The sequence below is a fragment of the Chloroflexus sp. MS-CIW-1 genome (genome assembly GCF_030444705.1).
In the GTDB taxonomy this organism is placed as follows: Bacteria; Chloroflexota; Chloroflexia; order Chloroflexales; family Chloroflexaceae; genus Chloroflexus.
Genome location: NZ_JAUBWR010000002.1, coordinates 461372 through 692057 on the forward strand (window position 1 = coordinate 461372; position 230686 = coordinate 692057).

187 protein-coding genes, 6 tRNA genes, 1 other RNA gene, 1 pseudogene and 1 other annotated feature (2 of these 196 cut by a window edge) are annotated in these 230686 nt (G+C 53.8%); of the genes and pseudogenes, 82 read left to right on the forward strand and 113 right to left on the reverse strand.

The features are described from left to right. Positions 1–841 carry the final stretch of a clostripain-related cysteine peptidase gene (locus QTO31_RS14810; protein ID WP_301429855.1) on the forward strand. 2762 nt of this gene lie to the left of the window's left edge, so 841 of the gene's 3603 nt are visible here — the last part of the coding sequence; the start codon falls outside the window, past its left edge; its stop codon occupies positions 839–841. A gap of 130 nt (positions 842–971) precedes the next feature. On the opposite strand, the gene QTO31_RS14815 is transcribed toward QTO31_RS14810, so the two are convergent. Beyond that, entirely contained in the window at positions 972–1295 is a 324-nt protein-coding gene (locus QTO31_RS14815; RefSeq protein WP_031461249.1) for a Rieske (2Fe-2S) protein, read from the reverse strand. A 319-nt stretch (positions 1296–1614) separates the two neighbouring features. On the opposite strand from QTO31_RS14815, the gene QTO31_RS14820 reads away from it, so the two are divergent. Beyond that, positions 1615–3252 (forward strand): GAF domain-containing sensor histidine kinase, encoded by a 1638-nt coding sequence (locus tag QTO31_RS14820; protein ID WP_301429857.1) that lies wholly within the window; start codon positions 1615–1617, stop codon positions 3250–3252. A gap of 357 nt (positions 3253–3609) precedes the next feature. Here QTO31_RS14820 and QTO31_RS14825 read toward each other — a convergent pair whose 3' ends face one another. The 4 genes from QTO31_RS14825 to QTO31_RS14840 are packed head-to-tail and all read right to left on the reverse strand — an operon-like array spanning position 3610 to position 11952. After that, positions 3610–5892: a glycosyltransferase family 39 protein gene (locus QTO31_RS14825; protein WP_301429858.1), complete on the reverse strand. Its 2283-nt coding sequence runs from the start codon at positions 5890–5892 to the stop codon at positions 3610–3612. Further along, a complete protein-coding gene (locus QTO31_RS14830; protein WP_301429860.1) occupies positions 5885–7864 on the reverse strand; it encodes a glycosyltransferase family 39 protein in 1980 nt (659 codons plus the stop codon). The genes QTO31_RS14825 and QTO31_RS14830 overlap by 8 nt, the downstream gene beginning before the upstream one ends. After that, entirely contained in the window at positions 7861–9105 is a 1245-nt protein-coding gene (locus QTO31_RS14835) for a glycosyltransferase (RefSeq protein ID WP_301429861.1), read from the reverse strand. Before QTO31_RS14835 ends, QTO31_RS14830 begins: the two co-directional genes overlap by 4 nt. A gap of 12 nt (positions 9106–9117) precedes the next feature. Beyond that, positions 9118–11952: a glycosyltransferase family 39 protein gene (locus QTO31_RS14840; protein ID WP_301429862.1), complete on the reverse strand. Its 2835-nt coding sequence runs from the start codon at positions 11950–11952 to the stop codon at positions 9118–9120. Positions 11953–12120: 168 nt separating this feature from the next. Here QTO31_RS14840 and QTO31_RS14845 point away from each other — a divergent pair, with 168 nt between their 5' ends. Then, complete coding sequence (locus QTO31_RS14845) at positions 12121–12825, forward strand: metallophosphoesterase (RefSeq protein ID WP_301429863.1); 705 nt, start codon at positions 12121–12123, stop codon at positions 12823–12825. A gap of 459 nt (positions 12826–13284) precedes the next feature. On the opposite strand, the gene QTO31_RS14850 is transcribed toward QTO31_RS14845, so the two are convergent. Together QTO31_RS14850 and QTO31_RS14855 are read right to left on the reverse strand one after the other, a co-directional pair. Next, on the reverse strand, positions 13285–13575 hold the full coding sequence (locus QTO31_RS14850) for a PspC domain-containing protein (RefSeq protein ID WP_301429865.1): 291 nt from the start codon (positions 13573–13575) through the stop codon (positions 13285–13287). 143 nt (positions 13576–13718) lie between these two features. Next, positions 13719–17870 (reverse strand): alpha-amylase family glycosyl hydrolase, encoded by a 4152-nt coding sequence (locus QTO31_RS14855; protein ID WP_301429866.1) that lies wholly within the window; start codon positions 17868–17870, stop codon positions 13719–13721. A gap of 673 nt (positions 17871–18543) precedes the next feature. On the opposite strand from QTO31_RS14855, the gene QTO31_RS14860 reads away from it, so the two are divergent. From QTO31_RS14860 to QTO31_RS14880, 5 genes are all read left to right on the forward strand, one after another. Continuing rightward, a complete protein-coding gene (locus QTO31_RS14860; protein ID WP_301429867.1) occupies positions 18544–19560 on the forward strand; it encodes a thiamine pyrophosphate-dependent dehydrogenase E1 component subunit alpha in 1017 nt (338 codons plus the stop codon). An 89-nt stretch (positions 19561–19649) separates the two neighbouring features. Next, positions 19650–20684, forward strand: a complete 1035-nt coding sequence (locus QTO31_RS14865; protein ID WP_301429868.1) for an alpha-ketoacid dehydrogenase subunit beta — start codon at positions 19650–19652, stop codon at positions 20682–20684. Between the two features lie 30 nt (positions 20685–20714). After that, complete coding sequence (locus QTO31_RS14870; RefSeq protein ID WP_301429870.1) at positions 20715–22112, forward strand: alpha/beta fold hydrolase; 1398 nt, start codon at positions 20715–20717, stop codon at positions 22110–22112. A 361-nt stretch (positions 22113–22473) separates the two neighbouring features. Next, positions 22474–23487: an ATP-NAD kinase family protein gene (locus tag QTO31_RS14875; RefSeq protein WP_301429871.1), complete on the forward strand. Its 1014-nt coding sequence runs from the start codon at positions 22474–22476 to the stop codon at positions 23485–23487. Between the two features lie 436 nt (positions 23488–23923). Next, positions 23924–25060, forward strand: coding sequence for a M20 family metallopeptidase (locus QTO31_RS14880; RefSeq protein WP_031459048.1), 1137 nt, complete (start codon positions 23924–23926; stop codon positions 25058–25060). Between the two features lie 212 nt (positions 25061–25272). On the opposite strand, the gene fahA is transcribed toward QTO31_RS14880, so the two are convergent. The 3 genes from fahA to QTO31_RS14895 form a co-directional block, all read right to left on the reverse strand. After that, positions 25273–26532: a fumarylacetoacetase gene (gene fahA, locus QTO31_RS14885; protein WP_367620651.1), complete on the reverse strand. Its 1260-nt coding sequence runs from the start codon at positions 26530–26532 to the stop codon at positions 25273–25275. 203 nt (positions 26533–26735) lie between these two features. Continuing rightward, the gene (locus QTO31_RS14890; RefSeq protein ID WP_301429874.1) at positions 26736–27902 is read right to left on the reverse strand and encodes a homogentisate 1,2-dioxygenase; all 1167 of its coding nucleotides are present in this window, start codon (positions 27900–27902) and stop codon (positions 26736–26738) included. A gap of 72 nt (positions 27903–27974) precedes the next feature. Then, positions 27975–28050: transfer RNA gene (locus QTO31_RS14895), tRNA-Arg, on the reverse strand. Between the two features lie 396 nt (positions 28051–28446). Here QTO31_RS14895 and rpmG point away from each other — a divergent pair. Together rpmG and QTO31_RS14905 are read left to right on the forward strand one after the other, a co-directional pair. Further along, positions 28447–28611 (forward strand): 50S ribosomal protein L33, encoded by a 165-nt coding sequence (gene rpmG, locus QTO31_RS14900; protein WP_015941946.1) that lies wholly within the window; start codon positions 28447–28449, stop codon positions 28609–28611. Between the two features lie 128 nt (positions 28612–28739). Then, a complete protein-coding gene (locus QTO31_RS14905) occupies positions 28740–30128 on the forward strand; it encodes a DUF4129 domain-containing protein (protein WP_051871086.1) in 1389 nt (462 codons plus the stop codon). Between the two features lie 542 nt (positions 30129–30670). Here QTO31_RS14905 and glmS read toward each other — a convergent pair. Then, positions 30671–32533, reverse strand: coding sequence for a glutamine--fructose-6-phosphate transaminase (isomerizing) (glmS, locus tag QTO31_RS14910; RefSeq protein ID WP_301429876.1), 1863 nt, complete (start codon positions 32531–32533; stop codon positions 30671–30673). Between the two features lie 474 nt (positions 32534–33007). Further along, complete coding sequence (locus QTO31_RS14915) at positions 33008–33568, reverse strand: disulfide bond formation protein B (protein ID WP_301429877.1); 561 nt, start codon at positions 33566–33568, stop codon at positions 33008–33010. 415 nt (positions 33569–33983) lie between these two features. Here QTO31_RS14915 and QTO31_RS14920 point away from each other — a divergent pair, with 415 nt between their 5' ends. The 3 genes from QTO31_RS14920 to QTO31_RS14930 all read left to right on the forward strand — a co-directional run bounded on the left by QTO31_RS14920 (position 33984) and on the right by QTO31_RS14930 (position 38767). After that, positions 33984–34526 (forward strand): GAF domain-containing protein, encoded by a 543-nt coding sequence (locus QTO31_RS14920; protein ID WP_301429879.1) that lies wholly within the window; start codon positions 33984–33986, stop codon positions 34524–34526. A gap of 51 nt (positions 34527–34577) precedes the next feature. Further along, positions 34578–36527, forward strand: a complete 1950-nt coding sequence (locus tag QTO31_RS14925; protein ID WP_301429881.1) for an ATP-binding protein — start codon at positions 34578–34580, stop codon at positions 36525–36527. A 221-nt stretch (positions 36528–36748) separates the two neighbouring features. Beyond that, entirely contained in the window at positions 36749–38767 is a 2019-nt protein-coding gene (locus tag QTO31_RS14930) for a VanW family protein (protein ID WP_301429883.1), read from the forward strand. Between the two features lie 240 nt (positions 38768–39007). On the opposite strand, the gene murI is transcribed toward QTO31_RS14930, so the two are convergent. The 9 genes from murI to radA all read right to left on the reverse strand — a co-directional run bounded on the left by murI (position 39008) and on the right by radA (position 48304). Beyond that, positions 39008–39796: a glutamate racemase gene (gene murI / locus QTO31_RS14935; protein WP_301429884.1), complete on the reverse strand. Its 789-nt coding sequence runs from the start codon at positions 39794–39796 to the stop codon at positions 39008–39010. 41 nt (positions 39797–39837) lie between these two features. After that, positions 39838–40596: a gamma-glutamyl-gamma-aminobutyrate hydrolase family protein gene (locus QTO31_RS14940; RefSeq protein ID WP_301429885.1), complete on the reverse strand. Its 759-nt coding sequence runs from the start codon at positions 40594–40596 to the stop codon at positions 39838–39840. A gap of 15 nt (positions 40597–40611) precedes the next feature. Beyond that, complete coding sequence (locus tag QTO31_RS14945; RefSeq protein ID WP_301429886.1) at positions 40612–41364, reverse strand: gamma-glutamyl-gamma-aminobutyrate hydrolase family protein; 753 nt, start codon at positions 41362–41364, stop codon at positions 40612–40614. A gap of 191 nt (positions 41365–41555) precedes the next feature. Continuing rightward, the gene (locus tag QTO31_RS14950) at positions 41556–44207 is read right to left on the reverse strand and encodes a GAF domain-containing protein (protein WP_301429888.1); all 2652 of its coding nucleotides are present in this window, start codon (positions 44205–44207) and stop codon (positions 41556–41558) included. A gap of 16 nt (positions 44208–44223) precedes the next feature. Continuing rightward, positions 44224–44802 (reverse strand): SpoIIE family protein phosphatase, encoded by a 579-nt coding sequence (locus tag QTO31_RS14955; protein ID WP_031459036.1) that lies wholly within the window; start codon positions 44800–44802, stop codon positions 44224–44226. Between the two features lie 9 nt (positions 44803–44811). Then, positions 44812–45222 carry an anti-sigma regulatory factor gene (locus QTO31_RS14960; protein WP_031459035.1) on the reverse strand — a complete coding sequence of 137 codons (411 nt, stop codon included), beginning with the start codon at positions 45220–45222 and terminating at the stop codon, positions 44812–44814. Between the two features lie 110 nt (positions 45223–45332). Continuing rightward, positions 45333–45809 (reverse strand): D-aminoacyl-tRNA deacylase, encoded by a 477-nt coding sequence (gene dtd / locus QTO31_RS14965; RefSeq protein WP_031459034.1) that lies wholly within the window; start codon positions 45807–45809, stop codon positions 45333–45335. Beyond that, positions 45809–46900 carry a PIN/TRAM domain-containing protein gene (locus QTO31_RS14970; protein WP_031459033.1) on the reverse strand — a complete coding sequence of 364 codons (1092 nt, stop codon included), beginning with the start codon at positions 46898–46900 and terminating at the stop codon, positions 45809–45811. The genes dtd and QTO31_RS14970 overlap by 1 nt, the downstream gene beginning before the upstream one ends. 3 nt (positions 46901–46903) lie before the next feature. After that, on the reverse strand, positions 46904–48304 hold the full coding sequence (gene radA, locus QTO31_RS14975; protein WP_031459032.1) for a DNA repair protein RadA: 1401 nt from the start codon (positions 48302–48304) through the stop codon (positions 46904–46906). Positions 48305–48594: 290 nt separating this feature from the next. On the opposite strand from radA, the gene QTO31_RS14980 reads away from it, so the two are divergent. Next, a complete protein-coding gene (locus QTO31_RS14980) occupies positions 48595–49332 on the forward strand; it encodes a winged helix-turn-helix domain-containing protein (protein WP_031459031.1) in 738 nt (245 codons plus the stop codon). 387 nt (positions 49333–49719) lie between these two features. On the opposite strand, the gene QTO31_RS14985 is transcribed toward QTO31_RS14980, so the two are convergent. Both QTO31_RS14985 and QTO31_RS14990 read right to left on the reverse strand, forming a co-directional pair. Beyond that, positions 49720–50055 (reverse strand): DUF4491 family protein, encoded by a 336-nt coding sequence (locus QTO31_RS14985; protein WP_031459030.1) that lies wholly within the window; start codon positions 50053–50055, stop codon positions 49720–49722. Positions 50056–50103: 48 nt separating this feature from the next. Then, positions 50104–50517, reverse strand: coding sequence for a DUF4491 family protein (locus QTO31_RS14990; RefSeq protein WP_301429892.1), 414 nt, complete (start codon positions 50515–50517; stop codon positions 50104–50106). 255 nt (positions 50518–50772) lie between these two features. Here QTO31_RS14990 and rdgB point away from each other — a divergent pair, with 255 nt between their 5' ends. The 4 genes from rdgB to QTO31_RS15010 all read left to right on the forward strand — a co-directional run bounded on the left by rdgB (position 50773) and on the right by QTO31_RS15010 (position 53945). After that, positions 50773–51375, forward strand: coding sequence for an RdgB/HAM1 family non-canonical purine NTP pyrophosphatase (rdgB, locus tag QTO31_RS14995; RefSeq protein ID WP_031459028.1), 603 nt, complete (start codon positions 50773–50775; stop codon positions 51373–51375). A 183-nt stretch (positions 51376–51558) separates the two neighbouring features. Continuing rightward, positions 51559–52479 (forward strand): branched-chain amino acid transaminase, encoded by a 921-nt coding sequence (locus QTO31_RS15000; protein ID WP_301429893.1) that lies wholly within the window; start codon positions 51559–51561, stop codon positions 52477–52479. Positions 52480–52913: 434 nt separating this feature from the next. Beyond that, positions 52914–53621: an ABC transporter ATP-binding protein gene (locus QTO31_RS15005; RefSeq protein ID WP_031459026.1), complete on the forward strand. Its 708-nt coding sequence runs from the start codon at positions 52914–52916 to the stop codon at positions 53619–53621. A gap of 126 nt (positions 53622–53747) precedes the next feature. After that, positions 53748–53945, forward strand: a complete 198-nt coding sequence (locus QTO31_RS15010) for a hypothetical protein (protein ID WP_031459025.1) — start codon at positions 53748–53750, stop codon at positions 53943–53945. Between the two features lie 73 nt (positions 53946–54018). Here the strand turns inward: QTO31_RS15010 and pknB are convergent, their stop codons facing one another. Continuing rightward, on the reverse strand, positions 54019–55818 hold the full coding sequence (gene pknB / locus QTO31_RS15015) for a Stk1 family PASTA domain-containing Ser/Thr kinase (protein WP_301429894.1): 1800 nt from the start codon (positions 55816–55818) through the stop codon (positions 54019–54021). A 42-nt stretch (positions 55819–55860) separates the two neighbouring features. Continuing rightward, positions 55861–56367, reverse strand: a complete 507-nt coding sequence (locus QTO31_RS15020; protein ID WP_301429895.1) for a ribonuclease H-like domain-containing protein — start codon at positions 56365–56367, stop codon at positions 55861–55863. A 469-nt stretch (positions 56368–56836) separates the two neighbouring features. Here QTO31_RS15020 and QTO31_RS15025 point away from each other — a divergent pair, with 469 nt between their 5' ends. Further along, complete coding sequence (locus tag QTO31_RS15025; RefSeq protein WP_301429897.1) at positions 56837–57793, forward strand: nucleoside hydrolase; 957 nt, start codon at positions 56837–56839, stop codon at positions 57791–57793. 59 nt (positions 57794–57852) lie between these two features. Here the strand turns inward: QTO31_RS15025 and murJ are convergent, their stop codons facing one another. The 3 genes from murJ to QTO31_RS15040 all read right to left on the reverse strand — a co-directional run bounded on the left by murJ (position 57853) and on the right by QTO31_RS15040 (position 61583). Next, a complete protein-coding gene (murJ, locus tag QTO31_RS15030; protein WP_031459021.1) occupies positions 57853–59418 on the reverse strand; it encodes a murein biosynthesis integral membrane protein MurJ in 1566 nt (521 codons plus the stop codon). 9 nt (positions 59419–59427) lie between these two features. Beyond that, positions 59428–60540, reverse strand: coding sequence for an LCP family protein (locus QTO31_RS15035; RefSeq protein WP_301429899.1), 1113 nt, complete (start codon positions 60538–60540; stop codon positions 59428–59430). A 221-nt stretch (positions 60541–60761) separates the two neighbouring features. Next, positions 60762–61583 carry a biotin--[acetyl-CoA-carboxylase] ligase gene (locus QTO31_RS15040; RefSeq protein WP_301429900.1) on the reverse strand — a complete coding sequence of 274 codons (822 nt, stop codon included), beginning with the start codon at positions 61581–61583 and terminating at the stop codon, positions 60762–60764. Between the two features lie 170 nt (positions 61584–61753). Here QTO31_RS15040 and QTO31_RS15045 point away from each other — a divergent pair, with 170 nt between their 5' ends. The 4 genes from QTO31_RS15045 (at position 61754) to QTO31_RS15060 (ending at position 66649) form a co-directional block, all read left to right on the forward strand. Continuing rightward, complete coding sequence (locus QTO31_RS15045; protein WP_269077988.1) at positions 61754–61888, forward strand: hypothetical protein; 135 nt, start codon at positions 61754–61756, stop codon at positions 61886–61888. 352 nt (positions 61889–62240) lie between these two features. Further along, complete coding sequence (locus QTO31_RS15050) at positions 62241–64595, forward strand: hypothetical protein (RefSeq protein WP_301429902.1); 2355 nt, start codon at positions 62241–62243, stop codon at positions 64593–64595. Then, positions 64592–65542, forward strand: a complete 951-nt coding sequence (locus QTO31_RS15055) for an ABC transporter ATP-binding protein (protein ID WP_301429904.1) — start codon at positions 64592–64594, stop codon at positions 65540–65542. The genes QTO31_RS15050 and QTO31_RS15055 overlap by 4 nt, the downstream gene beginning before the upstream one ends. A gap of 30 nt (positions 65543–65572) precedes the next feature. Next, positions 65573–66649, forward strand: coding sequence for an ABC transporter permease (locus QTO31_RS15060; RefSeq protein WP_301429906.1), 1077 nt, complete (start codon positions 65573–65575; stop codon positions 66647–66649). Between the two features lie 472 nt (positions 66650–67121). On the opposite strand, the gene lexA is transcribed toward QTO31_RS15060, so the two are convergent. After that, entirely contained in the window at positions 67122–67772 is a 651-nt protein-coding gene (gene lexA, locus QTO31_RS15065; protein WP_031459015.1) for a transcriptional repressor LexA, read from the reverse strand. Positions 67773–68426: 654 nt separating this feature from the next. On the opposite strand from lexA, the gene QTO31_RS15070 reads away from it, so the two are divergent. Beyond that, positions 68427–68642: a hypothetical protein gene (locus tag QTO31_RS15070; protein ID WP_031461431.1), complete on the forward strand. Its 216-nt coding sequence runs from the start codon at positions 68427–68429 to the stop codon at positions 68640–68642. On the opposite strand, the gene QTO31_RS15075 is transcribed toward QTO31_RS15070, so the two are convergent. The 9 genes from QTO31_RS15075 to QTO31_RS15115 form a co-directional block, all read right to left on the reverse strand. Further along, positions 68627–69721 carry a hypothetical protein gene (locus tag QTO31_RS15075; protein WP_301429908.1) on the reverse strand — a complete coding sequence of 365 codons (1095 nt, stop codon included), beginning with the start codon at positions 69719–69721 and terminating at the stop codon, positions 68627–68629. The two genes, QTO31_RS15070 and QTO31_RS15075, sit on opposite strands and share 16 nt — an antisense overlap. Before the next feature lie 109 nt (positions 69722–69830). Then, positions 69831–70925: an STAS domain-containing protein gene (locus QTO31_RS15080; RefSeq protein WP_301429909.1), complete on the reverse strand. Its 1095-nt coding sequence runs from the start codon at positions 70923–70925 to the stop codon at positions 69831–69833. Between the two features lie 173 nt (positions 70926–71098). Further along, positions 71099–72067, reverse strand: a complete 969-nt coding sequence (locus QTO31_RS15085; RefSeq protein WP_301429910.1) for a prephenate dehydrogenase — start codon at positions 72065–72067, stop codon at positions 71099–71101. A 21-nt stretch (positions 72068–72088) separates the two neighbouring features. Next, a complete protein-coding gene (locus QTO31_RS15090; RefSeq protein WP_031461169.1) occupies positions 72089–72682 on the reverse strand; it encodes a hypothetical protein in 594 nt (197 codons plus the stop codon). Next, positions 72669–73766, reverse strand: a complete 1098-nt coding sequence (aroC, locus tag QTO31_RS15095) for a chorismate synthase (RefSeq protein WP_031461170.1) — start codon at positions 73764–73766, stop codon at positions 72669–72671. The genes QTO31_RS15090 and aroC overlap by 14 nt, the downstream gene beginning before the upstream one ends. 24 nt (positions 73767–73790) lie before the next feature. Continuing rightward, positions 73791–74999 (reverse strand): glycosyltransferase family 4 protein, encoded by a 1209-nt coding sequence (locus QTO31_RS15100; RefSeq protein ID WP_301429912.1) that lies wholly within the window; start codon positions 74997–74999, stop codon positions 73791–73793. A gap of 111 nt (positions 75000–75110) precedes the next feature. Then, entirely contained in the window at positions 75111–76295 is a 1185-nt protein-coding gene (locus QTO31_RS15105) for a class I SAM-dependent rRNA methyltransferase (protein WP_031461172.1), read from the reverse strand. Positions 76296–76304: 9 nt separating this feature from the next. After that, positions 76305–77546, reverse strand: coding sequence for a glucose-1-phosphate adenylyltransferase family protein (locus QTO31_RS15110; protein WP_301429914.1), 1242 nt, complete (start codon positions 77544–77546; stop codon positions 76305–76307). 68 nt (positions 77547–77614) lie between these two features. Then, entirely contained in the window at positions 77615–78868 is a 1254-nt protein-coding gene (locus QTO31_RS15115; protein WP_031461174.1) for a glucose-1-phosphate adenylyltransferase, read from the reverse strand. Positions 78869–80861: 1993 nt separating this feature from the next. Between QTO31_RS15115 and QTO31_RS15120 the strand changes: the two genes are divergently transcribed. Further along, positions 80862–81284, forward strand: coding sequence for a hypothetical protein (locus QTO31_RS15120; protein WP_301429920.1), 423 nt, complete (start codon positions 80862–80864; stop codon positions 81282–81284). Positions 81285–81577: 293 nt separating this feature from the next. After that, a complete protein-coding gene (locus QTO31_RS15125) occupies positions 81578–82450 on the forward strand; it encodes a universal stress protein (protein ID WP_301429921.1) in 873 nt (290 codons plus the stop codon). Between the two features lie 3 nt (positions 82451–82453). Here the strand turns inward: QTO31_RS15125 and QTO31_RS15130 are convergent, their stop codons facing one another. Continuing rightward, positions 82454–82945, reverse strand: a complete 492-nt coding sequence (locus tag QTO31_RS15130) for an MOSC domain-containing protein (protein WP_031460313.1) — start codon at positions 82943–82945, stop codon at positions 82454–82456. Between the two features lie 79 nt (positions 82946–83024). On the opposite strand from QTO31_RS15130, the gene QTO31_RS15135 reads away from it, so the two are divergent. Together QTO31_RS15135 and QTO31_RS15140 are read left to right on the forward strand one after the other, a co-directional pair. Next, a complete protein-coding gene (locus tag QTO31_RS15135) occupies positions 83025–84200 on the forward strand; it encodes a hypothetical protein (protein ID WP_035419492.1) in 1176 nt (391 codons plus the stop codon). 5 nt (positions 84201–84205) lie between these two features. Continuing rightward, positions 84206–85027: a universal stress protein gene (locus QTO31_RS15140; protein WP_301429923.1), complete on the forward strand. Its 822-nt coding sequence runs from the start codon at positions 84206–84208 to the stop codon at positions 85025–85027. A gap of 23 nt (positions 85028–85050) precedes the next feature. Here the strand turns inward: QTO31_RS15140 and QTO31_RS15145 are convergent, their stop codons facing one another. Beyond that, the gene (locus QTO31_RS15145; RefSeq protein ID WP_301429924.1) at positions 85051–86604 is read right to left on the reverse strand and encodes a S41 family peptidase; all 1554 of its coding nucleotides are present in this window, start codon (positions 86602–86604) and stop codon (positions 85051–85053) included. Between the two features lie 296 nt (positions 86605–86900). On the opposite strand from QTO31_RS15145, the gene QTO31_RS15150 reads away from it, so the two are divergent. Both QTO31_RS15150 and QTO31_RS15155 read left to right on the forward strand, forming a co-directional pair. Further along, entirely contained in the window at positions 86901–88034 is a 1134-nt protein-coding gene (locus QTO31_RS15150; RefSeq protein WP_031460309.1) for a PLP-dependent aminotransferase family protein, read from the forward strand. After that, positions 88031–88954, forward strand: coding sequence for an RluA family pseudouridine synthase (locus QTO31_RS15155; protein WP_301429925.1), 924 nt, complete (start codon positions 88031–88033; stop codon positions 88952–88954). The genes QTO31_RS15150 and QTO31_RS15155 overlap by 4 nt, the downstream gene beginning before the upstream one ends. Before the next feature lie 199 nt (positions 88955–89153). On the opposite strand, the gene QTO31_RS15160 is transcribed toward QTO31_RS15155, so the two are convergent. The 4 genes from QTO31_RS15160 to QTO31_RS15175 form a co-directional block, all read right to left on the reverse strand. Beyond that, on the reverse strand, positions 89154–89537 hold the full coding sequence (locus tag QTO31_RS15160) for a TIGR04086 family membrane protein (RefSeq protein WP_301429927.1): 384 nt from the start codon (positions 89535–89537) through the stop codon (positions 89154–89156). Positions 89538–89798: 261 nt separating this feature from the next. Further along, entirely contained in the window at positions 89799–90056 is a 258-nt protein-coding gene (locus tag QTO31_RS15165) for a hypothetical protein (protein WP_031460306.1), read from the reverse strand. A 301-nt stretch (positions 90057–90357) separates the two neighbouring features. Beyond that, positions 90358–91389 (reverse strand): ABC transporter substrate-binding protein, encoded by a 1032-nt coding sequence (locus QTO31_RS15170; protein ID WP_301429928.1) that lies wholly within the window; start codon positions 91387–91389, stop codon positions 90358–90360. A gap of 36 nt (positions 91390–91425) precedes the next feature. Beyond that, entirely contained in the window at positions 91426–92196 is a 771-nt protein-coding gene (locus QTO31_RS15175) for an ABC transporter permease (protein ID WP_301429929.1), read from the reverse strand. Between the two features lie 438 nt (positions 92197–92634). On the opposite strand from QTO31_RS15175, the gene QTO31_RS15180 reads away from it, so the two are divergent. After that, positions 92635–94608, forward strand: a complete 1974-nt coding sequence (locus tag QTO31_RS15180; RefSeq protein WP_031460303.1) for an alpha-amylase family glycosyl hydrolase — start codon at positions 92635–92637, stop codon at positions 94606–94608. 203 nt (positions 94609–94811) lie between these two features. Here QTO31_RS15180 and QTO31_RS15185 read toward each other — a convergent pair whose 3' ends face one another. Both QTO31_RS15185 and trxA read right to left on the reverse strand, forming a co-directional pair. Next, positions 94812–95090: a metal-sensitive transcriptional regulator gene (locus QTO31_RS15185; RefSeq protein ID WP_028458624.1), complete on the reverse strand. Its 279-nt coding sequence runs from the start codon at positions 95088–95090 to the stop codon at positions 94812–94814. Positions 95091–95131: 41 nt separating this feature from the next. Then, a complete protein-coding gene (gene trxA, locus QTO31_RS15190; RefSeq protein ID WP_031460302.1) occupies positions 95132–95464 on the reverse strand; it encodes a thioredoxin in 333 nt (110 codons plus the stop codon). A gap of 530 nt (positions 95465–95994) precedes the next feature. Between trxA and QTO31_RS15195 the strand changes: the two genes are divergently transcribed. Together QTO31_RS15195 and glyA are read left to right on the forward strand one after the other, a co-directional pair. After that, the gene (locus tag QTO31_RS15195; protein WP_031460301.1) at positions 95995–96729 is read left to right on the forward strand and encodes a metal-dependent hydrolase; all 735 of its coding nucleotides are present in this window, start codon (positions 95995–95997) and stop codon (positions 96727–96729) included. A 233-nt stretch (positions 96730–96962) separates the two neighbouring features. Further along, entirely contained in the window at positions 96963–98219 is a 1257-nt protein-coding gene (glyA, locus tag QTO31_RS15200) for a serine hydroxymethyltransferase (RefSeq protein WP_301429932.1), read from the forward strand. Between the two features lie 50 nt (positions 98220–98269). Here glyA and QTO31_RS15205 read toward each other — a convergent pair whose 3' ends face one another. Continuing rightward, positions 98270–99652 (reverse strand): peptidase MA family metallohydrolase, encoded by a 1383-nt coding sequence (locus QTO31_RS15205; RefSeq protein WP_301429934.1) that lies wholly within the window; start codon positions 99650–99652, stop codon positions 98270–98272. A 74-nt stretch (positions 99653–99726) separates the two neighbouring features. Between QTO31_RS15205 and QTO31_RS15210 the strand changes: the two genes are divergently transcribed. Further along, positions 99727–100920, forward strand: a complete 1194-nt coding sequence (locus QTO31_RS15210; protein WP_301429936.1) for a DUF3095 domain-containing protein — start codon at positions 99727–99729, stop codon at positions 100918–100920. On the opposite strand, the gene ppk1 is transcribed toward QTO31_RS15210, so the two are convergent. Next, complete coding sequence (ppk1, locus tag QTO31_RS15215) at positions 100904–102991, reverse strand: polyphosphate kinase 1 (protein ID WP_301429938.1); 2088 nt, start codon at positions 102989–102991, stop codon at positions 100904–100906. The genes QTO31_RS15210 and ppk1 overlap by 17 nt on opposite strands. A gap of 147 nt (positions 102992–103138) precedes the next feature. Between ppk1 and QTO31_RS15220 the strand changes: the two genes are divergently transcribed. From QTO31_RS15220 to QTO31_RS15245, 6 genes are all read left to right on the forward strand, one after another. Then, a tRNA-Val gene (locus tag QTO31_RS15220) sits at positions 103139–103215 on the forward strand. Between the two features lie 90 nt (positions 103216–103305). Further along, on the forward strand, positions 103306–104541 hold the full coding sequence (locus tag QTO31_RS15225; RefSeq protein WP_301429939.1) for an MFS transporter: 1236 nt from the start codon (positions 103306–103308) through the stop codon (positions 104539–104541). A gap of 36 nt (positions 104542–104577) precedes the next feature. Then, positions 104578–104865: a hypothetical protein gene (locus tag QTO31_RS15230; protein ID WP_301429940.1), complete on the forward strand. Its 288-nt coding sequence runs from the start codon at positions 104578–104580 to the stop codon at positions 104863–104865. Positions 104866–104940: 75 nt separating this feature from the next. Further along, entirely contained in the window at positions 104941–107406 is a 2466-nt protein-coding gene (locus QTO31_RS15235) for a flippase activity-associated protein Agl23 (RefSeq protein WP_301429941.1), read from the forward strand. A gap of 19 nt (positions 107407–107425) precedes the next feature. Further along, complete coding sequence (locus QTO31_RS15240) at positions 107426–110800, forward strand: flippase activity-associated protein Agl23 (RefSeq protein ID WP_301429942.1); 3375 nt, start codon at positions 107426–107428, stop codon at positions 110798–110800. Then, positions 110797–111780 carry a phosphotransferase gene (locus QTO31_RS15245; protein WP_301429943.1) on the forward strand — a complete coding sequence of 328 codons (984 nt, stop codon included), beginning with the start codon at positions 110797–110799 and terminating at the stop codon, positions 111778–111780. Before QTO31_RS15240 ends, QTO31_RS15245 begins: the two co-directional genes overlap by 4 nt. 233 nt (positions 111781–112013) lie before the next feature. Here the strand turns inward: QTO31_RS15245 and QTO31_RS15250 are convergent, their stop codons facing one another. Next, the gene (locus QTO31_RS15250; RefSeq protein ID WP_301429944.1) at positions 112014–112562 is read right to left on the reverse strand and encodes a c-type cytochrome; all 549 of its coding nucleotides are present in this window, start codon (positions 112560–112562) and stop codon (positions 112014–112016) included. A 751-nt stretch (positions 112563–113313) separates the two neighbouring features. Between QTO31_RS15250 and QTO31_RS15255 the strand changes: the two genes are divergently transcribed. Next, a complete protein-coding gene (locus QTO31_RS15255; protein ID WP_301429945.1) occupies positions 113314–113472 on the forward strand; it encodes a hypothetical protein in 159 nt (52 codons plus the stop codon). A gap of 126 nt (positions 113473–113598) precedes the next feature. On the opposite strand, the gene QTO31_RS15260 is transcribed toward QTO31_RS15255, so the two are convergent. The 4 genes from QTO31_RS15260 to QTO31_RS15275 form a co-directional block, all read right to left on the reverse strand. Next, positions 113599–113979 carry a 2Fe-2S iron-sulfur cluster-binding protein gene (locus QTO31_RS15260; RefSeq protein ID WP_301429946.1) on the reverse strand — a complete coding sequence of 127 codons (381 nt, stop codon included), beginning with the start codon at positions 113977–113979 and terminating at the stop codon, positions 113599–113601. Between the two features lie 490 nt (positions 113980–114469). Next, entirely contained in the window at positions 114470–115507 is a 1038-nt protein-coding gene (gene selD / locus QTO31_RS15265) for a selenide, water dikinase SelD (protein ID WP_301429948.1), read from the reverse strand. Between the two features lie 261 nt (positions 115508–115768). Beyond that, positions 115769–117742 (reverse strand): PAS domain S-box protein, encoded by a 1974-nt coding sequence (locus QTO31_RS15270; protein ID WP_301429950.1) that lies wholly within the window; start codon positions 117740–117742, stop codon positions 115769–115771. A gap of 767 nt (positions 117743–118509) precedes the next feature. Further along, positions 118510–118974, reverse strand: coding sequence for a CBS domain-containing protein (locus QTO31_RS15275; RefSeq protein ID WP_031460459.1), 465 nt, complete (start codon positions 118972–118974; stop codon positions 118510–118512). Between the two features lie 492 nt (positions 118975–119466). Here QTO31_RS15275 and QTO31_RS15280 point away from each other — a divergent pair, with 492 nt between their 5' ends. From QTO31_RS15280 to QTO31_RS15300, 5 genes are all read left to right on the forward strand, one after another. Next, positions 119467–120429 (forward strand): glutaminyl-peptide cyclotransferase, encoded by a 963-nt coding sequence (locus tag QTO31_RS15280; RefSeq protein WP_301429951.1) that lies wholly within the window; start codon positions 119467–119469, stop codon positions 120427–120429. Between the two features lie 42 nt (positions 120430–120471). After that, the gene (locus QTO31_RS15285) at positions 120472–121185 is read left to right on the forward strand and encodes an FKBP-type peptidyl-prolyl cis-trans isomerase (RefSeq protein ID WP_301429952.1); all 714 of its coding nucleotides are present in this window, start codon (positions 120472–120474) and stop codon (positions 121183–121185) included. Further along, positions 121185–122294 (forward strand): o-succinylbenzoate synthase, encoded by a 1110-nt coding sequence (gene menC, locus QTO31_RS15290; protein WP_301429953.1) that lies wholly within the window; start codon positions 121185–121187, stop codon positions 122292–122294. Before QTO31_RS15285 ends, menC begins: the two co-directional genes overlap by 1 nt. A 132-nt stretch (positions 122295–122426) precedes the next feature. Next, positions 122427–123092 carry a DUF4230 domain-containing protein gene (locus QTO31_RS15295; RefSeq protein WP_301429954.1) on the forward strand — a complete coding sequence of 222 codons (666 nt, stop codon included), beginning with the start codon at positions 122427–122429 and terminating at the stop codon, positions 123090–123092. A 138-nt stretch (positions 123093–123230) separates the two neighbouring features. Further along, complete coding sequence (locus QTO31_RS15300; protein ID WP_301429955.1) at positions 123231–123884, forward strand: DUF4230 domain-containing protein; 654 nt, start codon at positions 123231–123233, stop codon at positions 123882–123884. Between the two features lie 79 nt (positions 123885–123963). On the opposite strand, the gene QTO31_RS15305 is transcribed toward QTO31_RS15300, so the two are convergent. The 8 genes from QTO31_RS15305 to carA form a co-directional block, all read right to left on the reverse strand. Beyond that, positions 123964–125787 carry an ATP-binding protein gene (locus QTO31_RS15305; RefSeq protein WP_301429957.1) on the reverse strand — a complete coding sequence of 608 codons (1824 nt, stop codon included), beginning with the start codon at positions 125785–125787 and terminating at the stop codon, positions 123964–123966. A gap of 2 nt (positions 125788–125789) precedes the next feature. Then, complete coding sequence (locus QTO31_RS15310; protein ID WP_031460912.1) at positions 125790–126941, reverse strand: DNA double-strand break repair nuclease NurA; 1152 nt, start codon at positions 126939–126941, stop codon at positions 125790–125792. Continuing rightward, positions 126938–128083 carry a Druantia anti-phage system protein DruA gene (locus QTO31_RS15315; RefSeq protein ID WP_301429960.1) on the reverse strand — a complete coding sequence of 382 codons (1146 nt, stop codon included), beginning with the start codon at positions 128081–128083 and terminating at the stop codon, positions 126938–126940. Before QTO31_RS15315 ends, QTO31_RS15310 begins: the two co-directional genes overlap by 4 nt. A 408-nt stretch (positions 128084–128491) precedes the next feature. Continuing rightward, complete coding sequence (locus QTO31_RS19345; protein ID WP_081910063.1) at positions 128492–128725, reverse strand: PIN domain-containing protein; 234 nt, start codon at positions 128723–128725, stop codon at positions 128492–128494. A gap of 80 nt (positions 128726–128805) precedes the next feature. Continuing rightward, positions 128806–129018, reverse strand: a complete 213-nt coding sequence (locus QTO31_RS15320) for a type II toxin-antitoxin system VapC family toxin (RefSeq protein ID WP_031460910.1) — start codon at positions 129016–129018, stop codon at positions 128806–128808. Next, the gene (locus tag QTO31_RS15325) at positions 129006–129245 is read right to left on the reverse strand and encodes a hypothetical protein (RefSeq protein ID WP_301429962.1); all 240 of its coding nucleotides are present in this window, start codon (positions 129243–129245) and stop codon (positions 129006–129008) included. Before QTO31_RS15325 ends, QTO31_RS15320 begins: the two co-directional genes overlap by 13 nt. 602 nt (positions 129246–129847) lie before the next feature. After that, on the reverse strand, positions 129848–130681 hold the full coding sequence (locus QTO31_RS15330) for a TRM11 family SAM-dependent methyltransferase (RefSeq protein WP_301429963.1): 834 nt from the start codon (positions 130679–130681) through the stop codon (positions 129848–129850). Positions 130682–130781: 100 nt separating this feature from the next. Beyond that, complete coding sequence (gene carA / locus QTO31_RS15335) at positions 130782–131906, reverse strand: glutamine-hydrolyzing carbamoyl-phosphate synthase small subunit (protein ID WP_031460908.1); 1125 nt, start codon at positions 131904–131906, stop codon at positions 130782–130784. A 201-nt stretch (positions 131907–132107) separates the two neighbouring features. Here carA and QTO31_RS15340 point away from each other — a divergent pair, with 201 nt between their 5' ends. Further along, a complete protein-coding gene (locus QTO31_RS15340) occupies positions 132108–133223 on the forward strand; it encodes a glycosyltransferase (RefSeq protein WP_031460907.1) in 1116 nt (371 codons plus the stop codon). Between the two features lie 41 nt (positions 133224–133264). After that, complete coding sequence (locus QTO31_RS15345; protein WP_031460906.1) at positions 133265–134614, forward strand: M20 family metallopeptidase; 1350 nt, start codon at positions 133265–133267, stop codon at positions 134612–134614. Positions 134615–134733: 119 nt separating this feature from the next. Here the strand turns inward: QTO31_RS15345 and QTO31_RS15350 are convergent, their stop codons facing one another. The 3 genes from QTO31_RS15350 to QTO31_RS15360 all read right to left on the reverse strand — a co-directional run bounded on the left by QTO31_RS15350 (position 134734) and on the right by QTO31_RS15360 (position 136597). Next, the gene (locus QTO31_RS15350; protein WP_031460905.1) at positions 134734–135507 is read right to left on the reverse strand and encodes a hypothetical protein; all 774 of its coding nucleotides are present in this window, start codon (positions 135505–135507) and stop codon (positions 134734–134736) included. 18 nt (positions 135508–135525) lie between these two features. Further along, positions 135526–136221 (reverse strand): Rcas_1661 family thioredoxin-like (seleno)lipoprotein, encoded by a 696-nt coding sequence (locus QTO31_RS15355; RefSeq protein ID WP_301429964.1) that lies wholly within the window; start codon positions 136219–136221, stop codon positions 135526–135528. 121 nt (positions 136222–136342) lie between these two features. Further along, entirely contained in the window at positions 136343–136597 is a 255-nt protein-coding gene (locus QTO31_RS15360; protein WP_031461456.1) for a mycoredoxin, read from the reverse strand. A gap of 639 nt (positions 136598–137236) precedes the next feature. On the opposite strand from QTO31_RS15360, the gene QTO31_RS15365 reads away from it, so the two are divergent. The 3 genes from QTO31_RS15365 (at position 137237) to QTO31_RS15375 (ending at position 141105) form a co-directional block, all read left to right on the forward strand. After that, positions 137237–138751 (forward strand): DUF512 domain-containing protein, encoded by a 1515-nt coding sequence (locus QTO31_RS15365; protein ID WP_301429966.1) that lies wholly within the window; start codon positions 137237–137239, stop codon positions 138749–138751. A 65-nt stretch (positions 138752–138816) separates the two neighbouring features. After that, on the forward strand, positions 138817–140505 hold the full coding sequence (locus QTO31_RS15370; protein ID WP_301429967.1) for an HD domain-containing phosphohydrolase: 1689 nt from the start codon (positions 138817–138819) through the stop codon (positions 140503–140505). 15 nt (positions 140506–140520) lie between these two features. Continuing rightward, a complete protein-coding gene (locus QTO31_RS15375) occupies positions 140521–141105 on the forward strand; it encodes an anthranilate synthase component II (protein WP_031460650.1) in 585 nt (194 codons plus the stop codon). 151 nt (positions 141106–141256) lie between these two features. Here the strand turns inward: QTO31_RS15375 and QTO31_RS15380 are convergent, their stop codons facing one another. Further along, positions 141257–141910 (reverse strand): DUF6483 family protein, encoded by a 654-nt coding sequence (locus tag QTO31_RS15380; RefSeq protein WP_031460649.1) that lies wholly within the window; start codon positions 141908–141910, stop codon positions 141257–141259. Between the two features lie 152 nt (positions 141911–142062). Here QTO31_RS15380 and QTO31_RS15385 point away from each other — a divergent pair, with 152 nt between their 5' ends. Further along, positions 142063–142821 (forward strand): SDR family oxidoreductase, encoded by a 759-nt coding sequence (locus tag QTO31_RS15385; protein ID WP_031460648.1) that lies wholly within the window; start codon positions 142063–142065, stop codon positions 142819–142821. 278 nt (positions 142822–143099) lie between these two features. Beyond that, entirely contained in the window at positions 143100–143414 is a 315-nt protein-coding gene (locus QTO31_RS15390; protein WP_301429970.1) for an MGMT family protein, read from the forward strand. 251 nt (positions 143415–143665) lie between these two features. On the opposite strand, the gene QTO31_RS15395 is transcribed toward QTO31_RS15390, so the two are convergent. After that, entirely contained in the window at positions 143666–144514 is an 849-nt protein-coding gene (locus QTO31_RS15395; protein ID WP_301429972.1) for an alpha/beta fold hydrolase, read from the reverse strand. A 190-nt stretch (positions 144515–144704) separates the two neighbouring features. Here QTO31_RS15395 and QTO31_RS15400 point away from each other — a divergent pair, with 190 nt between their 5' ends. From QTO31_RS15400 to QTO31_RS15455, 12 genes are all read left to right on the forward strand, one after another. Continuing rightward, the gene (locus QTO31_RS15400; protein ID WP_301429973.1) at positions 144705–146588 is read left to right on the forward strand and encodes a polysaccharide deacetylase family protein; all 1884 of its coding nucleotides are present in this window, start codon (positions 144705–144707) and stop codon (positions 146586–146588) included. Next, positions 146561–148462, forward strand: coding sequence for an ABC transporter permease (locus tag QTO31_RS15405; RefSeq protein WP_301429974.1), 1902 nt, complete (start codon positions 146561–146563; stop codon positions 148460–148462). The genes QTO31_RS15400 and QTO31_RS15405 overlap by 28 nt, the downstream gene beginning before the upstream one ends. Beyond that, a complete protein-coding gene (locus QTO31_RS15410; RefSeq protein ID WP_301429975.1) occupies positions 148459–149685 on the forward strand; it encodes an ABC transporter ATP-binding protein in 1227 nt (408 codons plus the stop codon). Before QTO31_RS15405 ends, QTO31_RS15410 begins: the two co-directional genes overlap by 4 nt. Continuing rightward, on the forward strand, positions 149682–151481 hold the full coding sequence (locus QTO31_RS15415) for a glycosyltransferase (protein ID WP_301429976.1): 1800 nt from the start codon (positions 149682–149684) through the stop codon (positions 151479–151481). The genes QTO31_RS15410 and QTO31_RS15415 overlap by 4 nt, the downstream gene beginning before the upstream one ends. Then, the gene (locus tag QTO31_RS15420) at positions 151478–154552 is read left to right on the forward strand and encodes a glycosyltransferase (RefSeq protein ID WP_301429978.1); all 3075 of its coding nucleotides are present in this window, start codon (positions 151478–151480) and stop codon (positions 154550–154552) included. The genes QTO31_RS15415 and QTO31_RS15420 overlap by 4 nt, the downstream gene beginning before the upstream one ends. 63 nt (positions 154553–154615) lie before the next feature. Beyond that, positions 154616–155134, forward strand: a complete 519-nt coding sequence (locus tag QTO31_RS15425; RefSeq protein WP_301429980.1) for a hypothetical protein — start codon at positions 154616–154618, stop codon at positions 155132–155134. A gap of 4 nt (positions 155135–155138) precedes the next feature. Next, a complete protein-coding gene (locus tag QTO31_RS15430) occupies positions 155139–156224 on the forward strand; it encodes a glycosyltransferase (RefSeq protein WP_301429982.1) in 1086 nt (361 codons plus the stop codon). Positions 156225–157173: 949 nt separating this feature from the next. Beyond that, positions 157174–159195, forward strand: a complete 2022-nt coding sequence (locus QTO31_RS15435) for an FG-GAP-like repeat-containing protein (protein ID WP_301429984.1) — start codon at positions 157174–157176, stop codon at positions 159193–159195. A 445-nt stretch (positions 159196–159640) separates the two neighbouring features. Then, entirely contained in the window at positions 159641–161731 is a 2091-nt protein-coding gene (locus QTO31_RS15440) for an FG-GAP-like repeat-containing protein (protein ID WP_301429986.1), read from the forward strand. A 118-nt stretch (positions 161732–161849) separates the two neighbouring features. Then, positions 161850–162878, forward strand: coding sequence for a GDP-mannose 4,6-dehydratase (locus tag QTO31_RS15445; protein ID WP_301429988.1), 1029 nt, complete (start codon positions 161850–161852; stop codon positions 162876–162878). A gap of 414 nt (positions 162879–163292) precedes the next feature. Then, positions 163293–163676 carry a hypothetical protein gene (locus QTO31_RS15450; protein WP_301429990.1) on the forward strand — a complete coding sequence of 128 codons (384 nt, stop codon included), beginning with the start codon at positions 163293–163295 and terminating at the stop codon, positions 163674–163676. Continuing rightward, positions 163673–164758, forward strand: a complete 1086-nt coding sequence (locus QTO31_RS15455) for a glycosyltransferase (protein ID WP_301429992.1) — start codon at positions 163673–163675, stop codon at positions 164756–164758. The genes QTO31_RS15450 and QTO31_RS15455 overlap by 4 nt, the downstream gene beginning before the upstream one ends. Before the next feature lie 182 nt (positions 164759–164940). On the opposite strand, the gene QTO31_RS15460 is transcribed toward QTO31_RS15455, so the two are convergent. Next, on the reverse strand, positions 164941–165771 hold the full coding sequence (locus tag QTO31_RS15460; protein ID WP_031458426.1) for an alpha/beta fold hydrolase: 831 nt from the start codon (positions 165769–165771) through the stop codon (positions 164941–164943). Between the two features lie 817 nt (positions 165772–166588). Here QTO31_RS15460 and QTO31_RS15465 point away from each other — a divergent pair. From QTO31_RS15465 to QTO31_RS15470, 3 genes and pseudogenes are all read left to right on the forward strand, one after another. Beyond that, positions 166589–167410 carry an HAD-IIA family hydrolase gene (locus QTO31_RS15465; protein WP_301429994.1) on the forward strand — a complete coding sequence of 274 codons (822 nt, stop codon included), beginning with the start codon at positions 166589–166591 and terminating at the stop codon, positions 167408–167410. A 27-nt stretch (positions 167411–167437) separates the two neighbouring features. Beyond that, a pseudogene (locus QTO31_RS19350) lies at positions 167438–167950 on the forward strand (IS607 family transposase); the annotation flags it as partial. A 110-nt stretch (positions 167951–168060) separates the two neighbouring features. Beyond that, the gene (locus QTO31_RS15470) at positions 168061–169401 is read left to right on the forward strand and encodes an RNA-guided endonuclease InsQ/TnpB family protein (RefSeq protein ID WP_301429996.1); all 1341 of its coding nucleotides are present in this window, start codon (positions 168061–168063) and stop codon (positions 169399–169401) included. 172 nt (positions 169402–169573) lie between these two features. Here QTO31_RS15470 and QTO31_RS15475 read toward each other — a convergent pair whose 3' ends face one another. Next, the gene (locus tag QTO31_RS15475) at positions 169574–171538 is read right to left on the reverse strand and encodes a hypothetical protein (protein WP_301429997.1); all 1965 of its coding nucleotides are present in this window, start codon (positions 171536–171538) and stop codon (positions 169574–169576) included. 431 nt (positions 171539–171969) lie between these two features. After that, the gene (gene ettA / locus QTO31_RS15480; protein WP_031458423.1) at positions 171970–173646 is read right to left on the reverse strand and encodes an energy-dependent translational throttle protein EttA; all 1677 of its coding nucleotides are present in this window, start codon (positions 173644–173646) and stop codon (positions 171970–171972) included. A gap of 109 nt (positions 173647–173755) precedes the next feature. Here ettA and QTO31_RS15485 point away from each other — a divergent pair. The 4 genes from QTO31_RS15485 to cdd all read left to right on the forward strand — a co-directional run bounded on the left by QTO31_RS15485 (position 173756) and on the right by cdd (position 176751). After that, positions 173756–173829: transfer RNA gene (locus QTO31_RS15485), tRNA-Gln, on the forward strand. A gap of 152 nt (positions 173830–173981) precedes the next feature. Then, entirely contained in the window at positions 173982–174920 is a 939-nt protein-coding gene (locus QTO31_RS15490) for a ribose-phosphate diphosphokinase (protein ID WP_031458422.1), read from the forward strand. A gap of 87 nt (positions 174921–175007) precedes the next feature. Further along, positions 175008–176360, forward strand: coding sequence for a hemolysin family protein (locus tag QTO31_RS15495; protein ID WP_301429999.1), 1353 nt, complete (start codon positions 175008–175010; stop codon positions 176358–176360). Beyond that, complete coding sequence (gene cdd, locus QTO31_RS15500; RefSeq protein WP_031458420.1) at positions 176341–176751, forward strand: cytidine deaminase; 411 nt, start codon at positions 176341–176343, stop codon at positions 176749–176751. Before QTO31_RS15495 ends, cdd begins: the two co-directional genes overlap by 20 nt. A gap of 14 nt (positions 176752–176765) precedes the next feature. On the opposite strand, the gene QTO31_RS15505 is transcribed toward cdd, so the two are convergent. Further along, positions 176766–177419: a hypothetical protein gene (locus QTO31_RS15505; RefSeq protein WP_031458419.1), complete on the reverse strand. Its 654-nt coding sequence runs from the start codon at positions 177417–177419 to the stop codon at positions 176766–176768. Between the two features lie 90 nt (positions 177420–177509). Here QTO31_RS15505 and ffs point away from each other — a divergent pair. Further along, positions 177510–177608: signal recognition particle sRNA small type (ffs, locus tag QTO31_RS15510), an RNA gene on the forward strand. Here ffs and QTO31_RS15515 read toward each other — a convergent pair. From QTO31_RS15515 to QTO31_RS15570, 13 genes are all read right to left on the reverse strand, one after another. Beyond that, entirely contained in the window at positions 177606–180563 is a 2958-nt protein-coding gene (locus tag QTO31_RS15515; RefSeq protein ID WP_301430000.1) for a hypothetical protein, read from the reverse strand. The two genes, ffs and QTO31_RS15515, sit on opposite strands and share 3 nt — an antisense overlap. Positions 180564–180638: 75 nt before the next feature. Then, entirely contained in the window at positions 180639–180935 is a 297-nt protein-coding gene (locus QTO31_RS19355) for a PIN domain-containing protein (RefSeq protein ID WP_411278405.1), read from the reverse strand. A 124-nt stretch (positions 180936–181059) separates the two neighbouring features. Continuing rightward, complete coding sequence (locus QTO31_RS15520) at positions 181060–181536, reverse strand: hypothetical protein (RefSeq protein ID WP_301430001.1); 477 nt, start codon at positions 181534–181536, stop codon at positions 181060–181062. 677 nt (positions 181537–182213) lie between these two features. Further along, complete coding sequence (gene rplL, locus QTO31_RS15525; protein WP_028458694.1) at positions 182214–182612, reverse strand: 50S ribosomal protein L7/L12; 399 nt, start codon at positions 182610–182612, stop codon at positions 182214–182216. Positions 182613–182665: 53 nt separating this feature from the next. Then, positions 182666–183214, reverse strand: coding sequence for a 50S ribosomal protein L10 (rplJ, locus tag QTO31_RS15530; protein WP_031458415.1), 549 nt, complete (start codon positions 183212–183214; stop codon positions 182666–182668). A gap of 17 nt (positions 183215–183231) precedes the next feature. Then, positions 183232–183422 (reverse strand) — a sequence feature (ribosomal protein L10 leader region). Further along, complete coding sequence (rplA, locus tag QTO31_RS15535; protein ID WP_301430003.1) at positions 183421–184134, reverse strand: 50S ribosomal protein L1; 714 nt, start codon at positions 184132–184134, stop codon at positions 183421–183423. (Overlaps the previous feature by 2 nt.) Before the next feature lie 52 nt (positions 184135–184186). Beyond that, positions 184187–184612: a 50S ribosomal protein L11 gene (rplK, locus tag QTO31_RS15540; protein ID WP_031458414.1), complete on the reverse strand. Its 426-nt coding sequence runs from the start codon at positions 184610–184612 to the stop codon at positions 184187–184189. A gap of 85 nt (positions 184613–184697) precedes the next feature. Continuing rightward, positions 184698–185267, reverse strand: a complete 570-nt coding sequence (nusG, locus tag QTO31_RS15545) for a transcription termination/antitermination protein NusG (RefSeq protein ID WP_028458698.1) — start codon at positions 185265–185267, stop codon at positions 184698–184700. A 22-nt stretch (positions 185268–185289) separates the two neighbouring features. Further along, entirely contained in the window at positions 185290–185517 is a 228-nt protein-coding gene (gene secE, locus QTO31_RS15550) for a preprotein translocase subunit SecE (RefSeq protein ID WP_301430006.1), read from the reverse strand. A gap of 72 nt (positions 185518–185589) precedes the next feature. Then, entirely contained in the window at positions 185590–186795 is a 1206-nt protein-coding gene (gene tuf / locus QTO31_RS15555; protein WP_301430008.1) for an elongation factor Tu, read from the reverse strand. Between the two features lie 107 nt (positions 186796–186902). Then, a tRNA-Thr gene (locus tag QTO31_RS15560) sits at positions 186903–186978 on the reverse strand. Positions 186979–187020: 42 nt separating this feature from the next. After that, positions 187021–187106, reverse strand: a tRNA-Tyr gene (locus QTO31_RS15565). 11 nt (positions 187107–187117) lie between these two features. Next, a tRNA-Thr gene (locus tag QTO31_RS15570) sits at positions 187118–187193 on the reverse strand. A 505-nt stretch (positions 187194–187698) separates the two neighbouring features. Here QTO31_RS15570 and QTO31_RS15575 point away from each other — a divergent pair. Then, positions 187699–188031, forward strand: coding sequence for a hypothetical protein (locus tag QTO31_RS15575; protein WP_031458412.1), 333 nt, complete (start codon positions 187699–187701; stop codon positions 188029–188031). 8 nt (positions 188032–188039) lie between these two features. On the opposite strand, the gene QTO31_RS15580 is transcribed toward QTO31_RS15575, so the two are convergent. Further along, on the reverse strand, positions 188040–188384 hold the full coding sequence (locus QTO31_RS15580) for a cupin domain-containing protein (protein WP_031458411.1): 345 nt from the start codon (positions 188382–188384) through the stop codon (positions 188040–188042). Between the two features lie 420 nt (positions 188385–188804). Here QTO31_RS15580 and QTO31_RS15585 point away from each other — a divergent pair, with 420 nt between their 5' ends. The 3 genes from QTO31_RS15585 (at position 188805) to QTO31_RS15595 (ending at position 191370) form a co-directional block, all read left to right on the forward strand. Beyond that, a complete protein-coding gene (locus QTO31_RS15585; RefSeq protein ID WP_367620653.1) occupies positions 188805–190211 on the forward strand; it encodes a glucose-6-phosphate isomerase in 1407 nt (468 codons plus the stop codon). A 281-nt stretch (positions 190212–190492) separates the two neighbouring features. Beyond that, a complete protein-coding gene (locus QTO31_RS15590; RefSeq protein ID WP_301430012.1) occupies positions 190493–190879 on the forward strand; it encodes a hypothetical protein in 387 nt (128 codons plus the stop codon). Next, complete coding sequence (locus QTO31_RS15595; protein WP_301430013.1) at positions 190876–191370, forward strand: adenylyltransferase/cytidyltransferase family protein; 495 nt, start codon at positions 190876–190878, stop codon at positions 191368–191370. Before QTO31_RS15590 ends, QTO31_RS15595 begins: the two co-directional genes overlap by 4 nt. 472 nt (positions 191371–191842) lie before the next feature. On the opposite strand, the gene QTO31_RS15600 is transcribed toward QTO31_RS15595, so the two are convergent. From QTO31_RS15600 to QTO31_RS15695, 20 genes are all read right to left on the reverse strand, one after another. Beyond that, positions 191843–194965 carry a DUF6519 domain-containing protein gene (locus QTO31_RS15600; RefSeq protein WP_301430014.1) on the reverse strand — a complete coding sequence of 1041 codons (3123 nt, stop codon included), beginning with the start codon at positions 194963–194965 and terminating at the stop codon, positions 191843–191845. Positions 194966–195057: 92 nt separating this feature from the next. After that, positions 195058–197217, reverse strand: a complete 2160-nt coding sequence (locus QTO31_RS15605) for a phage tail protein (RefSeq protein WP_301430015.1) — start codon at positions 197215–197217, stop codon at positions 195058–195060. A gap of 48 nt (positions 197218–197265) precedes the next feature. Next, the gene (locus QTO31_RS15610) at positions 197266–199782 is read right to left on the reverse strand and encodes a putative baseplate assembly protein (RefSeq protein ID WP_301430017.1); all 2517 of its coding nucleotides are present in this window, start codon (positions 199780–199782) and stop codon (positions 197266–197268) included. Continuing rightward, on the reverse strand, positions 199779–202289 hold the full coding sequence (locus QTO31_RS15615; RefSeq protein ID WP_367620642.1) for a putative baseplate assembly protein: 2511 nt from the start codon (positions 202287–202289) through the stop codon (positions 199779–199781). Before QTO31_RS15615 ends, QTO31_RS15610 begins: the two co-directional genes overlap by 4 nt. Positions 202290–202292: 3 nt before the next feature. Then, positions 202293–202643: a GPW/gp25 family protein gene (locus QTO31_RS15620; RefSeq protein ID WP_031458403.1), complete on the reverse strand. Its 351-nt coding sequence runs from the start codon at positions 202641–202643 to the stop codon at positions 202293–202295. Next, positions 202643–202963, reverse strand: coding sequence for a hypothetical protein (locus tag QTO31_RS15625; RefSeq protein WP_301430021.1), 321 nt, complete (start codon positions 202961–202963; stop codon positions 202643–202645). The genes QTO31_RS15620 and QTO31_RS15625 overlap by 1 nt, the downstream gene beginning before the upstream one ends. Next, a complete protein-coding gene (locus QTO31_RS15630; protein WP_031458401.1) occupies positions 202963–203448 on the reverse strand; it encodes a phage baseplate assembly protein V in 486 nt (161 codons plus the stop codon). The genes QTO31_RS15625 and QTO31_RS15630 overlap by 1 nt, the downstream gene beginning before the upstream one ends. After that, the gene (locus tag QTO31_RS15635) at positions 203445–204572 is read right to left on the reverse strand and encodes a hypothetical protein (RefSeq protein ID WP_301430023.1); all 1128 of its coding nucleotides are present in this window, start codon (positions 204570–204572) and stop codon (positions 203445–203447) included. Before QTO31_RS15635 ends, QTO31_RS15630 begins: the two co-directional genes overlap by 4 nt. Positions 204573–204578: 6 nt before the next feature. Further along, positions 204579–204875, reverse strand: a complete 297-nt coding sequence (locus QTO31_RS15640) for a hypothetical protein (protein ID WP_031458399.1) — start codon at positions 204873–204875, stop codon at positions 204579–204581. A 9-nt stretch (positions 204876–204884) separates the two neighbouring features. Beyond that, on the reverse strand, positions 204885–205520 hold the full coding sequence (locus QTO31_RS15645) for a hypothetical protein (protein ID WP_031458398.1): 636 nt from the start codon (positions 205518–205520) through the stop codon (positions 204885–204887). A gap of 18 nt (positions 205521–205538) precedes the next feature. Then, positions 205539–206486, reverse strand: a complete 948-nt coding sequence (locus QTO31_RS15650) for a DUF4157 domain-containing protein (protein WP_301430025.1) — start codon at positions 206484–206486, stop codon at positions 205539–205541. 17 nt (positions 206487–206503) lie between these two features. Continuing rightward, positions 206504–210832: a DNA/RNA non-specific endonuclease gene (locus QTO31_RS15655; RefSeq protein WP_301430026.1), complete on the reverse strand. Its 4329-nt coding sequence runs from the start codon at positions 210830–210832 to the stop codon at positions 206504–206506. Then, the gene (locus tag QTO31_RS15660; protein ID WP_031458395.1) at positions 210829–211083 is read right to left on the reverse strand and encodes a hypothetical protein; all 255 of its coding nucleotides are present in this window, start codon (positions 211081–211083) and stop codon (positions 210829–210831) included. The genes QTO31_RS15655 and QTO31_RS15660 overlap by 4 nt, the downstream gene beginning before the upstream one ends. 27 nt (positions 211084–211110) lie before the next feature. Further along, positions 211111–213075: an ATP-binding protein gene (locus QTO31_RS15665; protein ID WP_301430027.1), complete on the reverse strand. Its 1965-nt coding sequence runs from the start codon at positions 213073–213075 to the stop codon at positions 211111–211113. Continuing rightward, the gene (locus QTO31_RS15670; protein ID WP_301430028.1) at positions 213072–214379 is read right to left on the reverse strand and encodes a DUF4255 domain-containing protein; all 1308 of its coding nucleotides are present in this window, start codon (positions 214377–214379) and stop codon (positions 213072–213074) included. The genes QTO31_RS15665 and QTO31_RS15670 overlap by 4 nt, the downstream gene beginning before the upstream one ends. Beyond that, complete coding sequence (locus QTO31_RS15675) at positions 214376–215191, reverse strand: hypothetical protein (protein ID WP_301430029.1); 816 nt, start codon at positions 215189–215191, stop codon at positions 214376–214378. Before QTO31_RS15675 ends, QTO31_RS15670 begins: the two co-directional genes overlap by 4 nt. After that, positions 215172–215873, reverse strand: a complete 702-nt coding sequence (locus QTO31_RS15680) for a hypothetical protein (protein WP_031458391.1) — start codon at positions 215871–215873, stop codon at positions 215172–215174. Before QTO31_RS15680 ends, QTO31_RS15675 begins: the two co-directional genes overlap by 20 nt. 2 nt (positions 215874–215875) lie before the next feature. Continuing rightward, a complete protein-coding gene (locus QTO31_RS15685) occupies positions 215876–216400 on the reverse strand; it encodes a phage tail protein (protein ID WP_031458390.1) in 525 nt (174 codons plus the stop codon). A gap of 115 nt (positions 216401–216515) precedes the next feature. Then, positions 216516–218096 carry a phage tail sheath family protein gene (locus QTO31_RS15690; protein WP_301430031.1) on the reverse strand — a complete coding sequence of 527 codons (1581 nt, stop codon included), beginning with the start codon at positions 218094–218096 and terminating at the stop codon, positions 216516–216518. Positions 218097–218495: 399 nt separating this feature from the next. Beyond that, on the reverse strand, positions 218496–219293 hold the full coding sequence (locus QTO31_RS15695; protein ID WP_301430033.1) for an alpha/beta hydrolase: 798 nt from the start codon (positions 219291–219293) through the stop codon (positions 218496–218498). A gap of 620 nt (positions 219294–219913) precedes the next feature. Between QTO31_RS15695 and QTO31_RS15700 the strand changes: the two genes are divergently transcribed. The 3 genes from QTO31_RS15700 to QTO31_RS15710 all read left to right on the forward strand — a co-directional run bounded on the left by QTO31_RS15700 (position 219914) and on the right by QTO31_RS15710 (position 221827). Further along, positions 219914–220561 (forward strand): AP2/ERF family transcription factor, encoded by a 648-nt coding sequence (locus tag QTO31_RS15700; protein ID WP_031458387.1) that lies wholly within the window; start codon positions 219914–219916, stop codon positions 220559–220561. A gap of 224 nt (positions 220562–220785) precedes the next feature. After that, a complete protein-coding gene (locus tag QTO31_RS15705) occupies positions 220786–221418 on the forward strand; it encodes a helix-turn-helix domain-containing protein (RefSeq protein ID WP_301430035.1) in 633 nt (210 codons plus the stop codon). 16 nt (positions 221419–221434) lie between these two features. After that, on the forward strand, positions 221435–221827 hold the full coding sequence (locus tag QTO31_RS15710) for a hypothetical protein (protein WP_035418926.1): 393 nt from the start codon (positions 221435–221437) through the stop codon (positions 221825–221827). Between the two features lie 373 nt (positions 221828–222200). On the opposite strand, the gene QTO31_RS15715 is transcribed toward QTO31_RS15710, so the two are convergent. From QTO31_RS15715 to QTO31_RS15740, 6 genes are read right to left on the reverse strand one after another with little or no spacing between them, the layout of a single operon-like run. After that, positions 222201–223013 carry a DUF2085 domain-containing protein gene (locus QTO31_RS15715; protein ID WP_301430036.1) on the reverse strand — a complete coding sequence of 271 codons (813 nt, stop codon included), beginning with the start codon at positions 223011–223013 and terminating at the stop codon, positions 222201–222203. Between the two features lie 31 nt (positions 223014–223044). Then, a complete protein-coding gene (locus QTO31_RS15720) occupies positions 223045–223530 on the reverse strand; it encodes a metallophosphoesterase family protein (protein ID WP_301430037.1) in 486 nt (161 codons plus the stop codon). Between the two features lie 3 nt (positions 223531–223533). Then, complete coding sequence (locus QTO31_RS15725) at positions 223534–223959, reverse strand: low molecular weight phosphatase family protein (protein WP_301430038.1); 426 nt, start codon at positions 223957–223959, stop codon at positions 223534–223536. Continuing rightward, positions 223956–225056, reverse strand: coding sequence for a C45 family autoproteolytic acyltransferase/hydolase (locus QTO31_RS15730; RefSeq protein ID WP_301430039.1), 1101 nt, complete (start codon positions 225054–225056; stop codon positions 223956–223958). The genes QTO31_RS15725 and QTO31_RS15730 overlap by 4 nt, the downstream gene beginning before the upstream one ends. Beyond that, a complete protein-coding gene (locus QTO31_RS15735; protein WP_301430040.1) occupies positions 225053–226024 on the reverse strand; it encodes a GNAT family N-acetyltransferase in 972 nt (323 codons plus the stop codon). Before QTO31_RS15735 ends, QTO31_RS15730 begins: the two co-directional genes overlap by 4 nt. Continuing rightward, a complete protein-coding gene (locus QTO31_RS15740; protein ID WP_301430041.1) occupies positions 226021–227007 on the reverse strand; it encodes a GNAT family N-acetyltransferase in 987 nt (328 codons plus the stop codon). The genes QTO31_RS15735 and QTO31_RS15740 overlap by 4 nt, the downstream gene beginning before the upstream one ends. A gap of 652 nt (positions 227008–227659) precedes the next feature. On the opposite strand from QTO31_RS15740, the gene QTO31_RS15745 reads away from it, so the two are divergent. Together QTO31_RS15745 and QTO31_RS15750 are read left to right on the forward strand one after the other, a co-directional pair. Next, positions 227660–228343 (forward strand): HAD family hydrolase, encoded by a 684-nt coding sequence (locus QTO31_RS15745; protein WP_031458377.1) that lies wholly within the window; start codon positions 227660–227662, stop codon positions 228341–228343. A 117-nt stretch (positions 228344–228460) separates the two neighbouring features. Next, on the forward strand, positions 228461–228853 hold the full coding sequence (locus QTO31_RS15750; protein WP_301430043.1) for a hypothetical protein: 393 nt from the start codon (positions 228461–228463) through the stop codon (positions 228851–228853). A gap of 60 nt (positions 228854–228913) precedes the next feature. Here the strand turns inward: QTO31_RS15750 and QTO31_RS15755 are convergent, their stop codons facing one another. The 3 genes from QTO31_RS15755 to ctaD all read right to left on the reverse strand — a co-directional run. After that, the gene (locus QTO31_RS15755) at positions 228914–229279 is read right to left on the reverse strand and encodes a cytochrome C oxidase subunit IV family protein (RefSeq protein ID WP_301430044.1); all 366 of its coding nucleotides are present in this window, start codon (positions 229277–229279) and stop codon (positions 228914–228916) included. Between the two features lie 9 nt (positions 229280–229288). After that, positions 229289–230068: a cytochrome c oxidase subunit 3 family protein gene (locus tag QTO31_RS15760; protein WP_028458717.1), complete on the reverse strand. Its 780-nt coding sequence runs from the start codon at positions 230066–230068 to the stop codon at positions 229289–229291. A 94-nt stretch (positions 230069–230162) separates the two neighbouring features. Further along, positions 230163–230686: the 3' portion of a cytochrome c oxidase subunit I gene (gene ctaD, locus QTO31_RS15765; RefSeq protein WP_301430046.1), read on the reverse strand. 1135 nt of this gene lie beyond the right edge of the window; only the last 524 of its 1659 coding nucleotides appear in the window; its start codon lies beyond the right edge, outside the window — the gene reads right to left on this strand; the stop codon is at positions 230163–230165.

Genomic DNA, 230686 nt, shown 5'->3' on the forward strand with positions numbered 1-230686 from the left:
GCCCATTGACGTCATTCACCTCGATGCCTGTTCGATGGGTCTCCTGGAGGTTGCCTACGAGCTTCGCCCCCGCAGTGAGGTTCCGCCCCGTTCCCGGTTCTTGATCAGCTCGCAATACCTGGGATGGTCATTCTTTGCCTATGAAGATTACTTTGCCAACATCAGTGCCAACACTACACCTGAAATGGTAGCACGAACGGTAGTCGAGAAGTACGCCGATCGTGCAAGTTCTTTCGGATACCCATTTACCATTACCGCTCTTGATCTAGGGCGCGTTCCTACCGTTGCGCAAGCAGTGAGCAGGTTGGCGCGCGAGCTGGCAGCATACGCGAACAATAGTGTTGCACAACAAAATCACCTCAATGATATTCGCAACCGTAGTGCTCATATCGAGAGTAATGGCGATCGTATCAACGATCCTGAAGATGCATACCTTGATTTGCTAAGCTGGGTACGAATCATCCGCAATGAAATCCAGGATCAGGCGATCCGGCAACGAGCGACTGAACTGATCGATGAATTGACCGGTACCCAGTCGTTTATCCTTCCCAATGGTCACCGTGCTAGAAGTGGTTTTCTCCCTAGCGAGTCTGGTGCTCCCTACGTAGATATGACGGACGTTAACGGGATTTCGATTTTCTATCCGTATCAAAAAGGTGATGTATTCAACAGGTACACTCAACATCGTCTCTTTCAGTTTACGAGAAATACCGCCTGGAATGAATTCTTGACCGCCGGTATCGTCCCTCTCAATCCAGGATCGGAACCGGATGAGAGGTTGGGACCGCTATCAATGCTGCCTGTTTTCTATAACGTCTATGTGCCGGCAGTTATCCGATAGCAGATTCTGGACACTGTTTCTCGTCATTTCCATCACGTCCGAACATGATCTGTCCGGCAGTGGTCATGGGGTATGAAAGGGCCGGGGCGGGTGCCAAACCCGCCCGCCGACTGTGTTCGGTAGCGCTGTATCACTTCTCGGAAGACCAATCAATAACCACGTACACATCGTCGTCGATGATTTCAACCGGGTACGTTGCGATGCGCAAACCAACCGGCGGCACAATACTCTTCCCACTACGTACATCGTAAGTCCACCCGTGCCACGGGCAGGTCACGGTGTATTCGATGAGTACGCCTGCTGAAAGAGGACCGCCTTCGTGGCGACAACTGTCGCTGAAGGCGTAAATGGTTCCCTGCACGTTAGCCAAACCGATCGGGAGTCCGTCGATATCAACGTAGCGCATAGAACCAGGCGGCAATTCACTGCGATGACAGACTTTGAAGCGTTCCATCTTCTCAACTCATCTTGTTTCGATCACCACCAATGATCATCTGATCGGGTGAGGAGGAAGTTCCTATCCCTAACGGTGTGAGTGATGTATAGTTTATCGCAAGTGGGTATGTCTTGGATGGGTTGGTTCTTGCGTTATCAGACGTGATAAAACCGTTCATCGCCCGCGACTGAGCGGATTTGCTAGGGGTGAATTGGGAACTTGACCTTCCCCATTTTTCTATTTCTTTTTTCACTTCTCATTGCAGGGGCGGTATAATACGCTATAATATTCATTATCAGTCTAAATCTTTACGTATTGCCACAACTCGAGGTGTCCTATGCCGCCGCTTGCGATTAATCAGCGCCAGCTTGAAACGCTCAGTCAATTGCTTATTGCCGGCGGTCACCACGAAGTGGCTGATCTGCTTCAAGCATCACTTGATCGACTGATTTCCTTCTGGCCGGCGCAAGCTGGCGCACTGCTGTACGTCTCACCGTATGGTGAAACAACGAAGGTGAGTCGTGGCAAACTTGATGCCGATACATTGCTGTTGATTGAACAGGCGCGTGACGGGTTTACCCGCCGTGAAGATAGTGGTGAACCGATTGTCGGTTCTTATTCGATTGACGAGAGTCGCGATCTGATAGAGTTGCCCCTCCAGAGTGGTGGACAGGGGGTTGGCCTGCTCCACCTGGTGGTCAGTCGAAACGACCAGCAAGCTGGCGGTCAGCCACCACTCGATGAAGAGCTACTAGTATTGCTGGTACGCGCAATTGGCGGTGAAGCCGATAAGCTGGCAATGCTGCGCCGTGCCGAGCGTGATTTACGTGAACTTCACCTGCTGTACGAGATCGGTCAATCGCTGGCGAGCAATCTTGATTTGACCAGCCTGCTCAACGACATCAAACTGCGGGTGCCTAAAGTAGTTGGCGCGGAACGTTGTTCGATTTTTATCCTCGATGAAGAGAAGAACGAGTTAGTGCTCGAAATCCCCGGCGAACAGCGCCAGTTCCGCATGCCAGCAGATCGTGGCATTGCCGGTTGGGTGGTGACGCATGGTATTGGGCAGATTGTGAATGATGTCGAACACGATCCTCGTTGGTACGATGCGATCAGCCGTGAAGCCGATTTTGTGACCCGCTCGATCGTCTGTGTGCCAATGCGGGTGAAGGATCGGGTTATCGGCGCGATGCAGTTGCTGAACAAAGTAGATGGACAACCGTTTACCGAGCAAGATATGCAACTGCTCACCACGTTGGCTGTGCAAGCTGCGATTGCGATTGAGAATGCTCGTCTCTATCAGCGTTTGAAGGAAGAGCGCGATAAACTGTTGCAAAAAGAGGCTGAAGTTCGGCACGCAATTGCCCGTGATTTGCACGATGGCCCAACCCAGAGCATTGCCGCAATTGCGATGAATATCGAGTTTATTAAGCGTCTCTTCAAGGCAATGCCTGAACGAGTACCTGCTGAGCTGGATACATTGGCGGAGCTGGTTCAGAAGACGACCCACGATATTCGCAACTTACTCTTCGAGTTGCGTCCGCTTGGTCTCGAAACACAGGGGTTATTGGTGACCCTCCAGCAGTATGTTGAGCGCTGGCGCGATCCTTCAGGGAACGATATTAAGCTGCGTCTCGAAGCACCGGCGCAGGTGCCACGTTTACCATCTGAGATTGAAGCGGCGATCTTCATCATCTTACAAGAGGCCATCAATAATGCCCGTAAACACGCGAAAACCGATAGCATCACGATCTATCTGTACGTTGAAGAAGATCACTTTGTCGCCAGTGTGCGTGATCGTGGGCAAGGCTTTAACGTCGCTGCGGTCGAGAGTAGCTATACGAACCGAGGTTCTCTTGGCTTACTGAATATGAAAGAGCGGGCCCGCCTGATCGGCGCCGATCTCCGTATTCGCAGCGAGATAGGTCAGGGAACAACGGTTGAATTGCGCATTCCCCTGTCTCAATCTCGTTGAGAGCTGATGAAAGAGCGGGCCCGCCTGATCGGCGCCGATCTTCGTATTCGTAGTGAGATAGGTCAGGGGACGACGGTTGAATTGCGCATTCCTCCGTCTCAATCTCGTTGAGCGCTGATGTGGGCCAGTGGATGCATTTGCCGTTCTGTATCTGAAAAAGTATCTGCTCCTGTCTGAAACCTCTTTTTTCCCGGTCGTTTTTGGTTGTTTTTCCTTTCCTCGCACATCGGAAGAGCAGGGGGTTGTCCACTCGGTGATCCGAATCCCTACCGTACCCTCTGACATACCTTCCCACATTGCAAGGAGGTGATGACGATACACCATCAAGTCTCACCCTTTGCCTAACAACGGTACGTCCTACCTTACCTCAGCCCAGTCTAGTTGAAATGACAGAATCCGTAGCTGACCGACCTGTGGCCCTTGCCGACGTACCAGATCGAGGGCGTCGGGAATAAATCCGGGGCCGGTGATGGTAATAACGTAATCGGTGCCAGCCGGTTGGGCTGGTAACGGCAGGCAGAACTCTTGCAGTTGCGGTTGAGGGCGGAATCTTCCCAGCATCGTATCGTAGAGCCAGACGTTGAGCGTCGGCGGCGACAGATCAACCGGCCAGTTGGCGGCTGCACGCAGGCAAAGCTGGCGTTCCCGTCCTGAAGCGGCTGCCGGGAAACGAAGGTGTGCGGTTTCACCTGCCCACCGTACTGTTGCCCCTAGTATGGGATCGAATTCACCCAGATAAAAACCGTCGATATAACCGAGATCGTTGTCATCGGCTAGATCAATCCGATGGTTGGGCAACGGTGGTGGGTGGAGCCAGCGCCACGCCCAGCCGGTCGGATTCCAGTCGTCAACCAGAGTTTGCCCCAATATCTGACGGGCAGCAGTGAGATCACCCATGTGACGGAGTAGTTCACCACGAATAACCGCGGCTTGCCACAGGTAGAGTGGTTGCTGTTGGGCTAAGAGTTCCAAGCCGATAGTTGGCTGGCCGTTTCGAGCTGCTAACAATGGCTCGCCAATCGCACGGGCATATGGTGGTAAATCGGGATCGGCAAGTGCTTGCGACCACGCTGCCAGATCGTCGTTGGCAACGGCCTCGGCGAGACGCTCAAAAGCGTGATACTGTGGGCGGCGCTGCCAGGCAATCTGTGTGGCTGCCAGTGCCGATGGATAAGGGCCGAAGTACGATGCCCATTGTGATGGCGCGCCGTCGGCACGTGGTTCGAGGTAGGCGTAGGGCGTGGCAGCGATGAGCCATGTAAGCACTGCGAACGTGGCGTAGAGCAGGCCACGTCGATCAACTAACCACATTCGCCAGCGCGGAGCGGCTGCCAGCGTCGTTGTTGCCATAATAAACAAAAAGGGCAACAGCGGAGTTCGGAAGCGATTAATTGCAAACAACAACGGTGCTGCGGCCAGGTTGTAGAGCAACCACAGCCCAATCAGCCAAGCGAGTTCAGAGCGCCCTCGTTTCAGGGTAGCCCAGCCCAACACGGCGAGCGGTAACGCGACGATGTACAATGTATCATCAAGCACAAACAGCGCGAGTGTGTACCACTCGGGTAAACGGCCCAAAGCAAACCCCTCGACCAACCGTTCATCGCCACTATAATTGATTTGGAGCAGATCGATCAGCTCCATCAGCGTTTTTGCGACAAACGCCCACGGCTTTGCCCGAATCAGACACCAGCCTTCAGCAGTCAGCAGTTGCTGTCGTTCGGCCTGGGTGATGCTCGTCACCGGTCTGGTCAATACCGTCTGCAAACGCGGATCTCCATTCTGCGCCAGACACGAATTGGCAGTGAGTGCAACACGGGTGGCATCATCAAGCGTTGGATCGAGGAGGGCCAACACGAAATTGCGGGTTGGGGCATCGCTGCGACCATCATCGTAGGCGGTACGGGCGCCTAAAGCCAGGTTGTAGGCGCCAGTCGTGTCGATGATGATCAGGCCACCGTATGTTCGTGAGGCGTAGACCGCCCATGGCCCAATCAGACATCCTGCACTCAACAGGGGGAGCAGCGCCGTGATGGCGCGCTGGCGCAAGTTGCCGGTGGTGTGCCAGAACAGCCAGAGCGTGACCAGCGGCAAAAAACCAAGTAACAACCCGCGTGTAAGTGTCGCCAGACCGAGGAAGAAACCGCCGATGAAAAGTCGGTATCGGTGATGCAGACGAGCCAACAACCAAAAAGCTGCCAGGAGCAGGCAGATAAATAAGGTCTCGCTTAACAGCAGTTGCGGATACATTGCGAGTGGTAACGAAAGCGCACTCAAAAGCGCTGCACCACCAGCAGTACGCGAGGACGCACCCAGTTGACGACTTATCGCATACACCAGCCCAACGTTCACCAGACTCAGCAGGCTCTGGCTGGCAAAAATAATGGCTTCGTTGCGACCAAACAAGACGATATGCGCCGCCAGGAACAGCGGGTAAAGTGGTGCGCGTGTCCAGAGATAGCCGGTATGCCAGGCAAACCCACGCCCGTTGGCCAGCCAGTCGGCAGCGGCCAGATACTCGGCTTCATCGGAAATGAGACCGAGACGCGGCAAGTTGCCCCAAAGCGCCACTCGTAAGCCAAGACCACAACACAAAGCCAGTATGAGAGGCCAGTGTTGTTTGAACCAGAGACGGCTATTCATCACCAGCAATAACCTCAATCGTCGCTAACCAGAGCCGTCCGTCGCCAAGTGATCGCTCACTGTATACCGGTAAACGGCCGGCTGGAGTGGGATCGGTTGGTCGATACCAGCCTATCAGGAGACGGTACTGACCGGGTGCGAGATCGGGTGGAAGGTAGACAGCCCGATCATCGCGCGCCGGTTTGCCCGGCAGCCATGTGCTGGTAGGGAGATAGCCGGTTAACGGTTGACCATCATCACCGGCAACCGGCGGCTGTTCACAATCGCGGCAAAGATGAATAAAGAGGCTGTAATCCTCGCTCAGCGGCTGCTGTACATCCCAGAAGAGACTCAGTGGAATATTGCCACCGGCCCGATATACTCCTGGCCCGGCCGGAGTGGTTGCTTTCAAGGTATAACCCAGCAATTGCAGGTGACCACCAAACAGAGCCGTGAGCGGTGTCGCTGGGTGTACAATCTCACCGGTGATGTAGGCTTCTGGTGCTTCTTGACAGAAGAGATGAACACCATGGAAACGCCAGATACCGCACGGCCAGGTCCGCTGCTCACGGCTAAAGGCCCAGAAGTTACCGACCAGCCCATATTCATCGCCAGGGAGCGGTGGATCAATCGTTCGCGCATGATCTGGTGCGATGATCAGCCAGCTCCGAGTATAACCGGTTAATGCCTCGCGCCGCTCAACATCCCACTCGCGCTGACTGTAATCGGTTTCGCCGGTCCAGAAATTGGCGAACGTGATCGGTTGTGGCATCGGATCAACACTGAAGCGGGCTGTGTAGTAGTCGTACAATGGACGCAGATAACCTGGGTGAATCACCACAGCATCGTCGGGATGAACCCGTCGTGCCAGTTCCGCGATGGCGTCGCGGTATTGTTCTTTGACCGGATCACCCGAAAAGAGGCCGAAACGAGGTTGCGTCATGGCAAGACCGGCAGTAGTTATCATTCCGATGAGCATTAACCATCCCACCGAGCGTAGCCAGCCAGTGTGACCTATCCCTAAAGCCAGAATAATGATCCATACCGGAAAGATAATCATCAGGTAGCGGGTTTCATAGAGACGGGTAACGAACAGTTGTAACGAGAAGAGGATAAGCGGTAGACTACCCGTCACCCCCAGCACGAGTCTGACATTTGGTGAGACGTGACGTAGACTAAGCAATCCTAGGCCGAACATCAGCAACCATGGCAGCAACCAGAACCATTCGAGATCACCCGGCCAGCGGTCAAGACTGAAACGAGTTATCGTCAACCAGAGGGCCATAAGCGGATCGGCGGCAATTGAAGCGCCGCGCGCTGCCCGATCACTCCCCACACCAGCAGCCATAGCCGCAATCATCCCGATGCCGGTGGCGAGCAATCCTGCGGCGAGTGCAAAGCGGTACCGCCGCGGTCGGCTGAATAACCAAATCAGCGCAATACTCAGGCTCAGTAGCGCCGTGAGGCGATGAATAAAGAGTGCAATCAGTGCCAGCCCAATCAACCAGAACCATGCCTGTGAGTGGTCAGCTTGCACAGCCCAGAGCGTCAGCCAGATCATCGCCGCGCTGACTGCCAGCACGAGTGCGTACACTTTTGCTTCCTGAGCATACCAGATCGCGAAGGGTGAGAGTGTACTGATCACCAAGGCCGCGATTGTGATACCCTCCCGTCGGGGAGATGTACCGGCTGCCGTGCGTGCCGCCAGCGCCACGAATGCAACGCTCAGGGTGCCGGCCAAGGCCGATGGTAAGCGCAGCGCCCACTCACTCATCCCGGCTACGCACATCCATCCCTTCAAAAGAATATGGTAGAGTGGGTAGGCCGCGCTCGGTTGCAGCAGATCACGAAACAGGATACCCCAGGGTTGCATCGCCATCGCCCAGCTATTCCCTTCATCGAGCCAGAGACTCTGGGCATCGAGGCGATAAAGACGGATCGTCAGAGCGGTAACGCCGATTATGAGCCAGATCACCAACGGTCGCCACTTCATAGGCTGACATTTCCTCGCAATGCCGTGGCAAACGCCGCCTCATAACGTGCCGCCGTATTTTCCCAGGTCAGTTCATTCACAATCCGTTTGCGTGCTGCTGCCCCCAGCCGTTCTGCAAGTGCCCGGTCAGCGATCAAACGCCCAATAGCTGCTGCCAGTGCTCCTGCATCGCGCTCAGGCACGATTAACCCATGCACTCCATCTTCGATTACATCAGGCACCCCTGCTACCCGCGCTGCAACAATCGGGCGGGCTGCGCCCATCGCTTCAAGCAAGACATTTGGTAAGCCATCAACTCCTTCACGCACAATTGGAAGTGCAAAGACATCGGCTGCGGCCATCGCCATTGCCGTGCGTGCCCGATCGAGTTGGCCGGTAAACAGCACATTCGTTGCGATGCCCAGTCGAGCCGCCTGCGCTTCCAGCGCTGGTCGCAGATCTCCGTAACCGACAATTACTAGCCGGGCTGTCGGATGCATCCGCAGCACTGCCGGCCAGGCATCGAGAAGCACACTGAAGCCTTTTTTGCTCACCAGGCGTCCTACGCCCAACACGAGCGGGGCATTTTCGGGAATACCCCATTCGGCACGGAAGTGCTGTGCAGCCGTCAGATCGGGGCGAAATTGATCTGGATTGACGCCGTAGGGGATCACAAAGGTGCGCGTCGGATTTGCACCTAGTCGTACTCCCCGCATACTCAAATCTGCACTACAGGCAGTTACTACTGTTGCCTGGCGAAACACGAGTCCGGCTATCTTCCCCATAATGGGTTGTGTTTCCGCCAGGTAGATGTCACTCCCATGCAAACTAACCACTAATGGGAGACGGGCACCGAGTGCTGCCAGTGCTGCCGGTGGGCCGTTTGGCAATACCCAATGGGCTTGCACCAGATCGAACGGCGTTCCGCGGGCCTGGGCCTGTCGTAATTCGCGTTGTAATGCTAGCATCGAGGCTGTGAGCGCAAAGGGGGCCGCAATCCATGCCCGATCACGCACCTGAGTGTCACTATGGAGTGACTGGGCATAGCCCCAGATATTCAGGGTGGGGTGGGGTGCATAGCGAAAAAAGCGCAGTTCAATGCCACGTTCACGGGTCTGGCGGCGCAATTCGGGATGCCATGGTGCGACTAACGTCACCTGATGACCACGGGCCGCGATCCCGGCGGCAATCTCTTCGATAAACGGTGCGGTTGTTTCTCGTGGGTATTTTGGCAGTGAGGATGCCAACATTAAGATACGCATACGACGAAAGTTCTATTTTGAAGTAGGAATCCGATAGATAAACGCACGAAAATCAGGTGTCGGACTAGCATAGAGTAATTCAAAGCCGTCAATGATCATCCCCGGCTGATTAGCGTGATCCATCAGCGGTGCTAATAGCCGACCGACATCACCTTTCACCCGCATCTGATTTTCCAAGACTAGATACTTTGCCCCATAGTGGTGGGCAATATGCAACAGCAGTTCACGGTCATCGGTGTTGGGAATCATCACCGCCGGTCGTTCGGTATGCCAGTTAACCTGCCAGGGCAGACGGGTCATAATCACTGCATCGGGTGGCGTATTGGCGCGTAACCATTCATAAGCGGCCAGGTCTTGCTGCCAGATACGAGGCTCGTTGCGTACCTTGTCGGCAATGTCGGCTTGTGAACCGGCGACAATTGTTACGATGGCAGTCAGTGCCAGAATCAGCCCCAACGGCGCCCAACGTCGATCACCGATGGTTGCCAATCGATCATAGCCGGCCCAGATCATCCAGGATGCTAGAAGCGCCAGCCACGGAATAAGTGCCACCCAATAGCGCTCTTCATTGGTACGCCAATAGGTGAGCATAAAGAGGATGTACGGCGTATACGTAAACCCTATTAGGCTCATCCAGTTTCGGCGATACGCAATTGCCGCCAGGAAACCGGTCAGCGCAAGCCAGGCACCAAGGGAGGTCAGAATGTTCTTCTGCGCATCGTGACTGAATAGGGCAGCGATTGGGTCTGGTGCTCCTGGCCACGCCGGCATCAGATACGCTCGCAATTCACGCACCTGGGTCTCGAATTTGGTTATGGTTGCATCAAATCCCCAGCGCAAGATCCAACTGCGGTTGGGAAGGCCGGGTCCACCCCATTCTGGTGCGAACACGCGGTAGATCTCGGCCCAGGCATCACCACTTACACCACGATAGTCGAGCACCCAGGCATCGTAACTTTCAGTACTGTAGACCGGTTTTCCAAACAGTATCATATTACGTACCAGGTATGGCGAAAGGATGAAGAGCGCGATGAGTGACCAGACGACAATCGGTGTCAGTTCAGTACGTAGCCGTTGCCAACGTTGTTGCCAGGTTGGGATAGGACGGAGATGGTTTAACAGTATTGTCAATTGCCAAAGCCCCATCCCCAGCGCAAACATCGCCCCACTGGGTTTCTGCAACATCATCAGACCGGTACAGATTGCCGAAATCAGGAGCCATCGCCAGCGCTTTCTCCCGTCGGTATGGCTGCGCAGCAACGCAGCAGTTGCGGCCAGACTAAATACCACAAATGCCAGATCGTTTGTGACATAAATTGACAGCCGGAAGAAGAGGTAATTGGTCAACACGATGATGGCCGCCGTCACTCCGACTCGCCGATCCCATAGCCAGCTTCCAATGTTGTACAGGAGAACAAGTAGGATAACATCAAAAATGAAATTGGGAATCTTTGCTGCCCAGGCGGTTGGCCCGAACAATGCAAAAAAAGGCGCAATCCAGACTGGTTGTAACAGCGGCCAGGTTTCTTGTGGCCGGGTTACGCTATCGTATAGATAATAAAATTGACTGATATAATCAACAACCCATCCGCGCCCACGAACCAGATTACGCGCTACAATCGCATTATCGCTGTAATCGGCATGCCCGACATACGGCAGGGCAGCGATCACGGTAGCTTCAAAACCCAACCAGATGACGGCGAACAGTCCCAGTACGAGCCTGGCCCCATACCGTGTTGCCAGCCAATCAACCAGTGCGTCGCTCAGCCGTGGCAAACCGGTGCGGCCATTGTTCAAGATCAACGCCAGCAGAGCGGTGCCTAAGAGGGCCAGTAACAGTGAATCGGGAAAAATCTGCCAGAAAAGCCGAACCCCAACCGCTGTCGTCCAATGAAACACGTGCAACAAGACGTAACCGAAACAGACTAGTGCTACAGTGACCAGGCCATACCCCAGGATACGTCCATGGGCATAGTGCTGTACCAGTCGTCGGATAAAGGTCAAGAGTGGTTGTCGATACACAAGCACATTGAGCGCCAGTAAGCCGATCATCGCCACGTTGAGAATTGCCGCCATCCAGATGCGGGCGCCTGCCAGACCGATCGCTGCTATACTGATGCCGAGGGTAGTCAGAATATACACCTGAGCCTGGCTCAGCCGTAAACGGGCTAGCAATACGGCCAATAGCACTGCATTCCAACCCAACAATGCCACTGCCGGCCAGGCTGGCGGCAAAAACAATGCCGATTCCTGATTTGACGCAATCCGAATTTCAGCCAGTCGCACCCCTTTCGGTCGTGGATCGCGTTCATCGGTTAGAGTTGCTGATGATTGGAGCGTAATCGTCAGGTTATCGTGTTGATGAACGATCCCCGGTACAGAGAAAGAATATGCTTCCCAGTGTGGCGTAGGAACGAAATTACCAACCAACACCTCATCAATGAATACGCTCACCGTCGGTTGCACACCGACAGACGCCGGCCAACCCTGGGCAACAATGGTCAACTGCAACGCTGAACCGGCACCAACGTTTGGCAAGACCAATACCGCTCGTTCGCGTGTCCATCGCGAACGCCCGGTTGGTGAATCAGGCGTTAATTCGTCGGCAAACAGATCACCGCGCTCAACCGGCGCCTGTCCCAGACCGGGACTAACCCCAACGAAGAGACGATCTCCCGGCCAACCGATGGCGACCCGGCCTTGTGGTGGCGCCTGATAGGCCATTACTCCCGCCAACAAAGCCAGCAGTAACATCAACAGCGTTGCGCGAACTGTTGTACGGATAGAAGATGTAGATTCTGCCGCGAGTAGCTCTCCGGCAATCGTTGCACGATTACGAACAGCCATTCTGTCCCTTCACCGATGGGCCTGTTGCCGACGGCCATTATACCGCTATTTGTTGTCAGCCGTAGCCTGTGATACCACATAGGGTATGTGATAAAGTGCTGAAGATTCCATCACACACTCCTAAAACAGAGTTGCATTGCAGCGCCAGGCCTGTTATCATCAAGCGCTATGATCTGGACAATTTCTGATCTCCATCTTTCTTTTGCTCGTCCCAAGCCGATGGATATCTTCGGTCCCGGCTGGAAAGATCATCCCGAACGCATTGCACAGGCGTGGCGTGAACGGGTAGCAGCAACCGATTGGGTACTGATTGCCGGAGACATCTCGTGGGCAATGAAATTATCCGATGCCTTGCTCGATTTGCAATGGATAGATGCGTTACCCGGCACGAAGGTGCTCATTCGCGGGAACCATGATTACTGGTGTCCGCGCCGTGTCAATTCGATCCGTCGTCATCTCCCGCAGAGCCTACGTCTGATCGGAGCTGACGCAATCGATATTGGCGAAGCTGTCGTTTGTGGTACCAGAGGCTGGATCACGCCTGAAACACCTGGTTTTGGCGAAACCGATCTCCCAATTTACCAGCGCGAACTCGGTTTACTCGAACGAGCATTAACGGCGGGAAAGACACTAGCCGTCGATAAGCCGCTCATCGTGATGATTCACTTTCCGCCGTTCGTTAATCGTCAGCCCACGGAATTCGCTCGTTTGATCACTGCTGCCGGAGCTACAACGTGTATCTACGGTCACCTGCATCGCCGTTACGATTGGGATAACGCGGTGCAAGGTCGTGTCGAAGGCGTGTACTATCAGCTTACTGCCTGTGATTACCTTGGTTTTGGGCCGGTGGCCGTGCGCGGTTTGAACGGGTAGGAACGATGAGGTACAGAACGGCAGTGGAATATCTGGTAGTGGCAGAGATGTAAGAGAGGGGAAACAGCAGCGCCAGTGTGTCTGAATATTCCTTTGCCGACAGTTGCTTGCTGCTCTCATTCATCCCTAGTGGTTCCCGCCGCCAGGGAATGAATGGCACTGCTCGCCGATGATGCGGGTCATTGCATCGCCAGGGGGATCATAAGTGCGGGACGGAGTCATCCATCGAGGTACGGCGCCGCCCTGTGACATGGATGAATAGTCAACAAGCTGCATTTCCCATCAGGCGCATCCTGTGCCCATTGTATCATCGCGGAAGGGCGGTGCGCGAACCGCCCCTCTGTCGAAGGGTGAAAGCGGTAGGGATTTCCTGTGCCTCACCCAGATGGAAGCTGAGAGAGTGATCACCAACTCAGGTTTTTGATCACCCTCTACGAGAGCACCAATCCAGCAACATTATTACCGGAACAGATCGCGGATTCGAGCGACTAGTTGTTCAATCATTGCCCGCATCTCGTCGATAGCGACATCGAGATTGTTGGTCGTTGACTCAGCATCTTCATTCGGCATCAAGAGCCATAGGACAAGGTAGATGACGACCCCGATGCCATTCATCAGCCCAACGATGACAAATGCAATCCGCATGATAACCGGATCGATACCCAGATATTTTGCCAGGCCGCCGGCAACCCCGGCGATCATACGATCACTGCGTGTTCGTTGTAGGCGTCGAGTTTGTGGTGTGTTCATAACTTTCTCCTTTCTATCATGCTATCTATTCGACGTTGCTCCTTTACTGTCAGTTGCAGTCAAAGCATGAATCTGCGGCAACCAGCCTGGTTGCCGCAGAGCCAATAGGGGGGGTGAGCAGAGATGTCTGCTCGCTTATCGTCTTAGTTTCCGCATGGATCAACGTTACGCCAGTTGAGCACGGTATCGTTCACCGTTTGTAGGCCACTTGCACCGTAGGTGAGCGTTAATTGGCGATTGGCTAGCTCTTCACAAGCGGCACCCTTCTCAACGTAATCCCACGAGCCAAGGGTATACTTGTACTCAAGCTGCGTGCCCTCGCGTCCGGTAAAGGTGATCGTCCATTGTGTTGGAGAGATTTGGGTCATAACGACCCCACCCGGATTCCACTGCGGTAATCCACCATCGAGTCGGTCAAGGAAGCCAGCAATATAAACGCTCCGCCCAATCGCATCTTCGACCGGGATTGGTACGGTGACGTTCACGACCAGCGTGACCGTGCGTGGTTCAGCAGTAGCAGTTACCGGTGTGCTGAAGCCCGAACGGTTGAACGATGTGTCAAGTGCACGCACCGCGTACGTGTAAGTTGTGCCTGCCATCACTGTCGTGTCGGTAAAGGTAGTGGTCGTCGTGCGAGCAAAGATGATTTCGTTACCGTTACCGTCGATGCGGCGTACTTCGTAGGCGTAGGCGTCGCCAACCGCATTCCAGCTCAAGGTGATTCCTGCCGGTGAGGCGCTCAGCACCTGCAGGCCGGTTGGTATCGCTGGTGGTGTCGTATCACCACTAGAGAGTACAGTAAGTATGCCTGGCTGGGTTGGCAATCCGTTGATTGGTCCACTGCGATCAGCGTAGAGCCAGTCGCGTCCATTCGTTGTGCTGTAGCGGAAGACGTAGTCGAAGACCCCGACGGTTTCAGGCTGGAGCCGGGCCTTGAATTCGTCGTTGTTACCGACATCGACGTTGAAGGTTGCTTCAACCCATATCCAGCTACTTCCACGTGGATCACTACCTTGTGGACCGTATCCAACCTGAGCACGTAGACCAGGTGTTGCGCCAGGCAGGTTGGTAACGCCGTTAATCCACACCTGCCCATAAATCTCTGGTGTCAAATCGATAGCCGAGACGGTATGGTTGATGCTCGGCGGCCATTGCAGATTAGCCCACCCGATCGGGTAATGTGGAAGCGCACTGACTTCTACCGAGGCCGGGCTTTCGTTACCGGCTGCATCTAGTGCTCGGACTGTGTAGTAATACGTGCGACCATTAATGACTGTGGTATCGGCAAAGGTGAGGCTGGTTACTGGCGTGGCATTGATCTTTACCCAACCACCACCACTGACCGGACTGCGGTAAATGTTGTACGCCTTTGCTCCACCACTTGGGCGTTGCCAGCTTAAGCGAACCAAACCGTCACCTTCTTCGGTTACCCGGAGGTTTTGTGGTGCAGCAGGTGGAGTCAGGTCGGCACCTGGCTCGCTGAGAAGAACCGTACCGCTCAGCGGAGCCAGCGTTATCTGCACACCCCCTTGTACGACTCGAACCTTCTCGTCAAGCTGGTTACCAACCGTGAAGAGTGCACAGAGTTCTACCCCATTGGGAAGGAAGCCACTAACCGGAACTGTTACCGTCTGCGTGGCCGCACTGCGATTGATCAGAACAATCGCTGCTTCATTGCGATATTTGCGGCCATACGCTGCTACACCTGCCACATCGTCAGCCAGTAGTGGGGTGAAATTGCCCCGTACCAAAGCTGGATAGCGATTGCGCAGTTCGGTCAGGCTGCGGTAGTATGCAAAGAGATTAGTGTCAGGAGACCCTCCCAAGTCAGGCCACGGATAGGTACGCCGATCGTCGGGATCATCATCACCGGTTACACCCACTTCGTCACCGTAATAGATAGTTGGTGCGCCAGGCATAGTGAATTGGATCAGAGAAGCAAGCTGCAAACGCCGCTTCCCTTCGGCTAGATTGGCTGAGTTGAACTCCTTGTCGGCTCGAGTTTCCTGGCCGGGGGTGAGAGTCCACAGGATACGCTCAGTATCATGACTATCAAGCAGATTCATGAGCGTGTAGTACGCAGCATCGGGATAATCCTCACGAATTGAGGCCAGGCGACTCAAGAACTCTGAGGGGCTAATGACCCGTCCACTATCTCCAAAACCTTTGCTATCAAACGTTCCGCCCGGTAAAAGCAACCCGATTACCGCGTCGCGCAGGCGGTAATTCATCGTTGTATCAGCGGTTTGGCCGCGCAGATGGCGGAGCAATGTTGAGTCTTTCTGCCACAACTCGCCGACGATCAGCCCATCACGCCTGGTCTGACGCACTACTGTACGAAATGTCTCCCAAAAACCACTGGGGAAGCTGGCATCGCCCATCACATCAAGACGCCAGCCCGCTGCGCCTCGCCGTAACCAAAAGCGTGTGACGCTGTTAGCACCGGTCAAGAAATAGTTTTGCACGTCAGGGTTTGACTTGTTTATTTCGGGGATCGAGTCAAACCCAAACCATCCAACGTAATCATCGCTCGTACAGGGTACATTCGTGGTACGGAAGTTGAACCAGTTGCGATAGGGTGAAGCCAGTGACTCACAGGCACCCAGGGTATCGTAATGCCCATACCGATCAAAGAATGGGCTGTCTGATGACATGTGGTTGAAGACGCCATCGAGAATGATCCGTATCCCACGCCGTCGTGCCTCTTGTACGAGGTGGACGAACGTACTATTATTGCCGAGATAAGGATCGATCCGATAGTAGTCGCGGGTATCGTAGCGATGATTCGAGCCAGCGGCAAAAATAGGGTTGAAGTAAATGGTGGTAATACCGAGTTGTTGCAGATAATCGAGCTTCTCGATCACACCCTCTAAATCACCACCGTAATAATCACGACCACGTGGCCCCTCAATGGTTGGGCTCCAGGCAGGTGGTGTACTGTCATAGCGCCATGGGCAGTTGGAAGCTGCATCAGCGTAATGACGGCAGAACCCTTCAGGAAGATCACCCCAACCCAATGTAATAACTGGATCGTCGTACCGAATATCGCCCGTACGGGGATCGTTGTGCGGATTGCCGTTGCGGAAACGATCAGGAAAAATCTGGTAGATAACAGCCGATCTTGCCCAATTGGGCGAGGTAAAAGCCGGATCGTAGAACATCAACGCATAACTGAAGTCAACCACATCATCAGTCATGCGTCCAGGACCGCCATCGAGTGCTGCTGTATTGTCAGCGTAATAATCAGTATCATTCCCATCAGTCACTATGAAGCGATACCAGAGATTGTTGGGTTGCGTCTCGTGCAACGTAGCGGCCCAGAAATCGCAGGTTCGCGGCCCATAGTCGCCATAACAATCGGTATCGGCTGCGACAATACTCATCGGAATAAAGCGTTGGACACCAGCATTGACATCGTAGACCCGCAGCGTTACTGCAGTCACGTCATTGTGGAAGGTACGTAACCGAATAGTTACTGGTGTGCCGGCAGGGACTGCGCCACCTGGGGTGCGGTATAGGGGATCACGGGAATTGTGATACACTCCATCCCATTCAACATTGTTGTCGGGTTGAGGCAACGCGCTGCGCACTTCAACCCCAACGAACGTTGTGGCTGTATTAAAGCTAAAGATGACAGTTGCCGGGCCGGTAATGGTGAAAGGTACATTGTTCCCAAATGCGCCATAGTTTGGGTTCGCCCAGCTCTCATTGGTGGCAATCTTAAATTCATAACTGCCGGGTGGAATTGCATCCGTGATAAACGTAAAGATGCCATCGCCATCAACATCACTCATAAAGGTACGTAGACATTCCGGCTGCCAGTCGCCATCGCAACCGATTTCGCTGTTGAAATTTCCCGGAACGGTATAGATAGTATTTCGCACGCTATCAGCAATGTAATGGGTCTTGTGATCGTAGTAGAAACGTACAGATTGCGTGCTATTCAGAGTAATTGGAATATTTGGGCCATCTTGCTGAAAATTGGCCCCGTAATTTTCGGCCCAACTTCCCATAGCAATTTTGTACTCATAGTTTCCGGCTGGAATAGGCGCTGAAACGAAGAGGTAGACTCCGTTTCCCTGTGGAGTAAAGGCCGAACCGATACATCCTGGATCCCAGTTGCTACACGCACCGGCAGTTGCGGCTGATTGCAGGTTACCAGCGAGATTGACTGACGTCGGCTGTGAGGTGTGAGCGGCGAGGCTTACCGATGGTTGTGGTGCAATCGTTGCACCAAAGAGCACCCCAAACGCGAGAATGAGGTGCAAGATGCGGAAAAACAAGCGCGGTCTCACTTTAGAGCTCCTTTGCACTTCCTGTACGTTCCCAACACGGCGGCATCCGTCAGGGACGCCGTGGAGTAGCACCATTGCATTGACCGCACTTGGGTGCTATGGAGCTAGATTGAGCGCGGTGATATTGTTTTCAATAGAAAAGTTGCTATTAAAACAGATGCTTGCGCAACATATCATAAATCATGAAACCCCTATTTGTCAAGAGGTATTGCTCGCTATCAGAGCTGTTCAGAGTTTTATCCTACCCGGAAGTTGATGCGCTAACCGATGCCTTCGTCACTCACCACTCGACGCGGGCCAGAGGCCCGCGCACCCAGGATGGTAGGGACAGGTGCCGAAGCCGCCTTCGATGGTGTACTGATGCGCTAACCGATGCCTTCATCACTCACTACTCGACGCGGGCCAGAGGTCCGTGCATCCAGAGCTGAAAACGTCGCAAACTCCTATCGCTGATGCTGTGACTCTTGACAAACCTGCTATAAAATCATACAATCTAGTTATCAATGTCATTCTCAAAACGAATTGGTAGTGAACCCCCGTACTGCATTCTCGCTCACTTCCTTCCTTCATACTGTCCACATTACTCACAATACGTTTCTCTCAGTGGGGAGATCACTACTCTAGTCCGATCCAGTTCACTACCAGGTATCAGGTATCGAAAACGGAGAGTTGTATGAACATTAGTCGGGAAAAGCTCCTCTGGGCGTATGAGCGCATGCGTCTCATTCGTGAGTTTGAAGACCGGCTTCATGCCGATTTTACCGCCGGGAAAATACCCGGTTTCGTTCACTTGTACGCCGGTGAAGAGGCGGTAGCGGTTGGTTTGTGTGCTCATTTGCGCGATGATGATTTTATTACCAGCACTCATCGCGGGCACGGTCACTGTATTGCTAAAGGGGTTGACCTCCGGGCAATGATGGCAGAGATCTACGGTAAAGCAACCGGCGCCTGTAAGGGTAAAGGCGGCTCAATGCACATTGCTGATGTTGACAAGGGTATGCTCGGAGCGAATGGGATCGTCGGTGGGGGGCCACCGCTGGCATGTGGTGCTGGTCTGACTGCGAAGCTCAAAGGCACTGACCAGGTGACCGTCTGTTTCTTCGGTGATGGCGCTTCCAATCAGGGTACAACGTTTGAGGGTCTTAATCTGGCTGGTATCTGGAAGTTGCCGGTTGTGTTTGTTTGCGAGAATAACGGCTACGCCGAAACAACATCACCGCGCTACTCGGTTTCCGGCCAAGACATTGCCGCTCGTGCTCGGGGCTTTGGTATGCCAAGTATTGCTATCGATGGCCTCGATTTCTTTGCCGTATACGAAGCGGCTGGTGAAGCAATAGCTCGTGCCCGACGTGGTGAAGGGCCGACCTTTATTGAGGCGCAGACATACCGCTACTACGGTCACTTCGAGGGTGACTCAATTCGCTATCGTACTCGTGATGAAGAGGCTTACTATCGCTCACTCGATTGTCTGCAGCGGTTTCGCCAGACGGTAACTGCGCAAGGTCTGCTTACTGCCACTGAACTTGATGAGATTGATGCTCGTGCCCATGCTGCGGTCGAAGATGCAGTGCGCTTCGCTGCTGAAAGCCCACTCCCCGATCCGGCAGAGCTTTTGACTGACGTATACGTCGATTACCCCGTGACCGGTTTGTGGCCGTTTCAGGAAGCTGCGGTTGCAGTACGACGCTAACAATCGGTAAGTGTGCTGCACATAGGGCTTTGTTTCTGCTACATAACGATTGTTTTGTTTACCGAATACTCAATGATTGAGGTGTCACCATGACGGTAATGGCTGAGGAAGCAGTTCGTACTCTGAGTTATCGTGAGGCAATCAACGAGGCGCTGCGTTTAGAGATGCGGCGCGATCCGACGGTAATCATCATGGGAGAGGATGTAACCGGTGCACCGCACAGCGAGGATGAATCCCATCTTGATGCCTGGGGTGGCGTTCTGGGTGTAACCAAGGGTCTGGTTCACGAGTTCGGTCGTCAGCGTGTGCGCGATACTCCCATAACCGAATCGGGTTTTGTTGGCGCTGGTGTCGGCGCCGCAGCAACTGGTCTCCGTCCGGTCGTGGAGCTGATGTTTATCGGTTTTATGGGAGTTTGCCTGGATCAGATTGTTAATCAGGCTGCTAAGATACGCTACATGTTCGGTGGTAAGGCCCGTATTCCGCTGGTTATTCGCACAATGATCGGCGCTGGGTTTCGGGCTGCTGCTCAGCACTCAGACTCCATTTACTCAACGTTTGTGCATTTTCCCGGCCTGAAAGTCGTAGCTCCAGCGACACCTGCTGATGCAAAAGGCTTGCTCATTGCGGCCATTCGCGATGACGATCCGGTGATCTTCTGCGAGCATAAGCTGCTCTACGATATGAAGGGGCCGGTTCCCGAAGGTGAATATGTTATTCCTCTTGGTCAGGCTGAAGTCAAGCGAGAAGGTGGCGACGTAACTATTGTCGCAATTTCTCGTATGGTGCTGCACGCCCTCGAAGCCGCTGAACGATTGGCACAGCAAGGTATTAGTGCTGAGGTCATCGACCTTCGTTCTCTGTCCCCACTCGACGAAGCAACAGTATTGCAATCAGTGCGCAAGACGGGCCGTTTGGTCGTTGTTGATGAAGACAATCCGCGTTGTAGTGTTGCCGGAGACATTGCAACCCTGGCAGCAACACAGGCGCTTGAGTTTCTGAATGCGCCGGTAAAGTTAGTCACGCCGCCTCATACACCGGTACCCTTCAGTCCAGCACTCGAAGATATCTATGTGCCCTCGCCGGAGCGAATTGTCGCAGCGGCGCGCGCAACGCTTGGCTAACGTGATAGATATATTGTTGCAGGAGCAATCATGCCGACCGAGGTTGTTATGCCCAAATGGGGCTTGAGTATGCAAGAGGGGAAGATCAACCTCTGGCTCAAGCGCGAGGGTGAAGCGGTGCAGAAAGGCGAGCCAATTGCCGAGGTTGAAACTGAAAAGATCACAAATGTGGTTGAAGCGCCGACCAGTGGCATCCTGGCTCGCCAGTGTTATCCCGAAGGCAGTATCGTAGCTGTAACGAAGGTAATTGCTTATATCACTGCGCCTGGAGAACGTTTAGCTGACATGGTCGACATAACCGGTAATGGAATGGCGGCAACAGCACCAACTGATGAAAGGATTGTTGATAAACCATTACCGCAGCCGCAAATTCGTTCCGGTAATGTGCGGGCAATGCCGGCAGCGCGTAAATTGGCTCAGGAACACGGGATTGATTTGAGTACACTAACCGGTAGTGGGCCAGGCGGCGTCATCGTGAAGGAAGATGTCGAACGTGCGATTACCGCCCGCGCTGCCCCCGTTTCGCCGTTGCAGCGTGTGAATTTCTATAGTGCTGGCTATCGGCTCGACGGTTTGCTCTATACACCGCGTCATTTGCCGGCTGGTGAACGTCGACCGGGCGTGGTATTGCTCGTTGGCTACACCTATCTCAAGACCATGGTTATGCCGGATATAGCTAAAGTGCTCAATGCTGCCGGCTATGTGGCACTGGTCTTTGATTATCGTGGCTTCGGCGAGAGTGAAGGGCCGCGTGGCCGATTAATACCACTCGAGCAGGTTGCCGATGCCCGAGCGGCGCTGACGTTTCTGGCTGAGCAGTCGATGGTCGATCCGGATCGACTGGCTGTGATCGGGATCAGTCTCGGCGGTGCTCATGCGATTACAACCGCCGCACTCGATCAACGAGTACGGGCAGTAGTGGCCCTTGAGCCGCCCGGTCATGGGGCACGTTGGTTACGTAGTTTGCGGCGTCATTGGGAATGGAGTCAATTTTTGTCCCGTTTGACTGAAGATCGCCGACAAAGAGTATTGTCAGGTGTATCATCAATGGTCGATCCGTGGGAAATCGTACTACCTGATCCTGAATCAAAAGCGTTTCTCGATCAGGTTGCTGCCGAATTTCCGCAAATGAAGGTGACGCTGCCCTTGGAAAGTGCTGAGGCATTGATCGAATACGTCCCTGAAGACCTGGCCGGTCGTATTGCACCTCGTCCACTGCTCATCATTCACGGTGATGCCGACCAGCTTGTACCAGTCGCAGAAGCGCAGGCTATCGCTGAGCGAGCTGGTTCCTCGGCACAGCTTGAGATTATTCCCGGTATGAGCCATTTCAATTGGGTAATGCCGGGAAGCCCCGGTTTTATACGGGTAACCGACAGTATTGTGAAGTTTCTGAGGAATACTTTACCGGTGTCAGCAGACAACTAAGGGTGGTGGCCGTTCGTTGACTGGCAAGTCGGCAGGGTATCATTACAAGAAGAGCCGGTTGACGACGCCACCGCAGATGACTTAGCTTGTACCTGAATATTCCCTTCTCGAAGGGCATTTTGCTTCATCTCCTTCCACCAGGGAAGAGGAAGGAGACATGGGCAAGATCGGGTCTACCCGCCACGATCTGCGAAGCCATGCCCTGATGAGTGTAGTCAGACAATAGCTCATCAGGGAGTTATCTGCTCGCGTGTATGCGTGGGTTGGGGGACGATGCTGCCAGGTAATAGGGGTACCTTTCAGACACGCTCTTAATAATTGTGTAATGGAGCGCGGGGCGCCTAGCCCCGCGATGTATTCTATGGTTACTGTTGGTATCATCGCGAATCCGGCCTCTGGTAAAGACATTCGTCGGTTGGTGGCGCATGGTTCTGTGTTTGATAATGAAGAAAAGGTAAGTATTGTCAGGCGGGTGCTCTTAGGTCTCGAAGCTGTAGGAGTGCAGCGGGTTTGGATAATGCCTGATCGTTTTGGGATTGGTCTGAAAGCGCTTGATAATCTGCCGTTGACAATTGAAGCGACGTTACTTGATATGCCGGCCTGGTTTACCCCTGACGATACGCTACGCGCTGCGCGCTATATGGCTGAACATCGTGTAGGGTGCATTGTCACACTTGGCGGGGATGGGACCAATCGCTTGGTGGCTAAGGCTTGTGGTGATGTACCATTGATGCCTATTTCAACCGGAACAAATAATGTGTTTCCGTTGATGATTGAAGCGACTACTGCCGGTCTTGCCGCCGGCATCGTAGCGTGTGGACGCGCTAATGATGCAATCATTCGAGCGCCACGCATCGATGTCTACCGCTTGTCTGAACAACGGACAGGTGAGCAAATTGACGGAACTCCACCCGATGATATAGCCCTGGTTGATGCTGCTGTCTATGATGAACGGTTCGTTGCAGCGCGAGCTATTTGGGACAGTTCGCGGATCACTGATCTGGTTCTGACTCGCGCTGAGCCGGGTAATATTGGTTTGTCATCAATCGGTGCGCATTTTCTGGCCGGTGACTATCCGCCGGGTCATGGTCTTTACCTGCGCCTTGCTGCCGACGGTACACCGGTACGGGCGCCAGTTGCGCCGGGTTTAATGCAGACAGTTTATGTCTCTGCATATCAGATATTACCTCCTGATGCAGGAGTGACAGTATGTCGTGAGCGGCCCACAGTATTGGCTTTTGATGGTGAACGTGAATTGGAGCTACATGCCGGAGAATCGGTATTGTTACGCTTTAATCCCCATGGTCCTCGCATCGTTGATCCACGGCGAGCCATTGCGCTTGCGGCCAGTGCTGGATTCTTTAAGCACGTTTAACTTGCTTTACTGTATTTCAACTCGGCTTTATCTACTGAGAAAACAAAACCGAAAAGACAGACCGTACTTGTTTCACTTCGTCCGTCTCTACAACACCGTTCGCTGCGACTACGATCATGGGGCCTGACCCACGCCACGCACACAATTACCTAGGTGCGCGCTGTAAACCCATCGGATGGCGCATCAGTGCACCATCCGAGCGATTGCCTGAGAATGCTGGCCTCTGGCCCGAGTTGCGCAGTGCGCTCCGGAAACCCATCGATTGGTGCATCAGCACACCATCACCCTCCAGCAGCTCCCACTTGCGGGTGTGAACTCGTCCCTTCTCCTCTTCCCTCTTACCTCCATCCCGCTGGCGGGAATGGTGGAAACGTTGAAAATCCTACTTATTACGCTATACTACCTACACAACCATTGCTTAGCTAACGAGGCTGTTATGCTTGATTGTGCAACGATTGCTATTCACGAAGCTCATCTGCTCGACCTGATTGCCCGTCTCGTTCACGCTGAATCACCAAGTACCGACAAACCGCTTCTCGATGCACTGGCCGATGATTTGGTAACGCTGTTTGCCCGTGTCGGTACTGTGGAACGGATTGCCAATCCAAGCGGTGGTGATCATGTACGAGTGATGGTAACGAATGCCGTTGAACCAACGCTGCCCCCAACGCTCGTCTTGTGTCATTACGATACAGTCTGGCCAGCGGGAACTGTTGCCCAACGTCCGTTTACGATCACGGCTGATCGGGCATTTGGGCCGGGTGCTTACGATATGAAGGCCAGCATTGCGATGATCTACGCCGCGCTCGGTGGGTTTGGGCCACCTGCGCCGGTGTTGCGTCGGCCACTAGTGTTACTCCTTACCTCCGATGAGGAGATCGGTAGTCCAACCTCGCGCACGCTGATCGAAACAACCGCAAAGCAAGCAGCTCATGTCCTGGTGCTCGAACCACCAACCGAGCCAGACGGCGCTCTGAAGACGGCACGGAAAGGCGGCGGAGCATTTCGCGTGACAATCACCGGTCGGGCAGCCCATGCCGGGGTTGAACCAGAGAAAGGGATCAGTGCATTGACCGAACTGGCACATCAGATATTGGCCGTAAATGCCCTGGCTCATCCTGCTGTTGGTACAACTGTGAATGTTGGTGTTGCCGAGGGTGGTACGCGACCGAATGTGGTACCGGCTGAAGCGTGGATGGATGTTGATGTACGAGTTTGGACCCAGGCCGAAGCTGAACGGATCGAGACCGGTATGTTAGCGCTCAAACCGGTTACGCCGGGCGTGCAAATCGCAGTCACCGGCAATGTTCGTCGTCCACCTATGGAGCGGACGGCGGCTAGTATGGCACTTTTTACGCAGGCGCAAAAACTTGGTACTGCACTCGGTTTAACCATCCGCGAGGGAAGTACCGGCGGTGGCAGTGATGGCAATTTTACCGCTGCACTCGGCATTCCAACCCTCGACGGATTGGGGTGTCCAGGAGCCGGTGCCCATGCCGAACACGAGCAGATCAGTCGCCAGGGCCTGATTGAACGTACCGCTTTGCTGTGTGCGCTGCTCGAGACTTTGTAACTGCGGTAGGCGAGAGTTCCCGACCGGGACGGTTGTAGGGCAATTCCCTGCGCGGAGGGCGGGTTCCTGACCCCCCTCCTGTTTTGATAGAGGCAATCATCTACAGGTATATGCGCCCAACACTATTGCCGGGAGGTGGATTGATACTACCGTGTCCGACAATCGCTCAAGATCGTGGCAGGAAGGCATTCGGCGCATGCTTCTCTCTCAACCTAATGCACCACCGGATATTCAGCAGGCACAATTGTGCCCGTAACTGCACCAAACCCAATCCGGTACCCTTCACCCTGTGCCCAACCGCGCATCGTCACCGTATCACCATCTTCCAACCAGCGGCGCAAAGAACCATCGGCCAGCCTGATCGGCTCACTTCCCCGCCAGGTCAGTTCCAGTAAACAACCACGTGACTCCCTGGTCGGCCCGCTAATAGTCCCAGAGGCAAGCAAGTCTCCGGGCCGTAGGCTACAACCATTAACGGTGTGGTGAGCAATTTGTTGCGCAAAGCTCCAGTAGAGATAACGACTATCGGTCTGGCAAATCCGAGTGCCATTGAGCCAGACTTCAAGGGTAATTGCAAAATGACCGGGTTGCACCGATTGCAAATATGGCAATGGTGGCGGTTCTTGTGGCTCGCCAGCACAGCGAAATGGGTTCAAGGCGGCCAGCGGCACAATCCAGGGGCTTATCGAAGTGGCAAAGTTTTTTGCCAGGAATGGGCCAAGCGGCTGGTATTCCCAACCCTGAATATCTCGTGCGCTCCAATCATTCACCAATACAAATCCGAAAATATGTTCTTCAGCTTGAGTGATCGGAATTGGTTGGCCTAACGCATTCCCTGGCCCGATAAACATCCCCAGTTCCAGCTCGAAATCGAGCGCACGGGTCGGGCTGAAGATTGGCGCCGGACTGTCAGACGGTTTGATCTGGCCATAGGGACGACGAATGGCCGTACCGCTCACCACTACTGTACTCGCTCGTCCATGATAGGCAACCGGGAGATGTCGCCAATTTGGGAAGAGTGGCGGACTATCGGGGCGCAGCATTTTGCCGACGTTGCTGGCGTGATGCAGAGACGAATAAAAATCGGTGTAATCGCCAATCCGAGCTGGCAGCAACAGCTCGATGTCCGATTGCGGGATAAGTGCGGCATCGCGCAAAGCTGGCGCATCGCGTAGGATCGGTTCATCAGCAGCGAGCAACCGTTGCAATACCGTCCGCACTGCCTGCCATGCCGTTGGACCAGCAGCCATAAAAGCGTTAAGTGAGTCCTGGTTGAAGAGACCACGCTTGCTGACCGGTGTCGCTGCCAGCAAGCCAGCCTCGTCGATCACTGCCAGATCGAGAACATAATCACCAATTGCGACTCCTACTCGTGGCGAGCCACCACTACGGGGGCGAAACACACCGTAGGGCAGATTTTCAAGCGGAAAATCGCTGTCAGGTGCAACGGGTACAAAGCTGGTGAGTGGCATCATACTGATGTAAGTGGGTACCTAAGTTATACACGATTGGCAATCATTTCTTCCCAATCCCGTTCGCTCCTATCGCGGAAGCAACGGTACATGTGCCAGCACGAACATGTGCAATTCGCGCTCCTGTCTGCTGCTTGGTCTCACGCTGGAAGACGGGTTCAAAACCCGCCTCCCAGGCGCGCTTATGCTGTGGCTATATTTGACTACCCCTCTGGTCCGCCAACACTCCACGAATCCATATACCCGGCTTTTTCCAATTCCAGCGCGGCTGTAGTGACGTGCAATGGGTGGAACGTATCAATCATCACTGCTAGCTCACGAGTCTCTTTAGCCCCGATACTAGCTTCAGTACTGCCAGGCTGAGGACCGTGCGGCAAACCGGCCGGATGTAACGTTATATCGCAACGTTCAATCCCTCGTCGTGACATAAAGTTGCCGTCACAATAGTAGATCACTTCATCAGAGTTCACGTTGGAGTGATTGTACGGTGCTGGGATAGCCTCAGGGTGATAATCGAACAGCCGTGGCACGAACGAGCACACCACGAAATTGTGTCCTTCAAAGGTCTGATGAACCGGCGGCGGTTGATGAATCCGACCGGTAATTGGCTCGAAATCATGGATCGAGAAGGCCCAAGGATAGAGATAGCCATCCCAGCCAACCACATCGAAGGGGTGATGGTCAAGAATATGACGGGTAAGCTGATTACGTACCTTCACCCGCACCTCGAATTCACCGGTGTCGGTAAAGGTCAGCAACTCTGTCGGACCGCGAATATCACGTTCGCAATACGGTGCATGCTCAAGCAACTGACCAAACTGATTACGGTAGCGCTTTGGTGGAGCAACTTGACTGGCCGACTCGATCACAAGGAAACGGGCCGGACTGTTAAGCTGCATCTGCCAGGTAGTACCGAAAGGGATCACCAGATAATCACCCTCGCGAAACGGAAGGCGTCCGAATTGCGAGCGTAATTCCCCACTACCTTCGTGGGTAAACCAGACCTCATACGCCTGGGCATTGCGGTAGAAGTAGGTCATACTCTCGGTAGGGCGACTAATCCCGATCGTCACATCATTGTTACCAAGGAGCGTGATCCGGGCGTTCACCGGGTCACCGCCAGCCGGGACATTCGCGGTTGCAAATGCACGGTGGCGGATCGGACCAAACTCAGCGTATGCTGGCTGCATCGAGCCTATCAATTCGGCACGGATGACTCTGGGTGGTAAAAAGTGATGATAGAGGATTGACTGAATACCGTGGAAACCTTCCAACCCCATCACTTCTTCGCGATAGAGTTTACCATCGGGCTTACGGAACTGCGTATGACGTTTGTGAGGAATCTGCCCCAGGCGCTGATAAAACGGCATCGCACACCTCCTTGTGCTGCGAGTGTCGTCCTGACAATAAACGTTCGCCCGACGGCAGATCGTCGGGCGAGGTGGCGACCCGGGAGGGACTCGAACCCCCAACCAACGGTTCCGAAGACCGTTGCTCTATCCATTGAGCTACCGGGCCATCGGCTTCAATAGTTTAGCATAGCTGGCGCAGTTATGCAACATCAGTGCGGAAAGCGAAAAGAGGAATGAGGAAGCAGAAATGCGGAACAAGCCAGGATGATGGATAACGAAGACCATCGTTCAGACGCCGATACGGCCTTCCCGCACTGTAGGCGTATACCTCTCTTCCAGCCACAACGCAGCGTTCAGACATCGATCACGCCCTTCACCACACTGTAGGGATAGGTTCACGACCGTCGGTGCGAGTCCTCCCCTTTCTCGCCTTTGGTGGGAAAGGAAGGAGCCAAGGGGAAGATGAGGGCTACAGTTGCCCATCGCTCAGCGATATGGTATACTTGCGAGTAGTGCGCCGTGAGGCGCAATTTCGTGTGTAGCTCTAGGAAGAGGAAGTGCCATGGCCAGCAAGAAGGGAAACCGCATCGTCATTAAGCTGAAGAGCACCGAGAGCGGTCATACTTATACAACTGAGAAGAACCGGCGTAACGACCCGAACCGTCTTGAGTTGCGCAAGTACGACCCGATCGTTCGCCGTCACGTGCTCTATCGTGAGACGAAGTAAATCCGTTTCGTTTACCGGGGGCGTCGTCGGCGCTCCCGGTATTTTCTTTTCGGACACGATGTCCGCTGCATCACTGCTTGCCCTCTGCTACTTGTCATGTCTTGGCCTACCGCTGAACAGTTGCGCCTATGACACGCCTGTTACGACTCGGTTTTTTAACCGCTTTTGAAGCGACCCTTGTTGGACTACCATTACTGGCTCTGACCACGATTGTGTTGTCATGGCCGGGTTTGTGGAGCGCGGTTATCTTGGGGCGACTTGCCGATGAAATTGGTCATCGTCTACCTCGGTCCCTTCATCGCCTGTTGCTCGTTGCCGCACCTTTCGTTGCTGCCTGCTGGCTGAGTTGGTTGACGTTCGGACTTGATCCGCACCATACGTTAGCTGCGTTGCCACCAGGCCAGCCCCAGAGTGGACTGATTTATCTGACGGTACTAGTCGCCTTTTTTCTTGTCTGGCGTGGTGTGAGGATGGCCGAACACGAGCATGCCACAATCTTAACGCTCGCCGGACGTGGGCTGGTAGCGACGATTGCCGCACTCGTGCTTGGGCCGCTGTTACGGGCAGGCGCGCCGGTTGCGAACGATCTGTTGCTGCTTTACATTGTCGTGTTTGTCGGCAGTGGCCTCAGTTCCCTGGCGCTCAGTTATATGCTTGAAGCTACCCCTGACCAGACCCACACCTTGAATGTCCGTTGGAGTCTGCTCCTGCTGTTGGTCATTGGTGGGGTGCTGATGCTTGGCATAGCACTAGCTGCCTTACTCAGCGGTGAGTTGGCATTCATCGGGATCGTTACACTCTTGCAATGGCTCCTCTTACCGTTCGCGTTGATTGGCGCACTGTTCGTCTATCTGTTTACGGTCATCTTCGACGATATGATCCGAGCGCTCTTTGCGGCATTTGGTCAGGTCTTGGCCCGTATGAATTTACGGCCTGAACCCCCGCCAACTCCAGATACGACAATCATCGATACTAACCCAGTAGAGACAGTGGTCATTATTGCGCAACAGGCCACCTTCGTTCTGGCGTTGATTCCGTTGGTACTGTTGGTGATATTCTTACTCCTCTGGCGACGACGTACCCGACGCGCTGATTCCGATGAAGAGCACCAATCGCTCGATGTCGGGCAGAGTTTGTTAAGCGACCTCCATGATTTGCTTGGTATGCTGCGCCGTCCTTTTCAGCGTCGTTTAAGTGGTCTACATGCGGCATTGGTTGCTCTGCGCAACGCTGATGCGGTAACACGGGTGCGTCGGGCATACGTGCAAGCGCTTATCATGCTCGAAGCACGTGGTTGGCGGCGATCACCAGATCAAACACCGTCTGAGTGGTGTGCAAGTATGGCAGCGGTGTTGCCTGAACCGAAGCCTTTTACCGACCTCACTGTCAGTTATGAACGAGCGCGCTACCGACCAGATGGTGTCGATGAGACCGAGGCCGAGGCTGCTGAGGATGCTTTGCAAGTGTTGCGAGCAGTTTTACCACCCCCAGAATCACGACGTGATGTTAAAGCGTGATCGTGCAAATGTTCGTTATTGAGTGCCTAATTCGGAATACCCTGTCGCAGAAGAAGATTCGGTTGAGGTGCAGCGGCACTGAGCCCGTACATCTATCAGGTTTCATCCGCCATGCCGTGAGACATTGCCTGTGTATAGAGATGTTACCCTTTTTGCGATCCGTATTTTTCTTTCAGACCTGCACAAACGTGGGTTTGGTCTGGGGTAAACATTGCTGTAGCCCGATATTAGGGGTTTTCAGTATTTTCATCTTTTGTTCTTATGAGAGGCAATGCGTCGCAACTAAATGGAGGGACACAACGATACATCTCATCCAGGTGCCTAAAATGCCCCTAACCTACGCAGTCACCTGAATGCGCGGCAGGAACTATCGTGTGTCGCATCAGCAAGCCATCGCGGACGAAGTTCTAGCCCTGTTTCACGCTCCCCCTTCCGCTCCCTGGATGGGAGCGGAAGGGGCTGGAGGAAAGGCGAGGGGTGCCAAGCTTGCACTGATGTCTACGCAGTTACCTACACTCTTGACGTACCTACCGTTCAGTTTCTTACTCGACAGTGACGCTCTTGGCAAGATTACGCGGTTGATCGACATCGCATCCGCGTAACACAGCTACGTGATAGGCAAACATTTGTAACGGTATCACGTTAAGCACCGGTTGCAACAGGGGATGGGTAGTCGGTACACCGATAACGTGGTGGGCCTTTTCGGCCAGCAATTCATCGCCCTGATGACCGATGGCTATCACCTGACCGTGACGCGCACGTACCTGCTCAATGTTGCTGATCATCTTCTCGTAGATGTGATCGTGCGTCGCGATGCAGATAACCGGCATATTCTCATCGATCAACGCAATGGGACCATGCTTCATTTCACCAGCAGGGTATCCTTCCGCGTGAATGTAACTAATCTCTTTCAACTTGAGAGCGCCTTCGAGGGCGATAGGATAGTTGATCTGGCGACCAAGAAATAGTGCATTACTAACACGATGGTAGCGTTCGGCCAGTTCGATACAGAGTGGCTTTGTCTGCTCGATCACTTGTGCCGCCTGACCAGGTAGTTCGATCAGAGCCTGGATGTGCTCGCGAATCTGCTGTGGCTTGAGCGTTCCGTGAGCCTGGGCCAGCCGGAGAGCAAACAGATAGGCAGCTACCAACATTGATGTGAAGGCCTTGGTCGATGCCACCCCAATCTCTGGCCCAGCATGCAGATAGATTGGACCGCCATCAGCTAGCCGGGCTGCCTGACTACCAATAGCATTGACGATAGCCACACTTGGTACACCCTGTGCGCGGGCTTCTTCCATTGCCGCCAATGTATCAACTGTTTCGCCACTTTGCGTTATTGCCAGTACCAGGGCATCGTGCTCACCATTGCTCTGCAAGACAGGGTTACGATAACGGAACTCGCTCGCGTAATCTACTTCAACTCGCACCCGTGCCAGATGCTCAATCATAAACTTGGCTACTAGTGCCGCATGCCAGGCCGTACCACAAGCGGTAGCGTAGATGCGGCGAATCCGGCGTAAATCGTGGTCGTTGAGACGGAGGTCTTCCAGATAAATGCGCCCATGCTCCTGATCAATCCGGCCACGTAAAACATCCATCAGCGCCCGTGGTTGCTCGTCGATCTCCTTCTGCATAAAATGGCGGTAATCACCCTTGGCTGCTGCGACCGGGTCCCAGGCGATTCTGTGGATTGGTCGTTCCACCGGAGTCCCATCGAGGCGCATAATGGTCACGCTATCGCGGCGAACGACTGCAATATCCCGATCCTCCAGGAAGATCAGATCGCGGGTATAATCGAGAATGGCCGGAATATCTGAAGCGATAAATCGTTCGTCATTCCCGATACCAATGGCGATTCCGCCTGCATTGCCCAGGCGCGCAGCGACGAGTTGGTCTGGTTCGTGGATGCAAAAAGCTACTATCGCGTTCCCACCACGAAGTTCTTGCAGGGTACGGTGCATTGCGCGACCAAGATCGCGCAATTCGTTATAGTAATGACCGAGGAGTTTTGCTATCACCTCAGTATCAGTCTGCGACTCAAACTGATAGCCCAGTTCGAGCAGCCGCCCCTTCAGCGCGAGATAATTCTCCACAATCCCATTTTGAATGACTACAATCGCGCCACTGGCATCGCGATGCGGATGAGCGTTGATTTCGGTCACGCCACCGTGAGTGGCCCAGCGGGTGTGACCGATTCCGATGTGACCATGCGTTGGTTCGTTCAGCAGTCGTTGTTGAAGATTGCTCAATTTGCCGACGCTGCGGCGTAATTGTAAACCGATGACTGGATCGTAAATCGCTACTCCTGCCGAGTCATACCCTCGATATTCCAACCGTTGTAAGCCGTGCAAGACTACCTCAGTCGCTTCTCGTGCTCCGACGTAACCCACAATACCACACATAACGTACTCCTTAGCAATAACTGGCAACACCAACCCATAGCGGCAATCGGCTGAGTTGGAACGCAGCAACACAGATCACCGCTCTGGATGGATTGCGGCAGAGAATATCAGTTGCAAGAGTGGGGGAAATTGTTGGTGGGTCGTTGCCGACAACGTTGCCCTAGTCGTCACCGACAGGTGTTGAGTTGTCTGCTTGACCGGCGACGCCCAGCGCCGGGGAGGCTTCCGCTGATCTCTCGATGTTCCGGGTCATCGATACCCGTTAGCTCCGGCTCGCGCCGGGAACCTCCGTCCTCGTCAACTTCACTCTTCGTGAAGTCCATGCGCTTCAATCTGTTGTCACGTGTCGCTGGTACCGCTCTTTCCTCCTGGTTGCGCCCCCGCACAACCCTGTCCTGATTCTCATTGGTAGCCGGAGTATACCATACTTCAGGCAATCGTCTGATGAAAGTTTGCTTATGTGCCGATTAACAATTAAATCATCAGACCTAAGCCGATAAAGGATAGCGCCGTTGCAACGACGATAACGGTAGCGGTAATACGGGCCAGTCGACCACACGCTGGAGTATTTTCGGCTAGGGCCAGGTTTGCCATCATCACACTGATAATTACGAAGGCGATCAGGGCCAGAAATGGTATTTTGATAAAACTCAAAGCGCCAGGGATGTTGATGTAGTCGAAGGCACATGGAACAGCGCCAGCACAAGGAGCCGGTGGGATGATCAGCATGACCATCAGGTAATGATACAGTGAAACGGCAATGCCCATCAACGATAATGGTAGTACGTACAGATATACTTTGCGATCATCACGCCAGATACCGACAAAAAGCAGCACGGTCAACGGGTACATGAGAATGCGTTGATACCAGCAGAGTTCACAGGGAATCCACCCCAACACTTCACTGAAAAACAGACTACCACCAGTCGCCAGCATCGCTGCCAGCAACGCAACATGACGGCAACTCAGCGTAAGCCAATCTAGTAAGCCGATAGGGGTTGTGGCCGTCAATTCTATCGATTGTGCACGATCCATTACAGTGCTCCATTGGTGTATTGCGATTACTATTCGACAGTATTGTATCACCATAGTGGGTTCTCATACCAATTCCGTCTGTGTAAATGGTGTATGATGCTCCGACCTCGTTCTTACGTCCAGGCACTCGTTGATACGCCGATCATGTCCGTCGCCCCCAAACTGGTGGCTAATACCTTCGCGTCACGCACTTGGTGATAACGAGCATCGAAAGTCACTAGCGCCGGAGGTGTGCGGTTCATCAGTGTCGTGACATTATTCGGTCATCAACGGTGACCCGAATCTGACAACGTTGAAAACTTCCATACCATGAGCCGCGAGCAATTGCTTGAAGTCGCAATTAAAAAGATGTATGCTTAGAAATATCTCTCAGAGTGAAACGGGTACTTTCTACTGAATAAAATTAGAGCCGACGATGACACGACGATGGACGGCTTCTCAAACCCGTTTGCTCGCCGATGTAGGTGATCTTCTCGTCTCTCTGAATCGGATCGAGGCGCTGCAACAGGTTGCCCATCACCTTGTTCCTCTACTTGCTAACTGGTGCGCCATCATTATTCGCGATGAACGTCAACGACCATGTCGAGTAGCAATTGCTGCTGCTAATCCGGCTAACCAGCCCCTAGCCGACTATTTAACCCAACAGGCATTGTTTATTGAGCCGATGTCGGTACCGGCACAGGTTTTGACCAGTAATCGTCCTCTTTTGCTAACTGATCTTAATGAGAAATATATTGAGAATCCACAATTTTCACCTGCATATCGCGAGATTTTGCGCAGAATCCGACCACGCCACATTTTAGGGGTACCTATATCCTTCCAGGAAGTAAATGTTGGTGCTTTAGTGTTAACAATTTCTACACCCTCGCGCCGTTGCTTTTCTACAAACGACATTGAGCTGGCTACTGAGCTGGCTCGTCGGATGGCGATCAGTGTTGAGAATATCCTGCTCTACTGATCCACCCAGCGTCGTCTCGAACAATTGCTGATTGTACAGCGAGTAGCAGCATTGGTAAACTCAACCTTACAAACTGATCGGATTTGTCACCTGGTAGTAGAGCAATTACACACCGTGTTTGGGTATCATTTAGTCAGTATTTATCTCTTGCAAGAAGGAGCGTTGCATCTACAGGCTGCGATTGGATATGATAACGGTTTATCAGTGATCCAGTTGCACGAGGGAGTTGCCGGGCGCGTTATGCGCAGCGGTCAGGCTGAGTTTGTCCGCGATGCCAGCCTCGACCCTGATTTTCTGGAGGTCATACCAGGTACCACTCAGTGTATTATTGTTCCCTTACGATACGAACATTCACCGCCAGTCGGTGTTATTATTATCGAGTCGACCGGTGAGCCAGTTTTAGATGATGAAGATTTCTTTCTGCTTTCCCTCCTGGCCGATCAAATCAGCGTAGCCTTTTTCAACGCAACGCTCTTTGATCGCCTGTATGAGGCGAATGACCGGTTCCGCTCACTGATTGAGCTGGCCGGAAGTCTGGTGATCTACCTTGATGCTGAGCTGAGGATTACAGAATTCAACCCAATGGCCGAGCAGATGTTCGGCCGTACCCGTGCGTCGGTGATAGGTCAATCTTTCGCTACAACGTTGCTCAGTATGGCAGAACAACCATTGTTTGCCGCACTGGTTCGTGAGGTTGTTGCCAGTCGTAGCCGTCGTTCGTTCGAAAGCTCCTTTTGGCTTCATGGGCAAAAGCATTGGGTCGAATGGTCAATGGCCTGTCGCTGTGATCCAAACGGCAAGGTGGTGGAATTTGTGCTCGTCGGACAGGATATTACCGGTCAACGCGAGAAGGCGTTGGCGTTGATTCGTGATGAGCAGCGGTTTCAGATGATCGAGCGGCTTGAAAGCATAGCGATTATGGCTGGCGGTATTGCTCACGATTTTAACAATCTGCTCAATGTTATCCTCCATAATGCTGATACATTGCAGGCCACCTATTCGGCCCAAACGCTGATCGGTCAACATCTGCAACACATTATCAGTGCCACCCAGCAGGCTGTTGATCTCGTGCAGCAGTTATTATCGCTTGCCGGTCAGCGTTCATCGGTGGTGCAACGCATAAATTTGAACTCGTTGATCAATGAGGTTGTTTCGCCGTGGCAGTCATCGCTGGGAAAAAATATACGAGTTCAACTTGAGCTTGAACCTGCATTGCCGGAGATTATGGTTGATCTGGTGCAGATACGTCAGGTCTTGATGAATCTGTTGGTCAATGCGGCTGAAGCATTACCCGAAGGGCATGGAACCATTTGTATTCAAACCGGTCTCCGACTGCTTACAGTGAATACAATACGGCGCATGGTTCCTCCACAGAACATCGAACCTGGTCAGTATCTCTTCTTGTCCGTCCACGACGATGGTATCGGGATCGATCCGACCATTCTTTCGCGCATTTTTGAGCCTTTCTTTACGACCAAACAACACGGTCATGGTCCAGGACTGGCAGGCGTATTTCAGATCGTGCAGCGACACAACGGTGCACTGACCGTTGATAGTCGACCTGTCCAGGGAAGTACGTTTACCGTTTGGCTGCCGGTTTCCTCGTCAACCGCAACGAGACCGACTCTTGGTGTGGATAGCAACCACACAATATTGGTCATTGATGATAATCCCGAAATCCGAACACTAACTGAACGCATCTTAACCCACGCCGGTTATCAGGTGTTAGCATTCAACAGTGGTCGTGATGCCCTGAAAGTGATCGCAGAACGCACCATTGCCTGTGCTTTGGTTGATGTGACCCTGGCTGACATGCATGGCTATGAGGTTTGCCGCCAAATAGCGGCTTTGAACCCAAATATCCCGTTGGCTCTGGTGAGTGGTTATCTGGTGGATGCAGCTCATCTAGTTGATGTGCCGGTTGTCGCTACCTTGCAGAAGCCCTTTCGTGCCGAAGAATTGCTAACATTGGTACGACGATTGATCGCAAAAGACGAGTAACACTCATTCCTCGCTGACACGAGTGCTCTCGTTGGGTGAAGTGCCGATGAGATGGAAACAAGCCCTAAGTTGGGTGAGAGGATAGGGCGAAGCGTTGTCTTTGCTAAAACAGCTTAAAATGCAACAATCAATCAATTTGTCAGGTTTGTTTTATTGACATCCATAATTGGCAAGAGTATATTAGGTTGTCGGGCAAATTGCACGTGGCGAGGAGGATTTTGGTGTCGGCTCAGCATTCACAGCCTTTCGATCCAACGTATGAGGGCACTGAAGGTAAGGTATTCTCTCCTGACACAGTTGATGGAACTGCTCGCGAGGGACACGTGCCGTCAGCGCGGCGTGGTACCAACCAACATTCCCGACGTAAAGGGGAATGGAGATGGCGTTGGTTGCTGTTTGTCTTGTTTAGTAGCGTTGCGCTGATCGTTGGTGGATGGCTCTATCTTGATCGCTTCTATGCTGGTCGTGTATTCCCGAATGTGAGTATCCAGGGCGTGCCTGTCGGTAGTCTCACCCGTGAAGAAGCACGGGCCGCGATTGAAGCTCGCTTCGCCTCTTTTTTGGCGCAACCGGTTATATTGACCTACAGCGGACGAACCTGGACTCCCACGCTGGCCGAGTTAGGGGTCACACTGGCAATTGATGAGGCACTCGATGCTGCCCTGGCTGTTGGCCACAGTGATAATCTCTTCACCAATCTTCAGCAGATAAGTGCAATTTGGCAACAAGGGAGTGAAATTCCTCTCCGCCTTCTGATTGACCAGGATGTTATGCAGCGCTATCTGTTGGCCCGAGTTGCCGAAGTAGAGCAACCGGCACTTGACGCCCGGCTAGTGCTTCATGGAACAACCGTAGAGGTTATGCCTGGTACCGTTGGTCGTCAGGTGTTGGTGGCTGAGACGTTGCAAGAGATGCTAGCCGCACTTCAAGACTTGAACCCCGATACCGTGGCGTTGCGTACTCGGACGCTCGAACCGTCACTGCGTGATGATGCCGCCTTTGCCGCTCAAGATCAGATTGCGACCATTCTGGCCGGGCCGGTAACCTTCATCATCGGTAATCGGCCATTTGTCTGGTCGCTTGATGACCTGGTGCACCTAATCCGGGTTGAGCGTGTTTCCGATCCAGCCGGTGATCGCCTGGAAGTGCAGATTGATCGCGATCTCGCTATGGAACGCATCATTGCTCTGGGTGATGCAACAGAAGTGAAGGGTACCAACCCACGGCTTAACTGGAACGAGGGAAAACTAGAAATCTTTCAGGAAGGAAAACCGGGTAGGCGGATCGATGAAGAACAGACGTTGGCAGCAGTGCTTGACGTATTGAATAAACCGGCCGATCAGCGCACAATAACAGTGAAATTTCGAGAGATTCCACCTCCGGTTACTGCTGATAATCTCGATCAGTTAGGGATTACGACCCTCCTTGGGGTTGGCCGTAGTGATTTCACCGGTTCTGCGCCCTACCGGATTACGAACATCCAGGCCGGCATGCGCTTGCTGCACGGTATCTTGATTGCTCCTGGTGAGGAATTTTCGTTCAATCAAACCATTGGACGTATTGATAGCTCAAATGGCTTTGTTGAGGGGTATGCCATTGTGCAAAATCGAACCCAGCTCGAGTGGGGTGGTGGGATCTGTCAAGACAGTACTACCGTCTTTCGGGCTGCATTTTGGGCTGGCTTACCGATCACCGAGCGTTGGGGTCATTCGTTTTATATCAGTTGGTATGATCGGTACGCTTTTGGGCCGTATGGCGATGGGCCGGGTATGGATGCCACCATCTTCACCGGTGGTCCTGATCTGAAGTTTCTTAACGACACCGGTGGGTGGATTTTGATGCAGACGCTGGTCGATACTCGCCGGAATCTGGCCGAAGTACGACTCTATGGCCCAGAAACCGGTCGTAAGGTGTTGCTCGAAGGACCTGTTATTACCAATCGCACGCCACCACCAACCGAGCCAGTTTACGTGGCCGTTCCCGAACGCCCGGTAGGTCAGCCGCGGCAAAGCGACAAGGCTCGTGGCGGGATGGATATTCACTTCACACGCATTGTCCTCGGCCCTGATGGGAAAGAGATCGAGCGCCGTGAATTTGTAACGCGCTTCAAGCCCTGGCCTGACATCTTCGAGTACAATCCGGCTGATCTTGGCCCTGACGGTAAGCCGTTGCCAACACCGACACCACCGTCTCAATCTGAGCCGCTGCCAACGGAAATACCAGACGGGACGACAGGATAACAGCACAGAATCGGCATGTGAATGTTCCCCATTCCTGGGTACGCGGGCCGCTGGCCCGCTTTCTCACGTCAACGAAGGGAATCCTCGTCATTCCTGGGTTCGCGGGCCGCTGGCCCGCTCCAGTGTAAACGCACGGCATCCTCGAATGCAGGTTATCTGACGATGCTCTACGGCAACCTCACCACCATAGGAGGGCGACTCCTCGCCTGCACCGTTCGAGTACCGAAACAGCCATGACGGCTATTTGATGATCACATCTGTTGCCTCGATCTGGACGCCACTCAGTGGTAAAGGCGCACCCCAAACCCGATGAAGCGCCGGCGCAATCTGTGCTGGATCGCCGGTAGTGACACAACGAATGTTGCCACTCTCTGAGGGGTGATTGATCTGTTGCGCGATCCGTGCCGTTTGAGCTGCTACTGCCGGGCCGGTATCAATGATAACAACCCCCGGTTCGACACACGTCTCAATGAGTGGTTTCAGCGGAGGGAAGTGCGTACAGCCTAATACAAGCACATCAGCTTCGGGTGCGGATGCAAGATGCTTAAGAATCAGACTCCGGGTGTGCTCACTCGTTAACTCGCCAGCCTCGACCTGTTCAACCAGATCAGGACACGCCAGCGGGTACACTTCAACATCCGCTGCGTAGGCATGAACTAGGCTACGAAAACGCTCGCTGGCGATAGTCCCACTGGTCGCCAGCACGGCAACTTTCCCTCGACGAGTAGCCGCTACCGCCGGTTTTACACCCGGTTCCATGCCCACAACCGGTACCGGTAATGTGCGCCGTAAGAGTTCCACTGCTGCGGCGGTTGCAGTATTACAAGCTATCACCACAATGTGCGCACCGTGATCGACCAACCAGCGTCCGCAAGCCAATGCCCGATCACGGATTTCATCGATAGGACGAGGCCCATAAGGGCAGTAAGCACTATCGGCCAAATAAAGCAGATCGGCGGCAGGGAGCCTTTCACGGATGGCTCGCATCACCGACAGTCCACCCAGTCCAGAGTCAAAAATGCCAATCATATGTAGTTCAGTTGTATCGGATATCAACAGCCTTACGCCGACTACCCATGCTGGGTCGGGCGTTGCCGACATGCAGAAACAAAATCAGTGAAGAGTGCTCGCCAGCGCGGTTCACTGCTATCCCATAGATGTTCGGGGTGGCATTGTACAGCCATCAGGTAGTGACCATCGGTTGTTTCAAAGGCCTCGATGATACCGTCAGGCGCATGAGCGGTGATCTGTAAACCAGGTGCGAGCTGCTTGATGGCCTGATGATGCATCGTATTGCAGCCGATATGCGTGGTTTGCAAGATTGCGGCCAGCCGTGAGTCGGGGCGAATAGTCAGTGTATGGGTTAGCTCGGTCCAGGCCCGAGTGCGGCTGTTTGCACGATGGTCGATGGATGTGTCAAGCTGAGCAGGAATATCCTGGTAGAGTGATCCACCGAGAGCCACGTTAATGACCTGCAAGCCTCGACAAATGCCGAGCAGCGGTTTGCGATCTGCTCGCGCCCAGCGGGTTAATGCGATCTCAACTGCATCGCGTTGGCGATCAACATTTCCCAGCCTGGGGTGCGGTGCTTCGTCATAGTAAGCCGGATCAACATCATCGCCACCTGGTAGCAAGATACCGGCACAGAGATGGTACAAGTGGCGGATCGCCTCCAAATCATCGCTCAGATAGATGATAAGCGGAATACCACCGGCAGCTTCGATGGCGCGCAGGTACGTTGGACGCACAGCTTGCAGATCACGCCCATCGGTACTGTTGCCGACCGACATTGCGGTAATGCCGATCAAAGGACGGAGTTGAGTATTCATAGGTGTTCAATATGGTTATGCGGCGCGACTCTGACGGTGATGATCGCCACAGCTCTGTACAAACGCAGCAAAGAGATGCTGCCAGCGCGGATCAACGGTTGCCTGCAAGGCTTCAGGATGGCACTGCACGCCAATGATAAAGGTCGGCCCTTCACTCTCTAGCGCTTCGATCACGCCATCGGGTGCCCAGGCAACAGCACGTAAGCCGGTCGCCACACGGCGTACTGCCTGGTGGTGCAGCGAATTGATCATCAGATGGGTTGTTCCCAACATCCGGGCCAGGCGCGAGTCAGCAGCAATCGCAATCGGATGTGCTAGAAACGTCCAATCTTCGCGCGTATATGAAAGATTGTGGTCAATGGTTGTGTCGATCTGCGAAGGAATATCCTGGTACAGCGATCCACCGAGTGCTACGTTAATCAACTGCACGCCACGACAGATGCCAAGCAGAGGTTTCCCTTCGGCAGCGGCCCAGCGTGCCAGGCGCAGTTCGGTCAGATCACGGGGTGGATCGATTGTTCCGAGCCGTTCATGCGGTTGATCACCGTAGTGATTTGGTGCAATATCACCACCACCGGCGAGTAGGACACCATCGAGTCGTTCGTAGATGGTGCGCAATGTCGCAGCGTCAAGGAGCGGGGGAATTAAAAGGGGTGCGCCGCCGGCCTGCAAAACAGCGTCGATATATGTTTGGCGATGACCGTATGATGGCGGACACCAATCGCGATCATGGAAGGTACCGCACGATATTCCGATCAAAGGTGTCATCTACACTTCCTCCATATTTGAGGTATTGTTCGTATTATGAATGGGCATTATATCACAGCACGGTGAAATTTCCTCAGCCGGAAGATTGGTTATCCGTGATGAGGACTGTACAGGTTTTCTTCCTACCCGGCAGTGGGATGGATGTAATGAATAGCAGCAAACACGGCTAAAAACTGCAATCTTCGTGAACTCTAGCTGTGATCGCCAGCCACCGGGAGGACGAGCGAAAAGGTGCTACCGACACCCACCGTACTCTCCACCCATATCCGGCCACCGAGCAATTCCACCAGCGGTTTGACAATCGACAGACCGAGACCTGTACCACCGGCTTCTACCTTGAGCGGGTTATCGCTACGGAAGAAGCGATCAAAGATACGTGGCAGATCCTCAGGGCGGATGCCAACGCCGGTATCGCTGATGCTCAGCAGGAGATAACGACGGTTATCGCTCAGTGTACTTCGTATTGGTTCGGGCAGATCGACATTCATCACTTCGCGGGCTGCGATAGTGATCGAGCCGCCAGCCGGTGTATACTTCACCGCGTTGGAGAGGATATGAAACAAAATCTGGTGCAGGCGCATCGAATCGGCCCGGATCAGAGGCAGGCCCGGCGGGAGCAAGATAGTTAGTTGATGGCGTCGCTGTGTGATTTGAGGTTGCAGTTCGGCAATGACACCGCTAAGCGCTTCAGCAAGATGCAGCGCACGCCATTCGAGATCAATGCTCCCCGACTCAATTTTGGTAATTTCGAGTACGTCATTGATCAGGTTGATCATACGCTCGGTGTTGTTGTAAATCGTGTTCACAAATTCGCGCTGCGTATCATTCAACTGACCGAGGCCCCCCATAGCCAGCAACTGGGTGAATCCCTTGATCGCAGTCATTGGAGTACGCAGCTCGTGAGACATCGTGCCGATAAACTCATTCTTCATGCGATCAGCTTCAACTTCACGGGTAATATCGCGCAATACCAACAGTGCACCGAGCAGCTCGTCATCGTCTTTGAGTACCGGACTGAGCGCGAAATTGATCGTTTTCCCCGCAATAACCGCAGTCGTAGTAAACGTTCGTGCTGCACCGTCAACGGTTAACGGTCGGCGTAAGAGATCATCAAGTGGCAATTCAGCCGCATGGTTACCGAGGTAGCGATGAATGATGTCATGCAGGTTCCAAAGCAGTAACTCTTCCAATGGTCGATGGAGGATGCGACTGGCAGCCTGATTGATGCTGATCACACCACCGTAGAGATCGCACACGATCACACCATCGAGTAAACTTTGCAAGATTGCAGCGATCTGACTAGTCTCTTTTTGCTGGCGATCAAGAAGTTCGTAGCGACGTTCGGCTTCGGCACTGATCATGCGGAACAGATTAGCGTTATTAATGCCAATCGCAATTGCGCCGGCGCAGGCATTGAGCAACCGCACATGCCCTTCGCTGAAGAAATGGGTCTGTGGGTGCGAGAGGGTCATAACGCCAATGACCTCACCCTGCACAAAAAGCGGAACGGCGATCATCGATCCCTCCCGCTTCCGGCTACTGCCAGGAATGGTGATCCACCGCTCATCTTTTGCCACATCATGCACCAGGACGGTTTGCCCGTGTTGGGCTGCCCAACCGGCAATGCCCTGACCAATCGCAAAGCGTACCGTGTTGTCGGGGGTTACCTTTTTGCCGAGAATAGCACGTGTGACCAGCAGGCTGGGATTATCTTCTTCGGTGAGCAGAATTGAGGCATGTTCGGCTTGCACAATGCGCGCCAACATCGTCAGTGAGTTATTGAGAATCTGATCGAGGTCGAGGGTCTGATTGACCTGAGCAGCGATTGCGTGCAGTGTCGCCAGACGGTTCTTCTCTTCTTCCAGCTCACGAGTGCGTTCAATCACACGTTGTTCAAGTTCTGTATTGAGGGTGCGAATCGTATGATACAACTCTGCATTCTGGAGAGCAATGGCAGCCTGGCTGGCAATGCTCTGGGCCAGGTCTTGCATAAAGCGTAGATCGAGCGGGTTTTGCAGTTCTTGAAGGGTGATAGCACCGATCAAGCCAGTCCCACCTGTCATCGGGATGATCAAGACACCGCACCCGGCGATCAGCCAGTCGTGCGTAGGATCGGCAGACGGAGCAGGCCAGAATACACCGTTCTGAAATGCAGTCTGGAAAACGGGGTTTGTCTCAGGCAAGACGTAGCCGATGGTTGGGCCATCACCATTACCACGGGTGGCAACGACCTTGAGCCGTTGTTGTTCGTCAACCAGCCAGACGGCGACATGGTGTGCTTCGGTCAGACGATACAGGCTATCGATCACAATTTCGAGTAGCTCATCACGGTCGAGCGTTGCTGAAAGACGCTGTGAAATATCGTTGAGTGCCTTCAGTTGCAATGCACGCTGATCGGCTGCTGCTGAAGCAGAATCGAGGCTAGCAGCAATAAACTCGCGTTCCTGGATGAGCTGATTGGTGTGTTCAGACCAGATTTCGATCAGAATAGTTGTGGTTTGCTCAAAGAGATCGGCCAGGGCATCGACGATCGTCAGCTCGGCTGGTTCACGCAGTAATGTCGTGCGTAAGGTACGGTGCAGATAGTGGAGACTCCGTACCATTGCCGGTACATCAGGTTCGGTCTCGCCTGTTATCCAATCGGTAAACAGCTCGCGCAATGGCAACTCGTTGCCTTCCGCCGCAGCAATGAGAGCTAACACAAAGCGTTTTGTGTCAATGTGTGATTGTACCGCTACCGGGCTGGCAGCAGATTCAAGCTGATTTGACCAGTGCTGTAGCAAGGCGGTCTGTTGGTTGTCGAGCCATTGGCTGAGTGTGTACTTCATGATGCGCAAGGCCAACACTATCTGCTCTGTGCTATTCGCAGCGGATCACCACGACTGTTGCATCGTCGTTGTCCTTACCGAAGCGTTGCAAAATCTCGTCGGCAATCTGCTGCGGTGGCTGATAGAGATCGGGTGATTGCTCGGTTGTGAATCGACTCGAAATCCCATCACTATATAAAACGAAGATGTCACCCGAATTGTAAGTATAGGTCATACGCAAGAGTTGTGGTAGGCGATAGCCCACGATTCCGTTTTTCGATATTGGCTTGATCAGCAAATCACTATAGACTTGCACACCAATGTTTCCCACTCCTACAAACTCAGCGGAACGGTCTCTGGCATCGAGACGCAGCAGTGCCATCACTGCGCCACGACTACCGGCAAGTGCGCGATCCGCCTGATGCATCAATTCTGTTAGTTCCAGAGTAGGCTGACGTTTAAGAACACTCACTGCACGCTGCGCAGCTTCGGCAGCCGCTTCTCCACCGCCAAGCCCGTCAATTACCGCTGCTAAGAGGTGGTTGTCCGCGAACGGAAGAATGACATACGCATCGCCACTAACACTTTGCCCCGCTTTCGGGCGGATAGCTGCTCCCCACGAAAATTTCATAATTCCTCATCACTGACGCAATGATCGCCACTTCACTGCACGGACGGTTGTCCCGATCCCTGGGGTTGAACGAATCTCAAACTCATCCATGAGCCGGCGCACACCGGGCAAACCGGCTCCTAGCGAATGAGTCGTGCTATAACCATCGCGGAGTGCCAGTTCAATATCAGGGATGCCCGGCCCATTATCGCGTGCCTCAACCGCTATCCCCACGGTCGTGTTGTCACGCTGAAGACGGGTAAGCACTATTTCGCCGCCACCGGCATGCCGGATCAAGTTGTGAGCCAGCTCGAGAATGCAGATTTCAACGCGCGTGCGGTCGGTCTCACTGAATTGTAGCTCGGTAGCGAGTCGGCGACCACTGCTAAGCGCAACGTAGACATCTGCTTCACGCTGGACGCGAAACGTCATCGATTCCATACTGTCACAATTATACCCGATGGCGCTTAACGATATGTGACCGTACATTTGATTGTGGGTCGGTTTGAACGAGATCATCACTGCCGACAGGGAAAGATACAGACTCCTGCCTAGCTCGATGATCGGGCGCGGCGCGGCATTTGGAGGTCTCCACTATCAATGACCAGGGTTACCGGGCCATCATTGATCAAGGCAACCTGCATCATAGCCCCAAAGACACCAGTCGCAACACGGATGTTATGGGTGCGTAAAGCATCAACAAAGGCATCCACAAGCGGCGCGGCAAGTTCAGGACGGGCCGCAGCCGTAAAACTGGGTCGGCGACCCTTGCGGGTGTCAGCGTAAAGGGTGAACTGCGATACAACTAATGCCTCACCACCAACATCAAGCAAGGAGAGATTGAATTTTCCCTCCTGGTCGCTAAAAATGCGGAGTTGCGCAATTTTAGCGGCCAGCAGTATCGCATCGGTTGCTGTATCGGTATGGCTCACGCCAAGGAGAATCAATAACCCACGACCAATTGCGCCCACAATGTGACCATCGACCGTTACTGATGCTTCACTGACACGTTGAATAACTGCACGCATTACGTTTCCTCAACAGGAACTGCAAAGACCAGACGACCGGTTTGCGTCTGATGAATCCGGGTTACCACGACCTCAATCGTCTGTCCAATCAGATGCCGCGCATTCTCGACGATCACCGGTGTTCCATCATCAAGAAACCCAACTCCCTGCTGACGGGCGTTACCTTCGTTACGGATCAGAATCTGCAATCGTTGATCCTGCGCCACTGGCGGACGCAGGGCATCGCTCAATTGATTGATGCTCAGCACGGTTACCCCTTGCAAACCGGCTACGCGATGGAGATTGTAATCGTTCGTAATGATCGGGCAGCGATGCCGACGGGCCAGCTCGATCAATTTATCGTCAACACGAAGTGCGTCAGGGAGATCATAGTGAACAATCTCGATGGGTAGGGGCGAAGATTGTTGCATCTGGTTCAGTAAATCAAGGCCGCGCCGTCCTTTCTGGCGCCGTAAATCATCGTTCGAGTCGGCCAGCATTTGCAATTCGGTTAAGACGAATGAAGGGATGAGGAGTGTTCCTTCAATAAAACCGGTACGTGCCACGGCTGCGATCCGACCATCGATAATCGCACTAGTATCGATAAGATAGCGTCGCTCAGGTGGTGATGACGGAGGCGATTCAGAAGGGACTGCCGTTATAGTTGACGCTGACGTTCGCTGTTGTTGCCAACGATTGACGAGTTCGACAAATTCGCGTTTTCGTAAATACAGGAGCGATGCACTAAAGTAGATCAGAATTGCAGTGACGATGGTGGGTAACAGGTTTCGATACGGCGCAGGTAGCGTATTCAATGGTACGGTAAGCAATGCGCCGATAAAACTACCGAACACAACACCTAGGACGACTAGAATAACTTCATAGAGAGGAATAGTGCGTGCCTGGCGGAAAAGAGAGCGCAGTGGATCAACAATGACCCGTGGCGCAAGGATCAGCCCCAGGCCGCCACCGGCAAGCGCCAGCAACAGAGTCGCTTGAGTCTGTTCAACCGTTGGATTTGGCCCTGAGAGCGAGCGACCGATCCAGAAACCAAGATAGGCCATCCAGCCAAAGCCAAACAAGCGCACCAGAAGATCGAGACCTAGTCTCATATCTCACCCTTCATCAATGTCCAGCGTAGAGGAAGGTGTCGTTTTGCGGGTGAGGAGTTCAACGGCTTCAGATAGAGACCGTACTGGTGTGATGCGCAGACCAGTTGGTGCTTCGAGCGTAAAGTGTGCTGGCACAATTGCACGTCGAAAACCCAGCTTTACCGCTTCACTCAGCCGACGTTCAAGCTGACTGACACTACGTAATTCACCCGACAACCCTATCTCGCCAAGACAGACGATGTCGGGGTCAATGCGCTGATTACGGTACGATGAGGCAATAGCCAGCGCTACCGCAAGATCGGCTGCCGGTTCGCTGATCCGCAGACCGCCGACGATATTGACATACAAATCCTGATTAAAGAGTGGAATACCAACCCGCTTCGCGAGGACGGCGGTAAGCATCAGCAGTCGATTAAGATCAAAACCGTTGGTCGTCCGTCGTGGTTGAGCATTCCCGGAATGTGATGTCAGCGCCTGCACTTCAACCAGTAATGGACGGGTGCCCTCCAGAGTTACTGCAACTGTCGAACCAGGACTTTGGGTATTGCGCTCAGCGAGAAAGACTTGAGAAGGATTACGAACCTCGCGCAAGCCGTCACCGGTCATTTCAAATACTCCAACTTCATTGGTGCTACCGAAGCGATTTTTTACACCACGCAGGAGCCGAAACTGGTGGAAGCGATCCCCTTCAAGATACAACACAACATCAACGATATGTTCGAGCACACGGGGACCGGCAATTGCCCCCTCTTTGGTCACGTGACCAACCAGGACAATGGGAATAGCGGTCTCCTTCGCCAGTTGCATTAGACGCAAGGCCCCTTCGCGTACCTGGGAAACACTCCCGGCAGCGCTGGTTAACTCAGGGAGGTATACCGTCTGGATCGAGTCTACAATCGCGAGCCGGGGGCGTAAATTGCGGATGTGCTCAATGATCAGATCAAGCGACGTCTCAGCCAGGAGAAAAAGGTCATCGGCGTGAAGGCCGAGTCGTTCAGCGCGCAGCCTGATCTGTTGCGCCGATTCTTCTGCGCTCACATAAAGCGCCGGCCCGACACTAGCCGCGAAGTGCGCGGCAACCTGACCGAGGAGCGTTGACTTTCCCACGCCAGGATCACCACCGATCAGCACGACCGAACCAGGTACAAGCCCACCGCCGAGAACACGGGCGAACTCATCGGCGTAGACCGGGAGGCGTTGGAAATCGGTCAGGGGCACATCACGCAGACGGACAGGTTGATTCTGTCCGGTAGAAGATGCTCGTCCGCCACCGGTAGCTCGAGGTGGAATGACGAGCTGCTCGACCAGACTATCCCATGCGCCACATTCAGGGCATTTTCCCATCCAGCGTGTTTGCTGGGCGCCACATTGTTGGCAGACGAAAACGGTACGTGTCTTTGCCATAACCGTATTATACCACCGGACAAGTGATGCCGAATCGAAACGGAATCCATAATACTCCCATCCAGGCTTTTATGACAAAAATCGGTACCCTTCATCGAATTTTATTATACGAAACATAAATATTATGAAATTGGTAGAAAGTATTGTTGTTTCGCATATAGTATCAGAAACATGTTCACGATATACAGACTAGTACTATAGATTGGTAGGAGTAATGGGTGATTGCTCTTCGGTATGGTAAAGTCGTATAATCGGCGACACTGGGCTGTTCTGACGATAGGATATTCATCATGTTGACGGGTACTGCACTCCTCGTTGAGCGCGATAATCGGCTGCGTAAGGCGATAGTAGCTGAGCTGAACCGCTCACATTGGGCCGTTTTGGCAACCGATGATCTGTATGCTGCACGTGATTATTTGGAACGTGGTGCTTTTGACCTTTTCTTCTTTAATTTGAGCGTATCCCCCTTCTTGAATTGTGATATTTTGGAACATTTTTCGATGAAACGACCGGAAATGGTTTCAGTTTTGTACGGTCGCGGCTTTGAAGTAGCGTTGCGGCGACCTGCAATGGTTGAATATATGCCCCCGCCATTATCATCCAGGAATGTACGTCATGTGTTGCAGCGGATCCACCACCGCTGGTACCGCGCTCCATCGCACACCGGCAAGCGTCTGGCCGAGACCTCATCATTACGCTCATACGCCGTCCGGCCACCGATTATGATTGATGCCCATCAATCGTGTATCACCATTGGGGGCGATGTGATTAAACTCAGTGACGATGAAGTAGAAATCCTGGAGCGCATTGCACGAGCACCGCAACAGATGTTGTCGTTTCAATTGTTGGCTCAGATGTTGTATATCCAAGACATTAGCCACGATGAAGCTCGTGAAATGGTGAAGGGGCGGGTGTATCGCATCCGGCAGAAGATCGAGGAAAATCCCGACGAGCCAACCCTTCTCTGTCCGGTACGGGGGCTCGGCTTTACGCTGCGTTCATCGGTGACGCTGGTGCGGCTGGTTTAACGACTGTTATTATGCAGTTGAGCGCCTATCCGAAACATCACGACGGATAAACCTCGGCGATGGATGTAATGCGGTGCACGAGATTCACGAGGAGGGGTAAGGCGCCGCCTCACCCCTACCGGTATCCACGACGACGATCACAGAGCGCCTATCCGACACATTCTGTTGCAGCAGCAGATCAGTCGGGGCACAGCACTGCTGCGCCCGTCCTTCCATTGATGGGTTGCATCTATTGCACCGTGAGACGGTTATTCGGATAGGCACTAAACGACAACAAAAGTCGGGGCAGGTTGAAAACCTACCCCAACGAACATATCGCCAGTGCTACCACTTCCCACCAGACACATCGGCAGCTCGGACAGCCAGCTTGTCTTGTAAGGTACTCTCCTAGAGGTGCGGCGCCTTGATCTTCCGAATGAGTTCAACAAACGGCGGTAGCGGCTTTGGATTCGGATTACGTGGAAACCACCCCAATTCCGCCCGAACTGCCTGCTCCTTCAGCTCGGTCGCACCCCAGATGAAAGAGGCACCGGTCACCCCTAACAACGCCGACCATCCTGCGTCAGCGACAAAGAGCGATAGCACAACAATACCGATTCCAAACAACATTGGGTATGGCCACCAGAGGTATCCGAGGTAGTATTCCATCCGAATGACCCAGAAAAACCCAAACCCAATGATTCCCAGGCTGAACAGACCAATGGCAATTCCTTCCCACGACATAACGTTCCCTCACTAGCATTTCAATTCACGATAGGAGCTATTACGGTATCAGGCAACTTCCGGTTCGCGATCTCGTACCGATTGTTGAGTTATCAATGGTACATCGCTCGGCTCGCGATCAAGTGGGTCGTGAAGCGTCGCCCGTCCTTCGGCCAGATACCGGGCATGACGCGGGTTATGAGGGTTGGCCGGTGCATGGCCATGGCGTACTCGTCGATCCTGGCGTACCAGCTCGAAGGCATCCCACCACAATGCCATACCTACCACACTACATACGCCACCGATTGTTACATTCGGTGCAAAGAGTGCTGCAATGTTCAATCCGAAACCCGCAGCGATCAGAATAAACATTGGTGGCCGAATGTTGGCACATTTCGCCTCTAACCAGCGTACTCCAACGTGCCCCCACCAGATGCTAAGAAAGGTCGCGATGGCTAACCAGAGACCACTTGTTTGTAGCATTTCTCTTCCCTTACAAATCTATACAAATCTTAGCAATCCCTTGCAGTATTCCACAGGAACTCTTCCGTGTCAAGAGAAGAAAAAGACGTATGTAGACTCGGCAAGAAGTCTGTCATCGTGGAATGAACGAGGGTAAGACACCCGCGCTGCGTTGAGATAGAGCTGGTCAGGAATCATCAAAAGTTGCTCACGCCTGTACCTTCGTGTACAATGGCACACAACTTTGTTGGGAACAAATCGGCTTGTGTTAGACCTATGCGCGAACTACTTATCGCTACCCATAATCCGGGTAAATTACGCGAATTTGCCGACATATTTGCCGACCTTAACCTGCGTCTCTATTCGCTGGCCGATGTAGGCATTCAAACCGTGGTAGAAGAGACCGGACAGACCTTCGCCGAAAATGCGCGTCTGAAGGCCGAAGGGTATCGGTCACTTAGCGGCTTACCGACGTTAGCCGACGATAGTGGTCTCGAAGTAGCAGCACTCGGTGGTGCGCCTGGCATCCATTCAGCGCGGTATGGCGGTCTTTCTGGGGCGGCACAATTACAGTACCTGCTCGATCAAATGCGTGATATTCCCTGGCATCAACGACTCGCACGCTTTGTATGCGTCATTGCGTTGGCCCATCCTGAATACCCAACCGAACTTGTTGAAGGCACTCTTCCTGGTGTGATCGAGTTTACACCTCGTGGAACTGGTGGCTTTGGCTACGATCCGATCTTTTATGTTCTCGATGAAGATGCAACACTGGCCGAGCTAAGTGCCGAGCGCAAAAATCAGATCAGTCATCGGGCGAAAGCGGCACGGGCGGCTCGTGAGGTGTTGTTACGTTGGCAACGGGCGACAGATGGCTAACCCTTGGCCTTACGGGGATGGCTGAACATCTCCGTATTTTTTCACCTGAATACCTTTGTTTCTTCTCATCAGAGAAGTAAACAGGGTCAGAAGAGGAACACGCGCTCTAGAAGCTATTTCGCTTTTTCTCAATACAGGTAGCGGTGTATGTGAGATGGCTCATGTACCAAAAGGAGTAGGTCAATGCCGATCCAAAAAATGGACTACATCTGGTTCAACGGTGAGCTGGTAGAGTGGGACAAAGCCACTGTCCACGTGATGGCCCACGTTATCCACTACGGTACCAGCTTTTTTGAAGGTATTCGTTGCTACGAAACGCCGCAAGGGCCGGCTATTTTTCGCCTAACGCCGCACATGCAGCGATTGATCGATTCGGCAAAGATCTATCGCACAGTGATCCCGTACACACTTGACCAGTTGGTGGCCGCCGTGAAAGAGACGGTTCGCGCCAATCGGTTACGCTCAGGCTACATTCGTCCGGTCGTCTTCCGCGGTTACGGCGAGATCGGGTTAAACCCGCTCAACAACCCGGTGGAAGTGGCGATTGCCACAATTGAATGGGGGAAATATCTCGGCGCCGAAGCGATGGAACAAGGTGTTGATGTCTGCATTTCATCGTGGAATCGCTTTGCTCCCAATACCATGCCGGCCTTAGCCAAGGCTGGTGGCAACTACATGAATTCGCAGTTGATTAAGATGGAAGCCATCACCAACGGCTACGCCGAGGGCATTGCACTCGATGCAGATGGTCATATCAGCGAAGGAAGCGGCGAGAATCTGTTTTTGGTGCGTAATGGGATCGTTTATACACCGCCGTTGACTTCATCGATCTTAAGCGGAATTACCCGCGATACCGTGATAACACTGCTCCGTGATATGGGAGTTGAGGTGCGCGAGCAGATACTCCCGCGCGAGATGCTGTACTTAGCCGATGAACTATTCTTCACCGGCACGGCAGCCGAGGTCACACCTATCCGTTCTGTGGATCGTATTCCGGTCGGATCAGGACGGCGTGGGCCGATTACTGCCGCTGTGCAAGAGACCTTCTTCGGCATTGTGCAGGGAGAGCGCCCTGATCGTTATGGGTGGCTTGAGTATGCCTGAGTGCATCGTTAACAACGGATGAAACACGATAGATGGGCGCAGAGGCGCTGCGCCCCGACCGATGTATCACGCCGGGTAAGGGACGGTAACACCATGCTCCGCCAGGAGTAGCCGACGTTGCCCATGGAGGAGTAGTTCGTGAACCGCTACTCCTGATTTCTTCTATCGCAGGATATTTCGGCCAGGCTTTACGATGCCGAGCATGATCATTGAGGGAACAGTGTCTGGCCGTATCTGCTCGGCGGAACGGGCAGCAACACGTGGAAAGACGCGCTACGGATAGGGTTCGTAAACGCGTCATTCCGCGCTCTCCTCGCTGCTGCCGGGTCAGGAAAGACCGTTGAAATTCCCAATGGTGTCGCGCAGGCTATTGCATATGGTTGACAATATGCCGTATAATATCCATAAACCTGTGCAAAAGATTGCGAGAACATATGCAAACGGTTAACAACTCTATTATCTCTTGCGAGCACGTAACCAAGTCATACCTGGAAGGCGAACGTCGGCGTACAGTGTTGCAAGACGTCAGCCTGCGGATTCAGCCAGGTGAACTGGTAGTATTGCTCGGTAAAAGTGGCAGCGGTAAGAGCACCTTGCTCAATCTGGTAAGCGGCATCGATGCTCCAGACAGTGGTGCAATTTGGGTTGCCAACCAGCGCCTTGATCAACTATCTGAGCGTGAACGAACGCTCTTTCGGCGCCGATCCATCGGGTTCGTATTCCAATTTTACAACCTGGCTCCAACCTTAACGGCGCTGGAAAATGTCCTGTTGCCGCTCGAACTAAACGGCCAGCGCGGACCTGCGGCCCGTACAGCAGCTCTTACGATGCTTGAAGCGGTCGGATTAGCCGATCGCGCCAATACCTACCCTGATCGCCTCAGCGGTGGAGAGCAGCAGCGGGTTGCAATCGCTCGGGCATTGGTGCATAACCCCGATCTGGTGCTGGCCGATGAGCCAACCGGTAACCTGGACAGTGATACCGGTGCGCAGGTGCTCGATCTGCTCGACCGCCTGACCCGTCAGGTGGGAAAAACCTTGCTAATGGTGACACACAGCCGTGAGATGATCGGTGTGGCTGACCGTGTCTTTCAGCTACGCAATGGTCGCATTTTGGAAGAACATTCATCCCTGGTTGGATGAGTAGGCTGTTAACCGTTATGCAGTTTTATTCAGCCACTCGCAATCTTGCTACGCTACATTATGGTTGTGACCAATGGCTGTATAATCAATTGGTACGTTTATAGTCAAAAAGGAGGTGCTTCAGATATGATGCCACACAATTACTATACTACTCCCAAAGCTCCACGTTGGATCAAGACTGAAGCCGGTCAGTGGGCCTGGCTCACCAACGAAGAATGGCGTCAACTCGCCAATCGGGCGCTCAGTGTAAGTGAACGACAGCAACTGCTGGCCGAGGCCGAGCGGATGCGGTTACAGAGTACCTCTATCACCGATCACAACTGATTGATGTGCGTCGGGATAGTGATCATAGTGGGAGGCGATTGCCTCCCCTGCCAGTACTCAAATATTCCCTGTTCTATTCCTCTGCCCTTACCCCCAAGACGATTCGACTTCCCCGCGGAACATAATCGCCGTTGTTTATTCCGACATAGCCATCTTTTGTTTCGCGTGCGGCACTCACGACCTGATTCGGTGCGTATTTGTCGAAGTCGGGTAGGCGGTCGCGTCCCTGGACATCAACATAGACGAGAGTTAACCCAGCGGTATTATTCAGAATGGATTCAGCCTGAGATCGACTTAGCCCGATGACATCGGGAAAACGCACGACATCGCCCAGGCTTACGTAGAGGGTTACCTCATCGCCTTGAGGAATACGCAAATTCGCACTTGGTGTTTGCCTGATCACAAAACCGGCATCTACAGTTTGACTGGGTTCTTCAATGATCTTGACCGTAAAACCGGCAGCGATCATTTGACTTCGCGCAATGTCACTGCGTGTATTGCGGACATCGGGAACTGCTATCAGTAACGGCCCCAGACTGACCGTATAGGATAACGGGCTATTGATCTCTACCAGCGTACCGGGTGCGAGCGTCTGCGAAATGACAATTCCTTGCGGGACATCGCGGTTGTATTCACCAATAGGAGCAGGAATAAGCTGATACTGTTGCAGCAAGCTACGCGCTTCACCATCACTTTGTCCGACAATGTTGGGAACAGTAGTTGTGGCAACAGTCGTTGGCGACGGTGTTTCAGGGGTGCTCTGAACATTCCCTGGCGCATTCGGTGATGGCCGACGAAGATCACCACTGAAAAGAGTGGTCATCATACCACTGCTGACAAAAAAGACAACAGCCAGTACGCCGACGAGGGTGAGCATCCCAACCAGAAAGATCCCACAACCTATTCCTTCTTGACGGGGGGCGCGCATCGTCGCCGGACGCGGACTGGGAACTGGCGCCGGACGACTGGCCGTACCTTGCGCCGGTCGCGGTGGGTTGATCGGACGTACCAGCGCTGATGGTGCGATCTCTGGATTTACTACCGTCACCTGTGAACCTAACCGGTCATAAGCTTGTAACGCCTCGGCCAGCTCCAGAGCACTAGCATACCGTTGCGCGGGGTCTTTGGCCAGTGCGCGCAACACAATGGCTTCGAGTGCAAGTGGTATTTGCGGGTTGTAGCGTCGTGGTGGGGTTGGTGGTTCACTGATATGTTTCATCGCCACGGCTACCGGATTATCACCGGTGAAAGGTAAACGCCCAGTGAGCATTTCGTATAAGACGACTCCCAGCGCGTAAATGTCTGATTGAGGAGTTGCCGGTCGGCCCTGAGCTTGTTCTGGAGCGATGTAGTCAACTGTGCCTAGCGCCACGCCGGTTTCGGTCATGGCCGTTGAAAGCCGACTCTTGGCAACCCCAAAGTCGGTAATCCGCACCTGACCTTCATCGGTAACAATAATGTTTTGTGGCTTAATATCACGATGAATTAATCCGGCGCGATGGGCTGCGTGCAGGCCACGTGCAATCTGCTCAGCAATCCGCACTGCTCGTGGAACAGCAAACGGTGCTTCCCGGTTGATCAGTTGTTTGAGTGTTACCCCGGCCACATATTCCATGACGATGTAGTGCTGATTTCCGTCTTGCCCTACGTCGTAGACGTCGACCAGGTTAGGATGACTCACCATCGCGGCTGCATGAGCTTCATGACGGAAACGGGCCAGAAACTCAGGATCGGTCATGAGATGGGGATGAGGTATTTTTATCGCTACCGGTCGGTTCAGTCGTAGATCACGCCCCAGGTAGACACGAGCCATCCCACCTTCACCTAAGAGTCGTTCAATTTGATAGCGGCCGTCAAGAATTTGTGGTTGCATTGTTTTTAGCAAAGATACACGATAATGAAGCACTTGCTGGCTCTATCCTAATTTGACGGTGCGAGCCGGATTAGCGACCGGCAGGTTGTTGGCGTCGAGGAGTGCTTCTATCATTGCCAGATTGATAACATCATCACGGTTATAGTCGAGCAGCATTTGTAATGCGACACGGTCGCCATAGTCCTCGTAGCGTGCCCAGAGGCGCGGTGCATCACGTCCGGTCAGACCACTTGAAGCACGACGAATTCCCAACGTCTCTTCCACGCCTTTTAATCCGCCACGCAGTCCTCGACGACGACATTCAGGCAAGAGATCGCGATGAGCGAACTTAGCGCGAAGATCGGCCTGGAGCTGACGTTTAATCACCGGTAAGTCAAAGCTGCTTCCGTTGAAGGTTACGATGGTAGTGATAGATTCGAGGGCTTCATAGAGAGCAACGTCATAGATTCCACTACCGACCAATTGGATAACTCCGCGGTCGTGACGGTATATCCCGATCACACTCATTATGCCGTTGTAGGTTGTTTCAATATCCAGATAGGCCCGCATGTCAGCTCCTGTGTTGTCATTTGCGCTCATTATGGCACGCGCTTCTCAAAGCGTCAATGCAGGTTCTGAGACAAGCAGGTGGAACTAGCGCCGGCCGTACAAGAGCGCACGGCGTGCGACAATCTCTGCCGCTTGAGATGAGTGGATGAAAGTCATTCCACCTGTAGAGAAGCTCCGACTCTGCCCCCAACCTCCGCAGGCGAAGAGCTGGCGGGAGGCGATTTCCATCCGCTCACCGCACGATGCGGGCTAGAGGCCCACGCTTTTCGGCAAGTGGGTGCATGGCGCTCATCTGTACAGCAGCGTTCCCTGAGTGATCGGGTTTCAGGTTCCACACACCTCACTGCGCGAGTCGACAATCCGCATGCCCAGACAATACTGTTCAGACCCACTCTCACTGCTCACTCCTCACTTTGTGCTATAGTAATCAACGATCATTGACGCTATTTGTTCCCTATCAGGAGGTTCGATGAACGCGCCCCGCCGGATTATTCTTGATACCGATCCCGGTATCGATGATGCCTTAGCTATCTTGCTCGCACTGGCCTCGCCCGAAGTAGAATTACTCGGTCTCAGCATCGTCCATGGAAACTGTACACTGGCCGAAGCAGTAGCCAATGGGCTGGCCGTGCTAGAGCTGGGTGGCGGCCAACATATACCGCTGTTTGCCGGCTGTGATCGCCCGTTACTCCGGCCATTGACAACCGCTCACGACACCCATGGTCAGCGCGGTCTTGGCTACGCGCAACTCCCCCCTGCACGCCTACAACCGGCTCGTGAACACGCTGTTGATTTCATCATTCGCACGGCACTGGCCGCACCCGGTGAAATAACGCTGGTCGCAGTCGGGCCGTTAACGAACGTTGCACTCGCTCTACGCAAAGAACCACGGCTGGCCGGTGCGCTGCGTGAAATCGTGATGATGGGAAGTGCATTGCGCGCTGATGGTAATGTGACACCACGTGCTGAATTTAATGTCTACGCCGACCCACACGCGGCACACATCGTCTTTTCGTCAGGTGTCCCGCTGGTCATTATGCCGTGGGATATCACTCGTCTGGTGCGTCTCCACGAGAGCGAAGTTGATCGGTTGGCGCAGCCAGGCAAACCAATCGGTCGCTTCATCGCCGATGCCACGCGCTTCTATATCGAGTTCCATCGCCGGTACTTCGGCTACGATGGCTGTGCAATCAACGATCCGGCAGCTCTAGCGCTTGTCTTTCTCCCTGATCTGGCAACTTACACCGACGTCTACGTTGCCGTTGAGACCTGTAGTTCACTGACGATGGGTTTCACGGTTGCGGATTTCATGCTAAGCGGCGGTCGGCAGCCAAACGCCCGTGCGGTGGTTGAATTTGATACTCCCCGTTTCCTATCTCTCTTTGTGGAACGAATGCGCACGCTCGAAGAGCGATTGTACCCATGAGAGATGTACGGGCGCAGCAGTGCTGCGCCCTCCTTTGACAGGTCATAGCATTCCCGCATTCACCTACCTGCCACTCCTCTGCGACGCAGGCGCCCGCGAACGATCTGAAATAGAAAGGTAGCCGCTTCGATACGTAAGATCAACGCGAGCAGCACATACACGAGTACACCGGCACTCCCCGCGATGGCAACCTGGATCAGCGGTGACCATTGTCCGCATAGCGAAGCGATCCCACCCACTATTAGCGCCATAATCCCACTGGTCAGTAGACCTTTTATTGTTGCCTCACCAAGACGTAATCCATTGAGCGGCACAAGGCGGTGCAGAAGCCAGCCGGTAATGACCGCATGTCCGATCCACTGCGCTGAATTGCCTAACACCAGACCCAGAAAGCCGAGTGATGTCCATTCAGCGAGCGGCACAGCAACAAGGAGATAGCACAGAATGGCTGCGCCCTGGATCAGGTTAGGAGTCAGGGTATTCTTGCGAGCATAAAATGCAAAGAGCAATATTTGATCAACGGCTGCCGCTGGCAACCCTGGAAGATAGGCTAACAACGCTAATGCGGTAATTGCACTATCCTGGGCGGTAAAGGCACCGCGCTCGAACAACATGGATGTGATTGGCAGGCTAAGGACAGCCAGTCCAGCCGTGGCAGGGAGAATCAATAGCAGCACAATTTTTAGCGCCATTGCCAGCGTATCACGAAAAGCGGTCTCGTCGCCAGCCACACTCTGGCGTGAGAGTGTTGGCAGGCCGGCAAGCGCTACTGCCGAGGCAACCAATCCAAGCGGAAATTGGATCAGGGTAGTGGCAAAGCGCATCGTTGAGATAGCCGCAGGAAAGCCTGATGCCAGCCAGCGATCAATCGTGACACCGATTAACGAGAAGCCAATCCCTAACGTGACAGGCGCATAAAGGCGTAAGATACGACGTACTGCCGGATGGCGAAGATCAAAGCTGAGCCGTAGATGAGCGCCACGTAGTCCTGGCCACTGAATGAGCAGTTGAGCGCTTGCTCCCAGTAAGGTACCAATCGCCAGACTATGAACCCCGATGTGTGGAGCAAGGCTGACAGTCCCGATAATCATTCCGGCGTTGAAGGCAGCCGCGACAAAGGCTGGCAGCAGAAAGCGACGTTGCGCGTGCAAGATTGCCGTAACGATAGCAGAAACTCCCATGAGCGTTACCGCTGGCAGCAACCAGCCAATCAGTGCTGCTGCTTCGGCCCGCAACGCCGATTCGGTTGGTCGCGTTACCACAGCAAGCGCCAGTGGCGCCTGCCACGCCAGCAATGCACTTGCTATTACCAAAATGGTACAGGCAAGGGTGATAATGGTCGAAGCAACATACCAAAACTCATCCCGGTCGCGCTCAGCATATTCACTAAACACCGGCACCAGCGCCGCACTGACTGCGCCGCTAATAAGCAGCTCATAGAGCGCATTAGGGAGTGTCCAGGCCAGCGTAAATGCATCAACGGCCAACCCACGGCTAAAATAGGCAGCGATAATTGGTTCGCGGACTAAACCCAGTACCCTACTGGTAATATTGCCCAGACTGATGAGCAATGCGGCCAGGGCGATGCTACGAAATACGCTGCTACTTGCAGATGTTTCGGTCACGGATTTCAATTATTCGCCACCGGCAGTTGAGACCGCTTCGCCAGTAAATTGTGCGACAATGCGACGTAATGCCTGTGGACGAACGCTAAACGTTGCATTACCATCAAGTTCGACGATTGATGATGAATCGATGGCGTAGCGCAAAATCTGTTGCGTGTCAATCGTGCGGGCAAAACTGGCCAGTTCGAGCATCATACGGTAATTAAGGTCGGTTAGTACATACCCACGAAGCGCACCGGTATAATCGTCGAGACTGGTGAGTTGTTGTAATAAGCCTCGCTCACGAACTCGTTGAAAAATCGCCATCAATACCTGTTGTTGACGCTGGTTGCGACCAAAATCGCTATCCGCATGGCGAGTACGGGCATAGATCAGCGCACGCTCACTGTCCATCCATTGTCGCCCGGCTGCAAACGACACTTCGATCGTGCGGTAGTCATCTGTTGGATAGGCCGGATCGTAAATTGGTTTTGGTACATCAATCTCGATTCCGCCGATAATGTCGATAATCTTCTTGAAACCTTCAAAATTGATCAGGATGAAATAATCAACTGGAATCCCCAGCAGCTTACTCACCGTTGATTTGGCCAGGGCTGCACCACCGCCTGGGCCAAACCGATGTTCGCCGACCGCATACGCTGCGTTGATCCGACCTTCACCGCCGGTAGGATAGCTCACCCAGAGATCGCGTGGAATAGAGAGCATACTGACACGGCCGGTATCACGAGCAACATGGACAAGCACGATCGCATCGGTGCGTGTCGGGCCATTTTCATCAGGGCGGGCATCAGTTCCCAATAAGAGAATGTTCAATTCTGATCGGCTAAGCTGAAGAGCCTCGGCAGTTGCAGTGGCTGCCGGTGCAGAGTTTGATGCCGGAGATGCAGTCGGTTGCCCAGCGAAAGGCGCCGGGGGTGGACCAAAAACCTCCTCAGCAACGGCAGGTTGTGGGGTGGGAGTAACAACCGGTTCGGTGGGCAGTGTAGCCGGGGTGACAATCATCGCATTAACATCTGCTATAACCTGACGCCATTCAAGCCCGATTCGTAGCAGCGCGGCGACAGCGATCAGGCTTGCAATAAATATGGCACCGCTCAAAATCCGTCTGGGCGAAACTATCATAACCTCCTACTCCGTATTTCAGATGCCCTTTGCCGAGGTCGGGGCAGAGCTGTCCCACAGGATTAGATTTTTAGTGCCCTGCACGATGATCGTCATGGATCGAAATCAGGCATCTTTGCTGTTGTATTTTGCATCGCTTGCTACTATACCATATCATTGTTACTTCTTGAAGACAAGACACAATGATACTCGGCTGAAAAACCTCTGATACCAGGGAGTTGTCACACATCACTCGCATGATCGCCGATGATACCAACATCACCACTCTCGATCCAGCGTAATGCACCACTGCCATCACGCACGATCAATGAACCATTGCGATCAACATCAATCGCTTCACCGCAAATGATATCGGTCACAGTAGTGATCTGGACTACCTGGCCCAGAGTCAATAAACGGTTCCGCCAGGTTTGCCACAAGAATTCGCTATCACCAGCCTGAAGTTGACGAAACCAGTAATCGTAGCGCTGAAGCAGTGTCTGTAAAAATTGAAGGCGATCAATGGGTGTTGCCGCCGCAATCGCCAGTGCAGTTGCCGGATAGCGTGTAACCTCTGGATCAGGAGCCGCGCTGATATTGACCCCACAGCCGATAATTGCCCATACCAGCCGATTTTTATCCCAACCACCTTCAAGCAGAATACCGGCTGTCTTGGCCCAACCGGTCGCAGTCTGGACGAGTACATCATTAGGCCATTTCAATCCGACACGTAATGGCGTCTCACGTTCAATCGCTTCGATCAGGGCAACCGCCGCCATCCAGATCAATGCAGTCGGAGTGGTCGTAGCGATGGGAGGTGGATAGAGACCCAGAGAAAAGAGCAGGGCACTTCCCGGCGGGGCAAACCAACGCCGCCCAAGCCGACCGCGACCGGCGGTTTGCTCCTCGGCAACAACCAAGACCGGTAACGCCGCCGGTGGCAAAGATTGGATCGCTGTACGGGCTACATCCATCGTCGATCCGACCTGATCGTAGCAGTGGATGGTGACCGGAAGCATGGCTTCCGAGGCCAAGCCGGCGCGAATTGCCACAGGATCAAGCATAGTACCTCCATCAATGACAAGACAGCCACTGGGGCCGAAGATGAAAAAATACTAAAAATCCACGAAATGGTATGGACGTGGTAACAATTTTTCGTTATACTACTCACTACTGAAACAATACACTTGCGCCCGCGGGTGTTGACCCATTTCGCAGCGGAAAGGATTCGCGTATGATGACTTTACTTCTTCTGGCGGCTTTCATCGTGATTGCCGGTGGCGTATTAGCATCGCTGCGTCGGGTACAACCCGATCCAATTCGGGTGCGTATTCGCGACCGTTATCCATCGCACCGCTATCGCCGCTAAGCGTAGTTGATTATACCGCAGCCACGATTGCCGCGCCTTTCCTCCTTACCGGAGAAGGGCGCGTTTGTGTTGTGTTGGAACCTTTTTCTGAAGGTGACGTCTACATACGTAGAAGTGAATATCAGCGTCCTAAGCCCAACTCCTCTTTCCTTTCCTCGGCATCAGATTGAGAAAGAGCTGCGGGAAGGCGAGATCGATTACAAGCCAAAAGATTTGTTGGCAGGCACGCACTCTCTTAATATCGGTGTGCTATCGGATTGCCTGGATTAATGCGGCAGGGTATGAAGTGCTTAGTGATGTCTTTCATCGGTCAGGTAATTCTGACTAACAATCGTGTGATGGAGGAAACCGCATGCACCCATGGCGTGTGAGGCTTTTGTTGCCAGGACTGTTGCTGGTCTGGCTGGTTTTAAGTCATAGCATCGTGGCAACAACTACGGCCCAATCGTCGGATATGCCGGATATGACGCTGGTTGCCCGACCGGCGTTTCAAGGTTTTGTTCGTCCTGGAACGTGGTTACCGGTCGCTGTGGAAGTAACAAACAGAGGCGTTGACCGTAGTGTTGAGATCGTGGTTGGAACGAGTAATGGGCCTTTTCAGAGCACATTTATTGATGTGCCAGGTGGGGGCCGGAAAGGAGTCACGATCCTTGCGTACATCTACGGCAACTCACGGCAACTCAATGTCCGACTATTAGCGGACGGCGCTGAGGTAGCCACGACTTCAGCACGTTTGCAACTGGTCTCGGAAGGTGTACTGGTTGGCGTGATCGGTGATCGTGAAGTTCGTTTACCTGCACAGTTGACTGATGGCATACGAGTGACAAGCGTGCCCTTGTCTCTGATGGAGTTGCCGACAGAAAGTTTAGGGCTGTCGGCCTTTGATGCCCTTATTCTCACCGATGTTGCGGTCAATGAAGTGTCACCAGCGCAGCAGAGTGCGTTACAAGGCTGGGTACAACGTGGTGGCACGTTGCTGGTGAATGGTGATATTGGCATACAACGCACGTTGTCGCTCTTGCCACCAGAGCTTGTCGCTGCCACAGTCAGCGCTCGATCAGACCCACTTAGTGATCCGCCGCTAACACTTGTGGGGTTAAACCCGGCTACGGGGACAGCAACCCAACGTGTCTTCCCAGTAACCATACCGTTGATCAAGAGTCAGTTGCCACTGGCTTACGGAATCCGTTACGGTGAAGGTCAAGCAATCGTTCTTGCGTTTGATCTAGCTACCCCCCAATTGATAAACTGGATAGGCTGGCGTGAGTTATGGCAGGCACTGCTTCCCCCTCCATCGTTTATTCCGCAGGGGCTAGGTTTTGGTACCAAACTCTACGCAACATACCTTGAAGAGAATCTCGCCAGCGCATTAACCAGCTTACCGGCACTGGATTTACCTTCCCTGAACGTGATCGGCATGTTACTTGCCTGTTATCTGATCGTGGTCGGGCCGATAACGTACCTGGTCTTACGCCGGTTAGATCGGCTGGCACTGGGCTGGATCGTAATACCGGTGCTGACTGTGATCTTCGCCGCTATTGCCTACAGCATCGGCTATGGTCTGCGCGGGGGAGAAGTCATTATCAGCCAGATTACACTCCTCGACGCGAATACCCCAACACTGGCGCGGGAACGGGCATTCATTGGTATTTTTTCCCCAGATCGGTCTACCTATCGTTTAGGTACCACTGACACCACCGCGTTAGTACGCCCGATTTCAGTGCAAGGACCGTGGAGTACACCATCGTTAACGAATGGCCGTTATGTGCAGGCGGCTGCTGATGGTCAGGTGGTAGAGGGGTTAGAGATTCAACAATGGTCACTCCAGGGTCTGCTCAGTGATCGAATCGTTCGCACGCCAGACCTGACCGCACACATTACAATTGACGGTGACGAGGTAAAGGGTGATGTAACAAACCGCAGTGATCGTTCACTTGAAGACGTGGTACTGATCTACGGGAATCGGGTCGGTATGATCGGTAACCTATCTCCCGGCGAGCAGCGTTCGGTATCACTCGAACAACCATCGCATGCTTTTGATGGCATCTCGCTCAGTTATCTCATTTACGGCCCTCAATTTGAGGCTATGGGAAAGATAGGGCAACCAGTTTCGCCAACACTTCAACTACGAGGCCGGATTCTCGATGCTCTTTACGGGTATGGCACCAACACTCGCGGCCTGCAACCATTGGTCTTAGCCTGGTATAGTAATACTATAACCTGGCTGACGCCGCTTGAACGACGAGCAACTATGCAGCAGCTCACGTTGATCCGTGGTACGGCACATTTGCGCACAACCGGCGAGTTAGAACTGCGGAACGGTAGTTTTTCGATTTCAGTTGAACAGAGTGGTGGTTTCAATAGTCCATGCTACACCGGGGATAGGCTCGGCATTATTCCTGATAGTAACGCAACGGTTATGCGTTTTACGCTACCAGAGAGTCTTGTCGGTTTACAACCTACCTCCCTGGCATTCAGCTTACGCTCTGACTCTTTCTGGAATGGGGATATCGAGGTGTACAACTGGACGAACGGGCAGTGGGAATCGGTTCCGACCCAGGTGTTTCAAAATATAGAGGTCGAGATACCTCAGCCCGATCATTTTCTCAGTCATCAGGGGATTATACGATTGCGGCTCAAGAATCGCGATATGCAGAACCTTACCTGTGTTTATCCTGACCCTATCGTGCGAGGGCGCCTACCATGACGCTGGCCATTGAAACCATAGAACTGACACACCGCTACAAGAAGTTGGTTGCGCTTGACCGACTCAATTTGCAGGTACCGCAAGGGTGTATTTACGGATTCATTGGCCCAAATGGAGCCGGTAAGACAACCACGTTGCGGTTGTTGGCCGGCTTACAAACCCCAACCAGTGGTGAAATCCGCCTTATGGGCGAACGGTTAACTAGCAGGCTGGCGCAGCGGTTCGTCGGCTATATGCCGGATTTTTTCGGCGTCTACGACGATCTGCGGGTCTGGGAATATCTCGACTTTTTCGCCCGTTGTTATGGGTTACGCGGGGCCCGCCTGCGCCAGGTGGTAGATGAACTTCTCGAATTGGTTGATCTGAGTGACAAACGTGATGCGTTTGTGCAAACCCTCTCCCGCGGTATGCAGCAACGTCTCTGTCTGGCCCATGCCCTGGTACACGACCCGCCCATCTTGCTGCTTGATGAGCCGGCGAGCGGTTTAGACCCACGCGCACGGGTAGAGTTACGCGAGTTATTACGCACGCTTCGAGACATGGGAAAGACGATCATGCTCAGCTCGCATATTTTGAGTGAACTGGCCGAAGTGTGCGATGCGATTGGCATTATCGATCACGGAAGGATACTGATCAGCGGCTCGTTGGCTGAAGTGCAGCAACAATTAGCCACCGGTTCACGGGTACGCATGCGAATTGCCCGCGAGAGCGATGTAGTCTTAGCACTGACCTTACTTCAACATCAACCACTGGTACAGGCTGTTAGCACTGTGCCGTCCGATCCGCGCTCATTGACTGTAGACTTTATTCAACCGGTTGATGAAGAGCAGTGCGCTACACTCCTTTCCGAATTGGTAAAGGCTGGCGTGGCAGTCAGCGAGTTTAGTGCACGCAGCGAGAACCTCGAAGAGTTCTTCTTACGCTTGACAATGGCAAATACTGGCTGAAAACGTCGTAATGTAACAGTAGGGGAGTCTATGGCTGCACAACTCCGGTTACCACAACTCAATCCCATTCTGGTACGTGAAGCACGCACCCGCATGCGTGGTGTACGTCCATACCTGATTCTGACCATCTTCCTGCTCGTTCTGATCCTCACAACCTTTGGCATCTATCAGTATATGGTCTCACAGGCGCGGAGTGGGATGGTCGTGTTGAGTTCACATATCGGACAGGCGTTATTCAAGGGTCTGGCCTTTACCGAGATGTTCTTTATCGTGTTGGTAGCACCGATATTAACGAGCAGTGCGATCAGCAGCGAACGCGAGCGCCTGACCTATGATATGTTGCTGGCAACTCCCTTACGCCCCGGTCAAATGTTATCGGGCAAGCTCATTGGTGCCCTAAGCTATCTGTTTCTGCTAATTGTGGCATCAATACCGGTGTTCAGCACCGTCTTGATTTTCGGTGGCGTCTCATTGCGAACACTGGTCTTGACAGTCCTTCTATTGGGTAGTGCGGCTCTCTTCTTTGGCGCGGTAGGTCTCTTCAGTTCGGCACTCCTAGGTCGCACTGTACCGGCGGTCATTTTAAGCTATGCGATTGTACTACTTATTTGCGGTGTGCCGTTGATCATCGCGTCAGTCTGGTCGCAATTCAGTAATCCGCAAGGTCAAAGCCCACCACCATGGCTTCTTTACCTCAATCCGTTCAGCGCTATCGTTGCCGTAACGACGGTTGTGCCAATAATGCCGCAGCCCGATCTACCATTTTTTAGCGCAAGTGATCCGTTTATGGTTATCCCCTTTTTGTCGCAGTTTAGTATCGGGATCGTGCGTTACGCTCCAGAAGGGCCATTACTTATGCCGGTCTATCGTGCGACGTTGCTTGGGTTTGGACTGTGCACCTTCATCCTGCTCTGGATCAGTTCACATCTTGCGTTACCGACACGGAAATGGCAACCGCGTTGGAGTGATCTAGGGTTTGTTGTCGTTATTGGCGCGATTGCGCTGGTGATGTGGGTAACAGTCGAGTGGTGGTGGATTGTGCCGCCAGTTGAGCCGTGGCTGATGCCGGTTGATGCCCCGCCAATTGCGCCGCCGATGGTCCCGTAGAGCGGTGGTACAACACGGCCCCTCACTATCCCCCTCGCCCTCTTCTGCTCCCACGCGGGTAGAGGAAAGGGGAACGTGGAGTGACTGGCGGGAAAGAACGTTGGTAACCCCTTACGCAATGGTCGAACGGGTACGGTACGATGAGAAATCTGGGTTTTTGATCACGCGCTAAGAAGTGCGACACCCCCTACCTTCCCTCGGCCCACTTTCCGCTCCCGTCCGGCGAGTAGAAGGCAAGAGCGATTGGAGCAGATAAGGGTGTGTGACCACTCGAAATCAAGCTGCAACAAGTCGAAGGCAATAACTGGTGCCGTTTCAACCGCAAGAGAAAACGATACCCGAACCAGGAACACTGCTCGTTGGCCTACCGAGCGAATGAGATCAGACCGAGGCATAACATCGGCCATCTGAGACAAAAAAGATGCTCAATCGCAATTGAGCATCGGCTATTAGAGTATTGTGGAGTAGGCGATTAGATCAAACTGCGCAGGACACCGATCACGCGCCCCCGAATACGAACATTATCAGGATGCGTGTAGATAGGTTGCATCGTCGAGTTAGCCGGTTGCAGGCGGATACGGCCCTCTTCGCGATAAAACTTCTTGAGGGTCACCGCGTTTTCGTCGATCAGCCATGCGGCTACCATCTGGCCGTTCTCAGCCGTTTCTTGCTGGCGCAGTAGCACAATATCACCGTCATCGATCAGGGCATCAATCATCGATTGCCCGCGCACCTTAAGCGCATACACGTTCGTCAATCGCTCAGGTGGGACAACATCAGCGGGGACAACGATCTGCTCTGCTCGACTAATATCAATCTCTTCTGGATCGGGGAGCGGTGAACCTGCGGTAATGGTGCCTAGCAAAGGCACTCGACCAATCTCATTTCGCAACATGGTTGGTGTTAACCCTGGCAGGCTAATCCCGCGGGAGATTTTATCATTGCGCACGATTTTACCGAGTTTTTCCAGGACATCTAAGTTGTATGATACAACTGAGGTTGAGGAGATATGGAGATCACGCTGGATGTCACGAATTGATGGAGAAATACCACGTTCTCTTATAAAACGTACAATATATTGATAAATCTCTGCCTGTCGATCAGACATCTCATGCTTTCGCATGGCCACTTTCCTTTCGTTGACCGCGGCCTCGGTAGACTGCGGCGCAATAGTAGAACTGATGTAGTAATTATAACTTCCGAACACTTGTTTTGTCAAGTACGTTTGTTCGTGAATTAGGGCTTTTTAACGTTTTCACCTGGCTGACAGATGAGAGGAACAACGAGCTACCCAACCCGTTCATCGTGTGTGCAGCAGCGTACAGCGTCCTCTCGTTGGTACGCCGGTGATGTCCGCCGCCGACGCGGTCGGTGCGGGTTCTAACCCCGATCGCATCGTGAGCGCTTGCGATGGGTGTTGGTTCCATCGCAACCACTGCACAATGCGGGCCGGAGGCCCGCGCACCCAGCGGTCGCATTCAGGGTGCATCCTAACCCGCACGCCCACTCCACTGCCGGTCAAGCGGCCCGCGCACCCAGCGGTCGCATTCAGGGTGCATCCTAACCCGCACGCCCACTCCCCCGCCGGTCAAGCGGCCCGCGCACCCAGCGGTCGCATTCAGGGTGCATCCTAACCCGCACGCCCACTCCCCCGCCGGTCAAGCGGCCCGTGCGCCCAGCGGTCGCATTCAGGGTGCGTCGTGTTAGCCATCCGGTTCCCCTCACCTTCACCCCAGCCCTCTTCCTCTCCCACACGGGGAGCAGGAGGGGGGCCACTATGCGTCGTCGCCGCACCAAGCGACCCGATGTCCTTGCCCTCCTACAAAGTTCCACCGAGGTCACTGTAGGATGCGATCGAGAAGTCTGCGCTTCCAGTCACAAGAATTTTGGAAATATTGAAAAGCTCTTTTCGATGGATCCAGGAGTTTCCAACGATCTCATTGCCTGGTACTCTGCGATGATCACCTACGAACAGCGTTATTCTGTTGTCTGATCGTGTATCGAGGCTGGGTGAGAAACAACTTCAACCGCGTCTGTTGACGTGTCTTCATCATCTGTGTTCGCAGGTGGAGAGCTGGTAACAGGGGGTGGCTCGCTTACCGGACCGTCGGCTGGCTGCGACTGTTGGACTAAACCGCAGATGATGCCAATTGCTTCGAGATACCGTAGTTCAGCGTAGGAGCGATAAAAATATCGTATCGCCAGAAACACGATCCCAAAGACGATCAACAACAGGATACCTGTCTGCCCATCTTCCTCCGGTACTATCCCCAAAAATTGACCGATCATTTGCCAAAACTGTTCCTGCATTTGGCGAACTTCTTCTGGGGAAAATATCAGGGCAAAGATGCTCAGAAATGCCAATCCACTAATACCAAATGAGAATGCCTGTAGACGGCCATTCATACCATCAAACTTCCAACGTGCGATATGCTCGATATGGCGCCAGTCGTTTATATCTAACTTTTTGAACCTGTCATCACTCTGAATGTTGCTGGCTGCCTGGCGCACGATGTCGATATAACCTGGAATCAGGTCTTTCTCTCCCTGGTTGTTTTTAACCGATGAAAAGAGTAGTAATGCAATGAAAGGGATATTTCCACCGATCATCGTGATCATACCGAATAACATGAGCCAGGCCACAAACGATATTGTGAACCAGAACAGATAATAGATGATCGCATTGGTAACATTGTTTGTAATGATTGCAAATAATAATAGTGGTAAGGCTGGCAGAAACAAGACGCTACACAACAACAGCAAGAACGGCTTGTTATTAATATAAAGGTAAATCGGACGAATAATGAGAGCAATGAGAATAATCCACAATGCAGACCCAAAAACACTAACAATAAAACGAAAATCCGCTGTGATCATACTGACAAGAGGCTGACTGACAAAAAACCAGGAGAGGAATGTAAACAACAGTACCAGATAGAAATGCCAGCGAATCGAAACTAGTGGAGAACGAAACTTCTGTCCTGTCGACGAATGGACAGTTTCAAACGTTTTCTTCACAGCACTGTAAACACCGATGAAATGATCAAACGCACTTTCGGGTAACACTTGCACACTTTTACTCCGGTAGCTCAGACGATGAAGAATGCTTCCTGATCCAGGAATACGAATACGTCATTTCGAGTCTGAGTAAGCTATTATGAAAAGTTTGCTTTCCTGCCATCTAGCCGCGAAGCCGCGACTGCTGACCAAATAACGCCGCCTGTAACGTGGCAGCAGTGCGCAGATAGGTCAGCGGTGTACCAAGACTAACCAGGGTCTGTGCTATTTCTGGGCGAATGCCGACGACCACCGTCTCGGCGCCAAGCAGACGGGCTGCTATCGCCGTTTGCACGAGTCGTTCGGCTGCGTGGGTATCGAGGATAGCAATACCAGTTACATCAATGATGAGGGTACGTGCCCGGTATTGCTCAATTGCCCGTAATGCATGGTGGTTCAGATGTTCAAGCAGTTCAGGGGTAGCTGCACCAACCAAGGGGATGACCAGTGTATCATCGCGTACCGGAATCACAGGAACAGAAAGTTCGGCAATTGTGCGCTGGAGCTGCTGTTGAGTGGTGAGACTCTGCTCTAACTGGAGCAGTGTCGCACGCTGCTCATCACTGAGGCGTTGTAATGCCGCCGTTCGCTCGGCAACCCGTTCTTCCAATGACGCATTAAGTTCGGCAAGCTGCTGATAGGCTTTTTCGGCTTGCAGACGCGCTTCGTTAGCGGTGTTGAGTGCCGAAACCAGACTCTGTGCGCCGATGAAAGAGATCAATGCGCTCACGATGAGAAGTACGGTAAGGTGGCTTAATGCAGTGTTGAAGTTACCGCCAGCACGGATTTCTGTCGGAATCAGTCGACTGATCCCCACAATACCTAATAGACACAGCCCGAGCACAATCCATATCTGGGATGGTTTGAGCAAAATGCTGGCAAGCAAGACACTGACAATAAGATAAAAGGTGTTAAACGGTGAGGTTGGATTAAGAAATTCACCGCTTAGCGCACCGAGGGAGGTCAGAATGATCAAGACATAGCTGCCAACCGTTACCAACCCTTTTTTGCCGAGAACGGCTGCGGTACCAAAAACCAGCACTGCCAGGGTCAGATTCACCAGGCGCCCAACTGTCGGTTGGAAGAGGGTCAGGGTGAGCCCGACCGTCAGCAAAACAGCTACGATCCCAGAACTTAAGGTAACGAGAATCTTTCCTCGGCGTTGAACTTCAGGATCAGGCGAATCGATGCGCAGGAGCCAGTTGAGCAGATGTGTCATGATGTTGATCCTTTTGCCGGGACCACCTAGGCATCTGTATATGCGTTATTTTTGCACATCGGGTCGAGCGATGTCAACCAACGACAGTGCTGATCTGCACCACCGACGACTCTGAGCACGATAGCACCTCGTTTATGCGGCAGGGTTGGAAGTTGCAGCAGACTACCATCACATCATTCATTTCGTTTCGGCCAGCGCAAGCCGAGCAGACTCGGTCGTTCGACGGTAGGCATGCTGGTGAAATCCGCTTCACCAGGACGTAGGTGCGGCTTACTGGCAAGCCATGCATCACGAGTAGCCTTGGCTTGTTGCAGGAGTTGTTCGATAGCTTCCGCATCACCGGCAGTAATCTGATCACGGGCCGTTACGAGGAAGCGAATCACTTCGTCGATCCAGCGGCTTAAGCCATGCGGATTGGTCAGCAGAATATCACGCTGCATGGCGGGATCACCGGAGGCCAGACGCGATACATCGCGGAAGCCGGTAGCAGCCAGCGGTGCCATTTCTTTCCAGGCCGGACTATTCCCGGTTGCAGTGACCAAACCAACGGAGAGCAGAAGGGGGAGATGCGAGATACCGGCTACGTAGGCATCATGCTCTTCTGGATCGATGTAGTACGGCTTGGCGCCGATTGTGCGCACCATCGCTTCTACCGCTTCAACAGCCTGCGGCGTTGTGGTGCTGATGGTCGTAAGACAGTAGATCGCACCACGGAAGAGGTCAGGATCGGCTGCGCCTGGCCCCGATTGTTCACGACCGGCCATTGGATGGCCACCGATGAAGGTAACGGTTGACGGGAGAAGTTCGCTTGCCCAGTGGCAGACCATCGCTTTCGTACTGGCAACATCAGTGACGATCGCCCCATTGGGTAAAAGTGAAGCCAGTTCGCCGAACACATCGCGAATGGCACGTACCGGCGTTGCGACAACCACGATTTGCGCGTCGTGGACTGCATCGGCTAACGTGCGGGCTTCACGATCAATTGCTAATCGTCCACGTGCTTCACGAGTAACCTTGAGGTCGCGATCAAAACCGGTGATCGTAATGTGGCCGATGGGTGACTCCTTCGGATCAGCATTACGGAGGGCCATACCCAATGACGTTCCGATCAGCCCCAGACCGATGATAGCAATACGGATCATAGTGCGTATTCCTTTACCGCGTTATGCTCTTTCTAACCCGATCAACGATAAGAAGAGAATTTCAATCAGCACCAGGATCACGGCCAGCGCAATAAATTTAATCGGGTCAAGCGTGCGCAACGCGGCCAACGCCAAAACAGTGGCAACGAATATGCCACATTCGTATGCTTCACGACGCACCCTACGGTTGTCGAGTGCCCAGGCCCGCAGTGTAATCCAGCGCCGACTCAGAACAGCAATAATTGGCCGACAGATTGCAGCAACACACAGAAAGACGGCAAACAACATCAATGTGTACACCGGTATATCAGGTGGGTCGAGTAAAGTACCGGTAGGCGCCGGTATCATTGCCACCGTAACCAGAAAAAGCCAGACTCCTAGCGTCCCTTCTACGGTCAGACCGGGCAACTCAAGCCATCGTTCGAGAGACCCAAAGGTGGTAATACCGGTGATAAAAGCTACAACAGCGAAAAGCAGACGCCATCTAATTGCTGAGCCGTCGGTCAAATTGAGACGGATCAGCATAGCAATGACCAGGAACCAGCTTAAGACAGCTAGTAATGCCAGCAATGGCAACCAGCGGCTTCTCTTCGGTAGTTCATCATGCTTCGCCATAATGATCCTCCCACGTCACGCGAGCTAGCCGCTGACGAAGGAGATGGTCGGCCAACACCAATGCCAGCATCGCTTCGGCTACCGGTACCAGGCGCGGCAGAACTGTTGGATCGTGGCGGCCATGCACTTCAATCGTAACCGGATTTCCTTCGCGATCAACCGTCTGTTGGGGGCGAGCGATGCTAGCCGGAGGCTTGGCTGCCAGACGTACCACAATTTCTTCTCCGGTTGAAATACCGCCGAGAATGCCGCCATGATGATTGGAAAGCGTCCCAATGGTGCCATCATCCCGGCGAATGAAGGGATCGTTATTCTGCGACCCACGGAGCATAGCTACACCGAAGCCTTCACCAATCTCAACCCCTTTGATAGCCGGAATGGAGAACATAGCCTTGCCTATATCAGCCTGAAGTTTATCAAAAACCGGCTCGCCCAAGCCGGGAGGAACTCCTCGGGCACGCACTTCAACAATACCACCCAGCGAGTCGAGTTCACGACGCGCCTGATCAACTCGTTCGACCATGAGTGCTGCAATGCGGGCATCAGGGCAGCGCATAATATTCCGCTCAATTTCTGCTTCATCAAACACTTCGGCGCGCAGATCGGCCAGTTGCAGGGTGTAACCGATAATACTTACACCGTAGGTTGCCAGGAGGCGTCGGGCCACAGCACCACCTGCCACCCGCCCGATGGTCTCACGCGCCGATGAGCGGCCACCACCACGCCAGTCGCGAAAGCCGTACTTGACATCCCAGGTATAGTCGGCATGACCGGGGCGATAGGTATCTTTAATATTTTCGTAGTGGTGCGATTTGGCGTCGGTGTTGTACACGATCATTGTAATCGGGGTACCGGTTGTGCGCCCCTCGAAAACGCCAGAGAGAATCTGAACTTCATCGGCCTCACGACGCTGCGAACTGACCCGACTCTGACCGACACGTCGGCGATCAAGTTCACGCTGAATATCGGCAACATCAAGCGGCAAACCGGCGGGGCAACCATCGACGGTACAACCAACTGCCGGCCCGTGCGACTCGCCCCACGTTGTTAAGCGAAAGACGTGACCAAAGGTGTTTCCGGGCATAGTGTCATTCCCTGTTCATCTGCCTCAAGCGCGGCGCATAATCTCTTTACCCCAAGCACCAGCTTTCCACTCCATCCAGACACGATCGTACACTGCTTTGACTTCACCGGCAATGCGTGTCCAAGTGTAGTAGGCACGGGCCAGCGCAGCACCGCGTGCCGCACGTAGCCGTGAATCGGCGGGTGCATGCAGGCTGGCAAGCAGTGCCTGGACCAGCCCCTCTACATCTCCTGCTGGCACAACGAGGCCGTTGAGTTCGTGTTGCACAACTTCGGCTAATCCACCAGCATCAGAGACAATCACCGGACACCCGGCGGCAAAGGCTTCCAACGCGACAATGCCAAACGGTTCATAGAGGGAGGGAAAGACGGCAACATCACCAACTGCGTATAGCCGGTTGCGGTCTTCATCGCTGATAAAGCCCAGAAACTCTACCGCAATACCGAGTTCGGTTGCACGCCGTCTCAGTTCGTCGAGCATACTGCCGGTACCGGCAATAACCAGACGCGCCGGTATGTCGGCTACCACTCGTGGCCAGGCCTCTAACAAAATATGTACCCCCTTCTCGTACACTAACCGTCCGACAAAGATGACGAGTGCTTCGTTATCGGCAGCAAACCGGCGGCGGAATGACACCCATTCGGCCGGATTGGCAAACGGTTGGGAGGGCAAGTGTACACCATTCGAGATCACATCGATCTTATCCGCCGGTGTGGTAAAGTATTCTCGGATCTGACGAGCCATAAAATGCGAACAGACAATCACCCGCCAGGCTTCGTAGGTCAGACGCCATTCGAGATCGTTAATATATTGGGCACGCTGACCGTTGATGGCGCCCCGCCCACGACCACGTTCGGTTGCATGAATGGTAGCAATCAGCGGGATGCGCCAGTGATGTTTGAGGGCAATCCCAACTTCAGCGGTAAGCCAGTCGTGAACGTGAATCAGATCAGGTCGTCCGCCAGGGAAAAGCGCATGAGCTGCCTGCTCAAGATGGCGACCGGTATGATAGACAAAACCGGGAAAGTCGTCGGTATCGAGCGTTGGAACTGAGACACGACAGATGGTGAGATTTTGATGACGTTCAAACGCCTCCCCGCCACGTAGTTGGGGGGTAAGGACGGTAACGATCACATCGTGCTCAGTTAGGGCTGGCGCCAGATCGGCTACATGGCGACCAAGACCACCGACGATATGTGGTGGATATTCCCACGAGATTTGGAGAACGTGCATAGCCAGATTATAGCATAGCCGAACAATCCCTGTATCTGTGAGGATTGAAACGAATTCTCATGCCGGGAAACGGATGCACTACGATGTCGTGGCACCTCTCCAGGTACACATCTACACCAGGGTCTGTACACGGGCAATCACATACTTTAGATACCGTCCTTCAGGAAAACCGGCGGGCACGGGATGATCGAGCGGGTGACCAGCCTCGTGAATGATTTGCATTCGGCGATGGGCCTGGGCAGCCGCTTCACCGAGCAACTCACGGAACTGCTCTGGCCCAATTTGTGCCGTACAACTGGCAGTTACCAGCAGACCGCCAGGCGTGACACAACGCAATCCCAGTGCATTGATTCGCACGTAGGCGCGCATGGCAGCGTGCTGACTGCTACGTGTGCGGGCAAAGCTAGGCGGATCAAGAATGACAACATCGAACATCTGTCCTCGCCTAGCATACTGGTCAAGCAGCGCGAAACAATCGTCGGTCACAAAGCGATGACGGTCTGCTGGCAAATGGTTGAGAGCGATATTAGTGGCTGTCGCCTCGGCCAGCCCATGCCCAACGTCGCAACTCACGACTTCGGCTGCATTACCGCGTAAGGCATAGAGGGAAAAACCTCCAGTGTACGCAAAACAGTTCAGCACACTGGCGCCGGCAACCATCCCCTCCAGCGTGCGCCGGTTCTCACGCTGGTCGAGAAATAGACCGGTTTTCTGACCGTAGAGCATATCAACCTGAAAAAAAAGACCGTTTTCCTGTACAACCAGATTGCGTGGCGGCCACTCTCCCCACAGCAATATCGGTTGTGCCTGGTCATCATCATCGTGCTGGCGTGGTCGCTGTATCACACCGCGCAGCTCCGGATCAACGGCACGGAGGGCATTCGCGACGATGGGCACAATCGTTTGTACACTATCGGCGTAGGTTTGGATAACAGCATAATCGCCGTAACGATCAACGACCAGACCGGGCAGATAATCACCTTCGCCATAGATCCAACGGTAGGCCGTTGTCTGACCACTGGCCCGTATTGGCGCCCGCAGTTCCCAGGCTTCCCAGACTCGTTCGCGAAACCATTGCTGGTTCGGGAAATCATGCCGACTGTAAATGCGTAGACCGATTGGACTCTGAGCATCGTACAGGCCATAGACCGTCAAACCACCACAGCGCGCACATACCCATTGGCCGGTACGCAATCGTTCACCGCCGATTAGGTGATTCCGGTAAACCCAGGGGTGTCCCTGCTGAAGGCGGGAACGGATAGAAGGATCAATTACCAGGTCGCCAGGAGATGTCATATTGTTCCGCTAAATAGTCGCTCCACTCGGCACGTTACCATCTGCCGGAAAGGCACTAGCCGGTGTACGTGGTCTGATCGCAACGTTGCGCCCAATGCGCACACCTGCCGGTATCTGAGCCTTTAAACCAACAATGGTTAGCCCAGTGTTCAAGCGTTCTGGTGCTTCAGTGTTTGGCGTATTATCATCGCCATCACCGACTCGCGCCCCCTCGCCAATCCGCACACCTTCATCAATAATGCAGCGATCAAGGACAGCACCGGGTTCGATGATAGCATCGCCCATGACGATGGAGTCACGCACGACTGCACCGGGAGCAACGATCACCCCTGGCGAAAGCACCGATCCGATAACCGTACCGTATACCCGGCAGCCATCGCTGAGCAGACTATTTTCAACCCGTGCTTGCACGCCAATCTCAGCGCCCGGTCGATCAGAACTGACCGTATGGATCACCCATTCGGGGTCGTACAGATCAAGTGCTGGGGTTTCAGCCAGCAACGCCAGATTCGCCTCGTAGTACGCCTGTACCGTACCGACATCGGCCCAATAGCCCTGGAAGTAGTAAGCAAAAGCACGCGCACTTGTTACAATGTGCGGCAGCAGATGACGACCAAAATCGACAGCATCGGTCGAACGAAGCAGATCGATCAGATACTGCTTACGGAAGACGTAAATACCCATTGACGCAAGGTTTGAATCGGCCCGGCGTGGTTTTTCGACGAAACGATCCACCCGTCCTTCGCTCCCAACCGACACAATACCGTAACGATGGGCATCGTGTGGACTTACGCTGCGCACAGCCATCGTTAAATCTGCCTGCCGCTCTTCGTGCAGTTTGAGTAGCGGCGTATAATCCATCTTGTAAATGTGGTCACCGGCCAGGAGGAGCACTGCATCGACCGGCTGTTCTTCAACCACATCAAGATTGTAGCGTACCGCATCTGCCGTCCCACGCTGCCAACCACCACCATCAGGGGTCGGTGAAGGGTGTAGCAGCCGTAAGCCACCTTGCGCACGGTCGAGATCCCAGGGTCGTCCAACGCCAAGGTGAGCGTGGAGCGAACGTGGACGATACTGAGTCAACACGGCTACATTGTACAGACCCGAATTAACACAGTTTGAGAGCGCAAAATCAATAATGCGGTACTTCCCACCAAACGGTACTGCCGCTTCAGTGCGTTCGGCGGTAAGGACACTGAGTGCCGGTGAGTCACCACCGGCCAGTATCATCACAAGAGTGCGTAGCATATCGACTCCGTTTGTAACGTCAATACAGCAAGAGCGTTTCCCGCCGGTATGGCCGACAAACTGGGAACTCAGATCGTTTCTCCCGACGGTACATCACTGGCTGGAAAATCTTCTGCTTCACGGTCTGCATTAATGATGACATTCCGACCGATAGTAATTCCGGCTGGAATATGGGCCGCTTTGCCAACAACGGTCACCCCGCAGTTAAGTTTATCAGGTTGTTTGCGGTTCGGCACCGTCAAATCGTCACCAAAACCGACCCGAGCACCGGCGCCGACCACGACCTTTTTATCGATAATCACCCGATCTAGCACCGCGCCGGGGCCAATCCAGGTATCGTTCATAACCACACTATCGCGCACAACCGCTCCTGGCGAAACGTAGACGCCTGGCGACAACACTGAATGAATGACCGTTCCGCGAATAGTACAGCCGTTGCAGATAATCGATTGGGTCACCTTTGCCTGCGGCCCGATCTTGGCCGGTGGTCGCTCTTCGCTACGGGTGCGGATCAACCAGTTTGGATCGAAGAGATCGAAATCAAGTGATGGGTCGAGCAACTGCATACTCGTCTCCCAGTACGACTGGATCGTACCGACATCGACCCAATACCCCTTGAAGCGGTGGGCAAAGACTCGATCTTCAGCGACCATCGCCGGAATCACATCCTTACCGAAATCGATGCGGGGTTTCTCCGGCCCACCCTCGGAAAGACGCCGGATCAGGATGTCAGTGTTAAAGACGTAGATTCCCATCGAGGCCAGATTTCCCTTATCTCGCCCCTTCGGCTTCTCGGTAAATTCGATCACCCGGTCGTTTTCGTCGATGGTCATGATACCGAAGCGATCGGTCTCTTCGAGTGGTACCTCCATCACCGCCACTGTCAGATCAGCCCGTTTTTGTAGATGCGTGTTAATAATATCGTTGTAGTTCATCTTGTAGATATGATCACCAGACAGGATAAGTACCAGATCGGCGCGTCGCTCCTGGATGTAGGCCAGATTCTGGTAGACGGCATCAGCCGTCCCGCGATACCACGACTCATCACGACGACCCTGGTACGGCTGAAGTAAGCGCACACCACCACGAGCACGGTCGAGATCCCACGGCTTTCCGATACCGATGTGCTCGTTGAGAGAATGAGGTCGGTACTGAGTCAGAACTGCGACATCGAAGATACCAGAGTTGACACAGTTGGATAGGGTAAAATCTATGATCCGAAACTTACCGGCGAAAGGTACTGAAGGCTTTGCTCGTTTTTCCGAGAGGACACTGAGACGGGTGCCTTCGCCACCTGCCATAATCATTGCTACGATGCGCATACGCCCCCCGTGTGGATAGCCAACGCTCTTGTGCTTATCGATTGTAAACGCAAGCCGGTAATTGTGCAACGCGAGTGCATGGATGGTGCAAGCGCCACCCTTACCTTCCCCCCTGGCCCCCTTCCTCTCCCACGCTGCGGGAGAGGCCCTCACCTTCCCCTAGCCCCTTCCTCTCCCACGCTGCGGGAGAGGAAGGGGGAGAGATGAGCGGAGCAGGGGCGATCCTGCGGCTGGCAACGATACCGCGTTCACGAACCAAATCCCCCTCTCCCGCAGGGCGGGAGAGGGGCTGGGGGTGAGGGCGGCCCTCACCTTCCCCCCAGCCCCCTTCCGCTCTCACCAAGCGGGAGCGGAAGGGGGGTAGGAGCGGAGCAGGGGCGATCCTGCGGCTGGCAACGATACCGCGTTTGCGCACCAGATCACCCCTCTCCCGCAGGGCGGGAGAGGGGCCGGGGGTGAGGCCGGCCCTCACCTTCCCCAGCCCCCTTCCGCTCCCACGCTGCGGGAGAGGAAGGGGGAGAGATGAGCGGAGCAGGGGCGATCCTGCGGCTGGCAACGATACCGCGTTTGCGCACCAGATCACCCCTCTCCCACGCTGCGGGAGAGGGGCCGGGGGTGAGGGCGGCCCTCACCTTCCCCCAGCCCCCTTCCTCTCCCACGCTGCGGGAGAGGAAGGGGGAGAGATGAGCGGAGCAGGGGCGATCCTGCGGCTGGCAACGATACCGCGTTTGCGCACCAGATCACCCCTCTCCCACGCTGCGGGAGAGGGGCCGGGGGTGAGGGCGGCCCTCACCTTCCCCCTGGCCCCCTTCCGCTCTCACCAAGCGGGAGCGGAAGGGGGGTAGGAGCGGAGCAGGGGCGATCCTGCGGCTGGCAACGATACCGCGTTTACGACCCAGATCACCCCTCTCCCGCAGGGCGGGAGAGGGGCCGGGGGTGAGGGCGGCCCTCACCTTCTCCCCTGGCCACCTTCCTCTCCCACGCTGCGGGAGCGGAAGGGGGAGAGATGAGCGGAGCAGGAGCGATCCTGCGGCTGGCAACGATACCGCGTTTGCGAACCAAATCCCCCTCTCCCGCAGGGCGGGAGAGGGGCCGGGGGTGAGGGCGGCCCTCACCTTCCCCTAGCCCCCTTCCGCTCTCACCAAGCGGGAGCGGAAGGGGGAGAGATGAGCGGAGCAGGGGCGATCCTGCGGCTGGCAACGATACCGCGTTTGCGCACCAAATCCCCCTCTCCCGCAGGGCGGGAGAGGGGCCGGGGGTGAGGGCGGCCCTCACCTTCCCCCCAGCCCCCTTCCGCTCTCACCAAGCGGGAGCGGAGGGGGAGAGATGAGCGGAGCAGGGGCGATCCTGCGGCTGGCAACGATACCGCGTTTGCGCACCAGATCACCCCTCTCCCGCAGGGCGGGAGAGGGGCCGGGGGTGAGGGCGGCCCTCACCTTCCCCCCAGCCCCCTTCCGCTCCCACGCTGCGGGAGAGGAAGGGGGAGAGATGAGCGGAGCAGGGGCGATCCTGCGGCTGGCAACGATACCGCGTTTACGACCCAGATCACCCCTCTCCCGCAGGGCGGGAGAGGGGCCGGGGGTGAGGGCGGCCCTCACCTTCCCCCAGCCCCCTTCCGCTCCCACGCTGCGGGAGAGGAAGGGGGAGAGATGAGCGGAGCAGGGGCGATCCTGCGGCTGGCAACGATACCGCGTTTACGACCCAGATCACCCCTCTCCCGCAGGGCGGGAAAGGGGCTGGGGGTGAGGGCGGCCCTCACCTTCTCCCCTGGCCACCTTCCTCTCCCACGCTGGGGATGATGGGTTTTTGATCAGGCTCTTATAACTCCGCTCACTTGCTTGCAATATGTTAAGCGACATTGCTGAAATCCCTTCTTACAACACTGTGCCTATCTGCTATCATACAGCCATGCAGCCTCACACCGAGAGGAATATTTATGTCGATCTATCCCATACCAAATCAGCCTCAGGCAAACTAGACGCTGCGCTGGGTGATGCTCGGTATTGGCCTGCTCGTCACGACACTCGTGCTCTGTTGTAGTTTCTTCATCTTTGGTGGGTGGCAGCTCATCGGTGGGGTCATAAGCGAGACCTCAGCCATTGAAGATGTCATTCGTCAGTTTATGGATGCCGGACGGCGGCGGGATATTGGTGCGGCGGAAGCACTTTTTGCCGATACCGCCCTGAGTTCGATCTCACGTGCAGACTTTGAGCGTCTTTTTGCCAACCGACAACTGTTTCGAGAAGTGACCGATCTCTCGTTGAACAGTTTCAGTATCAACACAAATCTTGAAGGGACGACTGCCGAGGTTGGCGGTACGATCACTTATGTTGATGGTTCTTCGTCACAATCGTTTACTGCCAGATTATGGAAAGAAGGTGAGCAATGGCGGTTAGTACGGATTGATTTTCGTTGATGGTGGACAACCAGAAAAAGACTGGCGGTGAAGGTGTGCCATTCGCAGACAAGAGTAACATTTAGCGTAGGACGGGAAAAAACCTTTTTGTCACTGGTTGTTTTTTCCGTTCCTGTCTGCGTGGAAGCGGGAGGAGACCATAGGGAAAGGTGAGAGGGCTGCCGAGGCGCAAATACGCCGATATCCAGATACCAGAATACAGGCCGAACACATCATAAAGTTGGGATGAACGTGCACGCGATGCACGCATACGATGCTTGCCGTCGTATCAAAAACTGCAAAGGAGTTGTAAAATGTTTCGTACTCTTCTCGTTCCCCTCGATGGTTCAGGTGTCGGAGAACAAGCCTTGGCGGCAGCCGCCCGATTGGCACGGGCCAGCGGTGCAACCATCCATTTAGTACATGTGCATTATCCCAATTCGTTGACACCAATTGTCATCGAGACCTTGCCGGTGATCGATAACGAGTTGCACTCGCTCGCAGCCGAACACGAGCGGTTTTACCTTAGTCAGGTTGCAGCGCAACCGGTCCTGAGTGGGATACAAACGGTCATTACCCGCCTGGAAGGGCCGGTGGCCGAGACGCTTGCCAATCATGCTCAGGCAATTAATGCCGATCTGATTATTATGACAACTCACGGCTGGAGCGGTTTTGAGCATTTTTGGCTGGGAAGCGTAGCTGAGTCGTTGCTACGGCTCACCCATACACCGCTCTGGTTGATGCGACCAGGCGATTCGGCAGCACGAGCTGCGCAACCACTGCGTCGTATCCTCGTGCCGCTCGACGGATCAACACACGCCGAGCAAGTACTCCTGCCGGCCCAGCGACTAGCCGCAGTTGACGGAGCACGCCTGATTCTGGCACGAGCGTTGGTATGCCATCAACACAGTAGTGACACGGCTATCATCAGACAGAAACAAGAGATCGAGACTTATCTCAAAGAGATAGCTACACGCCTGGAAACTCAAGGGATAACGATTGATATTGCCGTCGGCACTGCCGACCAGCCGGCGCGTGCACTACTCAACCTCAGCCGCGAATTGCAAGCTGATGCAGTCGCACTGGCTACTCGTGGGCAAGGGGGCTGGCAGCGCCTGATAATGGGGAGTGTCGCCGATAAAATCATTCGGGCCAGTCCGGTACCGGTCCTGGTGGTTCGCCCGTAGTGCTCACATGCCAGCCTTGAATAAGCGGACAGGATCACCAACCCGTACTTCGCCTTCGTTGATGACCCGTGCATACAGGCGGCTCCAGCCTGGATGAAGCCGTTGACTGATACGGGTGAATTGGCCGCGTAGAAACGAGGCAGCAATCGTGTTACACGGTGTTGTATATTCGGTGATCTCCAGTTCGACCCACGCACCGATGCTCAGCCGGTCACCGATCCCGATTGCTGCCCAATCAAGACCACTGATTGTCAGGTTCTCGCCGGTCGTTCCCGGCGCAATCGGGTGACCTTCGGCTTGCAAAGCGGCGATCCGCTCGGCGGAATAGAGCGAGACGGCCCGTCTTGGCCCACCGTGGTGTTCCCGGTCACGCTGGTAATCACCACGAACGCCATTTATCGTGATTTCGACGACCGGTACCGGGTATTTCGGAACGCCACCTTTCGGATTGACGTTGATTTGCAAGATTCTGCCTTCCAGGTGCGAATGTTTCATTTTTCCTCTTCTCATTTCTGTTTGTATTTGTTATCATACCAGATACTTGACCGCAATTGAGCAGATCTGTCAGGTTGCTATGGAACCTTCATCCGATAAACAATCGACTTCGTCAGCTATCACTGCCGTCGTCGAAGTGCCCACCGACGAGGCCCGACCACCGGTAGGTACAGTACACGACACGACATCGGTACGGTCACCCAGAACCTGGTGGGCCATCAGTCGGCGCTGTGGTTTTGCCCTGTTCGGACTACTAACATTCGTGTTGGCGCTAGAATTGCTTAAGCGCGGTGCTGCGGGGTATGGACGGATTGTGGTGAACTGGTTAGATGTCAGTACACCGGCCAGCGCGCTCGGCTTTGGTTGGTTGTTAGCCTTTCTCTTTCTCAGTGGCTCGCCGGTGGCAGCCATCGCCGTATCGTTTTTCGCGTCAGGAACAATCGATGGTTTGCAAACCTTTGCGATGATCACCGGTTCACGGTTGGGTGCATCATTCATCGTGCTGTTTGTTGGGTTCATATACCATCTGCGTGGTCATCGGCGGGCAGCGAGCGTTAGCATCGGTGTACTTTCACTACTGACTACGGCGGCTATCTATTTGCCGGCATTTGGGTTGGGCTACTGGCTGCTCGATGCGCATTTGGTGGGTATCGTTACCGCCAGTGCTGACAGCCCGCTGTATTCACTCTTCGATCTAGTAATTGATCCAATCGTGGCCATCGTGGTAAGCATCTTACCCGAGTGGTCATTGTTGGTTGTAGGAGCACTGGTATTACTTGGCGCATTTAGCCTGCTCGACCGCGCCATTCCAGAGGTTCCCGGTGGTCAAGAAATCTTTGGTAAAGCCGGTCAGTTACTCTACCGACCATGGGTGATGTTTCTGTTTGGCGCCGGGATCACGTCATTTACCCTCTCGGTGTCAGTTTCGCTATCAATGTTAGTACCATTGACAGTGCGCGGTATTATTCGGCGTGAAAATGCGCTGCCTTACATTATGGGAGCCAATATTACCACGTTTATTGATACGCTAGTCGCAGCCTTGATTGTCGGTGGCTCAGCAGCATTTACCATCGTGCTGGTTGAGATGCTGAGCGTAACCTTCTTCTCGTTGTTGGCGCTCCTCTTCTTCTATCGCTGGTTTGCCCGCGTGATACTCAGATTGGAAACGACGATTGTTCATTCGCTCCCACGTCTCGCCGGTTTCCTGGGGATTATGGTGATAGTACCGCTGGTGTTACTATTTGTTAAATGGTGAATGTGATGCACATTGCTCTTTATGCAGGTGAAGGTCTGCAAGCAGACGATCTGCTTACCTTTGCTAAACCGTTTATCACCACATTAGCGCGGCAATTGACTCTGATTGCACCGACAGAAGAGCAGAGTACGCTTGATGAGATACTCACTCGTTTACAACTCGATCCTACCATCACAGTACGGCGTTGGTGTCAAGAAGAATCGTTTACCCTGGCAATTCTAAAGGCAGTACAGACCGTGCACCCTGATGTCTTACTCTTACCCGCATTTACTGCACGGGCAACGCCATTAGAGTGGTGGCTGCGGCGCGAGGAGTTCAATTTGCTGCGCATGTTGCCAGTATCATTCCTCCGTGTGCACGGACGAATTACGCCAATTCGTCAGATTCTGCTCGCCAGTGCTGGCGGCGAGCAGTCGCTGCGCTGTATCCCATTGGTGCGCCAGATTGCACAAGCCTTTCAGGCAACGGTCACCGTTTTACACGTCGTTTCGCAGGAGGTGGTGTATTTCGAGGGATTTGCCGCATCGCCATTGTCAGGTGAGACTGCGTTACAGATCGATGAAGCGACCGCCACGGTGTTGCACCGGATGGTAGCCGCATTGGCGACGGAGGGCGTAAGCTGTCGTTTACAAGTGATCAACGGTTTAGTTGAAGAAACTCTGCTGACTGAATGTCAGCACTACGATCTCTTCGTGATCGGTAGCCATCTGGCCGATGATGTAGAGCCAACCAGCCAGTGGCTACGCTTTCTTCGCCGCATTTCCTTACAAGATGTGACTCGCGATTTGCTGGAAGGTAGTCCAATACCGGTTTTGGTGGTGCGGTAGATGCGGTTCACTTCTCTTCGGCATTACTGTGCACCCGTTAACACCTTCAGAGCCACCTGCAACTGCGGATCGTCTTCGGGATCAAAACGCCACCACTCAGCTTCGATCAGCACATCGGGAATAATGCCGGTTCCTTCGATCAACGTGCCATCAGGGAGTTGATAGGCTACCTCAGCCAGGAGCAGGCGTGAACCATCACTGAAATTGTAGCCGTACAAGTTTTCGGTATTACCGGCAGAAGGTACGCCAACGATTGTTGCCTGACGCAAGAGACGCATACCGGCGGTGAACATCTCGGCGGCGCTGGCCGTCTCGTCACTAATGAGGACAACAACCGGAATATTGGTTAAGCCAGAGATGGTTCGTCCGCGCGGAATACGCTGCTCCTCACGCTCATTACGTCCGACCGATGCGCCGATACTCCCACCATCGTGAAAGAGGGCGATGATATTGCGCATCACGTGAATATAGCCGCCACTATTGTCACGTACATCAATAATGATACCGCGCAGCGGCCCCTCAGCCAGCAGTGTCGTCAGGGCATCACGAGTCTGCGTATCGGCGTTGTCAACGTAAAAGCTGGGAATGTGTAACAAACCAATGTCACCGGCAAGTCTTTTGGCAGTAACCTGATTAAAGACAGCAATATCGATGATCGCCCGTACCAACTCTATCTCACGCGGTTCTTCACGACCACGTTTAATAGTGAGACGAACACTGGTTCCGGGCAAACCACGTACCGCACCAATCGCACCTTCCGGCCCAAACGCACTGTTATCGTTGAACGGAATCCCATTGACCGCCAGGATGACATCGCGCGGCAAAATCCCAGCCTGGTCAGCCGGACCGCCAGGCACAACACGGGTTATCAATCCACCTTCCTCGATGGTACGTACACTGACACCAATCCCACCGTACTGTAATTGACCACGTGCTTCGGCCATCTGTGCCGCAACCTCTTGCGGCGACTCGAAGCGCGAGTGATCATCACCTAAACGTGCAATCATTTCCCGCATGATGGTGTAAAACGCTTCAGGCGTGGCAGCCGCCTCGACCTTGGGTTGTAGCTCAGCACGCACTGCATTCCAATCGAGGCCGTTGAAGTCCTCATACAGATAGTTATCCCGCACCGTTTCCCACACCTGCTGAAAGATGTCCAGCCGTTGTTCGCGACTGAGCGGCGCCAGAGTTGGGGTCGGTTCGATAGTGGCAATTGGCGTCAGCGCCTGCGTGGGAATTACCGTCGTATGTGCTGATGGCACCGTCGCTTGCGTAGATGTCGGTTGCGGCAGAGATGTCGCGGTAGATGTCGGTCGCTGCTGATCGGTCGGTAAGCCAATCTGTCCATCGCGCAGAGCAGAGCAACCGGTAATCAGAATTGTTGTAAGCAAAAGTAGCAGAATGCGTTGCAGATACATCGTGTTCGTGTCGTTATACGGTTCTACTGTACCATTACTGTTCAACAGCATGATACCATTAGCACCACCATCATACGGTGAGAGCTTGCTGAGAATGTAGGGTTGCAGAGCCACTCTGCCGGTGTCCGACGATGCTGACGATTCACGGCACGTTAGCACCTGGCACTCTTCTTTGCTCATAAGGGAGAGGAAGGTGGAACACGACCAGGGACGAAGAGGGGTTCAGACTGACGTGATGGAACACGACGGTACATTATGCGCCGATGATGACCACCCTGCGAGGGACTAGACAATAGAGCAGGTTGCGGGCGAGAACAGAATATAATGTCTTTCACGGTGCCGCCAAGAGCGGATTCGCTACCATGATGCACTGACGCGGCGGGCGCTTCCTGCCACTGGCGCACGGCAGGAGTATGCTTCACACGCGAAACGCAGCCATAAGAGGATGACAATCTATGCTGCCTGACATTCAATTTGTACAACGTCCAGGGATTATCGAGTTTGGCTGGGGCCATCTGGCTGCTGATTTGCTGCCGCGCACGGAATTGTTACGCGCCGCAACCTGGACCCTCACCCATGACGCACCGGCTGCTCTTACATACGGCTTCGCCCAGGGACCCGGGCGTCTCCTGGCATTGCTGGCTGCCCGGCTGGCCGTGCCTGAAACAGAGTTGATGATTACCGGTGGCACTTCGCAGGCGCTCGATATGATCTGTAAGCAATTGACACAACCGGGTGACGTTGTATTGGTCGAAGCACCAACGTATCACCTGGCGTTGCGTATTTTTCGTGACTACCGGCTGCGTCTAGTAATGGTACCAGGCGACCAGCAAGGGCTGCATGTGACAACAGTGGCAACGCTGGTGAGGCTTTTCCGTCGCCGTGGTGAGCGGGTCGCCTTTCTCTACCTGGTACCGACCTTTAACAATCCCAGTGGGATTACGCTGAGTGCAACGCGGCGCGCAGAACTGGCGCGCCTGGCAACAGCACTTGAGTTAACCGTTGTTGAAGATGAGGCCTACGCCGAATTGTGGTATGAACTGCCACCGCCGCCACCCATCACCAGCTTTGCTACCGGTAGTTCACTCATCCGTCTGGGGAGTTTTGCCAAAGTGTTAGCCCCCGGCTTACGTCTAGGTTGGATGCATGCGCCAGCAACAGTGATCCAGCGCTGTACGCAGTCGGGCATGCTCGACAGCGGTGGCGGAGTGAACCATTTGACCGCCCACATTGTACTGGCATTGTTGCAGGCTGGTGATTTTGAACCGCATCTGTTGCGGTTACGCAACGCCCTTCGTGCCCGACGTGATGTGCTGTTAGAAGCACTGGCCCGTATGATTCCATCCGGAGTAACCTGGCAACCGCCATTAGGCGGGTTCTTTGTCTGGCTCCGTACACCGCCCACGATTGATACCACTACCCTACTGGCCCGTGCCGAGGCTGCTGGCGTGTCGTACATTCCTGGTGCACGGTTCTACGCCGGAAACGGTGGCCGTCACGAATTACGCCTGGCGTTTTCGATGCTGTCGGAAGCCGATTTGATCGAAGGCACCCGTCGTTTGAGCAAGGTCTTACGGGATGCGCTATGACCGTTCTTTCGTTACCAATTTCACCTGCTGACCATGGCCGCCCGCTTGGCGTGATTGCCACCGAGCACCTGGGTGAAGTCGGACGACTGGCTGCCGCACGGGGTGGATTATGGATCGGTCGGCGGCGCGTTGATGCCGCCACCCCCGCAACCGGTGGCGAGACGCTGCTTGTGCGTTTACCTCCTGCCGGCGGCTATTGCGATGCCCCATTAACGCTCGAACACATTATCTACGAAGACGACGATCTGGTCGTCATCAACAAACCACCAGCCTGTTATGTGAGCGATACACCGTGGGATACGCACGGCAGTGTGTTGGCAGTGATGCGGCGCTTACTGACATTGCGCGATGGTCGCCCACCAATGCTGCACTTGGCGCACCAGCTCGATGTTGGCACATCGGGCATTCTGGTCATGAGTAAGCAGTCACGAGCGAATGCACCGTTGCAGAGGGCATTTGCCCAGGGTTTAGTCTACAAACGGTACCTTGCCATGTGCGCAGGTCATCCACCGGCCACAACCGAGGTGATCACCGGTCACGGTCGGGCTGCCGGTGGGCGGTGGCGGCTATACGATCAAACAGCTATCGGGCAGCCACTCCCTGATGGACAGCGGATCAAGCTGGCGCATACTTATCTGACGGTGCGTCAGCAATACGCCGATGCCGCGCTGGTGTGGGCCGTCCCGCGTACCGGACGCACCCACCAGATTCGGCTGCACCTGGCGGCTCTCGGTTGCCCAATCCTTGGTGATGAGCGCTACGGCGGGCCAACAGTCGTGGCCGGGCACAGGCTGCCTCACCCACTCCTCCACGCCGCTGAGCTGATCCTACCCCACCCAACGGTCGGTCGCCCACTCCACCTGTTCTGCCCACCGCCACCATTGCTGCTGACGATTGTTGCCCGTTTGCAGCGGGTATGATGTCGCGATGATAACCTGTACTCAACCCACAAGATGAACTCTTTACCAATCTACGTTTCACCATTCACATTCGTGACATGAGGAGTCAACTCTGGAATCACTGTGTTGTATTTCAGCAGATGGGTTTGGAAATTCACCTCACCCTTCCCCATCTTTTCTACGAATGCCATCGCACGACCACAACACCCACTGATGAACTTTACTTCATCGGCGATACCCGGCGTAATCGTCCGGCCAGCATCCCACCGAGTGCCCCACAGACGCAGCCTAACACCTGACCAAACAGTAACAGCGGTGGTACCGATAACCCAGCATTTGCCAAAGCTGCGACCAGAATCCCAACGACTCCGACTAGCAGACCATGCATTGCAAACGCTTCACTGGCGAACCAGCCAGCAACAAACCCACCCACGCCAGTCAAGCTGGCGCCAAGCAAAATCAGCAGCACGTGAATCGGATTTTGGAGCGATGGCTCAGTAAACACTGCACTCTGCCCGAACAGCACAATCATCATTTGCAAAAGGATGGTCAGCGCGAAATCGGTCATAAAACCAGAAATAACCGCCGTCCAACGAATGTTCACGAAATTCACCCCCTGGCGTTTTCTTGCCCAGATGACCGGCACTTCACAGGAGCGGCGAGGTTGTTCACTCGACGCACTGCCGTGATCGGTAACCGGCTCACTTCATCCGAATGCAGTATAGCTGATTGGCGCATCTGTAGTATCACCGACGGCGCTGATCGTATCCGTAACAGGAAAAGCGGGTCTTGCGACCCGTCCCTCTACGTCAGAGTCAATACCTGATGATCACGTGCTGGCAGCCGCTGTCGGTACCGCAATGAGCTAATTTGCCATGTGCCAGACAAAGAGGAAGACTAACAGGGAGATTTGGAGGGCATAAGCTACATCAGAACGAGCCATTCGCCAGAATTCTTCCTGGCCTAACCACCACCAGATGCGGTTGAGACCAGAGCGGACACGCACATGATTGTCCCATCGTTGCAGATGTGAGACTCGTGCCAAACGAACTAGCCGACGCAGACCATTGACGAGCGTAAACATCCACGCCCCCGCAACCAGTAGTTGCAGCAGCATCTCCATGCGGCGCACTCCTTACAATGTGGTGATGTGTTTGCAACAATAGCACCCACCCTGGCGCATGGTGACGACTTGATCACTCTTTGTACATAGTATGCACTAGTTTTGATCGAACACGCAAGGGGTTTTCAGGGAGAATTTCCCTCTTAATCGGGAAAAATGGATGAATCTGGTGACGATGTCTCAATATAGTCGAGAGACAACACCTTGCGCACCGGTAGAGTAAGTTGAACTCTCACCCTACCGGTGTGTTGAAAGACATACCTGCTGTTCACCCGCGGTTCTGACAGGTTCAGCTTTGCCACTATCGACATTCAATACCGAGCGTGCGGTAATAGTCATCAACTGCTTCAGTATGCAGGACGGTTTCCGGGTCAATCGCCGTCTTCAGCACACCGAGCGACTGCAAGAGTTGCGATTCTTTGGCCCAAACGTTCCGATCACTGGCTCCGACGCAGCGCTGACCAATCCCATAGCGCATCAACTTGATCGTCTCAACGGCTTCAAACTCCAGATGATCACGATCAAAGTCAGGGCTGCGGGCCAGAATAATCTCGATGGCTGCCGCCGGATCGTTCAATGCATCTTGCCAGCCACGCAATGTCGCCTGAACGAAGGCGCGCACTGTATTAGGATTCTGGCGTGCAAATGCAGCGGTTGTAAACAGCACATCGCCCATCAGTTCAACACCATAATCACGCGCCACAATAAGATCGATATCGGCGCCAGCAGCGCGAGCGGTATACGGCTGATCAGTCGCGTAGACTGGCCAGACATCGGCACGCCGTTCGAGGAACGGCGCTAAGCTGTAATCACCCGGAATTTCAATCACGCTGGTTGGATCAACGCCGGTGGCTGCCAGGAGTGCCCGATACTCAGTCTCGACATTGTCGCCGTAGAACATGCCAACGCGCCGCCCAACGAAGTCTTGTGGCGAGCGAATGCCACTATCACGATGCACCATAAATGCGACCGGACTGGCTTGAAACCAGGTTGCCAGTGCTACGATCTCAATCCCTTGCTCGCGACTAATCAAAACGGTATCGGCACCGGTGCTGCCAAAGGTGTCGGCGCCTGTAGCGACTAATGGTAACGGAACGGCATCAGGCCCGCCGGGGAGAATTGTCACCTCTAAACCGGCATCGCGGTAATACCCGCGAGCATCGGCGACCAGATAACCGGCAAACTGAAACTGTGGAAGCCATTGTAGCCGCATCGTGACTTTCGTCACTTCTGGAGCGTTGTTGGTGCTGTTGTTTACCGATGTGTTCGTACAACCGGTTACGATAATAAGGAGTACAAACAGCAATAATGTTTGTCTGAAACGGGGTGACATCGCACGCCTCCATCGTCAATCTGTTTCACGCCGCAACTATCGTTCGCGTTCCCAGTACACAATGAGGTGCTCAAGCCAGAGAAACAGACTGTGAAGGATAAGCGCCAGGCCAGCAGCAGCAGCGACCGCAGCAAACGCACGATCGGTTGCCAGGCGATACGTAGACGTGGTGATCAGATAGCCCAATCCCTGCCCCGCTCCAGCGAGTTCACTGACCAGCGCCCCAATAACGGCCAGTGCACCGGCCACGCGCAGACCGCTGAAAATGAAGGGGAGTGCTGCCGGTAGCCGAAGCATGCGCAAAATCTGCCATTTTGATGCACCGTAGGCTTCCATCATGGCCAGTTGTTCAGGGGCCGGACGGCGTAAACCGCTGATGGTAGCAATAAGGAGTGGAAAGCTGGCAAAGAGCGCGGCCATCGCCGCACGAGCTGCGATCCCAGGCCCTAACCAGACCATAAGCAGAGGAGCCAGAGCAACTGAGGGGAGACTCTGCCCCACCAGGATCCACGGATACAGCACGTCTTCGATTGGACGAACAAAGAGAAACACGATAGCCAGGCTGAACGCGACGCATATCCCAACGGCCAGTCCGAGCAGGGCCGCCCTAGCCGTAGCACCCGTGTGATATAGCAATCGCACTTCAGGCTGGAGTGCGGCTGCAATCACTCGCGAGGGTGGTGGTAACAGGTATACCGGAATACCGGCGGCTTGCAGCCCCCATTCGAGTAAGAGTAACAGAACAACGCCGAGCACCAGTGATAATCCCAGGCGATGGAACAAGTTGTGCGACGTGATTGCCTTCATAATGCTCTATATTACCATAGGTAGCAACGAGTGGTAGGGACAGGTTCCGCTCTGATACCTTGCAGATAGGTCACTTTGCCTGCCATTGGTATGCTCTTGAGCAGCGCGCCGGTTCTACCTATGCTCCCATAAGTCGCGGACTGGAAGCCAGTCATCCCGGGCAGCGCCAACCACGTGGCAGGCGATCATCCTGAGCGACAGGCATCACTCGTAGCGCTCTGCTCATTCGCAGAGAAGGAGTCGTCATCATGATGAAAATGTTGCCACTCACTACTGCCCTCGTTCCTAGCTCTATTGCGAGATTACCGGTTTTCAGCGATACTTGTGCTTCGGAAACGATAGCCCAGCCAGACGACAAAGAGGATCAGCGTTTTAGGAGATGCTTCTGCTATTGATAAAACGTTGTACGACCCAGGTGATAGAGGGTGAGGTTCAACAATGCACGATCTGGAGCGGATTCGACGTGAAGCAAAGCGATCATTAGATCGACTACTACCAAGAGTTTCCCAGGAATTTTTTGCAGCCTATGGCGCAAATGCCGATTGGTATGTGTTCGAGCAGCGATTACGGCACGAATGGCCACGGTTGTTTGAGTTGTTACTCAGTCTTTACGGTACGCAGTACGATTTCTTTTACCACCTCGAACAATTGTTGCTGATGATGGCCCGAAGCTGGTATGAACGTCCGTCCTGGCTCAAACAGCGTGACTCCCTACGCGAGAGCGACGCCGAATGGTTTCAATCAGAGCGCATGATGGGCGGTGTGCTCTACGTTGATCGTTTCTGTGGTACTCTCAGTCGCTTACGTGAGTTTATTCCGTATTTCAAAGAGCTGGGATTAACCTATCTCCATCTGATGCCGCTGTTTGCAGCACCGGAAGGAAATAACGATGGTGGCTATGCCGTTAGTAGCTATCGCCACGTGAATCCGCGACTCGGTACCACTGCTGAGCTTGCTGAACTGGCCTATGATCTCGATAGAGCAGGGATCAGCCTGGTGCTTGATTTCGTCTTTAACCACACCTCTGACGAACACGAATGGGCGCGACGCGCACAGGCGGGTGATCCCGATTATCAGGAGTTCTACTTCCTCTTCCCGGATCGCACGATGCCAGATGCTTACGAACGGACTCTGCGCGAAATCTTTCCAACGGTACGACGCGGGAGCTTTACCTGGCGGGCTGATATGCAGCGTTGGGTCTGGACGACCTTCAATAGCTTTCAGTGGGATCTGAACTACGCTAACCCGGCTGTCTTTCGCGCTATGGCCGCCGAGATGCTGTTTCTGGCCAATCTCGGTGTAGCGGTGTTACGTCTCGATGCGGTTCCATTCATCTGGAAACGAATGGGGACCAACTGCGAAAATCAACCCGAAGCGCACTGGATTATTCAGGCTTTCAATGCCATTGCGCGAGTTGCAGCGCCATCGCTGCTCTTCAAATCTGAGGCGATAGTCCATCCTGATGATGTCTTGAGCTACATCAGCCCTGACGAATGTCAACTCTCGTACAACCCGCTCTTGATGGCCTTACTCTGGGAGACACTGGCAACTCGCGAAGTGAAATTGCTGGCGCATTCGCTGAGCCATCGCTTTCGCTTGCCCCCAGGGTGTGCGTGGATCAACTATCTGCGTTCACACGACGATATTGGCTGGACATTTGATGACAACGACGCACGTGCGGTAGGGATCGATCCAACAGGTCATCGCCAGTTTTTGAATGCGTTTTACACTGGGCGTTTTCCGGGATCGTTCGCACGTGGCTTACCATTTCAAGAAAATCCTGATACTGGCGATGCGCGGGTCTCAGGTACCCTCGCTTCCCTAGCAGGTCTTGAACAGGCGCTGGAGAGTGCTGAACCACAGGCAATAGAAATCGCAATTCACCGTATTATTTTGTTGCATAGCGTCATCCTCAGTATCGGTGGGATTCCGTTGATCTACCTGGGTGATGAAGTAGGCACCCTCAATGACTATAGCTACATCAACGACCCGGCAAAAGCCATTGACAGCCGTTGGGTACATCGTCCGTTGCGCAACCAGTCAGCGATGAATCAACGTCACGATCCTACTACCGTGCCCGGTCGCATTTTCAGTGCCTTAACCTACCTTATCCACTTACGAACCAGTTTACCGGCCTTACGTGATGGCACGATGGAGATAGTACGCAGTGATAACCGTCATGTCCTCGCCTACGTGCGGCAGACGGGTTCACAGCGTGTATTGGTTTTGGTCAATTTTTCGGAATACCCACAGACGATTGCCGGTAATCTGCTGCGCATGTATGGTCCCGGCCCTGAACTATTCGACCTGGTTCACGAGCAGGTGGTAACAACATCAACAGACCTTACTCTGCACCCTTATCAGTTTGTCTGGCTAACACCGAGGTGGCCCACGGCCCACCGTTCTCGATAGTGTATTCGGGAAGCAGCGACGCGATGATCATTCGGGTAGAACGTGCAACCGGAGGCAGTGCCGTCGATAGCGGCATAACTTCACCAGACTAACAGGGGCGGGTTGAGAACCCGCCCTGTTGTGCTTATGAAGTGTGCGATGGGTTAACATCAAAACGCAGGCCAGAGGCCTGCACTGCCAGATAGAGAGGTATATGTTACGCGCTAACACACATCCTTAAACAACTCGATTAGCTCGCTGATCGTCTCCGCACGGCAGTTGTCCGGATCACTCAAACAGTTCTGGGCGTAGCATTCTAGCACAACACTATTGGCGCTGGCTAGAGCCTGCCGGATTGCCGCAATCTGGTGCACGATGTCGCGGCAATCGCGGCCTTCGGTAACCATACGCTGGATGCCGCGCACCTGACCTTCGATCCGCCGTAGGCGGCGCAATACTTCCTCACGCCGTTCCGGCGCAAGCGGACGAATTCCGGCATTCATGGCTGCTCCACTGTCTGAATCCGCTGCTGGTGATCGATCATTCACGCCGTTGCCAGAACTTTATCAAACAGCTCACGGTACATTGCCTCCGGTCGCGCACCAATGATTCGACTTACTTCGCGGCCGTTCTTGAAGATCACGAGGGTTGGGATACCCTGGATACCAAGTTGCGAAGCATATTGTACGTTGTCATCGGTGTTTACCTTGGCAATGGTGAGCCGCCCCTCATATTCGCCAGCTAGCTTGTCGAGAATTGGTGCAATCACGCGGCACGGGCCACACCACGGCGCCCAGAAATCCACAACAACCGGTGTTGGTGATTGCAAGACCTTTTCGGCAAAATCAGAATCATTGACAACAATTGGCTTAGCCATTGAACGTGTCCTCCTCTACAGTACGACCAGGATATATCATATACCCCCTAGGGGTACACTATACTCTGAAGCATGGCGACTGTCAAGAGGGTCGTTCATCGTGAGGGGTTTTTAGCGTTTTCACCTGACCTGGCAAAGGCGGGGAGCGAGGAAAGAGAAACAAGCACAGCAGCAGCAGCTTTCTGTTCCGACGGTGATCTGGAGCCAGGCCCTTCGTTGCGGCGCCGATCATACCCTGTCGCCACCTTTGCAGCGACGAGTTCCACTTCCCTACCTTCTTGCAGGGAGATGCACCAGCCGAATCCTTCCGGCCACGCACTCCGATGGTGGCGTAGCGTACCAAACTCAACCACAAACTAGAAACGTCGCCCCCTATCCGTACCCATTGTCGTCTGTGTCAACCCGCACACACCGATAGGAACCTTGCGTATGCTATGTTATACTGAAAGCGCAATCAGCGTAACACCTTCATGTGTAACCATCGGCAATAGCAGCACGAAGATCGCATTTTGTAAGGGAAGGAGGCAACCTTGGCAACGCTCGGACGTAATGTCACGATCACTCTGATCGGTCATGGCACCTTCCACCTGACCACGCCGGAAGGCCGCAATATTCTGATTGATGCGTGGGTAGACGGGAATCCGGCCTGTCCAGAGCCATGGAAGGCGCGGGTACGTGAGGGGCTGGCTGCGATCTTTGTCACGCACGGCCACTTCGATCACATTGGTGATCTGGTCGATCTGGCACGTGAAACCGGCGCAACGGTGGTCTGCCAGTATGATCTGGTACCCTACTTTGAAGGCCAGGGTATCCCCGCTGCGCAGATCGTTGGCTTCAATAAGGGTGGTACCGTCACCGTCGCCGATGTCCGTGCGACAATGACTACTGCTCACCACTCGAGCACAATCTATGAAAACGGGCAGATTATCAATCTTGGTACCGCGGCCGGATACGTATTGCGCTTCAGCAATGGCTTCACCATCTATCATACCGGTGATACCTGCGTAACGATGGATATGCAGATCATCGCCGAGCTATACCGCCCTGAGTTGGTGATTTTGCCTATTGGCGACCACTTTACAATGGATCCACGCCAGGCAGCTTATGCCCTCAAGCTGATGGGATCGCCTAAATATGCTATTCCTGAGCACTACGGGACGTTCCCTATTCTGGTCGGTACACCAGAGGCGTTGATCGAGCATTGCCGTGAGTTTGGTGTGACGACGGAGATCATTGCATTAAAGCCCGGTGAATCGGTTAGTTAGGGCATGGTCTGAACTGATCGTGCTATTGCGACGACCGTTTGCTCGGCTGCCTAAACTATACAATGATGGTCGTCGGCAGAAAGGGAACGATTGCGGTTGTTCTTCTTTTCAAACGTGCCTGAAGAGCCGATCCAAAACTGCGGGATGCAAAGACACAATCTTTGCATCCTCAAATGTTCGGACAGGTGCTTTGTTCGTAACAAAAGTTCTAGTTAGAAAAATGAGGCAATCACATGCTTGAACATCTTCGCGCAACCGATCCGCTCATCGCCGATCTGATCGAGCGAGAGGCGCAACGTCAACGGCAGGGGCTTGAACTGATTGCCAGTGAAAATTACACGAGTCTGGCAGTCATGGAGGCGCAGGGATCGGTTTTGACGAATAAGTATGCCGAGGGCTTGCCCGGTCGGCGTTACTACGGTGGATGCGAGTTCGTTGATGCGATTGAACAGTTGGCTATCGATCGGGCATGTCAGTTATTCGGGACAACCCACGCTAATGTGCAACCGCACAGTGGCGCACAGGCCAACATTGCCGTATTCACGGCACTGCTCCAACCAGGTGATACCATTCTCGGCATGCGGCTCGACCATGGCGGGCATCTGACCCACGGCAGCCCAGTCAATTTTTCTGGCAAGTGGTACAACGTTCATTTCTATGGTGTGGATGCCCAAACCGGACAGATTGACTACGATGATCTGGCAGCAAAGGCGCGAGCATTTCGCCCGAAACTGATTACGTCGGGCGCCAGTGCCTATCCACGGATCATCGATTTTGCCCGTATGCGTCAGATTGCCGATGAGGTTGGGGCATTGCTGATGGCCGATATTGCCCACATTGCTGGCCTGGTAGCCGCCGGTGAGCATCCTTCGCCGGTTGGTTACGCGCACGTGATTACGACAACGACCCACAAGACGCTGCGTGGCCCGCGTGGCGGTTTGATCTTGATGGGGGAAGAGTTTGCCAAACAACTCAACTCGAGTGTCTTCCCCGGAACGCAGGGTGGGCCATTGATGCACGTGATCGCCGGTAAGGCAGTGGCATTTGGTGAGGCGCTGCGCCCCGAATTTAAGCAGTATGCGGCCCAGATTCGGCGCAACGCCCGTGCATTAGCCGAAGGATTACTTGCGCAGGGCCTGTCTTTGGTGAGCGGTGGTACTGATAACCATCTGATGCTGGTTGATCTCCGTAGCACGGGGTTGACCGGAGCACAGGCACAACGTGTACTCGATAAAGCCGCCATTACCGTCAACAAGAATGCCATTCCCGACGATCCGCAACCACCGATGAAAACGAGTGGGATTCGGATTGGAACACCGGCAGTTACGACCCGTGGTATGCGTGAGCACGAGATGGCCCAGATTGCAGCCTGGATTGGCGAAGTACTGACATACCCCGACGATGAGGCTCGCCTGCACCGGATAGCAGGTGAAGTAGCAGAGATGTGCCGCCATTTCCCGGTACCGGCTGATATGGTGCAGGTGCGTTAACAACGTACAATGCAAACGGTTGGGGGTAGAAGTAACATTCTGCTCCCAACTTACCACGGTCGCGCTACCGGCATAAGCTGGCGACTAATAAATCGGAATGCGATTCCGGCTGCTCCGAAGAACAGCAACGCAATCGCGATACTCTGTTGTTGTCGGGCAAGCTGCTGACGCAGCGTCAGCGCGTTATCACGGCGCAAATTATCACCGAGAGCGGCAAATTCACGGGCCGCAGCTTCGGCATTCGTCTGAGCGCTGATGAGATCGAAGGTGCGAGCCTGTTCATACGCCTGTCGCAATCGCTCACTCGCCTGCAAGCCCCGTGCAACACGTGCCCGATACTCGGCCAGGATTGCCGTTTGACGAAGGTCGTTAATGTCGCGGTAAGCCTGTTCAGCTTGACCGATGAGGCGCTCTGCCTGTTCGTATTCACCGTTGAGCAATGCAGTACGGGCGGCTGAAGTCAACTGGTTGGCGCGCAGACCGGTCTGTGCCTGAGTCCGCAACGTCGTGATTGCTGTTCGTGTCGCTTCATCGGCGATAGGTTCAAGACGTTCCAGTTCCCGTAAGGCAGCTTCGTAATCACCCGCCGAAAGAAAACTTTGGACTGGCTGTAGATCGATTGCTGCCGGTGTCATCTGATGCGCATCGAGTTGTAAGAAGCCAGGTAACCAGTCCCGCCATTCGGCTTCCAGCGTCGTCGCCGAGACACCGTACACGGTAACCATTGCCGACCGATAACCACTGCTCTGGGCCAGGGTGACAAGAAACTGACGGAACCGGTCGATGCCATCACGCTCGATGAGAAATGCGACAATTGACCAGGTTTGTGGATAGCTCACGTCTGGCTGCCCGTAGATTGCATTGCGATCATCGAGCGTTGCCCACGACCACAAACCACCACGTTCAGCCAGAGTGCGCAAAACGGCCATCTTGCTATCACGATCTGGCCCTGGCAGTTCCATATATTGCGCAATGCCTTCCTGTAAACCAACATTGAGCTTCCCCGCGCTCAGATCGGCAGCAAAGATATGAGTGAGTTCGTGGCGGAGATTATTCACCTGGGCTGTCTGATCCTGAAGACGTGCACGTTCAACAATCACCACGACTTCCCGGCGGCGAAAATCGGCATGAGCGATAACACCAGGGACGGCACGTGCGGCTGGATTGACGGCGAAATATGCCTCACTGGTCGGATAGAGGCGTAATGTGAGTGGCGTTACCGGACGAAAGGCGAAGGTTGTGCTAAACTCATCATAGAGGCGATCAATGATTGCCGCGTATTCGTTTGCAATCACGACATCTTCAGGTGCATATACAACACGAAAGTAAGCTGTGCTTTGCTCAACCCACGTTGGTTGGGCCAGCGCAACGTGAGCAATCAAGAGTGCGCTGAAGACACCCAACGCGACGAGCCAGCCTTGTAATCGATTCATCACCTGTGCAGATATACGACCCATGATAAGCTTAGTGTACCACGCCTAAATGTCATCTGCCAGAGGGAAAGACCATGACAACAGATTTCTTTTCCCGTCTACCCATTCTAACGCGGTTTAGCGATATTACTGACCTGAATGCCTATCGACCGTTACCTGCCGACTGGACGGTCTTCGTGTGCGATGTGCGAGGTTCAACACGCGCTATTGCCGAAGGGCGCTACAAAGAGGTCAATCTGGTCGGTGCTGCTACTATCACCGCAGCCTTAAATATTGCCGGCAACATCGAGATTCCCTTCGTGTTTGGTGGCGATGGTGCTTCACTCGCTGTGCCACCTGAGCTGGCTGAAGCGACCGCGCAAGCGCTCAGCGCAGTGAGTGCATTGTCGCAGCAAGCCTTCAATCTCAATCTGCGGGTTGGCGCAATTCCGATGACCACGATTATCAGTGCCGGCTATCAAGTGCTGGTTGGACGCTTTGCCCTTACCCATAAGGTTGCACAGGCCGTTTTCACCGGTGGCGGGATCAGTTATGCCGAGAAGTTGACGAAGGATGAGGGCTATGCTGAACAATTTCTCATTGCATCTGGTAATGCCGATGATGCAAGGCTCGATGGGTTAGAGTGTCGATGGGACACCATCCATCCCCCTCATGATGCGGTGCTCTGCCTGATCGTACAGGTAACTCCGCAATTTGATCCAGAAGGATCAATGGCAATCTACCGTTCAGTTATTGAGACAATCGAACAAATCTATGGCGATGAGCAGACATATCATCCGTTGCGCTACAATCTGATGCAGGCAAGCGCCAATCCCAGAGCACTCTGGTCTGAAGCTCGCCTCCGGGGTGGTGACGGTCAGTTAGCTCAACTAACCTATTGGGCACACATCTATGGCCTAAACCTGGGCGTTCGTGGTTATCGCTGGTTACAACGGCTGCGTGGTGAAGACCTATGGTGGGATCGCTATCGCCAGCACGTTGCCACAGCGGCTGATTATCGTAAATACGATGACACCTTGCGGATGATAATTTCTGGTACTGATGAGCAACATGCGCAATTACTGGCCTGGTTGACAACTCGTGCTGAAGCCGGCGAGTTGGTCTTCGGCGCGCACCGTTCACCGGAAGTGATGCTGACCTGTCTCATTTTCGAGCGCATGGGGCGCCAGATTCACTTTGTCGATGGCGCCGACGGCGGTTTTACGCTTGCTGCCCGCGACCTCAAGCAACGCCTTCGCGCTGCAACACCGGTCAGCACCAGGGAATAATGCGGTTTGGGTCTTGGCTATCGATCACCTCGGCGCCATTTGGAGTTACCCGCACATACCGACCATCAGGTTGGAGTTCGCGGGCACGCAGATTATCGGCAAGGTACGTCTTCAACAAGATTTCGGTCACGTACTGAATGGCACCTGGATCCGTCAGCGGAAAAAGCTCTTCAACCCGCCGATCTAGATTACGCTCCATCATATCGGCACTACCGATATAGATTTTCGGTGTGCCACCGTGGTGAAAGTAATAGATACGGCTGTGTTCAAGATAACGCCCGACAATAGAACGAACGCGGATGTTATCGGAAAGACCGGGTATCTGGGGGCGCAACGAGCACATGCCACGAACAATCAGATCAATCTGCACTCCAGCCTGGGAGGCAGCGTACAGAGCGTCGATAATTTTCGGATCAACGAGCGCATTCATCTTGAATATCAGCCGACCATTTCCATGGCGCTGGTGCAACGCAATCTCCTCTTTGATCAACTCGGTGATGCGCTGACGCAGATTGACCGGTGCAACCAACAGCGCGCGATATTCCTTTTGGCGACTGTAGGCTGTCAGGTAATTAAAGAGATCGACCACATCATCAGCAATATCCGAACGACAGGTCAGTAGGCCTAGATCGGTATAGACACGGGCCGTCGCCGCATTGTAGTTGCCGGTGCCGAGATGTACATAACAACAAATACCGTCAGTCTCCTGACGTACCACCAGTGCCAGTTTGGCATGCACTTTGAGCCCTACTAACCCGTACACAACATGCACCCCAGCACGTTCCATTGCCCGTGCCCAGGTAATGTTGTTCTCTTCATCGAAACGGGCCTTCAGTTCGACGACAACCGTCACTTGCTTACCCTGCTCGCGGGCGTGCATAAGCGCCTGAACGATGGGCGAATTACGACCGACCCGGTACAGGGTTTGCTTAATCGCCAGCACGTGTGGGTCTTCGGCGGCGGCTTGAATAAAATCAATGATCGGCGTAAATGAATGATAAGGATGGTGTAGCAAAATATCTTGCTTCTTAATCGCTTCAAAAATATTGGGGGCATTCTTCAGCACCACCGGCAAACGTGGCACATACGGCGGGTCTTTCAGGTCTGGACGATCAAGTTGGGTCAGTTGCATGAGATCGCTCAGGCCAAGCGGCCCACGGACAGTATAAATATCTTCTGGCCCAACCTTCAGATTCGTTGCCAGCAACTGGCAGATACGGTCAGGCATTGCATTATCGATAGCTAGCCGCACCACTTCACCGAAACGACGTTGACGTAGGCCCTGTTCGATGGTTGCCAGCAAATCGTCGGCTTCATCCTCTTCAATTTCAACATCGACATTGCGTGTCACCCGAAACGGATACACCTCGACCACATTCATCTTAGGAAAGAGTTTCTCAAGATGATCGGCAATCACCTGTTCTAGCCAGACGAAACAATGACAACGAGCGGCGGGAAGATCGTTTACCGGTGGACAAAGTTCAGACGGCAGCGGGATTAATCGGGGCAAGACCTCTGGTACCTTCACCCGAGCAAAGAGTTCACCTTTTGCCTGATCGTGAATAACGACAGCAAGATTGAGACTCAGATTAGAAATAAACGGAAACGGACGGCTTGAGTCGAATGCCAGTGGGGTGAGGACCGGAAAGATCTGACGATGAAAATAATCACTTACCCAAGCCCGCTGCTGTTCGTTGAGGGTTGTAGTATCGAGAATCATGATCCCCTGCTTGTAGAGAGCAGGCAAAAGTTCATTTAATAGCAGGTCTCGCTCTTGCTGGAGTAGTGGAATCAGTGCCTGCCGAATTGCGCTGAGCTGCTCGGTTGGGGTTTGTCCATCGGGTGAGCGCTTTTGGACACCGGCGCGGATCTGTTGTTTGATCCCGCTCACCCGGATCATAAAAAATTCATCGAGATTTGAGGCAAAAATGGCCAAAAATTTAACACGCTCAAGCAGCGGGTTGCGGGGATCCATCGCCTCTTCAAGCACGCGACGGTTAAACTCGATTAAACTCAATTCACGATTGAAGTATCGTGGTTCAGTAATGGTTTGGACCGACTGGGTAGTCATAAACGAAAAATCGCTGTTAATAACCAGACACCGTGAGCGCCTATCGCACGTAGCAATACCAGGAATAATATAACGTATCGTATAGTATAGCCGTTCTTAACCGTTTGCACAAACCGGCCAAATGTGCTATACTCTTGGCTAGCATGCGGGCGATTAGCTCAGTTGGTTAGAGCGCATCGTTCACACCGATGAGGTCACTGGTTCGAGTCCAGTATCGCCCACCATCTGTTGCGCGGCCGGTTGGCCGCGCACTGATTTTCGCCCCGAGGTGTGATCGCTCGCCATGTTTGCGAGCCGGTCAGAGGCAACTCGCTATGCAACCGCTTATTGCACGTGCCGAAATACGTGCACTGCTCAAGCCGACCACAACCACCGAACGTAATGTACGGAATGTTCTCATTGATGGTATTGGCGTCGGTATTGTAACCGGGATCAGCGTCTTCCTGCCCATCTTCCTGGCTCGTCTGGGGGCATCAAGTTTACTGGTTGGCTTGATCACCTCACTTCCGGCATTAGCCGGTGCACTCTTCGCCCTCCCAATTGGCCGCTTTCTCGAGCAGCAGCGCAATATCGTGGTCTGGTACTCGGGCATGCGGTTTTGGGTATTGATCTCGTATGCGGTGTTTGGCTGCCTACCCTTCATCTTACCGCTGAACATCGTGCCGTGGACGATCATCATCTTGTGGGCTTTGGTGACCATTCCCTCGACCTTTGTTAATGTCGCGTTTACCATAGTCATGGGAGATGTCGCCGGACCACAGCGTCGTTATGCACTGATGAGCATGCGCTGGTCGAGTTTAGGACTGGCAACGGCAGTGACGGTAGCGACGGTAGGCGCCGTGCTTGAACTATTTCCTTTTCCATTCAATTATCAGGTAGTGTTTATCGGATCGGTGGTTGGCGGACTGCTCAGTTTCTTCTTTTCGCGGTCGATCACCTTACCCGACCGCAATCCAACACCACGGCAACATGGCGCCGAATCACTGCGTGATGCCCTTCATCAAGCGCCACTACCATTTGTGCAGTACGCATTGAGTGCATTTGTCTTTCGGAGTGGGATTGCGATGGCAATCCCGCTTATACCACTCTATTATGTGCGTGAAGCCGGGCTGAACGATGCCTGGATCGGTCTGATAAGCATGATCGGCAACGGTGTATTGCTGATTGCATACGCGGTATGGTCAGCAGGTGTGCCACGTTTAGGGAACAGAGGAGTATTGCTTGCCAGTAGTTTCGGTATGGCATTGTACCCGTTTGGGCTAGCTGCCACCGACACCCCTCTAATCATGGCTGTACTGGCAGGGATAGCTAACTTTTGTGTCGCCGGGAACGATCTGGTCAACTTTGATCTGGTATTGAGTACCATTCCCGCCGAACGGCAGGCGACATACATTGGGGTTTTTCAGACATTGCAAAACCTGGCGCTCTTTGTCATGCCGCTGATCGCAACTTCACTCGCCGACCAGATTGGAATCAGCGCTACCTTATTGGTGGCCGGTCTCATACGCTTGTTGGGTGTGGCACTCTTTGCATGGTTGCGCATTGGGTAACTTGCGAAGTCGCCGCGTGATGCACATATGGTAGCTATGTCACAACCCACACTTCGTACTATCTCGGTGATCCGTCGTGGCTATGGACGACGTTACACCGACTTACCAATTGATGAGCTGTCTCAGCAGCGAGTCATGATCGATTGCACAGGTGGCTATCTTAAACCAACAATGATTGATTTACAGCCTGATGATCTGGTGTACTGGCGGGAACAGGGACGATATGTAACTGCCCGGATCGAGCGTGTGCAACGCGATGAACAACGTTTGATCGCCTGGCTGCGCGATGTAAAGGTGATGCCGGAAGACTTTTTTCCGTATTGAGCAGCTTGCTATGCGTTTGCCGTTCGTGTACAATGCCTGCGGTTTCTATAGGTACTGCGCAGCGCACTGAAATATATGTCGGTGATTGAAAACGTTGATCGGCGCTGGACTCCAACAGTAGAACAGCTTTGTTATACAGGGATTGCCATTCTGGCAATCATCAGTCGCCTGTGGGCATTGGGTGATCGGGCATTACACCACGATGAGACACTGCATGCAGCCTATTCCTGGTTTCTCTACAGTGGTCGTGGCTACATGCACGATCCTTTGTTGCACGGCCCACTCCTCTACTTTCTAGGTGCGCTGTTTTTCTTTCTGTTTGGTGATAATGACACGACAGCACGTCTTAGTGCAGCTCTGGCTAGCATTGCTCTCACGCTCAGCCCGATATTGTTACGCCCGGTGATTGGGCGACGGGCAGCATTAATGGCGAGTCTCTACTTACTGATCTCGCCGGTAGCCCTCTACGTTGGACGCTTTTTCCGTCACGACATTTTTTCGGTTGTTTGTGAAATCCTGGTATTCGTGGCAATTGTGCGCTACGCTGCCGATCCACGTCCACGCTGGCTGTACCTGGGAACAACAGCACTAGCGCTCATGCTGACCAACCAGGAGACGACGTACCTTTATATTCTGATCTTCGCTTTCCCTCTCGCGATCCTGTTCTGCTGGCAGGTGTATCGACCGGGCATCGCCATCATTGCCGGTCTCGGTATCGGGCTGGCACTGCTGATATTTGTCTTGCCCGGTACCGCAGTAGTTGATGGTGCGCACCACGCCAAACGCGATGCCAACGGTTTGATTGAAGTTGCCCAACCCGGCCCTATCTTCGGATGGCCACCACTCGAAACCGAAGACAACGGGTATGCTCTGCTGGTACGTAATCGGGCTGATACTGACGGTGATCGTACTGTCTGGGAAAATGCTGTGCGGTACCTGGCCGACATCGGTCGGTTTATAAACCATCCGGCGATCATCAGTGCCATCTTGCTGGTGACGATTGGATTGGGAATGTTTATCTGGCTGATCTGGTTTCGATGTGACGCCGCCGGGATAACACCATGGGATTATGCTATCGGGCGTGGTGAACCGGCTGCTCGCTTATTGCTCAGTCTGGGAACTGATCGGCGCTGGCAGGGCGCATTGATCATCTTCGCCACGATTTATACGCTCTTCTTTACTGCAATGTTTACGAACGTGCTAGGTCTCATCTCAGGAGTGGCCGGTTCGCTGCTCTACTGGCTGGCCCAGCACAACGTTCAACGTGGAAGCCAGCCGGCCCACTACTATGCAGTCATCTTAGCAACCTACGAGCCGTTACTCTGGTTAGGGATGATCATCGGCCTGCCATTGGTGATACAGGCAGTACGACAACGACGACCAGAGGCGTTTGCAGTAGGTTTGATTGCCTGGTGGGCCATCGCCTCGTTTGCGATATACTCCTGGGCCGGCGAGAAGATGCCGTGGCTAACGATCCATATGACGCTACCGTTCACCCTGCTGCTGGCATGGGGAGTGAGCAGGTTACTGGAGCTGGCCCAACAGCAGGTAATGTACTGGCAACAACTATGGGCAGAGTCGGCAGTTCCGGCCTCGGCAGAGGATAACGCCGTAACCGGGCACACCGCTCAGAGTGGCGCCGGTGATCTGCCAGCGCAGAATACGACTAACCAGCGATGGCTTGATGATAATCAAGCAGGTTTCCTGGGCTTGCCCAGAGGTTCGTTGGTCGGATTTGGTTTGCTGTTCGGGTTGATCATCTGTCTAGGCTTTCTCTTGCTCTCAATTACGATTGCTGCTGGGCCAACATCACCCATTCAACCCTGGATGGCATTTCTCTTCACCCTAACACTCTTGCTGCTGCTCGTCATTGGAAGCTGGCTCCGTTGGGGTTGGATCGTGACTGCGACCTTAACCACAATCTGCCTGATCCTGGCGGTTGGCCTCTATACAGTGCGTGGCAGTATCCGTCTGGCCTACCAAACCGGTGACGTAGCCCGTGAGATGATGGTCTACACCCAGACTTCACCCGACGTCATGCGAGTAGTACGTCGCCTGGAAGAGGCAGCAATGCGACGAGCAGGAGGAACCCGCCTCCCGCTCATGTACGATAACGAGACGGTCTGGTTGTGGTATTTACGTGATTGGCCTGGCGCGATTGCAGTACCAGGGGGAAGACTGAATGGGCCGCCACCTGCTGATGTACAGGCCGTGTTGATCTTACAAGAGAATCTCGACCGATACCCCGAAAATCGCACTTATCTCCAGGGATTTGTGCTGCAACGTTACCCCTTGCGCTGGTGGTTTCCAGAAGATCAAGTGTATCGCATCAGTGGATTCACCAGCGGATCACTGCTTGAACGCCTGTTCCGCAATCCGTTCGATTACGAGACCACGGCGCAGTTGTGGCGATATTTGATGTTCCGGCAACCACCGGCCGGTTTAGGCTCAACCGATTTTGTCATTGCAGTGCGACCAGAACTAGCTCGCCAGATCGGGATCGGCCTCGGTGGTACGCTACACATGGACAATAGCAGGTAGACGTTTCGGTTAACATATTATGTCAACAAACGTATTCTCAACTGCCCAGGTGCTTAACCAACGCTTGCGCATCGACTGGCTCACCTGGGAAACAGCAGCCTACACCGTCATCGTAATTGCCAGCATTGTAGCCCATCTCTGGGGTCTAGACCGCATGGCACTGCATCACGATGAATCGATCCATGCCTGGTCAAGTTGGCGACTCTACACGGGTGCAGGTGCCTTTTCGTGTTGGAATGGTCTCGACGAAAACGGCAATGCACGTGGCGGCCTCTATCACGAGACCTACTGTTACGATCCGGTATATCACGGGCCATCACTCTATTTTCTGACAGCACTGACCTACTTTTTATTTGGCGACGGCGATGCCCAGGCTCGTTTACCCATGGCCCTGGCCGGAATTGGTTTGGTGGCATCAGCCTGGTGGCTGCGACCGTATCTCGGGCGCGGAGGAACACTGGTGGCAGCACTGTTGCTTGGTTTTTCACCATCGTTACTCTACTACACCCGTTTTGCTCGCCACGATGGCTTGATGGTGTTGTGGGAGTTGTGGATGGTGATCGGCGCATTACGGTGGATCGATACCGGTCAGCGCCAGTGGTTGTACCTGGTTGCATTAGGCCTGGCACTGGCTATTGCAACCCATGAACTGTACTATATTTTGCTCTTCATCTTCGGGGTATTCGTGTTCATGCGGTTGCTGGCCGAGAGCCGTCTGGCCCGTTATCAAAATATTGTGCTGCTGATCGTGATCGGTCTGTGCCTGGTGCTCATGGTCCTCAATCCGCCGCTGCCGTTTGGGCGTGGCCTGTATGTTGGCGAAAAGGCATTCCTGATCGCGTCGGCGCTAGTGCTGGCCTGGCTGTGTCAGCGCCTGTGGCCGCCCGAACCGGTGTTGACCACTCGTTTGCGTGCATTGTGGCAAGAGGAACGAACGACTCTCTGGACGGCGCTGGCTATTCTCGGTGGAGTGTACCTGGTGCTCTACACCAGTTTCTTTACCTACCTGCCCGGCGCCATCGATGGAATTACCGCCGGTCTCATCTACTGGCTGGGGAGCCAGCAAGAGTATGCACGTGGTGATCAGCCCTGGTACTACTACCTGATGCTTCTCCCCCTCTACGAACCATTGGCAGTGATCAGTGGCTTAGGCGTTGTCATCGCAATGGTGGTCGCCGTTGTGCGACGACAATGGTTCTCCAGGCAAAGGGCACTACCCACGACCGTTGAGGAAACAGGCGATCCTGCCGGGCAAGATGTTGACGAGACCGCACGACTCATTGCTCTGGCACCCTGGCCCCTCTACCCGCTGTTGATCGTCTTCTGGTTCTTTACGGCAACCATCATCTTTTCGTGGGCCGGTGAAAAAATGCCTTGGCTGGTTGTGCACATGGCGCTGCCGGGGAATCTCCTCGCAGCGTGGGTTGTCGGGCGCATGATTGATGTCGTCCGCCGAGCACGGGTCGGCTGGCGCATCTGGCTCATTCCACTCCTTATCCTCCTCTTGGGGGTGGCGGTGGGAGTTGCCTTCTGGCGGTTGAGTAGCGGTGGTCAGACGGCGATATTGCAGGCCATCATTCCACTCCTGATCATCTTCGGGTTGATTTATGCCTTCCTCTCGCTCATTACTCAACTGCATGTGCGTGCGGTCAGCACGGCAATTGGTCTGACCGGCGCCGCTTTACTGGCCGCCTACATGATTCGGGCAACGTGGCTGGTGGTCTATGATCACCCAGATGTACCTGTTGAACCACTGATCTATACTCAGACCGCACCGGATGTACCACGCTATGCGGCTGACATTCGCGAGTTGGCGATTAATCTTACTCGTGGCTACCGGGGGCCACAAGACCCTACCGGCGGGTTGACAATGCCGCTCATTCTTGATGGTGGCGACAAAACTGCTGAAGGCTCGCTGGCCTGGCCGTTGCAATGGTATCTGCGTGATTTCCAGCATATCAACTGGGTAAATGGGAGCGAATTGGGTCGTGTGCCATCAGTTGATCAACTGACCGTCACTATGCCTGATGGCAGACGTGATCTGGCTCCGATTGTGATGCTGTATCGCCCCTTTGTAACCGACCGACTCCGCGATACATTGCGCGAGTCGTATGTACAGCCTTACGGTCCGGTCGGAATGTTCAACTGGTGGTTCCCAGAAGGCAACAAATGCGCACCGCAAAGTCCCGGGTATAAGCGATTTTATTACAGTACCTGGACGGCAGCCGCAGCCAAAGAAGATTGTGGCCGTGATCTCAGCAACGAGCTACACGGGCCATTCGATGTGTTGCTCTGGCCATTTCAACGTGAAAACTGGCCGACTCTAGGACGTTATCTTCTCTTCCGTCAACTTCCCGAACCGCTCACGCTGAATGGACGCGAAGTTGAGGTGTGGTTGCGCCGCGACCTGGCCGGAGGAGTCGGTCAAACCACAACTGTTGTCGCAGCACCCGAATTACGACTGGCTGCACAAAACGAGATTCGATTGTCGAATGGTAGTAGCGGAGCGACCGGTATCGCTATTGATCAACAAGGACGAATCTTCATTGCCGATACATTCAATCATCGGATCGAAGTCTTTACATCCGATGGTTCGCTCATTCGCAATTTCGGTACACAGGGCAATGGTATCGATCAGTTCTACGAACCGCGTGGCTTGGCCGTTGATCCGCAGGGTAATCTCTATGTAGCCGACACCTGGAACGCCCGCATCGTCAAGTACAGCGCCGACCTGCGCCCAGTAGCAAGCTGGGGTAGTGGCGATATGGATCTCGGTGATGGACGACGGGCAACAATCACTGAGGGGGATCCGGCACGGAATGCGGCTGCACCACTAGGCTTTTTCGGACCACGTGGCGTTGCGGTTGATGCTGACGGGAATGTGTATATAGCCGACACCGGTAACAAACGGATTGTTGTCACCGATAGCAACGGTCAATTTCTCTATCAATTCGGTGGTGCTGGAAGCGCCCCTGGTCAATTCAATGAACCGACCAGCCTGGCGTTTGATGCCGCCGGTAACTTGTATGTCGCCGATACCTGGAACGGGCGTGTACAGGTCTTTGCCCGTACTGCCGACGGTCGGATTGATCCGATACCCTTGACAACGTGGCCGGTACCAGGGTGGCAGGCCAATACTTACGATGATCCGATGCTGGCAGTCAGCCCTGATGGCACTGTGTACGTAGCAGTACCAACCCGCCAGTATGTGCTCACATCGCAGGCCAACGGTACGCCTCTGCTACGCTGGACAGGAGTGGGCAGCGATGGCGTACCAATCGTCAGCCCGAGTGGCATTGCTGTAGCCGCTGATGGAAGTATCTGGATTGTTGATCGACTCGGCGGACGAGCTGCACGCTTCAGCTTACCGATGCTTGCACCATCAACGCCATGATGATCACCGATTTTCGTCACCTCAATCATACCGTTTCACCGGCAGCCTCTGAACTAAGCGAAGCATGGCAGCGGAGTCTTAGTCGGTTGGGTGACTACACCGCTATCATAGTACGTGCTTTGAGTCTACGTCCGCAAAACGCAACCTTATACCGCCAAACTGAGCGTCATATCCTGGTGCGCTTAACTTTACCTACTGAGCATGTCATCTTACGCATCTCCCCGGAAGACGATCTGGCGGCACATACCACATTTTTACGCGGCCTGGCGTTGAGCAGTGTTCCCGGCGCACGGATCATCCAGCGCGATCTGAGTAAGACATTCGTACCGTTTGCGTATACGCTTGAAAGTTTCGTCACCGGACAAACAGCAGCCGAGTTACACGATGAGCACCTCCTGTACGGCATTGCTCGTCAGGCAGGGCGGGCACTACGGCGATTACACCGTCAAACGATGCCCGGCGCCGGACGCCCAACAAGCAATGGCCGCTGGCCACGGTTGAGCTGGCGACATGTGTTGATCGCTATCGGGCAGCGTCTGGCCGGTTTACCAACCCCACAACTCATCTTCAGTGCGGAAGAGGTTGCAATGCTGCAAACCATTCTTCAAGACCCACGAATCGACTGTGCGATGCCAGTACTGATGCATGGAAACTTCGGCCCACAGGCAGTACGATGTACGGTTGGTGGTCAACACGTCCATCTGGAAGCGCTGGAAGAACCGGGATGGTTCATCAGTGGTGACGGTTTATTCGATCTTGCGTTTGGGATGCGAGCACACTTGCCGGCAGCCTGGCGGGAAGGACTGTACGAAGGATACTGTAGTGCCGGCATGCTCAGTCCGGCAGAAACTGAACGGTTCCACCTGTTACACCTGTTAAGTTGTGCGTGGAGTGCCTGCGATCGCTATGCGCACGGATTGCCGCATGAGCAGGATGTGGAAGAAGTACGGCGCATATTGGCGAGCGTGGCATCTGGTTGACAACGTTTCGTCGTTCAGATCGAGGATGAAACATCAGCCGGCGCAATGTACAAATACTAGCCGAGACAGCGGGTAAACTGCTCCCTCCGCGATAGTACGATGTGCACGGGATAGACCTGTAGGGGCAAGGCACCACCTTGCCCCTTGTCCAAATGTTTTATCGGTGTCAGGCTGGTTGCGAGTCGTGTTGTACTCAGGAACGTTTTATCCATCGGTTCTGAGTAGACACCCTCTCACTCTAATGTACGCAGATACGCCATCAAATCAGCCATCTGCTCATTGGTGAGCGGCGTAGGTGGCATATAACCAATACTGCCTGATCCACCAGTTCTAATCCATTCGGCAATATTCGCTTCACTACGCTCTTTCCCATTCGGCAATAGCCCCTGATAGTCTACCCCATCAGGCAACTTTGGCCCCTCGATACTGAACAACCCGGCCAGACCTGGGCCAAGCAGGGTATTTGTTGAAGTAGAATGACAACCAGCACACGAAGCGAATACAGTCTTACCACGATTGGGATCACCTTTCGCCGAGAGCGACGTATCAGCAAGTGCTGGTGGCAATTCAGTATTAGCCACACTAGCCGCTGCCGAAGAATTGCTTAATGCAACAACTTGATGGGCTGCGTTTCCCTGATCAGTAGTGGCAGGTTGGCTGATTACAGCCACTGCCTGGTTGCTAGGGTCGGGACCAGTTGAAGACGTGTGAGTGGTGCTGGCACATGCCGCAAGAATGGTTGACAGAGTCAACACATACATCCAGTAAAACACTTTTTGCATGGTCTTCTCTCCTGTGAGTAGATAACGTCTAACACTGACGGAGTCGTTACCAATACCAGAATTTGTCAATGCCCGAGTCGCTTCACCAGGTTCGATCTAACAGCATCTCTTTCCAGGCTTTTCGGCGCTTTCAGATTTTGGTCGTGTTTGCCACGGATGTCGTTCACACCCGCATGACGGTCCTCGATCCACGCAGTCCCAGGGTGCGCGAGCCGCTGATCCAGGTTGTATGGTCATTCTGGATCAGGACTACCCGTCAATGGTCAGGGTGAGTAAAACCTGCCCTTCCTATGCGCAATCACGGTCATCAGTGGTGAGATGATAGGGAAACGGTCGCAGAGCACATCAGAACGAGAAGCTGCACGTGCCCTGCCTGATGCTCTGTGGATAGGTTAAGAACCCGACACTACTACGCTCGTTTCGCTTTCCGATCCCCGTTCCTCTCACCTGGAAAGGGTGAAAACTCCGAACAGCCCTCATCGCTTTCCTTACCCCTGGTGTATTAAGATATAAGTAGTATAGTTTGTCGATCTATGATCGGGAAGATCCAAAGAAATCAACATCGTGATCTGAACGGATCGATCCAGGCATATTTCTTATCGCTTTCGTGTATACAATCTTCCACGTTACGAATAATTTTTCCACTCAGCAAAACAGAAACGACAGCTCTGCATGGATACTGTGCTATCGTGGACTAGGCATGGAGCCGTTTAGATGAAGAATGAAACATTCTGCCTGGCAGGTATTGCCCATGGCAGAAGGGCTAGGCACGAACATCCTGCTTGTTACCGCACCGGTCGAGACGGAAGCCCGAAGCTCCGTGATGGTAGTGATCCCCTACAAGGATGCGTTATCGCAACGACGACGTAGTGGCAAAGTGTCGGCAATTATGCCCGTCACTGCGGGCTGATGCTGCGCACGGTAATCACCTATCGTCACTATCCAAACCCAAACCGCTCCCATAAAGGGAGCGGAAGGGAACGTTGGCACAAACAACTATCGGCAAGGGAACGTCAATCACTCCCTCAGACCTGGGTTACGAGTGCTGCGCAGCGAGTGTTGACCGTGGGTAAGTGGTTGGATCGGGGGTTACTGTGGGTTCAGGGGTCGGGCCAGTATCAGTCCAACCCTGGCTTTCGAGGGTCATCGGTACTTCGGCAATCACCATATCGTGGTTGCAGACAATCTGGCAAGCAAGACGGTACTGTCCAAGGAGACCTCGTTCGTTCAATTTGGCATATTCAGCAGCGGTCATCTCTTCAGGCTCACCTTCGGCAAACACAACCCGGCAGGTAGTACAGCGGGCATTTCCACCACAACGATGCCCGATCGCGATCCCAGCTTGCTCGATGGCCAGCACCAGCCTGGTCCCAGCCTCAACATTCACTGAACGCTCACCAATGGTGATTACAGGCATAATCCCTCCATCACAATGTCTTCTTACAATAGGAGTATATTTTCAAACTACCATCAAAAGAGTATCTCGTCAACCAGCTATAACCGTAGTCAGAGCTTTTCCGCGTTCGCAGTACCCGTGCTGCAAAGCGTTTCTAGCCTCTTCACCCTACCTCAATCCCTTTCCGCCACCGGTGCGGAAGAGGAAGGAGCGATGAAGGTAGTTTGGGCATACGCCCTGATAGTGTTTCTTGAGACGCAGTTGAGTTCTAGCACTGCAACCTCAGAACGTGAACCAGAAGAGGAGGGTTCATCATGCCAGAAAACTCAAAGAACCTCATCGAAGACCTGAATTTCTGAGCGCCTGTTAAAACCACGAGTTTCTAATCAGGCTCTTAGAATCGGTGAAGAAGCGCAACAGATTCTAGACGTTCCTCAGAGTACGCCGTGCGGCTTCAGGCTGGTAAACCAAACTATTACGATGTTTCGATACTGGTGAGATAAATAGTCGGCTATTGAACTATCAGACCACTACCACCGATCACCTCACCGATCTCCCAGATCGGCTGCCCAACCGCAGCGCATAGCGCTTGCAACGTGTTGGCAGCAATGGGCGGTGCAACGGTCAGCAATCCGCCTGACGTTTGCGGGTCGGCCAGCAGCAGTTGATAGACAGGGGGAAGATTAGGAGCAAAGGTGGTAAACGAAGCGGCAAATTCAAGATTACGTCGTAAACCACCGGGGATCATGCCGGCTTCGGCATAGGCAAGTGCACCGGGGAGAGCTGGCACAGCACCGGCATCAATAATCAGGGATACGTTACTTTGACGGGCAATCTCACCGGCATGACCGAGCAGACCATAGCCGGTCACATCGGTAGCGGCATGAATTTCGACCTGTTCCATTAGTTCGGCAACACGCCGGTTGAGAGTCACCATGCTCTCGATAGCGCCTTTGAGATCAGCTTCGTTAACCGCATCACGCTTAGCGGCAGTCGTAATGATACCGGTGCCAAGCGGCTTGCTGAGCAACACCCGATCACCGGATCGCGCTCCGGCTTTCGTCACAATGCGCCGTGGATCGATGAGACCGGTCACACACAAGCCATACTTTGGTTCACGGTCGGTCACCGTATGACCTCCAACCACGACCGCGCCGGCTTCAGTGGCTTTATCGATACCGCCCTGCAGAATGGCCGAGATGATCGATTGATCGAGGTTATCGGGAAACGCTGCAATAGCTAGCGCGAGAATCGGTTTCCCCCCCATGGCATACACATCGCTGAGCGCGTTAGCCGCAGCGATAGCGCCATAGATGTATGGATCATCGACAATCGGCGGGAAGAAGTCAACCGTTTGCACAAGCGCCGTGTCGCTATTCAGTTGGTAGACGGCGGCATCATCGCTTTCGGACAAGCCGACTAACACCTGCGGGTGAGCAGGTGTGCGAAGCGTAGCCAGCACTGAAGCAAGGGCGCCCGGCCCCAACTTTGCTGCTCAGCCAGCGCATGATGCCAGGGTTGTCAATCGAATTTGTTCGCGTTTGTCCATTGTTGACATTCCAGAAACAATTTATCTATCAGCGTACTTATTATAACTCAAACCATCTCATTACGCCCTTATGCAACCTAGAAGAGAGGGGGCAACGTTTCCGGTTTGCGGTCGTATGTGACACGTCAATGAACGTTATGTATTTACCTGTAGTATTCCCTAATCTGCGCTATTTGCCTGAAAACGCAGTAGGGGCGCACGGCAGTGCGCCCCTGCCAATGGGAGGTGACACATCAGGGATGCACGGCAATGCATCCTGCTCTAACCGGTAGTTCGGGAACCCGCCTTTACCGTGCGACCGTTCAGTGTCGGTTGCTTGACACGCCGATGGGATAGCGCGTAAGCGATTCCTTCCTGCAATGTTGCTTTGGTCACAATCCCCCGAAGATCAGCACCGAGATACACGATCGTCTGCGCGATTTCTGGGCGAATACCGGTCAACACCACTTGCGCACCAAGCATACCTGCTGCCTGAGCAGTACGTAACAATGCACTGGCAACCTGCGTATCAACAACCTTGACCCCAGTAATATCAATGATAGCAATCGTCGCCCGGTACTGAGCAACGCCGGTCAACAATGTCTCCATGATGCGCTGAGCGCGGCTGGTATCAATCGCACCGATCAACGGCATTGCGACCACACTATCGGCAATTGGTAACAGAGGCGTACTCAGTTCGTGCAAAATCGCTTGCTGTGCCTCAATAATCTGTTCCTGCAATGCGATGGTCTGCCGTTCACGCTCGGCCTGGCGTTGTTCAGTAATGTCGCGGATTATTACGAGCACATCGTCTCCGCTAAGGGTCATCCGCGCTTCGTAATCGCGCATCTGACCATCTATCTGCATCTGATACTCATAACGTTGCAAGGTACCGGTGCGTTTCAGCTCTGCCAGATGATGAGCTGTCAAGTTGGCTAGCTCTGGCGGCAGCACTTCGGTGAAATGGCGATTGAAAAAATACTCCGGTGGAACTGCTGGGTTAATCTCGTTTGAATGGTAATCTCGAAAAACCCCATCCTGCGATAGGAGAAAAATGAGATCAGGCAGCGCCTGTAAGAGCGACCGGTGACGCTGCTCGCTGGCGCGGAGTTGCTCTTCAGACTTCAATTGCTCAGTTACGTCGTGGTTTATAATTCCATAGCCAATTATCTGTCCCTGCTGATCGCGCAATACTGGAATAGACACATAGGCTGTGATGATTGAACCGTTATCATGCACATAGCGCAATCTGGCATAGGTATCATGGCCGGCTGCTACCTGGCGGATGAGCACTTCAAGCTGATCACGGTCATCGGGATGGATTAAGGAAGGCCAGGATTGCCCAATCAGTTCACGATAGCCCAACATTGCGACAAATGCTGGGTTGGCATAGCTAATTTTCAACTGGCGATCAAGCAGACCGATCCCATCAGGTGCATTCTCGACGAGCAATTGAAGCGTTCGCCGCTCTTGCTCTTGCTGCCGTTGTTGAGTAATATCCTCGTAGAATCCCAATACTCCTACCACCTGATTATGACGCACCAACGGTAATTTACCGGTGCGTACCCAGATGGTACTGCCATCACTACGAGTGAGTATCTCTTCAATATTCAGTTTTGGACCAGATGCCATCACCGAACGATCGCTTGCCTGATAATCGAGCGCTCTCTTCTGCCATGGCAGGTCGAAATCGGTCTTACCAATGATCTCTTTGAATGTGCTCAGACCGGCATCAGCCAAAACACGACGGTTACAACCGAGAAAGCGCGACTCTTTATCCTTCCAAAAGATACCTATCGGGAGATTGTCAATAACGTTATGCAACATCTCACGCTGTTCATACAACTCCTGACGTAAGCGGTGAAGAGCGGAAATATCTTGACCGATTGAGGTAAAGCCGGTCACTGTACTATGCTCATCGTAGTGAACGACGACTGACCACAGGAATGAAAAAACGGTTCCATCGCGATGCAATACACGATTTTCGATCTCTACCGAACGCTGGTGTGCGGTGATCGCTTCAACCATGATCTGCTGCAAGCGCTCTCGATCATCGGGATAGGTGAAATCGAGTACCGACTTACCAATACACTCCTCTGGGGAGTATCCGAAATAGCGCTGCGTAGCAGGATTAGCAAAGGTAATGACTCCTTGATCATCGGATTCGGTAAGAACGAACCCGGTATATGACAGAACTGTATAAAAGCGTTCGATCTGACGAGGGGTAAATTCAGGTGGTGTTACAGATATACTCATCGGCTAGCCTCCAAAGCTGGCTCATGATGTCAAATCAAAAGTCCTGCCTTTACAGGCAGGACTTTTGATACTGTCAATATCTATACTTCCAGGGTACTGAATCGTGATAGGAAGTCTAATTCGGGGAAAGATAAAGGTGAAGATTGACAATTCTGGAGATAGCATGATACTGTAACTCTAACTTTAGCAGGTTTTTATCTGTAATTACACTAGTCTATCACCGTATATTGGCGTCTCTATCATATATGATACACAAGCCTAACGCTCTTGTCAACCAAATTTTTACCAGATGTAGGGGTTTTCAACGTTTTCATCCGGCCCATGGGATACGGTGGAAGCACGACTAGGAACGAAACGATCCTTGCGACACATTCAGCGAGTGTCTGTACGTTCTCCTTCACGTTGCTCCCAAGGGAATAACGCTACTCACCGATGATGCACACCACCAGGCGATAGTTATGCCCCTTTGTCTCCTTTGGTGGAAGAGAAAAGTGGCAAAGGAGTGGTGAGGGATTAACCCGCCCCCTTCTTTTCCCCTGGTGGGAAAGGAAGAGGGCGGGGGTTGGTGAGGGAGCTTTCATGTCGTCAACACGTCGTGCCGATATAACAGGCAATAGTTTCGCTCTTGTGCTTAGAACACAGGTGACAAACCTGCGCTCCGATGGAACATAAGCACGTCTCCCAGGCTCTTATCAATCATCGATGAACGAAGGTGTTGATCACACGTTAAGACTGTTTACGTCGTCACTTTTGAGACGAATCCCTCATCAAAACCGGGGATGACTATCTAGTTGTTGCACCAGTGCCTCGAACAGATCGCTCTCGGTGATAATACCGATAACGCGGTTCTGGTCATCGACAACAGGTAAACCGCCGATCTTATTCTCAATCATCAGTAAGGCAGCCTCGCGCAAACTAGTTTCTGGTGTAACCGCAATTGGGTTTTCAGTCATCACTTCGTACACTTTTACATTCCGTAGAGCCTGGGCAATATCGACCGGATCAAGGCCGGCGACACGCATAATATCGGCGCCGCGGATGTCGCCCTGGGTGATTATACCGCGCAATTCACCGGTATCGACAACGACCGGTAGCCGTCTGATGTCGTGCTCGCGCATCAGCGCCAGTGCTTCACTGAGTGGTGCAGCAAGATTGATCGTGATCGCCGGTGTGCGCATCCAAAAGCGGATCTCCTGTTCGGCCGGAATATCCGGTTTGGTTTTGTTTGCCATGGTGCGCCTCCTTGCGCTTACTGAACAATATCTCCGGTAACGATGATTGTACCATAGTAACGGTCTATTTACAGGGTATCACTTGCCCTCGTGTAGTAGTAATCTGTCAACCAGATGGATATGGTTGACAATACCCTACTGCTCTTCAGCCGATTCGGGTGGAAAGTGGTACAATACCTCTCGTCGGTAGAGGTAGGGTTGTCAGAGTTCTCAGTGCGCATATTGTGAAGTGTGCCTCTCATTCCCCCGCTCATCTTAAGGGAAGTGGGAGTGTGAGGCAGGGCTAGCACCCGATCTCGATTTGATGAGAGGGGCTTCAGCCGCACGTCGCAGGAGGCGAGCCAACGGCCCGCATGCTCAGGGGTTTGCCTGGTGTAGGCTTCGTTGTCGAGATGCGCGAGACGTTCAGTGATGTCGCTCCGTTTTTGAGCAACTCAGTCATCGAATCTAACCCGAAGCTGAAGACATTGGTAGAAGGAACGGAGGAAGGTTGTGCGCTGGTTGTTGCTGTGCTGGGGAGCACTGAGTTGGTTGGCGGCATGTGCCGCACTACCGCCAACAACCGCTACCCCCACACCATCTACACCATCGGCAGTGTCATTATCAATACCATTAGCGATGGCACCTGTACCGACTGCAACAACACTGGTTGGTACAACCGATACGCCCCCAGCGCAAGTGCCGCCATTGCTGCCGTACCGTGTGGTGGCAAGCTATCCACATGACTCGCGAGCATGGACACAGGGTCTCATCGTTGCCAGGTCGGGTCGGCTCTTTGAAGGCACTGGCGATTACGCCAATTCCTCCCTCCGTGAAGTGGAGACAGAAACCGGTCGGATATTACGCCAGGTCGATCTCGGCGATCCGACACTCTACGGTGAAGGTATCGCTCAAATCGGTGATCGTATCTTTCAACTTACCTGGCAAAATCAGGTTGGCTTGATCTACGATGCAGCAACGTTCAATCGAATCGGTTCGTTTACATATCCCACACCACCCGCTACCATGCCCCGTGAAGGATGGGGCTTGACCTACGACGGCACACACCTGATAATGAGCGACGGCACTGCAACACTCTACGTTATCGATCCCGAACAGACCGTCACCACCGGTCAACTGGCGGTTAAGTATACGATTACCGTGAAAATTGGTAATCAACCACGGGACCGGTTGAACGAACTGGAATACATCAACGGCGCCATTTTCGCTAACGTCTGGTACAGCGACCAGATTGTGCGCATCGATCCAGTCAGCGGTCAGGTCACCGGAATTCTTGATCTGAGTGGTCTGCTGTCGCCAGCGGAACGGGCTGCTGCTGATGTTCTCAACGGAATCGCCTACGATCCAGCAAGCGGGCTAATCTTTGTAACCGGCAAATACTGGCCACGCCTGTTTGCCATCGCGCTCGAACAGACTATTTATCTACCGATGATCTCCACCAGGGCAGATCAGTAATTCGTATTGCCCATCAGGGCCTTATCAGACAGGAGTCTTCTCATGACAACAGCCAGTGGTCTTCAGTATGTTGAAGTTCAGGCCGGTGATGGCGAGCAGCCGCAGCCCGGTTCGGTGGTCGCCGTTCACTATCGTGGCATGCTGGCCGATGGGAGCGTCTTCGATAGTTCGTATGAACGAGGGGAGCCAATCCGCTTTCCGCTTGGTGTTGGGATGGTCATTCCCGGCTGGGATGAAGGGATCGGGTTGATGCGGGTTGGCGGGAAGGCGCGGCTGATTATTCCGCCGCACCTTGCCTACGGTGAGATGGGGTATCCTCCGGTCATTCCACCCAATGCCACGCTGACCTTCGATGTCGAGCTGGTTGAGGTGTTGCCGGGGCCACCCGAAGCCCCGCAAGACCTCCCCGCTGATCGCTACACAACCAGCGCCAGTGGCCTACAGTACGCCGATCTGACGGTGGGTGAAGGCGCCACCGCGATTGCCGGCCGCACGGTGACGGTACACTATACCGGTTGGCTCACCGATGGTAGTATGTTCGACAGCTCGCTGAGTCGGGGCGAGCCGTTTGTCTTCCCGCTAGGCGCAGGTCGGGTCATTCGCGGTTGGGATGAAGGTGTGGCCGGGATGCGAGTGGGTGGACGCCGACAGTTAATTATTCCGGCAGCGCTAGCCTACGGCAATCGCGGTGCGGGTGGTATCATTCCACCAGGAGCCACCCTGATCTTTGAAGTAGAGCTATTGGAGGTACACTGATGCGGATCGAAGCCATCGAATTGCGACGGATCAGGCTACCCTACCGGACGCCATTCGAGACGAGTGGCTGGCGCGAAGAGGCTAATCATTCAGTTATCGTGACCCTGCATAGCGAAGGTGCGGTCGGTTGGGGGGAAGCACCGGTTGGCGCCGGGCCGTGGTACAACGAAGAGACACAGGCGACAGCCTGGGTGATGATGCGTGAGATTCTGGCCCCGATGATATTGGGCCGTGATCTGAGCCGACCTGAAGAGGTTGATACCATTTTTGCCCGTGTGCGCGGCAATCGGATGGCGCGGGCCGGCCTGGAGTTTGCTGCATGGGACCTATTCGGGCGAGCGTATGGCAAGAGCCTGAGCGCAATGCTCGGCGGTACCCGACAACAGGTCGAAGTCGGGGTCAGCGTTGGCATTCAAGAGTCAATTGAAGCCCTCCTTGAAGTCGTTGACGGCTACGTAAAAGCCGGTTATCAGCGAGTAAAACTTAAAATCAAACCGGGGTGGGATGTCGAGCCGACTCGTGCCGTGCGTGAACAATGGCCTGATTTGCGGCTACAAGTTGATGCTAATAGCATCTACACCCTCGATCAAGCCGATCAACTGGCCTTACTCGACGACTTCGATCTGCTTTTGATCGAACAACCACTGGCCCACGATGATATTATCGACCACGCTAAATTACAACGGCTCTTACGCACACCTATCTGTCTTGATGAGAGTATCGTCTCACCTGAACACGCTCGTTGGGCCATCGAGTTAGGAGCTTGCGGGGTCATCAATATCAAACCATCGCGAGTAGGCGGTTTTACGGCGGCCCGGCGAATTCACGACCTGGCCCAGGCAGCCGGTATCCCCGTCTGGTGCGGTGGAATGCTCGAAACCGGTATTGGCCGGGCAGCCAACGTTGGGCTAGCCAGCCTGCCCAATTTCAGCCTGCCTGGTGACATCAGCGCCAATGACCGCTATTTTACGCAAGACATCGTAACCAACCCTTTCACGCTCAATCCCGACAGTACGCTTAGCGTGCCAACTGGGCCGGGCAGCGGGGCTGAGGTCGATCTCGACCGCTTGCAGGCAGTAACGACCGATTATGTAATGTTGCGGGCGTAGATGGGTGACTCGGCCTTTCTCTTAATATCGGCAGGGGCGGGTTTGAAACCCGCTCCTGTGTGGATGTAATGGTTCTCATCCAAGAAATCCTTTCGTGATCGCAAGGCAAGATGATCTCAACCACATCGAACAATGATCAAACAACACTCAATTCAATGGATTGTAAGCGGGATTGTTGCGCTAACCGTGTTTGGCCTGCTGCTCTTCCTTATCAATAGCAACTGGCGCAGTCTGACCACGACGGCGACCCCAGTGCCTGAAGAACCCTGGCCCACGCTTCCCCCAACCTTTACCCCTCTACCGCCAACGGTAGCTCCGGCAGCACCGACGCTCATTCCTCTACCCGATCTACGCCGGATCGATCCGGCAATTGAGCTGGCAATCAAGTTTCCGGTAACAACAGTAACCACGGTTCGCGGAGCGCAGAGCTTCTTCGGTCGCGACGAGATTACCCTCAAAGTCACAGCGGAAGTTCGCTTGGCAGTTGATCTGAGCCGGGCTGAAATCCGACGTGATGGCAATACTCTGCTGATCCGGTTGCCACGAGCAACAATTTCCGGCGAACCTAATCCGATTGAAATCGAGGTGATCGGTGAGTCACGACGTTGGATTGGTTCACAGATTACAGCCGCTCAAAATCAGGCATTAGCCCAGGCCCGTGCCGAGATTCGACAGCGGGTTGCCAACGATCAGGAATTGATCAGTATCGCCAGTGAAGTTGCTTATCGTCGGCTCGAACGCTGGCTAATCGACGATCTTGGCTTTAGTCGGGTAACCATCGAGCCAATCATTCCCTGATAATGGCGGGGCTAAGACTCATGGCGCTTTTCCACCAACGTTCTGAGATATTGGGGAAGGAAGGCATAGATAATCGATAGCAGAATGTTTCAGACTCTCACCAAATCGATTCCATTGACCTGAAAAACGGAGGAATGTGTGCAAACGCTGAAACTTATCTGGAATGGTCTGGCCGTTGCTGCCGTCCTCTTCATGGTCTGGAGCGTCGTACAAGCCTTTCAAGAAATGTCAACCCCTCCGCCAGCTCCGACCACTACTGTGGAGACACAGATTATCGAGGCCGTGCGGCGAGTCAACAAACAGATTTTCATCGAGCACTACGCAGGGGTAGAAGTACGTCATCTCGACGCACCGGGTGGTTGGGCAGCCTTCCTGCGCAACCTCGGTGTACGTCAGGAATTTCTGGTTCTGATCCGGGGGCGCGTACCGGCGGGCATCGATCTAAGCCAACTGCGCTCTGAAGACATTTGGGTCAGCAGTGATGGCCGGCGGGCACAAATTACCCTTCCACCGCCACAAGTCTTCACCGAGCAGGTGTCGCTCGATCTGGCGAACAGTCGCGTGATTGAAAATACCGACTTCTGCCCTGGTTTCATCTGTCCGCGCACAAACCTTGAGAGCTTTTTTCAAGCGGTCGATGCGGAGGCGAAAGCGGCATTAGTCCAGGCTGCAATTGAGGCTGGCATTCTTTCTCAGGCCGCCCGTGACGCAGAGGCCTACTACACCCAGTTGCTCAATAGTCTGGGTATTGCTGAAGTGCGGGTGATTGTGCGCGGGTATGGTGGGGGGTAGTTCGAGAGATCACGCTCAACTTCACTATAAGTATACTGAGGACAACAAACGCTTGGTGGGAAGTGACCAAATGATCGCTTTATGTTCTCAGTTTATTAACATTCAGGAAATCCTCTACTTCATTGAAAGCGTTGAAGAACAATGGCGTCCCGGCAAATGAGAGCGGTGAGACGGGGCCAATCGTCATGAATGAGTACTCTCTGCTGCCAGTATCAAACGATGAATGGGGATCTCTGAATAATTGGTAAAGGTCAAGAGCTTTACTGCGTCCGCCCACTAACTCACTCAATGCCTTGAATTCAGCCCCCATACCTAAACCAAAACCGAAGAAAAAGATGCGTAATTGCTCCAGGATTTCGCGATGCAGGCTAGAGAGGGTTTGACTGATGAACATCCACCCAACACCATATTTACGTGTAGTACGGGTGGCATCAATCAGGATGCTCCGAATAGCGCGTTGCTCATCACTGCCTGGATCATCGCGGGGCGCAAGACGATGGGCCTCGTCCATTAATACCAGCGTGTTAAGACTGCGGTTTTGTTTGTAGGCATATTCTGCTGCCGTGCGAATACCTTCCAACAAGCGTTTGATCACGAGCGCCTGAATTGTCTCATTCCAAAACAATTGTGTAGGTAGCGGTTGAGGTTGAGGTTGGTCATTATCAAACAGAGGGAGGGATGTTGCTCTCTTACTATTCGTTTGAGTTACCTGTTCCGTTGACAAGTCGATAACGATAAGAGATCGTTTTTCCTGATTCGGACTAAATAAACCAGTCAATAAGCTTTCTACCTTTTTTCGTGTTCCGTTATGATCTTCACGAAAGAGCTGCGTTATCGGAAGCCAAACAGTTTGGTAGAGATCGTTCTGATTCGTTTCAGCCATTTGTTGACGGACTCGTTCTCTAGCTTCCTTGGAACCATAAATCCGTACTAAAATACGCTCTTCTTTTAAATGGTTCCAGGTCTTGTCGAAACTATCTCTACGATGCAAATCGGCAAGCTTGACACCAGCCTTCTGCAACTGCTCGCTAATAGCTTCTGCTGCCTGGCGCTGGTTTTCGCTAGCCTTCACACCGAGGCGTTGGAAGAAACCCGACTCTAAAAGAATGTGCTCAAACAAATCCCACCTATCTAAGACTAAATCTTGCACACCATAAACCTTTGTCGGTTTTGTCAGGCTATCTAACACTCGCTTCATCGGCAAGCGAAATCCTCCTAACGCCATATCCCCTCTGACTTCTTTGGCAAATTCCCCTTGCGGATCAATGACCAGGATCGCCATCTGCGGATGACGAGCGTAGGCAAGCAGAATCATCTTCGCGAGTACCGACTTGCCAGAGCCAGTCTTGCCAAAGATGCCCAGATGATAGGCTTCACCAGCACCTTGCGGGCCAATATCGAAATGTTTGAACCACAACGGCAATAGTGGTTTTGAGCCATAGATGCGCCCTAGATAGAAAAGCTGATCGCGGTACGGAGAGAGTAATTCAGATAAGACGCTATCGTTAGCCAGATAAATTGGTGTGCCGGTAGCCGGAACGGTACCCAGTATACTGGGACGATATCCATTGGGACCGGCTGCAAATACCGCACTAATCGTCATATCGCCACGGTGGGTATCCTGACGCTCGCTAATTGTGTCTACACGTCCATGCTGACGGATCAGGCTGCGCATAGTGGGGTCTTCATGCCAAACATTGCGCATGCTCACCTCTGTGATCTGCCCTAGAGCGTAGTGCGAGCAATTGTCCTGATAATAACGAAAGAGCGCCAGTTCTCCGACCAACTTTTTGTTGACAGCTCCCGCCAAAATATCGAGTGCCACTTCGTTGGTAGAGGAAGGTGATCCAATGACACCAATTCGTTCGGCCGCATCGACCAATTGATCTAGGTGCTTTGACATCGTTACACTCCTGACTCAGTGCGATAACCATGCAGACCGAGAAAAACATCGGAAATGTTTCCCTGGTACGTCTCAGCGATATGCTGAGAGGTCACCTGCCGAAACGTAGGGATCGCCTTTGGCAGGTGCTTTACCATGCGATCAGCGAGATAGAGGGGGAACGGTTCCATCACTGACGGTGTACCGCATTGATGGCGGACTCCGTGCAATACCATTGCCAATCGTGATGAGTTTTGGGCAATTGCGCTACTCATTTCTAAGCGAAGGGCTGGGAGCCAGGGGTAGGGTCGATAGTACACCACCTGAATCTCGTTGAGAGCGGCAATAATCTGGCTCGCCAGTTCCTCAACAGTTCGATAACCAGTAGAGGTAAGTGGTGTAATATTCAAATGCCAGGGCTCAGATGGTTGCTGCAATACCCTGGGCTTCGTATATTCTCCTGGCTCTAGAAGAAAACTTAGTAGGCCCCGATCATCGTGTGAGTCGGGCCAGCCCATGACCTGCCCAATCTCGCGCCTTGTCGTGTACTTAGGTACTGCCAACCAGCAACGATCACTACGATTGGAAGTGAGTACCGTCAAGTATGCTTCTAGCATCGAGGATGCTTGTTTGAGAAATTGAGCAGTTGTTCGCAGATGTGCAACTTCCTGGCTTTTATTCAATGCCTGATTAAAGTAGATGAGAGGTGTTGTGAGCGAACCATCGAGAAAAACGATCTCGTGTGGTGCATGTAGTGCCAATTCTAGCTCCATCCCAATCATTACAGCACGCAGAATGGTACCCGTTTCGGCTTCATGCACCTCTGTCTCTACCCAAACCTGATGACGGGGTTCAGGCCAGTGACGTGTTTCGGAAGGTGGTGTCAAACCCTCGACCGCTACTGCGGCTGCGGCAACCAGATCGCTGGCCAATAATCGTTCTATCGCACATGATCCGTCTATTCCGCACGTCGTAGGAACCGGCACGTAGGGCATTTCGGAGTCACGACGAAGCATGCCAGTGCGTTTCAACTCTTCCCGCCATTCTGCCCGATGTGCACGCACCTGTTCAAAATCATGCAGTAACTTCTGGCTAAGATTCTCAGTACGTTTGAGAATCTCATCTATCAGTGCAGATGGTAGTTCGCCGAAAGGACGTTCTGCCGACTCCGTCATAGTATTACCTCGGCTACCTTGTCTTGCCCGATACGTAAGCGATTTTTTATCTCTTCGTTACGCCACTCTTTCCATTCATGCACACGCTCAACACGCGGTAATAGCCAGCGTTCTCTCCACCATGCCACGAGATCAGAGAATGGCAGGTTGCGATAAACTGGCGTGGTATCGCGTCCTTCCATATATGCTTCCAGGTTATCTATGAGACGGAACAGAAATACTTCGCGCTTTATCCCGTGGCGAAGGAATTCAGCCGAGAAGCCTAATCGTTCGAGTGCGCGTACCATTGTTTGCCATTTCCGGCGCGGGCCAGTGCCAAAACCACCGTATGTTGAAATACCCTGGCTTTCTAAGAATTCGCGGAAGAGCGGATATAGTTCCATGAGATGGAACGTGCCATAACCCTCGGTGTATCCAAGCGATTCTGCAATCGCTACGTCCCTGTACTTAAGACGATTGTACAGGCTACTTCTTCCAAACGCACTCGTTGTCGTTAGGGCAACAAGATGAGGCGGTAAGATACGCCGTTCCATCTCGGTCATCCGTCCAACGTATTTCTGCCAGTACCGCTGACGAACCTCATTTGATGCCGCAACCAAAGCAACCAGCTTGCCACCAAGGAGATAATCATACGGTGGCACTGCCCCCAACGTTTGAATGTCCATCGTCTGGTTCACTAACTCTGTCTTCCTGCCAGGTGGATACTGAAAGAGACGATCGCGAGCCGGAAAGCTCAGCGGTGGTGACTGCAATGCTAGTAGGCCAATAAGTTTGTTGTTCGCTTGATCGATGAGTAAAAACCGTAAGCGGCGACCATACCCTTTCGAGAATGGCAGCGACCAGAGTAAGCGAGCGACGCGGAAGAGATCATGATGTTGCTTTTTGGTCACCTCAACCAGTATAGGATCAATACGCTCAGGGACTACTTCGTCACCACAAGCGAAATACTGAAGATATTTATGAAGGTTTTGTTCAAGCCAATCCTGCTGGGTGACAAGTTCTTGCTGAGCTGCCGGTTCATGAATCTGTCGCAAACCTGCCTTATCCAGGATGGGTGGATAAAGACTGTGGTTATCCGTTATCACGAAGCCAACTTCCTGTAATTTACGCGATACAAGGCTAGCTAAGTCTACTTCATTCACAATGAAATCCCTGTGATCTCATATGCTTCTTTCTACTTACCGATTAGCATAGCCAGAACAATCAGGTATGTCAACCAATGTTCTCTCGGATCAGAGGTTTTCTACGCTTTCAGTGCCTTTCCTTCCACCCCAACATCCTTCCTTTCTCATAGGCGAATCGTGAGGTAGATTGGTGACTCTCTCACAATGATGTGCTAATGCACCAGCCAATGAGTTTTAGCCGCCTACTGCACAACGCGAGCTAGCGGCCCGCGATCCCAGGGAAATGACACGGTTCAGGGATTGCTGACAGCAGGAGCCGGATGTTCGTTGGTGTCGCGCCATAGTTGAACCGTTCGGTCATCGCATGGAACCCAAAGCTGAGAACTCCAAAAAGCCCCAGGTAGAAGGTCATAACGTTGAAGATGCCTAAGCAGGTGTGCGCAACACATCTGCAAGCACCACAATTGGGAGGTTGGGTACACGATAGAATACTGGGCCATTCGTGATAAACAGCGCGCACTGCTGTGAGAGCGCAGTTGCAGCATGAAGCGCGTTGGGCGTTTTCAAACCCAATCCACGCAGGCGAGCCGCTTGCTCCCTCAGCGGTAGCGTGACCGGAATCAGGTTCACTTCCCGGGCGCTCAAAAAATCTCGAAACAGGGCTTCTCATTGCGGGTTCTGATCGCGGATCGGCTTCATAAGTGTTTCGAGTCCCCGATGTTCGCCGCACGTTGATATGCTCAAGGATGTAAGATGTTCTGATCGCGGATCGGCTTCATAAGTGTTTCGAGCCAGGTCAGTTCGCTCGTAATAATCGCTATATTCCCATTATATGCGGCCCGCCAGAGTGGTTCCGATAGAGATCGATACGGCTCGATTCGCTCAATCGCGTAGATCACGGCATTTGAGTCAACATACACTCGGCCGGATAAAGGGAGAATTAGCGTTCCCATGCGTCGCGCTCACCGTGTAGGTAGGAATCAACGTCTTCAGCCGTCTGAAAGGCAAGGTGTCCCGGTGCATCAGCCAGTACTGCTATGAGCGATCGAGATGGCCTGGCAGGTGCATAGGGCAATTCGACAATCACTTCCACTGCGATACCAACTGGAAGTTGGGCGTCCACGATCTCGATCTTGCCACCTGGCTGAACCTGAGCCGTGAGACGTATTGCGGCCTGCATAGGTCATCCTTTCTTTTGCGCATCGTTCATTTCTTAGCATACATCCCGTCCCGACTGGCAATACCATGCGCATATCAGGATTCAGATTCGCTCCAAATGCCTTCTGGACAGCCGTGCTCGAATGTTGCTGCTCATGATGATGCTGTCGTAATCGGTATTCATGGTGTATTGTCTATATTATTGCAAGCATATCCGACGCGCTATCGGTGGTCAATGCCAGTGCGGGGAGGAGAGCTTTTCAAAGCTTTCATTCTACTCAGCAGTGTTGAGGTGAGGAGAGAGGACGGGAAACGTGAACGGGAGGGGCAGGTTTCCAACGCGCCTGCACCAGCGTGCTCCTGATCCGACGCGGGTTCTACCGCTACTACCGCACGATACAGGCCTCTGGCCCACGCACCCAGGTGACTTTGTGGGTCGGAAGTCATCGGCAGCAGGTGCGTGATGTTCGTCGGTGTTTGGTATTTCACAGTTCGGTCATCGCATCGCACCCTGAAACTGAAAACCTTGCAGGCTTCTACATACAACGTCAACATACTCTGCAATGCTCAACCATACCACACCTGCAATCGACAGTAGCAGACCAGGAACGCCTTTCATCCCCCCTACTCCCCCCGCCAGCGGAAAATCAAAATAAACTGATGCATCTGGTTGGCAACGAACGTGTAGGGGTAGCCAAATGGATACAGGCGCTGGCTCTGATCGTGCCAGATTTGGTACCCGCGGTATTCAAGGCCGGGAATCTGGCGTAATGCCACAACAAGATCGGCATGGAGCATGTTGTGATGCTCGGGGGTTGGCTGGAGATCTTTCGCAAACACGACCAGGTGTCCATCGGGCCGCAAGACTTGCAGCGCTGAGGAAAGAATCGCGCTTAGTTCGCGGATAAACTCGTGGTAGGGAAGGTTGCCCAGATCAGCCGGTGATGTGGTGAAGGGGGTTGGTTGTGGTCGCCCACGCTTCCGCCGCTCGCCGGTTTTGGGGCGCGCCATCATTGCCGCATACGGCGGATCGGTTAAGATTAGGTCGAAGGGGCGTTCGTGAACTGCCGGCAAGTCGAGAAGATGCCGGGCATCGGCGACCAGGTAGGTTTGCGGTGGTATCCCTAGCTCGGCGCAGACCGCCTGGTAAATGGTTGCGTACTCCGGTGAGAGATCAATCCCAACGGCTGTGCGTTCTTCAAGAGAACTGGCGATCAAGGTACCACCTACGCCCGCAAACGGATCGAGAATATGACCATGCCGACGGGTGAAAAAGCGAATCAGCTCAGCCATCAGTTGTGGTGGTTTGGGTGAGGGATGTTTGCGGCGCAAGTGGTGGGCCAGACTCGCAGCGCCACGAGTAGGGTAGGCAGTGCTAATCACCGACCGCAGAGCGTAGGTCCAAGCCCGTGCATCGAGGTCGTTGAGCCGATTACGAGGATCGCGTTCGTTGGTCATCGGTGATCGCCGGCGATCAAAAAGGTGGCCGGTATCTGTTTGACCCTTCCTTCTCCTCGATCAGGAGAAGAAAGGGTAATGCGGAAATCGTTGTATCGCCTTATGACCGGCGGGCGGCCATTGCTTTGGCAAAACGGGCAAACAGATAGGTCGCATCGTGCGGCCCTGGCCCCGCTTCAGGATGGTACTGCACACTGAAACACTGTAAATCAGGGTAGTCAAACCCTTCCAGCGTCTGGTCGTTCAGATTGATGTGGGTCAAGAGCACACCAGCCGGTAGCGAGTCGGGGTCTACCGCAAAGCCATGGTTTTGCGAAGTAATCTCAACCCGACCGGTTGGTAAATAGCGCACCGGATGATTGGCGCCGTGGTGACCGAAGGGTAGTTTGTAGGTACGTCCACCGAGGGCTAACCCCATCAGTTGATGACCGAGACAAATGCCGAAGATCGGCAACTTCCCAAGTAAGGATCGCAACGTGGCAACAGCGTAGGTGGCCGCAGCCGGGTCACCTGGCCCATTCGAGAAGAAGATACCATCAGGGTTAAGTGCTAACGCATCTTCGGGTGGTGTTGTCGCCGGTACAACGGTCACTCGACAGCCATGATCGACCAGGCGGCGCAAAATGGTGCGCTTGAGACCAAAATCGTAGGCAACAACGTGGAAGATCAGTTCTTGTGCCGGGCCGTTCGGGTAGGGCGGAGTAAACGGAACGCTGTTGGTCGTCCAGTGGTAAGGTTCAGGACACGTCACCACCTGCGTTAAGTCTTGCCCCTCCATCGGCGGGGCAGCCCGACACTTGGCCAGTAATGTCTCAATCGAAGCACCGGTTGTCGAGATGATACCGCGCATCGCACCGGCAGTTCGGATATGGCGTGTTAACGCACGAGTATCAACATCGCTAATCGCGACGATGCCATATTCGCGCAGCAACTGAGCTAGACTGCCGCGGGCGCGCCACGAGCTGTAATGTTCGCTGTAACTACGGACAATGAAACCGGCAACCTGGGGCTGGATCGACTCAGGATCGAAATCGTTGACACCAGTATTCCCAATGTGTGGCGCGGTCATCGTTACCAGTTGACCACAATACGAGGGATCGGTCAATATCTCTTGATAGCCGGTCATGCCGGTGTGAAAGACCACTTCACCAACCCGCTCGCCCGGTGCACCGAAGGAGCGACCGGGAAAGACCCGACCATCTTCTAGAACAAGTACTGCATCCATCGTTTGTTGAACTCTCATGGCGGGCACAGACCGATTGCTGTCGCCCTTCAAACTATTTTGTGTATTGTAACATAGAAGTCACTCTATCCGTTGCGCGACCACAGTGGTTATGCCAGGAGACGACCGGACAAGGAACATCCAGACACACTCTCAGAGCCTCGCTTACCCTTCACACCACAAGGTCTGGTATGATACAGCCCTATGCACATCGTCCAACTCTACAAAGACTATCCACCGATTCAGGGTGGCATTGAAAACCATCTCCGGTTATTGAGTGAAGGCCTGGCAAACCGCGGACACCGCGTAACGGTTGTCTTTGTCGCTCCCGGACGACATGGCTGGCAGATGGAACGGAATGGGGTTACGCTGATAGCCACGCCACGATTATTCACGCTGGCCCGCGCCCCCATCAGTCTACCGCTGCTCTGGCTGATACGACGTTTACAACCTGATCTGATCCATTTTCATCACCCGTATCCGTTCGGTGACCTGGCGTTGCTGGCACTCCCAACCCCACTGGTCGTCACGTATCACAGTGATATTGTGCGTCAACGGGTTTTGGGGCGACTTACTGCACCGATTGTCGAGCAGACGCTACGACGGGCGGCCCGCATTATCACCTCCAGCCCGGCGCTGGTGGATTCATCGCGTTGGCTCGCCCGTCATCGCGAACGGGTGCGCGTGGTGCCGTTTGGGATACCGCCTATGCCTTTACCAGACTCCCGCCTGGTGACAGCACTGCGACATCGTTTCCCTCGTCCAAATGCCTTATTTGTCGGGCGGTTGCGTTACTACAAAGGGGTTGATCGCCTGATTCGCGCTCTCACATTACTACCCTACGGTCACGCAATAATTGTTGGTGGTGATGCCACAGTACGCGGTATCGATCTGATCCGATTGGCTGCCGATGTGGGAGTGGCTGATCGAGTACACGTATTGGGCGCCGTCGATAACGCCACGTTGCGAGCACTATATGCGATTGCCGATGTCTTTGTGCTGCCCTCAGTGGCACGCAGTGAAGCCTTCGGCATTGTGCAGATTGAAGCCCAACAGGCCGGGCTACCGGTTATCTGTACTGAGCTGGGTACCGGCACGACATATGTGAATCTACACCGACGCACCGGCCTGGTCGTACCGCCTGACAATCATGAGGCATTGGCACAGGCGCTCCACGATCTCTGGCAAAACCCAGATCGAGCACGAGCCTTCGGGTTAGCCGGACGTGAACGGGCAGCTACCGAGTTTAGCCTTGACCGGATGCTCAGCCGTATTGAAGCAGTCTATGCTGAAGCCCTGACGACAGCGACAGTGCTATAATGGCAATACAAACCTCCGTTCTGCATTACCTGGAGCAGTTCATGGAACGTTTTACCGCGTACATCGAGAGCCAGCGTTCACGTTTTCTTGCCGAACTGGCCGATATTATTCGTATTCCCTCAGTGGCGGCCCAAAATCGGGGCATTGAAGAAACCGCAACCTTCGTTGAGCAACGACTCCGCCGTCTGGGAGCCGAAACCCGCATCTTGCGCGCCGATGGTGGCAATCCACTTGTCTATGCGACCATCGGTCGTGGTACACGCACACTCTTGATCTACGACCACTACGACGTACAACCAGCCGAACCGCTGGAGTTGTGGCAAAGCCCACCGTTTGAGCTGACCGAACGCAATGGAAAGCTGTACGGTCGTGGAGTTGCTGACAATAAAGGCAATCTTATGTTACGCATACAGGCCGTAGAGTCGTGGCTGGCAACCGAAGGCGAACTACCGATTCGCATCATCTTTGTCGTTGAGGGTGAAGAGGAGATCAGTTCGCGCACGTTACCGGCTGTTTGTCGTGAATACGCCGATCTCTTGCGGGCCGATGGTTGTCTGTGGGAGACGGGAGGAGTGGATTTGAGCGGACGCCCCATGGTCACTTGTGGCGCGAAAGGCATTCAATATGTCGAGTTAATTGCCCGTGGTGCCCGCTATGATCTCCATTCGTCGTATGCCACCTTCGTGCCAAACCCTGCCTGGCGTCTGACCTGGGCACTTAACACGTTGAAAGGCCCTGATGGTCGGGTCCGTATTCCTGGATTCTACGACCGGGTGCGACCACCATCCGACAATGATCTGGCAGCACTGGCATCCATTCCGGCTGACGACGACAATGAATTGTTAGCCAACCTTGGACTGAGCGATTTTCTCGATGGCGTGCGCGGGATTGAACGTTTGCGTCGTCATCTCTTTGAACCAACCTGCACTATTTGCGGTCTGGTGAGTGGCTATACCGGTGAGGGTAGCAAGACCGTCTTACCCAACGAAGCCCGTGCTAAGATTGACTTCCGGCTCGTACCCGATATGGAACCGGCCGAGGTTTTACAGCAGTTGCGGCAGCATTTAGATGCGGAAGGGTTCCAGGATATTGAGATTGTCGATCTGGGAGGTGAACATCCGGCCCGTGGCCCACTCGACGCGGCTATCGTCAGGGCTGCATTAGACTCGGCGCGTGAGGTGTACGGTAGCGAACCGATCCTCTACCCAACAATGGCCGGAACCGGCCCGATGTATCCACTGTGTACGGCGCTGGGCACGCCGGTTGCCAGTGGCGCCGGATGTGGTTACCACGGCTCACGTGTTCACTCACCGAATGAAAACATTCGCCTTGCCGATTACTGGCGGGCAATGCAGTGGATGGGTAGTCTCATACGACACTTTGCCGGGTAAATGACGTACCTGCCTGAACGCCAGCCGTTGGTCATCATCCTGGTGCTGAAGCATTCGTCTCAGGAATATACCATCTGAGGCGGGTTGGGAACCCGCCTCTCCTTCCATCACCGAAGCATTTACGGAGCACCCGGTGTCGTCACCCGAAGAGGGCCAAGCGTAGCCGTCGGTGTCGGCGGAAGCGGCGTCTCACATAGATACTCGGCGACGACCACTGCCCGCTCACGCTCTTGCACGACAATCTCGTGTTGTCCGGGACGTTCAGCGCCAATACGCAACACGATGCGGAATGTACCTGTCTGATCACTGGCTCCCCCCCCTACCGGTCGATCATCGAACAGCACCAGCAATGCAATGTGCGGTCGCGCTTTGCCGCTGAGTTCAACCAGATCGCCCGGCGCACAACGGAGCGCAGCCTGAGTTGTTGGCGTAGGACTGAAGTTCAGTGTCGGGGTTGCGGTTGGTAACAATGTTGGTGACGGTAATGACGTTTGGGTGGTTGATGTCGCAACTGGTGATCGAGTCAAGGTTGGGGTTGCAGTAGGCGATACAGATGTGACGGGTGATGTGCTCGTGCTGGTGGTAGTCAACGTTGGTGTTGCCGTCGCAGCGGGTGACTGGTTCGTCTGGCCCTGGCTACGAGCTGTTGCCGTTAGCGCTGTGGCAACGAGAGCTGTGCGCGTTTGGGCAGCAGCGGTTTTCGTGGGATTACAAATATCTGGATATGGTTCGCAATTAAACCCCGGTTCAACACATCCCGGATAGAGCGGTTGATCGTTGCAGCTCGGCTGGGCAAGCGAATTGCTATACGGCGCTGACAGCGATAACCAGATGGTAAAAGCTATCCCTATCGCAACAATGCTAAGTGGCCAGAAGTGGTGTGACCGTTTCATAGATGCATGTTTTGCCCTTTATCGCTGCGCCACGCGCTCAATCACCTGAGCAAACGTCTCAAAGCGCTGTGATCCGACAATGGTTTCGTTCCCAATCCGAAATACCGGTCGGGCGTAAATCCCTTCTGCGAGCGCTGCTGCATAGTCATCTTGCACGTGTGACCGGTACGTATGTGCATCCAGACAGGCTGTAAACGCATCAACCGGAATGTCTAACCCGGCAGCCAGTGCAATCACCGTCTCACGAGTATTGAAATATAGTTGATTATAACGCGCATAAATCTCACGACGCAATTCCCAAAAACGACCGTGATCGGCAGCACATTCACTGGCCTCAGCCAGCAATTGCGAGCGTTCACCCAATTGTAGCAGATGGCGATAGACGAGACGTACCTGGCCGGTAGCAACAAATGCTTCGATCAAACGCGGTTCAACATCGAGGGTATGGATCGCACATGAGGTACAGAGGAAGTCAGAGTAAGTCACCATCGTCACCGGGGCATCAGGATTGCCAAGATAATGATAGCCCTCGGCAGTACGACCACGCGGGACGTCGGGGAAATATTGATTCATCACCGGGGCATGATCGGCGGTCATCGGTGTTGAGGTGGGCGCAGCAGTTGGCAACGCCGTTGGAGTGGCAGTAGGTGATACCGCCGTCGGCGCACTACAGGCAGTGAACAAGAAAATCGACAACCAGATAAAACGAGACATCTTCGTATGAACCTCCTTATGTTATCACGGTCACGATACCACAGATGTTGTTCGTTGGGCAAACAGGAGGGGCGCCTGTTAACGGCGCCCCTCTACTTAACCCTGATTGGCAGGCAAATGTCTATGATGCCTGTTGCTGCAACCGGGCCTGCAACACCGCATTCGATGGCTCGACCAGGATCGAACCGTCGGGGAAGACGATTGTCGGTACGCTCCGGTAACCTTTATTCACTTTGATCACGAATTCAGTTGCCGCCGGATCGTTTTCAATGTTGATGTAGGTATATTGCACACCGTGCTGATCGAGTACACGCTGCGCACGCCGACAATCGGGACACCAACTTGTTCCGTAGACGATGATGGATTGAGCTGCCATATAACTCCTTTGTACCGATGCAATCAAAAACAACCGAAGCGAGGGCTTTCTGCCCTCTGAGCCAGCAGAACACCCCCGCTTCATCGCAACTATGTGATGTGTACACATTTATTATATCAGCTTTTTCGCACACTGCACGTACACCAATGTTCACGAGCAGAGTGCGCCTGGCATCCTTCACCTTACTCTGGGCACTTTCTTCAAATGGCGAATCACCGCTGAAGCAAGGGTAGCGGTTCTCAACGGTTTGGGAGAGGCAGATGAAACGGATGCAGCAGTATTGATGGAATCGGAAGTTTCCTGTTCCGACAGTAGCTTGCAGCCAGCCCCCTTATCGGTGCGCCAAACATACCCGTCAGCGCACGACAGGGGATGATGCGCCAGCCGAACTTTCCCGTCGCACACTCAGATGACTGCAGGATTCATTGGTAGCGCATGTGGGTAGTTTGTCGGTGTCGCTCTCCTGTGGCATTGTTCGGTTATCAAAGATAACCCGAAGCTAAGCACGCTGAAAAGCTCCGGCGCGGCGATGACAATATTTTCAGATCGCCACTGATAACGATTATGGTACAATACTATACGACAAACAACAAAACAGTGATGTACCCTTATGTATCGACGTAGCGGTTGGGAGATTGTGTGGAATATCAGCCCGATGTCAAGCGGATTACCGGTGAAGGTGGTATTATCGCCAGCGTCGCTGCCCATAGTCTGGGTGAAGCGATCGGTCTTCAGCCTGGCGATGTTGTGGTGGCAATAGATGGTCAACGCCTGCGCGATGTCATTGATTATCGCTTTGCAATCGCTGAGGAACGTGTAACTCTGCTTATCCGCACTGCTGCTGGCGATGAACGCGAAATAACGCTCACCAAAGACCCTGATGACGATTTGGGTATTGAATTTACCGAGCCTCTCTTCGATCGGTTACGCACCTGTAACAATAAATGCCCCTTCTGTTTTCTGACCCAAATGCCGAAGGGCTTCCGAAAAACGCTCTACCTGAAAGATGACGATTACCGGCTGTCGTTCCTCTACGCCAATTTTGTCACCTTTACTAACATAACTGAAGCCGATTGGGAACGGATCGAGCGTCAACGTCTTTCACCGCTTTACATCAGCGTGCACGCAACCGATCCATTCTGGCGCGCCATTACGCTGGGTAAACGCGATGTCCCTGATGTCCGCGAACAGATTCGGCGTCTGGGCCAGATCGGGATTCGGGTTCACACCCAAATTGTCGCGTGCCCGCAAGTGAACGATGGCGCGGTTCTCCGCCAAAGCATTGAAGACCTGATCGCTCTGTATCCGATTGTCGAATCGATTGCTGTCGTACCGGTTGGGCTAACCAAATTTCGCTTCGAAGGCAAAGCGCCAAAGACGATTCGGGCTGCGATCCAGGTGCATGAAACCCCAGAGTGGATCGATACCAACTGGGAACGTCAGCCCTTGTGGGAAGACCCAACCACAGGTTCGCACCCATTGCATCAACCTGAGCTGGGTTTCTGTTCACGTCTCGGCGTGGTAACCGATATTCCGTTGCGCTGTTATACACCTGCTGAAGCAGCCGACGTAATTGATCTGATCGAACCGTATCAGCGTCGCTGCTACGAGCAATTTGGTACCCACCTGGTCTATGCTTCCGATGAGTTTTACTTGCTGGCCGGTCGTCCAATCCCACCGGCTGAGACTTACGATGATATGCCACAGTACAGCAACGGTGTAGGCATGGTACGCGACTTTCTAGACAATTGGGCTCGCGCTCGCCGTCGCCTGCCAGCACGCATCGCGCATCCGACAAAACTGGCCCTTGTGTGTGGTACCCTTATCGCACCGGTGATGGAGCATATTGCCAACCGGCTCAATCAGATCGAGCAGCTAACGGTAAAGGTGGTTGCAGTAACCAACCAGTTCTTTGGCGAAACTGTGACCGTCAGTGGCTTACTGACCGCTCAAGATGTTATTCCGGCGCTGCGAGCATCTGGTTGCGAACGAGCCTTATTGCCGCGTGTGATGTTTGATTATAGCGGCGAACGTTCGATAGATGACTATTCACCGCAGCAGATCGGTGCTTTAGCCGGTATGCCGGTTGCGTTAGCCGGTGAAGCCACCGAACTGGCCCGCTATATTCAGGCCCTGGCCCGTAGCGATGGATAACACGACTGACTCCCATTCCAGCCCCTCAATCGTCATGACGTTTGAGTACGAACAGGGAGCACGTTATGACTAACCGTGAGATGCGGCCACAACGGTTTTTGGAAATTATCCAACGTGCCAATCAGATCGCGGCCAGTACTCAACTCGACGACTTGCTGGATCGATTGCTCGATTTGATCATCGAAATCACTGCATCAGAAGCAGGTACCCTCTATCTGTACGACGCTACCACCGACGAATTGATCTTTAAAGTGGTCAAAGGTAGTCCGGCCGGTGAAGCACTCATCGGACGCCGATTACCGGCAAACACTGGCCTGGCCGGTTATGCGCTTCAGCACCGTCAGCCTTTCTTTGTCGAAGATGTTGCCAACGACCCACGTTGGTACCGTTCATTCGGTGAAATGGGTGAGTTAACCCTACATACAATGTTTTGCATTCCTCTGATGTTGCGTGCTGAACCGGTAGGTGTCGTACAGGTCTTCAATTTACCATCCACATCGCTTGATGGTCAGGATGAAATGCTCTTGCTTGAAGTGTTGACTTCACGGCTGGTCACCGAAATTGAGAAGGCACGTTTACTGGAAGAGACCCGCCGACGTGAACTTCGCCAGCAGGCATTGGTCGAGATTATTTCGCAATTGACGACCACTTTGGAGCGCGATGAGCTGTTGCGCCGGATTATGAACTACGCCTGTGAATTGTTGGCAGTTGAGGCTGCATCCATCTGGTTGATTGACCACAAACAAAATGATCTGGTATTACACATTGCAGGCGGTAAAGATCAGGATCGGGTTGAATCGTTGCGTGTTCCGCGTGGTCAAGGCATTATTGGGTATGTCATCGAAACCGGTGAAACCGTCGTAGTAAACGATGTGCAGCGTGACCATCGTTTTTACAAACGACTCGACCAGCAGAGTGGTTTTCAGACCCGGGCTATTCTGTGCGTCCCGCTCCGTGCTCCCCGGATCGTGCTCGGTGGTGAACGCGGTGAAGTAGAGGGTAGGATCATTGGCGGAGCGCAAGCACTTAATCCACGAAACGGCCAACCTTTTTCAGCAGAAGATATTACCCTCTTCCAAACCCTTGCCTCACAGGCGGCGACGGTGATTCGCCTGGCCGAACTGTATCGAGAGACCGATAGTCTGTTCACCCGGATGATCGAAGCGATTACTGGCGCCATCGATTTGAAAGACCCTTACACTCGTGGTCATAGTCAGCGAGTAAGCGATTTTTCAGTTGCTATCGGCCAAGAACTAGGACTATCGCACGAACAACTCTATCAACTACGGATCGCAAGTAAACTGCACGACGTGGGAAAAATTCGGGTACCCGACCATATTCTCAAGAAACCAGGTCGGCTGGACGACAACGAATTCGCTGAGATGCGACAACACCCGGTGTATGGACTTGAATTTCTGCGTGATAATGGTTTGCTGGAACTTGATCTGTTGCGCGAATCTTGGACGGCGCTGGCTCAGCATCACGAGCGGCTCGATGGGCGTGGCTATCCGTTTGGGCTTAAGGGCGAGGATATTTCACTTTTCGGGCGCATTGTTGCCGTAGCCGATGTCTTTGATGCCCTCACCAGCCACCGACCTTATCGACCACCAATGCCCGTAGAAGAGGCACTGGAACTCTTGCAACGAGGGGCCGGTACTGAGTTCGATCCGATCTGCGTTGAAGCGTTGATCAGGGCACGCAGCAGAGGAACGATTCTTACCCAGGATGAACGTGAAAAAGTAGCGACAGCCTAGAGGAGCGAGAGCATCATGCGTGTACTGTTGATTGATAACTACGATTCATTTACCTACAATTTGTACCAGTACCTTTGCGAATTGGGAGCAGAGGTCGAAGTTGTGCGGAACGACCAGATAACAGTAACCGAAGTCGCACAACGACATCCTGACCGTATCGTGATCAGTCCTGGCCCCTGTACCCCGGCTGAAGCCGGGATTAGCGTCGAGGTCATCCGCCAGTTAGGAAGTCACATCCCTATCCTCGGTGTATGTCTTGGTCATCAGGCAATTGGCGCTGCCTATGGTGGCACCGTTGTGCGCGCACCGATGGTAATGCATGGCAAGCTATCGCCGATCTACCACAATGCTCAGGGCGTGTTTGCTGGCTTGCCCTCACCATTTCAGGCGACACGCTACCATTCGCTCGTGGTGCGACGAGAAGATTTACCGGCTGAATTAGAGATAACGGCGTGGACGGAAGACGGCATCATTATGGGTCTACGTCACCGCTCATTGCCGGTCGAAGGTGTGCAATTCCATCCCGAGTCGATCATGACCGAGCATGGCAAACAGATGTTAGCCAATTTCCTGATCGGAACATACGCTCATAGCGGTTGAGAAGCGTACAGAGAGTTTCCTGGTTAAAAATCACAGTGGCCGGTTCTCAGCCAGCTCTTCTTTTACGATGAACGCGAAAGGGAGGTTTGCGAACCACCCTCTACCACCGTTTTGTTCGTATGCACGGTGAGCTGTTGCGAACCCTATACGCTTATCCACGCCCGTCAAGTTCTGCTAAACCGGCTATAACCTCTTCACGGGATAAACCGGCTGCTGCCAACACCTCATCACTACAGGCTTGTAGCCGCAGGTAAAATGCACGAGCCGCTGCCCACCAACCGTCAGGATCGCGCACCAGTAATTCGTGGATGATGTTCTCACTCCGCGCCAGATCACCTGCTTGCTCACAAAACGAAAAGAGTGCCGCCAGCGTTGGCGTAGGTAGATCGTAATCTTGCAGCAGCATCAGGAGATCGGCATAATGTGGCGTATAATCGGGCAACGGTACTGGTGCAGCCAACGCACACTCGATAACCAGGTGTAACGCCAGCAATGCCCGTTCTGCCGCGGCCTCTGATTCATCATCATCGGCCAGGACATGCGCTTCAACAGCGAGGAGGGCCGCAAGATATGACCCCTCATGCCACCAGGCCTCGGTTGGATTGTGGAACCGGAGGAGCGCCAGCAACTGCCGCTCGCTCATTCTGACCACCTGGTCGCTTCCTACGCCTAGTCGATCACGGTAAGCGTTATCGATAGCAATTCGCACCAATGGTGAATGACCTGCGCGGTAAAGACCAAGGATGTGGCGAATGATCGCACCAAACTGGGCAATCAACCGGAGAATGTAGTCGTCGCGGTACATATTAGCATCTTACCTGAAAACGACGTCCTCAGCAAATGGCTGCACAACACGCGATTACCCAGGCCGTTGCCCCTCACAATGCATGATCACCGGTAAGCATTCGTACTTGTGGTATGATACCTTGTGCAGAGATCGGCTAGAGGAGGATTTTTATGGAGCAACCGTTCATTGGAAAGGTCGCGCTGGTGACCGGCGCGGCAGCCGGTATTGGGCGCGCTTCAGCGCTGGCGTTTGCTCGTGAAGGGGCAAAAGTTGTTGTTGCTGATGTAAACGTTGAAGGTGGTGAAGAGACGGTTGCAATGTGTCGGGCAGCGAACACCGACGCCATATTTGTGCGTTGTGATGTCGCTCAACGCAGCGAGGTTGAAGAGTTGATCAATCGTGCCGTTGATACATTCGGTCGGATCGATTTTGCCCACAACAACGCCGGTATCGAAGGGGTACAGGCAATGCTGGTCGATTACCCCGAAGAGGTATGGGATCGGGTGATCGAAATTAATCTCAAAGGTGTGTGGTTGTGCATGAAGTACGAAATTCGGCACATGCTACAGCAGGGTGGTGGCGCTATTGTCAATACATCATCGGTAGCCGGTCTCACCGGTTCACGTGGCGTTTCGGCCTATGTAGCCAGTAAACACGGGATCGTTGGCATCACGCGCGCCGCAGCGTTGGAATATGCTCGCAATGGTATTCGGGTAAATGCGGTCTGTCCTGGTACGATTCACACCTCCATGATCGATCGGTTTACTCATGGTGATCCCGACATTCTGGCGCAGTTTGCCGAAGGTGAACCGATTGGCCGACTGGGCACGCCTGAAGAAGTAGCCAATGCCGTTGTCTGGCTCTGCTCAGATAAGGCCTCGTTCGTTACCGGAGCGACCCTTGCGGTTGACGGGGGACGATTGGCGTAGGATGCGCTGATACTGTCGCCCCGATCAGGTGCTTTCAACATTCGTTTCCTACCCGGTCATAGTAAATTATGGTTGATGCTGTTTCGGCTGTTGACACGGTTCCACAGGCTTGTCAATGCGTCAAGTGCTCCTCTTTCTCTCCCCGTGTGGGAGAGAAAGAGAGGAGGGCTAGGCACACACCACAGCACAAGCAAAGACTACCCATTCATCGCATCGTATTTCATTCTGTACGGTATTACACCATCACCATACCGGTACGTAGATCGCTCGAGCGTACTATGACGCACAAATCGCCATACACCGCTATTTATGCAGTTGTCAAACAAATCCCAGCGGGTCGAGTCTGTACCTACGGTCGCATAGCTGCATTGGCCGGCTTTCCCAGTCAGGCCCGGATGGTAGGGTATGCCTTGCACGCCCTCCTTGGTCACCACGATGTCCCCTGGTGGCGCGTGATTAATCGTGTCGGTCGCATCAGTAATGTCTATGCTGCCGATGAACAGCGGAGCCGCTTGCAAGCTGAAGGGGTTATTGTGAATGATGAGTATCTGGTTGATCTTAACCGGTTTCTTTGGACAGGGGATGAAGAATAGGTCTTGTTAGGACTTTCTAGAGTCTTTATCCCACCCGACAGCGGTGAATAGAGAAGTGTGAAGCGTGAGGAGAATGGGTGCGCCTAATCTATCCGCAGTGCGTGCAGATGCGCGCTGTTACCCCCGCCGGTGAGAGAGGGAAAACCGCACAGTGCAGGATATGCCCTTTTCCTCATCCCTCGTGAGATGAGGAAAAGGGCCGCGGGGAAGATGAGAACACCCCCTTCAACCATTCGACCGCGTACAGGAAACTAACGTAGAAATTCGAGCAGCAGTCGATGGAATTGATCCGCTGCTTCAATCATTGGAAAATGACCACAGTTAGGAATAATCTCAAGCCGGGCATGCGGTAGCATCCGTTTGGCTTCGTAAGCACAACGCACCGGAAAGAGCCGATCTTCGGCTCCCCAAATGATCATGGTCGGTTGCGTTACCTCGGCCAGACGCGACCAAAGCCCACTCCCCCGCAAATCATTAGCATCATAATAACGGCTGAGCGAAACCATTGTGCGGCGAATCTCAGGATTCCCCAGCGTTGCCGTCCCCCGTGCAATCAGTTCCGGAGTAATATAGCGATCAGGATTGGCAAACGCAGCCCGCAATTGCATCCGCACTACAAACGGAAAAGCAGAGAGACTCACCAGCGCCTCACCGAGGAAGGGTAAGGCACCTCCTTTACGCATAAAGAGCGGGAGTTGCATAAACCCTTCGCTATCAGCAATGACCAGCCGTTCAACACGCTGGGGATGAAGAATCGTTGTCGCCAGAGCGTGTTTCCCGCCCATCGAATGACCGACAACCATTGCCCGTTCAACCCCAAATGATTGCAGCAGGCCCGCATTGAGATCGGCATACCGCCGTAATGTATATGCTGCACCGCCCGGTTTATCTGAAGCACCGAACCCCAACGCATCAGGGGCAATGGCCTGAAAACCGGCTGCTGCCAGTGTTTGAATCGTTGGTATCCAGTCATCAGCACTGACGACAAAGCCGTGCAATAAAAGGACTGTCGGCCCTTGTCCGGCAGTTAAAACTCGTAGCCGGAAACCGGCAACCGAAACGTATTGCTCTCTCAGCGTCGTCGCCGTTGTTGCTTGCATAGGCGTGATTCTCCTATCGTAAAAGGCGAGAAAACGATGCGCGCGAAGGACCTGACACCTTACGCTGTCACTGTAGCAGAAGATCGCGCCACTGTCAGGACGAAATCCAACAACGATTGGTAAAAACATCTATGGTACAATAGAACCGCGGTATCGTACCGCATACCGTATCGATCAGTTACAGGATGTGATGGTTTCGCGGCAGTTCGCACTAGGTGCCGTTATTATCTCGTTCATCATTGGCGCAATTGGCGTCTTTTTGTTTATCAGTCAGCGTCTTGATCGCTGCACTGCTCCTCCATTTGTCGATCCTAATCTACTGCCCAACGCCAATTTTGCTATAGCCGGAGATATTCTCGGTCTCCCCGCCGGTTGGGGCCGTGGCGCCGGTGGGGTTGAACTCCGTAGACCCTCTGTTGACGGCCAGGGTTTTGATCTCGACGGCGATGGCCGTTCACTGCAACTGATCGGAATTGCTAACTATGCCCTGACTCCGCCCATCGGAGTACAACCTGGTGTTGTCTACTGCTTTACCGTTGCAACATTGACCGATTCACTACTTCGTTCACCGACCCGTGCTCGGCTGGTTTTTGAGTGGTACGATGAGCAAGGAACCATCATTGAACGAGTCGTCACCCCCTGGCAACCGGTAGCATTGTGGACACCAGAACGACCGCCATCGGCATGGACGACGGTTGGTGGGTACGCACGTGCGCCCCAGACTGCACGCGCCCTGCGTGTGCGGATCGAACCCACTTCCGATGATCGGATTTATCTCGATATGCCGCGGCTCCAACGCGGCGGTCAGACCCTGCCCCAGGCGCACGTACCTAATCCGCCATCACCTCTTACCATTGCACCATGGCCGGCAGGGTATCGGGCAGCCATTGCCTTCACTTTTGATTGGGAAACGGCAATGGGTGGATTGATCCATTCGCGTTCCGTCGACGATCCACTTGCCGATGAAGACCCGATTAAGCGGGGGATGCGGATGCGGACCGGTGTTGAGACGAGCATGACCATCTTTGCGCGGTATAATGTGCGCGCCACCTACTATGCGACCGGGTACAATTTCCTGATGGGCAACCGCGAGCAGCGTCGGTTTATGAACGATCCGGTTTTTAGTTGGGCCTCAGCCGCAAATGGCTGGCGAAGTGACCGCTGGACGACGCGCCCCTGGTTTAGCGATGATCCATATGGGACAGTGGCAACTGATCCGGCGTGGTACTTCGGCGATCAGATTGAACCTCTGTTGGCAGCCGGTCATGAAATCCAGAGTCACACCTTCAGCCATCTATACGGTGGCTACGCCGATGCTGCCACGTGGCGAGCAGATATTGAAGCCTGGAATACCGTTGCTGCTGAACGGGGAGTGCGTCCGGCCCAATCGTTAGCCTTCCCCTGGAGTAGCAGTGCCGGTATGAGTGACGCCAATTGGGATGTTATCGAGCGAGCCGGGATTCGTTCGGTAACCCGTCTGAGCGATTACGGTCCCTATAATCTTTTTCCAACCGATCAACAAGGCTTGATTCGTGATCCCCATTGTCGCTGGCTTCCCGGTCGTGAAGGTCGGATCATCGCGTGCCCGGATTTTTATCTCACGCCGGCCCGTGCCGAATTAGCCATTGCCCAGATTGAACGCACCGTGACTGCTGGTGGTATGATTGACATTTGGGCACACACCGAAGAGGTCACGAGTGCCGCCCAACAAGCAGCCTGGGAAAATGTTGTATCATACGTTGTTGGGCGCGGTGACATCTGGGTCGCTCCGTTGAGTGAGATTGCCAACTGGCAGATTGCCCGTATGACCCTGGACATCACCACTCTGTCTGAACCAACAACCAGCCTTGAGCGCGGGGAACGAGTTGCGCAACGTTATCGGATACAGAATCCATCGCCATACCCTCTGATCGGCCTGATGATCGATGTTCCGTCGGGCACGGCAGATGTAGCGATGAATCACGAGATTGTGCCTCGTGAACAGTGGCAGGGTAGTGGCTGGCTGCGTATCGACCTGGCTGCCGGTCAATCTATAGAGGTAACATTGTGGCCAACACGATCAAGCAGTCGTTAAACCAGACAACGATCTGGCATGTCATCGGTGGCATCCTGACCGCACAACGTGGAGCACTGCGCCTCTACCAGTGGTTATGGCTGGTGTTGTGCATCGTGGGTGCGGTCAGTGTTGCACTCCCACCTATTCTCACCCGCCCAATCCTCTATTATGCCCACGCGGAAGTACGTTTTGACACGACGCGCTATGGGCCAATTTACCAACCGGTGGGGCCAAACCTTACCAGTATGGATATTGCCATTGCCGACGCTAAGGAAGCATTACGCCTCGCGACCCTGGCAAGGGCCGACGTTCGCTTCGGTCTGCCCAATTTTCGGGTTGAATACCTGTTGCAAGCACCGGGACAGGTCCTCGTGCGCGGTATTGCCGACAATGCTGCCGAAGCGCAACGGCTGGCCGACGACGGCGCTGCTGAACTAGTACGACAAATTCGGGCTGCCGGTGGACGTGAGATTTTGCGCAATATGCTCGGATGGCAGCTCTGGCAGGCGTTAAATGGTGAAACACCAGCCACCGATGATCGCTTCGCCTGGTTGTTGCGCGATATTCTGCGGCTTGAAGCATTGCCGTTATCACGACCAATCGAACCATTCAGCACCCCGCGTCGTCTGAGCGATCTCTCTTCGGAAGAGATCAGTGACGTTACCCGTGCCCTCGAATCGCGTTACGATCTCTGGCGGTTTGCAATAAACACTCGGAATGCAACTCTGGATGCACTCTGTGCCAGCACCGGTTTGAACGATACCGCTACTCGTGAAGCGGTATTGCGAAGTTGTGCTGCAACAAATCCGACAGCGGCAGCCGAGCTGGCAGCCCGTGATCGAAACATCGCTCAGTTACGGAGTATCGAGGCGGCAATCAACTACATGATCCGCGAAGCGGGGGCACGCTTCAATGCCGATCAGGTAAGTGCAGCCTTCCGCATTCCAGCGCCCCTTCCTGCCAACCCAGAGCCACGCTACGAACTGCCTCTGATTGCGCTGGCGATGTTATTCGGCACAGTACTCGGCCTGGGTGGCATTGCCCTCGACCGTAGTGCCGGCGTATTACCCAAATTGCAAGAATTGTGGCAATACCGCGAGCTGATCCGCAATCTCATCCTGCGCGACTTGCGCGCCCGCTACAAAGGGAGCACATTGGGCTACCTCTGGACCCAAATTGCGCCGTTGGGCATGATGATGGTCTACGTGATTGTGTTCAGTTTCCTCTTACCCAACGGATTGGCGATGTTCCCAGTGTTCATTATTGTCGGTTTACTCCCCTGGAACTACACCGCCGAAGCCATCTTGAACGGTACACGGAGCATTATCGACAACGCAGCGCTGGTTAAAAAAGTCTACTTCCCACGCGAAGTTTTACCCCTGGTAGCCGTTGGTTCAAGTCTGCTCAATTTTATCCTCTCCCTCCCGATGATGCTGCTGGTCATTATTGTTGTCCAGCTTACCACGCTCGGTCGGCTCAATCTGAGTTGGACTATCGTCTACTTACCGGTTATTATGGTGCTCCAAACCATCTTTCTAACCGGATTAGCCCTGCTGCTCGGCGCTGGCGCCGTCTTCTTCCGTGATGTGGTACACCTGATTGGCATCGTGATCAATATCTGGTTCTTTCTGACACCCGTCATCTACCCCCTTAGCACCATCAGCGAAGGCCTAGCTGCGCGCATTATCCGCTGGCTCAATCCGCTGGCATCGATCATCGAGTTTTACCGCGAAATCATCTACGGCAATCCGGTACCGGTGGGATTCATCCCAACACCGGGTATCCCTGCGCTCAGTGCGATGTTGCGGGTAGGTGTCACGGCGCTGATTGTATTAGCCATCGGGTACTGGGTCTTCCAGCGCACCAGTCGCCATTTTGGTGAAGAACTATGAGTGCTGTGATCGAGTTTGACAACGTCTCGCGGCAGTTCGTCCGTCGCCAGAATGCCGCAACGATCCAAGAACGCTTTGTCGGCTTGCTCCGGGGTATGTCACCGGCTGAAGCCTTCTGGGCTGTGCGTGACGTCAGCTTCACAGTCGAAGAAGGACAGAGCATCGGTCTCGTCGGCCATAACGGCGCCGGTAAAAGTACGATCCTCAAACTGATCACTCGCATCCTTGAACCAACCAGCGGTCGCGTTTCGACCAGAGGCCGGATTGCTGCCCTGCTTGAGTTGGGCAGTGGCTTCCATCCCGAACTCAGCGGACGCGAAAATGTCTTTTTGTACGGTTCGCTGATGGGTTTTAGCCGCAAAGAGATGATCCGCAAACTGCCTGAGATCATTGAATTTTCAGAGATCGGCCCCTTCCTTGATACCGAAGTAAAGCACTATTCCTCCGGAATGTATACCCGGCTGGCGTTCGCGGTTGCCACGGCAGTTGATCCTGACATCTTGATCACTGACGAAGTCTTAGCCGTTGGTGATGAATCGTTCCAGCGTAAGTGTATTGATCGCATCTACAATTTCCGTCGCGCTGGGAAGACTATTGTCTTTGTGTCGCATGCCCTCGATGTTGTTCGTTCGCTCTGTGACGTAGCGGTATGGCTCGACCACGGTGAAATGAAGGCCTATGGCCCGGCTGGCGAGGTTGTTGATGCGTATCTAGCCGATGTCAACGAAAAAGAGCGGCAAGCACGTGAACAAACGACCCATGACGCTGATAATGAATGGCGAGAACGTATGCGACGAGGGACACGCGAAGTTGAGATTACCCATGTCCAACTACTTGATCAGCATGGCAATGAGCGAACCACTTTCCGCACCCACGAACCCTTGACGATCCGCATTCACTATGTTGCGCACGAACGGATTGAACGTCCGGTCTTTGGGGTGGGAATCAATCACGAGAGTGGGCCGTGGCTAACCGGGCCGAACACCGGTTTTGATAAGTACCACATTCCAGTTGTCGAAGGCCCTGGGATCGTTGACTACCACATTCCACGATTACCATTCCTGGGCGGGCGCTATCTGGTCAGTGCTTCGGCGACCGATCGGACACAACTTCACGAATTTGACGTTCATGACCGAATGTACCCGTTGATCATTCACAGCCATGGTCTGAGTCAACGGTACGGCATGGTCTTCATCGAAGGCGCCTGGAGCTGGCACGGATGAGTTCAATCCTTATTATCAGCCACGATGTGATTGGCCAGCGAATGGCCGGCCCCGGTATTCGGATGTGGGAACTGGCGCGCGTTCTCGCTCGACACCTACCTGTAACCCTCATCGCCCCTCAACCCATCGATCTGCCGCTCCCGGCGAACCTTCGCTGTGGGCATTACACCTGGGGAGATGCCGCCAGCATCGAACCGTATCTCCGTGCGGCAACGAACATCTTCGCCAATGGCTATGTCGCCAGTGCCCATCCCGAACTCCTTAACCATCCGGGGTGCCTGATCATCGACCTCTACGATCCGGTTGCACTTGAAAATCTGGAGCTATTTCGCAATCATCCATTGGCCGAACGACAAGAGCAGGCTAAACGTGATAGCGATCTACTACGTGCCCTCCTGACGCGGGGCGATCATTTCGTGTGCGCCACCGAACGTCAGCGCGATCTCTATATTGGCGGCCTGCTGGCCCTAGGTCGCATCACACCGGCAATCATCGATCAAGACCCGCTGCTGCACCAATTCATCGCTATCGTTCCCTTCGGTGTCAGCGACGACCCGCCGCAGGCAAGTGGGCAACCGGCCCTCCGTGGTGTTCTGGACGACCTGAGCACCGAACATACTATCATCTTATGGAGCGGCGGGCTGTGGGACTGGATGGAGCCATTAACTCTGGTACGGGCCATGCCACACGTTCTAGCTCACGTCCCCACGGCACGGCTTGTCTTCTTAGCCGGACGGCATCCTGGACAGGTGCCCGAGATGGCGACTGTACAGCAAACACGCCAACTGGCCGCCGATCTAGGATTGCTCGGCTGTGGTGTTCACTTCTACAACGAATGGGTTCCGTATCAACGGCGTGCCGATTTCTTGCTCGAAGCAAAAGTTATGGTATCATTGCATCGAGCACACTTAGAGACACGCTACGCTGCCGTGCGTTCGCGTATTCTCGACCATTTCTGGGTCGGTCGACCCAGTGTGGTTAGCGCCGATGATGCCGCTGCTGATCTCATCAAGGAACATCAGGCTGGAGAGGTCGTTCCGATTGGTGATAGCCAGGCTGTTGCCGCTGTACTGATCCGCTTATTAACAGATCATCAACACTGGACACATCAGAGTGCTAATGCCGCAGCTCTTGGGCAAAGTCTGCGTTGGTCGGAAGTGGTGCATCCTCTTCTACACATGCTGAAAAATGAAAAAATAGAGAATAACAAGACAGAAAGATGGCAACTCGCAATGGAAGATCGATTACAAACTATTCTTCATGAGCGGAACATGTTAATACGCGAACTTGAAACACAATGGAACATAGTTGTTCATTCCAACAAAGCTGTCTCCTTGATGGATCGGTTGAAACAATGGATTCAACAGCGACTAATAGGTTCACTTGTTTCCAATCTTGGCCAGATAACAGATCAGCAGCGATCGTTTAATGCAACGTTAGTCAATCTAATCTATCGCTTATCCAGCTCCTTTGATGAGCAGAGTCGACGTATCGACGAGCAACTGCATTCACTTCGCAGTGACACGCTCCTATTTCAACAGCATGCCGCAGCACATTTAGCCTCACTGACGCAACAGCTTACTGAGTTAAAACCATGGTTGGAAGCAGTAAGACAGGAGCAGATAGCTTTGCGTGCTGAAGTACAGACATTACGTACTGAAGTACAGAAGGCTTATGACACATTACCACCCTTGCATCAGCACATCATTGATCTCGAGTCGCGTATGCTCGATATTGATGAAGCTCTCTCACAGGTAGCCTATCGGTTAAGTGATTTACCCATAACAAAGAAATGAACGTAATAGTTATCATCCCATTATTTCAGGGTGCAAAGTACATTCGTTCCTGCTTACAATCGCTGCAACGGCAAGCAGAGCAGCATCGCATTATTGTGGTGAATAATGGGAGTCAGGATAATGGCCCTGATATTGTTCGTCAAGAATTTCCCGATGTCGAATTGCTCGATTTTACTCAACCACTCGGTTTTGCAGGTGCAGTAAATGCAGGTATACGCCGAGCACTAAGGTCTGACAATCGACCAGATATTATTATCACACTCAATCAAGATACTGAAGTCGATGCGCACTGGCTTACAGCCATTCTGAATACCTTCAACAATCCAACTGTAGGTCTGGTAGGTTCTCTGGCGCGTTTTCCAAATGGTGACATCCAGCACGCTGGTGGTACATTGCTAGAGCCACTATGGTATGGAAAAAACCGTCAATCACTCGATGATCCTGCACCCATTCAATATCTAGCCGGTCTTGCATTAGGCATGCGAGTAGAGATGCTTGAGCAAATCGGCTTGTTTGATGAAAACTTTTACCCTGCCTACTTTGAAGATGTTGATTTGTGCTTACGTGCCAGAGCATCAGGCTGGCAATTGGCGCTGGCGACAACCGCAACATTAATCCATCACGAAGGTGCATTGCGGCAAGTATTGCCGACGCATGATCATATTATCGAACGACAGCGTTGGCGCCTTCTTCTAAAGCATCGTTCGCTTACTGATTTACAAGAAGTGATTTTCCCTTCTGAAAGAACTCTCATGCATGAACGTGCCGAAGCAGGTATCAGCGCAAGTTTACGTTCTGCATATTTCTATGCGCTTCTCGCTCTACCGAATATCGCTCAGGAACGGGGCTGGACGAAGTCAGAGATGGACTCTATTCGCGAGTGTCTGATGGAATTGCGATCCGAGTCAATAACTTGCGAGCGTGTCAGTCGTGTTTTTGGCTTGAAGCAAGCATTAGAAACTCATGTCTTACCACATAGTTCCTTACGCACTGCGACTGACAGTGCGAAAGAGAAGGTGATCAACGATAGTACGGGAGACATTGATGCTATTTGTCCAGCCAAGGTTTCCGATCAATCTTTTGATCATCAGCAAAGCTATGAAGTGTCAGATGGTAACTCAGAACAACAGGCTACTGATAGCATATATGAGGTAACTTCACAAAACCACGAGATTACTACCAATAGAAATAGTAACGCTTCAGCAGAAATATCAAGACGACCACCATTTCAGATCGGTTTACGTCCACCGGTAGCAATCGTGATATTAACATGGAATGGTTTAACAATCACCCAACGCTGCCTCACCAGTATACGTGAAAAGACACGCAACGTTTCATATCACTTAATTGTGATTGATAATGGTAGTACCGATGGAACAGTGGAGTGGCTACAATCTCAGCCTGATGTTACATTGATCACCAACAGTGAAAATCGTGGTTTCGCTGCTGGAGTTAATCAAGGCATTGCTGCAGCACCACCTGACCATGATATCCTATTGTTGAATAACGATACCGAAATAATCGAAGAGACGTGGCTGGCTCATCTACGAGATGTAGCTAATAGTCACCCTGCCTATGGTATCGTCGGTTGCCTACTACTTTTCCCAAATGGATTGTTACAACACGCTGGTACTTACATGCCTCAGCACAACTTTTGGGGCTACCAGATTGGTGGTGGCGAACCATTCATTGGTCAATATCCAGGGATTCGCGAAGTAGAAGGTGTCACCGGTGCATGTATGTACATTCGTCGTGATGTCATCAACACAATTGGTGGTTTTGATGAAACCTACTTTTCATACTATGAGGACACTGATTATTGCTTACGTGCGTTGCAGGCTGGCTTCAAAGTGGTCTGCACTGGTGGAGCTAAAGTCATTCACCACGAGAACTCGAGTACCAAATTGAACAATGCCGACTGGTGGAAGATGTTCAGCCATGGTCAACGTGTGTTTCTGAATAAATGGCGTGACTACTACCGTCAACGTTACCGATACAGTCTTGTCTGGCATTCCCTCATCGCTCACGCAACCGGATATGCGACCTCATCACGCGAGTTCGTTCGAGAACTTGATCGACGTGGCGTCGATATTCGACTGGCCTGTATCTTCGGCACCGATTATACTGAACCGTCCACCCGTGACCCTCGGCTTGATCAGTTGCGCCAGCGTCCTAAAGACACATCATTACCACAAGTCGTTTATAGCCAGGGCGATGCGTTCATTAAAAATAGTGGTCGGTATCGAATCGGTTTTACAATGTTGGAATCTGATACTCTTCCGGCTGATTGGGTGTATCAGGCAAATCAAATGGACGAAATATGGGTACCAAGTCATTTTACCCGTGATGTCTTTGTTCAATCTGGTGTACGTCGGCCTATTTATGTCATACCACTCGGCTTCAATCCAAACTATTTTCATCCGCATATTCATGGGAATAAGCCAGACAATCTGTTTGTGTTTTTATCGATATTTGAATGGATTGAACGCAAGGCGCCTGAAATACTATTGCAAGCATACGTAAGTGAATTCAAGCGTAGTGATGATGTAGTGCTGGTATTAAAGATTTTTAACCACGATCCACGGTTCGATGTACATCGGCGCATTCAGGAATTGGTAGATCGCCCGAACGCACCACGAGTTGCCGTAGTGCTAAACCAGGAGCTTGCCGAGCATCAGATGGGCGGATTATATCGCAGTGCCGACTGCTTTGTCTTACCAACTAGGGGTGAAGGATGGGGAATGCCTATTTTAGAAGCAATGGCCTGTGGATTACCAGTTATCGCAACTGATTGGGGAGCACAACGTGAATTCTTCAATGAACGGTTTGGTTTCCCCTTGCGCGTGCGCCAACTAATCCCGGCAGTATCCCGTTCCCCCTATTACGCCGGTTCACGATGGGCTGATCCTGATATTGATCACTTGCGCTACTTGATGCGATATGTTTACGAGCATCCAACGGAAGCTCGTGAAGTAGGGTTACGTGCTGCGGCAGAGATGAAGCAGCGGTGGACTTGGGAACATGCAGTTGATCGAATTATGGAGCGTATAGAGGCTATTTCGTCATCATGAATAGAGTGCATCTTTTATTGGTTAGTCTACTCACTGGTTGTATTCCTTATATGTGAGGGTTTTATGAGCATTTACTGGATTAGCTTCCAAGGTGACAGTGCTGCTGATGCTATCAAGGCTATAACTGAGGCTTTGCAGCAAGATGAACGAGGTCAAGCACCTGATTGTGAAGGTAGAGATGTAGGTGTACAAGCCGAAGCATTAGACTCTAGTGATACTTACCTGCAATCTAACCTGCAAACAATGTATACGAGCTGGTCAATTGATCCATTGCGGGTTGAACTGCCTTCAGATCAGCGACTGATAAGTCGTCTACGTGTTCATCTTCAACATGCGATCCGTCGGCTAACGCGCTGGTATTTATTTCCACCATGGATTCAAGCGAATGAGTTTCATGCATCATTGGTGCGGGTCATTGAAGTACTCCTCGCTCGACAACAGCATTTGCAACAACAAATTAACGATTACCACTATCGATTACAAGCAACTGAGCAGCAGCTTCATCTCCTACGCAATGAATTAGCGTTAACACGACAGCACCTGATGGAACTAAGGAAGTACTATCAGGTAATGTCACAATAACCCTATGCCTACAAATAATGGTTTGCGTGTCATCTGGCAATCGCGATGGGGGTTGCCAATTGGTTATTCAGTGAGTTCAGAAGAGCTTGTTCTGCACCTTGATCAGATCGGTGTTGAGGTGTTTCATCGTCCAACCCCCTGGCATATGCCGGCAAACCTTACCCACCCACGACTACAGGAAATTGCAGCCCGTCCAATTCCTGACGGTATACCACAGATAAGTTACGATCAGGCAGACCTCTTCTGTCTTGATCATCGTGGCTACCGCATTGGTTACACGATGCTTGAAGTAAATGGATTACCTGCTGATTGGGTAGCAGCATGCAATCGAATGGATGAAATCTGGACACCAAGCCACTGGAGCGTTGAAACGTTCGCAGATGCTGGTGTGATTCGTCCTTTGTACGCGATGCCACTTGGCTATGATCCAACACACTTCCATCCGCACGTACCAGCTTACCGCATTGGGAATCGCTTCACATTTCTTTCGGTCTTTGAATGGGGAGAGCGAAAAGCACCAGAGATTCTGCTTCGTGCGTATGTCAGTGCTTTTCGTAAACACGATGATGTGATTTTAATTTTGCGCATCAATAATTTTGACACTTCAATCAGTGTTTCTCAACAAATTGTGAATTTGAACTTGCCTAACGATGGTCCGGCTATTGCGATCCTTTACAATCAATACCTTTCACGCTCACAACTGGCTTCACTGTATCGTAGTGCTGACTGCTTTGTACTGACAAGTCGTGGTGAGGGTTGGGGCTTGCCCATTCTTGAGGCAATGGCCTGCGGTGTTCCGGTAATTGCTACCAACTGGAGTGCACAAACAGAGTTTTTACACGCAGGTGTTGGTTATCCATTACGAGTACGCGCTCTGATTCCAGCTCAGGCGAAGTGTCCTTATTACATCGGCTGGTCGTGGGCTGAACCTGATATAGATCATCTGATCTACCTGATGCGATACGTCTACGAACACCCTGATGAGGCGCGGACAATAGGTGCTGCCGCCGCAGCAGAAGTCGTCCAACGTTGGACTTGGCACCATGCAGCAGAACGGATTCGACAACGACTGGAAACTATATTTGGCTAAGTTTCGTGCTCCAAAGTTGTCACTCTGTTCATGGCCTCTGTCGAATGAAAATGCTTTTTCAATTCGTTCTTGTTGCTAAGAGCCTATATTGTCACGTCTACAACGGATGCACTCTGTCAGGAGTGGCGAGGCGCTGCCTTGCCCCTACCCCAGCACTGCCAACAGCACATCAATCTTGCCCATCATGTAGCACCGCCATCAGGTGCATCCCGTGACCATCGTCACGGCGAATAGCGGTGCAGTGCAACAGATGCCGCACCGACCGAAGCATCCTTGTGTACAGGCACAGCGGCGCTGTGCCCTGAAGCACCGTTGCGCCCCAACCTATCTGCTGCTGCGACAGGAGATGTCAGATCGGCGATCTGTGACCATCGTCGTGAACACCGGTAAGGACGAGGCGGTGCCTCGTCCCTGGCCCAAAGAGGTGATACTGTCAACAATCGTCTTGTATCCATCGACAAGGTTCATCCATCGTGAGATTCAAAATCTTTTTAGAGTACGACTGTATGCATCCTGATCGGAAGAGGTTAACCTCAAGACACGCCAATACCCACGGTATTCTGAACAGCAGTGAAGTACAGTTTGCTTGCGCACAGTACATTTTTTGAGGCCTACCACTAGATAAGTAGCAACTAATACTTTACCATGTCTTTAAATTTTATCTATCGAAGATATAATGATTTCTAAATGATTTCGATATCAAATTTATTGATAGTTGATAGCGATTTTCTTATTCATTAGTAAAGTATTTAAATGATCTGGATTACTGTGTCGATTTACATGCTCTGTCGTTACAGTTTGCTCATCTATCAGTAAGACATTGTTAGGGTTTAGTAATCCAAGGTTAGACTGTATCTTGTTAGAATGTACTCGAGGCATCATGCGTCTAAGAGGCTTTTCTGGCTTGATTGCGGTTGATCAGTATAATGATCCCTGTAAGGTCTGTTCTATGCCATCTTTTCGCTTCCTTCTCGGCTTCACTATTTTCGTGTTGACTCTTCCAGCAGTAGCTTTTGGTTACTATCAAAATCCGGTGAATTCCCAACCCGGCTTTACTCATTCCCAAAAGTTGCAGCCTGATGATACCCTGGCTGGAAAACAACTCGATGGTGCCCGCATTATTCGTAGTTCACCAGTCGTTGGAGACCTCGACGGTAATCCAGGTAACGGTCTTGAGATCGTGATAGGAGATCGCAATGGAAAACTTTTTGCATTGCGCAATGATGGTCAGATAATGTGGACAACGCAAGTAGCAAATTGTAGCGTTACGGGTGATGACAGTCTGTTGAACGGTGCACCAGCATTGTTCGATCTCAATCCAGACCTTCCCGGTCTCGAAATAATCATCGGGTACGGCAAAGTTACAGCCGATCCGAACTGTCCAGGTGGAATCCGTGCGTATTCAGCTTCCGGTCAGCCGTTGTGGCACTACCAGATTCCAGTTAGTACCATTAGCAGACAATCAGGTGTTTTCAATACGCCATCGGTAACCGATGTAGATGGTAATGGTGATATTATCATTGTGGCCGGCTCAGCCGATCTCTACCTCCATGTATTGAACAAAGATGGCACAATGCGTTGGAAATACTTCGCAATGGACACAATCTGGTCATCACCAGCATTTGCCGACGTGAACGGTGATGGGCGCAAGGAGATTATTTTTGGCACCGACTTTACCCCAGGCATGGTATGTCATCCTAACGCAACTGGTTCCTACTATGAAGCTGCTAGAGGATTTCTCTACGCTTTTCCGGCTAATCCTGTTTTCACCGCCGATCCCGTTTGTGCTAAAGATGGTGGAAAAGTCATTGGTTTTGGTAAGGGGTTTCTATGGGCTGTTCGCTTCGATCAGTCAATTTATTCATCACCAGCACTTGCTGATCTAGACGATGATGGAATGCTCGAAGTGATTGTTGGCAGTAGTTGTGTCTACGGCGGTACTCCTAGGCCTGGTCGATGGGTTAAGATTTTTAATGCAGCAAACGGCAGCGAGAAAATCACTCTTAACGCACCGGAATGTGTTACCTCTTCACCAGCAATTGGTGACATTACTGGCGATGGTCGTCCAGAAATTGTTGCAACAGTCGCCTCTGGGGGTTCAATCAACTCTTTAGTGCCAACACCACCGACTGGTGGTCGTATAGTCGCATGGCGTTTTGATTATCCCGATCCCATCTGGAATGTGATAGTACGCGGTGCTACTCAAGAACAAGCAGATATGTCCGAGGCGTTCAATAATCCCTTAATCGCTGATATTGATGGTAACGGCTCGCATGAGGTAATCGTGATTGTACAAAACTCGGTTATGATCTACGACGGTGCTGGTCGAGAACTAACACCTTCCTGCCCAACTAGCGGATCTGAAGCACAAGCCTGTCAAAGTCGGAAGTCGATGTTTATGTGGATGCCTATCCGGAATACGCCGGCAATTGCTGATATAGACAATGACGGTAAGCTGGAGATCGTTGTTGGTGGTTCACATACAGGTGCCCAAAGTAGTGCGTTTGTATACGTATGGCGCGATCTTGACCTGGCCATTACCAGTGCAAATGGACCATATCGGCCTTACAGTGCACCCTGGCCCCAATTCCACCGTGACTCTGCACACAATGGTCTGTTCCTCACACGGAAGATAAGACCGAGTGTGAGGAGTATGGCAGTATTGCTAAAACCAAACCAGACTCGACAGTACGTGATCGATATACAGTCACATGATGGTTCGCCAATCAACGTTACTATTACGGAGAATGATGCTAATAATCTAATTCAGCTCAGTCATAGTAACGTTTTTGTACATTCAACCAACAAAGCCTCACTAACCATTATTATTAGCACCAGTGGCAAATCGATTGGTAACTATACTGCTCAAATTATCTTGAGTGGTGATCAGGTACCTACGGTGAATATTCCAATCACTATACGAGTAGTAGCCGAAGAGTATTCATTGTTTATACCGAACATCGTGCGTTAAAAATTCGCACGAAGTGGCTATCAGTTGATTAGAATATTAGCAATTATGTATATCAATATTCTCTAAAGTCAGATTTTGCAAGTTAATTATTAGATGTTGCAAAGAACACTTATAAAGATTGCTCTTGCATGTTCATACAAAACCTCTGCAAACAGTCATAAATCACCTTCTATACGAAAAAGATACCATAAGACTTTAGGTAAATACATTTTGCTGTAACCTGATTCCAACACTGTCCCTGAACGTGCCCTATGTAATATCTATTGGGCAACTTCAATTAACCTCAACTCAATAACACCATACATCCCAGTGCTAACTTTACTAACCTTCGAATGAGAATAGTACCATACAGTATCGGTACTGACGGGTGATAGACTCTTTACTATGGCAATGTTTACAATGAAAACAGCTACCTATAGTTACATCTCACCACCGGAGTTGCAGTATGAAGCGAGTCATTATCCTACTCTCAATCTTGTTAAGTCTGTGTGTTGGATCGAGTGCAGTCTTCGCATACTATCAAAACCCTTTCAATTCACAACCCGGTTTTACGCATGATACCAAATTGCAAGGTGACGATACGCTGGCCGGCAAGATACTTGATGGTACACGTATCTTCCGAAGCTCGCCCGTAGTGGGAGACCTTGATGGAAATCCGAGCAATGGACTTGAGATCGTAGTCGGTGATCGTAATGGCAAACTGTTCGCTTTGCGTAACAACGGTGTGATATTGTGGACGACTCAAGTTGCTACATGCTCAATCACAGCCGATGAAAGTGTGCTCAACGGTGCGCCTTCTCTATTCGATCTTAGACCAGATTTGCCTGGTCTCGAGGTAATTATTGGATACGGTAAAGTGCATATTGATCCACAATGTCCTGGAGGTGTGGCCGCGTATTCATCTACCGGTCAACTGCTGTGGCGATATAGCATTCCACCAAGTCCAATTAATGGTGCTTCATCAGTTTTTTCAACTCCTTCAGTTACCGATGTCGATGGGAATGGTGACATTATCATCGCGTTTGGCTCAGCCGATCTCTTCTTACACGTCTTGAATAAAGACGGAACACTGCGCTGGAAGTACTTCGCAATGGATACAATCTGGTCATCGCCAGCGTTTGCTGACGTTGATGGGGATGGACGTAAAGACATCATTGTCGGTACCGATTTTACTCCAGGACGGGTGTGCGATCCAAATAATATCACACCCTTCCCAGAGACGAACTCTTATTTCGAGACAGCGAAGGGTTTTCTCTACGCTTTTCCGGCTAATCCTACCTTTAGGGCTGATCCGATCTATTGCGCACGAGATGGCGGAAAAGTTATTGGTTTTGGCAAGGGCTTCCTGTGGGCGGTTCGCTTCGATCAGTCTATATATTCGTCGCCAGCAATTGCTGATCTCGATAATGATGGCAATCCTGAAGTAATTGTCGGTAGTGGCTGTTTCTACGGCGGCGATCCCAAGCCTGGCAAATGGGTAAAAATCTTTGACCTTGCTTCAGGCCGTGAGAAGATGACGCTCAATGCACCGGAATGTGTTGCTTCCTCACCAGCTATTGGTGATCTTGATGGCGATGGTTATCAGGACATAGTCGTTACGGTTGCATCAGGTGGTTCGTCGAATCCTTTTGTTGGGACACCACCAACTGGTGGACAAATTGTTGCCTGGCGTTATAATAATCCTACCCCATTTTGGACTACGCTTGCCTTGAGTGCAACACAGGAAGGCGCCGATATGTCGGAGACCTTCAATAATCCACTTATTGCAGACGTAGATGGTAACGGATCACTTGAAGTAATTGCAGTTGTTCAAAATAGCGTGATGGTGTATGCAGGTCGCGATGGCACACCTCTAACACCAGTATGCCCACCTGGAGGCCCAATCGCAAATACCTGTCGGGTTATGGGCACAAAAGCTATGTTCATGTGGATGCCTATCCGTAACACACCAGCAATTGCCGATATCGATAATGATGGCAAACTAGAGATTGTTGCTGCCGGATCACACACTAGCAATGATCAACCGGCAACTCAAAATCGTGCATTCATCTATGTTTGGCGTGATCTTGAACAAGGCATCTCAAGCGAACCCGGACCGCATCAGTCGTATAGTGCCCCATGGCCTCAGTTCCAACGCGATCCTGCACATAACGGTGCAATGATTGCACGAAAAATTCGGGTAAGCGTTCCTCAAATCAACACTCTATCTGAGGCAGATCAAGTAACAACCTTTACGATACCGTTGCGTTCCAATGATGGAACACCTATCAATGTGAATGTTGAGGAAGATGATCCAGACAATATCATTCAGATTGATACAAACAACCTTAGCTTGCGTGGTCATCTAGTGACAGCATCGCTTAGTCCATCGCAAAGTAACCTGACCGTTACAGTAGATACACGAGGAAAGCAGCCCGGCAGCTACAGCGCTCGTATTATCTTACGAGGTGATAATGTGCCTGAAGTAACAATTCCCGTGACAGCCAGGGTTGTTGAACAGGTGTTTAGAACCCATATTCCGATAACGATACGATAAACTCGCGCTATGTCCTATCGAGCCTTGCCAGATGAATACTGGCAAGGCTCCACATATTTTAGACCCAAGAGTCGTTTATAATGTACTAGAGACATACAACTTCCTGTCTGAATGTTCTATGAATGCTTCGACTCACCTCATCACTGGTGGCGCCGGTTTTATTGGTTGTAATCTGGCAGATTATCTCCTCGCCCGTGGCGAGCAGGTTACCATTGTCGATAACTTGAGCCGCCCGCGCACGCCGCTCAATCTGGCCTGGCTGCAAGAACGGTACGGTAAACAATTACGCTTCGTACAGGCCGATATTCGCGATGCGGCTACGATGCAGGCTGTGATCCCCGGCCATCACGTGGTCTACCATCTCGCCGGTCAGGTGGCGGTGACGACATCAGTGCAGGATCCGCGGAGTGATTTTGAGATTAATGCGTTGGGAACGCTGAATGTTCTGGAAGCTGCTCGCCTGGCGCCGAAGCCGCCAATCGTCTTTTTTGCTTCAACAAACAAGGTCTATGGAGGCATGGAAACGGTGGCGGTTGTAGAAGAGGCTACTCGTTACCGCTACCGAGACCTGCCTGCCGGAGTGCCTGAGCATCAGTTGCTCGATTTTCATTCGCCATACGGTTGTAGCAAAGGTGCTGCCGATCAATATGTGCGTGATTATGCCCGTATTTACGGTTTGCAGACGGTTGTTTTCCGCCAGTCATGCATCTACGGTCCGCGTCAGTTTGGTGTTGAAGATCAGGGCTGGGCGGCACATTTTGCTATTGCTGCACTACTTGGACGCCCGATTACGATCTATGGCGACGGAAAACAGGTACGCGATATGCTCTATGTTGACGATCTGATTGCCGCTTACATGGCAGCACTTGAGCGGATCGATCAGGTGAGTGGGCGGATTTACAATATCGGTGGCGGACCACAAAATGCGTTGTCGATCTGGGCTGAGTTTGGACCGGTGTTGAGTCGTCTGGTTGGACGCGAGATTACGGTGCGTTACGGCGACTGGCGGCCCGGTGATCAGCCGGTGTATATTAGTGATATTACTCTGGCGAAGCAGGAGTTGGACTGGCAGCCTAAAGTTTCGGTCTATGAAGGGATTGAGCGGATGGTAGGTTGGATCCGGGAACATCTCGATCTATTCCGGTAAGTGGGTATGTCCCTCACCTTCCCCCTGGCCCCCTTTCCTCTCCTACACAGGGGGAGGAGGGGGGACGTGGGGCGCGGGAGCAAACGAACGTTGGCAACCTCCCACGCAATGGTTGCACAGGCATGGTACGTGCCCGATGAGAAATCCGAGCTTTTGATCAGGCTTTTGAGATAGGCGGGCGTGATGTTGGCCGGCGTTACCCTCCTCACCGTTCCCCCGTTAGCCGTTCTCTCACTCGGAGAGGACGGCGGATAAGTTGGGGCAATGACAAGGTTGCTGGTACGTCTCCTGGCGGGTAATATGAGCGATCAGTGCTGAAACTTCCTTCACCGCTCCTATATGGGAAGCGTCAAATGCGGTAAAATGAGAAAGCAGAAAACATTTTCAGACCTTATTTGAGAGATACGAAGTACTATGTCTAATCAAAGCGTGGTCATAGTGCATCCACACGAAACAGAGTCGCTCGCTACTGCAATCGCGCGTGCGTTAGATGCACCGGTGTTTGATGCACGTCAGATAGCTACGCTGAATGAGTTGCTGAGCCGGGATCCCTATCTTGCTGAACAGCTTGCTACATTGCAGACGACGTGGGCCATTACGCCGCCACCGGCAACATCGCCGCTTGCCAGGTTACGACGTTGGCTGGTCTGGCGTTTGTGTGGACCCGAATTAGCCCAAATTAACGCTACCCATGCAACCCTGACACGCCTTATCGAGAGCCTGGTTGCCCACCTTGATGCTGAACGTACTGCCCGTCAAGTACTCACTGAACGGATCGAGGCGCTTGAACAATCATGACCCACCTCGTCTGGCATTCGACGTTTGCTTCACCGACCGGATACAGTAGCTCATCACGGGCAATTGTTGCTGAGCTTGCTGCTATGGGGCTGGCAGTACGTCCTCTTTATCTCTTCGATAGTGACGAGGCGGAACGAATGTATGGCGCCATCCCACCTCACATCCAAACCCTTCAACAATTACCTATCCGGCTCGATGTGCCGCAAGTGGTCTATGGGCGCGGTGAGTTGTTTTGTAAGAATAGTGGAGCGTACCGAATCGGTTTTACAATGCTGGAAACTGATCGTCTCCCTGCGCATTGGGTTGCTCAGGCCAATCTTATGGATGAGGTTTGGACACCGACCGCGTGGGGCCGCGCAGTATTTCTGGCTAGTGGAGTAACAAGACCTGTCTACACGATCCCTCTGGGCGTCGATCTGACGATCTTCACCCCTGGTCCGTCACGACAAGAACTTACCGATCGTACCGTGTTTCTCTCTGTGTTTGAATGGAGTAGACGGAAAGGATGGGATGTTCTTCTGCGTGCGTACCAGGCTGCATTCACACCCACCGCCCCAGTTGTGCTGGTCTTGAAGATTGACCATCGCGCCCCTGGTAACCCGCTTCGTGAGATCGCAACGTTGCTCGGTGACCAGGTACCACCGGTCGCAGTGCTCTACAATCAGACATTCTGCCCGACACGAATGGCCGAACTTTACCGTAGTGCCGATTGTTTCGTATTACCAACGCGAGGAGAGGGTTGGGGTATGCCGATTCTCGAAGCAATGGCTTGCGGTGTGCCGGTTATTGCAACGGCCTGGAGCGGACCGACTGCATTTCTGGATGACACGTGCGGCTATCCTTTGCCGATTAGTGGGTTGGCGCCAACTGGTGTCCCGACTGGTCCTTATGCTCAGGCGTACTGGGCAGAACCTGATCTTGAAGCGTTAGTGGAATTGCTGCGACGTGTACACACGCAGCGCGATGAAGCGCGTAGACGGGGTGAACAGGCTGCACTCCGTGCACGGCAATGGTCATGGACACATAGTGCGCAGACTATTCTAAACCGATTACGGGTGATCGGTGTATCGTTCGTTGATTGATCCTGGACTGTCTGGAATCTGCCAGACGAAGTGCATGCCCTCGATAGACTGTTGCTTGCTCTCGCCTTTCTTTAGCAGATTGCAGCACACCTGCCTGATGCCTCAGCATTTGGCCGTGCGCTGCATATTCCATCAGGCGAAGGAATAAGCAACAGCCAATCACCGGTTTTCACTATGTACTTTCATTGCTGCGATTCAAGAAAATCGGTCAACACCGCATGATATTCTGCTGCTCGTTCGAGCATCGGTAGATGGCCGCATTGTTCAATCCAAACCAGACGGCAATTTGGAATACGCGCAGCCGCAACCGGAGCCCCTGGCGGCGGCATAATCTGGTCGTGACGACAGGCAACAATCAGACTCGGTGCTCGTACCGCTGCCAGTGCTGCGCTGATGGTTGGACTACCGGCGCCACGTGCTGTCTCTAAAGCTGTTCGCTGCTCCATCGCCAGAAAATCGGCAAAAGTCTCGCGTAAAACACCGTGATCGGCCGGTAAGCGGTAAAAAAAGCGACGCCCCACCAGATGCATAATTGGCTTTACATCAAGCATCCAGGGCCGACGCAGCGCAAGCCATAGCGCCATCAGGTGATGGATCGAAGCAACTACCCGCCGTTCACGCTCATCGCGAAAGGTGCTGAAACTGGTTAAAATCAGGTGTGAGACTCGTTCGGGGTAACGCGCAGCCACGTGTACTGCAACCGCAGCACATAACGAATGACCGTTAATTGCGAACCGATCTATACCTAGCGCATCAGCAAAGGCGATGACCCAATCAGCCAGTCGTTCGAGCGATAACCGACCGCTAAGCGGTGGTGATGCGCCAAAACCGGGTAGATCGGGAGCGATAAGCATATAACGGTCGGCTAAATCATGCATGGTGTAGCGCCAGAGGCGGGATGATCCACCCCAACCATGGAGCAAAAGCAGTGGGTTGCCCTGTCCGGCACGCCGAAAAGACGTGCGTAGCCCGGTAACGGCAGTTTCAGTCGCAGATGCAGTAGGTGCGGTCATACGAAGCTTTGCGTGATAGACGAACAGTTGAAAACGACTGTACGCACGTTATGCTACTTCCAAGAACATACAAGCTAAGCACTGTTCAAGGGCATGATACCACATTGTCGTTGTGACGAGGTGTGAAAGTAAGAGAAGAGGGCTTTTCAACGGCTTCGTACCGCTTAAAGCCTGTCTGAAATATTCTGTTTCGGAAGAAGATCGGTTGGGGCGCCGCAGCGCTGTGCCCGCACATCCATCGATAGGTTTCCTCCGTTGAACTGTGAGACGATACTTCGGATAGGCACTTATTCGAAATGAAGTTTCCAGAGACTTCGCCAGATTGCGCACGAACGGTAAGACAAAAGGGAGAACCTTCGTCAGTACGTCACCTGAGTGTGCGGAGCTGGGTGTGCGCGGCCTGAGTGCGCGGCCTAGGTGTGGGACCTGGGTGCACGGGCCTTCGGCCCGCATCGTCAGTGCCTCACCTCGAATCATCGCTCGGCGTTCCGACAGCGTAGAGCGGTAGGAAGAGCCTATCCGACAATCCTGTCGCCGCGGCAGATCGGTCGAAACACAGCACTTGCTGCACCCGTCCATTCCTGTGCGGGCCTGAGTGCGCGGCCTAGGTGTGGGACCTGGGTGCGCGGGCCTCCGGCCCGCATCGTCAATGCCTCACCTCGAATCATCGCTCGGCGTTCATATAGATCACCGTTCGTTCAATCTCTTGTCCGCACTGCGATAGAACAGCTTTTCTGTAATACAATGTGAAATACAACCGATACTGTTCTACCTGATCAGGGCCTTTTCGCCCAATTCAGGCCTAAAGAGGTTTTCTATGATCAATTTCACTACTATCCGTGCAGTGTTGTTTGATATGGACGGTGTCCTCTATCGAGGGCAGACACCGCTGCCAGGTGTTGCCGATGTATTCAGTTTTCTCGCTGAACACAATATTGCGTTCGCCTGTATCACTAATAATGCCTCTATGACACCTCAGCAATACGAAGCCAAACTCGCCAAGATGGGGATCGAGTTGGCAGCGCAGCGGGTTATCACTTCGGCATTGGCGACAGCACGCTATTTACGTGACCATTATCCGCCCGGTACCCGCATCTTCGTAGTTGGTATGCAGGGGTTACGTGAAGCACTATTTAGCGATGGGTATTTTGTTGAAGATGAACAATCACCAGAACTAGTCGTGCAAGGAGCTGATTTCACTCTCACTTACGAGCGGCTGAAGCAAGCGACGTTGCATATCCGACGTGGCGCACGGTTTGTTTCGACCAACCCTGACCGCACGTTTCCCAGTGAAGAAGGGTTGATCCCTGGCGCCGGTGCTATTGCCGCAGCGCTGAGTGCTGCTACCGATGTTACACCACTGGTGATTGGAAAACCGGCCCCGACGATGTTTCTGATTGGCGCTGCCTTGCTCGGTGCAGACCCACAGCAGACACTTGTAATCGGGGATCGCCTTGATACCGACATTGCCGGCGCAAACGCCGCCGGTATGCCGTCGGTACTGGTGTTGACCGGCGTCAGTACCCTCGCCGAAGCCAATACGGGTTCGGTCCGACCTGATTTGGTCGTGACCGATCTTCCAGAACTGTTGACCCGCTGGCAGGAGCCGGACTCTAGCTTGACTTCTAGTACGCGATAGTGTAGCATGGTGCTCGTGGAAAACACCATGCGCACAGGGAAAGCCGCAACACTCCTTGGTGTCTCGGTCAAGACGTTGCAGCGTTGGGAACGCGAAGGAAGGCTGATTCCGGTGGCCCGAACGGACAGCAACCGCCGTCTCTCCCCTGAGACGCAAATCCGTGCGGTCATCGGTTTGCGGCAGGCGAACCATGCGCCACCCACGCTGGTCGCCTCCTGTCGGGTATCGCGTGCAGCACAGCAGCCGGACCTGGCGAATCAGCGCAACGTGCTGGAAGAGGTCGTGGTGGCGAAGGGATTGGCGGGGGTCGAGTGTATCGAGGAAGTGGGCGGCGGGTTGAACGTCACGCGCAAGCGGTTTCTGGCCCGTATGGACGAGATCGGGCGACGGGACGTCAAGATGCTGATCCTCGCGCACCGGGACCGCCTCACCCGTTTCGGCGTTGCGTGGTTCGAACATGACGCCAAAACCCATGGCTGCGCAGTGCTGGTGCTCACCCAGGAACGGCGGTCTCCCGAACCGGAAATGGGGCAAGACGTGATGACCATCGTGCACGGTTGTTCGTCTCGGCGATACGGTGTGAGGAACGATCGAAAGCAGGTGGATGCAGCGCTGAAACAGGATGCACATGGCGTCAAACAGGCCCAACCATGCAACGAACCCACACGATCGCTCGTTGCCCGACTCCTGAGCAGGTGGACTACTTCAAGCGCGCCTGCGGCACGGCGCGGCGTGTCTGGAACTGGGCGCTCAATGAGTGGAACAGGCAATACGCAGCAGGCGGCAGGCCAAACGCCATGGCGCTCAAAAAACAGTTCAACGCCATCAAGTACACCGACCCGCAGTGGCTCGATGAGAGCGGCCGGCCTTGGTTGCAAGACATTCACCGGGACGCACACGCCCAGCCGTTTGCTCATCTCGCCAAAGCCTGGGAAAGATTCTTCGCTGACCTCAAGGCTGGCAAAGAGGCGCACGCACCGCGCTTCAAGAAAAAGGGCCGTTGCCGCGACAGCTTTTATGTAGCCAACGACAAGTTCACTCTGATGGGCAAGACGATCCGTCTGCCCAGGATCGGCGACGTCGCCATGACCGAGGAACTGCGCTTCAAAGGAAAGATACTGGGCGCGACGGTCTCGCGCACGGCAGATCGTTGGTTTGTGGCAATACAGGTCGAAGTGCCCGATGCGCAATGCTATCGGCGTCGCACCTCCCATGAGGTCAATGGCATCGACTTGGGCGTTAAGGCTGCCGCAACGATCTCCAGCGGCGAAGTCATCGAAGCGCCAAAGCCGCTCAAAGCAGCGCTGCGTCGCCTCAAGATTCGCGGTCGGCGTCTCAGCCGCAAGCTGGAAGCCGCCAAAGAGATGGCGGGGTTTGGACGCCATGCCCGCCTGCCCAAAGGAACGCGCCTGCCGGTCTCGAACAACCGGCAGAAGTCCGCTGCGACATTGGCAAGGCTGCATGCCCGCCTTGCCAATCTCCGAGCGGACTTTACTCATAAGCTCACGACTCGACTCTGCCGCGAAAACCAAGCGTTAGTGATCGAGGATGTAAACGTCAAGGGGATGCTCGCGAACGAGAAGCTCGCTCGCGCCATCTCTGACGTGGGCTTTGGGATGTTGCGCTCGCAGTTGGAATACAAGGCGAAACGCTACGGAACGCGGTTGGGTATTGCTGATCGCTGGTATCCAAGTAGCCGACTGTGCTCCATCTGTGGCTGGAAGAACGAGGCGCTGACGTTGAGCGATCGAACATGGGTGTGTGCGCAATGTGGCGCGCACCATGACCGTGACCTCAATGCGGCGCGGAACCTGAAACGGCTGGCAACCGAAACTGCCCTACCCGTGGCGAGTCCGACCAGTAATGGCGGCGCTGCGGCGGGGACCGTCCCCGCCGCAGCCGGGAAAGTCACGCCTGTCAGAGACGACGGTGGTCAACAAGACACGTCGGGGCAGGAAGAGAACCGTGCGCACCTTTGCGCACTTTCTTGATAGCAGAGTCTGAAGACGATGTAACGGTGAGAACGTGTCTTGAACATGCGCCTGTAATCTGGGAGCACGATGAGAATGGATCGCCCGGCACGTTAGCACACTGTCACGGGTGGGCAGCTTGACCCGCCCCCATTGCCCCTTTATCGTCAACCGGGAATATTCAGACACACGCTTATGGTTTTACCACCACACGCACGCGATAACTCTCGCCGAAATTGGCCACGCCGATATTCAGGATACGCAGATAATAGGTACCACTACGCGAAGGCCGAAACTCGATCCGTGAATTAGGGGCCGTATTATCATCACTGGCAATGAATACTCCAGCTCCATCGAATACATCGACAATGGTCTCAACACCTGGATCGAGATCAAATGTCTCTATCAGATAGGTCTGGTCAGCTTGCATTGTAATGACCAGCCAGTCCTCGTCAAAACCGATAAAGTTATGCTGCTGCGTTTCACCGATTACAATGGGTCGGGCTTGTTGCCGGTTGTTGTCCGGTTCAAATGGATCGGGCTGTGGAGGAGGAATGCGTTCGAGCACTAGCCGGTAGGATAGACCACCCACCGGCAAGTTGAAGGCCTGTATCTGCAAAAAGCGTGAACCGGTTGTTTCTGCCACATAGCGCAGTAAACCCGTCTCAATATTGGTCATCCCACTGGCGAGAAGCATATTCTCGGCGTCGTCGAACAGATAGAGGAATAGTTCAGCTTCAGCATTTATGGCAACGGCGCGGAAGAGATAGGCTTCGCCCGCCTGTACCTCTACCAAAGCATGATCGACATCCAGCTCAGAACGGATCGTTCGCTCTTGTTCCTCACCGGGTACTAGCAAAGAAGCCTGGGCAAATTCATCATCCGGCTCAAATTTATCAATGGCAACGGCTGGCGCCGCCTGTAGGAGCACGCGGTAGCCCGTATCGTTACTGGTTATACGGGCGGCTCGAATATTGAGATAGACTGTTGCCTCAACGTCTGCCAGATAATTCAGTTCACGGTTGAGACTATCGAGATAGCTACCGGTCGTCAGAATGTTACCGGCAGCATCGCGCAAATCCATTTCCAGATCAACTCCTAGGCCCACGGCGGAGAGGTTGATACGATAAGCAGTCTCAGGGCGTACACTAAATATCAGCCAGTCGCTATCATCTGGATCGCTGATAGTATGTTCCTGCTCTTCATCAACCCTGAGTGGACGAGCGATGTTTGGATTGTCATCTGGCTCGAAGGCATCAGGCGGTGCGGGGGTAAAGAGGGAGACTGCTAACCGATAGCGAAGATCAAGCTGTGGCGCATCATAGGTTGCCAAACGTAGGTACAACGTCTCTGCCCGATCACTCCGATAAACAATCGCCGATGCCCGTCCGCCGTCGGCATCATCGTTGAACGCCAGTTCTCGCCCATCCTCACCGTGGAGGGCCAGCGTTGTGTCAACCTGGTCATCAAGATCAAAAGTACGGAAGAGATATGTCTGACCGGGCTGCGTGCGGAAGCGAACCCAGTCTACGTCATCAGCATAGGTAAAGCTCCGATCCTGTACTACGTCGAGCTGCAACAGTTTGGCCTGGTCTATCGTATTATCAGGTTCAAAGGCATCAGGTGGTGGTAAGGTGAGCTTGCGTAACAGCAGCACACAACTGTCAGCAGCCAAACCTGAACGAAATGCCTGCACGCGCACATATAGTGTTGCCGATACATCCGGCACGAAAATGATACGTGAAGCGAAACCGTCTGCATCATCGTTGTATGCTGCCTGCTCACCGGTAGACCAGAAGAGCGTGATGGCCGTATCCAGCGTCTCGGACAGATCAGTAGTAAGCACTTCATACGCCTGTCCGGCCTGTAACTCTACCCGAAACCATGCCACTTCTCCTGCGGTCAGTCGGAGGTTTTGTGGTGTATCAAGCGCAAGCACAGGCGCAGTTGCAATCACTTCTGCGTTAAATTCAAACATACTGGGCAGTTGTACCTGATCGGTATCACCTAGCGGTCGTGGGGTGACAGTCGGAGGCGGTAGTGTCGGAGGTGGCGGTGTGGGGGGAGGTGGTACGGTTGGCGTAGGTGTGGGCCTGCTAACCGGCGTAGCACAACCGGTCAGTAGGAAACAGAGGAGTAAAGAAATTATGAAACGCATACCGCCTCCCTTTGTCTGAATGAGGTTTATGCGTAGGTCATTGTAGCATGCACAAGAACATAACCGCCTGTTCCGGGGACTACTTCTCTTGCCGACGAAAGACCGAGAAAAGATTACCACGCCAGCACAAATGAGATTGATCACCTGCCAGTTCGACGCGGTGGGCAATCGCGGGCATAACCTTTATCGATTACCTCATCGACAAAATCGCGTCCACACTGACCAATAGCCTCTCACAACCGACACAGTTACAGGCCACTCCACAACAGAGGCCGATATTAACTTTCATGCGACCCATTCCGAGGATGCTTGAGCTATCACGCATTCGTTCACAGAAATGGCAGGGACTGATTCGCCAGCCCCTGCCATTAACAACCCTGCTGCTACTGTGCGCAGGAGAGCGTTGTGGCTCGCTCCACACCACCTGAGAACTACCGGGTCAATTTACGATACACAATCCGGTGGGGATGATCGGCTTCAGCGCCTTTCCGTCGCCGATAATCGGCGGCGTATTCAGAATAGGTACCGGGGAACCAAACGACCTGGCTATTGCCTTCAAAAGCCAGAATATGCGTAGCAACCCGATCGAGAAACCAGCGGTCGTGAGAAATAATTAGCGCACAACCGGCAAAGTTCTCCAGACCCTCCTCAAGCGCACGCAACGTATGAACATCGAGATCGTTGGTTGGCTCATCGAGCAAAAGCACATTCGCCCCAGACTTGAGAATCCGCGCCAGATGAACCCGGTTTCGCTCACCGCCGGAAAGGTTTCCGACAAGCTTTTGCTGATCGCTACCACTGAAATTAAAGCGTGCACAGTAGGCGCGTGAATTCACCTGCCGACCACCAAGCATAATCTGCTCGTTACCTTCGGAAATGGCTTCCCAGACGGTTTGCTTCGGATCAAGCACTTCCCGGCTCTGATCGACATAACCGAGCTTGACTGAAGCACCAATCTCTAGTGTCCCTCCATCAGGCTTTTCTTGCCCAACAATCATGCGGAAGAGCGTCGTTTTACCGGCGCCGTTGGGACCAACAATGCCAACGATTGCGCCCGGTGGCACATCAAAACTCAGATTTTCATAGAGCAACTTGTCGCCGTAGGCCTTCGTCACATTGGTTGCCCGAATAACCAGGTCACCGAGCCGAGGACCGGGTGGAATATAGATTTCGAGTTCACGTTCGCGTTGATCCTGAGCCTCGCTCAGCAACCGTTCGTAAGCTGCGATCCGGGCTTTTGACTTCGCGTGACGCCCCTTCGGCGCCATATTGATCCACTCCAACTCGCGCTGGAGTGCCTTCTGCCGCTGCGACTCGGCCTTCTCGCTCTCGGCCAATTTTTGTCGTTTCTGTTCGAGCCAGCTCGAATAGTTCCCCCGCCAGGGAATCCCATGGCCACGTTCCAGTTCCAGAATCCAACCGGCAACATTATTGAGAAAGTGGCGGTCATGGGTCACGGCGATAACTGTTCCCTTATACTCCTGCAAATGACGTTCAAGCCAGGCAACCGACTCAGCATCGAGATGGTTGGTCGGCTCATCGAGCAAGAGGATGTCGGGCTGCTGCAAGAGCAAACGGCAAAGCGCCACCCGGCGCCGCTCACCACCCGACAATACCGCTATCGGGGTGTCAGCAGGTGGGCAGCGCAACGCATCCATCGCTAATTCCAACCGGCTATCGAGATTCCAGCCATCAACGTGATCGATTTTATCTTGAAGCTCAGCCTGCTCGGCAATCAACGCATCGTAATCTGCGTTTGGATCGTTAAACAGCTCGGTAATCTCATCGTAGCGACGGAGTAACGCTACCGTTTCGGCCACCCCCTCCTCGACAACTTCACGCACCGTCTTGCTGTTATCGAGATATGGCTCCTGTTCGAGCAAACCGACGGTATAGCCGGGTGAACGGGTAATCTCACCAGTGTAGTCCTGATCAACACCGGCCATGATGCGCAACAGTGTGCTTTTGCCCGAACCGTTGACGCCGATCACGCCAATCTTAGCACCGTAAAAAAACGACAGACTGATGTCTTTAAGAATCTCGCGATTGGGTGGCACGACCTTGCCCACCCGGTACATCGAGAAGATAATTTTTTGTGTATCGGTCATAGAGCGACTCCTTGTGCGTTCTTCATTCAGCTTCTAGTGTAGCATATACCCAACGGTCATAAAAATTCGACAACAACATTCGCTATTTGTGGTATAATACTCAGCGAGGTGCCGGGTTGTGTAATGGTAGCACCACGGACTTTGGATCCGTTTGTCCAGGTTCGAATCCTGGCCCGGCAGCCAATTTCTTGCTCTGCCATCAGGCAATGAAACGGTTGAACTCACACAATCTTTCTTCAACCAGGAGCAGTCAGCGATGCTAAGCTGACAAATGAACAGGTGCGCAGTGAGCATGCTCGCTGCGCGTTTCTATTCAAGAAAGAAAGACCGAACTTATGGATGGTCGCCTGCTCATTTTTACCGGTAACGCTAATCCGGCGCTAGCGCAAGAGATTGCCCGCAATCTGCGTATCAATCTGGGGCGGGCATTAGTCGGTACCTTCAAGAACGGCGAGACGAGAGTCAAAATTCACGATAACGTGCGCGGCTGTGATGTGTTTGTGATCCAGCCTACCTGCACACCGGTCGATCACAACTTGATGGAATTGCTCCTTATGATCGACGCCTTCCGTCGGGCATCGGCAGCTCGCGTCACGGCCGTCATTCCCTACTATGGGTATGCCAAGCAAGAGAAAAAGACATCGGGGCGCGAACCCATTTCCGCCAAACTGGTTGCCAACTTGATCCGCACCGCGGGCGCCGACCGGGTGCTGACGATGGATCTGCACGCTCCGGCAATCGAAGGGTTCTTCGACATTCCGGTCGATCATCTACAGGCATCACCCCTCTTGGCCGATTATATTCGCGAGCTTAATTTGCCAAACCCGGTTGTGGTGTCCCCCGATACCGGCGGTGTGAATCGCGCCAACCGCTTCCGTGAGCGGATCGGCGCCGGTCTGGCTATTATCGCCAAGCAACGCCCCGAACCCGATACCGCCGAAGTGATTGAAATGGTCGGTGAAGTAGAAGGTAAGACAGCCATTATCATCGATGATATGATCTCAACCGGCGGAACTTTAATCGAGGCTGCCCAGACCTTGCTGGCCCGTGGCGCCCGTGCAGTGTATGCCTGTGCAACCCACGGCATCTTTGCCGACAATGCCCTGCAACTGATTGCCCAATCCGACCTGATCGAGACAGTGGTTACCAACACAATACCGCAACCTCCCGAAGCAAGCGCAGCACGTGTGCGCACTATCAGTGTCGCACCGCTATTCGCCGAAGCAATCATGCGGATTCACAAAGATTTGTCACTGAGCGCGCTCTTCTCCTGAACATACCGCATTGTTGCGCCCGAAGCCATCTGAACGTCGGGCGCATACCCACAATGATGCGCGCCTCTCTGCTTTGCGGGAAGGAGGATGATTCGCTTGGAAGACCCTAACCCTAGTTCGCTGGTGATTGGGATTGCGCTGTGTCTCATTGCACTCGGTATCATCTCGGCCGCTGATACAGCCTTGATCACCGTGAGTCGACCTCGCCTAAGCACGCTTCTCGCTTCAGCAGGTCTCGGTGGTCGTCGGTTTTCGGCCCATTTCCTCGATGAACCGCACCGGATCAAGTCGGCTATTATCTTCCTCAACGCTGCCCTGACGATAACTGTCACTGCACTGACCATACAGCTCACTGCTGCCCATGGGGTTCTGATTATCAGTAGCAGTCTGGTCGGGCTGCTGTTTGCGATTTTGATCCTGAGCGAAGTTGTGGCAAAGGCGCTGGCACGCCGTAGTCCTGACACAACCATTTTACTGCTGGCGCGACCATTAGTAGCCATTGCGACCCTGTTGTGGCCGCTGATGGCGATCATTAATCTCATCACACGTCCGCTCTTTACTTTCCTCAGCGGACAACCAGCTCCACCCACTCCCCTGGTGACCGAAGAGGAGTTACGACTGATGATGAGTGCCGGTGAAGAGGCAGGATGGATCGAGCACGAAGAGCGAGAGATGATAGAAGGGGTGATGGATTTTGGCGATACGCTCGTGCGCGAGATCATGATCCCGCGCGTTGACGTCGTTGCCCTGGAAGTCAATAGTTCCCTTGATCGGGCACTTGATGTCGCCATCACGTGCGGTCATTCGCGTATTCCGGTGTATGAAGAGACTATTGACAACGTGATCGGTATTCTCTACGCCAAGGACCTCATTCCCGTACTACGTGATGGAAAGCGCGATGCTCCGCTACGCGATCTCCTTCGCCCGGCACACTTCGTACCAGCGACGATGAAGGTATCTACCCTGTTGGAAGACTTGCAACGCCGACGTGTGCATATGGCGATTGTGGTTGATGAATACGGGGGCACTGCCGGTATCGTCACTCTCGAAGATTTGATCGAGCAGATTGTGGGCGAAATTCGTGACGAGTATGACACCGAAGAACCATCTATTGTCGAGGTTGGGCCGCACGAATTGATTGTTGATGCCCGCGTAACCATTGATGACGTAGCCGACATGCTGGAAGTCGAATTTCCAGAAACGACCGCTGACCGGATTGGTGGACTGGTGTACGAGCAATTGGGACGCATTCCACGGGTTGGCGATCAAGTTATCTGTGGCGATGTTACCATCACCGTATTATCAATAAAGGGTATTCGTGCTGAACGGTTACACATTGTGCGGCAAATGCCGGCTGAAGTGGCAGCGGCAACACCGGCTGACGCCGAGAAACCTCTGTTGCCGCTCCCCAAGGAAGCGCATGGATCCAGTGGCCCTTGATCGTTTAATTACAGCAGCTTTGCAGGCCCAACAGCGTGCGTATGCCCCATACTCGCAATTTGCCGTTGGTGCAGCCGTACTAACCGCCGACGGCCAGATGTTTACCGGCGCTAATATTGAGAATGCATCCTATCCGCTGACAATATGTGCCGAACGAGTGGCGCTATTCTGTGCCCATATGTCCACAGCAGGACCGGTCATTGCGCTGGCGGTGGTGACTCCAACCCCGACTGTAGCCAGCCCCTGTGGTGCCTGCCGCCAGGTTATCTTAGAGCTGGCGCCACAGGCGCAAATTGTGTTGCTGAACCACAATGGCAGTGAGCGGCGACTGACGACGCCGCAGGAATTGTTGCCCTTCGGGTTCGGGCCAGATCAACTGAGGAACGGTTAGGTTGCACACCAAATCTACTCGCGACGTGGCTTACTACTGTCCGGAGGCGTATCTGGCATTGGTAGCAAGGGGGCAACCGGTGCTACCAACCGATCAACGATAGCGCCGAGTCGAGTGAACTGGGGTCCCAATTCGGTTTCGGCCAGCGGTATGTTCACCGGTACATCCAGCTCAACCGGAATAGAGGTAACTAACTTGACATTCATATTCAGATCAACCGGTAATTCCAGGCCAGCCGGCAACACAATAGACACACTGGCATTGAGATTCCCACCACCACCGGGAAAAGTGATTTGGGCAGGGGCTTGCAGTGCAACCGGCTCGGTCAGCGTTACCACGTTACGCTCGGTCATGATGGTATCACCGTTAATCGGCACATTCAGCTCAATCGGTAGACGGGTGCTTAACGGTACGGTATACACAATCGTCGCCCCTTCGAGTTTATCAACCACATCTTGCAACTCGGCGAGATTGTTGGCTGCAAAGACCGGTAAACTCTCGGAGAGCTGGGCTACCTGGCGTTGATACATCACCAGAATACCAACCACAATGCCGAGCACAACCAGCAGAACCGCATTCATGATGAAAGATGTCCAGATCATCGCCTTATAGAGGGGGGCGATCCGCGCATAGCGCTTGGGGGGACGAGTAGTGGTTTCGCTGCTCATGGAACCTCCTGCAACTACGGTTGTTTGGAATAATACCACGCTTGTTCGTAGATGCAAGAGTTGCACAATGGGAATTTTCGCGTATAATGGAATTGTGCCGCGAACGGCAGATACTTGCGGAACCCCGCCAGGACCGAAAGGTAGCAACGGTACGCGAGTTCCTCTGGGTGTTCGCGGCGCACTTGTTCAGGCTCGATCATCGGCCACCAGTGCAGCAGCCAGATCGGCCAGCAAGGGTGTTCCCCCCATCCGCAGCAGAATCGGTACTGCTATCTCGAGCGAACGGAATATCTCCTCACGACCAATAGCGGCCTGCTGTAACGTGGCTGCGAACTGGGCCAGAGTGCTCGGATCGGCAGGATCTCGCGCTGCGACTATCGCCAGCCCGGCCCGTACTCGTTCGTTGCGACGGCGAATCCGGCGGGTAATGGCATCTGCTACTGTAAGCTGGCCCTGTCCGGCTAATGCCACAACCAGAGCCGCCCGATACCGACTCCGCGCCTCGCCAATCAGCAACTCATCGGTAAGCTGATCGGCCAGGATCGGATCAGCCGTTGCCAGTAACGGCGCCGAGACAATCAAAGCTCGCGCCCGCTCGCCGGCAAGATCAATCTCACGGATCAACCTCACCGCTTCAGATACCTTACCGGCCCGCATCAGTGCAATCGCCAGATCGGCCCTGGTTCGTGCTCGTTGATCGGGGGCAACGATAGCCGCTGCCTGATCGCTAGCTGCCTGCCAATCACCGGCAGCCGCCAGCAGACGCGCAATCTCATCGCGTGCCCAATCACGCTCATCATCGTCGGTGATCTCGGCAAGTACCGCCTGAGCGCCAGTATAATCATGAGCCTGGGCGCACGCAACGGCTACCCGCGACAGGGCCCGTTCCAGTTCTTCGCCGCTTAACTGGCGGGCAATTGTCAATGCCCGTTCTCGACGCCCAATCGCAGCATGCGCTGCGGCCAGTGCAGCCAGGAGAATCGGTCGGTCTTCACCCTGGAGCGCGTCTATCTCCCGCGTTGCCCGTTCGGTTGCTAAGTTTGCAACCAGACCTTGCAGCAAGACTCGCAACTCAAGCAGCGTCGTTACGCGCAATTCGCGGCTGGTAATCCGCTCTGCAGCCGCCAGGGCGTCGCCATCCTTCTCGGCCAGGGCAAAGACCCGCGCCAGCCGGGCCAAACCACGATCGCGCTGATGAGGACTTGGCAGCGCCATAATCCGCTGCAACGCTGCATCTTCGTTATGTGTAGCCAGATCGCAGGCCAACTCGATTTCTGCCCATGCCCGCGCCGTCTCTACCGTTAGCTCTGCAAGTAACATCTGAGCGCGGGGATCGGCGATCCGTGCCAGCGCCACTGCAACCTCAGCTTGCGCCCAGGCTGCACGATGTTCGTGCAGAATAGCCCGTGCCAATCGCCAGGCCCGATCGTACTGACCGTTATCCAGGAAGTAACGCACAACCAGCGTTTCGACATGAGCGCGTCGTTCCAGCAAATCGATCCGCTCGGCGCATAGCAAGGCGCGATCAGGATCGCCCGCCTCGATACACGCCGTTGCCAACGCTTCTATTGCCTGATCACGAACATCACGCCACGCCCGCGAGACCGGTTGCGCCTCGAGATCAAGCGCGCGCGAGAGCAGGCGCATCGCTGCACTCCGCATATTCACGCTGTAACACGCTTCGCCGAGTTGACGCAAAACGGCCGCTTTCGGCACCCCATCCGGCAATTGTTCGACAATAGCGGTCACCCGGCGCAGGCTTCCTTCACGACCGGATGTATTCACCGCTGTGAGGAACGCAGCCGTTACTAACTCGCCGCTCAATTGACGGGCGCGAGCGGCAAGCGTTCCGGTAACCGCAGCCATCCGCGCCAGACTCAGCGGCGACGTGAGTGCCGGGTCATGCAGCATCCATCCGGCATCACGCAGCGCGCCAGCCAATCCTTCCCGTAATTCTCGTTCGCGTAGCCAGCTCAACGGCTGTGCGACAGGCAGATCAGGTGTTCGTTGCTCGGGCGTACATAGTACCGCATGGCGAGCCAGTTGCCGACCGAGATAGCGATTGGTCGGGTCGAGCGGATTACGCCGCAACCGTTCAGTGCCCCACTGAGCCAACTCGCAATGCGCAGCCTCCACCTCGTGCGGCACATGACGCGCAAGGAAAAGGCGCAGCGCACGATGGGTATAGCGCACGAGCAAGAGAGTATCCTCATCGCTCGCCCGCCACAAATTGATATGCACCAATCCCTGTTCTTCCCAGCGGTCGAGCAGGAGTTGTGGATGCTCAGCGCTGACCTCGGCGAGCGCAACAACCGGTAACGGTTCACCAGCCGCAGCTAACAATACTGCCAAACGTCGTTCGGTTGCGTTAAGCGACTGCCACCAATTCTGAAGAAGCTGATCGAGATCGGTCGGCAGATGAGTAATCTCCAGCAAGCCAAGGTGCAGCCAACGTTCAGCCCAACTGAGGTAGAGCAAATTCCCCTGAGCAGCCGCCAAAATAGCTTCGCGCCATTTGGGTGGGCAGTGACGCCGTTCAAGGAGACTGGTCTGTGTCTGAAGCAGCGCCCGATCAGCGGCGGGTAATACCAGTCGAGCATCTGGTTCGACCGGCAATTGACCATGAACCAGCAAAATAACGCCTGGCGGTACATCAAACGGCAGTGGTAACGGGAGCGGACGCAACGGTTGCCGATCACGATCCGGCGCACTTACCAGCAGCACCAGCGGGCGAGACGGGTCGGCAATCTCATTCAGGAGACGCTCAAAAGCAGCGGGGTCAGTCAACGCAGCCGGATCAAGTAAAGGCAAGGTGGGCCGACGAGTGGCCACAATCTGGGCGTAGAAGGCTAGTGCTCCATTTCCCTCATCATCATCGGCCAGCCAGAGCGGCCATTCAGCGCGTACCGCCAACTGACAGAGCAAAGTCGTTGCGCCAACACCCATCGGCGCTTCGAGGGCGATAACCCCCCGCTGCTCGCGCAGTGTGGCAAGCACAGCCTCATACAGCGCCGGTCGTTCAATCGCAGTACGCAAGCAGGCCTGTACCCGTTCCTGTTGCGCCCGCAACGCCGGCGCCACGACTGCGTATAGTTCGTGAAATTGCTCAACAGCGCGAAACGCACGCGGCAGTACAGTCTTCATCAATTATCTAATATACCATATCTGTGATAGAGGATTGAGAGATTTATGCCCGGCGCGATATTCACTCTGTACGTTTCAAGGGTTTTTGGTAATCACTTGCAGGCCAGGAATATTGGTAAAATCTTTCGCGTTGTGGGTAACGAGAGGTATATCATAGCTTCGTGCACATGCCGCAATCCAGGTATCGGCGCAGGAGATCGGGACACCGTTCTTTTTTCGATGTGCAATGATCGCACCGTAATGTTCGGCTATACGATAATTGCAGGGAATCACCACAAATTTACGAATAGTAGCACGGAGTTGTGCTTTTTGTTGTGCCCCCAATTTGCCCACTCTGCGCCAGCCCAAAGCTCTCCCACAGTAATGAAGGATATAGCAAGTCTCTTTCCTGAGAGATGCTTTTCATAGAGCTGTGCTTGTGGAGCATTTTTCATGATGTATGAAACAATATTTGTGTCGAGAAGCAGATATTTCGATTTCATGCAATGCTCTTGCACTATTCAGCTAAATTTCCTTTGCGTAGACTATTGATAAACTCCTCAAATTTATCATCAACCTCGCCAGGCCATGTATTATAGAGAGTTTCTAGATTGGTTTTTGAGGTAATTCCCTGTAGCATGGCAAGCTCATCAAGAGTTCTAAACTGCCAAAACTCCCGGGTTCTCGACAACGGTTCAATAGTATGTACACGTACATAGCTCGTCTTGCCGGTAGCCGGATTGATAATGGCTTCACCTGTTACCCGCACGTAGTGTCGTGTCATTCCATCGACCTCGTCCGCTTGTTCCTCGGTGAACGTACAAGACACCGACTCGCCAGAAGACGTTTGTAATGACATACGCCGACGCTTAAAATCGACCATGAACACATAACCTTCTATCTCGGTCAATGTGTGTCTGCTGATGACATCAAACCCCTGAGCGGTATACCAAACGTGCAGTGGTAATACGTCTCGATACAATGTGAAGGTCATGCATGAGACACCTCTTCGGAAGAGGTCACCAACCCTACTCCAAGCAGTAAGCACCTCTCTATCGAACCTGAAAGACGACTCGTCTGTAACGTGTTGCATCTCTTCTAATTCCCAAAGAGCCTTCTCAAAAATACGAATCGCCTCACTACCGTTTCCTGCCGAACGCACGGTTACGCTTCGCTGGAAGGAAAGTATCGTTGATAGACTGCGCTCCGAAATCCCAACGAGATCCAATTCTAGAAGCTGCCGAAGTTGCTTCCGCCTCACAATTCTCTTAACATCGTGCTCAACATTATCCTGCTCATCAAGCAGGATTTCTCCCGTTCGATACAAAGCGCGCTGAAAACTGCCAGAAAGATCGCAAGGTAGGATATTGGTATCCGCCCCCAACGAACCGATTCGCCTTCTAGTGACACCTGTAGAAACAGCTCCATAACAGATTCCTTTCCAGAGCAGGCTTTACTGCTAGTGGCAGCAATCACTATAAGTATGTGACAAGAAATACAATGATCAAAAGCGCCGTGTAGCAAGGGAAACAGCGTATACCGACCTCATTTCACCCAAAAACAGTTGAACGATTACTATGAAATCAACAACAACTCAACAAAAACAGAGTGCGGCAAGGTCTTTACAACCATCTGCCGCACTCCGTGCAAAGCTAAATTGCAAGGGCAGGACTACTTAATCTCAACCACTGCACCGACTTCGGTCAGTTTCGCCTTGGCTGCCTCGGCCTCTTCCTTGCTCACACCTTCGCGAACCGGCTTGGGTGCACCCTCAACCAGGTCCTTCGCCTCCTTCAGACCAAGGTTGGTCAGCTCACGCACCACCTTAATAACCTGAATCTTGTTAGGACCGGCCTCTTTGAGGATGACGTCGAATTCAGTCTTCTCTTCGACCGGCGCCGCAGCCGCAGCACCATCACCGGCCGCAGCAACCGGCATTGCGGCGCCCATTGCCATCACAGGAGCAGCAGCGGTAACCCCCCACTTCTCCTCCATCTTCTTCTTCAGCTCAACCAGCTCGAGGACGTTAAGGCCCTCAATCATCTCGATAATTGAATCAATCTTGGACATGGTTGTACACTCCTTATAGGATAGAAATAAATACTTGACCGCGCAGATAACGATTATGCCGTTTCACCTTGCGGTTGTAACTGATCGATCCGAGCCTGCAATACGTAGAGAACGTTTGAAATCGCGGCGTTGAGAACACCAACCACGCCAGCGACCGGTGCGGCAATGCCGCCGACCACCTGTGCAAGCGCCTGCTCACGCGAAGGCAGCCTGGTCACCTGCTCAAGGGCGTCAGCCGGAAGCAATGTCTGACCGAGCAAGGCGCCACGCACAGTAAAGCTCTTATTCCCCGACTTTAGATAATCGAGGAGCGCTTTCGCAACCTTCGAGACATCGTCATACCCGAAGGTCACTGCCGTTGGGCCAGACAGTAGTGGGTCAATTGCCTCACGTCCAGTATGATTAGCGGCAATTCTCAACAGCGTATTTTTTGCCACTACAACCTCGCCACCGTGCTCGCGCAACTTACGGCGTAACTCTGTCATATCGGCAACGCTCATACCCTTACCATCGCCGCGATAGTCGGCAACCACAACCAACTGGGCGCGGCGCAGCTTTTCGGTCAGCGTACTAACCGTCTCAATTTTACGCTGCGTTGGCATGCATTTCACCTCCTCTCAAAGTAGATTAAAAACGGTCGCCTGTCTCCTGAGACAGGCGACCGAGAACGGCGCAGCTTATCTGCGCACAACTGACAGAGTGAGCATATCACTCACGACTATCGTATCTCAGACGCCACCTCGGTCGGCAGCCCAAAGGCCATTAAGAGCACAGCTCACCGACTGTCTCAGGCAGCTAATGAAAGATATTAGACCTTCAAATTCTGGGCAGCAACCGGATCAACCGGTATTCCAGGCCCCATAGTACTTGTCAGCGTCACACTCCGAATATAGGTACCTTTCGCACCACTTGGCTTTGCCGCTTTCACCGCGTCCATGAGCGCTACAAAATTTTCGCTCAACTGCTGTGGTGTAAAACTAACCTTCCCGATAGCAACGTGCAGGATACCGGTCTTATCGTTACGAATCTCGACCCGACCTCCCTTCACCTCGCGGATGGTACGGGCCAGATCGGCGGCAGGAACGATGGTCCCACTCTTTGGGTTAGGCATCAAACCACGCGGACCGAGCTTACGACCGATGCGACCGACCTTACCCATCATATCAGGGGTTGCGATAGCCACATCGAAGTCGAAGAAATTCTCGCGGTCGATACGGGCAATCAAATCATCGCTACCCGCATAATCTGCACCGGCATCGAGCGCGATTTGCGCAGCTTCACCCTGAGCAAAGACCAGCACACGCACCGTTTTACCGGTACCGTGTGGCAATGCAACCGTAGTACGAATATTCTGATCAGCGTGACGAGGATCGATACCAAGCCGCAGATGCGTTTCAACCGTCGCATCAAATTTTGTGTACGACGTTTCTTTAACCAGGGCGAGCGCATCGAGCGGTGAATAGAGACGAGTTCGATCAACCTTCGCCAGAGCGGCGAGATACTTTTTTCCGTGCTTTGGCATGGCAGCTACTCCTGGTGGTGATGGCGGATCAAGTAATCCTCCCACCAACTAATCATTCAACAATCTTAATGCCCATACTCCGTGCCGTACCGGCGATAATCCGCTCAGCGGCCTCGATATCATTCGCGTTCATATCAGGCAATTTCTGCTGAGCGATCTGGCGCAACTGTGCACGTGTAATCGTACCAACCGTCGTGCGCTTCGGCGTACTGGCACCCTTCTGAATACCAGCCGCTTTGCGCAAAAGATCAGCCGCCGGTGGGGTAAGCAGACGGGCGACGAAGGAGCGGTCGCTGTAAATCGAAATCTCGACCGGAACGATACTCCCGGCCTGCGAGGCCGATTTTTCGTTATACTCCTTCACGAAGGCCATAATATTGATGCCGTACTGACCGAGCGCCGGGCCAACGGGCGGCGCCGGGGTAGCCTTACCGGCCGGCAATTGCAGTTTTACCACTGCCACAAGTTTCTTAGCCACGACACAACTCCTTACATGGCGGGAAAGCAGGCAACGCCCTCTCCCTCCCTCGCGCAACCGGCGAGGTAGCGGATCGACGACACAATTATTCTACCAATCGAGTTACCTGTAAGAAATCAAGTTCAACTGGCGCTTCACGGCCAAAGAAAGAGACGAGGACACGCACCCGACCTCGCTCGTGATCGATGGCATCGACAATACCCTCGAAATCGGTAAAGGGACCATCGATAATCTTAACCGCCTGTCCTTTTTGATAGCTTACGCGTACCTTCGGAGTTTCGCCCTCCATCTGACGAAGAATTGCTTTCACCTCTTCTTCATCAAGGGGAGTAGGTTTATTGCCATGCCCGACGAAGCTGGTCACGCCAGGTGTATTGCGCACCACGTACCACGAATCATCGGTAAGACGCATCTGCACCAGGACATAGCCGGGATAGATCTTCTTATTAACCGTGCGGCGCTGACCATTTTTGATCTCAATTTCCTCTTCAGTTGGCACGATCACGCGAAAAATCTGGTCTTGCATCTCCATCGACGCAATCCGATGCTCCAGATTTTTCTTGACCTTATTTTCGTAACCTGAGTAGGTATGGATCACATACCAGCGCCGATCATCGGCCTCTTTCTCTTTTTCCTTTTCCTTTTCCTCAGACATGGCAGTCCCCGTTCGCGAACAGCTACTGGACGAGGCTCACGAGACTCGTGTAAAGGAAAGTGAAGATTGTATCGCCAATGAAGAGCAACAACCCGATAACAAGCGACACTGCAACCACGAGGATCGTAAGGCGAATCGTCTCTTCGCGGCTTGGCCAAACAACTTGCCGTAACTCGCTGCGCGTTTCGCGAAACGTGCGCACGAGAATGTTTTCTTGAACGTCACGATCTGTATCTTTGGCCACGGCCATTTTATACCCTTCACTTTGAAGCTGTCGGCGACGGCAGCGCCACCGACAGCTTAGCGAATCCGGCCTTGGGAATTAATCAAGAATCTTGGTTACGACACCGGCACCGACGGTGCGACCACCCTCGCGGATGGCGAAGCGCAATCCCTCTTCAATCGCCACCGGCACGATCAGGTCGATGGTCATCACCACGTTGTCGCCTGGCATCACCATCTCCATCCCCGCCGGTAAGCTAATCGCCCCCGTCACGTCGGTCGTCCGAATGTAGAACTGCGGCCGGTAGCCCGAGAAGAACGGCGTGTGCCGTCCACCCTCTTCCTTCTTCAACACGTACACCTGCGCCTCAAACTTCTTGTGCGGCTTGATGCTCCCAGGCGCGCACAACACCTGCCCGCGCTCAACCTCGTTGCGCTCAATCCCCCGCAACAGACAGCCGACGTTGTCGCCAGCAATCCCTTCGTCGAGCGTCTTCTGGAACATCTCCACCCCGGTCACTACCGTCCGGCGCGGCGCTTCCTCGGTCATCCCCACGATTTCGACCGTATCGCCGACCTTCACCTTCCCGCGCTCGATCCGCCCGGTCACCACCGTTCCACGCCCCTTAATCCCGAACACGTCTTCTATCGGCATCAGGAACGGCTGGTCAATCGCCCGCTGCGGCGTCGGAATGTACTCATCGACCGCCTTCATCAGCTCCAGGATACAGGCATACTCCGGCGCGTTGATGTCCTGGCTCGGGCTTTCCAGCGCATTGCGCGCGCTCCCGCGGATAATCGGAATCTCATCGCCCGGAAACCCGTACTTGCTGAGCAGCTCGCGCAACTCCAGCTCGACCAGCTCCAGCAGCTCGGGGTCGTCCATCATATCGACCTTGTTGAGGAACACCACGATGGCCGGTACCTGCACCTGGCGGGCGAGCAGGATGTGCTCGCGGGTTTGGGGCATCGGGCCATCGGGCGCGCTCACTACCAGGATGGCGCCGTCCATCTGCGCTGCGCCGGTAATCATATTCTTGATATAGTCGGCGTGACCAGGACAGTCCACGTGCGCGTAGTGGCGTTTCTCGGTCTGATACTCGACGTGGCGAATGGCGATGGTAATGCCACGGGCACGCTCTTCGGGTGCGTTGTCAATCTGGTCGTAGGCCATAAACTGGGCCGCGCCCTTGAGTGACAGCACCTTGGTGATTGCAGCGGTCAACGTCGTCTTACCGTGGTCTACGTGACCGATGGTGCCGACATTGACGTGCGGTTTCGTCCGCTCGAATTTTTGTTTGGCCATGGATTCCTTGCTCCTTAAGACAAGGCGCGAAAATATGCCGCTCGTGCCAAGACAGTTGGCACGAGCAACTGGGCAAGGTTCGCGCTCACCTCGCCATCACTGTCGGCTGGAGCCTACGACGGGACTTGAACCCGTGACCTCGTCTTTACCAAAGACGTGCTCTACCGACTGAGCTACGTAGGCATAAACGAGTAGAGCGATACAAGAAACACTCTACTCATTTGTTGGTGGGCCGGGCAGGATTCGAACCTGCGAAGGCGTAAGCCAGCGATTTTACAGACCGCCCCGTTTGGCCACTTCGGTACCGACCCGTAAGTAGCGATGGAGCCGACGCAGGGACTTGAACCCTGAACCGGCGGTTTACAAAACCGCTGCTCTGCCAATTGAGCTACGTCGGCACACACCGACGGCGTCGAGCCATCGCTCAGCAGTGTGCATTCTAACACAATCTGGCGTTTTATGCAAATGGGTACGGCGCCGGATAGGGTTTTTCGGAGTTTTCAGCTTTAGGTCACCTTCGATGACCAGACGATACACCAGCGAAGAAACACCGATGAACATCACACATCCGCTGCCAATGACTTCTGACTCACGCAGTCATCTGGGGATGCGGGCCTCTGGCTGTAGGTGCGGTGGGCGGCTGAAATCTATGAGGGAGTGCATCAGCGCCCTACTACCTCCGAGTCCCCCGTATGTTCACCCTGCTTGTGGGGCATCGGGGGAACGATCATCATCGGCGCGTTCTTCCACGCAAGGTGGGATTGCGGGCCAGAGGCCCGCGCACCAGGATATACGGTTTTCGTGAACAGGATTGGTATAACACTCCTGATGGTTGCTGTTCTTTGGTAGGTGCGCTATGATGAATCATAGCATCTTGTCGCATCTATATCGGAGAGTGAACTCATGCAATGGTTACGACGATTATTCGGCGGTCATTCAGAACCGCCGGTGATGCTTTTCCACGTGCGCTGCAACCGGTGTGGTGCTGTTGTACAAACCCGGATTAACCTCTACAACGATTTGTCGGTCGAATATGATGATCGTGAAGAGATCGCCGGTTACTGGATTCGTAAAGAGATGATGGATGATCGTTGTTTTCGCCTGATGACAGCCGAATTGCGCTTTGACCGCCAACGTCGATTGATTAGCCAGGAAGTGGTTGGCGGTCAGATGATTACGGCTGAGGAATATGCCGCAGCCCGCCAGACGCAGAACGAGCGTGCAAGTAATCCGTAGCGATCATCTTAAGCTTCCTCAGCTTCAGCCTGGCGCTGGATAAAGTCGGCACGTACCGGATGGAAGAGATCGAAAAAGATCGAATCTTCCTCCATGACAGCCTCGTGTTCGACGCCACCAGGAATATGGACAATCTCCATAGGGCCGAGTTCTCGCCATTCATCGCCAACGCGAAAACGTACACGACCACTGATGACTAACGTCATTTGTTCGTGAGGGTGGCTATGAGCCGGTGCGGTCGCTCCTTTGGGAGCTTCGACCCGTACCGCCATCAGTTCGTTGCCGGTAAACGGACGGAGTTTCATCGAGCCGATAAGAAAGCTCTTGATGTCAGCGGTTTGTACTGCGTGCATACATGTTCCTTTACCTCAAGCCGACCCGTTTTCGCTCATCATCTTCATCTTATCGTTTTCTGGTGTGAAACGCAAATGATCGCCGTGGTGTGGGCATTATACTCGTGCGCCTGCTCTGAACTATGATGAGCGCGGGAGAGCCGCGGCAACTGGATCGGCGCTCGTTGAAATCATTGTTGTTGATCAGGTTCTCACTTTCCCCTTGCTAAAGACAGGGAGCGTAGCACGTTTCACCATGTTCGATTGTGCATGATACGCTCATAAGGATCATATACCCCTCACTCCTTATGCCTCTGTTCGCCATTACTGACGGCAGGTATGGTATCCTGAGCGTAATAGGGCAAGGCAGGTGACCGTTACTAGAAAAGCTAGACTCTAAACAGATTGAGTGAAGGCCGATCATAAAGTAAGGAGTTCATGATGCGCCACGAAGATGCGAGCTGGCGAGAAAGCCAACGGATTCGGCTGGACGTGAATAACGTGTTTGGAACGCACGGTCTCATGCCGGCGGAGCTGGAAGCAGAAGCACCACGGGCAGCCGCAGCAATTGCAGCAATCCAACAACGGCAGGCCGATCTTGGTTGGCCGTTGTTACCCGATCAGGATGTGACACCGTTTGAACAGTTTGCTGCCGAACATCGTGATCGGATCGATACGTTCGTGGTATTGGGAATCGGTGGCTCGGCGCTGGGCAACATTGCAGTACAGACGGCGATCAATGGCCCATTTTACAACTTGTTGCCACGTGAGCGGCGAGGTTGGCCACGCCTCTTGGTGCTCGATAATTCTGACCCTGAGCTGAATGCAGGGGCACTACAGATTCTCGATTTGCGCCGAACGATGTTTAATGTGATCAGTAAAAGTGGGACGACCGCCGAAACAATGGCGTCATTTCTCTACTTCCGGCAGGCGCTGGTTGAAGCGGTTGGGGAAGATCACCTGGGCGATCATATTGTACTGACAACTGATCCGAACAGTGGATTTTTGCGCCAGATCGGGCTGCGTGAGGGCTGGACAATGTTTGATCTGCCGCCAAAGGTAGGTGGGCGGTTCTCGGTGTTGACTTCAGTGGGGTTGTTGTCGGCAGCAATGACGGGGGTGAATATCCGTGAGTTGTTAGCCGGCGCCGCATACGGTCGCGAACTGGCAGCCAATCCTGATCCATTGACAAACCCGGCAGCACTGGGCGCTCTGATCAATTATCTCTGCTTCCGCAAAGGAAAGCCAATTGTGGTAATGATGCCTTACGCTAATCGGCTGCGCGATGTAGCCGATTGGTTTGCACAACTGTGGGCCGAGAGTTTGGGGAAGGCGATTGATCGTAACGGCCAACCAGCACGGGTCGGGCAGACGCCGGTAAAGGCGCTCGGTGCGACCGATCAGCATTCTCAAGTGCAGCTTTATATGGAAGGGCCGTATGATAAGTTGATCAACTTTATCGCAGTCGAACGTTATGCAGAAACAGCCCCTATCCCAACAGCCTATCCTGATCTAGAAGGTGTGAGTTACCTTGGCGGACACACCATGGCGGAGCTGATCCAGGCAGAACAACAGGCTACGGCCATTGCACTTAGCGAAGCCGGACAACCGAATATCACGCATATCTTTCCGGAGATTAATGCCTTTACGCTTGGTCAGTTCTTTATGCTGATGGAAATGCAGACGGCAATTGCCGGTGAATTGTTCAACATTAATGCTTTTGACCAGCCTGGGGTCGAAGCTGGCAAGATCAACACTTACGCCCTGCTCGGTCGGCGCGGGTTTGAGGAGCGGCGGGCGGCGATTGCGGCTCGTGCGCAAGCTCTCGATGCGCGCTGGGTGGTATGAGAGGTGTAGGGGCTGGCAACGTCTGTAGTGCTCGTGCTGCGGAGCGTGCCTGGCACTTCTCAACCTTTTCAATCCCCTTCCTCTTCCACAGATAGAGGAAGGGGTGTTTGCGGTGAGTTGGGAGCCAGTGCCCCACTCCATTTCTTTCCCCTGTGTTGTTCGCCACAACTATTGGGTGAGGAAAGAACGCTGAAACGTCTGGCATTGTCGTAACAAGACTGGCAAGAATTGATCGGTGGGATTCGCCGTTTTACGTTCGCGATACCAGAAGGATTGATGCGATGGCAAGATTCTTCCCAGCGCCGCTGTGGGTATCATCCGCAGTCTGTGTTGTGATCGGGTTTATCGGTGGCAGTGCGTTCTGGTGGGCATCACAGGCGTGGAGTATCTTTATTGCAGCATTCCTATGGGCACTGATCGGGACAACCGGCACAGTGATCGGGCGTAGCATCAGTGAACGACTTCACTACAGTGATTGGTGGCATGCCAGTCGGTTGGTACCCCTACAGACTGTAACACCGATGGGTGGTTTTCTGGTAACGGCCCTCTTAGCCGGTGCACCATTGAATGTATCTCAGCTCATGCTCCTCGTTGGGATAATCGGCGGATTAACCATACTCTTCTGGATCGGCATACCACTGACATCACCATTTCGAGAACGACGATGAATATCTATACGCTGACCGAACTGGTAGCATTGCGTACAAGTTGGCGGGTCGCCGGGCTGAAAGTCGTGCTGACTAACGGTGTCTTTGATCTTATCCATGTTGGTCACGTACAGTATCTGACAGCGGCACGTGCGCTTGGCGACCGATTGATTGTGGCTATCAACAGTGATGAATCGACCCGGCAATTGAAAGGGCCTTTGCGACCAATTGTACCGGCAACAGAGCGAGCGACTATCGTGGCGGCGCTGCGTTGTGTTGATGCAGTTACCATCTTCCACGAGCGCACGGCAGAGACGGTGGTAGCAGCATTAGCACCTGATCTGTACGTGAAAGGTGGTGACTACGGGAAAGGCACAACCTTCGACGCAACACGACTACCAGAAGCGCGAGTCGTGCAAGCGCTGGGTGGTGAGGTGCGGATTCTGCCCTTTCATGAGGGGCACGCGACGACACGCTTAATCGAACGGATTGTCGAGCGTTACCGCGAGTAATCCGCACACGGATGCGCAACGGTACTGCACCTACGTTTCGGCGGATCGCAAGGTCACGCTGACGGTTTTGGGTTTCCTTTTGCATTGAAACACGATACGGACAACCACCGATTCGGCTCACATCTGCCCTTAATCTTCAGTAGAGGTGTCAGCGTTTTCAATGCCCGTGCTGCGGAGCGCGCCTGGACCCACTCACCTGCACTCAGACCCATTCCTCTCCTACACAGGGAGAGGAAGAAGGAGATGGAGGCGGGTTAGATACTCGCTGGCGTAGTGACCGGTCTGCGTGGCGAGAAATGCCGTCTACTATTGGCAACGCCTTCCCCGTATAGTGTTTCATTCCTTGTCGAAACGACAATACCGATGCGATCCCTATCGTAGATCTATTGGCCCACTATGCCAGGTGGGGTAGGACCCCATTAGCAATACCTACCTGCTATTGGGGTATGCAGAGCCGCCTTGGAATCTGCATTTATCGAATCTGTAATTGCAGGTTCGTAACCCGTTCGCTCTGACGAGCAATGTCAAACAAGTTTCCCTGACCAGGCCCCTGATTGCCAAGGTAAGTGGCAACATCAGCCAGGCACCAGCCAAGGGTACCGATAGTAGAACCAACTCCTGCGCCGGCACTTATGTTGACAGAGGATGCACGGCCGCGGGGGGCAGCCATTGCGGTAAAGGTGTTGGCTTGCATAATCAGGTTTCGGCTAAGCGTAATGCTGAACACCCCTTCAATGATGTTGCTATCGAGTAAGAGACGAGCACAGATGTCTTCGGATAGAACAGGAGTCTCCTGATCGAGCAATGTCTGCAATGTAGTGAGGAGGGCAGCACCAATAGTGAGCGATACCAGATGGTTGCTGCGCAGATGGATCGTGCCCATAAGAGCACTACTGAGTTGTAAGCGCGATCCGCCCGGTTCGTTTGGTTGGCGATCAAAACTACGTAGACGCTCAGCCAGATTCGCAATTTGCTCGCCTGGCGCCGGCATACCGTAAAGACTGATGATTCCGGCAATGCGGTTGTGTTCAAGCAGGATCATGTCGTCTTCGTCAAGAACGTCAGCGATCAGACCGATACTCTCAGCGACGAACGCACGTCGCTGATGAAGCATAATGGCTGTACCGGGGCGTGATTTTACGGCGGCGATGCGCAGATCAAAAAGGATATCGAAGAGCGTTGCTGCATTGACTTGAGGGTTGTTCAGAGCGACGATCAGTTTCGAAAGCTGTAATCCTTCGCCGAAAGATAAAGAACCGATGCGTTCTGAGACCTGAGCTGCAACTGCACGAGAACGTTGCTGGCGCTGGTCGATATTGAGACCGATCAGCTCTTCAACTACTTTTTGGGCCAGTTCGCGCCATTCTGGAGTGATGATCCGTTGATCATCGGCAAAGAGATCGGCCAGCGTCGCCAATTCAGCCTTTGCAAAGAGATCACGCAGGGGTGGAAAAGTGCGTGCAGGTATGGCCGCAGTGAACGTATTATTGCTCAGGCGAACCGTATCACTATCGACAATCGCCAACAATGCGCTACCACCAGGCCGATCATCTTGTACGCCCCCTGTTGCCGTCATACCACTGATGAAGTTGTCAGTGATGATCACGTGTGGGCAGCGAGTGAGCGCAAGCGCAGCCGTCCCTGGTGCGGGAATAAAGTCAACGGTGATAGCAAGGTTGTGGAGGACAACGGTGTCGATACCAACCAAATCTAGCGGTGCAGTCAGACGCAGATCGGTAGCGAGACCACAGCCCTTTATTTCGAGATGGAAGGGACGAACGGTGAGCGAAGGATCGAGGCGAAGGCCACCAACTTCGTGAACACCAGGACGCAGGCAGAACAAGAGGCGACGTTCGCCACGCGCCAGTAATTCTTTCAACGCAGCGTTGAGATCAGGGAAGTCGCCGTCAAACCCGATCGTCACGCAACAGCCACTACGACCACGCCGTTCGAGGCTGGCGTTAAAGAAGACACGGGGGAGCACCGGTTCGCCAGCACTATTGACAAATGGCTTGCCATCGATCTCAACCAGGAAGGCTTCTACGCGCTGACTCTGAACGGCAGGATCAGGACGCCACTGACAGGAGTAGATACCATTTTGGCCAGTCGTGACATCGATACTCGTACCGGCCGCACTACCGGCAATGAGCTGCCCGGCAGCGGTTTGAGGCGCCAGTCGAAAGCGCACCCGCGCATTATTTACTGGCTGCTGGCCGTTAGTCACTGCAACCTGCAACGGTTGAGGCAACATCTCACCTGGTAACACCGATTGACCGTCGCCACCGACCCCGTAAAAGTGGATGGACTCGGTTAGTGGAGGGAAGAGACGGCGACAGTCACTCCGTTTCGTCCAGACATTACCATTAAAATCGAGCAGCGCCAATTTACAATACGCATGCCGGATTCCGTGCGGCAGTTGTGGGATCGGCTGCCCAGTTGCATCGAGCGGCCATTCAATCGTACCGGTCACGACCCGCGCCGGAATGAACCAGTAATCACCGGGACGGAAGGTTCCCGGCTTGAGCCGAATCTGCACTCCCTGTTCGAGATTAGTCCAGGCGTTCGCGCCAGTTGTAACTACCAGTTCGCCATCAGGCATATCCCAGCGCCGCATTTTGGGGTTGCGGGAAAAAGCACTGTACAGAATTGTTTGACCGGCAGGATCAATAGTGACAACGTTGCCTTCGATCTGGACAATTTTCACCAGCGGGCCAGACTCGCCACGCTTCTCGCGGTCGTCATCGGTTAACTCGACCCATTGATTTGGCGCTAAACCCAATATATCATCGCGACCGGTGCTGCTGACCGTAAGCCGATTTGGATTAAGAGCGTCCTGTCCAGTCCAGCCTACGACGACAGAGCCATTGTCACGTGACCATTTGAGCGCAATGCGCGTCGGTGAGACGATGCGATGTACTTCAACCCGATAAAGTTGATTTTCCAGCCCGCGATAGCCCGCGTCCGCAGGAACAACGCATGGATCGCTGACGGTGGGATCAGGTTCGGCACGGGCCTCAAGGCGACCACTACTGCCAGCCAACAAGGCCGCCCAGCCGGCAGGCGAGGTAGCACAATCGAGGGCAGGATTGGGATCGCCAATGCGCAAGAGTTTCACCTGGGCCATAACCTGCAAGCGAGTCGTTGTGTCGGGACCACCCAGCGCAACCTCGCGCAGCGCAGGCTCCTCTAAGGCGGTGATATGCCGTTCCCAAACATCAAGATAGGCAAAATACGAACCGGCAGGTAAGGAGGCACTGGCAGTCAATCCCGCAACTTCGGCTAAACTACGAACGGGGAAATCGGGTTGTGCAGTTATGGCAACTGTTTGCTCGTTTTCAACCCGAATCCCGGCAACGTAGTAACGACCTGCGGTCACACTGAGCACACCACCGGCTACGACAATGTCAAAACCGGCCTGACCCTGGGGACCGCCGCACAGACCGACCAGATCGCTACGCGAGGTGCGGTCATCATCGAGATCAATGGCAATCTGTTCATTCCAGTCAGCATCAAGTGCGACTCGCCCCTGTTGGTTGAGAACGCCACTGTAATGCCTGGTTCGATTGAACGTCCAGCGAGTAAAATCACCGCGCATAGCAAACTCCTTGCAGGAAGTAGAAACCGGGACACAGGACATTGTTGATGGTTTATGGTCTCTTTTGTGTTATCAGTGTGACGTCGTACCCACTAAGTTACCAACCAAACCCCTGCCGCAAGACCAACCCGCAGATATTCATTCAAGGCGATCTGAAGATTGGTGAGGCGGTAGGTTTGTTGAACGAGATAGAAAGCACCCATTTCGTTTCCATCTTCGGCGCCCTGGATAATGGGAAGCGGACACGCACGAGCGAGTTGCATATAGGCCGGATGACCAAACCGGGTGCTGGTAAACGATGGGGTGACTGAGAGCGTAATCGCCTGACGCTGCGTAGCCGTCAGAGCAGAGAGTGGTTGCCTACGGGCAGCAGCTTCAGCGGTAAGGGCAAGATCGGGCTGGCAACGGAAGCGACGGGGTACTCGCGATCTGGGAGCCAGAAAACTGAAACGGCTACAACCGATCTGGCGGCGGGCAGCCAATACGCGCCCTAGCATCAGGCTTTCTGAAATGAGATCGGTTTGACGAACCCGTACTTCGCCATATACGGTGCAGCGCACAAAACTGGCCGGCGGTCCGATCTTCTCCCCGCCGGCACCGGCCGCGCAGGCTGGCCTGGCCGGCGCGAAGGCGTCAATAATTGAATCGTAGGCAAGCAGACCGTCCGCATCCTCTGCCAGATACAACGCGCCGCTGATGCTCCGTGTGAGTTCGACGCGCAGATCCGGATTAGGGGCAAGAGCCTGAATGCTGGGGCGGTCAGGAAATTGAGGGGCACCGGTCGCGTCGATCTGCCAGCCGGGTACCAGAGTGCAATGCTGGATGACTAACCGTTCGAGACTACCTGCAGCAAGTTCGATCCCGCCTTCGAGCCAGAGGCCGTTTAGGTTGAGCGTTGCCCGGTCGCCGTTACCGACAATGCGTAGCGGGTTGATCAGGCGGATCAGAGGGCGCTGACCGTCAGCAGCCTGAATGACCAGCGTGCGACCGGGAGTCATCGTGATGGTAATGTCTTCAGCATAGGTGGCGCTGTCGAGAATGGTGATGACACCGACAGGCGCCGATGAAGTGCTCCAGGCGGCAAGTGCAGCCGCAAGCGTGGTAACATCGGCGGTGCTACGGCGAGCGACAGTGGCTGCAAAATCACCGGGGGTAGGGTTGACAAGGGTTGAGTGTCGCGAGTAGGGGCCGCCGCCAATGTCAGCAACGAAGCCGTAGGTGTAGTTGACCAGCAGATCGGATGGGACTATACCAGCAGGAAAGGCGATCCGTCCACGTTGCGGATCAACGGCAACCCGAATGGGGAATGATTGTGGGCCGTAGGCTATACTGGTCGGTGGACGGCGCCAATCACGGAGATCGCAGATGAGGATTTCGGCGGCAGGAATCGGTCTCAGCGTACCTGTACCATCAGGTACCGCAATCTGGAATGCAGGACGAACAAGCGAGAGGTAGGTACTGTCGCTGATCAGGCCTCGACGCAGAGCCGTGAGATCGTCGGCAAGGGCGCGTCGAAGCAAGGGTACCGGTAGGTCGGGTTCGCTGGCCAGTTGGGTAATTTCGAGTTCGGTACGGGGTCGGTTGAAGAGTGGGATGTCGTTGCCGAGTGGACTAAACCAGTAGCGACCATCGGGCGGATCGGTGACCGGTTGGGGCATGACACCCTGAACAACGTAGGGTTGTAAGCGCCACAAGTGCAGGCCAAGGTTGGGGATGTTGTAGCGACCACGCCCAATCTCGATCCGGCGTACTTCGGCAGTGCGATTGAGCGTTGTAAGAGGGCTGTTCGTCAGTTCAAGGCGATTGGCATCGCGCAATGAAGCAGTCGCCGGGCTATGGAGCCGGATGTGATTGAGATGTTGAGTCGTTACTAGGCGTTCAAAGTATTCAACCACGCGACAAGGCCAGCCGGTGACATCACGAGCCAGTTGTTCGAGAACCGGCGCCGTACCCTTGCGGCGGCGATAGCGCAGGGTATTGGCCACATACGCCCGCAGACTCAGGTCGGTAACGGCGGTTCGTTCGTGGAGGGGGCGAACGCCGAGGAGATCACCAATGTACGGGATCAACCATTCGGCGCAGGTTTCGATAAACCAATCGTCGTAGAGATCGGCGATGTCGGTCTCGATACGGGCCAACTCATCACCGATAATGGTCAAGAGTGCCCGTAGCGGCTCACCCTGCCCGGCGTCACGACTCCGATAGACGGCCGGTAACAGTTCGTACAATCGGTCACGAGGATGGATGACCATAACAGTCCTTTCGTAAAGCAGCTCTCTGGCATAGGTCGCAACCGCAACTTACGGCGCTGTCACGGCGAAGAGCGTCAGATTGATTCCGGCTGGATCGAGCACGAGCAGTTCAGCCGGTGTAATGGTCGAACCGGTATGACGGGCCGGTAGAGCCGGTAGTAGGGAAGGATGAGAGCCGGTACGACCGCTGGTGTAAGCTAACTGGTCTAGATCAACTGCCACCACACCAGGGACAGACTGAATAACCGCAATAACTTCGGCTGCGGTCACCGGTTGCGCGAAAGCACGGGCAGCGAACGAAAAGGTGTGATGCAGGCTACTTTCGATTTCCAGACGCACATCCTCAGCCCGATAGCGTCGGTCGTACTGCACTGTTGCGGTGAGGCGGAAGGTAAGACGGGTATAACCGGCCAGCTCGACCAGAACAGACGGATCACGCACGGAATCAATAGCAGTGCGCAGGTTGATCAAGAGTGGATCGCTGACGAGTGGTGAAGCGCCGCTCGCGGTAGCGATGGTCAGATGGATCAGTATCTGCTCACCGCGACGAAATGCGGTGGCCTGAGCTTTGCCGATGCCGGCAAAGGCGTTAGCGAAATCGGTAAAATCTTGCAGGGAGACGATGCGGTCGAGGGTTAAGACCGTCTGTGGCGCATTTGTGCGTGCACTGGCAAGCGTTTCCGGGTCTTCAGCACCGGTCGCAGGCAGCGGATTCGTGACGCTGCGCACGCCTGGAGGGCGGGTCTTGAGCAGGCTGAGAGCACCCGCATCTACCTCTCCATCCCTCCCGATGCCAAACCGATAGGTAGCAACAATATTCTCCTGGCCAGTGGGCAGACGCGCCCCGCGCACTCCATCACCGAAGAGCACCGTTGCTGTGCCGTCATCAGCAATCCGCACCACATAGGTTTGATCGGTGGGATCAGCGTGATAGAGCGAAGGGATTTCGGTCCAGGTCACACCGTTGACACGCACGGTTAACGTTGATGCTGTACCGGTGGGCGTACTGGCGGAGACATAGGTCAAGGGAGCCTTTTTGAGCTTGAAGCGTTGGTGAGATCGACTACCGTCGCCACTGCCGATGGGGGCACTGGTCGTTTCGCCGTGCGTGGCCGCAACGACGTTCGCATGGATGACCGTTGTCGAGCGGATCAGCTTGAGCGAGTCTAAACCCTTGTCACGTAATACGACGGTGGTGAAATCGAGACCGGGATACACTGCTTCTACGAAAACTACCACTGCGGTCGGATGCTCATCGTGCGGCGAGAGTTTTCCACTGACGATGAGTGGTTGATTTTGATAGAGATCATGTACGACACCGGCCAGCTCAATCTGCTTACCGGTAATCGGTTCCACAACTGGCTCAGGCGCCAGCGGTAACAACTCACTTTCGGCCAGCACCAGCGTGGCCCGGCGGGCAAAGCGACTGAGGTTCTCGGTGGTATCGACGGTGAGGCGCGTCACCTGACCAGAGAGGGCAAAGTTCGCCACCCCGACCGACTCGTTGCGGATCACGCGGTAGAGCTCGGTGTAGCCGGGAGTGAGCAGGGCTACCCAGCTCCCCGAGACGATTTTCGGATACGCTGCATCGAGTTCGATCTGCGGCCTGGTACTGTCAATTGAAAAGCCCGGCCATTCATCGGGAAGCGGGCGACTCGGACCGGCGTATTGCCCTTTTACCGTCTCCGGCATAAGGCGCCAATCAGGAGCGTTAAAGCCGAAGAGATGGGCATGACGCCGGAGGGCAAACACCTGCGGTTGAGCAGCCGGAAGCATTGATGGTCGATCCGAGCCAAGACCGGGTTCCCAGGTCACGACGGTATAGCCGCTGGTTGAATCGGGATAGGGGGTAACAGACAGGATGCGCCGGAGATCCCAACGCTCACTACCGGGATCGCGTTCACGCTCAGTTCCAACCAGGAGCAGATAGTCGCCCGGCTGAAGGCGTGTATCAACACCAGCCAAATAGAGAGTCTGCGATCCCTTGTTCAGGTTTTGAGGTCGGGTTACACGGGGACGCAGAGCGTTCCATGCCTTACGGGCAACAAATTCATCGGTTGTCTCGAAGGTTTGCGGTAGCTCACCCTGTTTGCTCGGAATACTCTGGACCTGGGTTCCGGCGGGAATAACCGTTTGCGCCGGAGCAGCGGGGGAATCGTCGAGGGTAAAGGCGAGATAGGTAGAAGCGGCAACACCTGGTTTGAGTTCATAGCCGATTGCACGGGCCAGGAATAATACCGATTGTCGTTCAGTCGCAGTGCGCAAAAAACCTTCGTTAGCAATTCGTTCCTGATAGAAGGTCAGGACATCGGCCAGGGTCGCCGCAGCATCGAGCAGCGCCAGCGAGTGATCGGCAACATCACGGGTGGTCAAGGTGGCAAGCGGTCGTCGTCCGGTAGCGTCAGACTGTTGCGAGAGCCGGGCCATCATACGCTGAAGAAACGAGTGATGCGTCCCCAGGCGATAGCGCAACGCGGGCTGACCAGGAGGGTTGTAGTGGGGTGATGGGACAGCGCGACGTTCATCGCAGCCACAAGGGGATTGTAAGCGATCATCAGTATTCATTGACCACCTTCCATGATGAACTCCAATCGCCCATGTTCGGGTCGGTTTGGATCGTTGTCACAGCGGACAATCTCACGCCGACCGACAGCGATCTGTCCTTTTGCCAATTCGCCACGTGGCGCCTGGCCCCAACGCTGAAAGCGCGTCGGTTTACCGGGACCGCCTGCTGTATCAATCCAGCGCACACCGGGAATAGCCATTGCCGCTGCTACGATCTGGCTGAGATATACCGGCTGACCAAACGTAAAATTGTCGGGATGAAAAAAGTTACGTGGGCTGAACCGTTCAAGCAATGCCGCTTTTACATCGGCGGTAAAGAAACCGGGGGCAACGCATACCACAAAAGCCAGATCGAGCGCAACGTAGATCGGCCCGTCGATCTCGACATCCTGCCCGGCCATCCGGTACCGTTCGAGAAATGCGCGCAGCTCAGCCTCAAAATTGGCATCCACTGGCAAGCCACCACGCCGATCAACAGTAATAAAGATCGTATACCAGCTCCCTGTCCAGCGTCGAGTGGCAACAGCACGTTGTACTTCAGGATGGCGCTCGGCCATCGATGCGTAGTCGGCGGGCGTGACAGCCCGCTCCTGTCGGCGAAAGGCGTGCGGTGCGTACTGACGGATCGCCTCGATTGACTCTGGTTCGCTCCCACCACGCGCAGGGAGTGGATTACGTACACGGCGAATACCACTCTCGGCAGTGATAATATGGGCCAGCGCATCGGCGCCAATATTGCCGGCAGTACCGCTCCCCACACGATAACGGGCAACAAAGGATTCACCCATTAGCGGCAGTCGCCCATGCCGACCATCGCCAAAACGCAGGTACAAACGACCATCTTGCTCTAATTCCCCGACAAATTCAGTCTGAAATCGATTGCTACCGAGCAAGTCGGGAACCGGCTGCCACTGACCGGCAGGACTGGTTAAGGAAACTGCCGGTAGGGTGAGGGATGGTCTGGCATCGCTAACCAGATGCGTAGCCGGGAGCGTGTGATCGGTAGGCACGAAGGGCGCGACGAAAGTAATACCGGTACGGCTTAACACCGGACGGTATCGTAAGGGATCGCTCACTGCCGGTAACGGTTCAACGGGCAGCGTTTCGCCATGATCGGCCAGCACAATATTGCCCAACACCACACTGGCCGGTTGGCGTGATTGATTGGTCTCATCACGATCATCGACAGGGACGGCAACATCACTCAGATCGAGGATGAACGGCAAGGCATCAGCAACCATCCATTCGATCTCGGTCACAGCAACCGGATCATTCGTTGGCGGATCGGCAAACTGTCCACCCAATGGATCAAGCCCGGCGGTGAGCCGGGTCAGACGCACAGCGTGGCGTCGGTTCGGATCGGCATCGGCGCGATAGCCGGTTTGCGGACTGCGCTGTTCGATGAACACTAACACATCACCGGGATGCAGGGTTGCACTGAAATCACCACGCAGAGTCGCCTGCGTGCTCCCGACGGGCAGACAGCACCCTTCATCACCCCAGGTGTAGAAGGTCATCTGGTTGTGAGCAGGAAACAGTCGCGCCTCATGCATTGTCTCGAAGACCAGCGGCTGTTGTTGACGGGCCGTTCTCAACTCAACAGAATCGGGCAGCAGGCGCACAGGAACACCACCAACTCGTGTCAACAATGGTGTAGCAGCGGGCAGGGTTAGCGGTGCATCAACCTGAATCTGTACCCAGGTATGAGCATTCACGCCATCGTGCGGGCGATAATCGAGCAAACGGGCATGACGACGCAGCGAGACTCGTCGCCGTGCCGTATCGAGATAAGCTTCGGTAGCCACTGCATCCTGGTAATAGCTGAGGTAATCGCCAATGTAGGCCAACCCCTCAACAATTGCCACACCCAGATCGGCGGGGTTACGCTCTCGCCAATCTGGTGCAACGACTGCCAGACGATCAAACAACATCTGGCGCAGGCTGGCGTAATCGCGGGCCAGATAATCGATGGGGGGCGATCCTTCAGGTGCTGGCGGACACGCCTGATCGCGAGCACAATCGAACTCATCAGGACAATCGACCTTGAAGGAAAAATCAACCGTACAAAGAATAGGATCGAAACCATCTGGTGGGGTTGGATCGGTCGCTGAACGCGTCAGCCTGAAGGTATAAGGCGCAAAATCGCCGGCCTGATCAACTCGTACTACCAGCGTGCGGTCGGCAGCCGGCAGATTGTTATAAAAAGTCCGCTCGGCGTTGGTTATCCGTCCGGCACTCACGTCAGCCGGACTCGCATCAGCGGCACGCAACACCCACAGAACGTTAATCCCGGTTATGCGTACACCACCATCGATCCGAACATTAAGTGCTGGCAACCCCCATGGCGCCGGCTTTAGCATTCGCACCAACAAGGTTCGCTGGCGTGGCGAACCAGCCGGTGCGTCCTGGTCGAGCACTTCGAGAAAATCGATCCCGTTTAGCGGTATAGCCGCAGTGCTCAACACCTGTGCCCGCCGCACATTGGCACAACGAAACTGCATTCCCATACCTTAACTCGCAATCTCGACGACACGTCGCTGCTGGGTGCGTTGCACCACGTACTGCACCGTCACATGCAACTTCTCATCTTCAGCCGTGATTGCCAGCGCCTCAACCCGAATCAATTCGCCCAGATACTCTTGCAAGGCTCCCTGAACCATAAACTCAAGGGCAGTAGCCAGCTCGGTACTGTTTGGGGCAAAGAGTAACTGGCGCAACCCGGTGCCGAAGGTCGGTCGATTCACTCGTTCACCGGGAGTAGTGAAGAGCAGTTGCTCGATCAGATGACGGATATGTTCATCTTCGTTGGCCTGAGCGGTTCGACCACTGCCGTCAATCCTGTATGGAAACGCGATCTGCATCACTGCCCCCTGACTCGCATCTGAGTGGTCACAATATTGACCGGCGTACCATTTGGCACACAAGTCGCCTGACTATCCTGCAACAAGACCGGTGTGCCACTGGCGCGCACCCGGATTGCCCCAACCGTCCACTGAGCAGTTACACATGGCATTGGCCCACCAGGGGTTGAAAAAGGACAACCGGCGACCGTATGAGGTGCGCTCAGCGTGACAATCGGCTGACCACTTAACCGTACTCGTGGATTGGGAGCGGTCGCCTGTGCCTGACCGCCGTGCGCACAGAGCACGGTAGCCCCCACATGCAAAAGAAATCCCGGCATTATGTCACCTCCAATGCGCCATCATTCAGCGTAATCTGAGGCCCGGTCAGCTTGATCGTCGCTCCCTGGCCGTTGGTGATCTCGATCCCTGTCGCGGTGATCGCAATTTTGGCCCCGGTAGTTGTCTCAATCGTAACTCCACCAATCCCCGGCAGATCATTCACTGTGATGGTAGCGGTTGCTGTTTTCCAGACCTTCATCTCGGCTACCGCTGGGGAAGCAGGCACTTCACCCGGCCCCCAAAAACAGCCGCTCCAGATCGGGTAATCGGGATTTCCTCCCTCGAACTCAACCCACACATTGGCGCCGGTTGGTGGCACCAGAAACAGCCCCACTCCATTACCGGCCAACGGCACGCAGGGCATCGCCCAACTCATCCGGCCCTCGCCGAGTACAGCCGGTACACTCACCTGCACACGCCCCAGTTGTAGCGGATCAATGTTGTTTTCAACCTTGCCGCGATACTTTCCAAAAAATTGACTCATGGCAGCACCACCGGTACGGTCGAACCAAGACCCTCGCGAGTCAGGGTAAAGCTTTGCTTGAACCCTTCCCGGCTGATCTGGTGTTTAACCTGTTTGACGTAGTAGAGGCCGTCGTAGCTAAAACCGGCGCCACGCAACCCCACTAAGCCGCGCGCCTGTAACAGACTGCCGTAGCGTGCCGTATCAAGTTCACCTTCAACGGTGAGCACATCGCTTGAGGCATCGGTCTCAGCCTGCGCCTGAGCCATTGCCTGCGCTGCACCCAGACCTGTGCCGCGAAAGATGGTGCTGCGCGCAAAGGAGGCAAGCGCCGGTAAGCTGGCCAGTGGTGGCCGCAGACTGGCAAACGAACGTACCGGTACCCGCTGACCGGTAGCCCGATCCTGCACCTGACCAGTAAGCGTTGTCGCCGTCAACGGGTCGTACTGGAAGTTGATCGATGTAACATTGGTTGACGAACCCATATTGACGGTCAGTGCGCGTTGCGGCACGCCGATCCGTATCGGCGGTCCCCAGTAAGCGGTATTGGTCAACGGCGCCGGACCGGGGGTAATGTAAAAGACATACGCAAATCGTTCGGCCATCTGACGTAAGTACGCCAGATCGGTCGCCTGTTGGACAGGAATGCGTTCGGTAGGCAATGGCATGTCTACCGTTGGCGGTGGAATAACCATAGGAATCAGACCATACTGCGCATAACTGGCGATAATCTTGAGTGCGATCACCGCCTCGGGTTGAGCCGGATGCTCTACCGACTTCTCTTCCCGATCCATCGCTACACTCACATCTTCACCGGTAATAGTGAGTGTTGCTGAACCGGGCTGGTCACCGGGTTGCAACTGTTGATTGGTGATCAGTCCGTCCATCAAGACCTGGGGTAAGCCACCAAACCAGACAATCAGGACGATCCGATGACCGATGCGGAGCAACGGGCCAGCGAGCAGGGCATAATCAAGCACGTCCCCCCGTTCGCGTCCGATCTGGAAGATCACTTGAAAACCTGACCGACCTTCATCACGATGCGTGACTTCCACACTCGCCAGTGTGGCCAGCAACGGCGGCGGAGCCGGAAGCGGGATAGTTGGGCCGATCAGGATGGTCAGGCGTGTACTGAGCAGACTCATAGTGCACTACCCTTCAACGGTCGGCACAGCGATGCGCACCAGACGACCGACTTCGGTCGTAAGGTCAAAGGGGTTCATAGCGTCGTTGGCATCACAGATGCGCCAGTATTGTTCGGGATCACCAAACACGCGGGCAGCCATCAGATCAAGCCGATCGGCTCCGGTCACCTCAATTTCAGCCAGGAGCGGCATCGTTGCCCCAACAGGCAAGAAACGGCGGCGCACATAGACCACCGCCTGACCATCAGCAGGAGTGTGGGTGGCTGTAGCAATGCGATAGTAGCGACTATTTGGGTTGAACATAGGCGCCTCTTACGACAGAGAAAGTGATCCAGCACCGGTAGCGGCAAGCGCAGAAGTACGTGCCGTTGCTGCCATCGTCTCTTTAACAATTTGATGGGCAAGAAAGAGATGGTAACCGGGATGAGAGGTCGGCAGATCGTTATAACTCAACACCCGTAAACCGAGCGTAACGTTTGCCCGGATTGGGTTGAGTTGCGGATCGTAAGCCGCTTCGTTGATACTAAACTCGGTGAGGCGTACCGGTAACACCCGTTTAGGTCCCCAAATGAAGAGTGTGAATGGGGCCTGGGGCGGCAAAATTTCAATCGTACCGGCATTCAACAAGGCGGTATTGGCAATCACCAGACTGCTCTTCGGGTAAATGAGCACTTCGAGCGCGGCCAACTGCGGGTGCAAACCGGTGGCTGCACTCCCCTGTTCAAGTTGATCGGTCGCATCGAGTTCAACATCGAGTTTGATCGTCTCAACCGGTGCACCCTTGATGCGCAAGGCATCGGCGCCCTCACTACCGGTTTGCGCTTCCAGGGTGCGCGCCAGCGTATCGGGGTTATACTGAAACATGATCACTGCCGGTTGCGGGTTGGGTAAATCAAAACTGACTAGCGCACCTTTGAGTACACGGGGCGAACGTGGAAACGTGGTCATACTGTATCCTCTGTCCAACTACGGGCAGCGCAACACTGCCCCACGAAACGGATCAATCTTATCCTGGGCGGCCTGGGCTTCAGTCTGCCATTGCTGTTGCAGTTCAGCCACACGAGCCTGCGCCTGCTGCATTGCATCAGCAGCATCATCGCCGGTAACGGTGAAATTGATTGCCCGAAACCGTCGTTCGAGTATCGCACGCCAACGTTGGCCGATACGGCGATGTTCAGCCTCGTGCGCATCGAGTGTGACCCGCATCGCCTGCCACGCGGCAACCTCGGCATCACGGTTGGGGCGGTCGGTTGGTTCCCATTCAGGTCGGTCAATCGGACAATCAACCGTCACGGTGGCTGAAGGCATTCCTCGCGCTGTGACCCGCACCCGTCCATCACGAAGTGTTTCACTGCGGGTCTGGACGCCGCCATTGAACTCGTAGGTACAACGGGTTTCGGCCCACTCAGGAGCGTAGGGCGAGTTGGCATTAAGCCAGTCGACGACTTCATTGCAGCGCAGCGAACCAGGAACACGATAGCACTGGAGCAGCGGCTGAGCCGGTACGGGAAGTGGTCGCAGACGATGGAGCGATGATGCAGTTACGGCGGCGTTGGCCTGCTGTTCGGCATCCGCTTCCAGTGCAGACATACTCCGACCACGTACCCCTTCTGCCTGCTGAACAACATGTGCCAGCTCATGCGCGAGCAACCGTTGACCGGCAGCCGTGTGGGGCGCATATTGGCCGGGAGCAAAGAAGATATGTTGCCCAACCGTATACGCCGCCGCGCCAAGGTGTTGTGCAGTGCGGGCGGCGGAATCGTCACGATGAATACGGACCGTGCTGAGGTCGTAGCCGAAGCACGGCGCGAAGTGGATACGGGTGGTTGGGTCGAGGGGGTGAGGAGTGCGGGCCTTCGATGCACATATGATATTTTCAGTCTGGAGTTGGGATCGAAACAGCGATTGGTACATAAGATGTTCTCTCTACATTAACTTTCAGTATCAAGTTGCTGATATACATCACGTGCATGGGGATGTCGATCACTACCAATCAAGCCAAGACGAATAGCTTGAAGAATCCTGAATGCAAGACGTTGTCTCGGATCAAAGACTTCTTGCAAAATAACCTGATCTCGTCCATCACTGGTACGACGACCCACGGTCGCACTAATGGACTGTGGAATACGCATGAATTTAGTTACAGCCATCATCTGTAGTTCAGGATCACGAGAAATTTGATCGATAACCGCATCATCGAGCAAACGAGCGAACGGATCTCCACTGTACTCAGCACGAACATCAGCATGGACAGCTTCACCTGCGTCAACATAGGTCTGAACTTTTGCCTCAAAAGCGCTAAACCAACTGCGATTCATCCGCTGTTCCATCGGAACGAGGTTTTCCCAGGTTCCATCACCACCATAGCGACTCGCAATTAAGTGACCTGCATCAAATCTAGTATGAGTCTCGAAGCCTCGTTCTGCGAGTTGTCTGATCAGGTCATTAATCGGTCCTGCAACGCGGTTTTGATCCGCAGGATGGCGCGGCGTCTTCTTACCGAGCCAACCATGAGCACGTCGAGCAAGATCTCCTTGCGGGTTGTACTGAATGCGACCAGGAGTAAAGTCCCTGGGAACACTGCTGGCCCAAACCATAATTGCTTGCAAAGCGGTAATGAGCCGATCAAGTTGACGCTGGATGTTTTGTTCAAGTGACAGTGCAGGACTCGTAACCCCTCGCGCTTGAGCTGCGCGAACGGCGGCTTGCGCGTGCTGTGTCTCAACGGTGGTTGATAACCGACGAGCTTCGGCAAGTTGCTGAAGAAGCTGTTGCTTCTGACGACTATCAGGCAGGAGCTGAATCCGTTGCTCAAAATCGGCGGCAAACCGATCAAAATCTTGCTCATTGCTGGCAATTGTCATTACAGCCCGGTTATTGATTACACGCACATAGAGATGATGTTGTCCGGCAGCAGTGAACGGTACTGCCAGTTCTCCCGGCCTGCGTGTACCGTTCGTCCCCGCCGCCTGTGTCCCGCTCCCTCGAAACAGTCGGCGCACCCGCTCGATCAAGCGGTCGATGGCGCGATCAACGACTGCGCGCACCCGTTCGATGATCTCGCGCACTCTGCTACCGACATTGCCCAAACCGAGCAGGCGCGCCAGCAGATCAATTGCCAGCGGCAACAAACGCGCCAGTACCTCTTCAACGCGCTGCGATGCCGGTTGAATGACACCACGGGCAATATCGCCGATGGCGTTGACCACCGTCTGCACCACTTCGATGATGCGTGATAACTGGTCACGCAAGAAGGTAAACAGGTTGTAAGCGGCAAGTATCAGATTAACAATCGCGCCGACCGGGTTAAACATGGTTGCCAGTCGGGTGATCGCGGCCATTACCACCCGTTCGAGTAAAAAGTTCTTGATACCTTCAAGCACCATGTCGCGCAGATTGGCCAGATCATCACGGATACGCTGCCACAGAGCATCCCAGCCGCCTTCAATCAGAGTACGCAAATAGCCGGCAACAAACTCAATCACTGTCACTGCCTGTGGGCCGATCAGGCGTACTGCCCGCTCACGGAGCCGATCCCAGGTTAAGCCGAGGATTTGCTGGATCAGGCTCAGCACACCCATCAGATCGAAGCGTTCAGGTAGCGTGATACCTGCTCCACCGAGCGCACCGGTCAGCCAGCCAATAATCCCGGCCTGAAGATGGGTCAGGAAGTTGCCGGCAAAATTGCGCACCCCATTGAGAAAGGCGTCAATCAGATGACCGACAAACCTGCCCGGATTATCAATAATAAGCTGGAATGTTTCCTGAGCACGGCCAATAAATTGATAGAAGGTTTCTGGTTCAATACCGGCCACTTTCAGCACCGCTTCAAGCACCATACGGGCCAGTGCAGCCCAATCACCGGTAAGCACAGCCTGCACAACATTCAGCGCCGCCGTTATCGCTGCCTGATAGACGTTGATGATCGCGTTGAGACTGGCCCGTAAGCCTTCCACGAGTGCTGCAATCCCGGCTCTGAGCCTCGCTGCCGCAGCATTGACAACGTTTTGGGCAAAGGCGACGGCGCTATCAATAGCCGCATTGAGACGGGCCGCCAGTTCGGGAAAGATGGAGCCGATCAGAGTATCAATGAGACCCTTCAGCATTGCCCCAAATGCAGCGATTAACCCATTGATGAAGGCCACGGCTGCATCGATGAGCCGCATAGCAAACGCTTTTGCGGCATCGAGAATGGCATTCACTGCCCGCCGCACCGCATCAAAAATCGCCCCGATCGCTCTGGTCAAGGCGGCAAAGGCATCACGGACAAAATTGACCGCCCGATCCCACCAGCTCTGCTCTTCGACTTCACGAGCGGCACGATCTCGTTCGGCTGCTGCCCGTCGCTCACCGTCTGCAACTTCTGCTTGCGCATCACGTTCAGCCGTAGCATACCGTTGCTCAATCTGGCTCTCGTCGGCGCGTACCCGCTCATCAATCTCGCGCCGTCGGGCAGTGCGCTCAGCCGTTGCCTGTTGTTCAACATCGGCAGCGGCTGCATGCTGCGCAGCCAGTGTCTCCTGGCGGGCGCCTTGAATCCGCTCGCGGGCTTCGATCACGCCGGCGCGTTGCTGTTCATCGGCCTGTTCCGATTGCGCCTGAGCCTGGGCCTGCGCTTCACTCACGACAGTGGTTTGTTGGCGTTCACGCTCTGCACTCGCCTCCGCCACCTGTTGTTGAGCTGCGGTCAGATTGGCTTCCATCACATCGTGCTGTTGCTGATCGAAAGCAGCCTGCACATCTGCGGGCAAACCCAGCTCAAGATACGCTTGCGGCCCTTCAGGCATAGACGGCGTACCAATCTCTGGTTGCGCCAACTCACCGATAGGGTTGGCCTCATCGAGCACGATGGGCTGCGCCTGCTCGGGACCTGGGCCATCGATGACCGCCCGGGCCGCGTCATCACGAAGCTGGCGTGATTGGGTCACTCCTTCCCTGATCTGGGTATCAATTTGATCCGGATTGGCGCCGTCGGTCAACGGTATCTGCGGTGGGACACCGGGAGAGGTATCAACTGCGCTGTCGTGAATTTGCACCTCGTGCAACCGTTCAGCAATGCTGGCTGCCCGCTCCTCAACCGTACCGCTCATCAGACGTGAAATATCGGCAGTAAGTCGGTCGTTGGCTGTGTAACGGCCAGGATCGGGGGTCGGTGGTAGCTCTTCACGCGGCAACGTTCCTTCAACCGTTAGCTCAAGTGAGCGTGCGTCCGGCGGTGTTACCGTCAATGGTGGCGGCTCCTCAACCATCGGGTTGAGGGTAGCATGGAGAACTGGAACCTCAGCATTGAGTTGGGCTACTTCAGTTTTCGCCAGCCGATCGGTTTCGGCTCCCAGCGTTGCCACAGCCTGTGCTTTGAGTGTGGGTGAGGCCTCGGCAAATGTCGCTATCAGTGTCTCAGGATCGGTGGCTGTAGGCAGCGCTGCCCTAGCTTCAGCCATGCCTGCCTGTTGCGCGGCTACCTCAGCGTCGCCGATCCCAGGCGCCGGAGCCGGAGGTAATGCCAACGGCGGTTGATCCGGTTCAAGGTCTGGCGCTGGTACCGCTGCGGCTTGCGGTGGTGGCGCCGCCGGTTCAGGTGTGTGGTGCGATGGCGATGGTGGCGGCGCCCGGTCAACGACACGACGAAATGCCGTTGTCGCGGGTTCATCGGTTGGCGATGGTAATGTTGTGCGCCGCAACGCCAGCGCAGTAGCAGGGAGCGAGGTAGTAACCGCTACTGGCGGTGGTATCAGGGCTGCTGCTGTGGTGCGTTGTACCTGATCAGCCAGCGTTATTGCTTCTTGCTCAGCCGGATCGTTTGCCGCCACCACCTGTTGGTTGACGTCAGGAGCACCTGCCGATTGCATCTGAAGTGCATGTACCACTTCGTGGGCAATGAGCGAGAGTGATGGATGGGGATCAGCCAGAAAGATTGCCCCCTGATACGTGATTGCTTCGGCGTGCGCCAGTGCCAGCGCTTGCTGAGCCATTGGATTGGCATAGACCGGAATCTGAGCAAGTGGTTGTGCGAAACGTGCTTCCAGTTCAGCCCGATACGGCAATGGAATAGAAGGGAAGGTCATCGCCTGCGCCAGCAGCATCGCCACATCGGCAGACTCGTGATCGGGCGGTTGCGAGAGCGGGCATACCGCCTCACCAACACTCTTACCGGTAGCACTTGTTCGTCGGAACAGCGGTCGGGCGGGTGCTGCCGGCATCAGTGTGCGCCGGGCAACCTCAGCAGCTTGCGTCGGTTTACGCACAACCACTTTGTTCATGGCAATCCCCGAAATATGGTCATCGCTATCTGCCGACCAATTGCCTCCGGAGTCATGCCAGGCGTGAAGCGCAGAGTTCCACCATCAACTAGCTCTACCTCGCGATGACGCCACGCCGACGCAGCCGCCTCATGCGCAAGCAATAATCGCGTTAATTCATCGATCAGCGCTGCTTTGACCCGCTCACGATCAATGCCTGGGCAACCAACGAAGAGAATCTCATCAATATGTAGCTCAATATCGATAGCCATCGTACTCATCTCCGACGTGTGACCAGACTACTGGTGCATCTGCACCGGGCGGGCGCGATCCGCACTCGAAAATCCACGTAACTCCGCATCGGTAAGCGGTTTTTCCAGTTTGGCATATTCGCTGCGCGCCGCACTTAAAATGTGCGTCATCCGCACCGGTTCGCCGGCATCGGCAGCCAGAAAGGCCGCATTGAGGGCGATACTGCGAATATTGCCACCGGCAAGATGGAATTGGGCCAGCTTCCCCCAATCAAGCCCATCGAGCGGCGTATCCGGCGGAAAGACTCGTTGCCAGATACGCTGACGTTGGGTTGCGTCGGGAAATGGGAAATTGATGATAAAACGAATCCGCCGCAAAAACGCGGTATCAATCGCCTGTTTCATATTGGTGGTGAGAATCGCCAACCCCCGGTATGCTTCCATGCGCTGCAAAAGATAGCTCACTTCGAGATTGGCATACCGGTCATGGCTGTCTTTGACCTCACTGCGCCGACCAAAGAGCGCATCTGCTTCATCGAAGAGGAGAATGACCCCACCACCTTCGGCAGCATCAAAGATACGCCGCAGGTTCTTTTCTGTCTCACCGATGTACTTACTGACGACTGAACTCAGATCAATGCGATAGAGATCGAGACGCAGTTCATTGGCCAATACCTCGGCGGCCAGCGTTTTGCCGGTACCGCTTGGCCCGGCAAAGAGGGCACTAATTCCCAGTCCCCGTTCATCACGGAGACCAAACCCCCACTCTTCATACACTCGCACTCGTTGCCGTACATGAGCTACCATCTGCCGCAGTGTCGTCATATGTTCTGCCGGTAGTATCAGGTCGTCCCAACCAACCCTTGTCTCGATCCGTTGCGCCAATCCATCAAGCCGGGTACGGGTTTGCAGCCGACAGGCATCCCACCAGTCGATGTTGTGATCCCCGCTCGTGGTTAGAACAACCGCTCGCATCGCATTGGCATTGAGGGTAAACTGGTTTACCATCGCTTCCAGATGGCCGTTAGCGTTCGGCCCGTGTTCACCCAGAACCTGTTGCCAGAGCACCCGCTGCTCACGACGATCCGGCTTTGGCAACTCAAAACGAACCAGCAACCTATCGGCAACCGGTAAAGGATCGGCACTTGCCAGCATCACCATCCCCTGCACCCGTTCCAGCCAGTGCCACAGTGGGCGTGGTGGTTCCAGATCAGAAATGGTGATCAGCAACAACGCCCCGCTAAACGCCGCCTCGCGCTCCCAGAGACGGGCCAGCAGTTCTTGCTCTACCACGTCACCCGGTATGTCTTCGGCCCGCAGTCCGTAGACCGGCCGCCCCAGGCGCTCACCTACCGCAACCGCAACTGCCTGCCGACTCAATGAATCGGCGCCACAAAGCTGTACTGGCGACGGCTCAGGCTCACGTTCCCACAGCGCCCCGATTCGGGCAGCCAGATCGCGATGAGCTGGCGGCAACGGGGTTGTTATCTGAATCAGGCGCAACAATGGTTGCAAGCGCCGGTCGAGCGTTGCAACCCCAAGCAGGTAGTGCAACACTCGTTCATCAATCCGCAGTGGCGCTGTCACAAGCGGTTCACCCTCGGCCACCTCAATTAACCGCCAGTGACGCAACGGCGCAGTCGGTGTGAATGCACTCCAATGGGCGCCCGGCAATACCGCTAATGCCAGCCCAATTGTTGGCCTGAATCGCTGCGGATCACCCTGAACACTGGCGCAGATCGCTGCCAGATTGCTATCCAGTTCAATACCGGCACACAACAACACCAATCCGACCTCGAATTCGGATAGACCAAAGATCATCTGGAGTCGTTCGAGTGCCGGTAATGCTGGCATCGCCGTCCGCACTGCTGCCAGCTCCTGTTCCACCGCACCGAGTTCCTGCGTATCACGTGCACCGGTTAAACGACAACGTATCACCGCCAGTGCTGCCATCAGATAACGATGATTAGCCGTCACCCAATCGGCTGTCGTTACGGTATTCAAGGTATTCATGGAATACTCACTGTTGGCCCACTAAAGATGCTGCCAGTCATCTCAAGCTGACTTTCAGCTCCATCTACCTGTATCCGTACCAGATAGGTTCCCGGTGGGACTATCGCAGTCGTCAGGGTCAATGTTGAGTCTGTGTCATTGGGTGGCGCAGCAGGCGCTCGCGCCGGTAACGTGAGGACAAATGAGCGCGGAGGGCGATTTACCGGCGGCGGTGTTTCATCAAGCAGCAACACCACTCGCTGCTGCTTGCCAACCGGTGGCGTGACATTCAACGTGATCGTGACATTTCCATTTCCATCGCGTGGGCCGGCTGCTGCCGTCACTACCGGATGCAAGATAAATGCCGCGACGTTCGATTCGACACCACGGTGAGGCGTTGGTGGGGTCCCGATCGGTAAGCGGTGTATCACCTGCACTGACTGGACGCCAGCGCGCAAACCTGTCGGCAATGGGGCGATAATTTGGGTGTCGGTCATCTGTTCCGGCGCCACTTCAGTCTCACCAATCCGCAAGACAACATCATCACCCTGCAACTGCTGTCCACGCACCGCCAACCGGTAGCCGGGAAGAATTGGCTGCTGAACGTTCACCGGCTCGTTGGCGCTACGCTGTGAACCAATCTGCGTGATGCGTGGTTGACGAAATGGGAGTACGTAGAGGTTGCGCTGCCGCACCGGCAATGCCTGGCGCGTTGGACGCCGACTCTCAATCAAGACAACCGATGCCTGGTAGGCAACACTCGGTCGGTACGGCGATTGCAGGCTCGACCAGATCTGCGATATCTCCTCCAGCGTCAGCGGTTCAGGGGTCAGTTTGACTTGTTCAATCTGGTCGGCCAGATCGGCCGCAACCAGACTGGCTCGCGCTGTTCCCGGCAGACTAACTCCGCTGATCGGCGAAGGTGGCGCCAGTGCGGTACGAATCGCATCGCGGGCCAGTACCGGCGTCTCGTGCAATAGTTGCATTGCATAGCCAAGTAGCAGCTCAGCCAGATAATCTTGATCGGTGTAAGCAGTCAAGAGGTAGTGTAGATCAAGGGCCAGTGGCGGATCACTTATCAAATCTCCTCGCCCCGAACGGGAAGGTAGACCATAATTACGCCAGCCAGAGTTAAGCGTGATCCGATAGAGAAAAAGGTTGAGCTGACCACTCCCTGCGGTGAACGCTGCCAATGCCTGCGCTGGTGACAGCACGCTCACCGTCACATCACCGAGCGTACCGGTAATGTCGTGGTCGATCAGACCATCTTGCAACAGATCACGTAAGACTGCCGTTACCGCAGCGATTGCCAGCGCATTACTCATGATGTTCCCCCATCACGTCGCCGCAGGTATTCATCAAGGCTGAGCGCCGGAGTTGGCAAACGAGAACGTGTTGCCGGAGGTGGTGAGGTTACCGGAATTGCCCGTACTTCCACCCGACCAATCCTAATCGTGATGCGTGGTGCGTGGTGGACATGGTTCGGTACTCCCTGTTCTTGTACCGTTGGCGAAGACCGCACCCGTGCCGCCACCGGAGGATCGGTTAGCTCCGGTATTGATGCAGCCTCGCGCTGTATATCTGGCGACCCGGATCTCGATTTGAGTTTATCTGGCACGACTTCCTCTGATATTTGACCAACACGATCAGTATGGCGTCGAACAAACACCGGCTGGCGTTCCTCCGGCACAACACCGGTCGGTATACCAGCCGTCTCCGGTTTGTCTGAGGCAACCTCGCGTGCGGAAGTAGTCAACCCCGCTGATGTCGTTGCATCCGGGTGCAAAGGATAAGCGGTTGGCGGTTGCCCCCACGCAGAAGGTATACCGTCCACGGTTGGCGTCAGTCTTTGCACTGGCTGAGTATCCGCCTGGCGGTGTGAGGTCATATCATCGAATGGGGGCGCAATGACAGATTGAGGCGAGACAGTCGGCGGCAACGATGATGGTATCTCAGGGAAAACTACCTGCTCAGACACCGGTATCTCGCCAGTCTCACCGGAAACCTGTGCGAACGACTCACGCTCGCCCCCTGGAAATACGACCGGCTCGAAACGAGCTGGTAGCCGTGGCTGCACCGCATCCGCCAGACCATCGCCAAAGCTGTAAACTAGCAGGTTAGCCAGTGGATCGTTCATAATGCACCAATCGGAGGTACCATGCCCGCCGTCGAGGACTCAACGCTAAAATGTCACGCTCGCACCACCCATACGCCTTGGCCAGCGTATGAACATCACGCAACAACCGTTGCGCCCAGCTATCAACCTCGCGCCAGACAAACGTCATGACATCAAACGGCGCCATCCAGGTATGGTCACACTCAGGACACCGCAAAGCAATTTGCAGATCGAGCAGGGGATCAGCCTGTACCATCGCCGCTGCGACTGCGGCCAGCGCCTCGGTAGACGCCGTTGCTGGTGCGGCAAGGAGACACCGTTCGATCAGGTGGCGAGAGGTAGCAGCATCCGGATTCAACGCCAACAGATCGGCACTCGTCGGCAGGCGAAACGTAAATCGCTGCCCCGCAAATTCAAGCTGATGTACAGTTGTTGTCGGCGCCAGCGCCCGCACATCGGTCGTAGACAGCGTAAATTCCAGACGAGTCGCACACTGCGGACAATGCACAACACAATCCATCCGCGTACCGAAGAGCCACTCCCTGACCATCAACAGCATGGCGTTACGGGTACCGATGGGTAACTCGGCCAGCTCCTGATCGCTGAAAAACGGTGCCAATAATGACAACGCACGCCTGACTGGTGGCTGCACTGCACTGTTTTCCCAGATCGTCAGCAACGTTGTGGATGAAATGGTTGTCATTGCTATTGTGGCTCAGTAAAGCTCGGCTCATCCGGCTCGCCGATGTCGTAGTCGCGTTCCCAGCCCTCGTTTTCTAATTTGATGCTCTGAATAGCAACTGCATTGGCATTCGCATCAAGTTCAGGAAGCGCCTGATACTCCGACACCCAACAGCGGTAAACCTTATAGGCGATGGCGAGCTGGCCAGCCTCGTTGTAGACCTCGATAATGATGTCTTTACGAAAATCTTTCAGCGAAACTTCGGCCCCTAACCCCGATCCATAATTCCAGACCTTATTCGCCCACTTCTCAAACTCAGTATCGTGCGTCACGCCGCGCTCAAGCGTAATCGGTTCATACTTGGTACGTCCCGGCGATTTACGCACACTGCTTGCATCGCCTCCTTCTCGATGCTCGACAACCTCGGTTGTGCGCTTCAACGCCGATACCTTGCTCACCCCGGCCACATACCGGCCATCCCACTTGATACGGAACTTGAAATTCTTGTAGGGATCAAACCGCTGGGCATTTACGCTGAACTGAGCCATAGATCATCCCCTTATAAACTGTATTAAGCAGCAGTCTTCTTCACCCGGCGAACAAACCAGTCCGTGTTGACCGTCCTTGCCTACCCCTCAACAGGCAGCGCGACCACCACCGGCATTACGTCGCAATCTGACCGGCCAGTTGCTGAATCTTGATAATCACAAATTCAGCCGGTTTAAGCGGCGCAAAACCGACCACAATATTCACAACGCCCATATTGATATCCGTTTGCGTCGTTGTCTCGCGGTCACATTTCACCAGGTACGCCTCACGTGGAGAACGCCCCTGAAACGCGCCTTGCCGGAAGAGATTCTGCATAAATGCACCGATGTTCAACCGAATCTGCGCCCATAGTGGTTCATCATTCGGTTCAAAGACCACCCATTGCAGACTGCGGTACAACGTCTCTTCGATGAACAAGGCCAGGCGACGCACCGGTATATACTTCCATTCCGAAGCAAGCTGGTCAGCACCCCGATATGTGCGCGCTCCCCAGATCACATTGCCACTAACCGGAAACGAGCGCAGACAGTTCACTCCCAATGGGTTGAGCTGTCCCTGCTCGGCATCGGTCAAATTGACTGCCAGCGCCCGCACACCAAAGAGGGTCGCATCCTGCCCTGCGGGTGCTTTCCACACGCCACGCTGCGCATCAGTACGAGCAAAGACACCGGCGACCGCACCACAGGGCGCAAATTCTTCCAGCCGGTTCTCGCGCAATGGATCAGGCATCCGCACCCGCGGAAAATAAATCGCTGCATGATCATCACGCGCCACAGCCGCACTGAAAGTACCAATGCCACCCACTGCCGCAGCAATACTCTTCCAGGACGAAGGTGCATCAACGAGTAGAAATGCACGTTCGGTACGACAAAATTGCAATGCCCTTGTCCACACTGATTCGCTGACATCGGTATTACGTGAGAACGGTGGGATACAGAGCAGATTGAAGAGATCAGCTTTACGCAGCGCATAAACACCGGTTTTATCATCAAAACTGCCCTCATACTGGGCACTGGTCAGCTCACTACCATCAGAACCGACGTTCGATGGAGTGGCAAAGGTACTCAGATCGCCTGCCGTACCAACCACTGCCGGACGCACGCTTGGAAACGTCCCTGGGTACGGATCAGGTACCCGTAGCAGCAGCGATTCCTGAGCCAGTACGGTCCCGATATAAGCCGGTGCAGTCGGATCAATCGAAACATTGCGAAACGTCTCGCGGCGTGCCGCCTGTAATGGACTCGTCCCCGGCACAATCTCTACCACCGTCAAATTAAAAACCTTATCAGTTTCACTGCTGCTCAGCGGGCGCGTATCGTGATCGATACTGATGCGCAAATCATTACCCCACGCCCCCTCGCTACTCGCCTCAAGCCGCAGATTATCGGTTCCGCTTACCGGTGAAAGGCTAAATTGAGCGCGCTGCGCACCGTTGATCAGTCGCACGATCAGTGCGTCGGTCCCCCCATTAAGGAAGAAGTGCTGTACTGCGTAGCTCATCGTGCTGGCTTCCCATAAACCACCGAAGAGCCGTTCATAGTCACCAAAATTCTGAATCCGCACCGGATCATTCACCGGGCCACGCCGCGCCCGTCCAACAAAGGCAGTAATCGATGTAGCTACACCGGTAATGGTACGTACACCACTCGGCACCTCTTCAATGTACACACCCGGATAAGACAGCGTAATCGGCATACCGTTACTCCTTTATTCACCCATCTCACCCTATCTGAATCATCTCGGCATACTACATCTTGTCAGGCAGCGTCAGGCCCCAATCATGTGAGCAGGCAGACTCAACGAAGCGTATGGCTGCCGGACAACGTGCAGACGTACCTTTTCAAGTTGAAATGAGACCGGGAAAGGAGTACAACTAAGAGGAATGAATAGGGTTAAAGTTAAAAAGGAGTTGAGATAAGGCTGTGTGTTCCCCGGTAATCTATATCGCTTCCATATTATAACGATACTGTCAAGAGCATCATTTCGCAAAGTCCATACATGTTTTGTTAACCTTTTCTTGTAAATCACTCACTTTTGTGTTTACAACATCGAATAATATGGCAACCTTGCAACCATATGCCAAAAAGACTACGGTCATCGCTCTAGTATTTCCCGAATCGCATCATGATATGAACGAAATGTCATCAAATTGTTATGATCACCTCCAGCAATCGAGTAAAAGGCTAGCGGCGCCGTTACTTCCCGTGCCAGCCGTTCACCATCAGCATAGGGTACTACGCTGTCATTCGTTCCATGAATGATCACTACTGGACAACGTACCTGATCAATCCACTCGTGTGAACGCAACGGATACTTCAATAAAAACGGGGGCACCCACGGAAACTGCCGCCGTGCAATCGCCTCAACACTGTAGAAAGGACTCTCAAGGATCAGTAAGCGCGGTCGATACGTTGCAGCCAGACGGGTTGCCAACCCACTCCCTAACGACCGTCCGTAGAGCACGATTTGCTCTTCAGGGTAGCGAGACAGTACCCAGTGATACGCAGCCGCCGCATCAGCGTGTAATTGCGCTTCGCTGGTGATAGTGCCGGTACTCTGACCATACCCACGATAATCCACTATCACGAGATCGTACCCATACGGTACTAAATCATGTGCCACCTCTCCCCAGCTTCGAAGCGTACCACCGTTCCCATGAAAGTACAGGATCACCCCCTGCGCGCTCGCTTGCCGAAACCATAACGCATGCAGTACTGCGCCATCAACTGGAATCCATACCTCCTCGACCGGCAGACCAAACTCATAGCGCGTACCGGGCGGATCACGTTCGGGAAAAAAGATGAGACGTTCTTGTACCAGATAGATCATACTACACACCCCAACATACCCGATCACCATAAGTCCCAGGAACCGTAAGAGCGTTTCTCCCATTTGTGACCTTATCCTTTCCTGACTTAGGATTACATATTTCCCCGCTGCGGTCACAGCGCGTTCTCCCCTCATATTTCTCCGTGCACGCTGTGCGCTCCGTGGCAAACACGGCCGGAGGTGAGCGGAAGCGCGCCAACTCGCGCCTGGCTCATGATTACATGTTTCACCACAGAGGGCACAGAGAGTCCTGCACAAAATCTCCTCTCGGTGTTCTCTGTGACCTCTGTAGTTCATTTTTGCAGTACTCTCAACATTGCAACGACAACATATACTCCAAACTTTCACCACACAGATCACCATTCGCGCAACAACATATCAGTATCTATATCCACAAATAGACTGATACAACAACCTTCCCGACCCATTTGTTCAGCAGGTAACTATTGAAAACAAAACATTCTTGTGATAAAGCTCACAAATTCTTTTAATTTGTGCCGAAAATCACAAATTTCACAGCACGTAATTAGATGCTCTATCCAGGCAAATTTGTACTTTTTTGCCCAGGATTTCTGTGCAGTTAGCGGGCAAAATATGGTATGATAAAAATCGGAAGGTTCAACCTTCGATATAGTTACTAAATGGTACAAGTTGTTCGAGGTTTTCAAAAGGAGCAATCAGCAATGCCTCGCCGACATGCTGTTCGACCGGCTAACTCATCAACCCTTGAAACAACCATCGATACTGCCCAACCATCAACACCCCCCGAAGACGATCCGTTGGCTGTACTGCGTTACGAACCCTTGCCCGATCTCAACCCAGATCAGGCGCGCCAATTGCTAACCAGTGCCCCAACACCCGATGACAGCACCGTCAAGAAGTTGCCGGCGCGTCTCCGCCCCAAAACGACGAAACACAAAGGAATTACCCGCATCGATCATCCTGCCAAGCGTACCTTTGGCTATTTCGTGCGCGTTACCTGGAATAAGCAGCGCCGGAGCAAGTTCTTCTCGGACTCGGTATACGGTGACCGTCTGGCCGCTCTTGCTGCCGCTATCGAATGGCGTAACGCGACCGAACGCGAACTCGGTAAGCCACGCACCGAGCGACAGGTAATCGGTGTTGCTCGCACCAGTACCGGTATCGTCGGTGTGCGGCGCACGATCAAAGATGGCCGCGAGGTGTATGAGGCGACCTGGCGTGATGGCAATCGCATCCGCCGTACATCCTACTCAATCGCTAAGCACGGTGAACGACGTGCCCTGGCGTTAGCCCGTCGTGCACGCGAAAAGTACGAGCGTCAGCGCCAACGTACTCCGGCTGCCGATTAATTCCCGGCTTGCGTTTGTTGATTGCATCCGTCCCCTGTATCCATTATAGGACAGGGGCTTTTTCTTTTCCGATCTCACTGCGTGCAACCGTGTCAGGATATATCCTTTCAACCCGATGCAGTTGCAACCGGTTATCAGAACGCAACCAATTTATTAGGTCAAAAGGGTCAGGATTATCGCATAATAGTGATCAGAACCCGAAAGCATAGCCAGAGGAGCAGACCGTGCAGACCGATAACGAAGCCACTACGAATGCGCATGCTATAGGCGAAGTCAGCCAGATAGACGTGGGACATCGCATTCGCACCCTCCGCGAACGACGTCGGCTATCAATCCGTGCCCTTGCCGAAGCTAGTGGCTTGGCGGTCAATACGCTCAGTCTGATTGAAAATGGTCGTACTTCTCCCAGCGTCAGTACGCTACAACGGCTGGCCATGGCGTTGCAAGTGCCGATCAGCACCTTCTTTACACCAGATGTCCACAAACAACGAATCGTCTTTACTCCGGCAGGTCAGGCCGTCACCAGTCTGTTTCCGCACGGTACTCTATCCGATCTGGCGCCTGGTCTCATCAACCGCACGCTCGAACCGCTGCTAATTACGCTTGAGCCTGGCGCCGGTAGTGGTACGGAAGCGATCATTCACACCGGTCAGGAGTTTGTCTTTGGTCTGCACGGACAGATTGTATATGCGGTTGCCGACCAAACCTTCTCTATCGGTCCTGGTGATAGTTTGCTGTTTGAAGCCGTTTTACCCCATCGCTGGCACAATCCCGGTCATTCGGTAGCCCAGGCGCTCCTGGTCTTATGTCCGCTCGAATTACCCCGCAGCGTATGGGAACGTCATGGTCGCTTTTGAAGTAAGGAGCATAGCAATGCAAATCCGCACCCTGCAACTGAGTGAAGATGGCGCCAGTCGTATCGACGACGAGATTACCCTGACCCGACAAGGGCCTGGTCAGATCACGCTGAACGATCAGCCCGTGCTGGCCATTCGATCACTCGACCGTTGTACCCTGGCATTCGAGCTGTTGGGGGAAACTCGCTATCTGGCGTCCGACGAATACTGGTCAGCGATGACCGGCAAACGCACTGTCGATGCCCGACAGGCAGGATGCTTACTGGGTCATCTCGATAGCCTGGCAATTGCCGCTCATCACGTCCTGACAGCCTTTGCCAACCAATCCAACCTTTCACCTGAAGCACAGGCCGCCCTTGCACGTATTCGCACCGTGTTAAACGAATTGGCAACTGCCAGCAACGTGTAACATCGAATACATGTCGGAACCTTGCTTCGTCAACGAGCGCGAAGATCACATCGTTGCCTGCCTGTGCTGGTGAGAGGGTATCTGGCGCTTCCGTTTCCAACGGTTGACAATCAACCTGATAATCACCGGGCTTTGCAGTGTTCTCAGAGTTGCTCGCCACTTCAGCCGACGCCCTTACTGAGCGCCTGATCAAAACCACGAGTTCTGATCACGTTCTCAGCCTGTTACGGCAGTGAAGTTGGCGTTTGTTGTACTTAACAAGACAGCGGGGAGCTAATACTAGCGGCACCCCCTTCTTCGCTCCTGAAGAGACATTCCAGGGCTTTTCAACGTTCCAAAGCCGCCGATCCTCACCCACGAATCAACGATGCGTTTACGGCACCAGTGGCGGCGGCAAGAGACCTTGCACCTCTAACTCAATCTTCCAGCGCGCCAATAGCGCCAGCAGAAATAGAGCTACCAGAAATCCGGCACTTCCCGGTAATAATAATTCCCGCGGATGGCGGATTCGACCACTCAGACCGGCCACTGCACTTATCGGTAGTGCAATGGCAAAGCTCATCACACCGGTCACCCCGATGACACTTATCAATACCAGCGGCCATGCCAGAATTTCCTGATCGGCAGCAATTGCTAATGCCACTACACTTACCGCACCTATTACTAACCCCAAATCACGCCAACCTGTGATCGGTGCTTGTTCCGTATCAATCAGATCAGGAGCTAGCAGCGTATGATTGGCAACCAACAGCAACCCGACAGCCATTGCTACCCCAAATCCTAATCCGGTAAGCAGACGCATATCGTTGCGCGGCGGGTAGACTGCCTGGAAGCCTAACTCGGCAACCGTTGAATTGAGACCATCGATCCCCATCAGCACAATCAAACCTACCAGCGTTAGACTTACTGGTAGCGGTGGTAAACGGCCCGCTCGCCATCGGCCACGGCTGGCGATCACGACCAGAGTAGTCATCAAGCCGAGATAGATACCGCTATCACGGGCACAAAGCGGAAACTGCACGTCACCCATGATCAGGTTATGACTCTGTGCACAAATGCCATGCACTGCAAAGAAGAGGTTCTGCTCTAACCCCAACTGATTCGCCAGTGTTGGCAACCAGATCAACACCAATACAGTACTGATGGCAATACCCGCCAGCCATTGGTACTTTCGTATCCAATCCATAGCGACCGATCCCATCTTCAACTGAGTGTCGTCACTTGTGCTCGTCCAACCGGATGATCACAGCGCTGGCCTGACCGTGTTGCACCGTCAGCCGGGCCACTGAAAGACCTGCACCACGCGGCGCACCGGCAGTTCCCGGATTAAGGAAGAGCACCGAATTGTACATTTCGCACAATGGCTGATGACTATGACCAAATATGTACACCTGAGGATGGCGCCCGTCATCTGTCTTTGGTAACGATTGCACAAGTAAGCGAGGCTGCCCACCAATATGGGTCACAAAGATCAACACCCCTTCGCGTTCAATCCAGCGCTGAGCCGGATACGTTCGCGTCAACGCTGTTCCCCGGTCAGTATTGCCGTGAATCGCAAGCACCGGTGCAATCGTTTCCAACTGACTCAGAATAACTTCGCTCCCAATGTCTCCCGCATGTACGATCAGCGCTACTCCGGCCAATGCGTGCAGTGCCGCCGTCGCCAAACGACCATGCGTATCCGAAACGACCCCTATCTCCACCGCTTACCTCTCCCACAACGCTCGTACCAAAGCCGTTATCTCACGCTCTATCAGATCAAACGCCTGATCCGCTGCCAAAACGTTGACGTCAGGTATCTGCCAGTATGTGATTCGATCTGCCCACGCAGGAAATCGTTGTTGCATCAATGGTCGGTGTTCAGGTTCATTCAGAGCAATCACATACGTGGCCTGTTCCAGATCGACATCCCGCAACATCAGCGGTTGCCGCATCACGTCTGGAATTGCCAGTCCCCGCTGTTGCAGGCGCTCCAGCACCGGCGGCCAGATTGGCCCCTGATTGTACGGTGAAAGGGCCAGTCCTCTCGATGTGGCCTGCCAGTCGCTGACCCGTAGTGCGTTAAACAGTAACTCTGCATAACGACTACGATAATAGTTCCCAGTGCAGACGAAGAGCACAGTGTGACTCACTGCACAGCCTCCAGCGTATATTGCAAATACGGATACGTACACGGCGGGCCGTTCGTCGCATACAATATCCCTGCTGTCAGATCGATAATGATCGACGCCACGGTTTCATAATGTTCTTCAGGCGGATCGGTTGGATCTATGTGAAAACAGATCGAGTACGGATAGTTGACGTGGTCGCGCAACGCTGACTGCACCTGCGCTAACGACTGCGGACGAACGGCTAACAGTTCACGTAGACGCGCTTCACGCCAGTTGGAATGGGGACAACGCTCAATCTGTCGTTCAACAATACCCAACGCTGCTGGATCGGTAAAGTGATTCGCATGAACGAGACACCCACCAGCGCAACTGCTAATCGCCAGCGCCATCGGGGCAGCTTCGATATTGATCACCTGATCAGGGGTCTGCGCCAACAGAAAATTAGCCGACCCGGCTCGCTCTTCGCTCGCAATTACCGCCTGCGCTGCCCGTAATGTTCGTGCACTTAAAATCTCATAGCAGCGCACGTGAAATGGCCGTCGCAAACGAGACCAGTCATCGTCGGTACTGCTCAGGCCATTGATCAATAATGCTAAGCCGGCAGAGTTGAAACCGATCTTGCCACCGAAGATACCGGCTTCGGTGAACACTAACCGGCGATGACCATCTGGCTCGACCGTGCGCAGAATCGCTCCCCGCACTCCACAGATCCAGTCCCAATTTTCGCCAAGGAGCAGATGACCGTCGCTCGTTTCGGAAGGCAACAGCGCAAACGCAGTACAGCCATCCGGCTTCCTGATGCCTCCATCATACTCACGGAAGAACTGATAGAATAACTCATAACGAACATTCAGCGCCGCGATTGCCGCGAAATCAACCCCTGCCCCTTCCGCAATGCCGCGCATACCGGCAGCATAGTCTGGATTCTGATCAGCAATGGCTCTGGCGTAACGCAATGCTCGTTGCCAGACCTCTTGTATGGGTAAGCGTAACTCGCGTTCAAAGCGATCGGTATACAGACGAAGATTGGCGGCAATCGCATCACGTAGTGCGCGTCCATGCCGCCAACCCTGTGCAAAAGCGTCACCCGTCAGCTCAATCATCGGCAAGCCGTTCACGTCACCTCCCCATTCTGTTCGTGCCGGTGCATGACAATCCACGTTGGCCCGCGTTGAAAACCTAACCGCTGATTAATATGCCACATTGGCAGATTTGTACTATCGTTGTCCGTCCGAATCCCGCTTATTCCCATCTCCCGTCCATAGGCAATGGTAAACAACTTCAGCGCCAGCGCGATCCCACGGCCACGGTAATCACGCCGGACAGCCGTGAAGCCGACTTCTACATCCGAATCATTGTCAATCGTTTCCAGCATACTGATGCCCACAATGTGCCCATTGTGCAACGCTGCAAAACTCCCTTCCCACAATATACCATGCTCAGGCTGATAGAACTTACGCCACTGTTTGTATGTTGGAATCGTGATCGGAAAACTTGTCAGTAGATCTCTGGTTGTTTGCTGTTCAAATTCGTATAATTCCTCCCAGAAATGCTCACCGGTTTCCGCCAGCCGGGCAAAGCTGATAATTTCGATCCCCTGAACCGTCACCCGTTCAATGGCGCCCTGAAACGGCTCTGGGTTGAATGAAGCCAGATCGAGCCGTGACGACCAGACACGTCGACTTTCGTGAAACTGACGATGACCGGCAAACGTTAATCCGGTGTGCCAGTCTTCACGCACGTTGAGCCAGATATGGTGCGGCTGCAATGGTTGCCATGCGTGCTGAAGCTGATTCCAGAGCGCGTTTCCCAGACCACGCCGATGATACGCAGGGTGAACACAAAGCTGGATTGTCAGGTGGCACGGATCAGCACACCAGGTTGGCTGGTAATATTCGGCATATCCGACTGCCTTCCCATCAAGTTCGCCAACGAAGCGGTAGAGTGGAAGCTGCGGATTATGCAGCTCATCACGTATTCGCCACTCGACCGCAGATAGCGGAGCATCTGGTGCCAACGCGCTGTAGACCTCTGCCATCACCTGATAATCACTCTCATTATACTGAAACGGTCGCACAACGATCATACGATACTCATATCCTTCACAAACTCAATCCAGGCTGGTTGCTTCACAAATCCCAGTGCGTCGTTGATCCGTAACATTGCTTGATTCGTAGTCGCATTGTAGGTACGCACTTCACGATACCCCAACGCTTTGGCAAAAGACAGCGCGTGAACCTTCAGCGCCATCGCTAAACCACGTTTGCGGTACATCCGGCGCGTTGCAGTCAAACCGGTCATCAATACAGATGGATCGGCGCTTTTCCAGAGCTGACTCACCGCTGCGATCTCTTCACCATCGAGGGCCAGAAAATATCCCTCCGGATAGAGAGTTGGACTCTCAAACACCGACCGTTCCCAACTCGTAAAATCACTTGGCGTAAATGGCTCTGGCTGTGGTACGTCAGCGCGCATCTCCATCATTGCCGTATACAAACGTTGGCGTGCATCTGGAAACCGGGCCAGTAACTCGTTTAAGTTGCAAATGGTGAAGCCTTGATCGACAACCCGATGAATCGCTTCGGCAAACAGCATCGGGTCGAACAAACGTAAATCAAGTCGTGACTCCCAGGTACGCATCTCCTCCCGAAATCCACGTCGGTCGAGAAAGGTAAGGCTGCGGGGGTAGTCTTCACGACAGTTCGCACGAACCTGCTCTACCTGATACTGTTGCTGCAGATCGGCCATGAGGATGTCGTAACAATATTTGCCAATCCCCCGTCCTTGCCAGGCTGGATGCACCGCAATACTGATAAAAAACTTGCGTGGATGGTACATCCACTGCGGTTGAAAATATTCGGCTGCCCCAATAATCGTATCACCTACCTCTACCAGCCAACGCCTCTGCACACAATGGGCTGGTCGGGTCGCATCCCAATGCTGTATCTCTTCTACAGTGTCATGATCATCGGGAAATACCGCACGAGCAATAGCGACAAGCGCCGTGTAATCCTCAATGGAACCACTAAATAGTCGTAATCGTATATCTTGATTGGTGTTGATGGTCATACCGTTACTCCTCACGCAACGCTATCATCTGTTCGGATTGTATTTCTCTCGTTTCACTATTCCATCAGCCTATTGGCCCAATTTTCGTCAATACTGGCATGATGATCAATCATTGCGCCTGAGAGCATGGTCAAAAACCTGGGCTTTTGGTGAGGCTCGACCGTGGCGCATCTCCATAATGGTTAGGGGAACGTTGGCGGGCAACACAGGCGTCTCCTCGACGCGATAGAAACGGGTTGCAACGGTTTCAGCGCCGGTGCTGCGGAGCACGTCTGGCAGCCCTCACCTTCCCTCTGGCCCCTTCCTCTCCCCGTGGGGGAGAGGAAGGGGGAACGCGGGGGCGGGAGAGAAAGAATGCTGGAAACTCCTCACGCAATGGTCGCACGGGTACGGTACGTGCCCAATGAGAAATCTAGGTTTTTGATCAGGCTCTGAGATAATACCGAAACATAGCTCATACCCTAAGCGCAGACCTCTGGTCCGCATGCTAACATTTGGGAAACACGGCTAGCACCCTCATGTTTCCCCAGCCCTCCCGCTCCCAAAGTGGGAAAGGAAAGAAAGGGGCTAGTGTCGAAAAGGGATTTTTCAGAAACACTCTGAAATGTATATAATCTGTCAGGTTTTGACCAAACATTTGAAGGAAGGTTCTATGCCGATCCAGGCCCTCATTTTTGATTTCGACGGCCTTATGGTCGATACTGAAACACCGGCTCTGCAAAGCTGGCAAGAGATCTATGCTGAATACGGCGAAACCCTCAGCGTCGATGACTGGGCAGTCACTCTCGGCGCCAACAAGGGTTTCGATGCGCACGCTCATCTTGTGGCGCTCCTCCGTAAGCGTGATCCACGGCTGGCTGAAGAGGTGGCAGCAGCCAGAGACACCATTCTGGCCCGGCGACAACAGCGTAAAGACGTGTTAAGTACACGCCAATCACTGTTACCCGGTGTTGCCGAATTGCTCACCGAAGCCTATGCCAGCGGATTACCATGCGCTGTCGCCAGCAGTAGTAGCCGACAATGGGTCGAAGGCTGGTTACAACGGCTCAATGTACGATCAGCGTTTGCCGTCGTGGTAACGGCTGATGATGTGGCAGCAACCAAACCAGCGCCTGATCTTTTTCTGACCGCCGCACGGCGTCTGAACCTGCCGCCATCTGTATGCCTGGTTCTCGAAGACTCACCTAACGGCATCCGAGCGGCCCGTGCTGCCGGTTGTCCAGTCGTCGCCATTCCAGGGGCAATTTCCAGCCAGGTTCCACTACCGCCGGCCGATCTCACCCTACCCAGTCTCGATTGTATCAATCTGGCTCAATTACGATCAATGTTTGGTTGATTTGGTTAAAGTGCGCGGGCCTCCGGCCCGCCTCTGCGGGATGTGACCGCTCGCCTCGGTGCGCGGGCCTCTGGCCCGCCTCTACGGGATGCGACCGCTCGCCTCGGTGCGCGGTATGTGACCGGTCTCCTGGGTGCGCGGGCCTCCGGCCCGCCTCTATGGGACGCGACTGCTCGCCTCGGTGCGCAGTATGTAACCGGTCTCCTGGGTGCGCGGGCCTCCGGCCCGCCTCTGCGGGACGCGACCGCTCGCCTCGGTGCGCGGTATGTGACCGCTCGTCTCGGTGCGCGGGCCTCTGGCCCGCCTCTGCGGGACGCGACCGCTCGCCTCGGTGCGCAGTATGTGACCGGTCTCCTGGGTGCGCGGGCCTCCGGCCCGCCTCTGCGGGACGCGACCGCTCGCCTCGGTGCGCAGTATGTGACCGCTCGCCTCGGTGCGCGAACCTCCGGCCCGCATATTATAGACAAAGGGCGGTATCTTGACCGCCCCTCGTGTAACATATCTCTTTAACCGGTGCAATGCCTGCCCGACCAAATACGTCTGTCCCCCTTCGAGAAACCAAATACACCCTTACGGCAACGGTCCGGCTTGGGGCGGCCAACCACGAGCAAAATAATCGCCCATCGTAATCACAAACAGAATAATCAGCCAGACAAACGCACCTGCCGCATACACCTGCGTAATTCGGGAACTCACCTTCACGTGCATAAAATAGAGCACGATCAGTACCGTCTTGGCAATCGCAATCGTCATCGCAATCGTGACGGCCAGCCAGCCCGGCATCTCGATCAGATTCTTCTCAACCCACCAGGCAGCGACGGTCAGCACCATAAGCACCATCAGCGCTGCGAAGACTCGATAGTAGGTTCCCCGCGAAATATGGGCATGCCCGGCGCTGTGGTGATGAACAGTATGATGTACGTGTTGCTCGGCCATCGCAACCTCCTAAACCAGGTAGAACAGTGGGAAGAGGAAGACCCAAATGATGTCGATCAGGTGCCAGTAGAGACCGCCAATCTCGACCGGTGTGTAATACGTCGGCGAGAACGTATTCCGTAACGCCATCACCGTAATCGTACTCATCACCCCCAGGCCAATGATCATGTGAATGGCGTGCAGACCAGTCGCGCAAAAGTAGAGGAAGAAGAAGAGCTGATGTCCAGACTGCATCAGACCAGTCTTGGCTGCTCCATGTCCATGACCACTGCTCGTTGCTCCATGCTCGCTCGGAAACATGAAGTTTCGGCCCGGCACCAGACACTCGTGACTCTCATGCAAATCACTACCGGTAATCCAACTGATTGGATCTTTAGCGCCAGCGCAGTGGGCAAACTTTTCACTATACTCGTAACCCTTAATGAGCAAGAAGGTTAGACCAAGTATCATGGTCAACACGAGCATAGTCAGTAAACGCCGCTTGTTTCCCTCCTCGGCTGCATTTACTGCTAGTGCCACCGTTAGCGAGCTTACCAGCAGCACAACCGTATTCACCGCTGCAAGCGGCGTATTCAGCATTGCTGCCGATTCTTCCCATGCTTCAGGGAAGGCCCAACGGTAGACGATGTAGGCCATGAAGATACCACCGAACAACATGATTTCGGTGACGAGAAAGGCCCACATGCCTAGCGTGGCTGCTTCTTTCTGCTGTTCTGGTGTCTCGAACTGATGTTGCAGTTCGGGACCGTGAACATGCACATGCGCCTCTTCGTGAGTAATCGTTGCCAACGCTCTCTCCTCTGCCTTAACCTGTCAATGCCACTGCCGACGACTGTTCATCACTTCTGAACCTAACAGCAACCCTGACAATCACGAACCTGCTCTAAAGCGGCGAACCCGGTCGCCATGATGCTGCATCACGCTCAGCCGCTTCAGGCGGGTACGCATACGCCTCTTCGGTTACAATGGGTGTCTTGTCAAAGTTATGAGTGGGTGGCGGCGATGATGTCTTCCACTCAAGTCCGGTTGCACCCCACGGATTATCACCGGCAATACGCCCCTTCCACAATGAGATACCCAAGTAAATCAGTGGCACGATGAACCCAATCGCCAGAATACTCGCCCCAGCAGTGCTCATAACGTGCAGAACCTGGAACTCTGGCGGATAGACATGATAGCGCCGCGGCATTCCCAGATAACCGAGAATAAACTGCGGGAAGAAGGTCATATTGAAGCCAACAAAAATGATCAAGGCTGCAATACTACCCCACGTCTCGTTGTACATCCGTCCGGTCATCTTCGGCCACCAGAAGTGGATTCCACCCAGGTAAGCCATAATCGTACCACCTACCATCACATAGTGGAAGTGCGCTACCACGAAGTACGTATCGGTCACATGCAGGTCAA

Coding starts and splice junctions, on each gene's coding strand:
- QTO31_RS15490 (WP_031458422.1), top strand. CDS start 173,982: ATGGATGGTCGCCTGCTCATTTTTACCGGTAACGCTAATCCGGCGCTA.
- QTO31_RS15505 (WP_031458419.1), bottom strand. CDS start 177,419: ATGAGCAGCGAAACCACTACTCGTCCCCCCAAGCGCTATGCGCGGATC.
- QTO31_RS15470 (WP_301429996.1), top strand. CDS start 168,061: ATGCAACGAACCCACACGATCGCTCGTTGCCCGACTCCTGAGCAGGTG.
- QTO31_RS15445 (WP_301429988.1), top strand. CDS start 161,850: ATGAATGCTTCGACTCACCTCATCACTGGTGGCGCCGGTTTTATTGGT.
- QTO31_RS15735 (WP_301430040.1), bottom strand. CDS start 226,024: ATGATCGTTGTGCGACCGTTTCAGTATAATGAGAGTGATTATCAGGTG.
- QTO31_RS15310 (WP_031460912.1), bottom strand. CDS start 126,941: ATGACGGAGTCGGCAGAACGTCCTTTCGGCGAACTACCATCTGCACTG.
- QTO31_RS15590 (WP_301430012.1), top strand. CDS start 190,493: ATGGCAAGATTCTTCCCAGCGCCGCTGTGGGTATCATCCGCAGTCTGT.
- QTO31_RS15050 (WP_301429902.1), top strand. CDS start 62,241: ATGCACCCATGGCGTGTGAGGCTTTTGTTGCCAGGACTGTTGCTGGTC.
- rplJ (WP_031458415.1), bottom strand. CDS start 183,214: ATGCCAACGCAGCGTAAAATTGAGACGGTTAGTACGCTGACCGAAAAG.
- QTO31_RS15040 (WP_301429900.1), bottom strand. CDS start 61,583: ATGCTTGATCCTGTGGCAATTCGCGCCGGCTTGGCCTCGGAAGCCATG.
- QTO31_RS15325 (WP_301429962.1), bottom strand. CDS start 129,245: ATGCAGGCCGCAATACGTCTCACGGCTCAGGTTCAGCCAGGTGGCAAG.
- QTO31_RS15745 (WP_031458377.1), top strand. CDS start 227,660: ATGCCGATCCAGGCCCTCATTTTTGATTTCGACGGCCTTATGGTCGAT.
- QTO31_RS15250 (WP_301429944.1), bottom strand. CDS start 112,562: ATGCAAAAAGTGTTTTACTGGATGTATGTGTTGACTCTGTCAACCATT.
- QTO31_RS15100 (WP_301429912.1), bottom strand. CDS start 74,999: ATGCACGTTCTCCAAATCTCGTGGGAATATCCACCACATATCGTCGGT.
- QTO31_RS15520 (WP_301430001.1), bottom strand. CDS start 181,536: ATGACCTTCACATTGTATCGAGACGTATTACCACTGCACGTTTGGTAT.
- QTO31_RS15175 (WP_301429929.1), bottom strand. CDS start 92,196: ATGAAGGCAATCACGTCGCACAACTTGTTCCATCGCCTGGGATTATCA.
- QTO31_RS15410 (WP_301429975.1), top strand. CDS start 148,459: ATGAGTGCTGTGATCGAGTTTGACAACGTCTCGCGGCAGTTCGTCCGT.
- QTO31_RS15150 (WP_031460309.1), top strand. CDS start 86,901: ATGCTGCCTGACATTCAATTTGTACAACGTCCAGGGATTATCGAGTTT.
- QTO31_RS15400 (WP_301429973.1), top strand. CDS start 144,705: ATGGTTTCGCGGCAGTTCGCACTAGGTGCCGTTATTATCTCGTTCATC.
- QTO31_RS15380 (WP_031460649.1), bottom strand. CDS start 141,910: ATGTACCGCGACGACTACATTCTCCGGTTGATTGCCCAGTTTGGTGCG.
- QTO31_RS15070 (WP_031461431.1), top strand. CDS start 68,427: ATGCGTCGTCGCCGCACCAAGCGACCCGATGTCCTTGCCCTCCTACAA.
- QTO31_RS15205 (WP_301429934.1), bottom strand. CDS start 99,652: ATGAATCGATTACAAGGCTGGCTCGTCGCGTTGGGTGTCTTCAGCGCA.
- rdgB (WP_031459028.1), top strand. CDS start 50,773: ATGCGCGAACTACTTATCGCTACCCATAATCCGGGTAAATTACGCGAA.
- QTO31_RS14880 (WP_031459048.1), top strand. CDS start 23,924: ATGCTTGATTGTGCAACGATTGCTATTCACGAAGCTCATCTGCTCGAC.
- QTO31_RS15330 (WP_301429963.1), bottom strand. CDS start 130,681: ATGACCAACGAACGCGATCCTCGTAATCGGCTCAACGACCTCGATGCA.
- QTO31_RS15465 (WP_301429994.1), top strand. CDS start 166,589: ATGATCAATTTCACTACTATCCGTGCAGTGTTGTTTGATATGGACGGT.
- radA (WP_031459032.1), bottom strand. CDS start 48,304: ATGGCAAAGACACGTACCGTTTTCGTCTGCCAACAATGTGGCGCCCAG.
- QTO31_RS15620 (WP_031458403.1), bottom strand. CDS start 202,643: ATGCAGATCGCGTTTCCATACAGGATTGACGGCAGTGGTCGAACCGCT.
- QTO31_RS15690 (WP_301430031.1), bottom strand. CDS start 218,096: ATGCCGATTACGCTGTCTTATCCGGGTGTGTACATTGAAGAGGTGCCG.
- QTO31_RS14920 (WP_301429879.1), top strand. CDS start 33,984: ATGACACGACGATGGACGGCTTCTCAAACCCGTTTGCTCGCCGATGTA.
- QTO31_RS15440 (WP_301429986.1), top strand. CDS start 159,641: ATGAAGCGAGTCATTATCCTACTCTCAATCTTGTTAAGTCTGTGTGTT.
- ppk1 (WP_301429938.1), bottom strand. CDS start 102,991: ATGACTACCCAGTCGGTCCAAACCATTACTGAACCACGATACTTCAAT.
- QTO31_RS15170 (WP_301429928.1), bottom strand. CDS start 91,389: ATGTCACCCCGTTTCAGACAAACATTATTGCTGTTTGTACTCCTTATT.
- lexA (WP_031459015.1), bottom strand. CDS start 67,772: ATGCGAAAGCATGAGATGTCTGATCGACAGGCAGAGATTTATCAATAT.
- QTO31_RS15395 (WP_301429972.1), bottom strand. CDS start 144,514: ATGCAAGCAACAACGGCGACGACGCTGAGAGAGCAATACGTTTCGGTT.
- QTO31_RS15370 (WP_301429967.1), top strand. CDS start 138,817: ATGACTAACCGTGAGATGCGGCCACAACGGTTTTTGGAAATTATCCAA.
- QTO31_RS15580 (WP_031458411.1), bottom strand. CDS start 188,384: ATGCACGCAGTACAAACCGCTGACATCAAGAGCTTTCTTATCGGCTCG.
- QTO31_RS15180 (WP_031460303.1), top strand. CDS start 92,635: ATGCACGATCTGGAGCGGATTCGACGTGAAGCAAAGCGATCATTAGAT.
- rplL (WP_028458694.1), bottom strand. CDS start 182,612: ATGTCCAAGATTGATTCAATTATCGAGATGATTGAGGGCCTTAACGTC.
- QTO31_RS15605 (WP_301430015.1), bottom strand. CDS start 197,217: ATGGTCATCCATCCTCGTGACCGATTGTACGAACTGTTACCGGCCGTC.
- QTO31_RS15585 (WP_367620653.1), top strand. CDS start 188,805: ATGCGCCACGAAGATGCGAGCTGGCGAGAAAGCCAACGGATTCGGCTG.
- QTO31_RS15660 (WP_031458395.1), bottom strand. CDS start 211,083: ATGGCTATCGATATTGAGCTACATATTGATGAGATTCTCTTCGTTGGT.
- QTO31_RS14945 (WP_301429886.1), bottom strand. CDS start 41,364: ATGACACCTTTGATCGGAATATCGTGCGGTACCTTCCATGATCGCGAT.
- QTO31_RS14915 (WP_301429877.1), bottom strand. CDS start 33,568: ATGGATCGTGCACAATCGATAGAATTGACGGCCACAACCCCTATCGGC.
- QTO31_RS15575 (WP_031458412.1), top strand. CDS start 187,699: ATGCAATGGTTACGACGATTATTCGGCGGTCATTCAGAACCGCCGGTG.
- QTO31_RS14830 (WP_301429860.1), bottom strand. CDS start 7,864: ATGAAGTGGCGACCGTTGGTGATCTGGCTCATAATCGGCGTTACCGCT.
- secE (WP_301430006.1), bottom strand. CDS start 185,517: ATGGCCGTGGCCAAAGATACAGATCGTGACGTTCAAGAAAACATTCTC.
- QTO31_RS15140 (WP_301429923.1), top strand. CDS start 84,206: ATGCACATTGCTCTTTATGCAGGTGAAGGTCTGCAAGCAGACGATCTG.
- QTO31_RS15685 (WP_031458390.1), bottom strand. CDS start 216,400: ATGGCTCAGTTCAGCGTAAATGCCCAGCGGTTTGATCCCTACAAGAAT.
- QTO31_RS15275 (WP_031460459.1), bottom strand. CDS start 118,974: ATGGCAAACAAAACCAAACCGGATATTCCGGCCGAACAGGAGATCCGC.
- QTO31_RS15710 (WP_035418926.1), top strand. CDS start 221,435: ATGCAAATCCGCACCCTGCAACTGAGTGAAGATGGCGCCAGTCGTATC.
- QTO31_RS15700 (WP_031458387.1), top strand. CDS start 219,914: ATGCCTCGCCGACATGCTGTTCGACCGGCTAACTCATCAACCCTTGAA.
- aroC (WP_031461170.1), bottom strand. CDS start 73,766: ATGCCCGGAAACACCTTTGGTCACGTCTTTCGCTTAACAACGTGGGGC.
- glyA (WP_301429932.1), top strand. CDS start 96,963: ATGCTTGAACATCTTCGCGCAACCGATCCGCTCATCGCCGATCTGATC.
- QTO31_RS15125 (WP_301429921.1), top strand. CDS start 81,578: ATGTTTCGTACTCTTCTCGTTCCCCTCGATGGTTCAGGTGTCGGAGAA.
- QTO31_RS14890 (WP_301429874.1), bottom strand. CDS start 27,902: ATGCCGTTTTATCAGCGCCTGGGGCAGATTCCTCACAAACGTCATACG.
- QTO31_RS14990 (WP_301429892.1), bottom strand. CDS start 50,517: ATGCTACAAACAAGTGGTCTCTGGTTAGCCATCGCGACCTTTCTTAGC.
- QTO31_RS15455 (WP_301429992.1), top strand. CDS start 163,673: ATGACCCACCTCGTCTGGCATTCGACGTTTGCTTCACCGACCGGATAC.
- QTO31_RS15130 (WP_031460313.1), bottom strand. CDS start 82,945: ATGAAACATTCGCACCTGGAAGGCAGAATCTTGCAAATCAACGTCAAT.
- QTO31_RS15675 (WP_301430029.1), bottom strand. CDS start 215,191: ATGAACGATCCACTGGCTAACCTGCTAGTTTACAGCTTTGGCGATGGT.
- QTO31_RS14825 (WP_301429858.1), bottom strand. CDS start 5,892: ATGAATAGCCGTCTCTGGTTCAAACAACACTGGCCTCTCATACTGGCT.
- QTO31_RS14870 (WP_301429870.1), top strand. CDS start 20,715: ATGCCGACCGAGGTTGTTATGCCCAAATGGGGCTTGAGTATGCAAGAG.
- glmS (WP_301429876.1), bottom strand. CDS start 32,533: ATGTGTGGTATTGTGGGTTACGTCGGAGCACGAGAAGCGACTGAGGTA.
- QTO31_RS15715 (WP_301430036.1), bottom strand. CDS start 223,013: ATGGATTGGATACGAAAGTACCAATGGCTGGCGGGTATTGCCATCAGT.
- QTO31_RS15755 (WP_301430044.1), bottom strand. CDS start 229,279: ATGGCCGAGCAACACGTACATCATACTGTTCATCACCACAGCGCCGGG.
- trxA (WP_031460302.1), bottom strand. CDS start 95,464: ATGGCTAAGCCAATTGTTGTCAATGATTCTGATTTTGCCGAAAAGGTC.
- QTO31_RS15115 (WP_031461174.1), bottom strand. CDS start 78,868: ATGCGCATCGTAGCAATGATTATGGCAGGTGGCGAAGGCACCCGTCTC.
- QTO31_RS15345 (WP_031460906.1), top strand. CDS start 133,265: ATGGAACGTTTTACCGCGTACATCGAGAGCCAGCGTTCACGTTTTCTT.
- QTO31_RS15360 (WP_031461456.1), bottom strand. CDS start 136,597: ATGGCAGCTCAATCCATCATCGTCTACGGAACAAGTTGGTGTCCCGAT.
- QTO31_RS15460 (WP_031458426.1), bottom strand. CDS start 165,771: ATGACCGCACCTACTGCATCTGCGACTGAAACTGCCGTTACCGGGCTA.
- nusG (WP_028458698.1), bottom strand. CDS start 185,267: ATGTCTGAGGAAAAGGAAAAGGAAAAAGAGAAAGAGGCCGATGATCGG.
- murI (WP_301429884.1), bottom strand. CDS start 39,796: ATGATTGGCATTTTTGACTCTGGACTGGGTGGACTGTCGGTGATGCGA.
- QTO31_RS15495 (WP_301429999.1), top strand. CDS start 175,008: ATGATTCGCTTGGAAGACCCTAACCCTAGTTCGCTGGTGATTGGGATT.
- QTO31_RS15695 (WP_301430033.1), bottom strand. CDS start 219,293: ATGGGAGAAACGCTCTTACGGTTCCTGGGACTTATGGTGATCGGGTAT.
- QTO31_RS15450 (WP_301429990.1), top strand. CDS start 163,293: ATGTCTAATCAAAGCGTGGTCATAGTGCATCCACACGAAACAGAGTCG.
- QTO31_RS15240 (WP_301429942.1), top strand. CDS start 107,426: ATGTCAACAAACGTATTCTCAACTGCCCAGGTGCTTAACCAACGCTTG.
- QTO31_RS15025 (WP_301429897.1), top strand. CDS start 56,837: ATGAACGCGCCCCGCCGGATTATTCTTGATACCGATCCCGGTATCGAT.
- QTO31_RS15295 (WP_301429954.1), top strand. CDS start 122,427: ATGATCAAACAACACTCAATTCAATGGATTGTAAGCGGGATTGTTGCG.
- QTO31_RS15650 (WP_301430025.1), bottom strand. CDS start 206,486: ATGTACCAATCGCTGTTTCGATCCCAACTCCAGACTGAAAATATCATA.
- QTO31_RS14865 (WP_301429868.1), top strand. CDS start 19,650: ATGACGGTAATGGCTGAGGAAGCAGTTCGTACTCTGAGTTATCGTGAG.
- QTO31_RS14960 (WP_031459035.1), bottom strand. CDS start 45,222: ATGGAATCGATGACGTTTCGCGTCCAGCGTGAAGCAGATGTCTACGTT.
- QTO31_RS15090 (WP_031461169.1), bottom strand. CDS start 72,682: ATGGCGAAGCATGATGAACTACCGAAGAGAAGCCGCTGGTTGCCATTG.
- QTO31_RS15285 (WP_301429952.1), top strand. CDS start 120,472: ATGACAACAGCCAGTGGTCTTCAGTATGTTGAAGTTCAGGCCGGTGAT.
- QTO31_RS15390 (WP_301429970.1), top strand. CDS start 143,100: ATGACGCACAAATCGCCATACACCGCTATTTATGCAGTTGTCAAACAA.
- QTO31_RS15640 (WP_031458399.1), bottom strand. CDS start 204,875: ATGTTCAACCCAAATAGTCGCTACTATCGCATTGCTACAGCCACCCAC.
- QTO31_RS15430 (WP_301429982.1), top strand. CDS start 155,139: ATGCCTACAAATAATGGTTTGCGTGTCATCTGGCAATCGCGATGGGGG.
- QTO31_RS15385 (WP_031460648.1), top strand. CDS start 142,063: ATGGAGCAACCGTTCATTGGAAAGGTCGCGCTGGTGACCGGCGCGGCA.
- QTO31_RS15185 (WP_028458624.1), bottom strand. CDS start 95,090: ATGAATGCCGGAATTCGTCCGCTTGCGCCGGAACGGCGTGAGGAAGTA.
- QTO31_RS14980 (WP_031459031.1), top strand. CDS start 48,595: ATGTTGACGGGTACTGCACTCCTCGTTGAGCGCGATAATCGGCTGCGT.
- QTO31_RS15010 (WP_031459025.1), top strand. CDS start 53,748: ATGATGCCACACAATTACTATACTACTCCCAAAGCTCCACGTTGGATC.
- QTO31_RS15155 (WP_301429925.1), top strand. CDS start 88,031: ATGACCGTTCTTTCGTTACCAATTTCACCTGCTGACCATGGCCGCCCG.
- QTO31_RS14940 (WP_301429885.1), bottom strand. CDS start 40,596: ATGAATACTCAACTCCGTCCTTTGATCGGCATTACCGCAATGTCGGTC.
- QTO31_RS15035 (WP_301429899.1), bottom strand. CDS start 60,540: ATGATAGTTTCGCCCAGACGGATTTTGAGCGGTGCCATATTTATTGCA.
- QTO31_RS15615 (WP_367620642.1), bottom strand. CDS start 202,289: ATGGGAATGCAGTTTCGTTGTGCCAATGTGCGGCGGGCACAGGTGTTG.
- QTO31_RS15320 (WP_031460910.1), bottom strand. CDS start 129,018: ATGGGAACGCTAATTCTCCCTTTATCCGGCCGAGTGTATGTTGACTCA.
- QTO31_RS15425 (WP_301429980.1), top strand. CDS start 154,616: ATGAGCATTTACTGGATTAGCTTCCAAGGTGACAGTGCTGCTGATGCT.
- QTO31_RS15665 (WP_301430027.1), bottom strand. CDS start 213,075: ATGAATACCTTGAATACCGTAACGACAGCCGATTGGGTGACGGCTAAT.
- QTO31_RS15225 (WP_301429939.1), top strand. CDS start 103,306: ATGCAACCGCTTATTGCACGTGCCGAAATACGTGCACTGCTCAAGCCG.
- pknB (WP_301429894.1), bottom strand. CDS start 55,818: ATGCAACCACAAATTCTTGACGGCCGCTATCAAATTGAACGACTCTTA.
- QTO31_RS14985 (WP_031459030.1), bottom strand. CDS start 50,055: ATGTCGTGGGAAGGAATTGCCATTGGTCTGTTCAGCCTGGGAATCATT.
- QTO31_RS15740 (WP_301430041.1), bottom strand. CDS start 227,007: ATGACCATCAACACCAATCAAGATATACGATTACGACTATTTAGTGGT.
- QTO31_RS15165 (WP_031460306.1), bottom strand. CDS start 90,056: ATGGAGATGCTGCTGCAACTACTGGTTGCGGGGGCGTGGATGTTTACG.
- dtd (WP_031459034.1), bottom strand. CDS start 45,809: ATGCGTGCAGTTATTCAACGTGTCAGTGAAGCATCAGTAACGGTCGAT.
- QTO31_RS15020 (WP_301429895.1), bottom strand. CDS start 56,367: ATGCGGGCCTATCTGGATATTGAAACAACCTACAACGGCATAATGAGT.
- QTO31_RS15210 (WP_301429936.1), top strand. CDS start 99,727: ATGACAACAGATTTCTTTTCCCGTCTACCCATTCTAACGCGGTTTAGC.
- QTO31_RS15680 (WP_031458391.1), bottom strand. CDS start 215,873: ATGACAACCATTTCATCCACAACGTTGCTGACGATCTGGGAAAACAGT.
- QTO31_RS15055 (WP_301429904.1), top strand. CDS start 64,592: ATGACGCTGGCCATTGAAACCATAGAACTGACACACCGCTACAAGAAG.
- QTO31_RS14970 (WP_031459033.1), bottom strand. CDS start 46,900: ATGAGACTAGGTCTCGATCTTCTGGTGCGCTTGTTTGGCTTTGGCTGG.
- QTO31_RS15625 (WP_301430021.1), bottom strand. CDS start 202,963: ATGCCGGGATTTCTTTTGCATGTGGGGGCTACCGTGCTCTGTGCGCAC.
- QTO31_RS14905 (WP_051871086.1), top strand. CDS start 28,740: ATGACACGCCTGTTACGACTCGGTTTTTTAACCGCTTTTGAAGCGACC.
- QTO31_RS14860 (WP_301429867.1), top strand. CDS start 18,544: ATGAACATTAGTCGGGAAAAGCTCCTCTGGGCGTATGAGCGCATGCGT.
- rplA (WP_301430003.1), bottom strand. CDS start 184,134: ATGCCAAAGCACGGAAAAAAGTATCTCGCCGCTCTGGCGAAGGTTGAT.
- QTO31_RS14875 (WP_301429871.1), top strand. CDS start 22,474: ATGGTTACTGTTGGTATCATCGCGAATCCGGCCTCTGGTAAAGACATT.
- QTO31_RS15475 (WP_301429997.1), bottom strand. CDS start 171,538: ATGCGTTTCATAATTTCTTTACTCCTCTGTTTCCTACTGACCGGTTGT.
- QTO31_RS15135 (WP_035419492.1), top strand. CDS start 83,025: ATGGAACCTTCATCCGATAAACAATCGACTTCGTCAGCTATCACTGCC.
- QTO31_RS14820 (WP_301429857.1), top strand. CDS start 1,615: ATGCCGCCGCTTGCGATTAATCAGCGCCAGCTTGAAACGCTCAGTCAA.
- QTO31_RS15375 (WP_031460650.1), top strand. CDS start 140,521: ATGCGTGTACTGTTGATTGATAACTACGATTCATTTACCTACAATTTG.
- QTO31_RS14955 (WP_031459036.1), bottom strand. CDS start 44,802: ATGAAATTTTCGTGGGGAGCAGCTATCCGCCCGAAAGCGGGGCAAAGT.
- QTO31_RS15340 (WP_031460907.1), top strand. CDS start 132,108: ATGCACATCGTCCAACTCTACAAAGACTATCCACCGATTCAGGGTGGC.
- QTO31_RS14850 (WP_301429865.1), bottom strand. CDS start 13,575: ATGAACACACCACAAACTCGACGCCTACAACGAACACGCAGTGATCGT.
- QTO31_RS15350 (WP_031460905.1), bottom strand. CDS start 135,507: ATGAAACGGTCACACCACTTCTGGCCACTTAGCATTGTTGCGATAGGG.
- QTO31_RS15120 (WP_301429920.1), top strand. CDS start 80,862: ATGCTCGGTATTGGCCTGCTCGTCACGACACTCGTGCTCTGTTGTAGT.
- rpmG (WP_015941946.1), top strand. CDS start 28,447: ATGGCCAGCAAGAAGGGAAACCGCATCGTCATTAAGCTGAAGAGCACC.
- QTO31_RS15110 (WP_301429914.1), bottom strand. CDS start 77,546: ATGCTACGCACTCTTGTGATGATACTGGCCGGTGGTGACTCACCGGCA.
- QTO31_RS15045 (WP_269077988.1), top strand. CDS start 61,754: ATGATGACTTTACTTCTTCTGGCGGCTTTCATCGTGATTGCCGGTGGC.
- QTO31_RS14845 (WP_301429863.1), top strand. CDS start 12,121: ATGATCTGGACAATTTCTGATCTCCATCTTTCTTTTGCTCGTCCCAAG.
- QTO31_RS15655 (WP_301430026.1), bottom strand. CDS start 210,832: ATGAACAAAGTGGTTGTGCGTAAACCGACGCAAGCTGCTGAGGTTGCC.
- menC (WP_301429953.1), top strand. CDS start 121,185: ATGCGGATCGAAGCCATCGAATTGCGACGGATCAGGCTACCCTACCGG.
- QTO31_RS14840 (WP_301429862.1), bottom strand. CDS start 11,952: ATGGCTGTTCGTAATCGTGCAACGATTGCCGGAGAGCTACTCGCGGCA.
- QTO31_RS15415 (WP_301429976.1), top strand. CDS start 149,682: ATGAGTTCAATCCTTATTATCAGCCACGATGTGATTGGCCAGCGAATG.
- QTO31_RS15595 (WP_301430013.1), top strand. CDS start 190,876: ATGAATATCTATACGCTGACCGAACTGGTAGCATTGCGTACAAGTTGG.
- QTO31_RS15105 (WP_031461172.1), bottom strand. CDS start 76,295: ATGACATCTCCTGGCGACCTGGTAATTGATCCTTCTATCCGTTCCCGC.
- QTO31_RS14815 (WP_031461249.1), bottom strand. CDS start 1,295: ATGGAACGCTTCAAAGTCTGTCATCGCAGTGAATTGCCGCCTGGTTCT.
- QTO31_RS15635 (WP_301430023.1), bottom strand. CDS start 204,572: ATGAGTCTGCTCAGTACACGCCTGACCATCCTGATCGGCCCAACTATC.
- carA (WP_031460908.1), bottom strand. CDS start 131,906: ATGGATGCAGTACTTGTTCTAGAAGATGGTCGGGTCTTTCCCGGTCGC.
- QTO31_RS15085 (WP_301429910.1), bottom strand. CDS start 72,067: ATGATCCGTATTGCTATCATCGGTCTGGGGCTGATCGGAACGTCATTG.
- QTO31_RS15305 (WP_301429957.1), bottom strand. CDS start 125,787: ATGTCAAAGCACCTAGATCAATTGGTCGATGCGGCCGAACGAATTGGT.
- QTO31_RS15435 (WP_301429984.1), top strand. CDS start 157,174: ATGCCATCTTTTCGCTTCCTTCTCGGCTTCACTATTTTCGTGTTGACT.
- QTO31_RS15080 (WP_301429909.1), bottom strand. CDS start 70,925: ATGACACATCTGCTCAACTGGCTCCTGCGCATCGATTCGCCTGATCCT.
- QTO31_RS15355 (WP_301429964.1), bottom strand. CDS start 136,221: ATGTCTCGTTTTATCTGGTTGTCGATTTTCTTGTTCACTGCCTGTAGT.
- QTO31_RS15600 (WP_301430014.1), bottom strand. CDS start 194,965: ATGCGCGGTGATTTTACTCGCTGGACGTTCAATCGAACCAGGCATTAC.
- QTO31_RS15000 (WP_301429893.1), top strand. CDS start 51,559: ATGCCGATCCAAAAAATGGACTACATCTGGTTCAACGGTGAGCTGGTA.
- ettA (WP_031458423.1), bottom strand. CDS start 173,646: ATGACCGATACACAAAAAATTATCTTCTCGATGTACCGGGTGGGCAAG.
- QTO31_RS15645 (WP_031458398.1), bottom strand. CDS start 205,520: ATGACCACGTTTCCACGTTCGCCCCGTGTACTCAAAGGTGCGCTAGTC.
- cdd (WP_031458420.1), top strand. CDS start 176,341: ATGGATCCAGTGGCCCTTGATCGTTTAATTACAGCAGCTTTGCAGGCC.
- QTO31_RS15235 (WP_301429941.1), top strand. CDS start 104,941: ATGTCGGTGATTGAAAACGTTGATCGGCGCTGGACTCCAACAGTAGAA.
- QTO31_RS15005 (WP_031459026.1), top strand. CDS start 52,914: ATGCAAACGGTTAACAACTCTATTATCTCTTGCGAGCACGTAACCAAG.
- QTO31_RS15245 (WP_301429943.1), top strand. CDS start 110,797: ATGATGATCACCGATTTTCGTCACCTCAATCATACCGTTTCACCGGCA.
- QTO31_RS15260 (WP_301429946.1), bottom strand. CDS start 113,979: ATGCCTGTAATCACCATTGGTGAGCGTTCAGTGAATGTTGAGGCTGGG.
- QTO31_RS15420 (WP_301429978.1), top strand. CDS start 151,478: ATGAACGTAATAGTTATCATCCCATTATTTCAGGGTGCAAAGTACATT.
- fahA (WP_367620651.1), bottom strand. CDS start 26,532: ATGCCACTCACCAGCTTTGTACCCGTTGCACCTGACAGCGATTTTCCG.
- QTO31_RS15060 (WP_301429906.1), top strand. CDS start 65,573: ATGGCTGCACAACTCCGGTTACCACAACTCAATCCCATTCTGGTACGT.
- QTO31_RS15610 (WP_301430017.1), bottom strand. CDS start 199,782: ATGAATACTGATGATCGCTTACAATCCCCTTGTGGCTGCGATGAACGT.
- tuf (WP_301430008.1), bottom strand. CDS start 186,795: ATGGCCAAACAAAAATTCGAGCGGACGAAACCGCACGTCAATGTCGGC.
- QTO31_RS15630 (WP_031458401.1), bottom strand. CDS start 203,448: ATGAGTCAATTTTTTGGAAAGTATCGCGGCAAGGTTGAAAACAACATT.
- QTO31_RS15270 (WP_301429950.1), bottom strand. CDS start 117,742: ATGAGTATATCTGTAACACCACCTGAATTTACCCCTCGTCAGATCGAA.
- QTO31_RS15255 (WP_301429945.1), top strand. CDS start 113,314: ATGGCAGAAGGGCTAGGCACGAACATCCTGCTTGTTACCGCACCGGTC.
- QTO31_RS15515 (WP_301430000.1), bottom strand. CDS start 180,563: ATGAAGACTGTACTGCCGCGTGCGTTTCGCGCTGTTGAGCAATTTCAC.
- QTO31_RS15670 (WP_301430028.1), bottom strand. CDS start 214,379: ATGAGTAATGCGCTGGCAATCGCTGCGGTAACGGCAGTCTTACGTGAT.
- QTO31_RS15230 (WP_301429940.1), top strand. CDS start 104,578: ATGTCACAACCCACACTTCGTACTATCTCGGTGATCCGTCGTGGCTAT.
- QTO31_RS14835 (WP_301429861.1), bottom strand. CDS start 9,105: ATGCGTATCTTAATGTTGGCATCCTCACTGCCAAAATACCCACGAGAA.